This is a genomic window from Qipengyuania marisflavi, from assembly GCF_005884405.1.
GTDB classification, from domain to species: domain Bacteria; phylum Pseudomonadota; class Alphaproteobacteria; order Sphingomonadales; family Sphingomonadaceae; genus Qipengyuania; species Qipengyuania marisflavi.
This window is the reverse complement of record NZ_VCAO01000001.1, coordinates 170,566-397,394: the sequence shown is the minus strand read 5'-3', so window position 1 is coordinate 397,394 and position 226,829 is coordinate 170,566. Positions and strand designations below refer to the sequence as shown.

General features: G+C 61.1%; 224 protein-coding genes and 5 tRNA genes (2 of these 229 only partly in view). 123 read left to right on the top strand and 106 right to left on the bottom strand.

The window, feature by feature from the left end:
* The 12 genes in view from nuoG to FEV51_RS01925 are tightly spaced (at most 15 nt apart) and all read left to right on the top strand, a layout consistent with a single transcriptional unit that may run on beyond the window.
* Positions 1-1,227 carry the 3' portion of an NADH-quinone oxidoreductase subunit NuoG gene (nuoG, locus tag FEV51_RS01980; RefSeq protein ID WP_138615552.1) on the top strand. The gene continues 783 nt to the left of window position 1, outside the view, so 1,227 of the gene's 2,010 nt are visible here — the last part of the coding sequence; its start codon lies beyond the left edge, outside the window; its stop codon occupies positions 1,225-1,227.
* On the top strand, positions 1,224-2,285 hold the full coding sequence (nuoH, locus tag FEV51_RS01975; RefSeq protein ID WP_138615551.1) for an NADH-quinone oxidoreductase subunit NuoH: 1,062 nt from the start codon (positions 1,224-1,226) through the stop codon (positions 2,283-2,285). The genes nuoG and nuoH overlap by 4 nt, the downstream gene beginning before the upstream one ends.
* A complete protein-coding gene (nuoI, locus tag FEV51_RS01970) occupies positions 2,282-2,770 on the top strand; it encodes an NADH-quinone oxidoreductase subunit NuoI (RefSeq protein ID WP_138615550.1) in 489 nt (162 codons plus the stop codon). The genes nuoH and nuoI overlap by 4 nt, the downstream gene beginning before the upstream one ends.
* Positions 2,771-2,785: 15 nt before the next feature.
* On the top strand, positions 2,786-3,409 hold the full coding sequence (locus tag FEV51_RS01965) for an NADH-quinone oxidoreductase subunit J (RefSeq protein ID WP_138615549.1): 624 nt from the start codon (positions 2,786-2,788) through the stop codon (positions 3,407-3,409).
* Complete coding sequence (gene nuoK, locus FEV51_RS01960; RefSeq protein WP_138615548.1) at positions 3,406-3,711, top strand: NADH-quinone oxidoreductase subunit NuoK; 306 nt, start codon at positions 3,406-3,408, stop codon at positions 3,709-3,711. Before FEV51_RS01965 ends, nuoK begins: the two co-directional genes overlap by 4 nt.
* A gap of 6 nt (positions 3,712-3,717) precedes the next feature.
* The gene (gene nuoL / locus FEV51_RS01955; protein ID WP_138615547.1) at positions 3,718-5,709 is read left to right on the top strand and encodes an NADH-quinone oxidoreductase subunit L; all 1,992 of its coding nucleotides are present in this window, start codon (positions 3,718-3,720) and stop codon (positions 5,707-5,709) included.
* The gene (locus tag FEV51_RS01950; protein ID WP_138615546.1) at positions 5,709-7,253 is read left to right on the top strand and encodes an NADH-quinone oxidoreductase subunit M; all 1,545 of its coding nucleotides are present in this window, start codon (positions 5,709-5,711) and stop codon (positions 7,251-7,253) included. The genes nuoL and FEV51_RS01950 overlap by 1 nt, the downstream gene beginning before the upstream one ends.
* Entirely contained in the window at positions 7,253-8,716 is a 1,464-nt protein-coding gene (gene nuoN, locus FEV51_RS01945) for an NADH-quinone oxidoreductase subunit NuoN (RefSeq protein WP_138615545.1), read from the top strand. Before FEV51_RS01950 ends, nuoN begins: the two co-directional genes overlap by 1 nt.
* Positions 8,713-9,435: a biotin--[acetyl-CoA-carboxylase] ligase gene (locus FEV51_RS01940; RefSeq protein ID WP_138615544.1), complete on the top strand. Its 723-nt coding sequence runs from the start codon at positions 8,713-8,715 to the stop codon at positions 9,433-9,435. The genes nuoN and FEV51_RS01940 overlap by 4 nt, the downstream gene beginning before the upstream one ends.
* 3 nt (positions 9,436-9,438) lie before the next feature.
* Entirely contained in the window at positions 9,439-10,215 is a 777-nt protein-coding gene (locus tag FEV51_RS01935) for a type III pantothenate kinase (protein ID WP_138615543.1), read from the top strand.
* Positions 10,212-11,861 carry a ribonuclease J gene (locus FEV51_RS01930; protein ID WP_138615542.1) on the top strand — a complete coding sequence of 550 codons (1,650 nt, stop codon included), beginning with the start codon at positions 10,212-10,214 and terminating at the stop codon, positions 11,859-11,861. The genes FEV51_RS01935 and FEV51_RS01930 overlap by 4 nt, the downstream gene beginning before the upstream one ends.
* A 7-nt stretch (positions 11,862-11,868) precedes the next feature.
* A complete protein-coding gene (locus FEV51_RS01925; protein ID WP_138615541.1) occupies positions 11,869-12,141 on the top strand; it encodes a DUF1467 family protein in 273 nt (90 codons plus the stop codon).
* A 1-nt stretch (position 12,142) separates the two neighbouring features.
* Here FEV51_RS01925 and FEV51_RS01920 read toward each other — a convergent pair whose 3' ends face one another.
* The gene (locus tag FEV51_RS01920; protein WP_138615540.1) at positions 12,143-14,761 is read right to left on the bottom strand and encodes a coiled-coil domain-containing protein; all 2,619 of its coding nucleotides are present in this window, start codon (positions 14,759-14,761) and stop codon (positions 12,143-12,145) included.
* Between the two features lie 72 nt (positions 14,762-14,833).
* On the opposite strand from FEV51_RS01920, the gene FEV51_RS01915 reads away from it, so the two are divergent.
* The 4 genes from FEV51_RS01915 to FEV51_RS01900 all read left to right on the top strand — a co-directional run bounded on the left by FEV51_RS01915 (position 14,834) and on the right by FEV51_RS01900 (position 18,798).
* Positions 14,834-15,145, top strand: a complete 312-nt coding sequence (locus FEV51_RS01915; RefSeq protein ID WP_138615539.1) for an Hpt domain-containing protein — start codon at positions 14,834-14,836, stop codon at positions 15,143-15,145.
* Between the two features lie 74 nt (positions 15,146-15,219).
* Entirely contained in the window at positions 15,220-16,398 is a 1,179-nt protein-coding gene (locus FEV51_RS01910; RefSeq protein WP_138615538.1) for a hypothetical protein, read from the top strand.
* A gap of 34 nt (positions 16,399-16,432) precedes the next feature.
* Positions 16,433-17,395, top strand: coding sequence for a hypothetical protein (locus FEV51_RS01905; protein ID WP_171033006.1), 963 nt, complete (start codon positions 16,433-16,435; stop codon positions 17,393-17,395).
* On the top strand, positions 17,392-18,798 hold the full coding sequence (locus FEV51_RS01900) for a sensor histidine kinase (RefSeq protein ID WP_342773717.1): 1,407 nt from the start codon (positions 17,392-17,394) through the stop codon (positions 18,796-18,798). Before FEV51_RS01905 ends, FEV51_RS01900 begins: the two co-directional genes overlap by 4 nt.
* Positions 18,799-18,805: 7 nt before the next feature.
* Here the strand turns inward: FEV51_RS01900 and FEV51_RS01895 are convergent, their stop codons facing one another.
* From FEV51_RS01895 to gltX, 3 genes are read right to left on the bottom strand one after another with little or no spacing between them, the layout of a single operon-like run.
* Positions 18,806-19,000 (bottom strand): hypothetical protein, encoded by a 195-nt coding sequence (locus FEV51_RS01895; RefSeq protein WP_138615536.1) that lies wholly within the window; start codon positions 18,998-19,000, stop codon positions 18,806-18,808.
* Between the two features lies 1 nt (position 19,001).
* On the bottom strand, positions 19,002-20,288 hold the full coding sequence (locus FEV51_RS01890; protein WP_138615535.1) for a citrate synthase: 1,287 nt from the start codon (positions 20,286-20,288) through the stop codon (positions 19,002-19,004).
* An 11-nt stretch (positions 20,289-20,299) separates the two neighbouring features.
* Positions 20,300-21,748 (bottom strand): glutamate--tRNA ligase, encoded by a 1,449-nt coding sequence (gene gltX / locus FEV51_RS01885; RefSeq protein ID WP_138615534.1) that lies wholly within the window; start codon positions 21,746-21,748, stop codon positions 20,300-20,302.
* Positions 21,749-21,776: 28 nt separating this feature from the next.
* On the opposite strand from gltX, the gene FEV51_RS01880 reads away from it, so the two are divergent.
* A complete protein-coding gene (locus FEV51_RS01880) occupies positions 21,777-23,978 on the top strand; it encodes a ComEC/Rec2 family competence protein (protein WP_138615533.1) in 2,202 nt (733 codons plus the stop codon).
* A gap of 37 nt (positions 23,979-24,015) precedes the next feature.
* Here the strand turns inward: FEV51_RS01880 and lexA are convergent, their stop codons facing one another.
* From lexA to FEV51_RS01835, 9 genes are all read right to left on the bottom strand, one after another.
* A complete protein-coding gene (gene lexA / locus FEV51_RS01875) occupies positions 24,016-24,717 on the bottom strand; it encodes a transcriptional repressor LexA (protein ID WP_138615532.1) in 702 nt (233 codons plus the stop codon).
* A 184-nt stretch (positions 24,718-24,901) separates the two neighbouring features.
* The gene (gene moaC / locus FEV51_RS01870; RefSeq protein WP_138615531.1) at positions 24,902-25,372 is read right to left on the bottom strand and encodes a cyclic pyranopterin monophosphate synthase MoaC; all 471 of its coding nucleotides are present in this window, start codon (positions 25,370-25,372) and stop codon (positions 24,902-24,904) included.
* Positions 25,365-26,150, bottom strand: coding sequence for an indole-3-glycerol phosphate synthase TrpC (trpC, locus tag FEV51_RS01865; RefSeq protein ID WP_138615530.1), 786 nt, complete (start codon positions 26,148-26,150; stop codon positions 25,365-25,367). Before trpC ends, moaC begins: the two co-directional genes overlap by 8 nt.
* The gene (gene trpD, locus FEV51_RS01860) at positions 26,147-27,139 is read right to left on the bottom strand and encodes an anthranilate phosphoribosyltransferase (RefSeq protein WP_138615529.1); all 993 of its coding nucleotides are present in this window, start codon (positions 27,137-27,139) and stop codon (positions 26,147-26,149) included. The genes trpC and trpD overlap by 4 nt, the downstream gene beginning before the upstream one ends.
* On the bottom strand, positions 27,136-27,750 hold the full coding sequence (locus FEV51_RS01855) for an anthranilate synthase component II (protein ID WP_138615528.1): 615 nt from the start codon (positions 27,748-27,750) through the stop codon (positions 27,136-27,138). The genes trpD and FEV51_RS01855 overlap by 4 nt, the downstream gene beginning before the upstream one ends.
* A gap of 58 nt (positions 27,751-27,808) precedes the next feature.
* On the bottom strand, positions 27,809-28,768 hold the full coding sequence (gene pip, locus FEV51_RS01850; protein ID WP_138615527.1) for a prolyl aminopeptidase: 960 nt from the start codon (positions 28,766-28,768) through the stop codon (positions 27,809-27,811).
* Positions 28,765-29,610 carry a phosphodiester glycosidase family protein gene (locus tag FEV51_RS01845; RefSeq protein ID WP_138615526.1) on the bottom strand — a complete coding sequence of 282 codons (846 nt, stop codon included), beginning with the start codon at positions 29,608-29,610 and terminating at the stop codon, positions 28,765-28,767. Before FEV51_RS01845 ends, pip begins: the two co-directional genes overlap by 4 nt.
* On the bottom strand, positions 29,607-31,124 hold the full coding sequence (trpE, locus tag FEV51_RS01840; protein ID WP_138615525.1) for an anthranilate synthase component I: 1,518 nt from the start codon (positions 31,122-31,124) through the stop codon (positions 29,607-29,609). Before trpE ends, FEV51_RS01845 begins: the two co-directional genes overlap by 4 nt.
* A gap of 8 nt (positions 31,125-31,132) precedes the next feature.
* Positions 31,133-33,070 carry a peptidylprolyl isomerase gene (locus FEV51_RS01835; RefSeq protein ID WP_138615524.1) on the bottom strand — a complete coding sequence of 646 codons (1,938 nt, stop codon included), beginning with the start codon at positions 33,068-33,070 and terminating at the stop codon, positions 31,133-31,135.
* Between the two features lie 212 nt (positions 33,071-33,282).
* On the opposite strand from FEV51_RS01835, the gene tpiA reads away from it, so the two are divergent.
* The 3 genes from tpiA to FEV51_RS01820 all read left to right on the top strand — a co-directional run bounded on the left by tpiA (position 33,283) and on the right by FEV51_RS01820 (position 36,226).
* Positions 33,283-34,044: a triose-phosphate isomerase gene (gene tpiA, locus FEV51_RS01830; RefSeq protein ID WP_138615523.1), complete on the top strand. Its 762-nt coding sequence runs from the start codon at positions 33,283-33,285 to the stop codon at positions 34,042-34,044.
* A gap of 82 nt (positions 34,045-34,126) precedes the next feature.
* Positions 34,127-34,486 (top strand): preprotein translocase subunit SecG, encoded by a 360-nt coding sequence (gene secG, locus FEV51_RS01825; RefSeq protein ID WP_138615522.1) that lies wholly within the window; start codon positions 34,127-34,129, stop codon positions 34,484-34,486.
* Positions 34,487-34,591: 105 nt separating this feature from the next.
* Complete coding sequence (locus FEV51_RS01820) at positions 34,592-36,226, top strand: CTP synthase (RefSeq protein ID WP_138615521.1); 1,635 nt, start codon at positions 34,592-34,594, stop codon at positions 36,224-36,226.
* A 335-nt stretch (positions 36,227-36,561) separates the two neighbouring features.
* Here the strand turns inward: FEV51_RS01820 and FEV51_RS01815 are convergent, their stop codons facing one another.
* Positions 36,562-37,032, bottom strand: a complete 471-nt coding sequence (locus FEV51_RS01815) for an Hsp20 family protein (protein WP_138615520.1) — start codon at positions 37,030-37,032, stop codon at positions 36,562-36,564.
* A 155-nt stretch (positions 37,033-37,187) separates the two neighbouring features.
* Between FEV51_RS01815 and grxC the strand changes: the two genes are divergently transcribed.
* The 3 genes from grxC to FEV51_RS01800 are packed head-to-tail and all read left to right on the top strand — an operon-like array spanning position 37,188 to position 38,739.
* Complete coding sequence (gene grxC, locus FEV51_RS01810) at positions 37,188-37,451, top strand: glutaredoxin 3 (RefSeq protein ID WP_138615519.1); 264 nt, start codon at positions 37,188-37,190, stop codon at positions 37,449-37,451.
* The gene (locus FEV51_RS01805; protein ID WP_138615518.1) at positions 37,452-38,267 is read left to right on the top strand and encodes a carbon-nitrogen hydrolase family protein; all 816 of its coding nucleotides are present in this window, start codon (positions 37,452-37,454) and stop codon (positions 38,265-38,267) included. It begins immediately after the preceding gene.
* A 7-nt stretch (positions 38,268-38,274) separates the two neighbouring features.
* Positions 38,275-38,739 (top strand): DUF1178 family protein, encoded by a 465-nt coding sequence (locus FEV51_RS01800; RefSeq protein ID WP_138615517.1) that lies wholly within the window; start codon positions 38,275-38,277, stop codon positions 38,737-38,739.
* 130 nt (positions 38,740-38,869) lie between these two features.
* Here the strand turns inward: FEV51_RS01800 and FEV51_RS01795 are convergent.
* The 4 genes from FEV51_RS01795 to hppD form a co-directional block, all read right to left on the bottom strand.
* Positions 38,870-38,946, bottom strand: a tRNA-Arg gene (locus FEV51_RS01795).
* A 57-nt stretch (positions 38,947-39,003) separates the two neighbouring features.
* The gene (locus FEV51_RS01790) at positions 39,004-39,888 is read right to left on the bottom strand and encodes a mechanosensitive ion channel family protein (RefSeq protein WP_138615516.1); all 885 of its coding nucleotides are present in this window, start codon (positions 39,886-39,888) and stop codon (positions 39,004-39,006) included.
* 78 nt (positions 39,889-39,966) lie between these two features.
* Positions 39,967-40,530, bottom strand: a complete 564-nt coding sequence (locus tag FEV51_RS01785) for a VOC family protein (protein ID WP_138615515.1) — start codon at positions 40,528-40,530, stop codon at positions 39,967-39,969.
* Positions 40,527-41,633 carry a 4-hydroxyphenylpyruvate dioxygenase gene (gene hppD, locus FEV51_RS01780; RefSeq protein ID WP_138615514.1) on the bottom strand — a complete coding sequence of 369 codons (1,107 nt, stop codon included), beginning with the start codon at positions 41,631-41,633 and terminating at the stop codon, positions 40,527-40,529. The genes FEV51_RS01785 and hppD overlap by 4 nt, the downstream gene beginning before the upstream one ends.
* Positions 41,634-41,774: 141 nt before the next feature.
* On the opposite strand from hppD, the gene FEV51_RS01775 reads away from it, so the two are divergent.
* The 4 genes from FEV51_RS01775 to FEV51_RS01760 all read left to right on the top strand — a co-directional run bounded on the left by FEV51_RS01775 (position 41,775) and on the right by FEV51_RS01760 (position 45,903).
* Complete coding sequence (locus tag FEV51_RS01775; protein ID WP_138615513.1) at positions 41,775-42,935, top strand: acyl-CoA dehydrogenase family protein; 1,161 nt, start codon at positions 41,775-41,777, stop codon at positions 42,933-42,935.
* Positions 42,936-43,005: 70 nt separating this feature from the next.
* Positions 43,006-43,302, top strand: a complete 297-nt coding sequence (locus tag FEV51_RS01770; protein WP_342773716.1) for an FtsB family cell division protein — start codon at positions 43,006-43,008, stop codon at positions 43,300-43,302.
* 150 nt (positions 43,303-43,452) lie between these two features.
* A complete protein-coding gene (gene pdhA, locus FEV51_RS01765; protein WP_246034390.1) occupies positions 43,453-44,526 on the top strand; it encodes a pyruvate dehydrogenase (acetyl-transferring) E1 component subunit alpha in 1,074 nt (357 codons plus the stop codon).
* Positions 44,527-44,529: 3 nt separating this feature from the next.
* Entirely contained in the window at positions 44,530-45,903 is a 1,374-nt protein-coding gene (locus tag FEV51_RS01760) for a pyruvate dehydrogenase complex E1 component subunit beta (RefSeq protein WP_138615511.1), read from the top strand.
* A 16-nt stretch (positions 45,904-45,919) separates the two neighbouring features.
* Here FEV51_RS01760 and FEV51_RS01755 read toward each other — a convergent pair whose 3' ends face one another.
* Genes FEV51_RS01755 through FEV51_RS01745 form a run of 3 tightly spaced genes read right to left on the bottom strand, consistent with a single transcriptional unit; the run spans position 45,920 to position 48,401 of the window.
* Positions 45,920-46,351 carry a TadE/TadG family type IV pilus assembly protein gene (locus FEV51_RS01755; RefSeq protein ID WP_138615510.1) on the bottom strand — a complete coding sequence of 144 codons (432 nt, stop codon included), beginning with the start codon at positions 46,349-46,351 and terminating at the stop codon, positions 45,920-45,922.
* Complete coding sequence (locus FEV51_RS01750; RefSeq protein ID WP_171033005.1) at positions 46,351-46,812, bottom strand: TadE/TadG family type IV pilus assembly protein; 462 nt, start codon at positions 46,810-46,812, stop codon at positions 46,351-46,353. The genes FEV51_RS01755 and FEV51_RS01750 overlap by 1 nt, the downstream gene beginning before the upstream one ends.
* Complete coding sequence (locus FEV51_RS01745) at positions 46,809-48,401, bottom strand: pilus assembly protein TadG-related protein (RefSeq protein WP_138615508.1); 1,593 nt, start codon at positions 48,399-48,401, stop codon at positions 46,809-46,811. Before FEV51_RS01745 ends, FEV51_RS01750 begins: the two co-directional genes overlap by 4 nt.
* 59 nt (positions 48,402-48,460) lie before the next feature.
* On the opposite strand from FEV51_RS01745, the gene FEV51_RS01740 reads away from it, so the two are divergent.
* Positions 48,461-49,222, top strand: a complete 762-nt coding sequence (locus FEV51_RS01740; protein WP_138615507.1) for a hypothetical protein — start codon at positions 48,461-48,463, stop codon at positions 49,220-49,222.
* A 34-nt stretch (positions 49,223-49,256) separates the two neighbouring features.
* Positions 49,257-49,721: an EF-hand domain-containing protein gene (locus FEV51_RS01735; protein WP_138615506.1), complete on the top strand. Its 465-nt coding sequence runs from the start codon at positions 49,257-49,259 to the stop codon at positions 49,719-49,721.
* Here FEV51_RS01735 and trmFO read toward each other — a convergent pair.
* Positions 49,718-51,085 carry a methylenetetrahydrofolate--tRNA-(uracil(54)-C(5))-methyltransferase (FADH(2)-oxidizing) TrmFO gene (trmFO, locus tag FEV51_RS01730; RefSeq protein ID WP_138615505.1) on the bottom strand — a complete coding sequence of 456 codons (1,368 nt, stop codon included), beginning with the start codon at positions 51,083-51,085 and terminating at the stop codon, positions 49,718-49,720. The two genes, FEV51_RS01735 and trmFO, sit on opposite strands and share 4 nt — an antisense overlap.
* A gap of 77 nt (positions 51,086-51,162) precedes the next feature.
* On the opposite strand from trmFO, the gene FEV51_RS01725 reads away from it, so the two are divergent.
* Complete coding sequence (locus tag FEV51_RS01725) at positions 51,163-51,819, top strand: lysoplasmalogenase family protein (protein WP_138615504.1); 657 nt, start codon at positions 51,163-51,165, stop codon at positions 51,817-51,819.
* Between the two features lie 6 nt (positions 51,820-51,825).
* On the opposite strand, the gene FEV51_RS01720 is transcribed toward FEV51_RS01725, so the two are convergent.
* Together FEV51_RS01720 and gyrA are read right to left on the bottom strand one after the other, a co-directional pair.
* Positions 51,826-52,671, bottom strand: a complete 846-nt coding sequence (locus FEV51_RS01720; protein WP_138615503.1) for a TauD/TfdA dioxygenase family protein — start codon at positions 52,669-52,671, stop codon at positions 51,826-51,828.
* Positions 52,668-55,457: a DNA gyrase subunit A gene (gyrA, locus tag FEV51_RS01715; RefSeq protein WP_138615502.1), complete on the bottom strand. Its 2,790-nt coding sequence runs from the start codon at positions 55,455-55,457 to the stop codon at positions 52,668-52,670. Before gyrA ends, FEV51_RS01720 begins: the two co-directional genes overlap by 4 nt.
* 232 nt (positions 55,458-55,689) lie before the next feature.
* On the opposite strand from gyrA, the gene FEV51_RS01710 reads away from it, so the two are divergent.
* Positions 55,690-57,090 (top strand): tetratricopeptide repeat protein, encoded by a 1,401-nt coding sequence (locus FEV51_RS01710; RefSeq protein WP_138615501.1) that lies wholly within the window; start codon positions 55,690-55,692, stop codon positions 57,088-57,090.
* 60 nt (positions 57,091-57,150) lie between these two features.
* Here FEV51_RS01710 and FEV51_RS01705 read toward each other — a convergent pair whose 3' ends face one another.
* Together FEV51_RS01705 and FEV51_RS01700 are read right to left on the bottom strand one after the other, a co-directional pair.
* Positions 57,151-57,864 carry an NYN domain-containing protein gene (locus tag FEV51_RS01705; protein ID WP_138615500.1) on the bottom strand — a complete coding sequence of 238 codons (714 nt, stop codon included), beginning with the start codon at positions 57,862-57,864 and terminating at the stop codon, positions 57,151-57,153.
* Between the two features lie 36 nt (positions 57,865-57,900).
* Positions 57,901-58,539, bottom strand: coding sequence for a carbonic anhydrase (locus FEV51_RS01700; protein WP_138615499.1), 639 nt, complete (start codon positions 58,537-58,539; stop codon positions 57,901-57,903).
* Positions 58,540-58,634: 95 nt separating this feature from the next.
* Between FEV51_RS01700 and lipA the strand changes: the two genes are divergently transcribed.
* Positions 58,635-59,576, top strand: a complete 942-nt coding sequence (gene lipA, locus FEV51_RS01695) for a lipoyl synthase (RefSeq protein ID WP_138615498.1) — start codon at positions 58,635-58,637, stop codon at positions 59,574-59,576.
* Positions 59,576-60,037, top strand: coding sequence for a type II toxin-antitoxin system RatA family toxin (locus tag FEV51_RS01690; RefSeq protein WP_138615497.1), 462 nt, complete (start codon positions 59,576-59,578; stop codon positions 60,035-60,037). The genes lipA and FEV51_RS01690 overlap by 1 nt, the downstream gene beginning before the upstream one ends.
* On the opposite strand, the gene FEV51_RS01685 is transcribed toward FEV51_RS01690, so the two are convergent.
* From FEV51_RS01685 to FEV51_RS01675, 3 genes are read right to left on the bottom strand one after another with little or no spacing between them, the layout of a single operon-like run.
* Entirely contained in the window at positions 59,998-60,498 is a 501-nt protein-coding gene (locus tag FEV51_RS01685) for a CinA family protein (RefSeq protein ID WP_138615496.1), read from the bottom strand. The genes FEV51_RS01690 and FEV51_RS01685 overlap by 40 nt on opposite strands.
* Positions 60,491-61,039 carry a hypothetical protein gene (locus tag FEV51_RS01680; RefSeq protein WP_138615495.1) on the bottom strand — a complete coding sequence of 183 codons (549 nt, stop codon included), beginning with the start codon at positions 61,037-61,039 and terminating at the stop codon, positions 60,491-60,493. Before FEV51_RS01680 ends, FEV51_RS01685 begins: the two co-directional genes overlap by 8 nt.
* Positions 61,040-61,050: 11 nt before the next feature.
* Positions 61,051-62,196, bottom strand: a complete 1,146-nt coding sequence (locus FEV51_RS01675) for a bifunctional 2-C-methyl-D-erythritol 4-phosphate cytidylyltransferase/2-C-methyl-D-erythritol 2,4-cyclodiphosphate synthase (RefSeq protein ID WP_138615494.1) — start codon at positions 62,194-62,196, stop codon at positions 61,051-61,053.
* 79 nt (positions 62,197-62,275) lie between these two features.
* Between FEV51_RS01675 and dusB the strand changes: the two genes are divergently transcribed.
* The 7 genes from dusB to hflX all read left to right on the top strand — a co-directional run bounded on the left by dusB (position 62,276) and on the right by hflX (position 71,491).
* Entirely contained in the window at positions 62,276-63,295 is a 1,020-nt protein-coding gene (gene dusB / locus FEV51_RS01670; RefSeq protein WP_138615493.1) for a tRNA dihydrouridine synthase DusB, read from the top strand.
* Positions 63,292-64,356, top strand: coding sequence for a two-component system sensor histidine kinase NtrB (locus FEV51_RS01665; protein ID WP_138615492.1), 1,065 nt, complete (start codon positions 63,292-63,294; stop codon positions 64,354-64,356). The genes dusB and FEV51_RS01665 overlap by 4 nt, the downstream gene beginning before the upstream one ends.
* 7 nt (positions 64,357-64,363) lie before the next feature.
* Complete coding sequence (locus FEV51_RS01660; RefSeq protein ID WP_138615491.1) at positions 64,364-65,776, top strand: sigma-54-dependent transcriptional regulator; 1,413 nt, start codon at positions 64,364-64,366, stop codon at positions 65,774-65,776.
* A gap of 61 nt (positions 65,777-65,837) precedes the next feature.
* Positions 65,838-68,054 carry a sensor histidine kinase gene (locus FEV51_RS01655; RefSeq protein ID WP_138615490.1) on the top strand — a complete coding sequence of 739 codons (2,217 nt, stop codon included), beginning with the start codon at positions 65,838-65,840 and terminating at the stop codon, positions 68,052-68,054.
* A 25-nt stretch (positions 68,055-68,079) separates the two neighbouring features.
* Positions 68,080-69,465, top strand: a complete 1,386-nt coding sequence (gene ntrX / locus FEV51_RS01650) for a nitrogen assimilation response regulator NtrX (RefSeq protein ID WP_138615489.1) — start codon at positions 68,080-68,082, stop codon at positions 69,463-69,465.
* A gap of 170 nt (positions 69,466-69,635) precedes the next feature.
* Complete coding sequence (gene hfq / locus FEV51_RS01645; RefSeq protein ID WP_138615488.1) at positions 69,636-70,178, top strand: RNA chaperone Hfq; 543 nt, start codon at positions 69,636-69,638, stop codon at positions 70,176-70,178.
* A 17-nt stretch (positions 70,179-70,195) separates the two neighbouring features.
* Positions 70,196-71,491: a GTPase HflX gene (gene hflX, locus FEV51_RS01640; RefSeq protein ID WP_138615487.1), complete on the top strand. Its 1,296-nt coding sequence runs from the start codon at positions 70,196-70,198 to the stop codon at positions 71,489-71,491.
* Here the strand turns inward: hflX and mazG are convergent.
* The 10 genes from mazG to FEV51_RS01595 all read right to left on the bottom strand — a co-directional run bounded on the left by mazG (position 71,488) and on the right by FEV51_RS01595 (position 80,419).
* Positions 71,488-72,252 carry a nucleoside triphosphate pyrophosphohydrolase gene (gene mazG, locus FEV51_RS01635; protein ID WP_138615486.1) on the bottom strand — a complete coding sequence of 255 codons (765 nt, stop codon included), beginning with the start codon at positions 72,250-72,252 and terminating at the stop codon, positions 71,488-71,490. The two genes, hflX and mazG, sit on opposite strands and share 4 nt — an antisense overlap.
* A 130-nt stretch (positions 72,253-72,382) precedes the next feature.
* Positions 72,383-72,550 carry a hypothetical protein gene (locus tag FEV51_RS13090; protein ID WP_171033004.1) on the bottom strand — a complete coding sequence of 56 codons (168 nt, stop codon included), beginning with the start codon at positions 72,548-72,550 and terminating at the stop codon, positions 72,383-72,385.
* Entirely contained in the window at positions 72,547-73,314 is a 768-nt protein-coding gene (locus FEV51_RS01630) for an MBL fold metallo-hydrolase (protein ID WP_138615485.1), read from the bottom strand. Before FEV51_RS01630 ends, FEV51_RS13090 begins: the two co-directional genes overlap by 4 nt.
* The gene (locus FEV51_RS01625; RefSeq protein WP_138616311.1) at positions 73,311-74,090 is read right to left on the bottom strand and encodes a TatD family hydrolase; all 780 of its coding nucleotides are present in this window, start codon (positions 74,088-74,090) and stop codon (positions 73,311-73,313) included. The genes FEV51_RS01630 and FEV51_RS01625 overlap by 4 nt, the downstream gene beginning before the upstream one ends.
* The gene (gene metG / locus FEV51_RS01620; protein ID WP_138615484.1) at positions 74,090-75,649 is read right to left on the bottom strand and encodes a methionine--tRNA ligase; all 1,560 of its coding nucleotides are present in this window, start codon (positions 75,647-75,649) and stop codon (positions 74,090-74,092) included. The genes FEV51_RS01625 and metG overlap by 1 nt, the downstream gene beginning before the upstream one ends.
* Positions 75,642-76,595 carry an AAA family ATPase gene (locus FEV51_RS01615; RefSeq protein WP_138615483.1) on the bottom strand — a complete coding sequence of 318 codons (954 nt, stop codon included), beginning with the start codon at positions 76,593-76,595 and terminating at the stop codon, positions 75,642-75,644. The genes metG and FEV51_RS01615 overlap by 8 nt, the downstream gene beginning before the upstream one ends.
* Positions 76,592-77,230 carry a dTMP kinase gene (gene tmk, locus FEV51_RS01610; RefSeq protein WP_138615482.1) on the bottom strand — a complete coding sequence of 213 codons (639 nt, stop codon included), beginning with the start codon at positions 77,228-77,230 and terminating at the stop codon, positions 76,592-76,594. The genes FEV51_RS01615 and tmk overlap by 4 nt, the downstream gene beginning before the upstream one ends.
* Positions 77,227-78,390 (bottom strand): D-alanyl-D-alanine carboxypeptidase family protein, encoded by a 1,164-nt coding sequence (locus tag FEV51_RS01605; RefSeq protein WP_246034389.1) that lies wholly within the window; start codon positions 78,388-78,390, stop codon positions 77,227-77,229. Before FEV51_RS01605 ends, tmk begins: the two co-directional genes overlap by 4 nt.
* A gap of 33 nt (positions 78,391-78,423) precedes the next feature.
* Positions 78,424-79,329 (bottom strand): SPOR domain-containing protein, encoded by a 906-nt coding sequence (locus FEV51_RS01600; protein WP_138615481.1) that lies wholly within the window; start codon positions 79,327-79,329, stop codon positions 78,424-78,426.
* 67 nt (positions 79,330-79,396) lie between these two features.
* A complete protein-coding gene (locus FEV51_RS01595) occupies positions 79,397-80,419 on the bottom strand; it encodes a lytic murein transglycosylase (RefSeq protein ID WP_138615480.1) in 1,023 nt (340 codons plus the stop codon).
* A 128-nt stretch (positions 80,420-80,547) separates the two neighbouring features.
* Between FEV51_RS01595 and FEV51_RS01590 the strand changes: the two genes are divergently transcribed.
* A tRNA-Ser gene (locus FEV51_RS01590) sits at positions 80,548-80,637 on the top strand.
* 12 nt (positions 80,638-80,649) lie between these two features.
* Here the strand turns inward: FEV51_RS01590 and FEV51_RS01585 are convergent.
* The 8 genes from FEV51_RS01585 to FEV51_RS01550 form a co-directional block, all read right to left on the bottom strand.
* Entirely contained in the window at positions 80,650-80,829 is a 180-nt protein-coding gene (locus FEV51_RS01585) for a hypothetical protein (protein ID WP_138615479.1), read from the bottom strand.
* An 87-nt stretch (positions 80,830-80,916) separates the two neighbouring features.
* Entirely contained in the window at positions 80,917-81,645 is a 729-nt protein-coding gene (locus FEV51_RS01580) for a sulfotransferase-like domain-containing protein (RefSeq protein WP_138615478.1), read from the bottom strand.
* Positions 81,642-82,568, bottom strand: coding sequence for an aminotransferase class IV (locus FEV51_RS01575; protein WP_138615477.1), 927 nt, complete (start codon positions 82,566-82,568; stop codon positions 81,642-81,644). Before FEV51_RS01575 ends, FEV51_RS01580 begins: the two co-directional genes overlap by 4 nt.
* Positions 82,569-82,571: 3 nt before the next feature.
* Positions 82,572-84,437: a cation:proton antiporter domain-containing protein gene (locus FEV51_RS01570; protein WP_138615476.1), complete on the bottom strand. Its 1,866-nt coding sequence runs from the start codon at positions 84,435-84,437 to the stop codon at positions 82,572-82,574.
* 54 nt (positions 84,438-84,491) lie between these two features.
* Entirely contained in the window at positions 84,492-85,904 is a 1,413-nt protein-coding gene (lpdA, locus tag FEV51_RS01565) for a dihydrolipoyl dehydrogenase (protein ID WP_138615475.1), read from the bottom strand.
* Positions 85,905-85,912: 8 nt separating this feature from the next.
* A complete protein-coding gene (locus FEV51_RS01560) occupies positions 85,913-86,302 on the bottom strand; it encodes an acyl-CoA thioesterase (protein WP_138615474.1) in 390 nt (129 codons plus the stop codon).
* Positions 86,295-86,669, bottom strand: a complete 375-nt coding sequence (locus FEV51_RS01555; protein ID WP_138615473.1) for a hypothetical protein — start codon at positions 86,667-86,669, stop codon at positions 86,295-86,297. Before FEV51_RS01555 ends, FEV51_RS01560 begins: the two co-directional genes overlap by 8 nt.
* Before the next feature lie 50 nt (positions 86,670-86,719).
* Entirely contained in the window at positions 86,720-88,018 is a 1,299-nt protein-coding gene (locus FEV51_RS01550; RefSeq protein ID WP_138615472.1) for a pyruvate dehydrogenase complex dihydrolipoamide acetyltransferase, read from the bottom strand.
* A 128-nt stretch (positions 88,019-88,146) separates the two neighbouring features.
* Here FEV51_RS01550 and FEV51_RS01545 point away from each other — a divergent pair, with 128 nt between their 5' ends.
* A complete protein-coding gene (locus FEV51_RS01545) occupies positions 88,147-88,599 on the top strand; it encodes a universal stress protein (protein ID WP_138615471.1) in 453 nt (150 codons plus the stop codon).
* Here the strand turns inward: FEV51_RS01545 and rnr are convergent.
* The 9 genes from rnr to radA all read right to left on the bottom strand — a co-directional run bounded on the left by rnr (position 88,596) and on the right by radA (position 99,655).
* Complete coding sequence (gene rnr / locus FEV51_RS01540; protein ID WP_171033003.1) at positions 88,596-90,896, bottom strand: ribonuclease R; 2,301 nt, start codon at positions 90,894-90,896, stop codon at positions 88,596-88,598. The genes FEV51_RS01545 and rnr overlap by 4 nt on opposite strands.
* A 21-nt stretch (positions 90,897-90,917) precedes the next feature.
* Positions 90,918-92,303 (bottom strand): M28 family peptidase, encoded by a 1,386-nt coding sequence (locus FEV51_RS01535; protein WP_138615469.1) that lies wholly within the window; start codon positions 92,301-92,303, stop codon positions 90,918-90,920.
* Positions 92,304-92,340: 37 nt separating this feature from the next.
* A complete protein-coding gene (gene proS, locus FEV51_RS01530; RefSeq protein ID WP_138615468.1) occupies positions 92,341-93,882 on the bottom strand; it encodes a proline--tRNA ligase in 1,542 nt (513 codons plus the stop codon).
* A 48-nt stretch (positions 93,883-93,930) separates the two neighbouring features.
* The gene (gene phaR, locus FEV51_RS01525) at positions 93,931-94,473 is read right to left on the bottom strand and encodes a polyhydroxyalkanoate synthesis repressor PhaR (protein WP_138615467.1); all 543 of its coding nucleotides are present in this window, start codon (positions 94,471-94,473) and stop codon (positions 93,931-93,933) included.
* Between the two features lie 73 nt (positions 94,474-94,546).
* On the bottom strand, positions 94,547-95,584 hold the full coding sequence (locus FEV51_RS01520; protein ID WP_138615466.1) for an alanine racemase: 1,038 nt from the start codon (positions 95,582-95,584) through the stop codon (positions 94,547-94,549).
* 7 nt (positions 95,585-95,591) lie between these two features.
* Positions 95,592-97,259, bottom strand: coding sequence for an MFS transporter (locus tag FEV51_RS01515; RefSeq protein ID WP_138615465.1), 1,668 nt, complete (start codon positions 97,257-97,259; stop codon positions 95,592-95,594).
* 40 nt (positions 97,260-97,299) lie between these two features.
* On the bottom strand, positions 97,300-97,740 hold the full coding sequence (locus FEV51_RS01510) for an iron-sulfur cluster assembly scaffold protein (protein ID WP_138615464.1): 441 nt from the start codon (positions 97,738-97,740) through the stop codon (positions 97,300-97,302).
* Positions 97,737-98,273: a CvpA family protein gene (locus tag FEV51_RS01505; protein WP_138615463.1), complete on the bottom strand. Its 537-nt coding sequence runs from the start codon at positions 98,271-98,273 to the stop codon at positions 97,737-97,739. The genes FEV51_RS01510 and FEV51_RS01505 overlap by 4 nt, the downstream gene beginning before the upstream one ends.
* 14 nt (positions 98,274-98,287) lie before the next feature.
* Positions 98,288-99,655 (bottom strand): DNA repair protein RadA, encoded by a 1,368-nt coding sequence (gene radA / locus FEV51_RS01500; protein WP_138615462.1) that lies wholly within the window; start codon positions 99,653-99,655, stop codon positions 98,288-98,290.
* A 72-nt stretch (positions 99,656-99,727) separates the two neighbouring features.
* Here radA and FEV51_RS01495 point away from each other — a divergent pair, with 72 nt between their 5' ends.
* Positions 99,728-102,043, top strand: a complete 2,316-nt coding sequence (locus FEV51_RS01495) for a patatin-like protein (protein ID WP_138616307.1) — start codon at positions 99,728-99,730, stop codon at positions 102,041-102,043.
* Here the strand turns inward: FEV51_RS01495 and dnaJ are convergent.
* The gene (gene dnaJ, locus FEV51_RS01490) at positions 102,035-103,168 is read right to left on the bottom strand and encodes a molecular chaperone DnaJ (RefSeq protein WP_138615461.1); all 1,134 of its coding nucleotides are present in this window, start codon (positions 103,166-103,168) and stop codon (positions 102,035-102,037) included. The genes FEV51_RS01495 and dnaJ overlap by 9 nt on opposite strands.
* A 67-nt stretch (positions 103,169-103,235) precedes the next feature.
* A complete protein-coding gene (gene dnaK / locus FEV51_RS01485) occupies positions 103,236-105,179 on the bottom strand; it encodes a molecular chaperone DnaK (RefSeq protein ID WP_138615460.1) in 1,944 nt (647 codons plus the stop codon).
* 192 nt (positions 105,180-105,371) lie between these two features.
* Here dnaK and FEV51_RS01480 point away from each other — a divergent pair, with 192 nt between their 5' ends.
* The gene (locus FEV51_RS01480) at positions 105,372-105,857 is read left to right on the top strand and encodes a copper chaperone PCu(A)C (RefSeq protein ID WP_138615459.1); all 486 of its coding nucleotides are present in this window, start codon (positions 105,372-105,374) and stop codon (positions 105,855-105,857) included.
* Positions 105,858-105,931: 74 nt separating this feature from the next.
* Complete coding sequence (locus tag FEV51_RS01475; RefSeq protein ID WP_246034388.1) at positions 105,932-106,390, top strand: vgr related protein; 459 nt, start codon at positions 105,932-105,934, stop codon at positions 106,388-106,390.
* 91 nt (positions 106,391-106,481) lie between these two features.
* Here FEV51_RS01475 and FEV51_RS01470 read toward each other — a convergent pair whose 3' ends face one another.
* Genes FEV51_RS01470 through hrcA form a run of 3 tightly spaced genes read right to left on the bottom strand, consistent with a single transcriptional unit; the run spans position 106,482 to position 109,918 of the window.
* Positions 106,482-108,230, bottom strand: a complete 1,749-nt coding sequence (locus FEV51_RS01470; RefSeq protein WP_138615457.1) for a DUF885 domain-containing protein — start codon at positions 108,228-108,230, stop codon at positions 106,482-106,484.
* Positions 108,231-108,250: 20 nt separating this feature from the next.
* On the bottom strand, positions 108,251-108,850 hold the full coding sequence (gene grpE, locus FEV51_RS01465) for a nucleotide exchange factor GrpE (protein ID WP_171033036.1): 600 nt from the start codon (positions 108,848-108,850) through the stop codon (positions 108,251-108,253).
* A gap of 24 nt (positions 108,851-108,874) precedes the next feature.
* Positions 108,875-109,918, bottom strand: a complete 1,044-nt coding sequence (gene hrcA / locus FEV51_RS01460) for a heat-inducible transcriptional repressor HrcA (RefSeq protein ID WP_138615456.1) — start codon at positions 109,916-109,918, stop codon at positions 108,875-108,877.
* Positions 109,919-110,002: 84 nt separating this feature from the next.
* Between hrcA and rph the strand changes: the two genes are divergently transcribed.
* On the top strand, positions 110,003-110,719 hold the full coding sequence (rph, locus tag FEV51_RS01455; RefSeq protein ID WP_138615455.1) for a ribonuclease PH: 717 nt from the start codon (positions 110,003-110,005) through the stop codon (positions 110,717-110,719).
* The gene (rdgB, locus tag FEV51_RS01450) at positions 110,716-111,342 is read left to right on the top strand and encodes an RdgB/HAM1 family non-canonical purine NTP pyrophosphatase (RefSeq protein ID WP_138615454.1); all 627 of its coding nucleotides are present in this window, start codon (positions 110,716-110,718) and stop codon (positions 111,340-111,342) included. The genes rph and rdgB overlap by 4 nt, the downstream gene beginning before the upstream one ends.
* Before the next feature lie 7 nt (positions 111,343-111,349).
* Here the strand turns inward: rdgB and FEV51_RS01445 are convergent, their stop codons facing one another.
* The gene (locus FEV51_RS01445; protein WP_138615453.1) at positions 111,350-111,886 is read right to left on the bottom strand and encodes a CAP domain-containing protein; all 537 of its coding nucleotides are present in this window, start codon (positions 111,884-111,886) and stop codon (positions 111,350-111,352) included.
* A 46-nt stretch (positions 111,887-111,932) separates the two neighbouring features.
* Between FEV51_RS01445 and hemW the strand changes: the two genes are divergently transcribed.
* Together hemW and FEV51_RS01435 are read left to right on the top strand one after the other, a co-directional pair.
* Positions 111,933-113,084 (top strand): radical SAM family heme chaperone HemW, encoded by a 1,152-nt coding sequence (gene hemW, locus FEV51_RS01440; protein WP_138615452.1) that lies wholly within the window; start codon positions 111,933-111,935, stop codon positions 113,082-113,084.
* Complete coding sequence (locus FEV51_RS01435) at positions 113,081-113,977, top strand: tyrosine recombinase XerC (RefSeq protein WP_246034387.1); 897 nt, start codon at positions 113,081-113,083, stop codon at positions 113,975-113,977. The genes hemW and FEV51_RS01435 overlap by 4 nt, the downstream gene beginning before the upstream one ends.
* Here the strand turns inward: FEV51_RS01435 and FEV51_RS01430 are convergent.
* From FEV51_RS01430 to rsmI, 4 genes are read right to left on the bottom strand one after another with little or no spacing between them, the layout of a single operon-like run.
* Positions 113,974-114,579, bottom strand: coding sequence for a DedA family protein (locus tag FEV51_RS01430; RefSeq protein ID WP_138615450.1), 606 nt, complete (start codon positions 114,577-114,579; stop codon positions 113,974-113,976). The two genes, FEV51_RS01435 and FEV51_RS01430, sit on opposite strands and share 4 nt — an antisense overlap.
* 23 nt (positions 114,580-114,602) lie before the next feature.
* Positions 114,603-115,571 carry a glutathione synthase gene (gene gshB / locus FEV51_RS01425; RefSeq protein ID WP_138615449.1) on the bottom strand — a complete coding sequence of 323 codons (969 nt, stop codon included), beginning with the start codon at positions 115,569-115,571 and terminating at the stop codon, positions 114,603-114,605.
* Between the two features lie 10 nt (positions 115,572-115,581).
* Positions 115,582-115,932: a YraN family protein gene (locus tag FEV51_RS01420; RefSeq protein WP_138615448.1), complete on the bottom strand. Its 351-nt coding sequence runs from the start codon at positions 115,930-115,932 to the stop codon at positions 115,582-115,584.
* Positions 115,929-116,780: a 16S rRNA (cytidine(1402)-2'-O)-methyltransferase gene (gene rsmI, locus FEV51_RS01415; protein WP_246034386.1), complete on the bottom strand. Its 852-nt coding sequence runs from the start codon at positions 116,778-116,780 to the stop codon at positions 115,929-115,931. Before rsmI ends, FEV51_RS01420 begins: the two co-directional genes overlap by 4 nt.
* Before the next feature lie 38 nt (positions 116,781-116,818).
* Between rsmI and FEV51_RS01410 the strand changes: the two genes are divergently transcribed.
* Together FEV51_RS01410 and parE are read left to right on the top strand one after the other, a co-directional pair.
* Positions 116,819-117,985, top strand: a complete 1,167-nt coding sequence (locus tag FEV51_RS01410; protein WP_138615446.1) for a penicillin-binding protein activator — start codon at positions 116,819-116,821, stop codon at positions 117,983-117,985.
* A 69-nt stretch (positions 117,986-118,054) separates the two neighbouring features.
* Positions 118,055-120,046, top strand: coding sequence for a DNA topoisomerase IV subunit B (gene parE, locus FEV51_RS01405; RefSeq protein WP_138615445.1), 1,992 nt, complete (start codon positions 118,055-118,057; stop codon positions 120,044-120,046).
* A 12-nt stretch (positions 120,047-120,058) separates the two neighbouring features.
* Here the strand turns inward: parE and FEV51_RS01400 are convergent, their stop codons facing one another.
* Complete coding sequence (locus tag FEV51_RS01400; protein WP_138615444.1) at positions 120,059-121,282, bottom strand: bifunctional alpha/beta hydrolase/OsmC family protein; 1,224 nt, start codon at positions 121,280-121,282, stop codon at positions 120,059-120,061.
* Between the two features lie 105 nt (positions 121,283-121,387).
* On the opposite strand from FEV51_RS01400, the gene FEV51_RS01395 reads away from it, so the two are divergent.
* The 4 genes from FEV51_RS01395 (at position 121,388) to FEV51_RS01380 (ending at position 124,729) form a co-directional block, all read left to right on the top strand.
* Positions 121,388-121,912, top strand: a complete 525-nt coding sequence (locus FEV51_RS01395) for an RNA polymerase sigma factor (protein WP_138615443.1) — start codon at positions 121,388-121,390, stop codon at positions 121,910-121,912.
* A complete protein-coding gene (locus FEV51_RS01390; RefSeq protein WP_138615442.1) occupies positions 121,909-122,484 on the top strand; it encodes a hypothetical protein in 576 nt (191 codons plus the stop codon). Before FEV51_RS01395 ends, FEV51_RS01390 begins: the two co-directional genes overlap by 4 nt.
* Before the next feature lie 30 nt (positions 122,485-122,514).
* Entirely contained in the window at positions 122,515-123,813 is a 1,299-nt protein-coding gene (locus tag FEV51_RS01385) for a serine hydrolase (RefSeq protein ID WP_138615441.1), read from the top strand.
* A 67-nt stretch (positions 123,814-123,880) separates the two neighbouring features.
* Positions 123,881-124,729: an AAA family ATPase gene (locus FEV51_RS01380; protein WP_138615440.1), complete on the top strand. Its 849-nt coding sequence runs from the start codon at positions 123,881-123,883 to the stop codon at positions 124,727-124,729.
* 71 nt (positions 124,730-124,800) lie between these two features.
* On the opposite strand, the gene FEV51_RS01375 is transcribed toward FEV51_RS01380, so the two are convergent.
* Complete coding sequence (locus tag FEV51_RS01375; RefSeq protein ID WP_138615439.1) at positions 124,801-126,201, bottom strand: methyl-accepting chemotaxis protein; 1,401 nt, start codon at positions 126,199-126,201, stop codon at positions 124,801-124,803.
* 130 nt (positions 126,202-126,331) lie between these two features.
* On the opposite strand from FEV51_RS01375, the gene FEV51_RS01370 reads away from it, so the two are divergent.
* From FEV51_RS01370 to FEV51_RS01360, 3 genes are read left to right on the top strand one after another with little or no spacing between them, the layout of a single operon-like run.
* Positions 126,332-127,513, top strand: coding sequence for a vWA domain-containing protein (locus tag FEV51_RS01370; RefSeq protein WP_138615438.1), 1,182 nt, complete (start codon positions 126,332-126,334; stop codon positions 127,511-127,513).
* A 4-nt stretch (positions 127,514-127,517) separates the two neighbouring features.
* A complete protein-coding gene (locus FEV51_RS01365; protein ID WP_138615437.1) occupies positions 127,518-128,384 on the top strand; it encodes a DUF817 domain-containing protein in 867 nt (288 codons plus the stop codon).
* A gap of 38 nt (positions 128,385-128,422) precedes the next feature.
* The gene (locus FEV51_RS01360; protein ID WP_138615436.1) at positions 128,423-128,758 is read left to right on the top strand and encodes a hypothetical protein; all 336 of its coding nucleotides are present in this window, start codon (positions 128,423-128,425) and stop codon (positions 128,756-128,758) included.
* A 7-nt stretch (positions 128,759-128,765) separates the two neighbouring features.
* Here the strand turns inward: FEV51_RS01360 and FEV51_RS01355 are convergent, their stop codons facing one another.
* From FEV51_RS01355 to FEV51_RS01345, 3 genes are read right to left on the bottom strand one after another with little or no spacing between them, the layout of a single operon-like run.
* On the bottom strand, positions 128,766-130,217 hold the full coding sequence (locus FEV51_RS01355; protein WP_138615435.1) for a tetratricopeptide repeat-containing sulfotransferase family protein: 1,452 nt from the start codon (positions 130,215-130,217) through the stop codon (positions 128,766-128,768).
* Between the two features lie 12 nt (positions 130,218-130,229).
* On the bottom strand, positions 130,230-131,429 hold the full coding sequence (locus FEV51_RS01350; RefSeq protein WP_138615434.1) for an exo-beta-N-acetylmuramidase NamZ family protein: 1,200 nt from the start codon (positions 131,427-131,429) through the stop codon (positions 130,230-130,232).
* 13 nt (positions 131,430-131,442) lie between these two features.
* Positions 131,443-131,985, bottom strand: a complete 543-nt coding sequence (locus FEV51_RS01345; protein WP_138615433.1) for a DOMON-like domain-containing protein — start codon at positions 131,983-131,985, stop codon at positions 131,443-131,445.
* Between the two features lie 31 nt (positions 131,986-132,016).
* Between FEV51_RS01345 and tyrS the strand changes: the two genes are divergently transcribed.
* From tyrS to FEV51_RS01310, 7 genes are all read left to right on the top strand, one after another.
* Positions 132,017-133,246 (top strand): tyrosine--tRNA ligase, encoded by a 1,230-nt coding sequence (gene tyrS / locus FEV51_RS01340; RefSeq protein WP_138615432.1) that lies wholly within the window; start codon positions 132,017-132,019, stop codon positions 133,244-133,246.
* Between the two features lie 110 nt (positions 133,247-133,356).
* Positions 133,357-133,695, top strand: a complete 339-nt coding sequence (locus tag FEV51_RS01335; protein ID WP_138615431.1) for a PilZ domain-containing protein — start codon at positions 133,357-133,359, stop codon at positions 133,693-133,695.
* 63 nt (positions 133,696-133,758) lie between these two features.
* A complete protein-coding gene (locus tag FEV51_RS01330; RefSeq protein WP_138615430.1) occupies positions 133,759-135,078 on the top strand; it encodes an MFS transporter in 1,320 nt (439 codons plus the stop codon).
* On the top strand, positions 135,075-135,995 hold the full coding sequence (gene cysK / locus FEV51_RS01325) for a cysteine synthase A (RefSeq protein WP_138615429.1): 921 nt from the start codon (positions 135,075-135,077) through the stop codon (positions 135,993-135,995). The genes FEV51_RS01330 and cysK overlap by 4 nt, the downstream gene beginning before the upstream one ends.
* A gap of 36 nt (positions 135,996-136,031) precedes the next feature.
* The gene (gene gntA, locus FEV51_RS01320; RefSeq protein ID WP_138615428.1) at positions 136,032-136,712 is read left to right on the top strand and encodes a guanitoxin biosynthesis heme-dependent pre-guanitoxin N-hydroxylase GntA; all 681 of its coding nucleotides are present in this window, start codon (positions 136,032-136,034) and stop codon (positions 136,710-136,712) included.
* Positions 136,685-137,296, top strand: a complete 612-nt coding sequence (locus tag FEV51_RS01315; protein WP_138615427.1) for a DUF1989 domain-containing protein — start codon at positions 136,685-136,687, stop codon at positions 137,294-137,296. Before gntA ends, FEV51_RS01315 begins: the two co-directional genes overlap by 28 nt.
* Entirely contained in the window at positions 137,297-138,151 is an 855-nt protein-coding gene (locus FEV51_RS01310; protein WP_246034385.1) for an ATP-grasp fold amidoligase family protein, read from the top strand.
* A 78-nt stretch (positions 138,152-138,229) separates the two neighbouring features.
* Here the strand turns inward: FEV51_RS01310 and FEV51_RS01305 are convergent, their stop codons facing one another.
* The 4 genes from FEV51_RS01305 to FEV51_RS01290 form a co-directional block, all read right to left on the bottom strand.
* Positions 138,230-140,035, bottom strand: a complete 1,806-nt coding sequence (locus FEV51_RS01305) for an acyl-CoA dehydrogenase C-terminal domain-containing protein (protein ID WP_138615426.1) — start codon at positions 140,033-140,035, stop codon at positions 138,230-138,232.
* Positions 140,036-140,089: 54 nt separating this feature from the next.
* The gene (locus FEV51_RS01300; protein ID WP_138615425.1) at positions 140,090-140,548 is read right to left on the bottom strand and encodes a MerR family transcriptional regulator; all 459 of its coding nucleotides are present in this window, start codon (positions 140,546-140,548) and stop codon (positions 140,090-140,092) included.
* A gap of 32 nt (positions 140,549-140,580) precedes the next feature.
* On the bottom strand, positions 140,581-140,913 hold the full coding sequence (gene hisI, locus FEV51_RS01295) for a phosphoribosyl-AMP cyclohydrolase (RefSeq protein ID WP_425466590.1): 333 nt from the start codon (positions 140,911-140,913) through the stop codon (positions 140,581-140,583).
* A gap of 386 nt (positions 140,914-141,299) precedes the next feature.
* Positions 141,300-142,055 (bottom strand): ComF family protein, encoded by a 756-nt coding sequence (locus FEV51_RS01290; protein ID WP_246034384.1) that lies wholly within the window; start codon positions 142,053-142,055, stop codon positions 141,300-141,302.
* Positions 142,056-142,108: 53 nt separating this feature from the next.
* Here FEV51_RS01290 and FEV51_RS01285 point away from each other — a divergent pair, with 53 nt between their 5' ends.
* The gene (locus FEV51_RS01285; protein WP_138615422.1) at positions 142,109-142,867 is read left to right on the top strand and encodes a methyltransferase domain-containing protein; all 759 of its coding nucleotides are present in this window, start codon (positions 142,109-142,111) and stop codon (positions 142,865-142,867) included.
* On the opposite strand, the gene ppdK is transcribed toward FEV51_RS01285, so the two are convergent.
* From ppdK to FEV51_RS01270, 3 genes are all read right to left on the bottom strand, one after another.
* Positions 142,864-145,527 (bottom strand): pyruvate, phosphate dikinase, encoded by a 2,664-nt coding sequence (ppdK, locus tag FEV51_RS01280; RefSeq protein ID WP_138615421.1) that lies wholly within the window; start codon positions 145,525-145,527, stop codon positions 142,864-142,866. The two genes, FEV51_RS01285 and ppdK, sit on opposite strands and share 4 nt — an antisense overlap.
* A 119-nt stretch (positions 145,528-145,646) precedes the next feature.
* On the bottom strand, positions 145,647-147,785 hold the full coding sequence (gene glyS / locus FEV51_RS01275; RefSeq protein WP_138615420.1) for a glycine--tRNA ligase subunit beta: 2,139 nt from the start codon (positions 147,783-147,785) through the stop codon (positions 145,647-145,649).
* Positions 147,782-148,681 (bottom strand): glycine--tRNA ligase subunit alpha, encoded by a 900-nt coding sequence (locus FEV51_RS01270; protein ID WP_138615419.1) that lies wholly within the window; start codon positions 148,679-148,681, stop codon positions 147,782-147,784. The genes glyS and FEV51_RS01270 overlap by 4 nt, the downstream gene beginning before the upstream one ends.
* Before the next feature lie 93 nt (positions 148,682-148,774).
* On the opposite strand from FEV51_RS01270, the gene FEV51_RS01265 reads away from it, so the two are divergent.
* The 7 genes from FEV51_RS01265 to FEV51_RS01235 all read left to right on the top strand — a co-directional run bounded on the left by FEV51_RS01265 (position 148,775) and on the right by FEV51_RS01235 (position 155,521).
* Complete coding sequence (locus tag FEV51_RS01265) at positions 148,775-149,695, top strand: TraB/GumN family protein (RefSeq protein WP_171033002.1); 921 nt, start codon at positions 148,775-148,777, stop codon at positions 149,693-149,695.
* Between the two features lie 76 nt (positions 149,696-149,771).
* Positions 149,772-150,656, top strand: a complete 885-nt coding sequence (locus tag FEV51_RS01260; RefSeq protein WP_171033001.1) for a TraB/GumN family protein — start codon at positions 149,772-149,774, stop codon at positions 150,654-150,656.
* A 136-nt stretch (positions 150,657-150,792) separates the two neighbouring features.
* Entirely contained in the window at positions 150,793-151,494 is a 702-nt protein-coding gene (locus FEV51_RS01255) for a 50S ribosomal protein L25/general stress protein Ctc (RefSeq protein ID WP_138615416.1), read from the top strand.
* A gap of 92 nt (positions 151,495-151,586) precedes the next feature.
* Complete coding sequence (gene pth, locus FEV51_RS01250; protein ID WP_138615415.1) at positions 151,587-152,168, top strand: aminoacyl-tRNA hydrolase; 582 nt, start codon at positions 151,587-151,589, stop codon at positions 152,166-152,168.
* Between the two features lie 92 nt (positions 152,169-152,260).
* Positions 152,261-153,361 (top strand): redox-regulated ATPase YchF, encoded by a 1,101-nt coding sequence (ychF, locus tag FEV51_RS01245; RefSeq protein WP_138616301.1) that lies wholly within the window; start codon positions 152,261-152,263, stop codon positions 153,359-153,361.
* Between the two features lie 13 nt (positions 153,362-153,374).
* Positions 153,375-154,652: an alkaline phosphatase family protein gene (locus tag FEV51_RS01240; protein ID WP_138615414.1), complete on the top strand. Its 1,278-nt coding sequence runs from the start codon at positions 153,375-153,377 to the stop codon at positions 154,650-154,652.
* A 62-nt stretch (positions 154,653-154,714) separates the two neighbouring features.
* On the top strand, positions 154,715-155,521 hold the full coding sequence (locus FEV51_RS01235; RefSeq protein WP_138615413.1) for a DUF1206 domain-containing protein: 807 nt from the start codon (positions 154,715-154,717) through the stop codon (positions 155,519-155,521).
* On the opposite strand, the gene FEV51_RS01230 is transcribed toward FEV51_RS01235, so the two are convergent.
* The gene (locus FEV51_RS01230) at positions 155,522-155,908 is read right to left on the bottom strand and encodes a MerR family transcriptional regulator (RefSeq protein WP_138615412.1); all 387 of its coding nucleotides are present in this window, start codon (positions 155,906-155,908) and stop codon (positions 155,522-155,524) included. It lies immediately after the preceding gene.
* Positions 155,909-155,963: 55 nt separating this feature from the next.
* Between FEV51_RS01230 and FEV51_RS01225 the strand changes: the two genes are divergently transcribed.
* Genes FEV51_RS01225 through FEV51_RS01215 form a run of 3 tightly spaced genes read left to right on the top strand, consistent with a single transcriptional unit; the run spans position 155,964 to position 158,587 of the window.
* Complete coding sequence (locus tag FEV51_RS01225) at positions 155,964-156,704, top strand: MauE/DoxX family redox-associated membrane protein (protein WP_138615411.1); 741 nt, start codon at positions 155,964-155,966, stop codon at positions 156,702-156,704.
* Between the two features lie 21 nt (positions 156,705-156,725).
* Positions 156,726-158,120, top strand: a complete 1,395-nt coding sequence (locus tag FEV51_RS01220; protein ID WP_246034443.1) for a hypothetical protein — start codon at positions 156,726-156,728, stop codon at positions 158,118-158,120.
* A gap of 2 nt (positions 158,121-158,122) precedes the next feature.
* On the top strand, positions 158,123-158,587 hold the full coding sequence (locus tag FEV51_RS01215) for a MaoC family dehydratase (RefSeq protein WP_138615410.1): 465 nt from the start codon (positions 158,123-158,125) through the stop codon (positions 158,585-158,587).
* On the opposite strand, the gene FEV51_RS01210 is transcribed toward FEV51_RS01215, so the two are convergent.
* Positions 158,588-159,085, bottom strand: coding sequence for a hypothetical protein (locus FEV51_RS01210; RefSeq protein ID WP_138615409.1), 498 nt, complete (start codon positions 159,083-159,085; stop codon positions 158,588-158,590).
* Between the two features lie 235 nt (positions 159,086-159,320).
* Here FEV51_RS01210 and FEV51_RS01205 point away from each other — a divergent pair, with 235 nt between their 5' ends.
* A complete protein-coding gene (locus FEV51_RS01205; protein WP_138615408.1) occupies positions 159,321-159,848 on the top strand; it encodes a hypothetical protein in 528 nt (175 codons plus the stop codon).
* 90 nt (positions 159,849-159,938) lie between these two features.
* On the opposite strand, the gene mutL is transcribed toward FEV51_RS01205, so the two are convergent.
* Positions 159,939-161,726, bottom strand: coding sequence for a DNA mismatch repair endonuclease MutL (gene mutL, locus FEV51_RS01200; protein ID WP_138615407.1), 1,788 nt, complete (start codon positions 161,724-161,726; stop codon positions 159,939-159,941).
* A 195-nt stretch (positions 161,727-161,921) separates the two neighbouring features.
* Here mutL and FEV51_RS01195 point away from each other — a divergent pair, with 195 nt between their 5' ends.
* From FEV51_RS01195 to ribH, 9 genes are all read left to right on the top strand, one after another.
* Positions 161,922-162,965, top strand: coding sequence for a rod shape-determining protein (locus tag FEV51_RS01195; RefSeq protein WP_138615406.1), 1,044 nt, complete (start codon positions 161,922-161,924; stop codon positions 162,963-162,965).
* A gap of 13 nt (positions 162,966-162,978) precedes the next feature.
* On the top strand, positions 162,979-163,869 hold the full coding sequence (gene mreC / locus FEV51_RS01190; protein WP_138615405.1) for a rod shape-determining protein MreC: 891 nt from the start codon (positions 162,979-162,981) through the stop codon (positions 163,867-163,869).
* Positions 163,869-164,423: a rod shape-determining protein MreD gene (gene mreD / locus FEV51_RS01185; protein ID WP_138615404.1), complete on the top strand. Its 555-nt coding sequence runs from the start codon at positions 163,869-163,871 to the stop codon at positions 164,421-164,423. The genes mreC and mreD overlap by 1 nt, the downstream gene beginning before the upstream one ends.
* Positions 164,420-166,534 carry a penicillin-binding protein 2 gene (mrdA, locus tag FEV51_RS01180; RefSeq protein ID WP_138615403.1) on the top strand — a complete coding sequence of 705 codons (2,115 nt, stop codon included), beginning with the start codon at positions 164,420-164,422 and terminating at the stop codon, positions 166,532-166,534. The genes mreD and mrdA overlap by 4 nt, the downstream gene beginning before the upstream one ends.
* Positions 166,531-167,649 carry a rod shape-determining protein RodA gene (rodA, locus tag FEV51_RS01175; RefSeq protein WP_138615402.1) on the top strand — a complete coding sequence of 373 codons (1,119 nt, stop codon included), beginning with the start codon at positions 166,531-166,533 and terminating at the stop codon, positions 167,647-167,649. The genes mrdA and rodA overlap by 4 nt, the downstream gene beginning before the upstream one ends.
* Before the next feature lie 271 nt (positions 167,650-167,920).
* Positions 167,921-168,235, top strand: coding sequence for a hypothetical protein (locus tag FEV51_RS01170; protein WP_138615401.1), 315 nt, complete (start codon positions 167,921-167,923; stop codon positions 168,233-168,235).
* Positions 168,236-168,342: 107 nt separating this feature from the next.
* Positions 168,343-168,418, top strand: a tRNA-Lys gene (locus tag FEV51_RS01165).
* A gap of 63 nt (positions 168,419-168,481) precedes the next feature.
* Positions 168,482-169,759 carry a 3,4-dihydroxy-2-butanone-4-phosphate synthase gene (gene ribB / locus FEV51_RS01160; protein ID WP_138615400.1) on the top strand — a complete coding sequence of 426 codons (1,278 nt, stop codon included), beginning with the start codon at positions 168,482-168,484 and terminating at the stop codon, positions 169,757-169,759.
* Positions 169,760-169,764: 5 nt separating this feature from the next.
* Entirely contained in the window at positions 169,765-170,187 is a 423-nt protein-coding gene (ribH, locus tag FEV51_RS01155; RefSeq protein WP_138615399.1) for a 6,7-dimethyl-8-ribityllumazine synthase, read from the top strand.
* A 67-nt stretch (positions 170,188-170,254) separates the two neighbouring features.
* Here ribH and eno read toward each other — a convergent pair whose 3' ends face one another.
* Positions 170,255-171,541, bottom strand: coding sequence for a phosphopyruvate hydratase (gene eno, locus FEV51_RS01150; RefSeq protein WP_138615398.1), 1,287 nt, complete (start codon positions 171,539-171,541; stop codon positions 170,255-170,257).
* Between the two features lie 298 nt (positions 171,542-171,839).
* Between eno and FEV51_RS01145 the strand changes: the two genes are divergently transcribed.
* From FEV51_RS01145 to FEV51_RS01125, 5 genes are all read left to right on the top strand, one after another.
* Positions 171,840-172,364, top strand: coding sequence for a hypothetical protein (locus FEV51_RS01145; RefSeq protein ID WP_246034383.1), 525 nt, complete (start codon positions 171,840-171,842; stop codon positions 172,362-172,364).
* Positions 172,365-172,390: 26 nt separating this feature from the next.
* Positions 172,391-172,822, top strand: a complete 432-nt coding sequence (locus tag FEV51_RS01140) for a phage holin family protein (RefSeq protein WP_138615397.1) — start codon at positions 172,391-172,393, stop codon at positions 172,820-172,822.
* The gene (locus tag FEV51_RS01135) at positions 172,819-173,121 is read left to right on the top strand and encodes a hypothetical protein (RefSeq protein WP_138615396.1); all 303 of its coding nucleotides are present in this window, start codon (positions 172,819-172,821) and stop codon (positions 173,119-173,121) included. Before FEV51_RS01140 ends, FEV51_RS01135 begins: the two co-directional genes overlap by 4 nt.
* Positions 173,122-173,190: 69 nt before the next feature.
* Positions 173,191-173,700, top strand: coding sequence for a hypothetical protein (locus tag FEV51_RS01130; RefSeq protein WP_138615395.1), 510 nt, complete (start codon positions 173,191-173,193; stop codon positions 173,698-173,700).
* A gap of 106 nt (positions 173,701-173,806) precedes the next feature.
* The gene (locus FEV51_RS01125) at positions 173,807-174,037 is read left to right on the top strand and encodes a DUF4170 domain-containing protein (RefSeq protein ID WP_138615394.1); all 231 of its coding nucleotides are present in this window, start codon (positions 173,807-173,809) and stop codon (positions 174,035-174,037) included.
* A gap of 45 nt (positions 174,038-174,082) precedes the next feature.
* On the opposite strand, the gene greA is transcribed toward FEV51_RS01125, so the two are convergent.
* The 4 genes from greA to carA form a co-directional block, all read right to left on the bottom strand.
* Positions 174,083-174,550 (bottom strand): transcription elongation factor GreA, encoded by a 468-nt coding sequence (gene greA / locus FEV51_RS01120; protein ID WP_138615393.1) that lies wholly within the window; start codon positions 174,548-174,550, stop codon positions 174,083-174,085.
* Between the two features lie 112 nt (positions 174,551-174,662).
* Positions 174,663-177,986, bottom strand: a complete 3,324-nt coding sequence (gene carB / locus FEV51_RS01115) for a carbamoyl-phosphate synthase large subunit (RefSeq protein ID WP_138615392.1) — start codon at positions 177,984-177,986, stop codon at positions 174,663-174,665.
* Entirely contained in the window at positions 177,986-178,519 is a 534-nt protein-coding gene (locus FEV51_RS01110) for a hypothetical protein (RefSeq protein ID WP_138615391.1), read from the bottom strand. Before FEV51_RS01110 ends, carB begins: the two co-directional genes overlap by 1 nt.
* Positions 178,516-179,694, bottom strand: a complete 1,179-nt coding sequence (gene carA, locus FEV51_RS01105; protein WP_138615390.1) for a glutamine-hydrolyzing carbamoyl-phosphate synthase small subunit — start codon at positions 179,692-179,694, stop codon at positions 178,516-178,518. Before carA ends, FEV51_RS01110 begins: the two co-directional genes overlap by 4 nt.
* Positions 179,695-179,849: 155 nt before the next feature.
* On the opposite strand from carA, the gene FEV51_RS01100 reads away from it, so the two are divergent.
* Genes FEV51_RS01100 through rpoD form a run of 5 tightly spaced genes read left to right on the top strand, consistent with a single transcriptional unit; the run spans position 179,850 to position 185,731 of the window.
* A complete protein-coding gene (locus FEV51_RS01100; RefSeq protein ID WP_138615389.1) occupies positions 179,850-180,302 on the top strand; it encodes a GatB/YqeY domain-containing protein in 453 nt (150 codons plus the stop codon).
* Positions 180,299-181,030 carry a hypothetical protein gene (locus FEV51_RS01095; protein WP_138615388.1) on the top strand — a complete coding sequence of 244 codons (732 nt, stop codon included), beginning with the start codon at positions 180,299-180,301 and terminating at the stop codon, positions 181,028-181,030. Before FEV51_RS01100 ends, FEV51_RS01095 begins: the two co-directional genes overlap by 4 nt.
* A gap of 13 nt (positions 181,031-181,043) precedes the next feature.
* On the top strand, positions 181,044-181,745 hold the full coding sequence (locus FEV51_RS01090) for a hypothetical protein (RefSeq protein ID WP_138615387.1): 702 nt from the start codon (positions 181,044-181,046) through the stop codon (positions 181,743-181,745).
* A 46-nt stretch (positions 181,746-181,791) separates the two neighbouring features.
* Positions 181,792-183,642, top strand: a complete 1,851-nt coding sequence (gene dnaG, locus FEV51_RS01085; protein WP_138615386.1) for a DNA primase — start codon at positions 181,792-181,794, stop codon at positions 183,640-183,642.
* Positions 183,643-183,694: 52 nt separating this feature from the next.
* Complete coding sequence (gene rpoD, locus FEV51_RS01080) at positions 183,695-185,731, top strand: RNA polymerase sigma factor RpoD (protein WP_138615385.1); 2,037 nt, start codon at positions 183,695-183,697, stop codon at positions 185,729-185,731.
* A 70-nt stretch (positions 185,732-185,801) separates the two neighbouring features.
* Here the strand turns inward: rpoD and FEV51_RS01075 are convergent, their stop codons facing one another.
* Positions 185,802-187,049 (bottom strand): sensor domain-containing phosphodiesterase, encoded by a 1,248-nt coding sequence (locus FEV51_RS01075; RefSeq protein ID WP_171032999.1) that lies wholly within the window; start codon positions 187,047-187,049, stop codon positions 185,802-185,804.
* Between the two features lie 174 nt (positions 187,050-187,223).
* Between FEV51_RS01075 and FEV51_RS01070 the strand changes: the two genes are divergently transcribed.
* From FEV51_RS01070 to FEV51_RS01040, 7 genes are all read left to right on the top strand, one after another.
* A complete protein-coding gene (locus FEV51_RS01070; RefSeq protein WP_138615383.1) occupies positions 187,224-187,679 on the top strand; it encodes an RpiB/LacA/LacB family sugar-phosphate isomerase in 456 nt (151 codons plus the stop codon).
* 7 nt (positions 187,680-187,686) lie between these two features.
* Positions 187,687-188,970, top strand: coding sequence for a serine hydroxymethyltransferase (gene glyA / locus FEV51_RS01065; protein ID WP_138615382.1), 1,284 nt, complete (start codon positions 187,687-187,689; stop codon positions 188,968-188,970).
* 11 nt (positions 188,971-188,981) lie between these two features.
* Positions 188,982-189,206 (top strand): hypothetical protein, encoded by a 225-nt coding sequence (locus FEV51_RS01060; RefSeq protein WP_138615381.1) that lies wholly within the window; start codon positions 188,982-188,984, stop codon positions 189,204-189,206.
* A 9-nt stretch (positions 189,207-189,215) separates the two neighbouring features.
* Positions 189,216-189,680 carry a transcriptional regulator NrdR gene (gene nrdR / locus FEV51_RS01055; RefSeq protein WP_138615380.1) on the top strand — a complete coding sequence of 155 codons (465 nt, stop codon included), beginning with the start codon at positions 189,216-189,218 and terminating at the stop codon, positions 189,678-189,680.
* A complete protein-coding gene (locus tag FEV51_RS01050; protein WP_246034382.1) occupies positions 189,673-190,419 on the top strand; it encodes an RNA methyltransferase in 747 nt (248 codons plus the stop codon). Before nrdR ends, FEV51_RS01050 begins: the two co-directional genes overlap by 8 nt.
* A 71-nt stretch (positions 190,420-190,490) precedes the next feature.
* Positions 190,491-190,790 (top strand): hypothetical protein, encoded by a 300-nt coding sequence (locus tag FEV51_RS01045; protein WP_138615378.1) that lies wholly within the window; start codon positions 190,491-190,493, stop codon positions 190,788-190,790.
* Between the two features lie 107 nt (positions 190,791-190,897).
* Complete coding sequence (locus tag FEV51_RS01040) at positions 190,898-191,173, top strand: hypothetical protein (RefSeq protein WP_138615377.1); 276 nt, start codon at positions 190,898-190,900, stop codon at positions 191,171-191,173.
* Between the two features lie 87 nt (positions 191,174-191,260).
* Here the strand turns inward: FEV51_RS01040 and FEV51_RS01035 are convergent, their stop codons facing one another.
* Positions 191,261-192,694 (bottom strand): serine hydrolase domain-containing protein, encoded by a 1,434-nt coding sequence (locus tag FEV51_RS01035; protein WP_138615376.1) that lies wholly within the window; start codon positions 192,692-192,694, stop codon positions 191,261-191,263.
* A 23-nt stretch (positions 192,695-192,717) separates the two neighbouring features.
* On the bottom strand, positions 192,718-193,032 hold the full coding sequence (locus tag FEV51_RS01030; protein ID WP_138615375.1) for a chorismate mutase: 315 nt from the start codon (positions 193,030-193,032) through the stop codon (positions 192,718-192,720).
* Positions 193,033-193,240: 208 nt separating this feature from the next.
* Here FEV51_RS01030 and rpsD point away from each other — a divergent pair, with 208 nt between their 5' ends.
* On the top strand, positions 193,241-193,855 hold the full coding sequence (gene rpsD / locus FEV51_RS01025) for a 30S ribosomal protein S4 (protein WP_138615374.1): 615 nt from the start codon (positions 193,241-193,243) through the stop codon (positions 193,853-193,855).
* 54 nt (positions 193,856-193,909) lie between these two features.
* On the opposite strand, the gene FEV51_RS01020 is transcribed toward rpsD, so the two are convergent.
* The 11 genes from FEV51_RS01020 to FEV51_RS00970 all read right to left on the bottom strand — a co-directional run bounded on the left by FEV51_RS01020 (position 193,910) and on the right by FEV51_RS00970 (position 203,836).
* Positions 193,910-194,605 (bottom strand): SDR family NAD(P)-dependent oxidoreductase, encoded by a 696-nt coding sequence (locus tag FEV51_RS01020; protein WP_138615373.1) that lies wholly within the window; start codon positions 194,603-194,605, stop codon positions 193,910-193,912.
* Between the two features lie 27 nt (positions 194,606-194,632).
* The gene (locus FEV51_RS01015; protein WP_246034381.1) at positions 194,633-196,639 is read right to left on the bottom strand and encodes an alpha/beta hydrolase family protein; all 2,007 of its coding nucleotides are present in this window, start codon (positions 196,637-196,639) and stop codon (positions 194,633-194,635) included.
* A gap of 74 nt (positions 196,640-196,713) precedes the next feature.
* Positions 196,714-197,841 carry a tRNA guanosine(34) transglycosylase Tgt gene (gene tgt, locus FEV51_RS01010; protein WP_138615372.1) on the bottom strand — a complete coding sequence of 376 codons (1,128 nt, stop codon included), beginning with the start codon at positions 197,839-197,841 and terminating at the stop codon, positions 196,714-196,716.
* A gap of 97 nt (positions 197,842-197,938) precedes the next feature.
* A complete protein-coding gene (locus FEV51_RS01005; protein ID WP_171032998.1) occupies positions 197,939-198,502 on the bottom strand; it encodes an outer membrane protein in 564 nt (187 codons plus the stop codon).
* 100 nt (positions 198,503-198,602) lie between these two features.
* A complete protein-coding gene (locus FEV51_RS01000) occupies positions 198,603-199,367 on the bottom strand; it encodes an ABC transporter permease (protein WP_138615370.1) in 765 nt (254 codons plus the stop codon).
* Complete coding sequence (locus FEV51_RS00995) at positions 199,364-200,308, bottom strand: ABC transporter ATP-binding protein (RefSeq protein WP_138615369.1); 945 nt, start codon at positions 200,306-200,308, stop codon at positions 199,364-199,366. Before FEV51_RS00995 ends, FEV51_RS01000 begins: the two co-directional genes overlap by 4 nt.
* A 9-nt stretch (positions 200,309-200,317) precedes the next feature.
* Positions 200,318-201,349, bottom strand: a complete 1,032-nt coding sequence (gene queA, locus FEV51_RS00990; protein WP_138615368.1) for a tRNA preQ1(34) S-adenosylmethionine ribosyltransferase-isomerase QueA — start codon at positions 201,347-201,349, stop codon at positions 200,318-200,320.
* Positions 201,350-201,398: 49 nt separating this feature from the next.
* On the bottom strand, positions 201,399-202,067 hold the full coding sequence (locus FEV51_RS00985) for a peptidylprolyl isomerase (protein ID WP_138615367.1): 669 nt from the start codon (positions 202,065-202,067) through the stop codon (positions 201,399-201,401).
* Positions 202,068-202,160: 93 nt separating this feature from the next.
* Complete coding sequence (coaD, locus tag FEV51_RS00980; protein WP_138615366.1) at positions 202,161-202,673, bottom strand: pantetheine-phosphate adenylyltransferase; 513 nt, start codon at positions 202,671-202,673, stop codon at positions 202,161-202,163.
* Positions 202,673-203,581, bottom strand: coding sequence for a polyprenyl synthetase family protein (locus FEV51_RS00975; RefSeq protein WP_138615365.1), 909 nt, complete (start codon positions 203,579-203,581; stop codon positions 202,673-202,675). The genes coaD and FEV51_RS00975 overlap by 1 nt, the downstream gene beginning before the upstream one ends.
* A 3-nt stretch (positions 203,582-203,584) precedes the next feature.
* The gene (locus tag FEV51_RS00970; protein ID WP_138615364.1) at positions 203,585-203,836 is read right to left on the bottom strand and encodes an exodeoxyribonuclease VII small subunit; all 252 of its coding nucleotides are present in this window, start codon (positions 203,834-203,836) and stop codon (positions 203,585-203,587) included.
* Positions 203,837-203,900: 64 nt separating this feature from the next.
* On the opposite strand from FEV51_RS00970, the gene FEV51_RS00965 reads away from it, so the two are divergent.
* The 6 genes from FEV51_RS00965 to FEV51_RS00940 all read left to right on the top strand — a co-directional run bounded on the left by FEV51_RS00965 (position 203,901) and on the right by FEV51_RS00940 (position 208,930).
* Complete coding sequence (locus tag FEV51_RS00965) at positions 203,901-204,296, top strand: DUF2177 family protein (RefSeq protein ID WP_138615363.1); 396 nt, start codon at positions 203,901-203,903, stop codon at positions 204,294-204,296.
* Positions 204,297-204,305: 9 nt separating this feature from the next.
* Positions 204,306-204,986, top strand: a complete 681-nt coding sequence (locus FEV51_RS00960) for a hypothetical protein (RefSeq protein WP_138615362.1) — start codon at positions 204,306-204,308, stop codon at positions 204,984-204,986.
* 10 nt (positions 204,987-204,996) lie between these two features.
* Positions 204,997-207,240 (top strand): phosphoribosylformylglycinamidine synthase subunit PurL, encoded by a 2,244-nt coding sequence (gene purL, locus FEV51_RS00955; RefSeq protein WP_138615361.1) that lies wholly within the window; start codon positions 204,997-204,999, stop codon positions 207,238-207,240.
* Between the two features lie 103 nt (positions 207,241-207,343).
* A complete protein-coding gene (locus tag FEV51_RS00950) occupies positions 207,344-207,751 on the top strand; it encodes a DUF3052 family protein (RefSeq protein WP_138615360.1) in 408 nt (135 codons plus the stop codon).
* A 97-nt stretch (positions 207,752-207,848) separates the two neighbouring features.
* The gene (locus tag FEV51_RS00945; RefSeq protein ID WP_138615359.1) at positions 207,849-208,217 is read left to right on the top strand and encodes a hypothetical protein; all 369 of its coding nucleotides are present in this window, start codon (positions 207,849-207,851) and stop codon (positions 208,215-208,217) included.
* Between the two features lie 41 nt (positions 208,218-208,258).
* Entirely contained in the window at positions 208,259-208,930 is a 672-nt protein-coding gene (locus tag FEV51_RS00940; RefSeq protein ID WP_138615358.1) for a nitroreductase family protein, read from the top strand.
* A gap of 1 nt (position 208,931) precedes the next feature.
* Here the strand turns inward: FEV51_RS00940 and serB are convergent, their stop codons facing one another.
* The gene (serB, locus tag FEV51_RS00935) at positions 208,932-209,828 is read right to left on the bottom strand and encodes a phosphoserine phosphatase SerB (RefSeq protein WP_138615357.1); all 897 of its coding nucleotides are present in this window, start codon (positions 209,826-209,828) and stop codon (positions 208,932-208,934) included.
* On the opposite strand from serB, the gene miaA reads away from it, so the two are divergent.
* The 5 genes from miaA (at position 209,821) to leuA (ending at position 216,106) form a co-directional block, all read left to right on the top strand.
* Entirely contained in the window at positions 209,821-210,774 is a 954-nt protein-coding gene (miaA, locus tag FEV51_RS00930) for a tRNA (adenosine(37)-N6)-dimethylallyltransferase MiaA (protein ID WP_138615356.1), read from the top strand. The two genes, serB and miaA, sit on opposite strands and share 8 nt — an antisense overlap.
* A gap of 95 nt (positions 210,775-210,869) precedes the next feature.
* Positions 210,870-212,618 (top strand): biosynthetic-type acetolactate synthase large subunit, encoded by a 1,749-nt coding sequence (ilvB, locus tag FEV51_RS00925; protein ID WP_138615355.1) that lies wholly within the window; start codon positions 210,870-210,872, stop codon positions 212,616-212,618.
* Positions 212,619-212,620: 2 nt separating this feature from the next.
* The gene (gene ilvN / locus FEV51_RS00920; protein WP_138616293.1) at positions 212,621-213,136 is read left to right on the top strand and encodes an acetolactate synthase small subunit; all 516 of its coding nucleotides are present in this window, start codon (positions 212,621-212,623) and stop codon (positions 213,134-213,136) included.
* Between the two features lie 12 nt (positions 213,137-213,148).
* A complete protein-coding gene (ilvC, locus tag FEV51_RS00915; protein WP_138615354.1) occupies positions 213,149-214,183 on the top strand; it encodes a ketol-acid reductoisomerase in 1,035 nt (344 codons plus the stop codon).
* A 246-nt stretch (positions 214,184-214,429) separates the two neighbouring features.
* A complete protein-coding gene (gene leuA / locus FEV51_RS00910) occupies positions 214,430-216,106 on the top strand; it encodes a 2-isopropylmalate synthase (RefSeq protein ID WP_138615353.1) in 1,677 nt (558 codons plus the stop codon).
* A 38-nt stretch (positions 216,107-216,144) separates the two neighbouring features.
* Here the strand turns inward: leuA and FEV51_RS00905 are convergent, their stop codons facing one another.
* Together FEV51_RS00905 and FEV51_RS00900 are read right to left on the bottom strand one after the other, a co-directional pair.
* Positions 216,145-216,366, bottom strand: coding sequence for a hypothetical protein (locus FEV51_RS00905; protein ID WP_138615352.1), 222 nt, complete (start codon positions 216,364-216,366; stop codon positions 216,145-216,147).
* A 389-nt stretch (positions 216,367-216,755) separates the two neighbouring features.
* A complete protein-coding gene (locus tag FEV51_RS00900) occupies positions 216,756-217,169 on the bottom strand; it encodes a hypothetical protein (protein ID WP_138615351.1) in 414 nt (137 codons plus the stop codon).
* Positions 217,170-217,380: 211 nt separating this feature from the next.
* Between FEV51_RS00900 and FEV51_RS00895 the strand changes: the two genes are divergently transcribed.
* Entirely contained in the window at positions 217,381-218,448 is a 1,068-nt protein-coding gene (locus tag FEV51_RS00895; RefSeq protein ID WP_138615350.1) for an amidohydrolase family protein, read from the top strand.
* 81 nt (positions 218,449-218,529) lie between these two features.
* A complete protein-coding gene (locus tag FEV51_RS00890) occupies positions 218,530-219,498 on the top strand; it encodes an NAD(P)H-dependent flavin oxidoreductase (protein ID WP_138615349.1) in 969 nt (322 codons plus the stop codon).
* On the opposite strand, the gene FEV51_RS00885 is transcribed toward FEV51_RS00890, so the two are convergent.
* The 3 genes from FEV51_RS00885 to FEV51_RS00875 form a co-directional block, all read right to left on the bottom strand.
* Positions 219,495-219,983 carry an AHH domain-containing protein gene (locus FEV51_RS00885; protein ID WP_138615348.1) on the bottom strand — a complete coding sequence of 163 codons (489 nt, stop codon included), beginning with the start codon at positions 219,981-219,983 and terminating at the stop codon, positions 219,495-219,497. The genes FEV51_RS00890 and FEV51_RS00885 overlap by 4 nt on opposite strands.
* 50 nt (positions 219,984-220,033) lie before the next feature.
* Positions 220,034-220,810: a hypothetical protein gene (locus FEV51_RS00880; protein WP_138615347.1), complete on the bottom strand. Its 777-nt coding sequence runs from the start codon at positions 220,808-220,810 to the stop codon at positions 220,034-220,036.
* Positions 220,811-221,016: 206 nt separating this feature from the next.
* Complete coding sequence (locus tag FEV51_RS00875) at positions 221,017-221,499, bottom strand: flavodoxin family protein (RefSeq protein ID WP_138615346.1); 483 nt, start codon at positions 221,497-221,499, stop codon at positions 221,017-221,019.
* 83 nt (positions 221,500-221,582) lie between these two features.
* Between FEV51_RS00875 and recJ the strand changes: the two genes are divergently transcribed.
* The 6 genes from recJ to FEV51_RS00845 all read left to right on the top strand — a co-directional run.
* The gene (gene recJ / locus FEV51_RS00870) at positions 221,583-223,370 is read left to right on the top strand and encodes a single-stranded-DNA-specific exonuclease RecJ (protein ID WP_138615345.1); all 1,788 of its coding nucleotides are present in this window, start codon (positions 221,583-221,585) and stop codon (positions 223,368-223,370) included.
* Positions 223,371-223,453: 83 nt separating this feature from the next.
* A tRNA-Glu gene (locus FEV51_RS00865) sits at positions 223,454-223,528 on the top strand.
* Between the two features lie 35 nt (positions 223,529-223,563).
* Positions 223,564-223,638: transfer RNA gene (locus FEV51_RS00860), tRNA-Glu, on the top strand.
* Between the two features lie 77 nt (positions 223,639-223,715).
* Positions 223,716-224,912 carry a sensor histidine kinase gene (locus FEV51_RS00855; protein WP_138615344.1) on the top strand — a complete coding sequence of 399 codons (1,197 nt, stop codon included), beginning with the start codon at positions 223,716-223,718 and terminating at the stop codon, positions 224,910-224,912.
* Between the two features lie 100 nt (positions 224,913-225,012).
* Positions 225,013-226,353 carry a porin gene (locus FEV51_RS00850; protein ID WP_138615343.1) on the top strand — a complete coding sequence of 447 codons (1,341 nt, stop codon included), beginning with the start codon at positions 225,013-225,015 and terminating at the stop codon, positions 226,351-226,353.
* Between the two features lie 121 nt (positions 226,354-226,474).
* Positions 226,475-226,829, top strand: partial view of a substrate-binding domain-containing protein gene (locus FEV51_RS00845; RefSeq protein WP_138615342.1) — the beginning only. The gene runs 695 nt beyond the window's last position; only the first 355 of its 1,050 coding nucleotides appear in the window; its start codon is at positions 226,475-226,477; its stop codon lies beyond the right edge, outside the window.

The following is a 226,829-nucleotide window of genomic DNA, read 5'->3' as shown; positions in this document are numbered from 1 at the left end:
CGCTATATGGTCGATGGTCTGGGCAAGCGCCGCCTCGACCGCGTGTTCATCCGCAAGGGCGGCAAATTGCAGCCCGCCGATTGGGACAGCGCATTCAAGGCGATTGCCAAGTCCAGGCCGCAAGGCTCCATCGCGGCGATTGCCGGCGATCTGGTCGATTGCGAAACCATGTTTGCGGCCAGCACGCTGGTGAAGGCGCTGGGGTCCGACCTGCTCGAAGGCCGCCAGACCGGCATGGATTATGCGGCGGACAATCTGGCGGCGGTGGCGTTCAATTCCACCTTTGCCGGGATCGAAACCGCTGACGCCATTCTGATTGTGGGCAGCCATGTCCGCTGGGAAGCTCCGCTGGTCAATGTGCGCCTGCGCAAGGCGGCCAAACGGGGTGCCAAGATTTTCGTGGTCGGCCCTTTCTGGGATACGACTTATCCCGCGCATTTCATCGGCGATGATGTGTCGGTGCTCGACAATTTGCCCGATGAGGTGGCCGACGTGTTTGAGGGTGCAGAGCGCCCGGCGATCATCATGGGCGGTGCGGCACTGGCGCAAGGCGCGCTGGGTGCGGGCCTTGCCTTTGCCGCGCAATTCAAGCTGACGCGCGATGGCTGGAACGGCTTTAACGTGCTGCATTTCTCCGCTGCACGCATGGGCGGGCTGATGCTTGGCTATGCGCAAAAGGGCGGTATTGCCGACATCGCCGCCGCCGCACCGAAGGTGGTGCTGGCATTGGGCGCGGACGAGGTTGACTGGTCGCAATTTGGCGGCAGCCTGAAGGTCTATATCGGCCATCACGGCGACAAGGGTGCCCATGCGGCCGATATCATTTTGCCCGCCGCATCCTTCGCCGAGAAAGACGGCACCTACGTCAATACCGAGGGCCGGGTGCAGTTCGCCGAGAAAGCGGTCTTCGCCCCGGGTGATGCGCGTGAGGACTGGACGATCCTGCGGGCATTGGCGGACGCGCTTAAGGTATCGGTTGGCTTCGACAGTTTTGCAGAATTGCAGAGCGCCATGATCGCCGCCGTTCCTGCCTTGGGTGAAGAGGGTCTGGCGGATTATGGCACGCTGCCCAAAGCCGATGGCAATGCCACGGTTGACGGCGCAATTTCCGCTTATCCGATCAAGGATTTCTACCTCACCAACGCCATCGCCCGCGCGAGCGAAGTGATGCAGCGCTGCTCGGCAGAATTGCTGCACGGCGGCGAATTCGCGGAGGCCGCGGAATGACCGAGACGTTTCAATCCTGGGGCATGTCCTATGAATGGGCGTGGGGTCTGGCCACCATCAGCGGCATTCTGCTGATTGCGCTGCCGCTGATGCTGGCGGTGGCGATGATCATTTATGTCGACCGCAAGGTGTGGGCGGCGATCAATCTGCGGCGCGGTCCCAATGTGGTCGGCCCGTTTGGCCTGCTGCAAAGCTTTGCTGACGGGCTCAAGGTGTTCCTTCAGGAAACCATCATCCCCAGCGCGGCGAACAAGGGCATCTTCATCCTGGCGCCGATTGTCACCTTTACCGTGGCATTGGCAGCGTGGGCGGTGGTGCCGTTCAGCTCGACCGCCGTGCTGGCCGATATCAATGTCGGCCTGCTCTACATCCTCGCGATCAGCAGCCTGTCGGTTTACGGCATCGTGATGGCGGGCTGGGCTTCGAATTCGAAATACCCGTTCTTTTCCGCCATGCGCGCCGCCGCGCAGATGATCAGTTACGAGGTTGCGATCGGCTTCATCCTGATCTGCGTCGTGCTGTTTGCCGGGACGTATAACCTCAACGATATCGTCCGCGCTCAGGAAGGCTTCGGCTTTGGCCTGATCAACGCCTATGTGATCCACCCGCTGCTGTTCCCGATGTGGGTGATGTTCTTCATTTCCAGCCTGGCCGAAACGCAGCGCGTGCCCTTCGATCTGACTGAGGCCGAGAGCGAACTGGTCGCGGGTTATCAGACCGAATACAGCTCGATGAGCTTCGCGCTGTTCTGGCTGGGTGAATACGCCAATATCCTTCTGATGTGCGTGCTCAATGCCATCCTGTTCTTCGGTGGATGGTTGCCGCCGCTGAACATCGATCTGATCCCGTGGTTCGACATTCCCGGCATCGTCTGGCTGTTGCTCAAGACGTTCTTCTTCTTCTTCATGTTCAGCTGGGTGATGGCGACCGTACCGCGCTATCGCTATGACCAGCTGATGCGCCTTGGCTGGAAGGTGTTCCTGCCGATTAGTCTGGGATTTGTAGTTGTGATCAGCGGGTATCTGATGGCGACCGGCCACTATGGAGCTGCCGCATGACTTCGGTCGCACACCTCATAAAATCGTTCACCCTGTGGGAGTTCGTGAAGGCGCACGCGCTGACGCTGAAGTATTTCTTCAAGCCCAAGGTGACGCTCAACTATCCGTTTGAGAAAAACCCGCTGTCCCCGCGCTTTCGCGGCGAGCATGCGCTGCGCCGTTATCCCAATGGCGAGGAACGCTGCATCGCGTGCAAGCTGTGCGAGGCGGTGTGTCCCGCGCAGGCGATCACGATCGAGAGCGAGCCGCGTGACGACGGCAGCCGCCGCACCACGCGCTATGACATTGACATGACCAAGTGCATCTATTGCGGGTTCTGTCAGGAAGCCTGTCCGGTGGATGCCGTGGTCGAAGGGCCGAACTTTGAATACGCGACCGAAACGCGCGAAGAACTGCTGTATGACAAGGCGAAACTGCTGGCCAACGGGGACAAGTGGGAGCGGGCAATCGCCGCGAACCTTGAAGCCGATGCGCCGTATCGCTAGGGGCCGCGCCAACCAATGATCCAGGTCTTCGCCTTCTATCTGTTCGCCGCCCTGACGGTGCTGTCCGCGGTGCTGGTGATCACGGCGCGCAATCCGGTGCATTCGGTGCTGTGGCTGATCCTTGCTTTTTTTAATGCGGCGGGGCTGATGGTGCTGGTGGGGGCAGAGTTTATCGCTGCGCTGCTGGTGATCGTTTACGTCGGCGCGGTCGCGGTGCTGTTCCTGTTCGTGGTGATGATGCTCAACATCGATTTTGCCGAATTGCGCACCGGCTTTGTAAAGAACTTCCCGCTCGGGATCGCGATTGCGCTGGTGCTGCTGGCCGAGCTGGTGCTGGGCATTGGTGCATATCAGGTCGGGGTGATGGAGCTTGGCTCGGCATCGGGCACAGCGGCGCCGATCATGGGCCGCAGCAATGTCGAGAATATCGGTGCGGTGCTGTACCGTGATTATCTGTTCCTGTTCGAAGCGGCCGGCCTGATTCTGCTGGTGGCGATGGTGGGGGCGATTGTCCTGACCCATCGCCAGCGCCCCGATGGCGCGCGCGGACATCAGGATATCGGCAAGCAGGTGCGCCGCCGTCCCGAAGATGCGACTGTGATGACACAGCCCGCTGTTGGCGAGGGGATCGAGCTATGATCGGGATCGAACACTATCTCGTCGTCAGCGCGATCCTGTTCGTGCTGGGTGTGCTGGGCATTTTCCTCAACCGCAAGAACGTGATTGTCACGCTGATGGCGATCGAGTTGATCCTGCTCGGCGTGAATATCAATCTGGTCGCGTTCAGCGCCTTTCTGGGCGATCTGACGGGTCAGGTGTTCGCGATGTTCGTATTGACCGTGGCCGCTGGTGAAGCCGCCGTCGGTCTGGCGATCCTCGTAATCTATTTCCGTGGTCGCGGGACCATCGCGGTCGACGATGTCGACCGGCTGAAGGGATAAGCACCGGTGAACTCGATCCTCATCATCGTCTTTTTCCCGCTGCTGGCCGCGCTCATTGCCGGGCTGACCAACAAGGCCGCGCCCAGCGTGTTTGCCAAGGCGGTGACCACGGCGGCGCTGTTTATCAGTTGCGCGCTGAGCTGGCCGATCTTCCTCGGCTTCGTCGCGGGCGATTTGACTGCGACGGTGGTGCCGGTGCTGCAATGGGTCCGTTCGGGCGATCTGGCGTTCGATTGGGCGCTACGGGTCGATACTCTGACAGCGGTGATGCTGGTGGTGATCACCACAGTTTCCGCGCTCGTCCACCTCTATAGCTGGGGCTATATGGACGAAGACCCGGACCAACCGCGGTTCTTCGCCTACCTTTCGCTATTTACCTTCGCCATGCTGATGCTGGTGACCGCCGATAACCTTGTCCAGATGTTCTTTGGCTGGGAAGGGGTCGGGCTGGCGTCCTATCTGCTGATCGGTTTCTGGTTCCGCAAACCCAGCGCCAATGCGGCAGCGATCAAGGCGTTTGTCGTCAACCGCGTGGGCGATCTGGGCTTTATGCTGGGTATCTTCGGCACTTTTCTGGTGTTCGGAACGGTATCGATCCCCGAAATCCTGGCCGCTGCACCTGCCATGAGCGGAGCGACCATCGGCTTCCTCGGCTTGCGGATGCACACGATGGATGTGCTGTGCATCCTGCTGTTTATCGGCGCGATGGGTAAGTCGGCGCAGCTGGGCCTGCACACCTGGCTGCCTGACGCGATGGAGGGGCCGACGCCGGTCTCTGCCCTGATCCACGCCGCCACGATGGTGACCGCGGGCGTGTTCATGGTGTGCCGCCTGTCGCCCATGTTCGAAACCGCTCCGATTGCACTGGGCGTGGTGACCTTCATCGGCGCGGCGACCTGTATTTTCGCCGCTACTGTCGGAACCACGCAGTGGGATATCAAGCGCGTCATCGCCTATTCGACCTGTTCGCAGCTGGGCTATATGTTCTTTGCCGCTGGCGTGGGCGCTTATGGCGCGGCGATGTTCCACCTGTTCACCCACGCTTTCTTCAAGGCGCTGCTGTTCCTTGGTGCAGGCTCGGTCATCCATGCCATGCATCACGAGCAGGACATGCGGTATTACGGCGGCCTGCGTAAGCAGATCCCGTTCACCTTCTGGGCGATGATGGCCGGCACGCTGGCGATCACCGGTGTCGGTATTTACTGGCTCCATGCTGGCTTTGCCGGGTTCCATTCCAAGGACGCCATTCTTGAGGCGGCCTTCGGTCGTGGGACCGAGATGGGCAATTTCGCCTTCTGGATGGGCGCTTTCGCCGCACTGCTGACCAGCTTCTACAGCTGGCGCCTGATGTTCCTGACCTTCTGGGGCAAACCGCGCTGGATTGAGAGCGAGCATATCCAGCACAGCGTTCACAAAACGCCTGAAGAGGCTGGGGCGGATACCACCGGCGGCTATCACCCGCATGAAAGCCCACTGACAATGCTTGTCCCGCTGGGTGTGCTGAGCCTTGGCGCGATCTTCGCTGGCTGGTTTTTCAGCCACGCATTTCTGGACGATGCTGGTTTCTGGCAGGGTTCGATTTTCTACAACGAAGCGCTGATGCATCAGATTCATGCTGTGCCGCTGTGGGTGAAGCTGACCGCGACTGTGGTGATGTTGCTTGGCCTGATCACCGCATGGTGGGCATACATCAAGGACACTTCCATCCCGGCCAAGGCTGCCGAACAGCTCGGCCCGGTGTACCGCCTGTTTTACAACAAGTGGTATTTTGACGAGCTCTACAATGTCATTTTCGTCAAGCCGGCGTTCTGGCTGGGTCGCCAGTTCTGGAAGCTGGGCGATGTCGGCATTATCGACCGCTTCGGGCCAAACGGTGTCGCGTGGGTCGTTGAAAAAGGCTCTGTCGGCGCGCGCCGGTTCCAGTCCGGTTATCTTAATAGCTATGCGCTGGTGATGCTCCTCGGACTTGTCGCGGCGATCACCTGGGTATTGTTCTGATGGAGTTTCCCATCCTCTCGCTCATGCTCGCGGTGCCGCTGGTCGGTGCGATTGCCTGCCTGTTCCTGAATGCGGGCAGTGCCCGGATGGTCGCGCTGTTTGCAACGCTGTTCAATCTGGCGCTCGGCGTGATGCTGTGGGTCAATTACGATGTCGGCGGCACGCAGTGGCAGTTTGTGGAACGGGCCGAGGTTTTCGCTGGCTTCAGCTATGCGCTGGGCATCGACGGGATCGCGTTGATGCTGATAATGCTGTCGGTATTCCTGATGCCGATCTGCATTCTGGCCAGCTGGGATTCCATCACCAAGCGCGTCGGCGAATATATGAGCGCATTCCTGCTGATGGAAGTGCTGATGCTGGGCGTGTTCGCCGCGCAGGATATGTTCCTGTTCTACATCTTCTTCGAAGCCGGACTGATCCCGATGTATCTGATCATCGGCGTGTGGGGCGGCGATAAACGGATTTACGCCAGCTACAAATTTTTCCTCTACACGCTGCTCGGCTCGGTGCTGATGCTGATCGCGATGCTGTGGATGGTGAACGAAGCGGGCACCACCGATATTCCCACGCTGATGCAATATGACTTCGCACCGGGGGCGCAGACATGGCTATGGCTGGCTTTCTTCGCCAGTTTCGCTGTGAAGATGCCGATGTGGCCGGTGCACACCTGGCTGCCCGACGCGCACGTTCAGGCACCAACCGCAGGCTCGGTCATCCTTGCGGGCGTGTTGCTGAAGCTGGGTGGTTATGGCTTCATCCGGTTCAGCCTGCCGATGTTCCCAGAAGCGTCCGCGCAATTCGCCTGGCTGGTGTTCGGCCTGTCGATGGTGGCGGTGATCTACACCAGTCTGGTCGCGCTGGTGCAGGAAGATATGAAGAAACTGATCGCCTATTCATCGGTCGCGCATATGGCGATTGTGACGGTGGGCCTGTTTGCCTTCAATGTGCAGGGGCTGGAAGGCGCAATGGTCGTCATGCTCAGCCACGGTCTGGTGTCCGCCGCGCTGTTCCTGTGTGTCGGCGTGATTTATGACCGTTTGCACACGCGTGAGATCCACCGTTACGGCGGGCTGGCGATCAATATGCCGAAATATGCGCTGTTCTTCCTGCTGTTCACGATGGCCAGTATCGGTCTGCCCGGCACCAGCGGGTTTGTCGGCGAGTTCCTGTCGCTGGCAGGCATTTACGAGGTTTCTACCACTGTCACGCTGGTGTGCACCACCGGCATCATTCTGGGCGCTGCCTATATGCTTTATCTCTATCGCCGCGTGGTTTTCGGCACGCAGGTCAATGACGATGCTGCGCGGATGACGGACCTTAACGCGCGCGAATGGTTCATGCTCGCCCCGATCGCTGCGGCGGTGCTGTGGATGGGTGTTTATCCTGAAAGCTTTCTGGCACCGATGCGCGCGGACATTGCCGCGCTGGACGCCAGGCTTGCCCGCGCCGCGTCTGCTGGTGATGCGCACCTCAAGCTGGGTGAGCCCAAGGCGCAAGAGGCGAATTACATCGCACCCGAACACAGTGAAGAGGGGGCGCACTGATGTCCTACGCCACCTCGCTATATCTTACCGGCGCTGAAATCGGCCTGTCGTTGACCGGACTGGTGCTGCTCCTCGCTGCGGCATGGGGCGGCCAGCGGTCAGCGCGGCTGATCACCATTCTGACCGTAGCGGCCCTGTTCGGTGCGGTTGCCTTCAGCGTGAACTTGCTCGGTATGGCTGGTAACGAGGCCGCCGGAGACGCGTTCGGCGGGCTTTACCGTGCCGATGCCTTTGGCAGTTACGCCAAGATCCTGATCTATCTCGCCAGCATCGCCTGCCTGATCGTGACCCCGCGCTATTTCGCGCAGCAGGCCGCCTATCGTCCCGAATATCCCGTGCTGATGCTGTTCAATGCGGTGGGCATGGGGATGATGGTTTCGGCCACGGATTTGATGACGCTGTATATCGGCCTCGAGATGTCGAGCCTGTCATCCTATGTCCTGGCCAGTTTCCTGAAGCAGGACATCCGCTCGTCAGAGGCTGGCCTGAAATACTTCGTGCTTGGCGCCCTTGCCAGTGGGATCCTGCTTTACGGTATGAGCCTGGTTTACGGCTTTGCCGGCACTACCAGTTACGAAGGCATTCGCGCAGCCTTTGCGGGCCAATTCCCGATGGGCGCGCTGTTTGGCGTGGTCTTCATGCTGGCCGGACTGGCCTTCAAGGTGTCCGCAGTGCCGTTCCACATGTGGACGCCCGACGTCTATGAAGGCGCGCCGACCCCGGCAACCGCCTTCTTTGCCAGCGCACCCAAGGTTGCGGCGATGAGCATGTTGGTGCGGGTGGCGATGGATCCCTTCGCTGGTCAGTCCGCCAGTTGGCAACAGATCGTGATCTTTGCCGCGCTGGCTTCGATTGTGGTCGGTGCGCTGGGCGCAATCGGACAGCAGAACCTGAAGCGGTTGCTCGCCTACTCGTCCATCAACAACGTGGGTTTCATCCTGATCGGCCTTGCCGCGGCAACGCCCGAAGGCGTGGCCGGATTGATGATCTATCTGACCATCTATGTGGCGATGACACTGGGCAGTTTTGTCGGCCTGCTCATGCTGCGTGACCCGATGGGCCGCCCGCTTGAAACCTTTGCCGACATTTCCGGCCTGTCGACCACGCGCCCGGTGCTGGCATGGTGCCTGTTGGCGCTGATGTTCAGCCTTGCCGGTATCCCGCCGCTGTTCGGCTTCTGGGGCAAGTTCGTGGTATTTCAGGCGGCGGTTCAGGCGGATATGATCGCACTCGCCGCAATCGGTATCGCTGCCAGTGTGATCGGCGCGTTCTACTACCTCAAATTCATCAAAGTAATGTTCTTCGATGAAGCCACGCGTGAGGTTGAGAAGGAAAGCCCGGTCGGTCATTGGGCGGTGCTGGGCATCTGTACGCTAATCATCTCGCCGCTTGGCTTCCTGCTGACGAAGCCTCTGGGCGAGATTGCTGAGCGTGCGGCGGCGTCCTTCGCCTTCGCAATGTGATCCGCAGGCTCGCCGAAACCGGCTCCACCAATGCCGATCTGGCTGCCGCACTGCGCGGCGGTGAGGCTTTGCCAGAATGCGACTGGCTGATCGCCGATCGTCAAACGGCGGGGAAGGGCAGGCAGGGCCGCGCATGGTTCGATGGCGCTGGCAATTTCATGGGCTCGACAATCGTCCATGTCACTCCGCGCGATCCGGCACCCGCCACGCTGGCACTGGTGGCCGGTGTGGCACTGTATGAGGCCGTTGTCCCGCTGCTCGCCGATCCATCCGCCTTGCGACTGAAATGGCCCAACGATCTGCTGCTGTCAGGCGCAAAGCTGGCCGGAATCCTGCTGGAGCGAGCGGGCAATGCTATCATAGTCGGCATCGGCGTGAACCTTGCCGCTGCACCGCAGCTTCCCGACCGGGCGACCACTGCGCTGGCGAATCACGGACCCGCGCCCGATCGCGACCTGTTCGCACAGACGCTGGCCGCATCGTTCGGCCGCGAGGTTGAGCGGTGGCGTGCATACGGCCTCGACCCGCTGCTGCGCCGCTGGGAAAGCGTGGCGCACGCGCGCGGCACCCCGCTGACGGTCCAGCCTCCGGGTGAATCTGTATTGACCGGCGCCTTTGCCGGTCTCGCCGCTGATGGTGCCCTTTCGCTAAGCTTGGCGGATGGCACCACCCGTGCCATTCACGCGGGCGATGTAATGCTCGCAAAGCAGGAGAGCTGAGCCATGTTGCTCGCCGCTGATGTCGGAAATACCAATGTGGTTTTCGCGCTGTTCGAAGGCCGCGAAATCAAGGCGCGCTGGCGCATCGCCACCGATCCGCGCCGCACCGGCGATGAATATGCCGTGTGGCTGCTCCAGTTGTTAAAGCTGGAAGGGTTCGCGCGCGAAGACATCACCCAGATCATTGTCGGCGCAGTGGTGCCAAGGGCGATCCACAATCTGACTGTGCTGGCACAAAAGTATTTCGGGGTGGAGCCGCTGATTGCGGGACAGGCCGGGGCCGAATGGGGCATCGTGCTCGATGTTGACCAGCCCAGCTCGCTGGGTGCAGACCGCGTGCTCAACACCATCGCCGCGCACGAAAAATACGATGGCGACCTGATTGTGGTCGATTTCGGCACCGCGACCACTTTCGATGCGGTGGATTTCACCGGAGCCTATAAGGGCGGTATCATCGCACCCGGCATCAATCTGTCGCTTGACGCGCTGGTCGGTAAAACCGCCATGCTGCCGCGGATCGCGATTGAAAAGCCGAGCTCGGACAGCGTGATCGGCCGTAACACTGAAGACCAGATGCTTATCGGAGTGTTCTGGGGCTACGTCTCGCTGATCGAAGGATTGGTCGGGCGTATGCGCAAAGAAATCGGCCGTCCTGCGCGGGTCGTCTCAACTGGAGGACTCGCAATCTTGTTCGATGAATATACCGATCTGTTTGACGCCGTGGACAGCGATCTAACGCTCGACGGCCTGGCCATCCTTGCCCAGCGTGCCGCGCGATGAAAAAGAACTTCACCCCTGAAGACGAGCTGCTGTTTCTGGCATTGGGCGGGTCAGGCGAAATCGGCATGAACGTCAATCTGTACGGCTGTCAGGGCCGCTGGTTGATGGTCGATCTGGGCATGACATTTTCCGGCAATGAATATCCCGGCGTCGATCTAGTCTTTGCCGATCTGGAATTCATCGAAGAACGCGCCGACCAGCTTGAAGGCATCGTGCTGACCCATGGCCATGAAGACCACATCGGCGCCGTACCCTATTTCGCTGCCGAGCTGGGTGTGCCGCTGTATGCCACCCCGTTCACCGCCGAACTGGTACGGCGCAAGCTGGAAGAGGCGGGCCTTGCCGGCAAGGTCGAACTCAACATCATTGAGGAAGATCACGGCAATCTGGTGCTCGGTCCCTTCGACATCACTTACATCCCGCTGGCCCACTCGATTGCCGAGGGCAACGCGCTGCTGATCGACACACCGCACGGGCGAATTTTCCACACTGGCGACTGGAAGCTGGACGAAGATCCAATCATCGGCACGCCCGCTACTGAAGAGGAACTGAGCGAGATCGGCGATGAGGGCGTGCTGGCGCTGGTGTGCGACAGCACCAATGTCTTCAATCCCTCTGCCAGTGGTTCGGAAGGTGCGGTCCACAAGGGCCTGCTGGAGGAAGTGCAGCGACACCGCGGCAAGCGCGTGCTGGTCACCACTTTCGCCAGCAACGTCGCGCGGCTGCAAACGCTGGGGGATGTGGCACGTGAAACCGGGCGGACTGTATGCGTCGCCGGGCGCTCGCTTGACCGGATTATCGAAGTTGCGCAGCAGAGCGGCTATCTTCAGGACTTCCCCGCCACGGTCGATTTCGACACCGCGATGGGCCTGCCGCGCGGCGAATTGCTTATCCTGGCAACCGGCGGGCAGGGCGAACCACGCGCCGCACTGGCGCGGGTTGCCGATGAAAATCACCGGCTGTCGCTGGTGCGCGGAGACGTGGTGCTGTTCTCCAGCCGCCAGATCCCCGGCAATGAACTGGCCATCGGCCTTATCCAGAACAAGCTGGCGACGCGGGGGATCGAAATGGTCACCGATCGTCAGAGCATGATCCATGTGTCGGGCCATCCGGGACGGCCAGAGCTTGAAGCGCTCTATGACTGGCTGCGCCCGGAAATCCTCGTGCCGGTGCATGGGGAGATGCGCCATATGCAGGAACAGGGGCGGCTTGGCCTGGCCAATGGGATTCCCGATGCGGTGGTGCAGAGCAATGGCGACATCGTTCGGCTTGCTCCCGGTGCCCCGGGCAAGATCGCCGAGGTCCGCTCCGGTCGTCTTGTGCTCGATGGCGACATCATCGTCCCCGCAGATGGTGAGGCGATTGCGATGCGACGCCGGATCATGCGCGAAGGCGTGGTGATCGTGGCGCTGGATGGCGAGATGAACCCGCGTATCGACACGCTCGGCCTTCCGCTCGACGAAGATCTGGCCGATTTCACTGCCGAGGCGGAGTCCGACATTCGCACCGCCATCGCCAAGCTGAAAGGCCCCGCGCGGCAGAGTGCAAAAGACATTCACGAAGCGGCCCGCCTCGCCGCCCGCCGTGCAGCCCAGCGCTGGTGTGGCAAGCGCCCGCAAGTGCGCGTGATCATGCCGAATATGTGATCCGCTGATGCAATGGACCTCCATCGTTGCGATTTATGCGCTGGTCTGGGTGGTGTGCGCCTTTGTGCTGCTGCCGTTTGGAGTGAGGACGCATGACGAAATGGGCATCGAAAAGGTGCCGGGGCAGGCCGACAGTGCGCCTGCCAATTTCCGTCCCGGACTGATCGCGATCCGCGCCGCCGGGCTCGCAGCGATTTTTACGGCACTGTTCGTGCTCAATTACATCAACGGATGGATTGTGCCGGAGGATCTGATTTTCTTCGGTCCCGGCGCCGACTGATTTATTGGCGCAGCCGCTCAAGAGCCTGCGCGAGCAGGACGTAGAGCTTACCCATATCGCTGCTCAGCAAGGTGACGCTCACTGCATGGCCGTCACGGGTGGACAGCATCGTGCGCAGCATGGCCTCGAAATCATGAATGTACCGACTTACATGGCTGCGGAAATCCGCATCGGCATCGTAAAGCTCGGCAATCTCGCGCGCTTGCGTATTGTCGACCAGATCGACGGCGCGGCGGGTAAATATACCCCGATCGCCGCGCAGATAACCTGCCCAGGCGGTGTCAGTCACTTCGGTTGAAAGCGCCTTGGCAATATCGATGGCGTTGGAATTCAGGCTCTCGGTGATCAGCGCAACGCGTCGCGAGAAGTCATTATCAACCTGCTCCTCGGCGCGTTCGCGCGTTTGCGAAACCCGTGCTTCCAGATTGCCTGCCAGTTCATTCACCTTGGCAAGCTGGTCGCGCAGCTGGATTGCAGTGTCGCGGGCTGCCTGCGTTGACCGCTCGGTGGCTTCGTCGAGTTTGGCCAGCGTTTCTTCTGTGCGTTCACCCAGTGCCCGGTCGATGGCGTCGGCGCTTTGCTGCCCGACCTTTTCGGCAATCCCGGCGATGCGCTGTGCCTGATCGTCCTCGATAGCGGCCAGCGCGCTGCGGGCGCTTGTTTCCAGTGCCGTGATGGCATCGCGCAGTTCGCCTTGCGTGCGTTCCGAAACGCTGGCGCTTTCATCGGCGAGCGCGGCGACACCTGTGCGCAAGGCTGCAATCGCCTCCTGCTGCTCGGCTGCGGTCTGGCCGAAGCGGGCCTGGAATGCTTCGATCCCATCGTTCGCTTGCGTGCGGCTGAGATCGACAGCGTGTAGTTCAGCGGTGAGAGCTTCGCCCGAGGCATGAGCCTGATCGACCAATTGTTTGATATCACGCGCCCTGTCCTCGATCGCAGCAAGGCGGGTCTCGGACTCATCCAGTGCTTTGGGCAAATCTTCGCGGGTTTGCTTCGCACTTGCCTGGATCAGTTCGAGCAGGCGCACGCTGGCGTCGGTCAGCGCTGCTACTGCCATGTCGGTCCCGTCAAGCGCTTCGCGGCTGTCGGTCAGCCTGGCACTCAAGGCGTCGATCCCGCCGGACAGGACATCGCGTGCTTCGCGTCCTTGCTCCGCCACGGTCGCGAATTGCTGGCCCAGCGACGCGATCCGGTTACCGACTGCTTCGCCCTCCTCGGCCAGCGCCGTCATCTGGGCCAGCTGATCCTCACGGCGGTCTGCAATCGTGGCGTCGAGGTCTGCCAGTCGCGCAGCGAGGCGCTGTGCAGCATCCTGTTCTGCGGCGTCAAAGGCGGTGCGACGCTCTGCCATATCGACGTCAAAACTTGCCTGGCGTTCGGCAATACTGGCTTCGGCACGTTCGGCCTCGGCAAACAAGGTGCGCAATTTCTCATTAGACGAATCGAGCGCCTGAGCGTCAATCTGCATTAACTCGCTCACCACTTCGCGCAGCCGCTGCTGCAAGGCGTCGATCTGCTGGCTGTAGGCGGCCAGACCGACCTCCTGACCTTTGCGGATGCTGCCGGCGACTTCGGTCGATTCCTCGTCAAGCGCGGTAATTCGCGCTTGCAGCGCGGCCAGCGCGGCTTCCTGCTGCTCCGCTTCGGCGGCATGGGTTTCCGCAAGCTCAGCGCGCAGCGTTTCGGCGCGGCCACGAATTGCGGCGAGAGCCTCTACCTCGCGGCTATCCAGTTCGCCGCGGAATTCGTCGCTGTCTTCGCGCAGGGTTGCAAACCGCTGGTCAGCTATCAGTGCAAGCTGGTCGGCCTGCGCCTCAAAGGCGTTGAGTGCTTCTTCGACCCGCTTACGCAGCGACGCCACCTGCCGCTCGCTGGCGGCACCGAATTCGTTGAGCCGTTCAAACCCCGATATCAGCTGGCCCAGTTGATCCTGCGAAGTGCGTCCGGCACTGCCGATCTGGTTGGAAACATCACGCGCCGAATTGGCGATAACGGGGAGATTATCCCGCAATCTATCCATGTTTTCCAGTGCAGTAACACTCACACCTGCGATGGCTTCGACCTGTTCGCCATTGCCAATGACAAGCGATTGCAGGCGGTCAGCGTGTTCCGAAAGTCGTTCGCCAGCGCTGCGCCCCAGAAATTCCAGTTCGCGCGATTGGGTGGCGAGGAACTCGCGGGCGAGGCTCAGCTCGCGGTTGACTGTAACCAGCCGGTCTTCAAGCAGCGCCGATTCTGCGGAAAGGCTTTGCGCAACCGCACCAAACCGTGCGGCCTCGCGCGCGGAATTGCGCATCGCTAGCATCCACAAGGACACCGCCAGCAGTACCGGGATCGCCCATGATGTAATCCAACCGCCCCACACTTCTGCACTCGCTCCGGCGAGCATCTGAGCGTGGTGGACCCAAGCGAAAAATCCTGTCCAACCGGCGATTGCGGCCACCGAAAGGGCTGGGACAAGCCAGCTGATCGAACGGCGTGGCTCAGGTTCTTCGAACCATTCTGTGTGCTCGAACTCTTCGGTTCGCTCGACCTCCACCGTGGCTTCGGCGGGTGTCAGCAGCGCGCTGCGCTCGGTCTCTTCGCCTTCAACGGCGCGGATATGCTTTCGCTCGGTCATAATACCGATGGTATCACTTTCGGCGTATGCTTAAAGCCTAATTAACTCCATTCGCCCTAGGCAAGGGGCGCGATGGAGTATGAATTCACCCATTTTGACGCTTCTCTGGCTGCCGCTGCAGGCGAGGATGCTGACCTGCGCCGCGAGCTGAAAGGCGCTTTTCTGGACAGTGCGACGCAGCTTATCGATCTGCTTGGCCGCGCGCGATGCGATGGCAATTGGCACGCCGCGGCCACCAGATTGCGCGATCTGGCCGCCAGTTTTCATGCCAGCGAACTGCTTGATCTGGCCCGCACCGCCGAAAAATCCGCTCCGGGTGAGCCGACAATTGTCACCAAACTGCGAAATTTTCTTGCTGAATTCGAGGCGAACCCGGCCATCTGACACGATGGGGCTTTGCACCCTGGCGTTCCTCTCCCTAGAAGCAGCCGAACCCTGAAGGCCATTCGGATAGCTGCTTGCGCATTGCCCTGATCTCTACCCATGACACTGGTGAAAATGCGGGTGCTCTGCGACCGGCATACATGCGTTTCGGCGGTGCGCGCATTGTCGAACGCCAGCTTGATCTGGCGCTGGCAACTGGATGCAAGACCATTGCCTGTCTGGCGAGCACGGTGGGACGCGAAGTGATCGAACTTCAGCACCGGTCCGAAAATGCGGGCGCGAAATTCGTGGCGCTGCGTGATCCGCTGGCACTGGCCGGGCTGGTGACCGCTGCAGATGATCTGATGGTTATCGCGCCGGGACTTTTGCCGGATGAAGCAGTGGTGCTGCGCCATGCCGGAAAGCCCGCAGTTCTGGCCTTTCACGCAGATGCAGCTGTGCCGCTGGGCTATGAGCGGATCGACGCTGATCTGGCGTGGGCAGGAGTGCTGTTTGTTCGCGGCGCTGCGGTGGAGCGGCTCGCCGAATTGCCGCCGGATAGCGATATTCCCTCCGCACTGCTGCGGATTGCGCTGCAATCTGGCGTGCGTCCTGTGGTTCTGGACCACAGTCTGCTCGACGAGGGTGCCTGGCACCTTAACGCGACGCAGGCGCAGTTGGAGGAACGTGAGGCGCGCTGGATCCGTAGCCATTCCGAACTGGCACCCTTTACCGCTCCGGGCCTCGCCGTGTCTGAACGGATGGGAGCACGCATCGCACATGATGTTCTGGGCAAGCCGTCTGCGCGCGTGCCGTGGATCGGGGCGGCTGTGGCGGGGATTGTGGCGCTCGGCCTGGCGATACTTGAAATGCCGGCCATCGGGCTGGGCTTTGCCGCGCTTGGGACGATCTTCGCAAGTATGGGCGAGGTTATCGAGAGGATCGGGCAAGGCGGCAAGGCCGATGGTCAGCGCACGATGCTGGCACGAGTGGTCGATGGCCTTCTTGACCCCATTCTGGTGATCCTGATCGCGCTGGCCTCGCCAGAGGCGGAAGGATGGCTGCGTTTGTTTGTGCCTGCGGTGCTGTTCGGCTTGCTACATCTGGGCAGGCGCTGGGCGCGTGCACGGTGGCGGCGGACCTATGCCGACCGGGTGACGCTGGCGATCATGCTTGCGCCAGCGGCCTTTTTCGGACTGGTACAGCCCGTTGCGGCAGTGCTGGCGCTGGCCGTCCTGATCTCGCTTTTCTTCGCTCCTCCGGCCTCAGAATAACGGCGAATTAACCACGTGATGCTACGCGCAACGCATGACTATGCCGCACCCTATGCCGCACGCTGATCAATCAGCGGAAGCGTCCCTGCGCGATGCATTGTCGCGCGGCGATCTGGTGCTGGGCAAGATAGGGCCGATTCTAGGCCATTTGCTATCCACCCCCGATCACTCGCTGTTTAGCGACGAAATCGTCGCGCGGGTGCGCGGGATGCTGCACGATCTGGCGTGGCAGGTTCTGCGCGCTCAGGCGCAGGCGGCGGGGCAGTCCGGCCGCGAAGCCTTTGCTGAACGGCATGGGGAGGCATTGGCAGAGCATTTACAGGCCAGCCCGGCGCTGTTGGCGCATTGCCATGCGCTGGCGCTGGAATGGCAATTCGCCAGCCGGATGGAGGCGCAATACGGGCTTGATCCTGTGCTGTCGCCGCTCATTCAGCAATTGATTGCAGCGGAAGACAGCGCAATTTCCAGCGCAGCGATGGCGGCGCTGGCCGCACAGGCTCGGTTTGCCCAGACACAGCAGCGCATGGAGCTGCCGCTGGCAGAATTGCCGGGCGATTTATTCCACCAGACCCTGCTAGGCTGGCGTAATTACAACGGGCCGAACCAGTCGGATGCGATGATCCGCGCCGAGGCCAAATTGCGCGATGGTTTTGATGAAAGCGGCGGGCGCATTGCCCTGTTCGCCCGGCTTGTTGCTGGGCTTGGCGACGACGCGACTGAAGCGCTTGTCTTGGACAAGGCCGGCGCCGCGATTTTCTTTACATCGTTGGCGGCGCGTTCGGGCCAATCGCGGGAAATGGCAATACTTTCGAGCAACAAGCGACAGCTGGTCAGGCTCGCGCTGGGGCTGCGCGCAGCAGGTCTGGACGGAGTGGAACTCGAAGACGTGATCATGCGCATCCACCCTGATGCCGCGCCACCTCAGTCGGTGCTGGCGGTCACCCCGTCAGAGGCGCAGCAATTGCTCACCGAGGGCGGAATGCTGGGGATCGGATGACGATGACGAGCGTGGATACAGAATATCTCGGTTACGGTGCAGTCGATGCGGGCGACCGCCTGATCGCAGCGGACGAGCCGCTGGCATCGCTCCAGCAGGCTTGCGGCGGCACATTGGGCGAAACTGTCGCAATTCCCGAACTGCTGGCACTGGTCGAAAAGGCGCGGCGCTACGGCCTGCGTCTGGCGCGGCAATTTGTCGCAACCGATGGCGACAATCGCATCACCGCATGGGTGGAAATTACCCCCACTCGAGGTGAGGACGGAGAAACAAACGGTTGCGAGCTGGCGATTGTCAGCTGGCAGACCGAAGAACTTCCGCCCGAAAACGAAATCGAGGCCGCGCGCCGCCGGGTCGAAATCAACCGCCATCTGGCGGACGCCAGTGCGCGGCTTGATCCCAAGCAGAACATTTTGTCGCTGGAAACCCAGGCTCCCGATCTTGCGGAACTGCGGGAGCAGGCGCTGGGTGCGATTGGCAAACCCTGGACCGATCTGGTTGAATTGGCGGGCAATCTGCATCATCAGCCGATGCACTGGCGGCTGCTTGATGGCAGCACGCTGACCGTGCCGGGATCAGCGCGCAGCTGGACTGCACATCTGGAGCCGCTCGGCCAGCCGCAGCCGGGCAGTGCCGGTTTCGTACTGTATCTGACGGCTGAGACGCCGCTGGGCTTCGATCCGGCGCAGAACAGCGCACAGGAACCCGAAGCACCCAGTTTCGGGCGTGATTTGACGCCCGTGCTTCGCCAGCCAATCAATCGCATCATCGCCAATGCCGAGACAATCCGCACCAAGCTGGCAGGCCCCTTGGCCGAAGAATACAGCAATTACGCTGCCGATATCGCAACCGCGGGTCAGCATTTGCTGGCGTTGATCGATGATCTCTCAGACCTTGAAGTGGTAGAATCCGAAGAATTCGCGACGGCTCCTGACCGGATCGAGCTGGCCGATGTTGCCCGCCGCGCCTGCGGAATTCTGGGCGTGCGGGCGCGTGAAAAAGGGATCGTTCTGGTTCCGCCTCCCGAGGGGGAGAGCCAGCTGGCCATCGCGGAGTTTCGCCGGGTCTTGCAGATCCTGCTCAATCTGGTCGGCAATGCAATCCGCTATTCGCCAGAAGAAAGCCAGGTCTGGATTCGGCTCGACCGGATAGGCACGCGCGCTTTGATTACCGTCGCCGATCAGGGCCACGGCTTGGACGAGGCCCAGCAGGGCCGCATCTTCGAGAAATTTGAGCGGCTTGGTCGGAGCGGCGATGGCGGCTCGGGACTGGGATTGTATATTTCGCGGCGGATTGCCCGCGCGATGGATGGCGAATTGACCGTGGAAAGCGCGCTGGGGCAGGGCGCTCGTTTCACTCTGTCAGTGCCGGCGGCGGAGGACCTGCGCGACACGCCGCGCTAGGCCCCCGTTACCGTTTGCGGCGGCTGCCAAACCAGAACAGCGCCGCGCCGATCAGGAATGTGATCGTGCCATAGAGCGCCCATGACCGTTCAGCGAGCATGAAGCTCTCTGCCGGCCACATCACGATACCCAGACCTTGCAAGGCCCATAGTCCACCCGACAGCATGAGCATGACGCCGAAGATCTGGAACAGCAGCTTCATATCAGCGCTTGTCCATCGACAGGTAATCACGCTCGGTCGGGCCAGTGTAAAGCTGGCGCGGGCGGCCGATGACCTGGCCTGGATCGGAAATCATTTCGTTCCACTGCGCGACCCAGCCCACGGTGCGGGCCAGCGCGAACAGGGCAGTGAACATCGTGGTCGGGAAGCCAATTGCCGAAAGGATGATGCCCGAGTAGAAATCGACATTCGGGAACAGCTTCTTCTCGCGGAAATAATCGTCGTTGAGGGCGATTTCCTCAAGCGCCAGCGCGGTTTCAAACACCGGATCCTTGACGTTCAGCGCATCGAACACTTCACGCACAGTCTTCTGCATCACGGCAGCGCGCGGGTCGTAATTCTTATAGACACGGTGGCCGAAGCCCATCAGGCGGAACGGGTCGTTCTTGTCCTTCGCACGCTCGATATAATGCGGAATGCGGTCGGGCGTGCCGATTTCCTTCAGCATATTGAGCGCCGCTTCATTGGCGCCGCCATGCGCCGGGCCCCACAGGCAGGCGATGCCCGCTGCGACACAAGCGAACGGGTTGGCACCCGACGAACCGGCCAGCCGGACGGTCGAAGTCGAAGCGTTCTGTTCATGATCGGCGTGGAGGATGAAAATCCGGTCCATCGCCTGCTCAACAGCCGGGTGCAACTCATATTCCTCGGCGGGCACGCCAAAGGTCATGCGCAGGAAATTGCCAGTGTAGCTGAGGTCATTCTGCGGTTGCAGGAAGGGCTGGCCCACGGAATATTTGTAAGCCCACGCCGCAATCGTCGGCATCTTAGCAATCAGGCGGTGGCTGCTGATCTTGCGATGCTCAGGATCGGAAATATCGGTGCTGTCGTGATAGAATGCCGACAGCGCGCCGACCACGCCGCACATGATAGCCATTGGATGCGCATCACGGCGGAAGCCCTGGTAGAACTGGCGTAGCTGATCGTGCAGCATCGTGTGGCGCGTGATGGTATAGGAGAAGTCATCAAGCTCTTGCTGTTGGGGAAGCTCCCCATTGAGCAACAGATAGCTGACTTCCATGAAGCTGGAATTTTCAGCCAGCTGACCGATGGGATAGCCACGGTGCAAAAGAACGCCTTCTTCGCCATCGATATAGGTTAGGCCGCTTTCGCAGCTGGCGGTCGATTTGTAGCCCGGATCGAAGGTAAACGCGCCGGTCTGGCCGTAAAGCTTGCGAATATCGACGACATCGGGGCCAACGCTGCCCTTGAGCACCGGGTAATCGTGCACAGTGCCGTTGATGTCGAGTTTTGCCTTGTTGTCGGACACGGGTGTCTCCCTCAGTTGGTTCCAGCGGTGCCTTCCGGGGAGGCCTGCGCGTCGATACGCGCGAGCGACTCATCCTTCCCCAGCAGGACCAGCACGTCGAAAATTCCGGGCGAAGTCGTCGTACCCGTCAAGGCTGCACGCATTGGCTGCGCAAGCTTGCCGAGGCCCAGTTCGAGCTCTTCGGCGAGTGACTTCGTAGTGGCTTCGAGCGCGTCGATTGTCCAGTCATTTTGCGCATGCAAAGCCTTGGAAACACGGGTTAGCCGCTCGCGTCCCTCGTCATCGAGCAGGGCTACGGCCTTTTCGGTCAATTCCAGCGGACGTTTCGCGAACAGAAACCGTGATCCATCAACAAGTTCATGCGTGGTCTTCGCACGGGTTTTAAGGACCGGCATAGCCTTCGCCAAAAGCGCCAGATCCACATCGCCGCCAAGCGTCTGTCCGACCAGTTCCGCCAGCCGCGCGTCATCGGCTTCGCGAATGTAATGGCCATTGAGATTCTGAAGCTTCTTGATGTCGAAGCGCGAGGGGCTTTTGCCGACCCCGTCCAGATCGAACAGCGCGATGGCTTCGTGACGCGAGATCTCTTCGCGGTCGCCATGGCCCCAGCCAAGACGCAACAGATAATTGAACAGTGCTTCGGGCAGCACACCCTCTTCGTCGCGATAGCCTTCGACACCCACGGCACCGTGGCGCTTCGACATTTTCGCGCCGTCATTGCCGTGGATCAGCGGGACGTGGGCATAGACCGGGTCGGGCCAGCCGCCTTCGATCGTCTCCATCGCGCGGATGATGGGTAGCTGGCGGAAGGCGTTGTTGAGATGATCGTCGCCGCGGATAATATGCGTGACGCCCATATCGTGATCATCGACCACAACTGCCAGCATATAGGTCGGCGTGCCATCGGCGCGCAGCAGGACGTAATCGTCAATCTCGGCATTGCGCACGGTAACGCGGCCCTGAACCGCATCGTCGATCGCGGTTTCGCCGTCATTGGGCGTCTTGAGCCGTACCACAAACGGCGCGCCTTCGGGCGCGTCGGCGGCGTCGCGGTCACGCCAGCGCCCATCATAGCGCATCGGTTGCTTGTTCGCGCGCTGCTCGGCCCGCATGGCTTCCAGTTCTTCGGTGGTTGCGAAGCATTTGTAGGCGTGGCCAGCCTCGAGCAGTTTCATCGCGACTTCGGCATGGCGCGAAGCATGGTCGGACTGGAACAACGGCGGATCGTCGAAATCGAGACCGAGCCAGTCAAGCCCTTCGATGATTTTGTCGATCGCGTCCTGGGTGCTGCGCTTCGCGTCAGTGTCTTCGATCCGCAGCAAAACCCGGCCGCCATGATGGCGGGCATAGAGCCAGTTGAACAGCGCCGTGCGGGCGCCGCCAATGTGCAGATAGCCGGTGGGCGAGGGGGCGAAGCGGGTGACGACCTCACGCGTGGCCGTGCCGGTATCGCTTGCCATTGTCTCTCGCTTCCTTTCAAACACTTGCATGGCGACGCAGGGGACGCCCGAAATTCCGATGGGGGAGGCGGTTTTAACCGCCCATGGTGCAGTGCAGCGCCCTTGGCCCATGCACGCCCGCTTGTCCAGTTTCGGCGATTTGGCAGAGCGGTTTCTGGGCCGGGCGGGGTTCGACCGTGCGCCGTGGCTTGCTGTGGCTTTCGCTGGCGGGATTGGCTTATGGTTCGCTCTCGCCAGTCCGTGGCAGTGGGCGGCGGCGATTGGGCTGGCGTTGCTGGCCGCATTGGCAGCGGCGGCACTGTGGCGCGGGCGGGAGGATCGCGCCAATCTGTTGCTCGCGGTGGTATCTATCGGGCTGGCTGTCGCTGCGGGAAGCATTCTGGTCTGGGCGCGTTCGGCGATGGTGGGGGCGGAAGCTGTTCCGGCTCCGCGTTTCGGCCAGTTTGAAGCGCGCATTCTGGAGCGGATCGAACAACCGGCGGAACAGCGCGTTCGCCTTGTGATCGCAGCGCGCGATGCGGACAATGGGCGAGCCATAAAGCTGCGCGTCAATGTACCCGAGGCTCAGGATCAGCCTGACCTGATCGAAGGCACGTTAGTCCGCATGCGCGCGCGGCTGATGCCGCCAGCGCCGCCGCTGGTTCCGGGCGCCTATGATTTTGCGCGCAGGGCATGGTTCGAAGGGCTGGCCGCAACCGGCTCCACTGTCGGAGCCATTGAGGTGATCGAACCGCAAGAAGGCGATGGCGGGGTAATCGCCTCTCTGCAACGCAGCCTGTCCACACATGTGCGCGGGCAATTGGGCGGCGCGTCAGGCAGTATCGCAGCAGCTTTTGCCAGCGGCGATCGCGGGGCGATTGGTGAAGCGGACGAGACAGCGATGCGCGATGCGGGGCTGACGCATTTGCTGTCGATCAGCGGATTGCATGTCAGCGCAGTTATAGCAGCGGTGTATTTCCTATCGCTCAAATTGCTTGCCCTGTGGCCATGGATTGCGCTGCGGGTGCGAGTGCCCTTGGTGGCGGCTGCATTCGGTGCTGTGGCGGGCATCGGCTATACCTTGCTGACCGGGGCGGAAGTTCCGACTGTTCGCAGCTGTATCGGAGCGGTGCTGGTGCTGGCGGCGCTGGCGCTTGGGCGTGAGCCGTTATCGCTGCGAATGGTGGCTGTGGCGGCGATAGTCGTGCTGGCGCTGTGGCCCGAATCGCTGGTTGGCCCCAGTTTCCAGATGAGCTTTTCGGCGGTCATCGCGATTGTGGCATTACACAATGCGCGGCCGATCCGGGACTTTCTGGCACCGCGCGAGGAGAATTGGTGGCGGCTTGCATCACGGCGTGTCGCGATGCTGTTCCTGACCGGACTTGTGATCGAGATCGCGCTGACTCCTGTCGTGCTGTTCCATTTCCACCGATCTGGCCTTTACGGTGCGTTTGCCAATGTCCTGGCGATCCCGCTGGTTACTTTTGTGTCGATGCCGCTGATCGCTCTGGCGCTGGCGCTGGACGTGATCGGTTTGGGAGCACCCGTCTGGTGGCTGGCGGGGCAGTCGCTAGATGCGCTGCTGGCGCTGGCGCGGTTTACTTCTGCACAGCCGGGAGCAGTCAAGCTGGTGCCGCAAATGGGTCTTGTGACGATCCTGCTGTTTGTTGCGGGCAGCCTGTGGCTGGCCTTGTGGCGTGGTCGGGCGCGGCTGTGGGGTTTCGCCGCAGTTGCTGTCGGGATTGCTCTGCTGGCCACCACGCCGACCCCGGATGTGCTGATCTCACGCGATGGCCGCGATGTCGGGATTGCGGGAGAGGGGGAGCGATTGCTGGTGCTGCGCGATACCGAAAGCAGTTATGCGCGCGACAATTTGCTGGAGGTGTCAGCTATGGCGGGGGAGCCAATCCCGCTAGCGCGCACACCCGGCGCGCGTTGCAGCCCGGATTTCTGCACCGTGGTGCTGAGGCGCGGCGGGCGTAACTGGAACCTGCTGATCGCACGGAGCCGTACAATGATCGAAGAACGCGCGCTGGCCGCAGCTTGCGATCAGGCGGATATTGTTATTGCGGACCGCTTCCTGCCGCGCAGCTGCCAGCCGCGTTGGCTCAAGGCGGACCGGACCTACCTCGGTAGGGAAGGGGGCTTGGCGCTTTATCTGGCAGACCAGCGGATTGCGTCAGTTGGTCAGTCGCAGGGCGAGCACGGATGGTGGCGGCCGCTCCAGCCTAGGACTTTCACGCGGCGCTAAGGCGCAGTGGGCCTATCTCTGGAGCAGACCGCCAGGCTTAGTGGTAGCGGCGGAGCAGACCTGCCAGCTTGCCCTGAACCTGAACGCGCCGGGATTCGTAAACCTGCGGCTCATAAGCGCCATTGGCTGGATCAAGTCGGATATAACCGTCTTCGCGCCGCAGATATTTCAACGTCGCTTCCTCGTTGTCCACCAATGCCACCACTATCTCGCCATCACGGGCGGTGTCGGTGCGGCGGACCAAGGCAAAGTCGCCATCAAAGATACCGGCTTCGACCATCGAATCACCGGAAACTTCCAAAGCATAATGGTCGCCGGGGCCCAGCAGGGCGGCAGGAACGGGCATGCTGGTCTGACCCTCAATCGCTTCGATGGGCGCGCCAGCCGCGATGCGGCCATGCAGCGGCACATCAATCACGTCGTTCGCCGGATCGGGTGCCACAGCTTTTGCAGCCCGCGCCGCAATGACCGCGTCATTGGCCGCTGGCATCTTGGGAGCGGAACTGCTCGCGCCGGTAACCGCATCCTCGGGCAGCTTTACCACTTCAAGAGCGCGCGCACGATTTGGCAGGCGGCGGATGAAGCCGCGTTCCTCAAGCGCCGAGATCAGCCGGTGCACGCCCGACTTGCTCTTCAAATCGAGCGCTTCCTTCATTTCCTCGAACGAGGGCGAGATGCCCGTGTCCTCAAGCCGCTGCTGGATAAACCGGATCAATTCGTGCTGCTTGGCAGTCAGCATGGCGGGTCACTCCTATCTCGCATTTTCTACGTCATCATTTCGCAGGGCCTTGCAGATATGTCTGCGGACAAAGCGGTGAACGAATGCGGAACAAGTAGGCAACTTGCGCGGTGGCGTCAAGCATTTGCGCCATTTTGGGTGCATCTGCCGGAGAACAGCTGTTCCCGCTTTGCCCCGTACCGGGTCAGTCGGCGTGCCATTCGCCCGACTTGCCGCCCGACTTTGCCAGCAAGCGCACGCCGCCGATCACCATGGCCCGGTCCACAGCCTTGCCCATGTCGTAAACGGTGAGCAGCGCTATCGAGGCGGCGGTCATGGCCTCCATATCGACCCCGGTGCGCCCGGTTAGCGAGGCCGTTGCAGTGACGCGCAGGCCATCCTGCTCTGGCGTGAAGTCAACCGACACTGCATCGAGGGACAGCGGATGGCACAGCGGGATCAACTCGCTGGTCCGTTTGGCGGCCATGATCCCGGCGATGCGCGCTGCGGCGAGGACATCACCCTTGGGATTGTCACCCTCCAATATCGCAGCGAGCGCCTCGCTCGACATCCGGATGCGACCCTCGGCGACTGCGCTGCGCGATGTTTCGGGTTTCTGCCCGACATCAACCATGCGGGCCGCGCCATGTTCGTCGAGATGTGTCAGTTCAGCCATTCAGCAATGTCCGAGTTGCAGTTTCGACGTCCCTTTGCCGCATCAGGCTCTCGCCCACCAGAAAGCTCCGCACGCCCGCGCGGGCGAGCCGCTGGCAGTCTTCGTACGAGGATATTCCGCTCTCGCCCACCAGGAGTGCACCCGCAGGTGCAAGCGCCACAAGCTGCTCGGTGGTTGCGAGGTCGGTCTCGAAGGTCTTGAGGTTGCGATTGTTGACCCCGATCAGCCGCGATTTCATTAGCGCGGTGCGGGCCATCTCACGCGCGTCATGAACCTCCACAAGCACGTCCATACCACTGGCGATCGCGGCGGCTTCGAGTTCCAGCATCGCGCCATCGCCCAGAGCGGCGACGATGATCAGAATGGCGTCCGCGCCAATTGCGCGCGCCTCGGCAACCTGCCAGGGGTCGACCATAAAATCCTTGCGCAAGACGGGCAGATTGCACGCGGCGCGGGCGGCGATGAAATCATCTTCGTGGCCCTGGAAATACGGTGCATCGGTGAGCACTGAAAGGCAGGCGGCACCGCCAGCAGCATAATCGCGGGCATGATCGGCAGGGTGAAAATCTTTACGGATCAATCCTTTGGAGGGCGAAGCTTTCTTGATTTCGGCGATCAGAGCGAAGCCGCTTGCCTGCGCGGTCTCCAACGCGGCCCGAAAACCGCGCGGTGCGGTTTGGGCGCGCGCCAGAGCCTCCAATTCGGTGAGGCTGATTTCGGCCTTACGCGCAGCCACCTCCTCGCGCTTGGTTGCGCAGATTTCGGCAAGCCGGTTCATTTGGCTATCGCAATCCATTTGGCGAGCAGATCGCGCGCCGCGCCCGAATCGAGCGCTTCGGCAGCCTTCGCTGCACCGTCTTCCCATTCCTGCGTGTGGCCCGCCACGATCAGAGTGGCGGCTGCGTTGAACAACACGGCATCGCGGTAAGGGCCGGGTGCACCCATCAGCAGCGCCTCCAGAGCGCGGGCGTTGTGGACCGCATCGCCGCCGCGAATTGCCTCAACCGGGGCGTGCGGGAGGTTGACCTGCACAGCATGAACCCGCCGCATCTCGAAATCATTTCCGGTCACATCAGCCAGTTCATTGCCACCGGCCAGGCTCAATTCGTCGAGCCCTTCATCGCCTGAGACAATAAATGTACGCTTGGTGCCCAGCTTGGCCTTCGCGGCTGCATAGATCGGAACATAGGCAGGCCTGGCAATCCCGATCAGCTGGCTCTGCACGCCCGCCGGATTAGACAGCGGGCCCATCAGATTGAAAATCGTGCGCACGCCCAGCCGCTGGCGAATGGGCTGAATGCGGCCCATCGCGGGATGGTGGTTTTTGGCGAAGAGAAAGCAAATTCCGATTTCTGTCAGAGACTTCTCAGCGGTTCTCCCCGCCGCTTCCATATCCAGACCCAGCGCCTCCAAAGTATCGGCGGCACCCGATTTGCTGCTGGCAGCGCGGTTGCCATGTTTGGCCACCGGCACACCGCAGGCGGCGACCACAAGGCTGACGGCTGTCGAAACATTGAGCGTATGGTGACCATCGCCGCCGGTGCCGCAGCAATCCACGGCATCATCCGGTGCAGCAACAGGAACCAGCCTTGCGCGCAGGGCACGCGCAGCGCCCGCGATCTCCTCAGCGGTTTCGCTGCGGGAGGACATCTCTGTCAGGAAGCGGGCTATTTCTTCTTCGCTTGTCTGGCCATCAAGAATCCAGCCAAAGACTTCCTCAGCCTCGCTTTCAGTGAGATGGGGTTCGGCCTGGGGAAGCTGTTTCATGACAAGACCTTGGCGGTGATACCGCATAGCTGGAGGAAATTGGCAAGCAGCGCATGACCATGCTCGGTCGCGATGCTTTCGGGATGGAATTGCACGCCGTGGATCGGCAGGCTTTTGTGGCGAAAGCCCATCGTGCTGGCAGTACCGTGACCGGGCGTTTCGCTGGTGGCATTGACCGTCAGACAATTGGGTACATCTTCGACCACCAGAGAGTGATAGCGCGTGGCGGTGAAGGGTGAGGGCAGGCCAGCAAAAACCCCGCTGCCATCATGCGTTACCGGCGATGTCTTACCGTGCATCAACCCGCCGCGCACCACGCGCCCACCGAAGTGTTGGCCGATTGACTGGTGGCCCAGACACACGCCCAGCAATGGCAGTTCGGCGGCGGCACAGGCAGCGACGAGGTCGAGACTGATCCCGGCCTCGCTTGGCGTGCAGGGGCCGGGCGAGATGAGATAGCCGACAAAGCCGCCCGACAGCGCCTCTGCGGCGGTCGTGGCGTCATTGCGTACCACCTCCACGCCAGCACCCAGCTCCATCAAATAATGGACCAGATTGAAGGTGAAGCTGTCGTAATTGTCGACAACAAGGATGGTTTGGCGGTCTGGCATCGCTGGCGTCATTGCCTCTCGGCGCTGCGCAATCAAGCAAGGAAAGTCAGCAGCGACGTCAATCCTGCTTCCCGGCAAAGCGATTCGATGCGCGCACCAATCCGTCAGTAATGCCGGGTTCGGTGAACAGATGGCCGCCATCGGGGACAATCTGCAAATCGACTTCGGGCCAGGCTTGCTTCAATGCCCAGGCAGCCGAGGGCGGGGTGCAGCAATCGTGACGCCCCTGCACAATCACACCGGGAATTCCCGCCAGTCGGTGCGCATTGTCGAGCAATTGCCCCTCTTCCAGCCAGCATTGGTGGCGGAAATAATGGTTTTCTATCCGCGCGACGGCGATGGCGTGCTTGTCCTCGGTAAAAGCGGCCAGCATCTCAGGGTCGGGCAGGAGGGTGACGGTCTGACCCTCCCATTCGCTCCACGCCTTGGCGGCGGCCAGTTGCACGGCGTGGTCATCTGAGGTCAGCCGCTTATGATAGGCTTCGAGCAGATCGTCCTGCTCATCATCGGGAATATGACCTGAAAATGCGTCCCAAGCCTCGGGGTACAATTCGCTCGCGCCATAAGCGCACAGCCAGTCGAGCTCGATCTGGCGGCACAGGAAAATACCGCGCAGGATCAATTCGGAAACGTGATCAGGGTGGGTTTGTGCATAGGATAGCGCCAGTGTGGAACCCCAGCTGCCGCCGAAGACCTGCCATTTATCGTGCCCGCACATGATGCGCAGCTTTTCGATATCGGCGACGATGTCCCATGTTGTGTTGTTCTCCAGGCTGGCGAAGGGCAGCGAGCGGCCGCAGCCGCGCTGGTCGAATAGCAGAACATCGTACAGTTCAGGGTCGAATTGCCGCCGCTGGTCGGCGCTGCAGCCTGCACCGGGGCCGCCGTGCAAGAATACCGCAGGTTTGCCGCCCTTGGTGCCGCAACGCTCCCAATAAAGTTGGTGCCCGTCACCGACATCCAGAACGCCCGTTTCAAAGGGCTCGATTGCGGGATAAAGCGTGCGGCGCTGGGTCATTGGGACTGGCTCCTGCGTTCAACTACGATGATTGGGCCAATCGGCGCTCCGGTATCGAGCCGGTCGGTCGAAGGGTTCCACAGTGACGACACCGAACCGTCAAGAAACAGCGCGTTTTTGACGTTCAGCTCGTCGCGATAAAACCGCGCCAGCCTGCCAAACGACAGCGGCGCGTTCGTGATGACGAAATGCGCGCGCCCCTTGTCGTCTACACCCACAGCATTGCGGATCAGGCGCGATGGGCCGTTTTGTGTGATCTCGGGATGGATCTTGCCGTCGATCACCAGCATCGGGCCGGATTGCGTCCCGAATTCAGGTCGTTCGGTGACGTTCTTGAGGAAATCCTCGGTGGCGCGAACTTCCCATTTGTCACCACTGCCAAAGAACACGCCGTTGGGCTTGAGGTGGAAATTGCCCGCGCCATCTGCGGTGTTGAGCGCTTTGCGGCGTTGTGAATTCTCGACATAGTAGCCGATCGGCTTGCCCTCATCGTCGAACATCCCGCCGTTCATGGCAAAGGCAATAGTGCGCGCATTACGCCGCTTCGCCAGCGCGCCAAGACTGCGATAGGGTGCTTCGCCATCCGGGCCGAGCTCCATCGCGATCCTGTGCCGGGACGGGATCGCCAGACAATGCGTCAGCGGGGTGTCTTCGAAGATGATCGAACGGCATGCGCTTTCGACCTGAGAGGCGATGGTTGGTGTTTCGGTTGGGGTGGGCGAAGGCGACGGCGCTGGCTGCGTTTTCCCGTCAATGCGGGCACGCGCGACCGGTTCTCCTGCGGGCTGTTGTTCGCAGGCGGTCAGGGTGAGCAGGGCAATAGAGGCGGCGAGATATTTCATTGTCCGAAACTGGGCTCCTGCGCGAAGCGGACGGCTTCTTTGGCTGCGGCGAGCAGCGCTCCGGCCTTGGCTTCGCATTCACGCTGTTCATATGCCGGATCGCTGTCCGCGACTATCCCTGCACCGGCCTGTACGTGCAAAATTCCATCTTTTAGCAATCCGGTACGCAGCACAATGCAGCTGTCCACCGATCCATCGGGGGCGAAATAGCCGACTCCGCCCGCATATGGCCCGCGTGTATCGCTCTCCAGCTCGGCAATGATCTGGCAGGCGCGGATCTTTGGTGCGCCGCTGACGGTGCCAGCGGGGAAGCCAGCGAACAGCGCGTCGATAGCGTCATGTTCGGGGCTGAGCTGGCCCGTCACATTGCTGACCATATGCATGACATGGCTATAGCGTTCGACCGTAAAGCTATCGGTGACAGTGACGCTGCCGCCCTGCGCGACGCGGCCCACGTCATTGCGTCCCAGATCGAGCAGCATGAGGTGTTCGGCGCATTCCTTGGGATCGGCGCGCAATGATGCCTCTGCGGCGCGGTCAGCCTCTGGCGTGGCACCGCGCGGGCGGGTGCCGGCAATGGGCCGGACGGTGACTTCACCGCCGCGCACGCGAACAAGAATTTCTGGACTGGAACCGACTAGCGCAAAGCCAGGCAGGTCGAGGAAGAACAGGAAGGGGGAGGGGTTTACTCGGCGCAGAGCGCGATAGAGGTCGAGTGCGGGGAGGGTGAAGGGGCAGGTAAAGCGCTGCGACAGCACCACCTGAAAGATGTCGCCAGCTGCGATGTAGTCCTTCGCCTTCAGCGCCATCGCTTCATAGGTCGAGGCATCAAGCTGCGGCGTCAGTGCGGGTTCGGGGTGATTGGTGCCGCCTGCTGAAAGTGGCAGCGCGGTCCCGGCGAGCTGGCGCAGAGTTTCGTCAATCCGATCACCCGCGTGCTCGATTGCCTGTCCGGTAGCGCTTGCCACACCGGGCCACACCGGGGCAACACAGATCATCTCATCGGTCAGGCGGTCGAAGACCAGAATGACGGTGGGCCGCACGAACAGCATATCGGGCACGCCCAGCGGATCATGCGCCGCGCGGGGCAGCTTTTCGACCAGTCCGATTGTCTCATATCCGAAATAGCCGACCAGACAGGCCAGCACCGGGGGCAAATCGTCCGGAACATCGCAGCGGCATTGCTCGACCAGCGCCCGCAAGGCCGCAAGCGCGCCGTTTTCGCTAGGTTTGAAACCCTCCCGGTCGGTCTGCCAGCTTGGGTTTGTCTCGGCAGTTTCCCCACTGGCACGGAACACCAGATCGGGGTCGAGGCCGAGCAGGCTATAGCGTCCGCGGACTTCGCCGCCCTCAACTGATTCGAGCAGGAAATCACCGCGTCCGTCGACCATCAGCGCCGCCGCCGCGCCCACCGGCGTCAGACAGTCGGCAACCACCTTGCGCCAGACCAGCGCGGGCCGCCCGGCGGCAAGTTCCTTGACCGCCGGTGCTGCGCCTTGAAGCCCGTCAGCCAAGAGCTGCCTCAGTTCGCGCCGGTAAGCTGTTTGCTGACCGCTTCGATGGCTGCCGGATTGCGCTCGACACCCATCGCCTGACGCATCGCGGTGCGCAGCTGAGCGCTGTATTCATCACCGATCACCGGGCCGAGCTGCTGCTTGGCCTGCGCCACCAATGGATCGTCCTTGTCCAGCGTGTCCATCGCCACATCGTCGAGGTCGATAACCAGCCAGCCAAGACGGCCAGACGCCTCCAGCTTCTTGGTCGTGCCGTCGGCCATGCTGAACAGCAAAGCAATTGCCGGAGGAATCCGCTGCGCTGCCTGCCGGGCCAGATCTTCGCGGGTCAGGCTGACCGGCTCGACCTTCAGAGCTCCAACTTTCTCGGCGGAAACAGCGGCAGCAAGTGTCTGCCCCTTGGCAACGCGTGCCAGAATGCGGTCGGCAGCGGCTTTGGCTCCCTTGGCACCATGGTCCAGCCGCCATGCGCCCTCGACCTCTTTGGCAATCTGGGCGAGCGGTGCGGTTGCGGCAGGGACGATGTCAGTCACATCATAGACCAGATAGGCCGCGCCGCCCGACACCGGAGCAACCTCAGCCTCTTCCTCTTCCATCTGGAAAGCGGTTGCGAGCGCGGGGGCGAGCACAGCCGGAGCGGTTTCACCCGCTGTGCCATAGATCTGGCCAGTGGCGATGACCGGCTTGGTTGCAATGACTTTGAGCTTAAACTCGTCAGCCACCTCGGACAGCGTTGCGCCATCGGCGAACTGCTCTTCGATCTGGATCGCGCGATCCGCCAGCACACTCACGCGTTTTTCAGCACGGATTGCGTCGGTAATCTCACCGCGCGCCTGCGCAAGTGTGCGTGCCGTAACTTTTTCGATCTTGTCGATCCGTGCAAGATGCCAGCCCAATGCACTGCGTGCTGGCTGGCTGATCGCACCCTCGGACGCCGAAAAATAGGCCTGGGCAACAGCTGCCGAAGCTTGCGATGTAATCGTCTCACGCTCGGCATCTGTGACGGGGGCAGCGCGCAAACCGGCTTCGCGTGCAGCTGTTTCCAGCGATCCGCCACCAGCGATCCTGTCACGGATTGTCTTGGCCGCAGCTTCGGTCGGTACGATCAGCTGCGTAAAGCTGCGCGTCTCACCGCCCGCATAGAGTTTGGCATCGCGTTTATAACGTGCGGCAATCTCGGCAGCGGTGGGTTCAATGCGGTCGCCCAGCGAATCGGCATCGAAGATGGCGTAACGGATTACGCGGCGCTCGGGGCGGACGAACATCGCGCGGTTGCTATCGTAATAGGCCTTCAACTGCGCCTGCGACGGCTTGCCCTTTGGCGCGAATGCAGCAGATGGCAGCGTGGCAATGCTGCCCTTGCGGCGTTCCTTGAACAATTGCGCATAGCGGTAGGCCACGCTGTCCGGCATGGTCGCGCTGCTGGTGGTCGGGATAAACAATTGCTGGGCGATCAGACCCGTGGATAAATCGGCACGCGCCTCGGCATCGCTGATACGCTGCTGCGCCAGCACCTGACGATAGGTGTCCTCGCTGAAATTGCCATCGGCACCGCGGAAAGCCGGGATGGAGCGGATTTCGCTGTTCACCAGATTATCGCCCGCCCGCAGGCCATGCTCGCGGGCGTAACCGCGAATGGCATAGCGATCGATCAGCGCATTCATCGTCTCGCTCATTCCGCCTTCGGCAAGGAACGACTGCATCGAGATCGTCGGATCCTCGCGCCGCGCCCGGTCCAGTGCGTTGCTGGCAGCCTTGGAGAGATCGGCAGTGCCAATCTTCTCGTCACCCACCACCGCGACGCGGTCGCCGCCTGCGATGCCGCCAAACGAACCGCTGCTCGACACATCGGCGCTGGCAAAGGCGACCGCGATCAGGCCCAGAAACGCCAGCGCGATGACCATGCCGACCTTGGTTTTGAAGAAATTGCGAAAAAACTGGAACATAACTTCGGGCGATCCCGTGCTGAATCGGTGGTGCGCGCCGCGGTAATGCGGTCTGCAAGGAGTGAGCGACGCGCTTTATCCGCCCTGCGACCTCCCCGCAACAGGTCGCAAAGGGTTTTGACGGATGAGCAATCCTTCTCTAGCGGAGCACAGCCCACCGACCTAATAGCGTGCGGCTTCCCCATATCGACAAATACGACAGGACGTATCTAATGGCCGAACGGCCCTATATCGTTGGCAACTGGAAAATGAACGGCTCGCGCACGACGCTTTCCGAAGCGCGGGCGATTGATCGCGGGGCGCAGCGGACCATGAAGGTCGAAGTTGCGCTGGCGCCCCCATACACGTTGATTCACGCGGTCAGCCGTGAAGCGGGGCAGATCGGCGTTGGTGCGCAGGATTGTCATCCGGGTGAAGAAGGCGCGCACACGGGCGATATCGCTGCGTCAATGATTGCCGATTCGGGTGCGAAATTCGTGATTCTTGGCCACAGCGAACGTCGGCAGGACCATGCCGAACAGGCCGAATTGATCAACGCCAAGATCGCCAGTGCCTTGGAAGCGGGCCTGCGGATCATCCTGTGCTGCGGCGAAACGCTGGAAACCCGCGATGCCGGTCAGGCTGAGCAATTCGTTCTGGACCAGTTGCGCGCCAGCCTGCCCAAGATCGACGATGCTGGGGAGCGGCTTTCGGTTGCTTACGAGCCAATCTGGGCCATCGGCACCGGCCGCACCGCGACCACCAAGGACATCGCAGCAATGCACAAAGCCATTCGCGGCCTGATCGATGAAACCTATGGCCCCGATCAGTCACCCGATGTGCGTATCCTTTACGGCGGTTCGGTAAAGCCTGAAAACGCTGGCGAAATTCTGGCCACTGAGGAAGTTGGCGGCGCACTAGTTGGCGGCGCCAGCCTGACTGCCGAGAGCTTTCTGGGCATCGTAGTCGCTGCTGCCGAGGTAGCCGAAGGCTGATTCGGTTCGGCGAAACCTTGCCGTTCACACACTAGACGCTTAAATGCGCTGTATCCGCACTTCCCGAAAGTAGATTACGCCCATGTTCCTTTTCCTGACCGTCCTCCAGGCCGTTGTCGCCGCCGTACTTGTCGGCGTGATCCTGATGCAGCGCTCGGAAGGCGGGGGCCTTGGCATTGGCGGCAGTCCTTCGGGAATGCTCAGCGCGCGCGGTGCGGCGGATTTTCTGACGCGTTCGACCCGCTGGCTGGCGGTGGCTTTCGTGGTGCTGTCGATTGCATTGGCGGCTGTGGCTGTCGATTCGAGCAGCACCGATGCCATCGAATCGACGCTTGACCGCTCGGTTGCTCCGGCTGCTCCTGCCGATCCGCTGGCGGCTCCCGGACAGGCTCCGGCTGAACCGGTACCCAGCGATGATCCGCTGGCCGAAGTCGCCGGTTAAACCAAACTTCGCATAGCAGCGCTGTGGATTGTGCAGGCTTACCTGCGCGATCCGGTGCGTTTGCCCTTGCGCCATCCCCCCATGCAAGCTTAAGGCTCGGCCCCCATGACGCGGTATATTTTCATCACCGGCGGCGTGGTCTCCTCGCTCGGCAAAGGTCTCATGGCAGCATCGCTTGCAGCCTTGCTGCAGGCGCGCGGCTACAAGGTCCGGATTCGCAAGTTCGATCCGTATCTTAACGTCGATCCGGGCACGATGAGCCCGTACCAGCATGGCGAAGTTTACGTCACTGACGATGGCGCAGAGACCGATCTGGATCTCGGCCATTATGAACGCTTCACCGGCGTATCGGCGCGGCAGGCGGACAATGTCACCTCGGGCCGGATTTACCAGCAGATCATCGCCAAGGAACGCCGCGGCGATTATCTGGGGGCGACCGTGCAGGTGGTCCCGCATGTGACCGACGCGATCAAGGAATTCGCGTTGGCCGATCAGGCCGACCATGATTTCATTCTGTGCGAAATTGGCGGCACTGTCGGCGATATCGAGAGCCTGCCGTTTATGGAGGCGATCCGCCAGCTGCGTAACGAGCTTGAGCCGATGCAATCGGTCAGCGTCCACGTGACGCTGGTCCCCTACATCGCGGCGGCCGGAGAGTTGAAAACCAAGCCGACGCAGCATTCGGTGCGTGAACTGGCCAGCCTGGGTATCAAGCCTGACGTGTTGTTGTGCCGCGCGGAACATCCAATCCCCGAAAGCGATCGCCGCAAGATTGCTCAGTTCTGCAATGTGCGCGCCGAAGCGGTGATCCCCGCGCTTGATGCAACATCCATTTACTCGGTCCCGCTGCAATATCACGGTGAGGGGCTGGATAGCGAAGTGCTGCGCAGCTTCGGGATCACTGATGCGCCCGAACCTGATTTGACGCGCTGGTATGATGTGGTGGATCGCCATTCGAACCCAGAGGGTGAAGTAACGATTGGCGTTGTCGGCAAATACGTCGGTCTGCAGGACGCCTACAAATCACTCAACGAAGCGCTGGCGCATGGCGGGATGGCTAACCGTGTCCGCGTTAAAATCCGCTGGATCGATGCGGAGGTCTTTGCGCAGGGTGATAGCGATATCGCCGCCCAGCTTGAGCCGCTGCACGGTATTCTGGTGCCGGGCGGCTTTGGCGAACGCGGTTCGGAAGGCAAAATTGCCGCAGTCCGCTTTGCACGTGAACGCAAGGTGCCCTTCTTCGGGATATGTCTGGGAATGCAGATGGCCTGTATTGAGGGCGCCCGCGCTGCCGGCATTGAAAACGCCTCATCAAGCGAATTTGGCGACACCAGTGAACCGGTCGTCGGGATCATTACTGAATGGATGAGCGAAGAGGGTCTGCAAGAACGCGAAGCGGGCGGTGATCTGGGCGGGACCATGCGTTTGGGCGCTTACGACGCGAAACTGTCGGGCAACAGCCAGGTTTCGGCGATCTATGGCGGCGCTGTGATGATCTCCGAGCGTCACCGGCATCGTTACGAGGTCAATGGCGCTTATGTCGCACCGCTGGAGCAGAATGGCCTGATATTCTCAGGGATGTCGCCCGATGGTCTCCTTCCGGAAATCGTAGAGCGGCCGGACCATCCGTGGTTCGTGGGCGTCCAGTTCCATCCAGAGCTGAAATCGCGGCCCTTCGAACCGCATCCGCTGTTTGCGGGCTTCGTGCGTGCTGCTCTGGAGCAAGCACGCCTCGTCTGAATTTATTTTCAACACGGCTTAGATGGTAAGCCTGTTGTAAATACATGGTTATTTCCAGAAATTTTGTAACGGCGCGACAGCTAGCTGCCCACCGCCGAAATAGGCGGGTTTATCTTTTGATATATTTGCTGCATTATCCTTTTGTTGTCGCAAAAGCCCAGGCGACATCAGGGTTTTTGCCGCATCGGCAAGTTGTGGGGCTTGCCTCGAAGCCGGCTGTCTTCTGCGACCCGGACGGCCGAGTTTGAGGCTAGGCGGCGTTAAGCGTCGCGGGGGCGAAGCCGCAAGGTTTCGCCCCCTATTCATTTTCAACGCATTTTTCGTAAGCGGTGGGTTCAGGCCGCCGCGCTGTCGTCGCTATTGTCCTTGACGACTTCGAGCGGTTTCTGGCCGCCAATCGCCACCTTCTTCGGCTTCATCGCGTCGGGCACTTCGCGCAGCAGATCAATCACCAGCAGGCCATCGGCCAGATCGGCTTTCTCGACGCGCACGAAATCAGCCAGTTCAAACCGGCGCTCAAACCCGCGATTGGCGATGCCGATGTGCAGCATTTCGCCATCACACAATTCATCGCGCTTCCGGCCTTGCACTGTCAGCAGGTTCTGCTGCGCCACAATGTCGAGGTCTTCCTCGCGAAAACCGGCAACCGCCAGAGTGATGCGATAATCGTCATCGCCGCGGCGTTCGATGTTAAAGGGCGGATAATTGTCGCCGCCAGCACTGCGCGCCTGGCGTTCCATAAGGTCGAACAGACGGTCGAAACCGACAGTGGAACGGCGATAGGGTGTAAAATCAAGACGGTTCATCGAAACAAATCCTCTTCTGAGCAATTTGACTTAGCAAGGCCCGAACAGGCACCTTGCGTCGCCGCTACCGAGCAGCGACACGTTCAAGATAGGTGTGAGACAGCATCGTTCAAGACGGTAATTATCGCCCCGTCACCACCAAATAGGAAGCATATATGAGCCAACCTCAAATCGACATCTACACCAAGTTCGGCTGCGGTTATTGCTTCCGCGCAAAACGGCTGCTGGACGAGAAGGGGGCCGAATATACCGAGCACGACATCACGATGGGTGGCCCCAAGCGCGATGAGATGGTTCAGCGTGCGCCAAATGCCCGGACAGTCCCGCAGATTTTCATCGGTGATAACCACATCGGCGGATCCGACCAGCTCGCTTCACTGGAGAGAGATGGCAAGCTTGATGCGCTGCTTGGTGGCTGAATGACCCGCATTGCCGTCCTGCAAATGACCTCCGGGATTGATCCCGAGGCAAATGCCAATTGCCTGACTGACGCGTGTGAGCGCGCAGCGGGCGAGGGGGCAGAGGTACTGTTCACTCCCGAAATGTCCGGGCTGCTCGACCGTGATCGCAAACGTGCTGCGGCCAATATCGCCAAAGAGGCAGAAGACATTGTACTGTCCCAGGTACGCGAGGCCGCTGCCAAGCATAGCCTGTGGGTCGCGCTTGGCTCGCTAGCGATCGGCCACGGGCAGGGGGGCTGGGCAAACCGCAGTTTTGTTATCGATGATATGGGCGAAGTGGCTGCCCGATATGACAAGATGCACATGTTCGATGTCGATCTGGAAAGCGGCGAGAGCTGGCGAGAGTCCAATTCCTATCGTGCTGGGGACCGCATAGTGACCGCGCAGACCCCAGCAGGCAGGCTGGGTCTGACCGTATGCTACGATTTGCGCTTTCCTGCGTTGTTTGAGGCGCTTGGAAGGGAAGCCTGCGATGTGATCGCGATACCCGCCGCCTTCACCGTCCCCACTGGCGAAGCACACTGGCACGTCCTCCAGCGCGCGCGTGCCATCGAAGCCAGCGCTTATGTCGTGGCGGCGGCTCAGGTGGGCGAGCATGCCGATGGCCGCTGTACCTACGGGCACAGTCTGGTGGTTGATCCGTGGGGCGAAGTGCTGCTCGATATGAGCGGGGACGAGCCGGGCCTTGGCTTTGCCGAGATCGATGCGGCACGGATTGCGGAGGTTCGCCGTCAGGTGCCCAGCCTTGCCAACCGCCGTCCAATCAGCACATAGGCTTGCCATGATCGTTTTCGACCTTTCCTGTGATGAAGGCCACCGCTTCGAAGGCTGGTTCGGCTCGTCAGAAGACTATGCGGCGCAGCAGCAGCGCGGTCTGGTAAGCTGCCCGCATTGCGGCAGCGAACGCATTGGCAAGGCGCCCATGGCGCCCTCTGTCCCGGCGAAGGCCAACACTGCTCCGGCAGAGAAGCCACAGCAAGAACACCAGTTGGCTAACCAACCCATGCCGCCTGCGGTGCAGAAGGCCTTTAAGGCGCTTGCCGAGGCGCAGGCCAAGGCATTGGAAAAGAGCACTTGGGTCGGCAGCAGCTTCGCTGAAAAAGCGCGGTCGATGCATTATGGCGAGGAAACGGAAGCTCCGATCCACGGACAGGCCACCCGAGCCGAAGCCGAGGAAATGGCGGGCGAGGGCATCGGAGTTGCGCCGATCCTGTTCCCGGTTTCGCCACCGGACAAGCTTAACTGAGCTAGAGAATAGTGGTACGCCCGACAGGATTGCCGCCTCCGGCGGCGCCTATGCTTCGCTCCGGCTCCGAACCAAGAACGTATCCATCATGACAAACCATTCGGCCTAGCCCCTACGGGGCCGGTTCGAATGGTGCGCCCGACAGGATTCGAACCTGTGGCCCCCAGATTAGGAATCTGGTGCTCTATCCGACTGAGCTACGGGCGCCCGCGGTCCATTTAGCAGCAAGCCGTCCGCTGGCAATCCCGCGTCGACAGGGCTGAATTACCGCTCCGCAAAACCGCGGCGGTTGCCGTCGAGCTGGGTGACCGGGACGGTTTCCTTGAAGGTATGCGTGACATAGGGGAACGGGATTTCGATCCCTGCATCGTCCAATGCGGCCTTGATCGCGCGTATGACCTTATCTTTGGTCTCCCAAGCGTCACGCGGGCTTGATCCGGCCCACCAGCGGACCAGGAAATCGACCGAGCTGGAGTTGAACTCCTGCGCAAAGATATCGACGCCCTTGCTGGCCAGCACCACGTCCAGCCCTTCGACTGCGCGGCGGATGACATCGGCGGCATGATCGAGGTTGGTATCGTAGGAAACGCCCACCACCACCTCGTGGCGGCGCTCGCTTTCATCGGTCAGGATCTCTACCGGATTCTTGAACAGCATTGAATTGGGCACCAGCGTCAGTTCGCCCGACAGCTTGCGCACATGCGTTTCGCGCAGCGAGATATGTTCGACCTTGCCGCTGATCCCTTCGCATACAATGACATCACCAATGCGCATCTTGGTTCGCACCATGATCAGAACACCGGCAAAGAAGTTCTCGAAGATGTCCTGAAACGCGAACCCGATCGCAACTGCGCCCAGGCCCAGCCCGGCCAGCAGGCTTGCAGCGGTGAGATCGGGAAACACCACGATGGCCGCGATCATCAGGCCCATGACCCAGATCGCCAGATTGACCAAGGTGTCCATCAGGTTGCGCAGGCTGGCGCGTACTTCGGTCCGGCCGACCAGAGCATCGGCAATGCGCGTGGCAAACCGCGCAAGGATCCACGTCACGAACAGGATAAGCAAGGCAATGGCGAAGCTGGGTAACGAGGCCACAAAGCCTTCTGCCATGGCTTGCAACTGCTTGCGCAGCGTCTCGATATAATCCAATTCAGACCTCCCTTTGCGGGGCAACGACTTTGCCCACAAAGGCGTTCCGATACTCCTGCACTATAAGATTACCCGGCGTTAGCCAAGATTGTGCTCTTTGCGCGCAACTTCATGCAGCCAATCGGCATGACGCGGGGCCTTTTTGGTCTGGCTCCATTCGTCGAGCATTAGCGGCGCAACGCGTTTGAGTTCGGCATATTGCTCGTCGGTTCCGATATCCGTCGCCAGTTCGACGCGGTGACCATTCGGGTCGAAGAAATAGATCGATTTGAAAATGCCGTGATGCGTGGGGCCGAGCACGTCGATATCGAGGCCCTCGATATGCTGCTTGGCGGCCAGCAATTCGTCTTCGCTGGCGACCTTGAACGCAAGATGCTGGACCCAGGCGGGCGTGTTCTCGTCACGGCCCATATCCTTTTGGTTGGGCAATTCGAAGAAGGCTAGCACATTGCCGTTCCCGGCATCGAGGAAGACGTGCATGTACGGATCGTAATCGCCGGTCGAAGGCACGTGGTCTTCGGAAAAGGCGCTGACATATTCCATGCCCAGCACCCTTCCATACCATTCGACTGTCTCCTTGGCGTCCTTGCAGCGGTAGGCTGCATGATGGACGCCGCCCAGCTTGACCGGATGCGCGCTCATTCCGCTGGTTCCACTTCCTCGACCTGCAACACTCCGCGGTTGATCTGGTCGCGCTCCATGCTTTCGAACAGGGCCTTGAAATTGCCTTCGCCGAAGCCGTCGTCACCCTTGCGCTGAATAAATTCGAAAAACACCGGGCCGACCTGCGCCTGAGCGAAAATCTGCAGTAGCAGGCGGGGCTGGCCGCCCTCGATGGTGCCGTCCAGCAGGATACCGCGCGCTTGCAGCTGCTGCGCATCTTCGCCGTGACCCGGAAGACGTTCGGGCAGCATTTGGTAATAGGTTTCTGGCGGAGCATCCATGAATGGCACGCCCAGCTCTTTCAGATTGTCCCAGCATTGCAGCAAATCGTCACAGATCAGCGCGATATGCTGGATACCCTCGCCATTGAATTCGCGCAGGAATTCTTCGATCTGACCCTTGCCGCCGTCACCCTCTTCATTGAGCGGGATGCGAATCTTGCCATCGGGCGCGGTCAGCGCCTTGGAGGTCAGGCCGGTATATTCGCCCTTAATGTCGAAAAAGCGGATTTCGCGGAAGTTGAACAGCGTTTCGTAATAGTCCGCCCAATAGGCCATCCGGCCATTGTAGACATTGTGGGTAAGGTGATCGATCAGCTTGAAACCGGCGCCCACCGGATGCTTGTCGACACCTGGCAGATATTCGAAATCAATGTCGTAGATCGACAGGTTCTCGCCGCTGTCACCGTCATACCGGTCAACCAGATAGAGGATTGCGCCGCCAATGCCGCGGATTGCCGGGATGTGCAGTTCCATCGGGCCGGTTTCAACCGCGACAGGCTCTGCCCCGCGTTCCAGAAGTTCGGTATAGGCCTTGCGCGCATCCTTGACGCGGAACGCCATTCCGCAAGCGGCAGGGCCATGCTCGCGGGCGAAATACCATGCGGCGCTTTTGGGTTCATAATTGGTGACCAGATTGATGCCGCCCTGGCGCCACAGGTGCGCATCCTTGGAGCGATGCGAGGCAACATGGGTGAAGCCCATCGCTTGGAAGACCGGTTCGAGCACGCCCTTATCAGGAGCAGAAAATTCGACGAATTCAAAGCCGTCGAGGCCGATTGGGTTTTCAAAGAGATCGGGCATATCGGTCCTCACCAAGGTATGGTTACATTGGAAACTAAATATCCTTTGCCGCAGCAAATGTCAAGAAATCAACCACGGAAAGGCAGTGTCCGTTCCACTCGCGATTGCCAGCGCTTGCACCGCACGCCATGAAGCTCGCCTATGGCTCAGACTAGTGAAGACCTTGATGAAATCCGCCGCGCGGTACGTGCTTTGTGTGAAGCCTTCCCCGGCGAGTATTGGCGCGCGAAGGATCGCGACCGCGAATATCCGGACGAATTTGTCGATGCGCTGACGCAGGCAGGGTTTTTGGCAGCATTGATCCCAGAGGAATATGGCGGCAGCGGGCTGAAACTGGATTCCGCAGCAATCATCATGGAGGAAATCCAGGCATCGGGCTGCAATGGCGCGGCTGCCCATGCGCAGATGTATGTCATGAACACGCTGCTGCGTTATGGCTCTGAGGAGCAGAAACGCGCTTATCTTCCAGCGGTTGCGAAGGGTGAGTTGAGGCTTCAAGCATTCGGTGTGTCAGAACCAGCCAGCGGGACCGACACCCTATCGCTGCGGACCTTCGCAGCGCGTGACGGTGACGAATACGTCATCAACGGCCAGAAAATCTGGACCAGCCGGGCCGAGCATTCCGACCTGATGGCGCTGCTCGCCCGCACGACCCCGCGGGAACAAGTGGAGAAGAAGACCGACGGCCTCTCCCTGTTCCTGATCGATATGCGCGAAGTTGTGGGCAAGGGCATGACCATCCGCCCCATTCGCACGATGATGAATCATTCAACCACTGAAATTTTCTTCGACGACATGCGTATCCCGGCAAGCGCGCTCATCGGTGAGGAAGGGAAGGGCTTTCGCTACATCCTGTCGGGCATGAACGCCGAACGTATCCTGATCGGCGCGGAATGTATCGGGGATGCCAAGTGGTTTATTGAAAAGGCCACCGGCTATGCCAAGGAGCGCGAAGTGTTTGGCCGATCGATTGGCCAGAACCAAGGCGTCCAATTCCCGATCGCCCGCTGCTATGCGCAAATGCGCGCCGCCGAACTGATGGTTCATCATGCCGCAGCGGTTTACGACGAAGGGGGTAACGCTGGCGAACAGGCCAATATGGCCAAGATGCTGGCGTCGGAGGCCAGTTGGGCGGCAGCGGATATGTGTGTGCAGACATTCGGCGGTTTCGGATTTGCCGAGGAATACGATGTCGAACGCAAATTTCGCGAGGCGCGCCTGTATACGGTGGCACCGATTTCGACGAATCTGATTCTCAGCTATCTGGCCGAACACGTCCTCGGCCTGCCGCGTTCTTATTAGCCAAAGACGAAATCCGCTTGCACGCAGTCGTTAACTGTGATTCTGTGGGCAAATGCAGCGCAAACGCTTCTTGGACGGCATCAAAAAGCAGAAGGCCACACAGGGCGGGGCGCTTGCGTGCCTGCTGCTGATGGGCGGCCTGGCGATTGCTGGCCCATCCGGGCTGCTGTCCTGGAGCGAGAATTTGCGCCTTCTCGATCAGCGCAAGGCGCAGCTTTCTGCGCTGGAGAAAGAACGCACTGCGCTGGCGAACAAGGTCGGCCTGCTCGATCCTAAACATGCTGATCCTGACATGGTGGGCGAATTGCTGCGCAGCCAGCTCAATGTTGTTCACCCCAACGAAGTTGTGATCCAGCTGGACGACTAAGCGCTCTGCAAAGAGCCAGTCCGCGCTTTTGCGCTCCCGCATTTCCGTAAGGTTTTCGTATGCAAAGCGCGTGCGCCGTTGCGCGGCTGCGCGCGCTGTGGCTATAGGCAAGCGCACTATCCTCCCCGGAAGAACAAGGGACCCAAAATCTTGGCCAAAACCCCCCGGAGCAAGCAAGTAAAGAAAACCGCGCAGGACGCTGCGGATTTCGCTCTTCATTCGTTGCAGGACGCCCATGAGGCAAAGCCGCGTTATGATGCGAGCGCGGAGGAGATGCTTGGTTTCTACAAGCAGATGCTCCTGATCCGCCGTTTCGAAGAACGCGCCGGGCAATTGTACGGCCTCGGCCTGATCGGCGGGTTTTGCCATCTCTACATCGGGCAGGAAGCGGTCGCGGTTGGCCTGCAATCCGCGCTGACCGGCGGGCTGGACAGTGTGATCACCGGCTACCGCGATCATGGTCATATGCTGGCCTATGGCATCGATCCCAACGTCATCATGGCCGAACTGACCGGGCGCGAGGCCGGCATCTCCAAGGGCAAGGGCGGATCGATGCATATGTTCTCGACCGAGCATAAGTTTTATGGCGGCCACGGCATCGTCGGCGCACAGGTTGCGCTAGGCGGCGGGCTGGCGCTGGCACACCAGTACAATGAAGATGGCGGGCTCTGCCTGGCCTATTTCGGTGACGGCGCCGCCAATCAGGGCCAGGTCTATGAAACGATGAACATGGCCAGCCTGTGGAAGCTGCCAATCGTCTTTCTGGTAGAGAACAACCAATATGCGATGGGCACAGCGGTTGGCCGCTCCAGTGCCGAAACAGAATTTTATCGCCGCGGCACCGCCTTCCGCATTCCGGGAATGAAGGTCAACGGTATGGACGTGCTCGAAGTTCGCCAGGCGGCCGAGATTGCCTTTGCTCATGTGCGGGCGGGCAAGGGACCGGTGCTGATGGAATGCAACACCTATCGCTATCGCGGGCATTCGATGTCTGACCCGGCAAAGTACCGCTCACGCGAGGAAGTGCAGGACCAGAAGGATCATCACGATCCTATTGAGGGCCTTAAGAAAGCCCTGATCGAGCAAGGCAGCAAAGAGGACGCGTTGAAAGCCATCGACAAGGAAATCCGCAAGGTCGTCAGCGCCGCCGCCGATTTTGCCGAAAGCTCTCCTGAACCAGCACCTAGCGAACTCTACACCGATGTTCTGGTGGAGGAGTATTGAGCCATGGCGATTGAACTGAAAATGCCCGCCCTGTCCCCCACCATGGAGGAAGGCACGCTCGCCAAATGGCTGAAGTCCGAAGGCGACGAGATCGTTGCGGGCGACATTATTGCCGAGATCGAAACCGACAAGGCCACGATGGAATTCGAGGCGGTCGACGAAGGGACGCTCGGTAAGATCCTGATCGCCGAGGGGACCGAGAATGTGAAAGTCGGAACCGTCATCGCGACCATCGCAGGCGAGGGTGAGGAGGCCGATGAACCCGCTGCCGCACTTGTCGAAGACGTCGCAGGCGAGGGCAAGGATGTCGGGCGCGAGCCGTCGGAAGCCCAAATCACCAAACCTGCGAAGAAAACCGGCGTGACCGATCCCGCCATTCCGCATGGCACAAATATGGCGACCGTTACGCTCCGCGAGGCTTTGCGCGATGCCATGGCCGAGGAAATGCGCAAGGACGAGCGGGTCTTTGTGATGGGCGAAGAGGTTGCGCAGTATCAGGGCGCGTACAAGGTTACGCAGGGCCTGCTGGACGAGTTCGGCCCCAAGCGGGTGATCGACACGCCGATTACCGAATATGGTTTTGCCGGTATCGGTTCAGGTGCCGCAATGGGCGGACTACGCCCGATTGTGGAGTTCATGACCTTCAACTTCGCGATGCAGGCGATCGACCACATCATCAATTCGGCTGCGAAGACGAATTATATGTCAGGCGGTCAGATGCGCTGCCCCATCGTGTTCCGCGGCCCCAATGGTGCCGCCAGCCGGGTGGGCGCGCAGCACAGCCAGAATTATGGCCCGTGGTACGCCAGCGTACCCGGCCTGATCGTGATTGCGCCCTATGACGCGGCCGACGCAAAGGGATTGCTCAAGGCGGCGATTCGCTGCGAGGATCCGGTTGTCTTCCTGGAGAATGAACTGCTGTATGGTCGCAGCTTCGAATTGCCCGAACTGGATGACCATGTCTTGCCAATCGGCAAGGCGCGGATCATGCGCGAGGGTTCGGACGTCACCATCGTCAGTTATTCGATCGGCGTCGGGCTGTCGCTTGATGCGGCTGAGGAATTGGCGGGTGAGGGTATCGATGCCGAAGTTATCGACCTGCGCACACTGAGGCCGCTCGACAAGGAGGCAATTCTGGAAAGCCTCGCCAAGACCAACCGTCTGGTAATCGCGGAGGAAGGCTGGCCAACTTGCTCGATCGCATCGGAAGTGATCGCGACCTGCATGGAGGATGGCTTCGATCATCTCGATGCGCCAGTCCTGCGGGTCTGTGACGAGGATGTGCCGCTGCCTTATGCGGCAAATCTGGAAAAGCTGGCGCTGATCGACGTTCCGCGTATCGTGAAGGCGGTGAAGCAGGTTTGCTACCGCGATTGAGCGGCAGCAACTTTGTCTATTCGTCGATCAGGAAGATCGGGCGCGAAAATGTAAGCTCCGAACTGGTGTAATCGAACAGCGGCAGCACGCTGGGCGGCGTATAAGTGATCGTCAGCGTCTTCTCGAAGGTGCCGCTTACGCGCGGGCTTGCCACGGGCGTTACGGTTGCGATCACATTTGATCCGAGCATGTATGGCGCCGCCTTGGCGATGGTCTCGGCCTGCGTCTTCAGCGCCGCATCCGTGACCTCGTTTTCCTTCATATACTCGATCACTGCATAGCGTGCTGTATCGGACGCCGCACCGCGCATGGCGTTGTAAGACTGCATGCTCATACCAACCTGAACGACGCCAAAGAACATCCCAATGATGACTGGGGCAAGGATGGCGAATTCGATCAGTGTCGAACCACGCTCATCGCGTTTGATGCGTGAGATAAGCGTTTTCATCACGAAATCTGAACCCTTCTCTGGACCCGGTAATTGATCGCTGAGCCGATGCCGAATTCGGTCCAAAGCGGCGTGTAAGTGTCTCGCATCACAATGATAATAAATTCCGAAACCACGGCACCCGAACCGCAGCTGTCCAGATCCTCAGTCAGCAAGCCAGTGGTGTCACAGCGGTATTTGAAATTGAGGCTAACTTTGCTGTCAATAAGACCCGTCGACGCTTCAACAACGTCTTCAATCGTGTCGCGCTCGCTCTCCTCGTCTGGCGTGCTGGCCAGCACGATGGCGGCTGCTTCAGCGGCGGCTGCCTGAAGTTCGCTGTGCCGCGATACAATTCGGCTCGTCTCAAAACCGCCAAGAGCAAGCAAGGCAAGAATCGGCACCACAAAGGCGGTTTCGATAACCACCGTCCCATGGGCATCATCCCGCAATCGGGCGATAAAAGTGCGCAGAGCAATCATGCTACCAACCTCACTTTGGTGCCGCCGGCACCGACCACGATATCCTGGAATTCTCCAGCAGGGCAAAGAGTGGTGACCGAAGCGCCTCCACTCAATGTCAGCGTGCGCGATGCGATCATCAGGCATTCGCTGGTCGCGGTCATGCTGCCACTTATGTCCAGCCCGCTATTCGGAAGATAGACAACGCCGTTGAGATGCGTGTTGGCATCGCCGTTGATCCGGTTTCCGGTTGTTCCCGCCGAATTGGGATCTTCAAAAATCAGCATTCCTTCCAATTCCTGCGCATCATCAGATGACACGCCAGCGGCGATTAGCTGGTTCGCTGTCATTGGCGACAAATCGATATAAGCGCCGCCATTGATTTTCAGCCCGGCACCATTCTTGAGAACGAACATAACGCCGCTGCCAGTCAGGCTGTAATTCGCGTTTACATTCAGTTCGCCGCCATCGATCACGTAAACTCCGCCAGCAAGAACGGTGTCGCAACTGATGTTGAAGCTCGTGTAGGTCCCTGGTGGCAGTGCTCCAGCAGACGATCCCGATGATGTCTTGTTGGCGAAGGTATAGTTGGTGACAGTGGTGGGTTCTTCCCAGATGGAATCGGGTCCGCTTCCGGCGATTTTGTACAACGCGGTGACGACTGTTTCAGTACGATCGACCGGCTCGGTCGCGTAACCTTCGCCAGGATAGTTTGTAACGGCGGTACCGGGTGTGCTGCGGTTGGCGCCAGTATAAGCGATCTCGCCAGCAGCAGTTGCCTTCGCGGTGTTTTGGCCACGGTAGTACTTGTAGCTGAGCGTAGCCTGGCGAGACTCATCTGCAGTCCAAGCGGTTGCATTGACTGAGCCACAATTAAGGCTCTGCGGAGTAGGGTTGTCAGGCGGGGTAAGGTGGTCAAATGGGTCGTACAGATCGTCCATATTTTCCACCACAGGCGCCGTACCAAAGCCATCATGCTGATCGGATACGCCGCCGCCGCTGATCACCCAACCCACGTCATAAGTGCCGCTATTGCCGTTGATGTGGACCGCATCAGACGCGTCGGAAATCGCGCCGACACCGCAACCTGCATTGACGTCAGGGCCACCACTAAACAGCAAAGACTGTGAGGCATGCGGGTCAAGAGCGAACAGGCACGCAGTATATTCGTCCGTTGTTTCCCAAGTCGCCGTCGCGCTCACTGCGATTGTGGTCGAAGTCTTCAGGATAAAGCTGGCGAACGGCATATTGACCGTTGCACTTGCCGCGACCACAACGCTGTTATCGGCAATCGAATTATAGGGAGCCAGGCTCGGCGTGGCGGTTGGGGAATATTGGTCTGTGGTATCGGTGTTGGCGTTGAATTCCTGGTTTGCCCGGGTCTTATAAGTCGTCCCGGTATCACCATTGCCGCGTGCCCAAGCACCGGCCAGCGCTGCCTGATCGGCCGCATATTGCAGCTCGCGCTTGATCAGATAATACTGCGCCATATCCACGCCCATCCCGGTCGTGCCGATCAGTATCGGCGCTCCCATAGCGACCAGCATCATCGCGTTACCGCTGGCGTCTATCCTCAGTTTTCTCAGAAAGCGCGTGATACGATTGGACATGGTTGCTTACCTTATGAGTATTCGGTTCAGACTCGCATTACCCGAACAGCCTTTCGCGAATGGCAAATGTCATGGTTAATGCGGGGTTGATTTTTTGGAGCGATATTGCGCCCGGCGGCGCGCTTGACAGCGGCGGGGTGAAACGGTCTGGCGCGCCGATGGATAATCCGCTGCTTGCCGAACTTTCCGAAGCTGGCCGTGTCGCATTGGCGAGTGCCAAGGCCCGCGATGCATTGGTGCTTGCGCCGCTGCTTGCGATGGATGCCCGTCTCTCTCGGATTGTCGCGCAGGTGAGGGAGCCATTGCTGGCGCAAATGCGGTTGGCGTGGTGGCGTGATGAGCTGGGAAAACCTGCTGCTGACAGACCGAAGGGTGATGCGGTTCTGGGGGCTTTTGGTATACATTGCACCGGGCTGGAGCCGGCAGCGATTGCACTGGTAAACGGGTGGGAGGCGCTGCTGGATGATCCGCCGCTCTCCGCCGCTGCTGCCACCAGTTTTGCCGATGGACGCGGTGCTTTACTAGTAGGGTTTTCAAATATTTCGGGTTTGTCGGCAGACGCCGATGAAGCGGCACGGGCAGGGCGGCTGTGGGCAATGGGTGAACTGGCGTCGCTGTCGAGTGAGCCTGATGAGCGGGCACAGGCTCTCGCTCTGGCAGATACGGATGCCCATCCAGCGCTGCATTTGCCAAGCAGATTGCGCCCCGTCGCGGTGCTGGGTGGGCTGTCACGGCGCGCAATCCTGCGTGGAGGTGCGCCGCTGCTGGGTGACCGGATGAGCCCGCTGGCAGCTTTGCGGCTTGGCTTATTGGGTCGCTAGTCTAGGATTACCGAGCATTAGGAAGGGGTTACTGATGAACCGCATCGTACTGGGAGCTGTCTGCGCTTTGCTGCTCGTGGGTATCGGCCTGTTCTGGTGGCAGGGCAGAGCGCAGGTCGAGCAGGGCGCACCGCCGCCTGAGGCCGCCTCGCTCGATACTCCGCAAGCCGAAAACGAAGTCCCGCTGTCCGACCCCGGCGACCAACGCGGCCCAGCGCCGCCAGAGGCCAGCGAGCTGACCAAAGAGCAGCAGCGCTTCTTCCGTTACGACCGCGACCGCGACTGGCGCATTACCCGCGCTGAAATGCTGTCCACCCGCACCGCCGCCTTTCGCAAGCTGGACAAGGATGGCAACAATCTGCTCGATTTCGAGGAATGGGCAGTATCAACGGTCAAGAAGTTCGAAGGCGCCGATGCCAATGGCGACCGCGAACTCAGCCCCGGTGAATTTGTGACGACCAAGCCCAAGCCTGCCAAAAAGCCAAGCTGCCGCTGTTAAGCAGGGACGAGCGCACCCTGCGCCAGCCACTCGCCAAAATCTGCCTTGCCGCGTGAGGTATAGGCTTCCTTGCGCTGCTTCTTTTTCACGTCATGAAGCGGCGGGAACAGCCCGAAATTGACATTCATGGGCTGATAGGTTTCCGCTTCGGCATCGCCTGTGATGTGCGACAACAGCGCCCCCATCGCCGAAGTACGCGGCGGTGACAGCCACTCGCGACCAGCCATCTCGGCCGCCGCCATCATCCCAGCCATGATACCGACAGCGCTGCTTTCGACATAGCCTTCGCAGCCCGTCACCTGACCGGCGAAGCGGATATGCTCCGCCCCTTTCAACCGCAGCTGGCGATCGAGCACCATTGGTGAATTAAGGAAGGTGTTGCGGTGCAGGCCGCCCAGTCGTGCGAATTCTGCATTCTCCAAACCCGGAATGGTCTTGAACAATTCGACCTGCGCGCCGTGTTTCAGCTTGGTCTGGAAGCCCACCATGTTCCACAAGGTGCCAAGCTTGTTGTCCTGACGCAGCTGGACAACCGCATGCGGCCAGCGTCCCTGCGGAAACTCAGGACATGCGGTGCGCGGATCGTCGAGTCCGACCGGCTTCATCGGCCCGAAGCGCAGAGTATCAAGACCGCGGCTCGCCATTACTTCGATAGGCATGCAGCCTTCGAAATAGGGGGTGTTCTCCTCCCATTCGCGGAATTCGGTCTTCTCGCCATCAAGCAGACCCTGGTGGAAGGCGCGGTACTGATCCTGCGTCATCGGGCAATTGATGTAATCGCCTTCCTCATTGGAGGCGGCGGTTTTCTTGTCCCAGCGCGACTGGATCCAGCAGATATCCATATTTATGCTGTCCCGGTGGACGATGGGGGCGATGGCATCGAAAAATGCCAGCCGGTCCTGTCCGGTCGCTGCAACAATGCTTTCGGCCAGCGACTGCGCGGTCAGGGGCCCGGTGGCCACAATGGTTTGCCCCGATGCGGGCAGGGCGTCGATCCGCTCGCGCACCACAGTCACATTCGGGTGATCATGCAGCGCGCGTTCGACTTCGGCTGAAAACACATCGCGGTCGACCGCCATCGCGGACCCGGCAGGAACCCGCGCCACTTCGCCAGCGCGCATCACCAGACTGTCAAGACGCCGCATTTCGTGATGCAGCAAGCCAACAGCGTTCTTTTCGTCATCGTCGGACCGGAAGCTGTTCGAGCAAACCAGCTCCGCAAGCGCATCGGTGTTGTGCGCGGGCGTGGTTTCCCCGCCGCCGCGCATTTCTGAGAGCCGCACGGCAAAACCGCGCTGGGCCAACTGCCAGGCAGCTTCGCTTCCTGCGAGGCCGCCACCGATGATGTGGATGTCGTGGGTCATATCTGCGGCGGCACCTAGACCTTGCCAGCCCCTTGCAGCAAGGCTTAGCGAGACCTGCCAGAGAGGAATTTTCCGCAATGCCCCGTCGCGCTCTACTCGATTACCGGCCCTGGCTGCTCGCCAGCCTGCTGGCAGGAGTGACATATTTCTTTGTCATGGACGATCAGATCGGCGGGCTGTGGCTGATGCTGTGGAAAGGTGCGGGGGTGGCGTTTCTGGCAATGTACGCCGCTTTGCGTGGGCGCGGTACCGATGGTGTGCTGATTGCTATGGTCATGGCGCTGGGCGCGGCGGGCGATATGGGGATAGAACTGGACCTGCGATTGGGCGGCGCACTATTTGCCGCTGGCCATTTACTCGCCATCGCCCTGTATCTGCGCAACCGGCGCGAGAAGACGACTGGCAGCCAGAAGCTGGCGGCGGTGGCACTGGCGGTGTTCACTCCGCTCCTGGGTGCGCTGATGACCTATCCGCAACCCAATTGGCAGATCGCCGCGGGCTATTCGCTGGTGGTCGGCGTGATGGCCGCGTTCGCCTGGACGAGCCGCTTTCCGCGTTACCGCGTCGGCATGGGAGCAGTGTTGTTTGTCGTCAGCGACTTGCTGATTTTCGCGCGTGAAGGCGGGGCGATGTCAGAGGATGCGACTCAGTGGCTGATCTGGCCGCTTTATTACGCAGCACAATTTCTGATCGCGACCGGAGTGGTTCAAACCTTGCGGCGCGACCCGGTCTGAATTTGCCTATGCCGTAGTTGCGGCGGCAATCGTCGTGCGATGCAATTCGCGCCGGTGGCCTTCATAGCCGCCAGTCGCCTTGTGCAGGACCGCGCGGTTGTCCCAAATTACCAGCATATCCGGCTCCCAGCGGTGACGGTAGATGAAGTCATCCCGCACTTGCCACTGGGCAATTTCGGATAACAGGGCGATGGCCTTTGGCTGCGGCATACCTTCGATCCCGATAATGTAGCCCAGCGTAGAATAGAGGCATTCTTCGCCAGTTTCGGGATGCCGCTGGACCACCGGATGGCGGCGCGTTTCACGAGCGGTTTCGCTGGGCAGGATTGCCATAGAACGGCCCTTGTCATTCGTGCCGTAAGTGCCGTCGGGCGCATAGGCCAATTGGGCACTGTGAACCGCCGTCAGGCCGCGCAATTGCTGGCGGCGCGGTTCGGGCAGGGCGGCGAAAGCTGCCGCCTGATCAGCAAACAAGGTGTCACCGCCGCTTGGAGGTATATCGATGGAGAGCAGGCATGTGCCCGCAGGCGGGTGTTCGAGGAAGCTCCAGTCGCTGTGCCAGTTTTCAGCAAATAGCGGCGTTTTCTCATCCGCTTCGCGCAGGATTGCCGCGACATGTTCACGTCCGGCAATCGGCGCGAAAAACGGGTCGTCGCCAAAGCCGCCCATCGCCAGCGTAAATGCTTCAAGCGCATCGTCGCTAAGTCGCTGATCAGGAAATGCGAGCACCCTGTGGGTGAGCCAGATCGAACGGATTTCAGCCGCCATCTCAGGCGAAATCGGCTGCGACAGGTCGAGTCCGGTAACTCGTGCACCGCACGCCTGTCCGCTGGGCTCGACCCTCAGGCTCATCCGCCCGGTTCACCTTCGATATTCTTGTCAGAATGCGCGGTGGTGTGCGGCTCGGTTTCTTCCGTCCCGCGACCCGCCATTTCCTCGGCGATGGCTTCCTCGGCCTCGTTCTCGGGCGCTTCTTCTTCGTCAAGGCGCGCTACGCTGACCACGGTTTCGCCCTCGGCAACCTTGAACAGTCTGACACCCGCTGAACCACGCCCGATCACGCGCAAAGACGTCAGCGGAATGCGGATCAGCTTGGCCTGATCGGTCACCAGCATCAGCTGATCGCCGGTGGTTGCCGTGAAGCTGGCGACGACCGGGCCGTTGCGGGCGATGTTGTCGATGTTGGTCACACCCTGTCCGCCGCGACCGCTCTGGCGGTATTCATAGGCGGAGCTGATCTTGCCGTAACCATTGGCGCAGACGGTGAGGATAAATTGTTCCTCAGCAGCCATGGTCTGGTGCTCATCCGAAAGCTCTGGCGCGTCCTCGTCGGACTTCCACGGTGCAACCTTGAGATAGGCGTCGCGCTCATCCGGATTGGCGCTGCCGCCGTGGAGGATCGCCAGCGAGATGACCTCATCGCCTTTTTCCTTGAATTTCATACCGCGAACGCCGGTCGATGTGCGCGACACGAATTCGCGAATGTCTTCGCCGGAGAAGCGGATTGCCTTGCCCATGCGGCTGGCGAGCAGCACATCGTCACCCGGTTCGAGAAGGGCGACGCCGATCAGGCGGTCCTCGCTCTCCTCGTCAAACTTCATGGCGAATTTGCCGTTGCTGGGGATGTTGGCAAAACTGTCCATGCTGTTGCGTCGCACGCTGCCCTTGGCCGTTGCGAACACGACATTGAGCGCGCCCCATGTCGCTTCGTCCTCTGGCAGCGGGAGCACGGTGCGAATAGTCTCGCCCGGTTCCAGCGCAGGGAGCAGATTGACGATCGGACGCCCGCGTGTGGTCGGGCCGCCTTCGGGCAGCTTCCAAACCTTGAGCCGGTAAACCTTGCCCGCAGTTGAGAAGAACAGCACCGGATTGTGGGTGCTGGTGACGAACAATTCGCTGACTGCATCCTCTTCCTTGGTCGCCATACCGGCGCGGCCCTTGCCGCCGCGATGCTGCGCGCGGAATGTCGAAAGCGGGGTGCGCTTGATATAGCCGTCAACGGTGACGGTCACGACCATCTCATCACGCTCGATCAGATCCTCATCCTCGATCCCGTCCCAGGCGGGCGCAATTTCGGACAGGCGCGGGGTGGCGTAATTGGCGCGGATTTCTTCCAGCTCTTCGCGCATGACGCCGTAGAGTTTGACCCGGTCTGCCAGGATGGAGAGATATTCCTCGATCGAGAGCGCGAGGCCCTTGAGCTCCTCGCCGATCTCGTCACGGCCCAGCGCGGTGAGGCGGTGCAGGCGCAATTCCAGAATCGCCTTAACCTGACGTTCCGACAAGCGGTAAGTGCCGCCATCCTGCTCGTCGCTCGGCTCGATAGCTTCGACCAGCGCGATATATTGCGCGATATCGCCAATGGGCCACTGCTTGGTCAGCAGGCGGTTGCGTGCCTCGGCAGGGTTGGGGGCGCTGCGGATCATCGCCACGACTTCGTCAAGGTTCGACACCGCAACCACAAGGCCCAGCAAGATGTGGGCCCGCTCGCGCGCCTTGTTCAGCTCGAACTTGGTGCGCCGGGTGATCACTTCCTCGCGGAAGGTGATAAACGCCTGGATGAAATCGCGCAGCGTCAGTACTTCGGGACGGCCGCCGCGGATCGCCAGCATATTGGCCGGAAAACTGGCCTGCGCCGGGGTGTAGCGCCAGATCTGGTTGAGCACGACCTCGGGCGAGGCATCGCGTTTCAGATCGACGACCACACGCATACCTTCGCGCGAGCTTTCGTCGCGAATGTCGGAAACCCCCTCGATCCGCTTTTCCTTGGCGGCATCGGCGATTTTCTCGACCATGCCGGATTTTCCGACCTGATAGGGGATGCTGGTCAAAACTATCGACTGACGATCGCCGCGTGTGGTCTCGATTTCGTGCCGGCACCGCATCAGCACCGACCCACGGCCCGTGGTATATGCGGCGCGAGCGCCCGATTTGCCGAGGATCAGCGGAGCGGTCGGGAAATCCGGGCCGGGAATGATTTCGAACAGTTCTTCCGACGTGATCGCCGGATCGTCCATATAGGCAAAACAGCCGTCGATCACTTCGCCCAGATTGTGCGGCGGAATATTGGTCGCCATGCCAACCGCAATACCGCCGGCCCCATTGACCAGCAGATTGGGATAGCGGGCCGGGAGCACCGTGGGTTCACGCCGGGAGCCGTCATAATTGTCGACGAAATCGACGGTATCCTTGTCCAGATCATCAAGCAGGCTGTTCGCCACGCGCGCCAGCCGCGCTTCGGTATAGCGCATCGAGGCTGGCGGATCGGGGTCCATCGAACCAAAGTTGCCCTGACCATCGATCAGCGGCACCCGCAGCGACCAGTCCTGCGTCATCCGGGCCAGCGCGTCATAAATCGCGCTGTCGCCGTGTGGGTGATAATTGCCCATCACGTCGCCGACGATCTTGGCGCTCTTGCGATAGGCGCGGCCGGCGACGAAGCCACCTTCCTGACTGGCGAACAGAATGCGGCGATGCACCGGCTTCAACCCGTCGCGCACGTCGGGCAGCGCACGCGCCACGATCACGCTCATCGCGTAATCGAGATAGCTGGTTTTCATCTCATCGACGATGTCGATGCGGGTATATTGGTCGCCGCCGAAAATAGGCGGGTCAAGAACGTCTGTATCGTCTGCCAAAGCTTGGGGCTTTCCGTTGCAATGCGAGGTATAATCTGTGGACAGCCAGCGTAGGCCATCGCGTCAGGAAGTGCCACCAAAGCTCGGGAACGAAGCCCGCCCTAGTGCGCTTTTTCCACATGTCCCTGTGACTTGCGGCGAAAGTAACCATGAACGCGCAAGCTGCGGGCCATTCAATGGGCATTCAGCCCGCTTTGCTTACAAGCAATTGCAATGAGATAACACACGCGGCATGGCCAAAAACATCAGGATTGAACTGCGTCAGCTGCGCTCATTCCCTTTTCCACTCTTGGGAGCTCAACACATGATCTTCACGAATATCGCCCGCAAAAAGGGCTCGCCTGTTTCCAAATTTGCTCTCGCCCTGGCGCTGGTCGCTGGCGGCGCGCTTGGCGTAACCGCGCTTGAAGCGCCTGCGATGGCCGCCAAGAAGAAGAAGGAAGAGAAGGCGCCCCAGCTGGCAATTTCCAAGGAATTCGTTGCGGCTTATCAGCCTGCGAAGGATGCACTTGATGCAGAGCCCGCCGACGTCGCCGCAATGAAGGCGCACATTCCTACGGTTCTTGCCGCAATTCAGAGCGAAGACGAGCGCAATGCCGCCGGTAGCCTTCTCCTGAACATCGGTGAAAAATCCAAAGACGCGGCCCTTCAGTTGCAAGGTCTGGAAATGATGATTGCCAGCGGCAAGGTGCCGGCAGACCGCATCGGTCTGTACCAGTTCAGCGCAGGGCAGTTGGCTTATCAGGCCGAAAATTATTCTCAGGCGCGCGAATCTTTCCAGCGCGCGATTGCCTCTGGTTACAGCGAAAACGATGTCGAAGTGTTCGTCGCTGAATCCTATTTCGCCGAAGATAAAATCGCAGAAGGTCTGGCGTCGCTGACGCAGACGATCGAGACGCGCAAGGCAGCCGGTCTGCCGATCAAAGAATCCTGGGTCCGCCGCGGTTTGGCGATGGCTTACAACAACAAGCTGATGAACGAGGCGAACAAGTACTCCCTGATGTTCGTGCGCGACTTCCCGAGCGACGACAGTTGGGGTGATTCAATTGCAATTATGCTCAACGGTGGCGGGTATCAGAACCCTGAAATCCTCGATTTGCTGCGTCTGGCTCGCCGTACGGGCAGCTTCCGTGACCAGCGGATGTACCTCGATTACATTGACGCAGCCGACTATCGCCGCTTGCCCGCAGAAGTTGTCTCCATCATCGACGAAGGCAAGGCCAAGGGCATGGTTGATATGAGCAACGCATTTGTTGCCGATACGCGTCAGCAGGCCAGTCAACGTGCCGCGCAAGATCAGAAAGATCTTCCGGGTCTGATGAAAGAGGGCCGGGCTCCAGGGGCTTCGCTCAACAGCGTGCTGGCCGCTGGCGATACGTTGCTGAGCCTTGGACGCGCTGCTGATGCGGAGGAATTCTACACCAAGGCACTTGGCGTCGCTGGGGTCAACACGCCGATGGTGCTGACACGTCTGGGTATCGCTCAGGTCGATCAGGGCAAATATACCGAGGCCGAGGCTAGCTTCAACAAGGTGGAAGGCGCACGTCAGGCCATTGCCAATCTGTGGTCCGCTTATGCGGCGCAGAAGATGGCACCAGCACCGGCTGCCCCGCAGTCTCCGATGACAGAATAAAATCTGAAATCTGCCTATCAAGCGGCGCGGGTCCTCACCGGATCCGCGCCGTTTTGCTATTTAGCGTAGGCGTTTGACCATCACCTGACCGTCACCGCGCCGCTCAATGGAAAAGTTGGGGACGGCTTCGATCAGGTCGATCAGGCGGGCATAGCCGTAATTGCGGGTGTCGAAGCTGGACCGGTTGCCGGCGCGCTGACCAACCTCTGCAAGCTTGGCAAAGCCCTTTTCGTCACGCTTGCTGGCGTTGTAGGCATCGAGCAGCAGGGCGAGCAGTTCATCGTCCAGACCGTCTTCGGTGTGCGTGACGCCTTTGCTCTCTTTCTTGTCCGCCTTGATCAGCGCATTGACGTCGATGAAGCGGCTGCACGCCTGCCTAAATGCCTCGGGTGTCTTCGCACCGCCAAAGCCATAGACCGGGATACCGTCCTGCCTGATACGCATGGCGAGCGGCATGAAATCGCTATCCGACGACATAATGCCGAAGCCATGAATACGGCCACGATATAGCAGGTCGAGCGCGTCGATGGTCATCTTCATGTCGGTGGCGTTCTTGCCCTTGGTAAGGTCGAATTGCTGCTGCGGCTCGATCCCGTAGCGGTGCATTTTATCGACCCAACCCTTCAGGCTGGCCTTGCGCCAATTGCCATAGGCACGCCGGATGTTGACCTGGCCCAGTTCGGCCAGAACCGTCAGCACCGGATCGATCCCGGAGGGGCTGGCATTGTCGGCGTCAATCAGCAGGGCGATGTTGCGAGGGTCATGTTCAGCCATGCGGCTCTCTTGGCCGGGGCAGGGCCAGGGTGCAAGTCACGAAGCGGGCGAAAACTCTCCGCTCGCTTCATCGAGGAGGTGAAGAATCCCATCGGAAATGGCGAAATAGGCGCCGCGCAATGCCAGTGTGCCGCGCGCTTCCTTTTCCCGGACACACGGGAAGGTGCGCAGATTGGCCAGGCTGACCTTGACTGCGGCGAGCTCCATTGCGCGTTCTGCTGCGCGTCCCGTCGTCCCCAGATCGCGGGCAATGGGTTCACGCACTGGGTCGAGCATATCGATCCAGTTGGCAACAAAGCCGCCTTGGCCGGGATCGGTGCCATGCAGATCCTGCGTCAGTGCCGCCTGGCAGCCGCCGCACATCCCGTGACCCATCACCACCACTTCACGCACTTTGAGGAATTGAACGGCAAATTCGAGCGCTGCCGAGACTCCGTGCCGACCCGGAGTGGTTTCGAATGGCGGGACAAGCGCGGCCACATTGCGCACCACAAACATCTCACCGGGATCGACATCGAAGATCTGTGATGGATCGACGCGGCTGTCGGAACAGGCAATGATCATGACCTGAGGCGCCTGCCCGTCTTTCAACTGTTCCCAGCGATCATGCTGGCGGTGCCAGGCACCATCACGGAAACGACCATATCCGGTCAAGAGTTCGTCGAAGCTTTTCATGGTTCACCGCTGCAACGAAATGCTGCTTTCGGCAAGTGGCCTGTGAAAAACCATGCACCTTGCTCGCAGCGCAGCAGGGGATTAGATGGGCCGCGATGAACGACCTCTCAACCACTCCGAAGCCTGAAGGCGAACGCCCCCCGCGCCAGCGCAAGCCAGACTGGATCCGCGTCAAGGCGCCGGTCAGCAAGGGCTATCATGAAACGCGCAAGCTGATGCGCGATCTGGGGCTGAACACGGTGTGCGAAGAAGCCGCCTGCCCCAATATCGGGGAGTGCTGGACCAAGAAGCACGCCACGGTAATGATTCTGGGCGATGTCTGCACGCGTGCCTGTGCCTTTTGTAACGTCAAGACGGGCATGCCGCGCATCGTTGATCAGATGGAGCCAGAGAACGTCGCGATTGCGGCGGGTCAGATGGGGCTGCAGCATATTGTCATTACCAGCGTCGATCGCGACGATTTGCCCGATGGTGGGGCAAGTCAGTTCGTCAAAGTAATCAAGGCGCTGCGGCGTGAAACACCTAATACCACGATCGAGATCCTCACGCCTGACTTCCGCAACAAGATGCGACCGGCTGTTGAGGCAATTTGTGAAGCTGGACCAGATGTTTACAATCATAACCTCGAAACGGTACCACGTCTTTACCCGACCATCAGGCCGGGTGCGCGCTATTATGCTTCGCTGCGGCTGCTGGAAGAAGTGAAGGCACACGATCCGCTGATCTTCACCAAATCGGGCATCATGCTGGGGCTGGGCGAGCAGCGCCTTGAAGTGCATCAGGTCATGGATGACATGCGCAGCGCGGATGTCGATTTCATCACGATGGGCCAATATCTCCAACCGACGCCGAAGCACGCCACTGTCGAGGATTTCGTCACACCCAAGGCCTTTGCCGCCTATGGTTCGATTGCGCGCGCCAAGGGCTTCCTGCAAGTCGCCTCCAGCCCGCTGACACGGTCAAGCTACCATGCTGGCGATGACTTCGCTGAAATGAAGGCAGCGCGCGAGGCGAAACTGGCGAAGCAGCGCGCCTGATGCCGGGCATCCACGAGGTTCATGCGATGCCGTGGTCGGCAGAACAGATGTTCGATCTGGTCGCTGATGTGGCGCGCTATCCGGAGTTTCTGCCCTGGGTCGTTGCCACCCGTGTGCGCAGCGACAGCGATACCGAAATGACCGCCGACATGTTGGTGGGCTTCAAATCGATTCGCGAGAAATTCACCTCACATGTGACCAAGGATCGGCCGTGTCAGCTCACGGTTCATTATGTCGATGGTCCACTGCGCGATCTCGACAATCGCTGGCGATTTACCCCTCTGGGCGAGCATAGCTGCGAGGTCAATTTCTGTGTCGATTTCAGCTTCAAGAACCGCGTGTTTGAAGCATTGGCAGGGCAATATTTCGACCGCGCCTTTCGCCGGATGGTGTCTGCATTCGAAACGCGGGCGGGGGAGCTTTACGGCAGCAACAATTCCAGCGCACAAAGCGTCGCCTGACGGCGGATATCGCCGCGAGAGCCAGCTTCGAAGCGCTTCATCTCGCCATCGGGCGCCGTCGCATCATCGCGCAGCACCACGGCAAAGACTACAGTTCCCACGGGCTTTAACTCAGTCCCGCCGCCAGGTCCGGCCACACCGCTGATCGCCACTGCAATGTCGGCGCGGCTGTGTTCAATCGCACCCTTGGCCATGGCCCAGGCGCAGGCGATCGATACCGCCCCGAAAGTCTCGATGATATCGAGCGGAACGCCGAGGCTCTCCAGCTTAGCCTCGTTGGAATATGTCACGAACCCGCGGTCGAAAACTGCGGATGATCCGGCAATTTCGGTCAGCGCCGCTGAGACCAGCCCGCCGGTGCAACTTTCCGCCACAGCAACTTTGCGGCCTATGGCAGCATTGGCTTCGATCACCCGCCGGGCCAGATCCACCACGTCAGCGGGGAGGAGGGCTTCAGTCACCCGTTGCGGCTCGCGCGGCTTCCGGTGCGGCTTTCTGCTTTGTGTCCGAGCGTTTGCTCACCATTTCGAGTATAAAGCCTGTCAGCGCAGCTATGTTCTCTGGGGGGAGGGGGGCCATCAATTCCAGTCCACGCTCTATATCGCTGCACTGTGCTGGCTTGATCTCGCCAGCTACCTTCATAGTGATCATGCCATCGACAAATGGCTTGAGCGATTCGTCGGGCAGGCTCTGCATCATCTGCATCGCACCGCCATCTTCCTTTGCCCCGAACTGGGCGATTACCAATTTGGCTTGCGGCCATGCGGCATCGGCACCCTGCGTAAAACGTGCGTGCAGGGCGTCGCCATTGGTGGCCAGATAGCCATCCGGTGCCAATCGCGCCGCACAGGTGGACCGAACGGCGGTTAGCAAATGCGGCAGGGCATACCGTATCGCTGCGCTCATAGCTGCCGGATCGATCTGCTCACGGGCGTGTGCGGGTGCGGGCGCGCTGGCCAAGGCCAAAGCGGCAAGGGCGGCGGGGGCAAAACGTGCAATCATCGGATACCTCGTCAGTCGCGGATGACGGTGGCAATTGCCTGCGCAGCGATCCCTTCGCCGCGCCCGGTAAAGCCAAGCCGTTCGGTGGTAGTGGCCTTTATTGAAACCTGCCCGATGTCAACGCCGAGCAGTCCAGCGATGCGTTCGCGCATGGCTGGGCGGTAGGGACCGATCTTGGGGGCCTCGCAAATAATTGTGAGATCGATATTGCCGATACGATACCCGGATTGTTGCACAAGGTCAGCGGCATGAAGCACGAACTTATCGCTGCTTGCCCCCTTCCAAGTGGCATCGGAAGGCGGGAAATGCGTACCAATATCGCCCTCGCCAATCGCTCCAAGCAAGGCGTCGACAAGTGCGTGCAGTGCGACATCGGCATCGCTGTGACCGGCCAGACCCATGTCATGGTCGATCTGCAAGCCGCCGAGCCACAGCTCTTCACCGGCTACCAGACGGTGCACATCGTACCCCATCCCTGTCCGAACGGCGGGCAAGTCATTCATGAAATCCTCCCCAATGGTAAGCTTTTGCAGCGCCTCATCGCCACCAACAAGCGCCACGGTTTCTCCCGCAGCGCTCAGCACCTGCGCATCGTCACCGGCTTCTTGAGCACCAGTCCAAGCGGCGTGCGCAGCGGCGATGGCGGGATAGCGAAAGGCTTGCGGAGTCTGAACCCGGCGCAAGGCCTCACGCGGCGCGCTGCCAGTCATCAGATCGCCCTCCGCAACAGCAAGGCTGTCGACCACCGGTAGCACGGGAATTGCGCCCTCATGCGCGCCGAGTGCGCCAATTAAACGGGCGATGACGTCTTGCGACAGGTTTGGCCGCGCCGCGTCGTGGATCAATACACGCTCGCAATCGGCATCAAGCGCCTTGAGAGCAAGCGCAACAGATCCTTGGCGGGTTGCTCCACCTGCGACGAGCGCGATGCGCTCAAGTCCCTCCAGAGCCTCAGCCGCCATATCGCTCCCATTCTCGGGGATCGCCACAATCACTTTGGTAGCACCGGCGGTCAGCAAGGCTTCTACCGAGTGCCGCACCACCGGCTTCCCGCGCCAGCGTGCAAACTGCTTTGGCACTGGCCCGCCCGCGCGCAGACCCTTCCCAGCGGCGACCACGATTGCCGCGAATGGGGGGAGGGGCGGGGAGATGGTCATGCGTCATGCGCGCTACTCGCTTGCCGATTATGCTGCAATGCACTATGTGCCTGCCCAATTTTTAGGCACTATGGCAGATATGAGCAACCACCCCCGTCCTCCCGCCCCGCCAAAGCCGATTGCAATCGGCCCTGTCACCGTGGATACGCCGGTCGTGCTGGCGCCGATGACGGGCGTGACTGATATGCCCTTTCGCACGCTGGTGCGGCGCTATGGCTCGGGTCTCAATGTGACCGAGATGATCGCCAGTCCTGCCATGATCCGTGAAACCCGTCAGAGCCTGCAAAAGGCCGCTTGGGATCCCTGCGAGGAGCCGGTGTCGCTTCAGCTTGCCGGTTGTTCGCCTGCCGAAATGGCCGAGGCGGCCAAGCTGAACGCTGATCGCGGTGCGGCGATTATCGATATCAATATGGGCTGTCCGGTCAAAAAGGTGGTCAATGGCGATGCGGGCAGTGCGCTGATGCGCGATTTGCCTCTCGCAGCCAGCCTGATTGCGGCAACGGTGAAGGCCGTCGATGTGCCGGTGACGGTCAAGATGCGGATGGGCTGGGACCATCACTCGCTCAACGCACCGGAACTGGCGCATATTGCCGAAGATCTGGGCGCGCAGATGATCACGGTCCACGGACGGACCCGCTGCCAGATGTACAAGGGACAGGCCGACTGGTCCTTCATCCGTAGCGTGAAAGATGCTGTGTCAGTGCCGGTCGTCGCCAATGGCGATATCTGCGGGATCGAGCATGCGGCGCAGGCGCTGGAGCAATCGGGTGCCGACGGCATCATGATCGGGCGCGGCGCTTACGGCAAACCGTGGCTGCTGGGTCAGGTGATGCATTGGTGGCGTACCGGCGAGAGCCTGCCCGATCCCGATATTGCCGAGCAATATACCGTGCTGATCGAGCATTATCGCGCGATGATGGAGCATTATGGCACCGAGTGCGGGGTCAAGATCGCTCGCAAGCATTTGGGGTGGTACACCAAGGGTCTGAAGGGTTCAGCCGAGTTTCGCAATCATGTTAACTTCATCAATCAAGCCCATGAAGTGATTGGTGAACTTGAGCGGTTTTACGAACCATTCCTGCTGCAGCGTGCGGCATGATCCAGCACGCGGGCGCACCCGATGCGGCCGCCCAGATCGCGGGGCTGGTCTTCGCCGTGCTGCTGGTGGATGCCAAGGGCATTATCGTCGAAGCCAATCCCGCCGCCGAGGACTTGCTTGAACGCAGCGTGCATCGCTTGGTGGGTACCAATCTGCTCGAAGTATCGGGGATTTCCGATGAGCGCGTTCGCGATACGCTGGCAGACCCAGACTTGCCTCTGATTGCGCGCGGTGTGACGATTTCGACTTTGCACCGCGAACGCCGTTACAATTTGACCAGCTCACCCCTGCACGCCTCGCCGGGATGGCGTGTCATCACTCTTTCGGATGCCGGACAGGCGGATCATGAAGCCGATGACACCGACCGGGCCGAATTGCGCGCGCCCGCTGTGCTGGCGCACGAGATCAAAAATCCGCTGTCAGCCATTCGCGGGGCTAGCCAACTGCTGGCCCGCCGGGCCACCGCGCGCGATCTGCCGCTGGCGCAGATGATCGGGTCAGAAGTCGACCGGATCGCCGCGCTGATTGACCGGATGCAGCAATTGGGCAGCAGCGCCGATGTCGCCATATCGCCCTGCAATCCGCACGCCGCCATCCGCAATGCGGTGGCAACGATCCGCACCGCCCGCCCTGACAGCTGCGAGTTGCAAGAGGAGTTTGACCCCTCGCTGCCAATGGTTGCTGCGGATCAAGGTGCTCTGGAGCAGGTGCTGATCAATTTGATCGCCAACGCCTGTGACGCAGTTGCCGGAATGGGCGAACCGCGCGTTACTGTGCGAACACGCTTCGCCAGCGGGCTGATGTTCAGCGCCGCCCGACTTTCCAAGCCTATCAAACTGCCCATAGAAATCACGGTCAGCGACAGCGGGGAGGGCATAGACCCGGCCTTGCGCGACCACATTTTCGAACCGTTCGTATCCAGCAAGCCGCATGGTCAGGGACTGGGCCTGCCGCTAGTGCGCAAGCTGGTGCGTGATATGGGCGGGCGGATCGCCCACGAACGCGATAACCGCGCCGGTCTCACGCATTTTCGCATTAACTTGCCGGTCGCGGCGGAATAGGGCCCCGATGGCACATCACATCCTGCTGGTCGAAGATGATAAGGCGATTGCCACGGTAATCACCGAAGCATTGCGTGAAGAGGGCCACGACGTCACGGCGTGCGACAGCGTGTCCCGCCGTGACGCCTTGCTGCAGGAACGCAGCTTTGACGTCATGCTGACCGACATCATGCTGACCGATGGCGATGGCCTCGCGACCATTGGCAAAGTGCGCAATGTGGCCCCGAATATGCCCGTGATTGTGCTGTCGGCGCAAAACACGCTGGATACCGCAGTGCGGGCCAGTGACAGCGGCGTGTTCGAATATTTCCCCAAGCCATTCGATCTCGATGAACTGGCCCATGCGGTCAGGCAGGCAGTCGCCAACCGCCCCGCCGCTCCGCAGGCCGATCTGGACGAGGCCGAGGGTCTGCCCCTGATCGGACGCAGTGCCGCCATGCAGGGCGTCTATCGAATGATTACCCGCGTCCTGCGCAACGATCTGACAGTATTGGTCACAGGCGAATCGGGCACGGGCAAGGAATTGGTGGCCGAGGCTATTCACCAGCTTGGGTCGCGCAAAACTGGGCCGTTCATAGCGGTAAACACCGCGGCGATCCCGCATGAACTGCTGGAAAGCGAATTGTTCGGACACGAGCGCGGAGCCTTCACCGGGGCTGTAAAACAGGCGATCGGCAAATTCGAGCAGGCCAATGGGGGAACTCTGTTTCTCGACGAGATTGGCGACATGCCCGCATCGGCACAGACACGGCTGCTGCGCGCGTTGCAATCGGGACGCATCCGAAGAGTTGGTGGAAGGCAGGAAATTGGCGTGAATGTGCGGATCGTCGCCGCCACCAATCGTGACCTGACACCAATGATCGCCAACGGAAGTTTCCGCGAAGACCTCTATTACCGGCTCAATGTGGTGCCGATACACTTGCCGCCCCTGCGTGAACGGCGTGAAGATGTGGCGACGCTGGCACAGCATTTTCTTGGACAGGCCGAGGCAGAGGGCTTGCCGCGGCGGAGCATCGACGAGGCAGCTCTGGCCGCACTGACGCGCAATGACTGGCCGGGCAATGTCCGCGAACTGCGCAATATTGTCTTCAGACTGGCGCTGCTCGCCCGTGACGATGTGATCGACCAGGCAACCGTCGATGATTGCTTGCCCCAAGATTTCGGTGCCGACGATACCGCATCTGGGGGAGGTTTTAAGCTCGCATTGGGTGAGTGGCTGACAGCTGAAAAGCCCGCTGACGGGACTGTGTACCACGCAGCGCTGGCGGCATTTGAGCAGCCGCTGTTCGAGCATGCCTTGGCCGCCACAGGGGGCAATCAATTGCGCGCCGCTCAGCTGCTTGGCATCAATCGCAACACACTGCGAAAACGCATTACCGAGCTTGAAATCGAACCGGTGCGCTACGCCCGCCGGAACTGACAGGCGGTCTGTCGAAAATATGCTTGCTTAAATGCAACACTATCGTTGTAACGGGGCAACGATGGCGACACAGGCACCTCCTCAACCGCAAGTCCGGCGGACACCCCGCTGGCGGCGCCGGTTTGTAGTCGCCTCGCGCCGCGCCAATGTGTTCGCGCTGATCGAAATCATCGCAATTATCGCATTTTTGGTGATGGTCGGCAGCGGATACGCCGCTTTCAGTTCGGCACCAAGCAATGGTGATCTGTTGCCCTCGCGACAGGTCGCCGGACTGCTGATCGGCACGCTGGTTCCGGCGATGGCGCTGCTGGTTCTGGGCGGCAGGCGCGTTGCCATGCGCCGCGCGGCGGGCAGCACCGCACGATTGCATGTGCGTCTGGTGTTCCTGTTCTCACTGATTGCCGCTGTTCCGACTTTGCTGGTCGCTGGTTTTGCCGCCTTTCTGTTCCAGTCGAATGTCGATTTCTGGTTCTCCGACCAATCGCGCGGACTGATGCAGGACGCGAACGAACTGGCAGAAAGCTATTACGCGCAGAACCAGCTGAATCTGGCCAATGAGACTGTCTCGATGGCGAGTGACATGCGCTATATCTTGCAGCGCGTTTCTCCGACCGACAGCAATTTTGCACTGGTGTATGAATATCAGGCGCAGCCGCGCGATGTGAATGAGAGTGCCATCCTGCAAGCGCAAAGCGATGGCAGCATGCGCACAGCGGTCGCCTATCAGCTTGGCGAAAAAAGCGATCCGGTCGCCTTTGCCGAAAGCTCTCTGCGCAAGCTCAGGCTGGGCGAGCCGGTCATCGCCAGAGGCAGTCCCGCCCGAATCGAAGCAATTTCTGCCATCGACCGCGAGGCGGGAATTTACCTCTACAACGCCCGCAATGCCGAAGCTGAGAGCTTCCGCAGCTGGGAAGCCGCGCGCTCAATCTCGACCGCCTATGAGGAACTGACCGACCGCGCCCGGGCATTGCAATTGCGGCTCAACCTTGCACTGTTCTTCGTCAGTCTGGCGCTTGTCGGATTGGCCGTGTGGTTCGCGCTCAGATTTGCTGACCGGCAGGTGCAGCCGCTGACCGATCTTGTCGCCGCCGCGCGCAAGGTGGGGGCGGGCAATTTTGCCTTGCGGATCGACGGGCGCACAGGCGCTGATGAAATTGGCCTGCTCAACCGCGCGTTTAACCGCATGACGTCGCAGCTGGAAAAGCAGACCGACGCGCTGGTTTCCGCCAATGCAGAAGTTGAAGAACGGCGCGGGTTTATCGAGGCGGTGCTGGAATCGGTGAGCGCGGGGATCATCTCCATCGACCGAGACCGCCACGTTCTGCTGATGAATGCACCGGCGCAGGCGATCTTCCCGATTGCGCCCGATGCAGCCCCCGGTAAGGTCGACCTCGACATCTTGGCTCCGCAAATATCTGCGATGGTGGAGGCCGGTCTGGCGCAGGGCGTCATCAGTCATTCGCGCGACGGCGAATTGATGACGCTGGCGGTGAAGATCGGGGCCGAGAGTGAAGGACACGTTATCACGCTGGAGGACATCACCCGCCAGCTGCTCGATCAGCGTCAGGCCGCATGGTCCGACGTGGCGCGCCGGATTGCCCATGAAATCAAAAACCCGCTTACGCCGATCCAACTGGCGACCGAGCGGCTGAAGCGGCGGTATCGCAAGCAGATCGAGACTGACGGCGAATTGTTCGACGAATTGACCAATACGATTGTTCGCCAAGTGGGCGATCTGCGCAAGATGGTCGATGAATTCTCCAGCTTCGCGCGCATTCCCAAGCCGGTGTTCCGACCCGAGGATGCACTTGATCTGGTGCGCCAGTCACTGTTCCTCCAAGAGGTGGCGCATCCCCAGATCAATTACGTCTTCACGAGCGCTGCCGAAGGCCCGTTGACGATCGAATGCGACCGCCATCAGCTGGGGCAGGCGGTCACCAATATTCTCAAGAACGCCGCCGAGGCCATTGAGGCGCAAACCATCAAGGCTGAGCCCGATTATCGCGGCAAGATCGCAGTGTCGGTCGAAGAGGATGACGATGCCATTTGCGTCATGGTGACGGACAACGGGATCGGCCTGCCGCAGGACCGTGAACGGATCGTCGAACCCTATGTGACCACCCGCGAGAAGGGCACCGGACTCGGCCTCGCCATCGTCAACAAGATTGTCGAAGAACACGGCGGCGAAATGAACTTTGCCGCGATGAAGGGCGGGGGGACGCGCGTAAAACTGCGCTTTGCCCGCGATCCCAACAGGGGGGCCGCCGAAACCCTATGATTTCAGTATTTGAGGACCATTACCCATGGCGCTAGACATCCTGATCGTCGACGACGAACGCGATATTCGCGAACTGGTCGCCGGTGTTTTGAGCGACGAAGGGTACGATTGCCGCACCGCCGGTGACAGCGGCTCTGCGCTGGAAGCCATCGACGCCAAGCGGCCCAGCCTGGTCCTGCTCGACGTATGGCTACACGGCAGTCCGATGGACGGGCTTGAAGTGCTGGATGCCATCAAGCTGCGTGAGCCTGAGCTGCCGGTGATTATCTTTTCCGGCCACGGCAATATCGACACCGCGGTCAGCGCAGTCAGCCGCGGAGCGATGGACTTCATCGAAAAACCTTTCGAAGCCGAGCGGCTGCTGCATCTAGTGGCCCGCGCGACCGAGACAGAGCGGTTGCGCCGCGAAAACACCCGGCTGCGCGAAGGGATGATCCAGAGCGACGAATTTACCGGCAATTCCGCCGCAATCAACACAGTCCGCGCCACTCTGAAACGGGTTGCAGGCACGGGTAGCCGGGTCATGATTTCCGGGCCGGCGGGTGCGGGCAAGGAAGTTGCTGCGCGGCTGCTCCACAGCTGGAGCACACGCGCCGACAAAGCTTTCGTCACGGTCAATTCTGCCCGGATCACACCCGAACGGTTCGAAGAGGAATTGTTCGGCGAGGAAGCCGAAGGCAAACTGGTCAGGCCGGGCCTGCTCGAACTGGCCAATGGCGGGACGCTGTATCTGGACGAGGTGGCGGATATGCCGCTGTCGACACAGGCCCGTATCCTGCGCGTCCTGACCGAACAAAGCTTCGTCCGGGTTGGCGGCACGCGCCAGATTGGCGTCGATGTCCGGGTAGTTTCATCGACCGCCCGTGATTTGCAAAGCGAGATGGACGAGAAGCATTTCCGCGAGGATCTGTTCTACCGGCTTAATGTTGTCCCGGTGAGCGTGCCCTCACTGGCCGAGCGCCGCGACGATATCCCCGCTTTGGCTGAACACTTCTTCGCGCGTTACGCTGCAGAACAGGGCATTGCGCCGCCTGAAATCAGCGAAGAGGCGATGGCTTCACTGCAAGCCTATGACTGGCCCGGCAATGTCCGGCAGCTGCGCAATGTCGTGGAGCGCACGATCATCCTGACCCCGCGTGATCAGCTGGCCAGCGTCGAAGCAGCCATGCTGTCAGAGGAGGTCACTGGTGGCAAAATCGGCGGCAATGGCGGGATGACAGCACTGATGGGAGCGCCCTTGCGCGAAGCACGCGAGAACTTCGAACGCGAATATCTGGCGATCCAAATCCGGCGCTTTTCCGGCAATATCTCGAAAACTGCCAGCTTCATCGGGATGGAACGCTCTGCCCTGCACCGTAAGCTGAAGCTGCTCGGAATGGTCGAACGCAAGTCTGGCGATAAGCCCGATTAATCGCCCTTGATGTCGCTATCGTACGAGAAAGCGATAATTTATTGCGCTAATAGACAGTGGGGTCCTATTGTATAGCGCCTTGCGGACAACCAAATGTCCTGCATGATCGGACGCGAACGACGTCCAGATTGCGGCCTGCATAAGCGGGCCGTCAATAATAGGAGGCAGATATGTCCGGTGATGGAACTCTATCATCCCGTCCGGCGCCCGCCAAACCAGAACAGAGCGCTTCGCCCGGCAGAGCCGGCAACCTTCAGGACAGTTTTCTCAATCTTTTGCGTCGAAATAAATCGCCTGTGACCATGTTCCTGGTCAAGGGCGTCAAGCTGCAGGGGATTGTCACCTGGTTCGACAATTTTTCGATCCTGTTACGCCGCGATGGCCAGTCACAACTGGTTTACAAACACGCGATCAGCACGATTATGCCGGGCCAACCGATGGATGTTGAACAATTCAGCAGCCAGAATTCCGGTGCTAAGCAGCGCCTTTTGCAGGACGTTTTTCTCAGCCGCGTGCGCGAAGTTGAAGCGCCGGTGACGATGTTTCTCGTCAACGGCGTGATGCTGCAAGGCAAGATCGCATCCTATGATCTGTTCTGCATGTTGCTGGAACGCGATGGCTATGTGCAGCTTGCTTACAAGCACGCAATTTCGACTATTCAGCCCACCACTGCTGTCGATTTGACCGAAGACTGGGAAGGCGGCGACAGCTGAGCTTTGACGACGATCTGATGGGTGAAGTCAGCCGCGGAGCCCGCGCGCTGGTGGTATGCCCCGACATTCGCGGACAGTCCCACGATCTTGACCCGCAAGCACGGCTTGCGGAGGCGGAGGGGTTGGCGCTGGCTATCGGTATCGTGGTTGCCGACAGCTTCGTGCTGCCCGTTCGCCAGATCCGGCCGGGCACGCTGTTCGGGGCAGGGCAGGTCGACAACATTGCCATCGCATGCGAGCAGCATGAGTCCGAACTCATCGTCATCGACGGCGCGCTCAGCCCGATCCAGCAGCGCAATCTGGAAGAAAAGCTCGGCCGCAAGGTCATAGATCGGACCGGCCTGATCCTCGAGATTTTCGGCGAACGTGCGGCAACCGCAGAAGGTCGCTTGCAAGTCGAGCTGGCGCATCTCGATTATCAGCAAAGCCGCCTGGTCCGCAGCTGGACCCACCTTGAACGCCAGCGCGGCGGCTTCGGCTTTCTGGGCGGCCCCGGCGAAACCCAGATCGAAGCCGATCGGCGGATGATCCGGCAGCGTATGGGAAGGCTGCGGCGCGAGCTGGAGCAAGTGCGCAAGACTCGCGGCCTTCACCGTGACCGCCGTGAACGTGCGCCGTGGCCGGTGGTGGCGCTGGTCGGCTATACCAATGCGGGCAAATCGACGCTGTTCAACCGGCTGACTGGGGCTGAGGTGATGGCTGAAGATCTGCTTTTCGCCACGCTGGACCCCACCATGCGCGCGATTACCCTGCCGGGTATCGAAAAGGCGATATTGTCGGATACGGTTGGCTTTATCTCGGACCTGCCGACGCAATTGGTCGCAGCTTTTCGCGCCACGCTGGAAGAAGTCACGGCAGCGGATATCATCTGCCATGTCCGCGATATCTCCAATTCTTCAACGCAGGCGCAAAAAACGCAGGTGCTTCAGGTGCTGCGCGATCTTGGCGTTGTTGAGGGGGAAGAGGCGAGCATTCCCATCCTCGAGATTTGGAATAAATGGGACCAGTTGTCGCCTGATGATGCCGAAGAATTGGCGCAGCAGGCGGACGATGACGATATGGTCATGGCCGCCTCTGCCTTGACGGGGGAGGGGGTGCCGGCGCTGCTGGAACGCCTTGGTGAACTGCTCACCACCAGCGCGGTTTTGCGCGAATTTGAGCTGCCTGCGAGCGCCGGTCGCCAGATTGCATGGCTGCACGCGCATGGTGAGGTGATTACCAATGAAGATGCGGGCGAGGGTGACGATGGGCCAGTGCGGCGGATCAGCGTGCGGCTGAACCCCAAGGAATTGGGCCAGTTTGAGAACCTTTAAGTGGCTTGCGACTGCTCGCGCCGCTTGACCTCTTGCCACAGCTCCTCTTGCTCCGTGAGGTCACGGCTCGCAAAATCACCGCCCGCAATGTCCTCCATCATGCGGTAGCGACGTTCAAACTTGGCATTTGCCGCCCGCAGCGCGTTTTCAGCGTCTAGGCCGAATGCTCTGACGAGATTGACCGCAGCGAACAGGAAGTCACCCGCTTCTTCCTCGATTTTGGCTGAAGTCGCTTCTTCAAGCTCCTTGATTTCCTCAAGAACCTTCGCTTTAGGGCCTTCGGTATCAGGCCAGTCAAATCCTTGGCGCGCCGCGCGCTTTTGCAGTTTCTGCGCCCGCAACAAAGCTGGCAGCGCCTTTGCAACACCGTCCATTGCGCTGGTTGATCCGGCATGGTGACGCTCAGCCGCTTTGATATCCTCCCAGCGCTTGTCTTCCATCACCCCGCCTTCGTCGCTGAAGATATGCGGGTGACGGGCTTCCATCTTGTCGGAGATAGTTTGCGCGACGTCTTCAAAGCCGAAATAGCCAGCCTGCTGCGCCATGCGTGCGTGGAACACGACCTGAAACAGCAAGTCGCCTAGTTCGCCGCGGAGATCGTCCATATCGGCGCGCTCAATCGCGTCGGCGACCTCATAGGCTTCCTCGATGGTGTATGGTGCGATGCTGGCAAAATCCTGCGCGGTATCCCATTCGCAGCCATGCTCGGGATCGCGCAAGCGCTCCATGATTGCGAGAAGCCTGTTGATCTGTTGTGTCATGTTTGCCGCTTTAGCGATCAAGCCGTGGGGGAGGAAGTAAGTTGGACACGATAATAATGGCTACGCGAATGATAATATATATTATGTTAAATTAAATCACTTTTCATCACATACAGATTGGTGACGAATCTCAGTTTACAGCGTCGATGAACAGCATGACCACTGCGAAAATGCCGGCCCATAACCCGGCCATGTACAATCCCCGCTTCCACGACAAATTGTGCGAACGGAAACCGCTGGCAATCAGGATGAGAAACCCGACCAGCGAAATCAGTGAAACAATTTGATGTTCGCTCATGCAGGCAACTCCAGTCCGTCGTAACCAACAATCACACCCTTGGGCACCTCAGCGCACAGCGGCCGGTAATCCATGCTTTTGTCCAGATGCGTCAACACGATCTGCCTGGCGCGACATTTCTTGCCAAAATCGATCGCCATCTCAAGATGCGCGTGTGTGGGATGTGGTTTGCGGCGGAGGCAATCGACCACCAGCATATCTACAGAAGCAAAGCATTTGAGCATAGCGGGCGTAATCTCACTGAAATCAGTGGCATAAGCGATGGATTTACCATCCGCCTCGAGCCGGAAACCGGTACTGGTCACTGGCCCATGCGGCATCTCGACGGAGTTCACCGAAAAGCCTGCAAGCAACCGCAATTTCTCGACATTTCCCAATTCGATGATTGTCGGATAGCCAAACTGACCTTCGAATATATAATCAAACCGTCGGCGCAGACGTTGGCAGGTGAACTCGCTGGCATAGCCCGGCAGAGCGTTGCTGCGATCATACCGCATCACCCTAAGATCATCGATCCCGTGGCAGTGATCGGCGTGATCGTGGGTCCACAATACCGCGTCGACCTTGCCGATCTGGTTCGCGAGCAGCTGCGCCCGTAGATCGGTCGAGGTGTCGATCAGCACCCGGCCACCCGCGGAATTCTCAATAATTATCGACACGCGGGTTCGCCGGTTGCGCGGTTCGGAGGGATCGCATTCGCCCCAGTCATTCCCGATCCGCGGCACCCCGGTTGAAGTGCCAGAGCCCAGCATCAACATTTTCACGTGGGCGTAGCCTTGTTGAACAAAGCATAAAAATTGCGTGTCGTGTAGGCGGCCAATTCCTCCAGCTCCTCACCGCGCAAGTTGGCGAGGAATTGCGCAGTGTCGCAGACGAAACAGGGTTCGCATGGTCGCCCGCGATGCGGGACAGGTGCAAGGAACGGGCTGTCAGTTTCGACCAGCAGCCTATCTTGCGGGACAGTCGCAGCAAAGGCTTGCAAATCCTTGGCATTCTTGAAGGTAACGATTCCGGAAAGCGATATCGACAGCCCGAGTTTGAGCACCTTGCGACCGAAATCCTCCGATGCGGTAAAGCAATGGATCAACGCCGGGAACGCCCCCTTGCCGCGCTCATCCTCGAGAATGGCTAGCGTGTCCTCTTCGGCATCGCGGGTGTGAATGATTAGTGGCAGGCCGGTCTCCCGCGCCACGCCAATATGCATTCGGAACAGGCTTTGCTGTGCCGCCCGGTCGGAATGTTCGTAGAAATAATCCAGCCCGGTTTCGCCAATACCGATGACGCGCGGATTCTGCGTAGCGGTCAGCAGTTCCTCTGCGGTCAGATCGAGATGTTGGTCGGCGTGATGCGGATGGATGCCAACGCTCGCCCAAACATCGGGCTTGGCACTCGCAGTGCCCACCACCTGGTCCCATTCCGCCCGCTTGGTCGAGATATTGAGGAAGGCCCCCACCCCGGCCTCACGGGCGCGTTCGAGGACGCCGGCCTGATCGTCGACCAACCCCTCATACTCAAGGTGGCAATGGCTATCGACCAGCATCACGCGGCCTCGTCAGCTGGCAGGTCGAGCCTTGGAAAGACCGGCTTTGGTGCCGCTATGGTGTGACCAACGCCAGCCAGCCGCGCAAACCAATCATTGTCCGCCAGCGCCGCATAATCGCGTCCATCCGCCGGGATCCCGAGCTGATCGAGCACTGCGGCGGCCTTGTCAGGCACCACAGGCTGGATGGCAATCGCCAGATCGCGGATGGCCATGATCAGCGTTTGCAGGACCACTTTCATACGCTCGGGATCGGTCTTCTTCAGGCCCCAAGGTGCCTGCTCGTCGACATATTGATTGCATGCATACACGGCGCGCAGCCAGGCTTCGATCCCGACCGAGAAATTCAGCGCCTCAAATTCGCGCGGGAACGCCTCGCTGCATGCCTGTTTGACACGGGAGAGCAGCGCCGCGTCATCAGTAGCCGGAGCAAATTGCTCGAGCACGCCTTCCATGTTCTTGAAAACCATCGACAGTGTCCGCTGAGCAAGGTTTCCGAAACTGTTCGCTAGTTCAGCATTCACTTTGTTCACAAGAGCTTCTGCAGAGTAACTGCCATCCTTTCCGAACGGCACCTCAGCCATCAGGAAATAGCGCAGGGAATCGACGCCAAAGCGGTCCACCAATTCCATCGGATCGGTCACATTGCCGAGCGATTTTGACTCTTTCATCCCCCGGTTCAGCAAAAAGCCGTGGCCGAACACCTTCTGCGGCAGAGCGATGTCTGCGCTCATCAGGAATGCGGGCCAGTACACCGTGTGAAAGCGGACAATATCCTTGCCGATCAGATGCAGGCTGGCGGGCCAGAATTTGTCCCACATTTCGCCGCCATCAGGATAGCCCAGGCCGGTGATGTAATTGGTCAGCGCATCGACCCAGACATACATGACATGGCCATCAGGTCCGGGCACTTTGACGCCCCAGTCAAAACTGGTGCGGCTGACTGACAGATCGTTCAACCCGCAAGATACGAAGGCGAGCATTTCATTGCGGCGGCTTTCCGGCTCCAGAAATCCCGGTGTATTCAACAGTTCGAGCAACGGTTCCTGATATTTGGACAGGCGGAAAAACCATGTTTCCTCCTCGGTCCATTCTACCGGCGTGCCTTGCGGAGAGAGCTTTTCGCCCCCCTCCCCTGTGGTCAGCTCTTTCTCATCATAATATGCCTCGTCCCGGATCGAATACCAGCCTTCGTAACGGTCGAGATAAAGGTCACCCTTAGCCTCCATCGCTTGCCAGATTGCCTGGCTTGCGCGGTGATGGTCGGCGTCGGTGGTACGGATGAACCGGTCATAGGAAATGTTCAGAACATCAAACAAAGTACGAAAATGCCCCGACATTTCATTCGCCAGATCACGCGGTGTTTGGCCAAGATCGCGGGCCTTTTGCGCCATTTTCAGGCCGTGTTCGTCAGTCCCGGTCTGGAATCGCACTTCGCGTCCGCGCAGCCGCTGGAAGCGGGCGATGACATCGGCGGCAATTGTCTCATAGGCATGGCCGATATGCGGCTTGCCATTGGGATAATGGATCGCGGTGGTGATATAATAAGGATCAGGCATCGGCTCGCTCGCTAGCTGCCGCCACGCCTGCGAGCAAGGTGCCGATTTCCATCGCCAGCAGCCCTGCATCATAATTGAAGGTTGGCGCTTCGCGGGTCAGGCGCACCAATTCCTCATGCGCATGGATCAAGGCGCGCGGATCGCCTTGTATTGCATCAAGCCGAGCGGCCAGAACGCCGCGCGCCAGATCGAGCACGGCCTGCAGCCGGTTCCGGTCAGGCCGTGCGCCAATTGATGCAGCCAATGCGCCGCGCTTAGAAAAGTCGGCATCGCCGCTTTCGAGAATTTGCCGCATCACCTGTGCCACTTTGCCGAGGTCTAGCGCGACGAAAGATAGCGCCGCGCCGGGCGATCCACCAGCGGCAGCAATGGCCGCATCGCGAGTGCTTTGGTCCGCATCGGGTGTCAATTCGCCAAGCAGGAGAGCCATGTCGCTCTCACCAATCTCGGGAAAGCGTAGAGTTCGGCAGCGTGACCGGATCGTAGGCAGCAGCCGGGCCGGGCGATGCGTGACCAGTAGGAAAAACGTCCCCTGTGGCGGTTCCTCCAGGCTTTTCAGCAAGGCGTTCGCGGCATTGCGTTCCAGATCATCAGCCGGATCGATGATGATCGCCCGCTTATCGCCGAGTGTGGGGCGGGTGTTCAGACGCTGCTGCATCCCCCGCACCTGCGCAATGCGGATGCTGCGCGCGAGTTCGAACGGCTTTCCATCTGCGCGCTTCTTGTCTTCTTTGTCGTCCTTGGGACCGTGCGTCAGCGTCAGGATATCTGGGTGCGGGCGGTCGCCTGGCTCGGCGCCTACCAATTCGCGGGCGGCGGCCTGCGCAAAGCTGGCTTTGCCCAGTCCCTTGCGCCCGGCCAGCAGCCAGGCATGATGCATCCGCTCGCCCTGCATGGCATCGCGCCATTGCTCCCAGGCGTTGCCGTGTCCGAGCAGCGCGGTCATGGCGCAGCCTCGATCATGGGAGCCAGTGCGGCCATCACGCGGGCGTGGACTTGCTGCACGCTGCCCTCGCCATCGATCACGCGGAACCGCTCCGGCTCGGCGGAGGCAAAGGCGTGGAATGCCGCCCCTACCGCAGCGTGATATTCTGCTGCCCTGCCCCCGATGGCATCGCTCGCCCCGCCATCACGGGCTTTGAGCCGGGCAGCGGCGTGTTCATCGCTGACGGTAAAGACCAGCGTTATGTCGGGCAGCAGCCCGTCGCTGCCGATTGCGTGCAATTGCCGCACCCGGTCATCACCCAGCGCGCTGGCATCGCCCTGATAGGCGCGGCTTGAATCAACAAAGCGATCGCACACCACCCAGCGGCCCGCATCCAGCGCGGGGCGGATCAAGCGGGCGACGTGGTCGGCGCGTGCGGCAGCGAACAGCAAAGCTTCGGCTTCGGGTGTCCACCCCTCGCCCGGAGGTGCCAGCAACAGCTTACGAATAGCCTCGGCCCCCGGCGTGCCGCCCGGCTCACGAGTTAGCGCAACGGCAATCCCCCGCGATGTCAGGGCATCGGTCAGCAGACGGGACTGGGTGGACTTGCCCGTCCCCTCCCCGCCTTCAAATGCGATAAAGCGGCCTGCCGTCATCGCATCCATCCGGTGAGACCATTGAGCAGCCGCTGAAGCAGCGTGGCCTCTAGAACATCGGTTTCAGCTACCAATGGCACCCGGTGTTCGGGCATCCCGGCAATCGACACGACCAGCTGCGCCACTTCCTCACCCTTCGCGATGGGGGCCTGCAATGGCCCTTCATAACGCACTGCCATGGTGATCGCAGGATTGGTCCCGCGCGGCACGTCGATTTTGACCGGCCCGCGTGCGGACAAGTTTACGGCAGGCACGCCGGCACCCTGCACGCGCGCCTTGGCGATGACGGCATCGGCATGGAAGACGCGCTTGGTATCGAAAGCGGCGAAGCCCCATTCGATAAAGGCGCGCGCCGCATCGTTGCGCTGGCGCGCGCGCGGACTGGCGGCGACCACCATGACCAGCCGCCTCCCATTGCGCTGAGCAGAGCCGAGAAAACCAAAACCGGCCTGATTGGTGAACCCGGTTTTTATGCCGTCCGCGCCCGGAACCACGCCCGAAATCGGATCGTGATTGCGCTGCGTTATGCCGTTATATTCCAGACCTTCGACCCCTACGAAGTGTTTGTACTTGCTGGGATGACGGGTCAGCATCGCCTCGGCCAGAGTGCCCAGATCGCGAGCGGTGGTGAAGGTGCGGCCTTCATCCATCCAGCCATTGGGCGTGTAGAAATGGCTGTTGCGCATGCCGATCTGGGCAGCCTTGGCGTTCATCGCGGCGATCCAGTCTTCGACTGATCCCGCTGCGCCTTCGGCCAGCACAACCGCGCCATCATTGGCGGACACCGTGGTCACACCGTGCACCAGTTCGTCCACCGTCACGCGCGCATCGCGCGGCAGGAACATGGTGGAGCCGACGCGGTGCCATTTCTGAAATGTTTCAGGCCGGACGGTGAAGACCTGTTCGGGGAACAGCCGCCCCTCTTCCATCCATTCGAATGCGAGAAAGGTTGTCATCACCTTGGTAATCGATGCCGGCATGAACCGCCGGTCGGCCTCACGGGAGAACAGCACCTGTCCGCTGGTGACGTCCAGCATATAGGCGATCGGTGCGTCGTCGGCGCTTGGGATGGCAGGCTGGATCTTGGATTGCGTAGCACCTGTTGGTGCAGCAAGTGCGACCAGCGAGGTACCTAGCAGGACATTCAGCAAAATACGCAAGTTAGCTCCCGCGCCGGGCGCGGTGCCGACGGATCAACGAAGTGTGACTATTCGCGCATCGCTATAACCCTGGCTGCGCAGCTTGGCGAGCGCCTGGGTGGCCTGTCCACGGGTTGCGAAAGGGCCTGCACGAACCAGCGCGAGGCTGCCGCTGGTGGTAACAAAACCGCCGATCTTCTTGGCAAGCCGATCCGCATTGGATCTGACCGAGAACGCGCCGATCTGGATCGCGAAATCGCCGTCGGCATCGGAACTGGCCGCCACCGCCGGTTTAGCGGGCGTTTCAGTCAGTATGGGTTCGGCAGTGATCGCAGCGGTAGTAGCGGGTCCAGCAGCAGTCGCTGCTTCGTCATCCGGGTCCAGCGTCGCGATGGCAGCTGGCGTAGGCACCTTGCCGCTCACCAATGCCTGGCGCGGATCGGTAAGCGGGACCGACCCCTTCTCTGGCAATTTGCGTTTGAGAACTTCGATCAACCCGCGCGGCATATCCAGCCGCAGCGGTGCTTCGCGGTCTGACCGCAATTCGGCCCGGTCATCCTCGGGTGGATTGACCCGGCGGACGCGAACGGCAGTTCCGTCGGAAATGCCAAGCTGGGCCATTGCCGCGCCTGACAGCGCAATTAAACGCGTGCTGGCCATAGGACCGCGCCGTTCGACACGGACCAGCGCAGTGCGTCCGTTGTTGAGTTCGGTCACTTCGATATAGCTGGGCAGCGGCAGCGTGTGATGCGCCGCAGTGATGCCGCTTTCGCCTGTAACATCGGCGGCGGTATAGCCGACCTCGTCATAATTCATCGTGTCGACCGGCGTATAGGTCACGCCGTCTACCTCATATGGGTCCCCAACCACCACCGGATAATCGGCAGCCGGGCCGTTCTGGATAGTCCGCGCAGCAGCAACACTGTCGCCGCTGGTCGCAAAGCTCTCACCCCCGGACATACAAGCAGACAACGCCAGTCCCAGTGTGATGGTAACCGCAAGGCGCGTGTGACCGCGTAGTGAAGAGTTATCGGGCAATTTCATCCGCCAGTAGACCTACGCTCATGGCATAATAGTTCGAACAGTTATATTCGAGGATAACGCGATAATTTGAGGTTAAGAGCCATGCCGGCGTCCCGGGGCCGTCGGGCTGGAACACGGACGTGAGCACCTCATCACCTAGCGGACGCTGCGGCTGAACGCCCAATTGACGCCATTCGCGCACGGTCTTCCACTGGCTGTGGCGCTCGTGGACACGGGGGCAGATCGGCGCGACCAGTTTGGTTTTAACCGCGCCCCAGTTGAAGCCATTGGGGATGCTGGCGCGAACGCCCCAGGGCTGATCACTGCGCCAGCCGGCATCGCGGAAGTAATTGGCGATCGAGGCCAGCGTATCGGCGCGATTGCCGAAAATGTCGGCGCGGCCATCGCCATCGCCGTCGGTGGCGAGCCGCAGATAGACGCTTGGGAGGAATTGGGGATTGCCGAACGCACCGGCATAGCTGCCCTTCAACTGGCTGCGCGAATAGCCCTTGTCGGCAACCTTGAGCAGATCGACAAACTCTGACGAAAACAGCTCGCGGCGGCGCCCTTCCCATGCCAACGTGGCGAGAGCCTGCGACAAATCAAAGCCGCCGGTGACCTTGCCATAAGCAGTTTCATGGCCCCAGATCGCCATCAAGATTTCGGCCGGTACGCCATATTGCTGCGAGATCGTGCGATTGTATGAACGCGTCGCTGCCAGCATATCGCGCCCGCCATTGATCCGTGCGCTATCGACATGCGTGGCAATGTACGGGGCAAGAGCGGGATAGCCTCTGCTCGTCGGGGAACCGGGTTGTCCGCGGTCGAGTTCAATTGCCCTTGCGCTGGGGGTGAGCCCGTCAGTCATCCGCCGGATCGTGCTTTCGCTGACCCCCTCGGCTCTTGCTCGGGCAATCAGCAATTGCAGATAAGCGTCGAACGACAGACCCGATTGTGCAGCGGCAGGAGGGGCGCTGATAGCGATGGCAGCAGCGGAAAGGGCGGACAGGAAGCGACGAAATTTCATCGCGCAGCTGTCGCATAATAAATGTGAACGGCAAGTGTCATACTCAGCCTACGGACGATATCATGCAGGAGTTCCATCAAAAATCGGTGACAAATCGATTTGTGGACGCTAGCCGACATCGCTCAGGCGGACAGGTGGCAGAGTGGTCGAATGCAGCGGTCTTGAAAACCGCCGTGGGTTAACGCCCACCGTGGGTTCGAATCCCACCCTGTCCGCCAATCATCAAACGATCAATTGGCAGTTGTGAACCGGAACAGCGCGCCATCCTTGGGGTCCTGCGCAGGATAGTCGCCGGGCGCGATGCTGGACTGGTTTCGCAAGGCGATATGGTCTTCGGCAATTCCGCCGTCGCGCTTGGCACAGTCGCGGTAATCCAGGCCCTGTGGTTCATCGAGAATTTCATATTCCATGCGCTCTCTCCTTGGGAGAGTGAACGCCCAATATACGCCGCCAGTGCCTCGCCTTGCGACCAAGTGCGCGAATCTTGCGTCCGGATGTCAGACGGTTAGCGCATGCGCCTTCATGGTGAGATAATCCGCGCGGCAATCATCCGCGACGCGGGCATAGTCGCCATCAAGCTCTGGCAGTTCCCCAGGCGGTGCGCCGAACCCGGTTGAGGCATTGACCTTGTCGTACCAATGCGCGCCCCAGACGCCGTCTTCTGGATGAGGTCCCTTTTGCCATTCGAGCATTGCCGGGTCCCAAGGTATATCCAGTGCAGCGCACAATGCGGCGAGCGACTTGGCCGGGTCCGCCAGAATATCGTCAGAATCGATGACGGGCGGCACCGCGCCAGTCCGGTCCGCCACAGTCTCGAAATAGTTCCGCAATTGCGCAAAGCCCAGCATTTCGGGTCGGCGCAGCTCGTTCTTGGCGCGGTAGCTGGCCACGACGCGTGCGGGTGAGCGGATCAGGAAGGCATGCCGATGGTCCGGCATATCGGCGATCCCAACTGGCCCGACCATGTGATGCGGCATATGCTTCTGATACCAGAGCGGCTGCCCGTCCGGCGCCCCGCCAGATTGCGCTGCCAGCACCGATTGCCAATCGCAATCCATATTGGCGATAGTCTCGGCGGCGAGGGGATGCGGTTCACCCGTGGCCTTGAGGAAGGCGCCATAGAACGGCTCGTCCGAAACGGCGCAGTCTGCCCGCGCGCCAAAGCTGCGCATCATGGCGGTCGAGATATTGCGCGGTCCAGACCACATCGCGATGCGGATTGTCATGGCCGCGCCCTGCCCTGAACATCTTCGGCCAATCGGGCGAGATACAACTGTTGGAGGCGTTCAACCATCGCCCCGCGCTGAGAACCCAGAACCCGGCCATCTACCGATCCCACAGGCGCAACGCCGGCGAAGGTTCCGGTCGTGAAGGCTTCATCTGCGCCGTAAACATGGGTCAGCGAGAAATTACGCTCGCGAACTGTGATGCCCGCTGAACGCGCGATCTCAATAACCACGGCGCGAGTGATCCCGTCGAGGCAATAGTCGCCGCTGGAGGTCCATACCTCGCCATCGCGCACGATGAAGAAGTGCGTCGAATTGCACGTTGCTACAAACCCGTGCGGGTCCAGCATCAGCCCTTCATCCGCTCCGGCCTGTGCAGCCTGGATGCAGGCGGTGATGCAGTTGAGCTTGGAATGCGAATTCAGCATCGGGTCCTGCACATCGGGATAGCCCCGCCGCACATGGACCGTCGCCAGATCCAGCATTCGCGTAGCCGTTTCGGGTGCGGGTTCCTTCCATTCGGGAATGATCACAATGGTCGCGGGCGTCACCACCACGCGCGGGTCCTGATAGGGGGTGCAGCGAATGCCGCGTGTCACCATCAGCCGCAAATGCGCACCATCATCAGTCATGCCATTGGCATCGAGCACGGCATACAGCCGCCGTTCCAGTTCCGAGCGCGAGATGCCAATGTCCATCAGGATGGCTTTGGCGCCCCGCCACAGCCGGTCGAGATGGCGGTCCAGAAAGGCCAGCCGCCCGTGATGCAACCGGATGCCTTCCCACACCCCGTCACCCAGCATGAAGCCGCTGTCGAACACCGAAATCTTTGCATCCGCTCGCGCGAAATGCTCGCCATTGATGTCGATCAGGACCGACGCGTTGCGGTCATCCGCGACATACAGATGCGTGCCTTTCGTCATGTGTCAGCGCCCTCTCTTGATGATGCCATCCATCTGCTCACGCAGGACGGGATCCCATTTGGCCTGCAATTCCTTGACCTTGGCGACCAGCGGTTCGTTTTCGTAGGATGGGATTTTGCTGTCATACAGCGCTGCGACTTCGGCCATCGAACTGCGGTCCATCTCCTCGAAAGCGTCGGCCATTGCCTGCGCCTGCTGGCGGTCCATGCCCAGCGCCTCGAAGGAGGAACGGCCCATGCGCAGCGAACTGTCATAGGTCTCGCGGATGATGTCCCGGCATCCGTATGACCACAATTCGTACACATGGCCCCGGTCAATGGCACGGGCGACGACATGGAGCTTGGGGAAGTTGGCAACCGCGTATTTGACCAGCCTGTCGATCTGCTCGCGATCATCCAGCGCCACCACCAGTACGCGCGCCTTGTCGATGCCTGCCGAATGCAGAAGGTCCGGGCGTGTAGCATCGCCGAAATAGCTGCGGTAGCCAAATTTGCGCACTACCTCGAGATGACTCGAATCGTAGTCGATGACCGTGGTCGAGAAGCCCGCTGCCTGGATCATCCGGTCCACGATGCCGCCCACCCGGCCCCGCCCTGCGATGATCACCGGGTTCTCTTCTTCGATCGTGTCGGCCTGGCGCGTGTCCTTGCGATTGAAGCGGGGCGCGATCACCTTGTCATAGACGATGAACAGCAGCGGCGTGACGAGCATCGTCAGCGCCACGACCAGCAGCAACAGATCGGCAAGCGGCTCGTCGAACACGAAGTTGGCAAGCGCGAAGGCGATCAGGACGAAGCCGAACTCGCCCGCTTGTGCCAGACTTAGGGAGAACAGCCACTTGGCCTGGCGTTTGATCCCTGCAATCCGCGCGATGACCAGCAGCACGATGATCTTGGTGGCGATGACAACTGCCGACCAGAACAGCACGGTGCCGAACTGTTCGTACGCCAACGCGAAATCGATGCCTGCACCAACGGTGATGAAGAACAGGCCGAGCAGCAGCCCCTTGAACGGTGCGACGTCCGATTCCAGCTCGTGCCGGTATTCGCTATTGGCCAGCACCACACCGGCCAGAAACGTGCCCAGCGCGGGGGAGAGGCCGACAAAGGTCATCAGCAGCGCAATTCCGATCACAAAGGCCAGACCCACCGCTGTAAACAGTTCGCGCAATTGTGCCGCTGCGATGAAGCGGAAGATTGGCCGGGTCAGATAATTGCCGATGAAGGCCACTGCCGCCACCGCTGCGATGGTGACGATCGCAGCCAGCCATGCGGGCAGCCCCTCGGTGATCGTCCAGCCCGCCCCGTGCGCGCCCTCGGCATGGCCTGCCGCGCCGCCTGCTGCCCCGGCCAGCTCGGGGATGGCGAGCAGCGGGATGATCGCCAGCATCGGGATAACCGACACATCCTGAAACAGCAGGACCGAGAAGCTGGCCTCCCCGCCTTCGCTTTTCATCAGGCCCTTTTCATTGAGCGTCTGCACGATGATCGCGGTGGAGGAGAGCGCCAGCACCATCCCGATGCCCAGCGCGGTCTGCCATCGTTCGCCGCTCACCATGGCGATTGCGGCCAGCAGGATGGTGGTCGCCAGCACCTGACCCCCGCCAAGGCCCAGCAGCCGCTTGCGCATTTCCCACAGCTTCTTGGGCTCAAGCTCCAGCCCGACCAGGAACAGCATCATCACCACGCCAAATTCGGCGAAGACCTGCAATCCCTCGATATCGACCCGCAGCGCCAGCAGCAGCGGGCTGATCGCCATACCGGCCAGCAAATAGCCCAGCACCGACCCCAGCCCGAGGCGGGAGGCGATCGGCACCGCGACCACCCCGGCAACCAGTATGACGAAGGCTATGACGAGAAATCCGGTCATTCTGGCCCGTCTCCCCGGTTGGCCGCGTATTCGTGTGAGTTCGGCCGCTGTGCCCTAGATATGCAGCGCCCGTCCATAGGCGGCCAGCACGCTTTCGTGCATCATTTCGGACAGGGTCGGGTGCGGGAACACGGTTTGCATCAGCTCCGCCTCGGTCGTTTCCAGCTGCTTGCCCACGGTATATCCCTGGATCAGCTCGGTCACTTCCGCGCCGATCATGTGCGCGCCCAGCAATTCGCCGGTCTTGGCGTCGAACACCGTCTTGATGAAGCCCTCCGCCTCGCCCAGCGCGATGGCCTTGCCATTGCCGATGAAGGGGAAGGTGCCCGCCTTGACCTGATGCCCGGCCTCTTTGGCTGCGGCCTCGGTCACGCCGACGCTGGCGATTTGGGGGTGGCAATAGGTGCATCCGGGGATGTTGTTTCGGTCCAGCGCGTGTGGGTGGACTTCCTTGTTACCCAGCTCCTGCGCAATAGCCTCGGCAGCTGTGACGCCCTCGTGGCTGGCCTTATGCGCCAGCCAGGGGCCGGGGGTGCAGTCTCCGATGGCCCACAGTCCCTTGGACCGGGTGCGGCCATAGGGGTCGATCTGGATGAAGCCGCGGTCCATCTCGGCCAGCTTCTCCAGTCCGATACCCTCGGTATTGGCGACGATGCCAATGGCGACAATGACGTGGCTGAACTCGGCTTCGGTGACCTTGCCATCCTTGGCCTTGATCTTGGCCTTAACGCTCTTGGCGCCAACCTTCAGGTCTTCCACGCCCGCGCCGGTCATGATCGTCATGCCCTGCTTGGTCAGGCTCTTTTCGAGGAAGGCCGAGACATCCTTGTCCTCCACCGGAACCACGCGGTCGAGCATTTCGACCACAGTCACTTCGCAGCCCATGTCGTTGTAGAAGCTGGCGAACTCGATCCCGATGGCGCCGCTGCCGATGACCAGCAGCTTGCCGGGCATTTCGGGCGGCGTCATCGCATGGCGATAGGTCCACACGCGCTTGCCGTCCGCCGGGGCAAACGGCAAATCGCGGGCGCGCGCGCCGGTGGCGACAATCACGTGCTTGGCGGTGAGCTTTTCCTCGCCCTTGTCCGATTTCACCGTCAGCGAGGTGGGGCCGGTCAGCGTGCCGGTGCCCATGTGCACGGTGATCTTGTTCTTCTTCATCAGGTGCGTGACGCCCTGGTTCAATTGCTTGGCCACGCCGCGGCTGCGTTTCACAACCGCTTCCAGATCGGCCTCGATACCCTTGGCGACCAGACCATAATCCTTGGCGTTCTGCATGTAATGGAAGATTTCCGCCGACCGCAGCAGCGCCTTGGTGGGGATACAGCCCCAATTGAGGCAGATGCCGCCGAGCAGTTCGCGTTCGACGATGGCGGTCTTCAGGCCCAGCTGCGCGCAGCGGATCGCCGCGACATAGCCGCCGGGTCCAGAGCCGAGAACGATGACGTCGTAATTGGTGTCAGCCATAAGTCTCTCTAATCATTTGCCGAAAGCGCGGCAGCATCCACCGCACGCGGCCTGTTATCCTCGTCCAATAGGACGAATTTGAAGGTGCCTTGCGCGACCTTGGTCTCGGCCTCGCCATTGCGCGTGCGGGCGATGGCTTCGGCGGTGATGGTGAGCGAGGTGTTGCCGGTCGCCGCGATCTCGCAATAGACCGAGAGTTCGTCGCCTACCTGCATCGCACCGGGGAACGCGAAATCGGTTGCCGAGACGACTACCGCCTTGCCCTGCCCCTCGCGGCTGGCGAGCGAGCCTGCGCCGAGCGCCATCTGGCTCATCAGCCACCCCCCGAACACCCCGCCATAGGGGTTGGTGTCGGCAGGCATGGCCGTGACGCGGATGACGGGGGAGCGGTCAGTCATGTGAACTATGTTCAGTAAGTCGTTGCCGGTCACGATGCCAAAGAGACGTGAGTGTTGCTCCCGCTAAGAATGCTGCCGAAACAAAGATAATCCTCGTCACTGGCCACCAAATCACGTCAATTGCTGTGGAGTAAACCACTGCTTCCCAAATAAGAAACACCAACACGGAAGCCAAACCACCGATTAAGACCGCAAGCCAGAATCTGCTTCCAAAACCGTATTTTGTAAGCACCCAGCCTATCGGTATGGCTGCGCTAACTGCGGCTACTGTGCCGTAAGCTAGACCGCCAACGACAGCGATCATGACGATCCATGAGTCAATCCTTCCAAAGGAAATAAAATCAACCGCCAAGCTTGCAGATGCCATAAAAGTGCCAAGGACTGCGACGGAGAGACCTATCCACTTTAGCACGTAGATCAAACCACCAGCCCCATCGGGTTCTCCACCAGCTGCTGGAAGGCCTGCATGAACTGCGCGCCGTCCGCGCCGTCGATGGCGCGGTGGTCGAAGCTGCCGGTGGCGCTCATCACGGTGGCGACTCCCAGTGCGCCGTCGATCACCCATGGACGCTGCTCGCCCGCGCCGACCGCGAGGATCATCGCCTGCGGCGGGTTGATCACCGCGTCGAACTGCTTGGTGCCGAACATGCCGAGATTGGAGAGCGAGGCGGTGCCGCCCTGGAATTCATGCGGCTGCAGCTTGCCCTCCTTGGCCTTGCCCGCCAGCTCCTTCATCTCGGTGCTGATCTGCGCGAGGCCCTTGCGTCCCGCATCGCGGATGATCGGGGTGATCAGGCCAGACGGTGCGGCCACGGCGACGGAGATATCCTGGCGCGTATAGGCGTACAACTCGTCACCTTGGAAGCTGACGTTGCATTTGGGCACGCGCTGCAATGCGCGGGCCAGTGCCTTGATCAACAGATCGTTGACCGACAGCTTCACCCCGTCTGCCTCGAGGCTGGCGTTCAGTTCGCTGCGCAGCTTGAGCAGCGCATCGAGCCGGACATCCACGGTGAGGTAGATGTGCGGGATAGTCTGCTTCGCTTCGGTCAGCCGGCGCGCGATGACCTTGCGGACGTTGCCCAGCTTCTGCGCTTCGTAAGGCGCATCCAGATCGCCGCCCAGCGTGGTGGGTTTGGGCGCAGCGGCGGGTGCAGCAGCATCGGCTTTTGCCGGAGCGGTGCCGGGCTTGGCATCCTGCACATCGGCTTTCACAATCCGGCCATTGGGGCCGCTGCCGGTGATGACGGACAGGTCCACGCCGTTTTGCTGCGCAATCCGCTTGGCCAGCGGCGATGCTATAATCCGGTCGCCATCCTTTTTGCCAGATGGAGCGGGAGCGGGGGCCGGGGCGGATTTCGCATCGGGAGCCGCTTCGGGTTCGGCATTGGCCTGTGGTTCAGGCTCAGCTTTCGCCTCGGCCTTCGGGGCATCCGCCGCAGGAGCAGCCTTCGCAGCTTCCTCCAGATCCTCGCCCTCTTCGGCCAGCATGGCGATTACGGTGCCGACTTTCACGCCTTCGGCGCCTTCCTCCACTGCGATGGAGGCAATCGTGCCTTCGTCCACCGCTTCGAATTCCATCGTCGCCTTGTCGGTTTCAATCTCGGCCATGATGTCGCCCGCGCTGACCGTGTCACCGGGTTTCACCAGCCATTTGGCCAGCGTGCCCTCTTCCATTGTGGGTGACAGGGCGGGCATCTTGATCGGCGTGGGCATTGGTTAAATCATGTCCTCACTGGGGAGAGTGTTGCCGCTGTCTCTGACCAAAATGCGCGTCCGCCGCAAGGTTCTTGCGCAGAATACGAATTTCGTGGGATGACGCGCGGGTAATGGGGGAACACGCAATGCGCATCTATCTGGTGGTGATGGACGAGACCGAGGAAGCCAAGCAGGCGCTGCGATTTGCCTCGCAGCGGGCCGCAAAGACCGGCGGGTCGGTGCATATATTGGCGCTGGTGCCGACTCAGACCTTCAACGCCTTTGGCGGCGTTCAGGCAACGATTGAACAAGAGGCACGCGAGCGGGCCGAGGTGATGGCCAATGGTGCGGCGGGCAGCATCTTTGCCGAAAGCGGCAAGATGCCCACGATCGCCGTGCGGCCCGGCAATCCGCAGGATGTCATCAACAAATATCTCGACGAACATGGCGAGATCGCGGCGCTGGTGCTGGGCGCCAATGCCGAGGGCGGGCCGGGGCCGCTGGTCAACCATTTCGCCGCCCACGCGGGCACCCTGCCCTGCCCGTTGTATCTGATCCCCGGCGGGCTGGACCGCGATGCTATCGACAGGCTGGCTTAGCGCTTTTTCTTGCGCCCCTGATGCCGGACATTCGCGGGGCGGCCGCGTTGGCCTTGCGAGCGGGTCTGGCCGCCTGAAGCGTTGGGCTTGGGTTTTACCTTAACCTTGGGCGCGGGCCGGTTGCCGCGCTTTTCGATGGGGGCGCCGTCCGTGTCGGGCACTTCGAATTTCAGCGCGCCGGTCAGCGGATTGGCCTCTGCCAGCTTGAGCTTCAGCCTGTCGCCTGAGGCATAACGGGTGCCGGTATGCTCGCCGATCAGCGCGTGTGCCGCATCGTCATAACGGAAATATTCGCGGCCCAGCGTGGACACCGGCACCAACCCGTCACCGCCCAGGCCCAGGATCGTGGCGAAGAAGCCAAAGCCCTGCACCCCGGTGATGCGCGTTTCGAACGTCTCGCCGACGCGGTGCGAAAGCCATGCCGCAACATAGCGGTCGATGGTGTCACGCTCCGCCTCCATCGCGCGGCGTTCGGTCTGGCTGATCGCATCGGTGATCTGCTGCAGGCTCTGGCGGTCGCGGTCGGCCAGGCCGGTCGCCTCGGGCAGATCATCCGCAGGCTTGGGCTGTTCCAGCTTATACGCATCGACCAGCGCGCGGTGGACCAGCAAGTCGGCATAGCGGCGGATAGGCGAGGTGAAGTGAGCATAGCTGCCCAGCGACAGGCCGAAATGCCCGGCATTGGCGGGGCCGTAATAGGCCTGCATCTGGGTGCGCAGCACGGCCTCCATCACCAGCGCCTTCTCCGCCTCGTCTGAGATATCCTTGAGCAGGCGGTTGAACAGACCCGGTGTGACCACCTGACCCATCGCCAGCTTGCGGCCCTGCGTGGCCAGATATTCGCGCAGATTGATCAGCTTTTCGCGGCTCGGTGTCTCGTGGATACGATAGACGACGGGGGCAGTCTTGGCCTCCAGCGCCTTGGCCGCGGCGACATTGGCGGCGATCATGAAATCTTCGACCACGCGGTGCGCGTCCAGCCGCTCGCGGATAGCGATTTCCTCGATCTGGCCCGCATCGTTCAGCCGGACCTGCCGTTCGGGCAGCTCCAGTTCCAGCGGGTCACGATCATGGCGGGCCTTGGCCAGCAGCTTCCACGCGTCCCACAGATGGGTGAGATGATCGGGCGCATCGCTCGCATCAATCGCCTTTTGCGCGTCTTCATAGGCGATGTTCGATGCCAGCCGCACGGTGGCGCGGGTGAAGCGCCATTTGGTGATCTTGCCCTCCGGCGAGATATGCAGATGGCACGCCATCGCGGCGCGGTCGGCGCCCTCCACCAGCGAACAGACATCGGCGCTGAGCACTTCTGGCAGCATCGGCACGACGCGGTCGGGGAAATAGACCGAATTGCCGCGCTTGCGGGCTTCCTTGTCCAGCGCGCCGCCGGGGCGGACGTAGAAACTGACATCGGCAATCGCGACGATGGCATTGAAGCCGCCCTCGCCGTCAGGTTCAGCCCAGATCGCATCGTCATGGTCGCGCGCATCGGCGGGATCGATGGCGACGATGGGAACTTCGCGCAGATCCTCGCGGTGGTCGTCTGACAGGGGCAGCTTGGCGGCCAGCTTGGCCTCTGACACCGCCTCGTCGGGAAAGATGATCGGGATGCCGTGCTTGGCGATGGCGATCAAGCTGAAGCTCTTGGGAGCCAGCGGGTCGCCAATCACTTCGATAACTTTGACGCCGGAGCGTTCGCTCTTGCCGGTGCGTTCGGCCAGCACCAGCTCGCCCGCTTCCGCGCCGCCAAGGTCAGAGATCGGGGCGGAACTGCGCACGCGTTTGTCCACCGGAGCGAGCCAAGCCTTGCCCGCCTTGTCGATCTCCACCACGCCCATCAGCCCTTCAGTGCGGGCGGGCAGCTTCTTCATCGGATGCGCGGTCCAGCCGCGCGCGGTTTCTTCGGTGCGAGCCAGAATGCGGTCGCCGCGTTTGAGCGCCGGCAGCTTCTTCTTTTCGATGACGCGCAGGCGGGGCGGTTTGCTGCCGTCGTCCGGCTCCCAGTTTTCGGGTTCCGCGACGGGTTCGCCCTCGTCGATGTCGACGATCTTGAGCACGGTGACTTTCGGCACGCCGCCCATCTGGTGATAGGCCGTGCGTTTGCCGTCGATCAAGCCTTCCTCGGCCATATCCTTGAGGCGTTTCTTCAGCGCGATTTTCTCCTGCCCCTTCAGGCCGAAGGCCTTGGCAATCTCGCGCTTGCCCGCAGGCGTTGGCGAAGTCTGGAGAAATTCGAGAATGGCGGTTTGCGAGGGCAGACCCTGTGGCCGCCCGTGATATTTTTTCTTATCGTTCATCACCGCCATATGGTGGCGCGGTTACTGACTGTCACCCTCTTCCACCGGAATAGGTGCGAATTGCCCGGCGGGGACTGCGCTGGCGATCGGGCTGCTGGTGCCATCTGCACCCTTGGCGCTGACGCCGAAAATCCAGTCATCACCGCGCACCCCTTCCAGCCGCGCATTGCTGGCGACGATTTCTTCGATCACCGGCACTTCCGGCCAATAGGGCTGGTCAGTGCGCCGCTGCCAGATCGAATAACCCACCGCGCCGGGCACTTCTTCCCACATCAGATCGGTAAAGGTCTGCACGGCAGCCTTGGCCTTGGCAGTCGGCGGCATGGGTGATCTCGCCAGCGCATCCAGTGCGCGGACATTCAGCTGAGTCACCTTGGCCAGATAGGCAAAGTCCATCTTGTCAGCCGTGTCGCCGTATTCCACGCCGTCTTCGGTGCGCAGATCCTGATGTTGCCAGTGATAATTCTCCACCGCGACCGACAGGCGAACTGCGGGATACCCCTTCTCAAGGAACGGGATCTGGTCCCCGCCCCGGCCCATCCGGTCGGCGCGCCAGATCTGGCGGACGTCAAGATTGGCATGATCGGTTTCAGCCAGCCGGTCGATAAAGCGCGACAGATTGCGGCTTGGCGTATCGTTCTCGCCGCCCTCGCGCCGTTGCGCTGCACGCACGGCGTCGGTCAGATCGGCACGCGGGCCTTCGGAAAACACGCGGACATGGGCATCGTCGCAATATCCGTCGCTGCCGCAGCTGCCGCCCACAATGTCATTGTTCAGCACGGCCTTGACCTGCCAGCCCTGCTCCGCCGCATAATCGGCCATCAACTGACCGCCGAACAGACCCTGCTCTTCGCCTGATAACAGCGCATAAACGATCGTGACGGGATAGCGTCGCTTGGACAAATTGCGCGCCGCTTCCAGAACCAGCACGGTGCCAGAGCCATCATCGTTTGCGCCGGGGGCATCGCTTTGCCAATCCAGCGGATCGGTGACGCGGCTGTCGATATGACCCTGGACGATCACCACCTCATCGGGCCGCTCGGTCCCGCGCTGGATCGCAACGGCATTGCGCAGCCGTGTGGGGTTGGGAATGCGTCCACCCTCCACCATACGCTCTGGCGCGACCACGGTCAGGCATCCGCTGCAATCGCGGGAAATGCGTTCGAATTCCGCCAAGCCCCAATCGACAGCCGCACCAATCCCGCGCTTGGGATCGGTTTGCGACGACAGCGTGTGCCGCGTGCCGAATGCCACCAGCGTATCGATATCGGAACGCAGCCGGTCCTGCGACACAGCCGCCGCCGGATCGGGCGGAGGCGGGATATCCTGCGGGGCAAATTCCTGCGCGCTGACAGGAGCGGCAAGCGGGGCGGCGAGAAGGGCGGCGGTCAGAGCGAGTGTTTTCATACCCGCCTGTGTCGGCCAATCCTCCCGTCAGATCAAGCTAGTACGCCTTGGCGAGCAATACGCGTTCGCTTGCCGCTTCTCCGGTGAAGATGCACGGACCGTCAACCGGCGCTGCGCCGATGGGCACATTGCGCATGGTCAGCTTGTGCTTCTTGAGCTGCTCGACAATTGCTTCTAGCGCATCCCCGGTTGGCTTGGACCATTGAACTTCGACCCATCCGGGATAGCGTGACGCGGCAAAATGTGCCTCAACCGCAGCAAAATCGGAAACGCCGCGTGTGATGTTTGCCTCGCGCCGGTTATGCGCCTCGGTGAAGATGCCGGTCTGCATATCGGTCAGGATCGCTTGGATCGACTGCCCCGCCTCGTCGCGGGTTGGTGCAGCAAAGGCAGGCTTGCCATTGTCCGTGTTCCACAGCCGGTCACGGCGCAGCAGACTGACAACGCCGCCCTGCATATCGCGGCCGCCTACCTCGACAATGACCGGCGCACCCTTTCGCACCCAGTCCCAGCGTTTCTGCGCGGCCTTGCCCGGACGAGTGTCGAGCAGCACGCGGATGTTTTCGCCCAGCACCTGCTGGTCCGCCAGCGTTGCGCGCAGGATTTCGCAATAGTCGATCAGCGCGGCATCGCCGTCATCGTCGCGCAGCATCGGCAGGATTACGACCTGCTGCGGCGCGATTGCGGGCGGCAGCCGCAGTCCATCATCATCGCCGTGGGTCATGATAACGCCGCCAACCATGCGGGTGGACACGCCCCAGCTGGTGGTGTGGCAGAATGTCTGCGTGCCTTCGCGGTCCTGATATTGGATGCCGCTGGCGCGTGCGAAATTGGTGCCGAGATAATGGCTGGTGCCGGCCTGCAAAGCCTTGCCATCCTGCATCATCGCCTCGATCGACCATGTCTCCACCGCGCCGGGGAAACGTTCGTTCTCGGGCTTTTCACCCGCGATTACCGGCATCGCCAGATCTTCCTCGGCAAAGGCGCGGTACACTTCCAGCATCGTCAGCGTATGGTCGCGCGCTTCGACTTCGTCGGCATGGGCGGTGTGCCCTTCCTGCCAGAGGAATTCGCTGGTGCGCAGGAACATCCGTGTGCGCATTTCCCAGCGCACGACATTGGCCCACTGGTTCAGCTTCAACGGCAGATCGCGCCAGCTTTGCACCCAGCGTGCCATTGCATCGCCAAAGATGGTTTCCGACGTTGGCCGAACCACCAGCGGTTCTTCCAGCTTCGCCTCGGGATCGGGGATCAGCCCGCCCTTGCCATCCGCGATCAGGCGGTGGTGCGTGACAACGGCCATTTCCTTGGCGAAGCCTTCGACATGCGCGGCCTCACGTTCGAAATTGGAAAGCGGAATGAACAGGGGGAAGTAGCAGTTCTCGTGGCTCGTCGCCTTGATCCGGTCGTCCAGCAGGCGCTGCATCCGTTCCCAGATACCATAGCCCCACGGCTTGATGACCATGCAACCGCGCACGCCCGATTCTTCGGCCATACCGGCGGCGGAGATGACCTCCTGATACCAGGCGGCGAAATCATCGGCGCGTTTGGTGCTGAGCGCATGGCGTATCTGGGCCACGGGATTATCCTGTTATTGCTGGGGTAGAGTTCGGGCGCGCCGATGACGTTATTTGGAAAGCTCGTCCAGCTTCTTCTGCATGGCTGCCATCTGCTCGCGCATCTGGGCCAGTTCGCTGTTGGCGTCAGGCTTGGCAGACTTGCGCGCGCCGGGGATCAGGGCCTCGGTCGCGGCCTGCACCATGCGGATGTTGGTTTCCGCAATCTTGGCGATGGGATTGGCGCCCAGCCCGCTTTTGAATGCTTCGTGCAATTGTTCACGGTTCTTGCGGAAATTGGCCATGCTGGCTTCCAGATAGCTGGGCATCATCGCCTGCATCGAATTGCCATACATCGAAATCAGATCACGCAGGAAGCTGACCGGCAGCATCTGCCCGCCGTGGCTTTCTTCCTCGACAATGATCTGCGTCAGAATGGTGTGCGTGATGTCATCGCCGGTCTTGGCGTCCAGGACTTTGAAATCGACATTTTCGCGAACCATTCCGGCCAGATCGTCCAGCGTGATATAGCTGGAGGTGTCGGTGTTGTAGAGCCGCCGGTTGGCGTATTTCTTGATGGTGATCGGTTCGCCCTCGGGCGTGCGTTTGGCCATGTGGATGCGTTTCCCCTGATGCAGTTGCGAACGCCTTTAGCACTTGCACAATGTGCAGCGCAACATAAGCGCCTCAAAGACCGAAGCGGCGGCCCAGCAAAGTCAGCAATTCATATTGGGATACAGCAGTTTGCTGCGCCGCATCAGGCAGTGAATAAGGCAGTTCTGCCCAGTCACCCTCGGTCAGATTGGGCGCAGCTGACAGATCGATCACGATCATATCCATCGACACCTTGCCAAGGATCGGCAGGTGGCGGCCATCGTGCACAAATGTTGCGCCGCCCCAATTGCGCAATATCCCATCGGCATAGCCCAGCGACAGCACGCCCACCGGCATGGCGGCAGGAGCGGTGAAGCTGGCATTGTAGCCCACAGTATCGCCCGCGCTCAATTCACGGCGCTGGATGATGGCGGCTTGCGGAAAGGCCACCTGGCGAATCTTGCCCACAAATTCGCGGCGCGCGATACCGCCATACAGCGCGAGGCCGGGGCGGGTCAGGTCGAAGTGATAATCGCCGCCCAGTGCCGTCCCGGCGCTGTTGGTCAGGCTGGCTTCGCGGTGGGCAATCATGGGCATCACATCGCGAAACGCCGCCAGCTGGCGTGCGTTCATGGCGCTGTCTTCATCGGCACAGGCCAGATGCGACATCAGCGTCTGAACGTCCAAAGCCTGAACCACAGGATCGCTGATTTCACGGGGCGCAATGCCGAGGCGGTTGATCCCGGTGTCGACCATCAAATCACACGGCCCGCCGCCGCTCTCGACCCACAATTTTGTCTGATGCAGCGAGACGATAACGGGCCGCACGCCGGTGGCACGCGCGAATGCTGTTTCGTCGGTGTTGAGCGGTCCGTGCAGCACCGAAAGCTGGCTGGCGGGCACATGGTGCAGCGCGTCAGGAACCTCGCTCCAATGCGCGACGAAGAAATCGCGCGCGCCCGCATCGCGCAACACGGGCAGGCAATTGCCGGTGCCCAGCCCATAGCAATTGGCCTTCACCGCCGCGCCTGCCCGCGCAGTACCCGACATCCGGTCAAGCGTGCGCCAATTGTGCGCCAGCGCCGCGCTGTCGAGCTGCAGCCGCAAGGTGGGCGCAGGAAGGTCAGTCATGCGGTGATCATGGCAGCACGGGCGAAGCGGGCGGCGCGTCCCCGCTGGTCTCTTCAAAATCGCGCGGCGGTCCGTCGGGCAAGCCCCACCACGCCACGACCAGGCCAAACGCCACCACCGCCATAGTGTACCACAGCCCGGCATAAACATCGCCAGTGCGCGCCACGATGATGCCAGCGATCAGCGGCAGAAACCCGCCCAGATAGCCTGCGCCGATATGATAGGGGATCGACATCGAACTGTAGCGGATACGCGGCGGAAACATTTCGCTCAGCAGCGCGGCAACCGAACCATAAGTCAGCGCCGAAAGCATCCCGCACACCAGCAGCAGCGCGACGATACCCAGGATATTGCCAATCGGCGGTGCCTGCTTGCTGAAGTCGAACCCGCGTTCTGTCAGCGCAGACTGCACCCCGTCGCGAAGTGCCGCGCTGTCGGCCTGCCATGCGGGTGCGATCGCCACCGGCTCACCCCCCACGCTGAGCGCGAGCTTTGATGCGGGCTGGATGGTGTAGGCCACACCGCTGGCCGTCAGAGCCTCCAGCACGCGCCCGCATTCGGTCTGCTGACGGCTAAACAGATCGGCAAAGGGATCGGTGGTGCACCCCGTGCCCGCAACCACAACCGGATTATCCCGCGCAGCATTGGCCAGGCCGGGATTGGCCAGACTGCCCATCGCCCAGAAAATCGGGAACAGCAGCAACAGCGACAAAATCGCACCGATGATGATCGGCTTCTTGCGCCCCACCCGGTCTGACCATTTGCCGACAAACACGTAAAAGCTCATCGAGATCAGCCCAGCAAACAGCAGGATCAGCTCGACCGTCCCCTCCTCCACCCGCATATCGCGGCGCAGGAACGAGAGGCTGGAGAAAAACGCTGTGTACCAGATCGTGGTCAGCACGCCGGTAATCCCGAACAGCGCGACGAAGATGCGCTTGGGATTGCCGGGATAGGTCATGCTTTCCTTGAACGGATTGGCCGAGGTTTCACCCGCAGCCTTCATCGCTTCGAACACCGGGCTTTCCGACAGCTTGAGCCGCATCCACAGCGAAATCCCCAGCAGCACGATCGACAGCAGGAACGGTACGCGCCAGCCCCATGCGGCAAAGTCATCGGCAGGGATCAGCGCACGGCAGATGATCACGACCAGGATCGACAGGACGAACCCGCCGACCACGCTGGCCTGGATGAAACTGGTGTAGAACCCGCGCTTTTCGGGCGGGGCGTGTTCGGCAACATAGATTGCCGCGCCGCCATATTCGCCGCCCAGCGCCAGCCCTTGCAAGATGCGCAGGCCGATCACGATAATCGGCGCGGCAATGCCAATACTTGCCGCGCCGGGGATCAGGCCGACCCCGGCGGTCGCAACGCCCATCAGCGTGACGGTGACGAGGAAGGTGTATTTGCGCCCCAGCCGGTCACCAAGAAACCCGAACAGGATCGCGCCCAGCGGACGAAAGCCAAAGCCGACGGCAAATCCGGCCCAGACCAGCAGGATCTGCAATGTCTCGTTCCCGCTGGGGAAGAAGGCCGCGCCGATCAGACCGGCGAGCGTGCCGTAGATGAAGAAGTCATACCATTCGAAGACTGTTCCCGCCGAACTGGCGGCAATCACCAGGCGAATTTCCTTGTCGCTTGGTTGCCGCTGCACTGCGGCTGCGCTGTCTGCCATGGATGGCTCCCCTGCCCTTGTTACCGATTTGTCCGTGGCTTTACCGTCCACCGCCGGTGTTGGAAAGCGCATCAAGCGCGGCTCTCCACGGCAGCAGGATCGCGTCGTGGCGTCCCGGATATTCCCGCGCCGGGGCAAGCATTGCAATGCGCGGCCAGTGCGGAACCGGGCCATCGGCTTTCAGCCATGCGCTGATCTGGTCGAGATTTTCGGCAAGTGAGGACACGTTCGCTCCCTTAGCCGCAGCCGCAAAGATCGCCGCCGCGCCCTGGCCGACCGCGCAGGCAGTCACGCGCATTCCGACGTTTGCAAGCGCGCCATCTGGCCTAAGCGAGACCGAAAGCGCAATCTCGCTGCCGCAGCTTCTCGAGCGGGCTGCGCCTTGTAGCGCAGCGCTTTGATCAAGGGGGTAAGCCGCCAGCTCAACTGCCAGCTGCAACAGTTCGGGCGAATACAGCACCGCGCGGCGCGGCGGTGTCATGATCCGCCGTTGCTGCCCGGCAATCTGGTATTTTCCCGAAGCCGGGCGCGGCGTTCAGCGAGCACTTCGACCAGCGCGCGCGAGCTGGCATCAACCAGTTCATAACTGCGCGCCGTGGTCATCCATGCGGGCCGGCCTTTGTAGCTCCACACTGAATCGTAACCCAGCACCAGCAGCGAGAACGCGATGACCACAATCAACGCGCCCTTCAGCCCGCCGAATCCAAAACCCAGCACCCGGTCGATTGGCCCCATCACCGGGTCTTTCGATGCGGCGCTGACATTGTTGGCGATGACCTTCATCGCGGCATAGGGAATCAGCAGAAGTATTGCGAAGGCCAGCACGGTGGTGGACAAATTCTGTCCCAGAAATCCCTGCAATGCGATGGTTAGTGGCGTGTGCAGAAAGCGTATCGCCGCGGCCGCCAAAACCCATGCCGCAAGCGACAGGACTTCCTGCACAAAGCCGCGCATAAAACCACCAACGGCGGCAACGCCGACGATGAACAGAACAAGGAGATCAAAGCCCGTCATAACCCGGCGGTGATCTATTGCGTCCCGACCACCTGGTCAACGAGGTTCATCACCTGACGCAGCCCGGAATAGCGCAATTTCTGGGGAATACCCTTGGCATCTGCAGGCCCGAAACCGGCGCCAAACCCCAGCTTGGCCGCTTCGCGCAGGCGCAGTCCGGCGTGGGCGACGGGGCGAATCTCTCCGGCCAGCGAAACCTCGCCCAGCCAGACGCTGCGGTCTGGCAAAGGCTTGTCAGCCAGCGCGCTGACCAGTGCCGCAGCCACCGCAAGATCAGCGGCGGGATCGGACAAGCGGTAACCGCCCGCCACATTCAAATACACTTCCGCCGAGCTGAAGTTCAGACCGCAGCGCGATTCGAGCACCGCCAGAAGCATCGCGAGCCGCCCCGAATCCCACCCGACAACCGCGCGCCGCGGGGTCGCGCCCGATTGCAATCGCACGATCAGTGCCTGAATTTCGACCAGCACCGGGCGCGTGCCTTCCATTGCCGGGAACACTGCGCTGCCTGCCAGTGGCTCGTCACGCCCGGTCAGGAACAGCATGGACGGGTTGGCGACTTCCTCAAGCCCCTCCCCCGCCATGGCGAAAACGCCGATTTCATCGACCGCGCCAAACCGGTTTTTGAGCGCGCGCAGGATGCGGTATTGGTGGCTGCGCTCACCCTCAAAGCTCATCACCACGTCGACCATATGTTCCAGCACACGCGGCCCGGCGATTGTGCCATCCTTGGTAACATGACCGACCAGAACCATCGCGGTGCCGGTTTCCTTGGCATAGCGGATCAGCTCAAAGGCGCAGCCGCGCACCTGGCTGACCGTGCCCGGCGCTCCTTCTATGGTGTCGGAATGCATGGTCTGGATCGAATCAATCACCAGCAGCCGGGGCGGCGGCATGGTGCCCAGCGTTGTCAGGATGTCGCGAACCCCTGTCGCCGCAGCCAGCTTCACCGGCGCATCGGACAGGCCAAGCCGCTCGGCCCGCATCCGCACCTGCCCCGCAGCTTCCTCGCCGCTGACATAAACCACGCCGTGCCCCTCGCGCGCGATCTTGGCAGCGGCTTGCAGCAGCAGTGTCGATTTGCCGATGCCCGGATCGCCGCCCATCAGGATAGCGGAACCCGGCACAAGTCCCCCGCCCAATGCGCGGTCGAATTCCGCCAGTCCCGTCGCCTGGCGCACCGGCATCTTGCCCGGCTTGTCCAGATCTACGAATTCAACGGCCCTGCCGCCGCTGGAAAGGTCATGCTTCATGGAGAACACCGTGGCGGGGGCATCCTCCACCAGCGTGTTCCATTCTGCACAATCAGGACATTGCCCCTGCCAGCGGTGCGAAACACCGCCGCAGGCCTGACAGATATATCGGCGTTTCGGTTTGGCCATAGACGCATCGCTAGCGGGAACATTTCACGAACGCAATTGCCTTTGGCGTCCCATCCATGCACAAGGGTGTTGATGCGGCAAAAGGAATTGCGAATTGCGCTGATCTGCTACGGCGGGGTCAGTCTGGCGGTCTATATGCACGGCGTCACGCGTGAGCTGTGGCAGCTGGCGCGGGCGAGCCGCGATTTCCACGCGGGAGGCGCGGCCAGCAGTGATGTAACTGGCGTTTATCGCGATCTGCTGGAGCATATCGAACAGGAACACGGCCTGCGGCTGCGGGTATTGCCCGATATCATGAGCGGTGCGAGCGCGGGCGGGATCAACGCCGTCTTTCTGGCGCAGGCTATCCATTCGGGTCAGAGTCTGGAACCGCTGACCAATCTGTGGCTCGAAATGGCCGATGTCGACCGGCTCACCGATCCGCTGGCGCGGCTGTCATGGCGGTTCGACAAAATCTGGGCACAGCCCTTTGCCAATTGGCTGCTCAACCGGCCCGGTAACGAAATTGCCGATACTGTCGCCCCGGAAACCCGCGCCGAAGTGCGCCGCAAGGTTTCGCATCTGATCCGTGGCCGCTGGTTTGAACCGCCCTTCTCCGGCCTCGGCTTTTCGCAATTGCTGGAAGAGGCGTTCAGCGCGATGGCCGCTTCCGATATCGAGCAACCACTGCTGCCGCCCGGCCATCCACTCGATCTGTTTGTGACCGCTACGGATTTTCACGGTCATCTGGAATTGCTCCGGCTCAACAGCCCGCCGGTGGTTGAGGATAGCGAGCACCGGATGCCGATCGCATTCCGGCGAAAGTCTCCGGCGCAGGGCGGTGACGATCTGGCCGACCCGCTGGAACTGGTGTTTGCTGCGCGCGCGACAGCCAGCTTCCCCGGTGCGTTTCCGCCGCTCAAGATCGACGAGATCGAGCAGCTGGCCTTGGGATCAGGCCGCAAATGGTCAGGGCAGGAGGCATTTCTCGACCGGATCATGCCGGTTCACGCCAAGCGGGGCAGCACCAATACGGTGTCGCTGATCGATGGCTCGGTGCTGGTGAACAAACCGTTTGCGGGAGCGATGGCGGCGTTGCAGGGACGTCCGGCGCAGCGCGAAGTGGACCGGCGCTTTGTCTATGTCGATCCCCGGCCCGACCGCTTTGGCAGTTTTGCCGAGCGCAGCGGGCAGGAGGTGGGCTTTTTCTCCGCCATATTCGGATCGCTTTCCACCATTCCGCGCGAACAGCCGATCCGTGACAATCTTGAACAACTGGAACAGCAAAGCCGCGAGGCGGAGCGGCTGAGCCGGATCGTCGCGGCGCTGCGGCCCGAGGTTGAGCGCGAAGTCGATAAATTGTTCGGGCGGACGCTGTTTCTTGACCGCCCTACCCCCGCCCGGCTCAAGGCGTGGCGGCAAAAGGCGCAGCAACGCGCGTCTGAAAGCGCGGGATATGCCTTCCATTCCTATGCGCAGGCGAAGTTTGCCGCCATCGTCTCGCGGCTTGCGCGGCTCGCATTTGCGGCGGCTCCGGGATTGGGAATTGCCGATTGTGTGCCGATCGAGGCAATATTGCGCGAAGAGCTGGGCAATCGTGGGTTGGCGACGCTGGCGGCACCATCTGGCGGTGCATCAGCCGAAGCAATCGCCTTTTTCCGCGAGCATGACATTGGCTTCCGCATCCGCCGCCTGCGATTGCTGGCACGGCGGTTGGCGCGGGATTGGGAGGCTGATCCCGACATCCCCGATGATGCGCTCGAAATCGCGCGCGACCGGATTTATGCGATCCTGGCGCTATATTTCGAGAAAGAAGGGCTGGCTGCCCTCGGCCCTGCGTTCGAGCCGATTGCAGGGCAGGTGCTTAGCGATCCGGGTACCATGCTGGATATGCTGGAAGCAAAGCGGTTGCTGCCCGAAGTGGACGATCAGGCCGAAGCGATGCTGGCCGAGGCGCTGGAGGAAATGCCCAAGCCGCTGCGCCGCCGGATGCTGCTGACCTATCTGGGCTATCCCTTTTATGATGTGGCCACCCTACCCTTGCTGCGCAGCGAAGGGCTGACCGAATTTGACCCAGTAAAGGTCGACCGGATCAGTCCCGATGACGCGCGCAGTATCCGTGATGGCGGCACCCGCGCGACCTTGCGGGGCACTGAGTTTTACAATTTCGGCGCGTTCTTCAGCCGCGCCTATCGTGAGAACGATTATCTGTGGGGGCGGCTGCACGGGGCCGAGCGGATGATCGATCTAATCTGCTCAACCGTCGATGCGGCCATCGCGCGCGACACTATCCGCACCTTCAAGCGCCGGGCATTTCTGGCGATCCTGGATGCCGAGGCTGCGATGGATCGCTGCGATGCGGCGCTGATTGCGCAATTGCGTTCCGAAGTGGGCGAACGCCTAGGCTGAGGCGCTGAACGCACCCTTTAATTTGTCGAAGAAGCCGCGGCTTTCGGGACATTCGTCGCCAGTTTCGGTGTCGCGAAACTGTTCGAGAATGGCCCGCTGTTCCTTGCTCAGCTTGGTCGGCGTTTCCACGGCAATCTCGACAACCAGATCACCGCGCCCGCGCCCTTGCAGCACCGGCATACCCGCCCCGCGCTGGCGCAATTGCTTGCCCGACTGGATGCCGGCGGGAATCTCTATCGACACTTCATCACCGTCGAGGCCGGGAATCTCTATCGATCCGCCCAGCGCCGCCTTGGTAAAACTGATGGGCACGCGCGTCGCCAATGTAGTGCCTTCGCGCTGGAAAATCTGGTGCGGTTTGAGATGCACGAAAATGTACAAATCACCCGGAGGTGCGCCGCGCGGCCCGGCTTCGCCCCGGCCCGACAGACGGATGCGGGTGCCGGTATCGACGCCAGGCGGAATTTCCACTGCCAGTGTCTGCGGCTGATCAACGCGGCCTTCGCCGCCGCAATCGCGGCAGGGGCTGGAGATAACCTGGCCATTGCCGTGGCAATTGGGACAGGGCCGCTCGACCACGAAGAAGCCCTGCTTGGCGCGAACTTTACCCTGACCACCGCACAGATTGCAGGTGCGCGCGCGGGTGCCGGGGGTGGCGCCGCTGCCGTGACAGGTGTCGCAGCTTTGCGAGACTTCGATCTCGATCTCGGTCGATTTGCCGTGGAAGGCGTCTTCCAGATCGATCTGCATGTCATAGCGCAGATCGGCACCGCGCCGCTGTTGCTGGCGTCCGCCACCGCCGCCGCCAAAGGCGCTGCCGAAAATGGTTTCGAATATGTCCCCGATATCGCCGAAATCGGCACCGGGATGGCTGCCACCACCCGCGCCGCCATTGGCAAAGGCGGCATGGCCATAGCGATCATAGGCCGCGCGTTTCTGCGGGTCTTTCAGGCATTCATAGGCACCGCTGATGGCCTTGAACTTGCCCTCGCTCTCGGTGCAACCGGGGTTGCGGTCAGGGTGATGCTGCATGGCAAGCTTGCGATAGGCGGACTTGATCGTCGCCCCATCGGCACTGCGCTCGACACCGAGCAGCTCGTAAAAATCCATTTCGGTCGCGGGCATGGTCGTAGAATCCTAACCGCCACCGGAGCGCAAATGCACCGGTGGCGGTGAGTTTATCATCAGGCGATCAGGCCTTCGGCTCTTCGCCGGCGTCGTCGACTTCGGAAAATTCCGCATCGACCACTTCTTCGGCAGCATCACTGCCGCCTTCGCCCCCGGCACCGTCTGCCGGAGCTTCGGCAGCGGCATTGGCCTGTTCGGCTTCGTAGATGGTCTGACCCATCTTCATGGCCGATTCGGTCAGCGCCTGCGCTGCGCTGCTGATGGCGGCGGCATCGTCGCCTTCCAGCGCGGTCTTGGTCGCTGCGATCTTTTCCTCGATCTCTGACTTGAGCGAAGCGTCGATCTTCTCGCCATGTTCGGCCAGCTGCTTCTCGGTTGCGTGAACCAGGCTGTCGGCCTGATTGCGCGCTTCGGCGGTTTCGCGGCGGGCCTTGTCCTCTTCGGCAAACTTTTCGGCATCCTTGACCATCTGGTCGATATCCGAATCGTTCAGGCCGCCACTGGCCTGGATCTTGATCTGCTGTTCCTTGCCGGTGCCCTTGTCCTTGGCACTGACGTTCACGATGCCATTGGCGTCGATGTCGAACGTGACCTCGATCTGCGGGACACCCCGCGGCGCGGAGGGAATGCCAAGCAGGTCGAACTGTCCCAGCATCTTGTTATCGGCAGCCATCTCGCGCTCGCCCTGGAACACGCGGATCGTCACGGCCTCCTGATTGTCTTCGGCAGTCGAATAGGTCTGCGTCTTCTTGGTCGGGATCGTGGTGTTGCGGTCGATCATGCGGGTGAACACGCCGCCCAGCGTTTCGATACCCAGCGACAGCGGGGTTACGTCGAGCAGCAGCACGTCCTTGACGTCGCCCTGCAACACGCCGGCCTGAATGGCCGCGCCCATTGCCACGACTTCGTCGGGGTTCACGCCGGTGTGCGGCTTCTTGCCGAAGAATTCTTCGACCACTTCGCGCACCTTGGGCATGCGGGTCATACCGCCGACCAGCACGACTTCGTCGATGCCGCCCTTGTCCATACCGGCATCGGCCAGCGCCTTCTTGCACGGTTCAAGCGTGCGCTTGATCAGATCGCCGACCAGCTGTTCCAGCTTTGAACGCGTGAGCGTTTCGACCAGATGCAGCGGCGTGGTGGCGCCGCCTTCCATGCGTGCGGTGATAAAGGGCAGGTTGATTTCGGTCTGCGCGGAACTGGACAGCTCAATCTTCGCCTTCTCGGAGGCTTCCTTCAAGCGTTGCAGAGCAAGCTTGTCGGTCTTGAGGTCCATGTTTTCCTTCTTCTTGAACTCGGCTGCAAGGTATTCGACGATCACGCCGTCAAAATCTTCGCCGCCCAGGAAGGTGTCGCCATTGGTCGACTTCACTTCGAACACGCCGTCGCCGATTTCCAGAACCGAAACGTCGAACGTGCCGCCGCCCAGATCGTAAACCGCGATGGTCTTGCCGTCTTCCTTGTCCATGCCATAGGCCAGCGCCGCGGCAGTGGGTTCGTTGATGATGCGAAGCACCTCAAGTCCGGCGATCTGGCCGGCATCCTTGGTGGCCTGACGCTGGGCATCGTTGAAATATGCCGGGACGGTGATGACCGCCTGCGTAACAGTTTCGCCAAGATAGCTTTCGGCGGTTTCCTTCATTTTCTGAAGGATGAAAGCGGACACCTGGCTGGGCGAATATTCTTCGCCGCCGGCCTTGACCCATGCGTCACCATTCTTGCCCTTGACGATGTCATAGGGGACCAGCTCCATGTCCTTCTTGGTCATGGGGTCATCGAAACGGCGGCCGATCAAGCGCTTGATTGCGAACAGCGTGCTGTCGGGATTGGTCACTGCCTGGCGCTTGGCCGGCTGACCGATCAGACGCTCATTGTCCTTGGTGAAGGCAACGATCGAAGGCGTGGTACGTGCGCCCTCTGCATTTTCTACTACCTTGGGCTTGCCCCCATCCATCACCGCGACGCAGCTGTTGGTGGTGCCGAGGTCGATACCGATTACTTTAGCCATGGTTTCCCCATCTGTTACAAATCATTGGACGCCGCGCATTCGATTCCCCGTAGGTGGCGAAACCGGTCAGCGGCTCATTGAGTAAGGTGTGTTACCCGGGCGATATAGGTGCGGTTTCCCTTGGCACAAGAGAAACGCCCCGCTAGTTTTTCACGCATGAACGTCACACATGGACACCAGGGGAAATTACAAATGATCAAGCCAATTTACGCCGCCGCCCTGCTCACGGCCACCTCGTTGGGGCTGGCATCCTGCGGTGGAGAGGCCGAACAGCCTGCTGGGGCAGAGGCTCCTGAAGGGGTTCCCGGACTGGCGATAGAGAACGCCCGGCTGATCCTGCCTGCGGTGGAAGGCAATCCGGGCATCGTTTATTTCGACCTGGTCAATTCCGGCGAGAAAGCGCGCGCTGTGCGCCGGGCCGATGTAATGGGTGCCGAACGCACCGAAATGCACGCATCGATGGAAATGAGCGGCGAGATGACAATGGGCGAAACCGGCCCGCAGACGGTCCAGCCGGGTGACACGATGACATTCGAACCCGGCGGCCTGCATTTGATGGTGTTCGATATTTCACCTGAACTGACAGCGGGCAGCAAGGCCAGTGTGACACTGACCGTGGCAGGTGGTGACAAGACCAGCTTCGAGGCCGAAGTGCGCGCCGCCGGAGATGATCGCTGAGCCTTGGCACTGACAGTCTTGGAATAGAAAGCCACGACGAACCGCTGCCCGCCTGCCCGGCGGGCGGTGAGCGGTTGCTGACTGCTGGCGAAATTGCGCTGGCCCGCAGCGTGTTCGGCAATGCCATCGATTATGACCGGGTGACCTTGAAACGGCGCAAATGGTTTCCCCTTCAGCCCAAACGGGTCACGATGGCCCCGCGCGGCCATGTACATTTCCACCCGCAGGGCGATGCCTATTGCGAAGACTTTTCGCGCGAAAGCGTTCTGCGGCAGGGTCTGCTGATCCACGAACTGACACATGTCTGGCAAACCCAGACCAAGGGCGCATGGTATCTGGTCACGCACCGGATGCCGTGGTCCCGGTACGATTATGCCCTGCGCCCCGGCTGGAGCCTGGAGAAATACGGGATCGAGCAACAGGCGGAAATCGTGAAGCACGCCTTCTGGCTGCGCAACGGCGTGAAGATCGCGGGCGCGGCGGACAAAGCCGCTTATGACCTGCTGGTACGGTTTCCCGGTGCAAGTGCCTGACGTTTAAGCATAGGTTATTTATGCGGCTTGGTGTTTAAGCGTATCGTACGCGCCGGCAATGAACCGACATCAAGGCGCGGCTCTTTTCATTTCAGTCGTAATCGACGTTCGGCAGCCCCTGCCCGCCGTCAGCAATGAACGCGTCGATGCGCTGTTCCAGCACCGGCAATGGCACCGAGCCCAGCGACAGCACGACATCGTGAAATTTGCGAATGTCGAACTGCTCGCCCAGTGCCGCTTCGGCCTTGGCGCGGATGCGGCGGATCGTCATTTCGCCCAGCTTGTAGGCCAGCGCCTGTCCGGGCCAGCTGATATAGCGATCAACCTCGGTCCCCACTTCGTGATCGGACAGCGCGGTCCGGCTGGCGAGGTATTCGACGGCTTTCTCGCGGCTCCAGCCATAGTGGTGGATGCCGGTATCGATCACCAGCCGCACTGCGCGCCACATCTCGTAGGATAGCCGCCCGAACCGCTCATAGGGCGTGCGATAGATGCCCATCTCCTCGCCCAGATATTCGGAATACAGCCCCCACCCCTCGCCATAGCCGGAGAAATAGGTCTGGCGGCGGAAGCGCGGCGCTTCGTCCTGCTCCAGCGCGACACCGGCCTGAAAGCTGTGCCCCGGCACGCATTCATGCAGCGTCAGCGCGGGGATATTGTACAACGGGCGCGAGGGGAGATCGTGGGTATTCATGGAACACGCATCCAGCCCGCCGCGCCCGGCAGTGTAAAACGGCGCGATGGCATCTGGCACCGGGCGAATGGTGAAGCGGTGCTTGGGCAGGAAGCCGAAATAATCCGCCAACTCGCCATCAACGCGCTTGGCGGCATAGGCCGACACACCCATCAGCTCGTCAGGCGTGCGCGCGACAAACTGCGGGTCGGTGCGCAGGAAGCGGACAAATTCCTTCAACGATCCGGCAAAGGCAGCCTCGGCTCTCACCGTTTCCATTTCCGCTGTGATGCGCGCCACTTCGCCCAGCCCGATGCGGTGAATTTCCTCCGCCGTCAGGTCGAGCGTTGTGTATTGGCGGATCTGCTGGCGGTAATATTCCGCGCCATCAGGCATGGTCGAGGCAGCCAGAGTCTGCCGGGTCTGGGGAAGATACTCATCGCGGAAAAATGCGAGCCATTCGGCGTAGGCTGGCGTGACCGTCTGCGTGATCACTTGCCGCGCTTCGGCTTTCAGGCGCGCGGCATCCGCCTCGGATATCCGCTCAGGCATCTGCTCGAACGCGGTCCAGAACGGGCTAAGCTTGGCATCCTTGACGACATAGGCGGCTATCGAAGCATCGCGCCCCTCCAGCGTTACGCGCGGGACGCTGAAGCCGCGGGCCAGCCCGGCGCGGGCATTGGCGGTCTGCTCCGCGAAATAGCGCGGAATATCGCGCATCCGCCCGAGGTAATCCTCATATTCTTCCACCGTCGTCAAACCGCGCCGCGCCGCCAGATAGGTCCAGAAACTGCTGTCGCTGTCAAACGGCATTTCCCATTCGCGAAACCGCGCGTCACCGATCTCGTGTTCCAGCAGAGTGCGAAACACGGCGGCATCGGTGCGGGTTGCGGGCGAGAGCGCCTGCGGATCAAGCGCGGCCAATTGATCGAGATAGCTTTGCGCCTGCGCTGCCCGCGCCAGTTGCGCCTCTGGTGTCACCGACCACAGTGAAGCGCCGCTATCAGTGCTGCCATCCGCCTGTTCGACCTGACGGTATTCCGCCAGCTGGTAATCGTACCAGGCGTCAGTCAGCGCGGCGAGCTGGCTGTCGGCGCTCTCCTGAGCAACAAGCGGCGTCGCGCATGCGGCCATAAGGACCGCCGCTGTGATAAACGCGATCCTCATGGCCTCATCCTTCCGGTAAATTACTTGGCTACGGCGACCATTGCGGGGCGCAGCAGGCGATCCTTGATCATGTAACCGGCCTGCATTTCCTGCACGATCGTGCCCGGCTCGTGATCGGCGCTGGGCACTTCCATCATCGCCTGATGCTGGTTCGGGTCCAATGGCATTCCCATCGCCGCGATGCGGGTGATGCCGTTCTGGGTGAAGACTTTTTCCAGCTCGCGCTGGGTCGCTTCGATTCCGGCGACGAATCCTTTGACCTTTTCGTCTTCGCGCAGTTCAACCGGGAAGGTATCCAGCGCGCGCGCCAGATTGTCTGCCACGCTCAACACGTCGCGGGCAAAGCCGGTGGCGGCGTAATTGCGCGCGTCCTGCACCTCTTTTTCCATGCGGCGGCGCACGTTCTGAGTCTCGGCGCGGGCATAGAGGACTTCCTGCTTTGCCGTGTCGATATCGTCACGCATCCGGGCCAGCGCCTCGGTCATGTCGCCATCATCCTCGGCGTCATCATCGTTGGAGCCATCTTCGCGAAACTCTTCCGGAACGCCGTCCAGTTCCTTCGCCATTTCCTTGGCGAGTTCGTCTGCCGCAGCCTGGTCTTCGCCGGGCGCATCTTTCATATCGTCGATCACGGTAAAACCCTGTCAGCCTATTCTCTTGCCCAAGGATCGGGCGGTGAAATCCACCATGGGGACGACGCGGGCGTAATTCAACCGAGTTGGCCCGATCACCCCCAGCACGCCGACCACATTTCCTTCACGGTCGCGATAGGGGGAAGCGATGACAGAAGAACCCGAAAGCGCGAACAGGCGGTTCTCACTGCCAATGAAAATCCGCATTGCCTCGGCCTCGCGCGCATTATTCAGCAGCTCGGCGACGGATTGCTTGCTTTCCAGATCGTCGAGCAGCGACCGCACCCGGTCGATATCGGTCAACGCCGCATCGTCAAGCAGATTGGCCTGTCCGCGCACGATCAGCACCGGCCGCTGCGCCGCATCTTCGCTCCAGATCGCGAGGCCGCGCTCAACCAGATTGCGGCTCGCCGCATCCAGCGCGCTCTTGCCGCCAGAAATTTCGCTTTCGATCAGGCGTGACGCCTCGGCCAGTGTGCGCCCGGCCACACGTGCGGACAGATAATTGCACACCTGCTCAAGCGAGGCATCCAGCGCCGTTGACGCCAGTTCAATCACGCGGTTTTCGATCAGGCCGTCCTCGCCCACCAGTACCGCCAGCACGCGTCCCGGTGAAAGGCGGGTCAGCTGAACCTGGGCCAGACGGGGTTCACGGCTCGGCACCATCACCATGCCCGCCGCGCCCGAAAGATCGGACAGCAGCGCGCTGGTCTGTTCCAGCGCCCGCTCGATCGGACCGGGTTCGCCAATCCGCTGTTCAATCGCCTCACGTTCCTCCCGCGTCGGTTCGGCCACCTGCATCATGGCATCCACAAACAGGCGCAGCCCGCTTTCGGTTGGAATTCGCCCGGCACTGGTGTGCGGCGCGGCCAGCAGGCCCATCTGTTCCAGCTCCGCCAGCACCGACCGGATCGAGGCCGGTGACAAATTCACCCCGCCCTCGCCCGCCAGCGCCTTTGAGCCCATCGGCGTCCCGCTCGACAGATAACCTTCCACAACCAGGCGGAAAATATCACGCGCGCGGTCGGAAAGATCGGTGAGTGGAGGTGATGTCATCGCTGCTATCTACCCGATGCCCTTGCAGCCTCAAGCCCCATGCGCCAAACGCCGCCGCGAGATTCGACTGCATTGGAGATTATAATGCGACCTTCAGGACGTGCGCCCGACGAAATGCGCGCCATCACTATCGAAACCGGTTACACAAAACACGCAGAAGGCTCGTGCCTGATCAGCTTTGGCGAGACCAAGGTGCTGTGCACCGCCAGCGTTGAAGACCGCCTGCCACCGTGGATGCGCGGCAAGGGTGAAGGCTGGGTCACTGGCGAATATTCCATGCTCCCCCGCGCCACCCATACGCGCAGCCAGCGTGAAGCGGCCAAGGGCAAGCAGAGCGGGCGCACGCAGGAAATTCAGCGCCTTATTGGTCGTAGTTTGCGCGCCGTGGTAGATATGAAGAAGCTGGGCGAGCACCAGATCACGCTGGATTGCGATGTGTTGCAGGCCGATGGCGGCACTCGCACCGCGTCAATTTCTGGCGCATGGGTCGCAATGCGACTGGCGGTGGACGGATTGATGAAGTCCGGCGCGATTACGCAGGATCCGATCAAAGAGAAGATCGCAGCGATATCCTGCGGCATTTACAAGGGCACCCCGGTGCTCGACCTCGATTATCCCGAGGACAGCAATGCCGATGCCGACGCCAATTTCGTGCTGATCGAAGGCGGCACGATCGCCGAGGCACAAGCTACTGCCGAAGGCGCGCCCTATGACGAGGAAGGCTTCCTGCGCCTCCTTCGCCTCGCCCAGATCGGCTGCGCGCAGATATTCAAGGCTCAGGAGGAGGCCACCCGCAAATGACGCGCCGTCTCGGCTCCGGCTCCCTGGTGATTGCCACGCACAATGCGGGCAAGCTGAAAGAGATTTCGGCGCTGCTCGAACCTCATGGCCTCAAATGCCTGTCAGCCGGTTCGCTGGGGCTGCCGGAACCGGCCGAGACGGGCAGCACTTTCGTCCAGAATGCGCTGATCAAGGCGCGGGCTGCGGCGGAGGGGTCGGGTCTTGCCGCACTGGCCGATGACAGCGGGCTGTCAGTTGCCGCGCTGGACGGGCGGCCGGGCGTCTACACCGCCGATTGGGCCGAACGGCAGTGGTTCGAAGGCAATCCGGGGCGTGACTGGTACATGGCGATGGGCAAGGTCGAAGGGATGCTGCAACAGCGCGGCCCCGACACCGACCGGGCGTGCGCCTTCCATTGCGTGCTGGCGCTGGCGTGGCCAGACGGCGAATACGCGATCTATGAAGGCAGTGCGTCCGGCACCATAAGCTGGCCGCCGCGCGGGACGCTGGGATTTGGCTATGATCCGGTGTTTGTGCCGACGGGCCGCGATCAGACTTTTGCCGAACTCGACCCGGACGAAAAGCACCGCATCAGCCACCGCGCCGATGCCTTTGCCAAGCTGGTCGCAGAACAATTCGGCTGAACGTGTGTTAGTAGGCCCTCTGGCCCCAGACATTGCCAGCGGGCCAGTACCGGCACACCAGCACATCATTGCCACGCGCGCTGACCACGGCGCAGCCGACCTCTTGCGTATCGCGCCAGACGATCTGGGTATAATGGCCGACATCGGCCCAATTGCCCGTGCGCGAGATATTGGGGAAGCTCGCGTGGCGGTAATGCTTCTTCTCTTCGATGAACATCCCGACCATGTTTTCCACCGGCCAATGTCCGGCGGTGCCCATCCACAAATTCTCGCCCGTGCCATTGCGCGTGGCATTGTCCGCGTGCTGCAAAACGCCGCGGCGCGACAGATTGCGCGCCCAATTCGCCGCTTCCCGTTCAAGGTTGCGGTTCCATTTCAGGCGTGGGAGCCTTAGTTGGTCGCGTTCGGAATTGTGAACCGCCAAAACGCGCGACGCCACAGCGTGATTGTCATTTGACGACGAGCTTGCCGCAATGGCACCGCCCGTGGCAAATAGCATCGTTGTTGCGCCGCACAGCAGTGCGAATTTTCCCGACCCATCCATGCGCTCATAATTCCCCGCAATTGGTTAAGATTGGCTGAAGGCTCCGTTGTCAAAAGCACTCTACATTCACTGGCCATTCTGTTTGGCGAAGTGCCCCTACTGTGACTTCAACAGTCACGTCCGGGCCAATACGGATGCCGCCGCATGGCAGGCTGCACTGCTCGCCGATATGCGTCACGAAGCCAGCGTTGCAGGCGGCGAACCGCTGGACAGTGTGTTTTTTGGTGGGGGAACTCCGTCACTTATGCCGCCCGCGCTGGTTGCGGCGCTGCTGGATGAAGCGGAGCGGTTGTGGGGGTTTTCCGACGGAATCGAGATTACGCTGGAGGCCAATCCGTCTTCCGTTGAAGCCGCAAAATTTGCTGCCCTGGCCGATGCCGGGGTCAATCGCGTGTCACTGGGCGTGCAAAGCCTGCGCGATGAGGCGTTGCGTTTTCTGGGCAGACTGCACGGCGCTGACGAGGCGCGAATGGCGCTGGAGACTGCACAGGCGCATTTTTGCCGCGTTTCGGTAGACTTCATATACGCCCGGCCCGGCCAGACGCTGGAAACATGGCGCGAGGAACTGACCGAAGCGCTGGCGCTGGGCACCGGGCATATCTCGCTGTACCAGCTGACCATCGAACCCGGCACGCGCTTTGCCACAGATGTCCGCACGGGCGCGCTTGATCCGCTTGACGATGACAGCGCCGCCGATCTCTTTGCCCTCACCCGCGAAATGACCGAGGCGGCAGGACTGCCTGCTTACGAGATCAGCAATCATGCACGTCCGGGCGAGGAGAGCCGCCACAACCTCACCTATTGGCGTTATGCCGATTACGCCGGGATCGGTCCGGGCGCGCATGGGCGGCGGGGCGGAGCGGCGACAGTGCGTCACCGCAAGCCAGAGAATTATCTGAAGGCCGTGCATGAACGACGTCACGGTATCGCCGAAGAGCGGACGCTGGGCGTATCGGAGCAATTGTCCGAAGCGTTGCTGATGGGATTGCGGCTGGGTGAAGGGGTTGATCTGGCAGCATTGGCGTCACGGTTTGGCGTCACGGCAGAAAGCCTGATCGACGCGGATAAGCTGGCGCTTCACCAGCGGCTGGGCCTGGCATGGCGTCAAGGCCAGCGCGTTGGCGTCACGCCTGCGGGAATGCCCTTGCTGGACGCTTTGCTGGGCGATCTGGTGCCTGCCGATCTGGTCGCCGGGTGAGCGCCGCGCAGCTGCTTGCGGCGTGGCACGCTCATCTCGCGCAGGCGCGCCGCCGCTCCCCGCACACGGTACGCGCCTATACGCGCGCGGCGCAGCGCCTGCTGGTGCGATTGAATGCCGAGAATTGGGAGGCAATTGCCGCACTCGATAGCCCGGCCTTGCGCAGTCACATTGCGGCGCGGCGCGGTGATGGCTTGTCCAATGCCTCCACCGCGCGCGAGCTTTCGGCGCTGAAGGGCTTCATTGCCTTCGCCCGTGCACAAGTGGGTGACGACCGCACCGACCCGCCGCGCCTGCGCGGGCCGCGTCTGAAGAAAGGACTGCCCCGCCCCGTCACCCCAGATGATGCGCTGGGACTGGCTGACACTGTGGGCGAGCTGGCGGCTGACGACTGGATTGGCGCGCGCGACCGGGCGGTCTTATTGCTGCTCTATGGCGCCGGGCTGCGGATCGCCGAGGCGCTGTCGCTGGTCGGGAATGATCTGCCGCTGGGGGAACGGCTGACGGTGACGGGCAAAGGGGGCAAGCAACGCGTCGTGCCGGTATTGCCCATCGTGCAGGAAGCGGTGGCGGAATATGAGCGGCTGTGCCCCTGGCCAATCGAGCGCGACGAACCGATGTTTCGCGGCGCAAAAGGCGGGCCGCTGTCCCAAGGCATGGTCCAGAAAGCCACCGCTCGGGCACGCCGCGTCATGGGTCTGCCCGATACGGCCACGCCGCATGCGCTGCGCCATTCCTTCGCCACGCATTTGCTGGGAGCGGGGGCGGATTTGCGCAGCCTGCAGGAATTGCTGGGCCATGCCAGCCTTGGTTCGACGCAGATCTATACCAAGGTCGATGCAGCCAGTCTGCTCGACACCTATCGCAACGCCCATCCGCGAGAGCGGGATTAATGCAGCGCGCGCGGCTTCCACGTTACAACGCGCCACAGATAGCCAGCCAGACCCACCAGCAGCATTCCGATAATGATCCACCCCAGCACATCCTGCGAGGTGTCCAGCCATACCGCGAGCCGCCGACCGCCCTCGATCAGCAGGAAATTCCAGACGGTCACCCCCGCCGCTGTGAACAGCAGGAACCGCACCCTCCCCATATGCGCCAGTCCGGCGGGCAGCGAGATCATAGTGCGGAAGAACGGCAGGAAGCGGAACACCAGCACAACCCACGGGCCATGCCTGCGAAAGAACCGCTGCGCACGCTCGACATCCTGCCACTCCACCGTCAGCCAGAGTCCCCAGCGGTCGACAAAAGGCTCAAGCCGCCGCTTGCCCCAATGTTCGCCCAGCCAATACCATGCATAGTTTCCGGCAGTCGAACCCAGCGTGCCTGCGGCCATCAGCGGCCAAAACTCCATAGTTCCGCGCGCCACAGCCACCCCGCCCAGCCCCATGATGACTTCGGACGGGATCGGCGGGACGACATTTTCCAGCACCATCAGCAGGAATATGCCGGAATAGCCGCCCTGCTCGATCGCAGCGATGATGAAATCATGCATGGTCGGTGCAACGGGCGGCGCGGCTATTGGTTCGCGTGTCGCCGCTCCAGCGCATCCCAGATCAGCGCCGCCGTGTCCGTGCCGTTGAACTTATCGATGGCGACAATGCCGGTCGGACTGGTGACGTTGATTTCGGTCAGCCATTTGCCGCCGATCACGTCGATACCCACAAACACCAGCCCGCGCCGCGCCAGTTCCGGCCCCATCGCCGCGCAGATTTCCTCTTCGCGCGGGGTCAGCGTGGCAGCTTCCGCATGGCCGCCTTGCGCCAGGTTAGAACGAAACTCACCCTTGCCAGGGAAGCGATTGATTGCTCCAGCAAATTTGCCATCGATCAGCACGATGCGTTTGTCGCCTTCGGACACTTCGGGAAGGAATGGCTGGACCATATGCGGTTCGGGCCAGGTCTGGTCGAACACCTCGGACAGCGCCGAAAGATTGGTCCCATCGGCATCGATCTTGAAAATCGCCTTGCCGCCATTGCCATGCAGCGGCTTGACCACCACCGCGCCATGCTTGCCCTGAAACGCGCGTAAATCATCAAGACTTCGCGCAATCAGCGTGGGCGGCATGAACCGCGCGTAATCCAGCACGAACATCTTTTCGGGGGCATTGACGACTTCGCGCGGGTCATTGCTGACCAGCGTGGTGCCCTTCAGCCGGTCGAGCAGCAGCGCCGCGCTGATATAACCAAGGTCGAACGGCGGATCCTGACGCATCAGGATCACGTCGATGTCCGCCGCCAGATCGACCCTGCGCCGCTCTCCCGCTGTGAAATGGCCGCCCGCAACCCGCTGCACTGTAACCGGCGCAGCGTGCGCAGTGATTTTACCGGATGCCGAGCCATCACCCTCCCAAGCCAGCGTTTTGACATCGTAATGCCACACCGAATGCCCGCGAGCCTGCGCGGCCAGCATCAGCGCAAAGCTGCTGTCTCCGGCGATATTGATGCTTTCCAGCGGGTCCATCTGGACGGCGACACGCAAACTCATGACGGGCTCCTCAAGGTTGCCAGGCGTTGGCGATGTGGCGGGGGAAGCTGCCGGGTGCAAGCAGGATCACGTCGATCCTGATGTCTTCGCCATTTTCGGCATAGCGATGCGCCACCGCCTCCACCGCCGCCGCGACGCGCGACAGCCGGTATTCGTCAATGGCATGATCTAGGTCGGCCGCCTTGCGCCGCCATTTCACCTCGATAAAAGCGATCAACCCGCCGCGCTTTGCCACCAGATCGATCTCGCCTGCCGGGGTCTTCACACGCTTGTCGAGAATGGCCCAGCCCTTGGCTCTCAGCCAGAAAGCGGCGCGCGCTTCGCCATCGCGGCCACCTTGTTCGGCAAGTTGCCGCTTCATTCGCGTTTCAGCTCCAGCGCCCGGGCATAAAGCTTTTTGCGTTCCACCCCCGTGATCCGCGCCACTTCGGACGCGGCCTGCGATGTTTTCATGGTTGTCAGGGCGCGCACAAGCATGTCCTCGGCATCACCTTCGCGCGGCGCTTCTTCTGGCGGCGGGCCGACCAGCAGGACAATCTCGCCCTTGGGCGGGCGGCTCTCGTACCAGGCGATCAGGCCGGACGGCAGCGCGCGGCGGCATTCCTCATGCAATTTGGTCAGCTCGCGCGCGACGGCGACTTCGCGATTGGGCAGGACGTCATCGATAGCGATCAGCGATTTGACCAGTCGCGGGCCGGTTTCATAAAAAACCAGAGTCGCGTCGATCCCCGCCAGCTCCTCCAGCATATCGCGCCGCGCCTTGTCCTTTTGCGGCAGAAAACCGGCAAACATGAAACGGTCATTTGGCAGGCCGGACAGCGTCAGTCCGGTCACAAAGGCACAGGCCCCCGGCACCGATGTTATTGAAATCCCTTCACTGCGCGCGTCATTTACCAGGCGATAACCGGGATCGGAAACCAGCGGCGTGCCCGCATCGCTGACCAGCGCCACTGCGCGCGTCCGCATTGATTCGACCAGCCTTGCGCGGTCGCGTTCCTCGCTGTGATCATCATAGCGCCACATGGGCTTGGAGATGCCAAGATGTTTCAACAGCTTGCCGGTCACGCGCGTATCCTCGCAAGCGACCCCATCACAGCGTGACAATATGTCCACGGCCCGCAGCGTGATATCTCCAAGATTGCCGATTGGGGTGGCGACGATATAAAGCCCGGGTGTAAGGCCTTGGGAAAGAGCGGTGGTTTCGGTCACTGGGCACCCATGAACTATCAAAGAGGGACGCGGCAAGGATGAAGCGCTTGATGATCACCCGGCGGACAATGGCAACAGCAGCTTTGGCGGGTCTGCTCGCCGGCTGTTCGATAATCCCCAAGGGTCCGACCAGCACTCGGCCGGTTGATCCGGCACCTACCGTTGCCACGGAACCCTCCGCTACGGAGCTGCCCACGGATGAGACACGCCACCGGGTCGCGCTGCTGGTGCCGATGAGCGGCCAGAACGGGGCCGTGGGTCAGGCGATTGCCAATGCCACCACGATGGCTCTGATGGACACCAATGCCACCAATCTGCGCATCACCACTTATGATACCGCACGCGGACCGCAGGAAGCTGCGCGCAAGGCGCTGGCAGAAGGCAACAAGCTGATCCTTGGCCCGCTGCTGGGCAGCAATGTGGTTTCGGTGCAGGCCGAGGCTGGGCCCGCCAATGTGCCGATAATCTCGTTCTCGAATGACACCAGCATCGCCGGCCCCAATGTGTTCGTGATGGGACATATCCCCGAACAATCGATCATGCGCACTGTGCAATATGCCCGCGGACGCGGTGCCCGCGATTTTGCAATCCTGTCGCCCGATGGCGAGTATGGGCAGCGCGCCGAAGATGCGATGCGGGCCGCTGTGGCGGCCTATGGCGGCCGCGTGAGCTGGGTCGAACGCTATGACCGCGGCAACACCTCCATCGTCAGCGCCGCGCGGCGGCTGAAGTCGCAAGGCGGCTATGACAGCGTGCTGATCGCGGAAAACGCGCGGCTGGCGACAATGGCTGCCGGGCCGCTACGAGAAGGCTCCGGGTCGAGTACGCGCCTGATGGGCACCGAATTGTGGAGCGGCGAAAGCGCGATCACGCGGGCTCCGGCGCTGAACGGGGCGATGTTCAGTGCGGTGTCCGACGGCAGGTTCAAGCGCTTCATTGACAGCTACGAGGCAAGATTCGGCAGCCAGCCATACCGGATCGCCACGCTCGGCTATGACGCGGTGCTGCTATCATTGCGGATTGCCCGCGACTGGAAACCTGGGCGGACTTTCCCGATTGACGCATTGCGCAGCGATGACGGCTTCCTCGGCCTTGATGGCGCATTTCGCTTCCAGAACAATGGTGTGGTGCAGCGAGCTATGGAAGTGCGCGAAGTGCGCAGCGGAGAAGTGGTGGTGATCGACGGCGCCCCGACACGGTTCTGATAACGGACTTGGCGGATAAGCATGTCGGCCCGGTTGTAAGCCGCCCAAGCGCGCGCGATAAGCCGGGCCATGTCTGACGATCTGTTCGCAAATACTCCGGCCTCCAGCGGCGATTACGATGCCTCCTCGATCGAGGTTCTCGAAGGGCTTGAACCTGTCCGCCGCCGGCCCGGCATGTATATCGGCGGGACCGATGACCGCGCTTTGCATCATCTTGTGGCCGAGGTTCTGGACAACGCGATGGACGAAGCGGTGGCAGGCCATGCCACGCGCATCGAAATCCGCGTGGATGAGGGTAACCGCGTCACCATCGCTGACAACGGTCGCGGCATTCCGGTGGAAGAACACCCGAAATATCCGGGCAAATCCACGCTTGAGGTGATCCTGACCACGCTGCATTCGGGCGGCAAGTTTTCGGGCAAGGCCTATGCCACCAGCGGCGGCCTGCACGGGGTTGGCGTCAGTGTGGTCAATGCGCTGTCCGACGATACACGGGTCGAAGTCGCGCGCGACCGTCAGCTTTACGCGCAGGAGTTTTCCAAGGGTCTGCCTACCGGACCGCTCGAAAATCTGGGCCCGACGCCCAACCGGCGCGGCACGACTGTCAGTTTCCATCCCGACAAAGAGATTTTCGGCGACCGCGCGTTCAGCCCCAAGCGGCTGTTCAAACTAGCGCGTTCCAAAGCGTATCTGTTTGCCGGGGTCGAAATCCGCTGGAAATGTGCGGACAGTCTGGCTTCTGACGATGTCCCCGCAGAGGCGACTTTCAAATTTCCCGGCGGTCTGGCCGATCATCTCGCCGAACAGCTTGCGGGCCGCGAATGCGTCACAGCGCTGCCCTTTGCGGGTCAGCAGGATTTTCCGGGTAATGACAGCGGCGACCAGCAGGGCCGCGCCGAATGGGCCATCGCCTGGCCGCTCTATTCCGAAGGCTCGACCAGCTGGTATTGCAACACCGTGCCCACGCCAGATGGCGGCACGCACGAACAAGGCCTGCGCGCGGCGCTGACCAAGGGCCTGCGCGCCTTTGGCGAGCTGACCGGGGTCAAGAAATCCAAGGACATCTCAGCCGATGATGTGATGACCGGCGCGGAGGTCATGCTGAGCGTGTTCATCCGCGATCCGCAATTTCAGAGCCAGACCAAGGACCGCCTCACCAGCCCCGAAGCCGCCCGGCTGGTCGAGAACGCGGTCCGCGACCATTTCGATCATTTCCTGTCCGACAATATGGACCGCGGCAAGGCGCTGCTGGGCCAGATCATGGAGCGGATGGACGAGCGGCTGCGTCGCAAGCAGGAGCGCGAGATCAAGCGCAAGACTGCGACCAGCGCCAAGAAGCTGCGCCTTCCCGGCAAGCTGACCGACTGTTCTGGAGAGGGCAAGGGCGAGACCGAACTGTTTATCGTCGAAGGCGATTCGGCAGGCGGCAGTGCCAAGCAGGCGCGCAACCGCAAGACGCAGGCAATCCTGCCGATTCGTGGCAAGATCCTCAATGTAGCCAGCGCCACTGCCGACAAGATCCGCGCCAATTCGGAAATCGCCGATCTGACGCTGGCAATGGGCTGCGGCACCCGCAAGGACTGCGACCCGGAGAACCTGCGCTATGACCGCATCGTGATCATGACCGATGCCGATGTCGACGGCGCGCATATCGCGACGCTGCTGATGACATTCTTCTTTCAGGAAATGCCCGAGGTCGTCAGGCGCGGTCATCTGTTCCTGGCCCAGCCCCCGCTTTATCGCCTGACAGCCGGTAAAGAGAGCCGCTACGCCAAGGACGACGCGCATCGCGAGGAGCTGGAGGCGACAGTCTTCAAGGGCAAGAAAGTCGATGTCGGGCGGTTCAAGGGCTTGGGCGAGATGAACCCCGCGCAATTGCGCGAAACCACGATGAGCCCCGACAGCCGCAGCCTGATCCGCATCACCCTGCCGACAGAATTCGAAGACCGCGCGGTGGTGAAGGAACTGGTCGAGCAGCTGATGGGCCGCAATCCTGAACACCGTTTCAATTTCATCCAGAACCGCGCGGGCGAGCTGGACCGGGATATGATCGACGCCTGACGCGCCGCTGGATCAGCTGGCAGCCGCCTCAGTGTAAATGTGAAGATTACCCTCCAAGGTCTTGTGGACCGGGCATTTATTGGCAATTTCGATAATCTTGGCACGCTGCTCTTCGGTTAGCTCGCTGCCCTCGATTGCAATGCGCCGATTGAGTGCCTGCGATTTCATTCCCTGTTTTTCGGTCAGGCAGGTTTCGCAATCTTCCGCGTGATCGCGTTCATGCGTCAGGTGCACACTGGTCCCTTCCAAGGGCCAACCTTTGCGGTCAGCATACATCTTCATTGTCATTGCGGTGCAGGTGCCCAGCGCCGCCAGCAGCAGATCATAGGGCGTCGGCCCGCTGTTATCGCCGCCATAGCTGCGTGGTTCATCGGCGATGAAGCGGTGGCTGCTGGTGTGAACTTCGGTGCCGAACTTCCCGTGGCCGGTTTTCACGATCACCCCATCCTCGGGCATCGGCCAGTCATCGCGCAGCGGCAGATAGCGCCCTGCCCAACTGGCAATCATGTCCGCGGCAAATTGTGCATCGGCCTGATCCAGTAGCAAATGATCCGCACCGTCCATGCTGACAAAGCTCTTGGGATGCTTCGCCGCGCCAAACAGCGCGCTGGCATTGTCGACCCCGACGATATCGTCGGTTGGTGAATGCAGGATCAGCAGCGGTTTGCGCAGCCGCCCGATCTCTTCCAGCAAGTCGATATTCTCGACCCGCTCCAGAAATTCGCGGCCAAGGCAGAACTCGCGCCCACCAATCGACACGGTCCCCTCGCCATCCTTGCGCACGGCGTCCAGATTGCCTTCGATGCGTTCCAGCACATGGGGCACGTCCGAAGGTGCGCCGATAGTCGCGATGGCCGCAACCTTGTCCTCACCCAGATCGTCAGCCGCCGCCAGCACGGCTGCGCCGCCAAGGCTGTGCCCGACCAGCAATATGGGCTGCTGGAACCGCTCCAGTATCAGCTCCGCCGCTTCGACCAGATCCGACACATCGGTGGCAAACCCCGCACGCCCGAAATCTCCTTCGCTGCCGCCCAGCCCGGTGAAATCAAAGCGCAGGGTGGCAATCCCCTCCCGCGCCAGCGCCCGCGTAACCGCCACCGCCGCCTTGCTGTTGCGCGTGCAAGTAAAGCAATGCGCAAAAAGCGCCGCTCCGCGTACCAACCCGGTGGGCAATTCCAGCGAACCTTCGAGTGTGTGCCCCGCCTTGGTGTCGATCGTCAGCGTTTCTGTCGGCATGGAAAATCCTTTTATGGGGCGCAGATGACTCTAACACTATCGCGGGCTCGCATGAAAAGTTTCACGGTTCTGTAAGAAATCCCCAGCCCCACGGACTAAGGAACCATGACCACACAGCAGGATAGCCTTTACCAGCAGGCGGGCACGCAATTCGCGCCGACCATTGCCCGGCTTGCACGCGCGATGGAGCGGCATCCCGAACGCTCGCGCGATTTGGAGCAGGACATCCATTGTGAACTGTGGCGCAGTTTCGCCCGCTTTGATGGGCGGTGCAGCCTGAAGACATGGGTTTACCGCATCGCTCACAACGTCGCCGCCGACCATCGGATGCGCGCTGCGCGCCGACCAGCTCCGGTCCCACTGGACGAAATTGACGAGCTACCGTGCGCTGCCGATGTGGAGAATGCAGCGAGCGAGAACCATGCCCTTGCCCGGGCCTATGAGCTGATCAGGATGCTGCCAACACCCGATGCCCAGGTCATGATGCTGTGGCTGGAAGGCGAGAGCGGCAACGAAATCGCCGAGGTGACCGGCCTTTCCGCAAATCTGGTTTCGACCAGAATTCACCGGCTCAAGGCGATCATCTCCAAGAGCCTATCCGACCCTTCCAAAGAAGGAGCCCAGACATGAGCTATCATCCCCAGGATTTTTGGCTGTCTCAGGAAAACGACGCTGCTTTCTCAACGGCAGGTATATGCGAGAAACGCAATTCCCGATTTGAACGCACTGTCCGTCGCCGCAACCTGCTTGAATTTGCCGCGGGCCTGGTCGTTATTCTGACAATGGGTAGCGCGGCGATCGCTGCGATGATTGCAAGCGACTTCCTGATGGCAGGGGCGCAGGCCAGTCTCGTCTTTGGCGTGGTAGCGGTCTTGTGGAAACTTCGCTGTGACGGTTCAAATCTGGTTCGAACTCCAGAGATGCCATGCCGTGATTACTTTCGTCATCAGCTGGTTCGTCAACGTGATCTCCTTCGCACGGTACCCAAGTGGTATCTTGCGCCGATGATCCCCGGCGTGCTCGCGATTTACGGGCTGGTCACAGCGCAGGTAGCGTCGCGGCATGGCTGGGCCACCGCATTGGATGGGGTCTGGTTGCCATTGGGCGGCACAGCGCTGTTTTTCGGATTTGTCGCATGGCTGAACGCCAAAACTGCGCAGGGCCTCGATCAGCAAATCGCCGCCCTAGACGCCGCTGAATAACAATTTACCCGAATTTCAGAGGAGATTTCCATGCATCTACGTCTCGCCCTCGCCCTGACCGCGCTGCTTCCCGCTGCTGCGTTTGCGCAACCAGGCGCTTCTGACATCGAAGCGACGCAGCAGAATCCCAGACTGGCCGATCGTGGCACTGAAGTCGTCGCGATAATCAATGGCGACGGTGATGTTGAAGAGACTTTCGCTCCCACTTTTCTTGCTGCGATACCGTCTGCGCAAATTGCTGCACTCGGTCAGCAATTAACCAGCCAGTTCGGCCCTGCCTTAAGCGGGAAGATCGTCCAGTCCGCAGGCCAGTACCGCGGTGCGATCGAGGTCCGTTTTGAAAAGAATGTGGCTAAGGGTAGCATCGCGATATCGCCAGATGCGCCCCACCGGATCACCGAGTTGGGTTTTACTGCATACGAACCAATCAATGACAGTTCCGAGAAAATATCTGCCGAACTGTCCGCGCTGCCCGGCCGAACAAGCGCTTATTTCGGCCCCCTTGATGGCTCATCCGCACCCTTGTTCCAGCATGGCGATCAACAGGCGCAATTCGCCATCGGCTCGACCTTCAAGCTCTACGTCCTCGCCGCGCTCGCTCGCGGTGTCGATGAGGGGCGGCTGAGTTGGGATCAGACCATCGCGCTTGAAGCCAAGAGCCTGCCCGGCGGAATAATGCAGAACTGGCCCGATGGCGCGCCGGTAACTTTGCATACGGCAGCGACACTGATGATTTCGATCAGCGACAATACCGCAACCGATCTGCTGATCGATGCAATCGGCCGTGATGTCGTGGCGGCGGAATTGCAGGCCAGCGGCCACTCTGACCCGAACCTGGCTCTGCCCTTTCTCAAGACGCTGGAAATGTTCGCGCTCAAGACAATAGGGCCCGGCGCAGCCTATGCGAAAGCCAATGAAGCGCTTCAGGCTGCGATGCTGTCAGAGCTGGCAGCAAACACGCTCGACACACAGGCAATCCTCGAAAAGTTCAGCGCTGAAAAGCCTGTGCTGATCGACACCGTGGAATGGTTTGCCAGTATGGATGATCAGCGGGCACTGATGCTGGTGCTGGCGGCACAAGACGATGACACGGCGCGCGCGATCATGGCAGTAAACACCGCGCTGACCGAAGCCGAACTTGCGGGCTGGAAATATGCCGGGTTCAAGGGCGGGTCGGAACCCGGCGTCCTCAATCTGACATGGCTGCTTCAGGACGAGGCTGATGGCTGGCATATGCTGGCATTAAGCTGGAACAATAGCGCCGCGCCTGTCGACACCACCACTCTCAAGCTGCTCACCAGTCGCATCCTGGCATTGGCAGGCAAATAGCCCTCTTGCCCCGTGCGATGCGCGTCCCTAGTCAGGTTGCAAATCGCAATCGGACCAAGGACAATTCATGACGCAACGTTTCGAAGGCACCCAATCCTATATCGCCACCGAAGATCTGAAGGTCGCGGTGAATGCGGCGGTGACGCTGCGCCGCCCGCTGCTGGTCAAGGGCGAGCCGGGTACGGGCAAGACTGTGCTGGCGCATGAAATATCCAAGGCGCTGAATGCGCCGATGATTGAGTGGAACGTGAAATCGACCACCAAGGCGCAGCAGGGCCTGTACGAATATGACGCAGTCGCGCGTCTGCGCGATGGCCAGCTGGGTGATGAGCGGGTGCACGACATCTCGAACTACATTCGCAAGGGCAAGTTGTGGGAGGCCTTCACCAGCCACGAGTTGCCCGTGCTGCTGATCGACGAGATCGACAAGGCCGATATCGAGTTTCCCAACGATCTGTTGCAGGAACTCGACCGGATGAGCTTCGACGTTTACGAAACGCACGAGCGGATCGAAGCGAAGGAACGGCCCATCGTGGTCATTACTTCGAACAATGAAAAGGAACTGCCCGACGCTTTCCTGCGCCGCTGTTTCTTCCACTACATCAAATTCCCCGACCGCGAGACCATGCGGGAGATTATCGAGGTCCATTTTCCCGGTATCCAGAAAAACCTGGTCGGCAAGGCAATGGACATTTTCTACGAGCTGCGCGACGTGCCCGGCCTGAAGAAAAAGCCATCAACCAGCGAATTGCTCGACTGGCTTAAACTGCTGTTGAACGAGGATATGCCGCTTGAAGTGCTGCAGGACAGCAATCCCAACAGCGCCATCCCGCCGCTGCACGGCGCGTTGCTGAAAAACGAGCAGGACGTAATGATGTTCGAACGCCTGGCCTTTATGGCACGTCGTCAGACCTAGTCGGACTTGAATACGCCGGCCCGCGCTGGTTGCGCGAGCCGGCGTCTTGCCCCCCGGAAAACCGGTATGGTTCAGTCGAAGCTGTAAGCCAGTTCGAAATCGCCCCAGCGGCGGCCGTTGATGAAGATGGGCACATAGACGTTGCGGACGACGCGGTAGGATTTGCCGTCATTTTCCTGGCGATACACCGCCATCATATATTCCGCGCCGCTGTGCTTGGCCTTCTGGTCGATGGTGTCGAGGATAATCCGGCCATTGCGGCAGAAGCGCGTATCATGCATTACGTCGCCCGTCGGTGCTTGCGAACATTGCGACAGATGCGTCGGCAGATAACCGTTCATATCGGTACACGCCGCCGCCATCACGCGGTTATCGTCATGCGCCGCTGAATCCAGCACATGGCGCCAATGGTCATGTGCCCAGTCCATCAGGCCGGTACGGTAACGCTTGGGATTGCTGCCCGAAATCTCGCGGTAATTGCTGTCGAACAGCTGATCTGGGTTGAGCTTTCCTGCGGCGATGGCCTCATGCGCCAGACGCTCGACTTCGCGGGCCTTCGCCTTGGCGGCATCCACCATGACGCTGTCCTGCGGTGACAGGCCGGCGTGGACGATACGGTCGAACATTTCGCTCGCCGTCATTTCCAGGTCTTCGATCCGGCTGTGCGCGGCTTCAAGCCGCTGTTCGTTCTCGGTCGCGGCGTGGTCGAAGCTTTCGATCACGGCCTGCACCCGGTCGACGTGTCCGGTCATCATACCGGTGGCACGCGCGATCTGGTCGTTCTGCTGATCGACCTCTTCGACCAACTGGCTGACCCCGGCAATTGTGGCATCAATGCTGGCGACCGAGCTTTTGGCTTCATTAGAAGCCTTCGCACCGGCTTCGATCCGCTCGATCACGGTGGAGGCTTCCGCGCCCAGCGTTTCGATCACATCGGAGATTTCGTCAGTGGCCTTGCGGGTTTCGCCGGCCAGCGTCTTCACCTCATTGGCGACGACTGCAAAGGTGCGGCCTGCATCACCTGCGCGCATCGCCTCGATGGTGGCGTTCAGCGCAAGAATATTGGTGGTTTCGGCAATCTGTTCGATGTCCTTGGAACACCGCTTCACCTGATCCATCGCCGCGGCAAAGCCGGTCACATGGGTGGCCAGCGTTTCGACAAGGTCGAGCAGATTGGTGATTTGCAGCAGTGAGGACTGAATCTGGCTGGTGCCCTGCCCCAGACGCTCGATAGCGCGGGCCGACAGCAGACGCGCTTCGTCGCTGGCTTCGGCAACTTTGCGCTGATCTTTTTCAAGCTCGTGAACCGTGCCCTGCAGTTCGATATGTTCGGCCCGTAGAATGCCCGAACTGTCGATGACAGCTTGAACGATCCCGGCAACATCGGAACAGCCAACGGTAACCTTCCCGCAGCTTTCCGGAATTTGGTCGAGGGCCGATGCGCCCTGGGCATCGATTGCGCTCAATTCCATGTCAGTTAGACCCCTTGTGTCTTTTGGTGATCTGGCCACTAAACAGAAATGGTTATCGCCCGGTTAAATCGCACCGTTTGCATACTCATTGCTCTGGCGTGCCGCGCATCGTCGGATTAGGACACGAGCCATGTTTTTCGATTTTGTAGACGAGCTGCGCGCAGCAGGGATTTCGGCCAGCTTCAAGGAGCACCTCACCCTGCTCGAAGCGCTGGACAGAGACGTTATCGAGCAGACTCCCGAGGCGTTCTATTACCTTTCGCGCGCCACCTTTGTGAAGGATGAGGGGCTGATCGACCGTTTCGACCAGGTCTTTTCCAAGGTCTTCAAGGGCATCCTGTCCGACTACGGCCAGAACCCCGTCGATGTGCCCGAAGACTGGCTGAAAGCGGTCGCCGAAAAATTCCTCAGCCCCGAGGAGATGGAGAAGATCAAGTCGCTGGGTGACTGGGACGAGATCATGGAGACGCTGAAGAAGCGGCTTGAGGAGCAGGAAAAGCGCCATCAGGGCGGCAACAAATGGGTCGGCACCGGCGGCACCAGCCCGTTTGGCAATTCCGGCTACAACCCTGAAGGCGTGCGGATCGGCGGCGAAAGCAAGCACAAGCGTGCGATGAAGGTGTGGGACAAGCGCGAATTCAAGAACCTCGACAACACCCGCGAACTGGGAACGCGCAATATCAAGATGGCGCTGCGCCGCCTGCGCCGCTTTGCCCGAGAAGGTGCGGCGGACGAGCTGGATCTGGATGCTACGATCGACGGGACTGCCAAGCAGGGCTGGCTGGACATCCATATGCGGCCCGAACGGCACAATGCGGTCAAGCTGCTGCTGTTTCTGGATGTCGGCGGGTCGATGGACCCGTTTATCAAGCTGGTCGAAGAGCTGTTCAGCGCCGCGACCGCAGAGTTCAAGAACCTTGAATTCTTCTATTTCCACAACTGCCTTTATGAAGGCGTATGGAAGGACAACAGCCGTCGCTGGCAGGAACGTACCAAGACGTGGGATGTGCTCCACAAATTCGGCCATGACTACAAGATCATCTTCGTCGGTGATGCGGCGATGAGCCCGTATGAGATCACCCATCCCGGCGGCAGCGTCGAACATATGAACGAAGAGGCCGGCGCCACCTGGATGCACCGCGTCACCAACACCTATCCCGCCACCGTCTGGATGAACCCGGTGCCGGAAAAGCAGTGGTCCTATTCACAATCGACCAAAGTGATGAAGCATCTGGTCAATGACCGGATGTATCCGCTGACGCTGGACGGCCTCGATGATGCGATGCGCGAATTGAGCCGCAAGCAGGGCTGAGCGTTTGCGGCACACCCGTTTTGCAGCGATCCGCCAGGGGCTGGAGGCCTTCGATCCCGGCACCGGCTGGCGGCTGTGGCTTTACGAGTTTCTGTTGTTCGGTTTCAAGCAGGCATGGGCGTGTCTGTTTGGCGCGTTGCTGCTGGGCCTGCTGCTGACGACGCATCTGTTCTACCCTCAGGACGCACTGCTGCATCGCTATGATTTCCTGACGCTGGCGGCGATTGCCATTCAGGCGGCGATGCTGGTGTTCAAGCTGGAAACCTGGGCCGAGGCAAAGGTGATCCTGATCTTTCACATCGTTGGCACAGTGATGGAACTGTTCAAGACTGCCGCCGGATCGTGGGTCTATCCAGAGGCCAGCGTGCTGCACATCGGCGCGGTGCCGCTGTTCTCCGGCTTTATGTACGCCAGCGTCGGCAGCTATATCGCGCGGGTCTGGCGGATCTTCGATTTTCGGTTCAGCCGTTATCCCGCGCCGTGGGCAACCTATGTCCTGGCCGCTGCGATCTATGTGAACTTCTTCGCGCATCACTGGCTTCCCGATATCCGGATTGCGCTGTTCGCGGCGGCAGCGCTGCTGTTCTGGCGCACGCGTATCCACTTCCGCAATTGGCGAGAGCATCGCTGGATGCCGCTGATGGTGGGGCAATTGCTGGTCGCCATATTCATCTGGTTTGCCGAGAACATTGCCACTTTTGCCAACGCCTGGAACTATCCCGGACAGGAGGATGCGTGGCAAATGGTGTCGATCACCAAGCTGGGCGCATGGTTCCTGCTGATGATGATCAGCTTTGTATTGGTGGCGGTGGTCCACGGCGTGCGTTCGCCGGAGCGAGACTCGTGTCGGCAGGATGCAAAGGCAGCGTAACCGTGCTAAAGCCGGGCAGGAACTCTGGGAGAGAGTTGATGAAACTACTGACAATTCTGGCCCGCTGTGCACCCCTGCTGCTGTCCGGGACTATGAGTAGCGCGCAGGTTTCAGACGCGCCCACCACGACTATGCGCGAACTGGGCACACCTGATCCCGCAATATGTGCTGACCGGATATATCAGGCACGGCAGGCGAGCGGGCAGCCATCGCTGTTGCAGCGTGAAACCGCCGATCCTGATAATCCGATACTGATCTGGGCTGTCGACCGGCGGCAGGACGGCTGTTCGGTGCTGGTCACAATGGGTGATCCTGATGATTTCCGCCCAATCCCAGTACCGGGCAACGAAACCGAACTTATTCCCGCGCAATAATGGCGGGTTACGCGGTGTCTGGTCTGCCAAAAACCTTGAACAGCGGTGCAAGATGCGCCGCGTAATTGCGCCACCGGCCTGACGAGCGGGCATAGAGCGGCTCGCGCACTTGCCAAGCGCTGGCGGTGCGAACTGTGCCCTCGCCCACATGTGGCTCAAGACACGCGTCTTCGAATGGTAGGCCGAGAAATTCGAGCAATGCGGCAATCTGCGTCTGTGGATCGCTCACCAGTGCATCATAATCCACGGTGTGGACATCGCCGGGATGCAGCGCGCGCCAATGATCAAATAGCCGCTCCTGCTGCGCGTACCAATGCGCTGCACTGTCCAGCGACTGCGCATAATTCATCCGCGGGTCGAGATGCGCGAACAGCACAGACAGGCAATTGTCGAGCGGATTGCGCCGCGTGTGAATGATCTTCGCGGCGGGAAACATCCGTTTGATCAGACCAACATGAAGGAAATTGTCGGGCCGTTTGTCGGTTAGCCCACCCGCAGAGAGGCTTAGCTCAGCAAGCCCCGCCAGATAGCGGTCGCGCAGCGCTGTGCAATCGTCTACCGAAAGCGCCGCAGCACGATCAGGATATGGGGCAAAATCTGCGGCCAGCATCGGGACCAGTTCCAGCTCCCCGCCAGCGGACACCGCACTGTGCGCTGCCAGCACCCGTTCTGCCAGCGTGGAGCCGGAGCGGAACATCCCGCAAATGAAGATCGGCGCTGCAGTGTCATCGGGAGCAGCGGGGTGCGCCGTGCCAAACACCGCTATCACCCGGTCCACAAACCGCTCTTGCGCCGCAGGATCATACGCACTGCCCGCTAGACCCGCACTCGCTGTATTGGCGGCGAGATAGGCGGAAAAAGCATCATCATAGCTCCCCGCCTGATCCAGCGCCCGGCCAAGCGCAAAGCCGATATCGGCCCGCTCCAGCGGCGGTAAATCGCTGCGCAGCAGCATGGCTTGCAGTTGCCGGATGATAACGTGATCATCGCTGTCAAATTGCGTCACTTCGGCAAGCCGCATCAGCGCCACCGGATTGCCCGGCTCAATCGCATGAGCGCGCGCGTACGCAGCCTCCGCCTCGGCCCGTGCGCCGTGATCCTCGTGCAGATTGCCCAGATTGATTAGTGCAGGCACAAAATTTGGCGCAAGCGAAAGCGCGCGTTCCAAGTCTGCCCGTGCCGCCTCGGGATCGAGCAAATCATCCGCATGGATTACCGCACGATTGAGATGAACCTCTTCCGGCCCGGCAATCCCGCGCTGTAAAGCTTCGTCATAACTCGCCAATGCGTCAGTGAACTGCCGTGCCCGCCGCTGCACCAGCGCCAGATTGAACCAGTCGTCAGGCCGGTTCGGATCGGCCGACAACAGTGAGCGGAACGCGGAAATTGCAGCTGCGGGATCAGGCGATCCAAATGCCCCACGCGCCCGTGCTGCCAAATCGGCAATCGTATCGCTCACCGCGCCACCGCCTTAATAGCGCAGGTGGTCAGCCACCGTCTCGCGCCAGGCGGCTTCGTCTGCATCAGCTATCATGTCGAGATCGCCTACCACTGCCTCGGCATCATCGACCCATTCCCGCAAGGATGGGCCGCCGTTAATCACATCGATGGCCAGCCTGTCGAACTCATACTCATAGGGAAAATCGCGCCACAGCGGATAGTCGGGATACAACGCTCTGATCGCTTTGAACGCCAGCGCCTGTACCCGCCAGGGACGGAATTCATGGTGATCGTAGAACTCACCTTCTGCGTGGATCATCAAGCCATTACACAGAGTTCCTGCGTGCTTGTGGAAAGTCGGCTCGAACCAGGTTTCACGCAAAGCGCAGCCGCGCAGCCATGACGGGGCGAGGCGCTGCATCTCGGCATGGACCGCCTTGGCATCGACATCAGGCGCGCCGAACAGCACCTCCAAGGGACGCGTTGTGCCGCGCGCTTCGGACAGCGTGGTGCCTTCCAGCATTACCGTACCGGCATAGGCGCGCGCCATGTTGATGCTGGCCGCGTTGGGGCTGGGGTTAATCCACACCCGGCTTTCCGGCCAACCATATCCGGGCGGATGTCCCGGCCGCCAATCGACCATTTCGATGACCTTATAGGCTACATCCAGCTTGAAATGTTCGATAAACCACGTGCCCATTTCGCCCATAGTAAGGCCGTGCCGCATGGGCATGGGCGCGGCGCCGACGAAGCTTTCCTGTCCTGGCACCAGCAGCGTACCCTCAACCGGGCCGCCAGCAGGATTGGGCCGGTCGAGCACCCACACTTCCTTACCCGCCTTCGCCGCTTCCTCCAGCAAATACAGCAAAGTTGTTACGAAGGTGTAGATGCGGCAGCCAAGGTCTTGTAAATCAAACAGGAACACGTCGGCTGTGGACATCATCTGACCGCTCGGGCGGCGCACTTCGCCATAGAGGCTAAAGATCGGAATGCCGTAATGTGGATCGGTTTCGTCCGCAGTTTCGACCATATTGTCCTGCTTGTCGCCTTTCAGCCCGTGCTGCGGGCCAAACGCGGCGGTGACATTCACGCCGCGTTCGATCAGCGCGTCGAGAGAATGGGTCAGCCGGGCAGTAACGGATGCCGGATGCGCCACCAGACCCACGCGCTTGCCTTCCAGCGGCTTGCGTAGTTTCTCCTCGGTGAGGAGACGATCTATCCCGAATTTCATGTCGGCCCCAGTGTCATGCCGGGATGGGTGCCGCAAGCTGCGCGGTGAAGCAAGCGGGATCGTGGAAGTCGGGTGCACGGTCTGGCTGGCACAGTGCCCAGTAACTGGTTGCGCCGCCGGTTTCCTCCAGTACGCAGCTGAGCCCCATGGCGCAATCTGCATCGGGCAGGCCTGCAGCCGGGATCGCGGCATCAAAGATTGCGAAACTGCTGCCCTGACGCATGGTACAGGATGGTTCGGGCGGAAACGGGCGTTCACGCATCCCCTCACGGTAGCTGTCGAAATCATAGGCGGCCCAGCGTTCCGAAGGGCTGAGATTCAGCTCGCAATAACCCTCGCCGCCCTGAGGTTTGAGGAACAGTTCAAAGCAGGTGCTGCGCCACAGCTCGTCCGCCCTGCCCCGCCCGGCAAATGGCGGCACCACCAGCGCGCCGCCACCAGCAATGCGCCAACGCAGCCGCAGCCATTTGGCATCGCGCCCGATGATGCGCGCCTCCACCCCGGTAACCCGCGACGCGGGATGCGCCGGATGCGCGATCAGTTCATGCGTTTGCATCCGTTCATCCTCATGCTAGCGGGCGCTTATCATGAGCACCTACCAGTCCAATCTCCTGCGCCTACTCGACGAGCGTGGCTATCTTCATCAGCTTACCGATGCCGAAGGTCTCGACACGCTTGCCAGCAAGCAGGTTGTGCCGGGCTATATCGGGTTCGATGCCACTGCGCCAAGCCTGCATATCGGCAGTCTGGTACAAATCATGATGCTGCGCCGTCTGCAACAGACCGGGCACAAGCCGATTGTGGTGATGGGCGGCGGGACGACCAAGGTGGGCGACCCCAGCGGCAAGGACAAATCGCGGCAAATGCTGACCAGCGAGGCAATCCAGCAAAACATTGCATCGATCCGTACTGTGTTCGAACGGCTGCTGACCTTTGGCGATGGCCCCACCGATGCCGTGCTTGTCGATAATGACGAATGGCTCAGCCAGCTTGGCTATATCGAATTGCTGCGCACGGTCGGACCGCATTTCACGGTCAACCGGATGCTGACCTTCGATTCGGTGAAGCTGCGGCTCGACCGCGAACAACCGCTGACCTTTCTCGAATTCAACTACATGATCCTGCAGGCTTATGATTTCCGCGAGCTCGCGCAGCGTTATGCGTGCCGTCTCCAAATGGGCGGCAGTGACCAGTGGGGTAATATCGTTAACGGGATGGAGCTTGGCCGCCGTATGGACGGGTATGAACTGTTCGGCCTGACCACCGCACTGCTGACCACAGCGGACGGAGCCAAGATGGGCAAGACCGCTGCGGGCGCGGTCTGGCTGAACGAGGCGCAGCTGCCCAATTACGATTTCTGGCAATATTGGCGCAACACTGATGACCGTGATGTGGGCCGTTTCCTGCGGCTGTTCACCGACTTGCCGCTGGACGAGATCGCGCGGCTGGAGGCGCTGGAAGGCTCTGCCATCAATGATGCCAAAGCCGTCCTTGCCAATGAAGTGACGAAACTGGTGCGCGGGGAAGATGCGGCGAAGCTTGCTGAACAGACTGCGCAAGCGACCTTTGCCGGCGGCGGATTGGGCGAGGATTTGCCCACGCTGTCACTGGGGGCCGAAGGCATGCGGATTGGCGCAGTGCTAACCGCGCTAGGCTTCACCGCATCGAACGGCGAGGCCAAGCGCAAGCTGGCCGAAGGTGCGGTCAAGCTGGATGGCCAGCCGGTCAGCGACCCGGGCCAGCTCATCACTTTGGCCGTCGGGGACGAAGCGAAATTGAGCCTGGGCAAAAAGAAGCATGCGATATTGCGCCCCTGAAACGCGACAGTTCGCAACAATTCTTATAATTCCTGACCTTCGGGTTTACTAAATTTCAGCCTTTATTGTGCATCACTGTGTTCACCAGACATTATCAGGGATCGTTCTGCATGAGCGCCGGAGCACAACTCAGCGTAACCGACCAGCGGCGCATGGCGCGCCACCCTGTCGATCACCCCGTGATCGCAGAACATTTTGGTCGCGGCGATTTGCGGATGCATATCGCCAATATCTCGGCCAATGGCTTTATGATCGACGACGCGCACGAACTGTCGCGCGGCGAGCGGGTGATTATTCGCCTGCCCGTTGTGGGACGGATTGAAGCCTATTGCATCTGGACCCGCGACAACCGCGCCGGTTTCCAGTTTGAACGGATTGTCCGTGTCGACGACTTCCTGTCGCTGATCGACACGCTGCAACCCAACCCACGGCTGCGCAAACTGCGCTGATCCGCAACAACAGCTTTTAAATCGCAAAGCAGGCGCGTCTTCACAACCGAAGGCGCGCCTGTCATGCGTCGGCGCGTGACGATTCCCGCTGCGCCCTCCCCTGCCGGGACCGAACCCACCAGCCCGCTGGTCATTCCCGACTTCCGCCGATTCTGGACTGCACGCTTCATTGCCGTTGCTGCCACGCTGTCGATGGTGGTGCTGATCGGCTATCAGGCATACGATCTGGCGCGCAGCGATTATGGTTACAGCCGGTCGGAAGGTGCGTTTCTGCTGGGCCTGCTGGGGCTGGCGCAATTTATCCCGCTGTTCGTGCTGACCCCGGTGGCCGGATGGGCCGCGGATCGCTTTGACCGGCGCCATGTCGCCGCAATGGGCAATCTGACCGACTGCACAATCACTATTGCCCTGACCGTGATGACGTATCTGGGTGCACTGACATTGCCGATATTGTTCGCACTGGCGGCTTTGCATGGCGGGGCACGGGTGTTCCTTGGCCCGGCGATGAGTTCCATTGCACCCAACATCGTGCCTTTGCGCCTGCTCCCGCGCGCCATCGCTCTGTCGAGCATTGCCTGGCAGGGCGCGACCGTGATGGGCCCGGCAGTGGGCGGGTTCCTGTTTGCCGAGGCGCAATGGCTGCCGCACGCGCTCTCAGCCGCGCTTCTGATCGGGTCAGCAGCGCTGATCCTGTCGATCCGCCCAATCCGTGCCGAGCAGGATGCTGAACCCAAGCACCCGGTCCGCCAAATGGTGGAAGGCGCGCAATATACCTGGCGTCAGCGCTTCCTGCTGGGCTGCGTCACACTGGATCTGTTAGCCGTGCTGCTGGGCGGCGCGACGGCCATGCTGCCGGTGTTCGCGCGTGACATATTGATGGTCGGGCCGGAAGGGCTTGGCATCATGCGCGGCGCGCCTGCTCTGGGGGCGTCAGTGGTTGCGGCATGGATGGCGTGGCGTCCGCTGGAACGCAAAGTCGGCTCCAAAATGCTGTGGTCCGTGGTGGGCTTTGGCGCGGCGACGATCGGCTTCGGGCTCAGCCGCGATTACACAGTGTCGATCATCATGCTGGTGCTGCTGGGCGCTTTCGACATGATCTCGGTCTTTATCCGGTCCAGCCTTGTCCAGCTCAACACGCCGGACCGGATGCGCGGGAGGGTTTCGTCGATTTCCGGCCTCGCAATCTCGGCCTCAAACGAGCTGGGCGAGATGCAATCGGGGCTGGCGGCTGCCTTCCTTGGTGCAGCCGGGGCGGTTGTGTTCGGCGGCGCGGGGGCCATATTAGTGACCGCGATCTGGGCCGTGCTCTTCCCGCAATTGCGCCAAGCCGATACCTTCGCACCCGAATTCCTCGACGAATCCCCCAAGGAGGCCAGTCCATGAAAGCCGAATCCGTCCTCGCCACTATCGGCGGCACCCCGCATATCCGCCTCGCCCGCATGTTCCCCGACCATGAGGTCTGGGTGAAGAGCGAGCGCAGCAATCCCGGTGGTTCGATCAAGGACCGCATCGGCCTTGCCATGGTCGAGGATGCCGAACGCTCCGGCGCGCTGAAGCCCGGCGGTACGATTATTGAACCGACCAGCGGCAATACCGGCATCGGTCTGGCTATGGTGGCCGCGGTGAAGGGCTATGATCTGGTTCTGGTGATGCCGGAAAGCATGAGCATCGAGCGCCGCCGCCTGATGCTGGCCTATGGCGCGCGCTTCGACCTGACGCCCAAGGAAAAGGGCATGAAGGGCGCAATCGAGCGCGCGCAGGAACTGGTCGGCAAGACCGATGGCGCGTGGATGCCCAGCCAGTTTGATAACGAGGCCAACTTCAAGATTCACATGCGCACCACCGCGCAGGAAATTTTGAGCGATTTCGCAGACACCCCCATCGATGTGATGATAACCGGCGTGGGCACCGGCGGCCATCTGACCGGCTGTGCCGAAGAATTGAAGAAGACCTGGACTGGCATGAAAGCCTTTGCGGTTGAGCCGGAATTGTCGCCGGTGATTTCCGGCGGACAGCCCGGCCCGCATCCGATTCAGGGCATTGGCGCGGGCTTCCTGCCCGGTAATCTGCACACGCAGGCGATTGATGGCGCGATCCAGGTCGATGCGGCGGACGCCAAGGACATGGCGCGCCGATGCGCCACCGAGGAAGGGCTGCTGGTCGGCATTTCCAGCGGGGCGACACTTGCGGCCATTGCCAAGAAACTGCCCGAACTGGCACCCGACGCCCGCATTCTGGGCTTCAATTACGATACGGGTGAGCGGTATCTGTCAGTGCCCGATTTCCTGCCAGAGAGCTGAAGCGGAACCTATTGAGGTTCTGTCACTTTCCTAAGCATGGTATTCGATACGTTGCATGGAGAGACCGTTTCTCCCGATGAGTTCATAGCGCAGATCAAAGCGCCCGAATTTCCGTGCGTCGGCGCGAAGTCTGCGGCTGCGCGCGGCAATCTCAAGATTGTCCGTGCCCGAGACATCACCAGCGGGTGGAATGATCTCGATATCCACCGCGAACTTTTAAACTGGGCCGATGAGTATGACGGCAAGGACAGCAATCTGCGCAGCCTTGTAGTGCTGTTCGATGGCCCCACCACGCTGAGTGAGACGGCGTTCGAAAAGGCTATGTGGGAGCGGCTGCAATCTTTCGCCGCCAAGGACGCATGGCTGGGCGAGGATTTCGCGTCATCGGTCAGCGCTGATCCCGACGATCCGCACTTCTCTGTCAGCTTTGGCGGCGAGGCATATTTCGTGGTCGGCCTGCACCCGCGCGCATCACGGCCCGCAAGGCGCTTTGCCGCGCCGGCAATGGTGTTCAATCTGCATGACCAGTTTGAAAAGCTGCGCGCGCAGGGCCGCTATGACCGGATGCGCGAAACGATCATCGAACGCGATATCGCCATTGCTGGTACTATCAATCCAATGTTGGCCCAGCACGGCGAAGTCAGCGCCGCACGCCAGTTCAGCGGCCGTGCGGTTGGTGATGACTGGAAATGCCCGTTTCAGGATCCCCGCGCGTGAGCGATTTCACCGTTATCCCACCGCGTAGTGGGGCAGCCTTCCGACTTCCCGCAGGAAAGACGCTGACTGTCGTCGATCCCGAAGGTCATCAAGTCGCCGATTTGCTGGCTTATTCCGCTGACGATGTGCGCGAAGTCATCTCTAATGGCCGGACATTCGATTACGAGGAAACCATTGCGCTGACGGCGGGTCACCGGCTGTGGTCGAACCGGTCGCGCGCCATGCTCTCGATCACCGAGGATACGGTAGGCCGGCACGATTTTCTGCTGACCCCCTGCAGCGAAGCAACTTTCCGCCATTTCTATGCCGACAAGCCAGTCCATCGCGGCTGCTTTGGCAATCTGGCCGAAGCACTTGAGCCTTTTGGCATCGGGCCGGACGATATTCCGACCGCATTCAATCTGTTCATGAACGTTCCGGTCGATGGCTCCAGCGGCAAACTGCGTGTGCTCCCACCAACCAGCAAACCGGGCGACCGTATCGAACTGCGCGCCGAGATTGATTGCATCATCGGACTAACGGCTTGTTCCGCCTACGATTCCAACGGCGGCAGCTTCAAACCCATCCATTACGCGATCACATAGTTGGACACGTTCGCTGCCCGGGCACGGATCGGGCTTACCTATTTGTGGGGACACCGCCGCCTCCCCGCTTTGGAAAACCCGCGCCGCTTCACCGAACTCGTCCAGTGGCGCAAGCTGCATGAGGGCGGGCAGGAGCAAGCTGTCTTGATGGACAAGGTAACTTCAAAGGCTCTGGTGCAGGGACGTCTGGGCCGCGACTGGGTAATCCCGACAGCATGGCACGGGGATAGACTGCCGGAGCAGCAGCCATTCGCCTGTCCTGCGATCATGAAGGCGCGGCATGGTTGCAACCAGAACGTTGTTTTGCGGCATCAGCCCGACAGTCGCGAGTGGCAGGCCTTGCGGGCATTGGGCGAAAAATGGACGGCCAAACCCTACGGCACATGGCTGGATGAAAGTGCGTATCGCGACACCACACGCGGTCTGATCGCAGAGCCTTTGCTTGGCGATAGCATCACCTTGCCGCTTGATTACAAGATCTATGTTTTCGGCGGGCGCGCCACTCATGTGCAAGTGCATCTGGGCCGCGCTGGCAGGCACCGCTGGATCCTGCATGACCGCGATTGGCGCCAATTGGTGCCCGGCAATGATCGGCCCACAGCGCCAGAAAGCCTGTCCGCAATGCTTGATGCTGCAGAACAACTCGCTGCCGGACACAGTTTCCTGCGAGTGGATTTCTATGAGATCGACAGACAGCCGCTATTCGGCGAGTTTTGCCTGTATCCCGGATCGGGTCTCGATCCGTTTGCTGCGGACTGGATTGACTTTGAATTGGGCGATCTGTGGCGAGCGGCGCTGGGTGGGCGCCCAGTGGAAGTGGCTGGCGCTATACCGCCGCAAATCGCCGCCGCCTGACAGCTCTTATCCGCAAATGAAACGGGGCGTTTTCCGTAGGAAGACGCCCCGCACCAGTGTCACCTTAATCCACTAAGATCAGGCGGCGGTTGCGAAGGCCTCTTCGCCCAGCGCCATCATATTGTCGCTGCCTGCTTCCAGCTTGCGGCGCAGCGCGCCTGCGTCGGGCAGGAAGCGTTCGGCGTAGTACCGCGCCGTGGCGATCTTCGCCTCGTAAAACGCCTTGTCATCAGGCAAACCGGCCAGATTTTCCTGGGCGATTTTCGCCATACGCAGCCACATCAGGCCCAGCGTGGTAATGCCCATGATGTGCATATAGTGATGCGCGCCGGCCCCCAGATGGTTGGGGTTGGCCATCGCGTTCTGCATAAACCACATGGTGGCAGCCTGCTGTTCGCCCAACGCCTTTTCCAGCTTCTCGGCAATCGGGCCGAGCGTTTCGTCGCCCTTGGCCGCTGCGCATTCCTCGCCAACCATCTTGAAGAAGGCCTGGATTGCCGCGCCGCCCTTGCTGCCCAGTTTGCGGCCGCACAGATCCATCGCCTGCACACCATTGGTGCCTTCGTAGATCTGGGCGATGCGGGCGTCACGAACGAACTGGTCCATGCCCCATTCCCGGATGTAGCCGTGACCGCCAAAGACCTGCTGCATATTTACGGCAACATCGAAGCCCTTGTCAGTGCCATACCCCTTGATGACCGGGGTCAGCAGTCCAATCATCTGATCGGCCTCAGCGCGGGCTTCTTCGGTCGCGGCCTTGTGCGTCAGATCGACCAGTAGCGCGCCCCACAGCGCCAGTGCGCGCATGCCTTCGTTGAAAGCCTTACCGTCCATCAGCATCCGGCGAACATCGGGGTGCACGAAGATTGGATCGGCCTGAGCCTCAGGCTCCGCCGGGCCGGTCAAAGCCCTGCCCTGACGGCGATCCAGCGCGTAAGCCACGGCGTTCTGGTAAGCGACTTCGGACTGTGAATAGCCCTGAATGCCAACGCCAAGCCTCGCGGCATTCATCATGATGAACATCGCGGCGAGGCCCTTGTTCTCCTCGCCAACCATCCAGCCTGTTGCGCCGTCATAGTTGAGCACGCAGGTCGAATTGCCGTGAATGCCCATCTTATGTTCGATCGAGCCGCAGGACACGCCATTGCGATCGCCCAGCGAGCCATCGTCATTGACCAGCACCTTGGGCACCACGAACAGCGAAATGCCCTTCGTACTGTCAGGCGCGCCGGGGGTCTTGGCCAGCACCAGATGGATTATGTTGTCGGTCAGATCATGCTCGCCTGCCGAGATGAAAATCTTGGTCCCGGTGATCGCATAGCTGCCATCGCCATTGGGCTGCGCCTTGGTGCGGATCATGCCCAGATCGGTGCCGCAATGCGGCTCGGTCAAATTCATCGTGCCGAGCCATTCATTGGCGATCATCTTGGGCAGATAGAGCGCCTTCTGCTCGTCCGAACCCTTGGCGATCAAAGCCGAAACCGCGCCATTGGTCAGGCCCGGATACATACCGAACGCCTGATTGGCTGATGAGATGAACTCCTCAACCGCAAAGCCCAACACATGAGGCATACCCTGCCCGCCAAATTCTTCCGGAGCCGAGATTGTGCCCCAACCCGATTCTACGAACTGGTCGAACGCCGCCTTGAAACCCGGAGGGGTGGTTACCGAACCATCTTCATTGCGCGTGCAGCCATGCTCGTCACCAGCTTGGTTGATCGCCGCCAGAACCTCGGAGCAGAACTTGCCTGCCTCGTTAATGACTGTGTCGATCATGTCGGGCGTGGCGCTTTGAAAGCCGGGCAGATCGCCATAGCTCGCAAGGTCGAGCAGCTCGTTGACGATGAAACGGGTGTCACGTGTGGGTGCGGTGTAGCTGGGCATCTGCGTGTCCTTGGTATGATTGTGGGAGGTTGAAACGGGTGCGGCGGGTGGCCGTCAATCCAGATCGAGAGTTTCGATATGCTCGATAAATTCGCTCAGCTCGTTAATCGAACTGTCGATATCGTCACGCTGGCTTTTCAGTTTGGCAACGTGAGCGCGGCATTTTTCGATCGTGACGCGGCGCTGTTCGACCCGGCCATCGCCAAGATCGTACAGATCGATCATCTCGCGAATTTCGGTAAGCGAGAAGCCGACATTCTTGGCGCGCATAATCCAGGCAAGCCGCGCCCGATCACGCTGCGAATAAATGCGGGTCAGTCCGACACGGGACGGAGCAATCAGCCCTTCGTCCTCGTAAAACCGCAAGGCGCGTGCCGTGCAATCAAACTCGCTGGTCAGGTCGGAGATCGAAAACTGCTCCCGCGCAAAAGCGTCGGGACGGTCAAGATGCGCGCCAGCATGGCGGCGCTCTGTACGGTCAGCGGAAATGGCGTTGGGAAGCGGGTGTGTCATGCCGCCTTCCTAACAGGCAGTTTACGTAAGCGTCAAGACTTGACGGAGTGGAGAAGGCCGCCTTCCAGCTTGCGATAGAAACAACTCGTCGCGCCGGTGTGACAGGTCGGGCCTTCCGGGCGGGCCATCAACACCAGCGCATCCTGATCGCAATCGACCAATATCTTCTCCACGCGCAGCACATGGCCCGAACTCTCGCCCTTCTTCCACAGCCGGCCGCGCGACCGCGAATGGAAGTGCGCAAGTCCGGTTTCACGTGTCGCGGCAACCGCTTTGTCATCCATGAAAGCCACCATCAAAGGCACACGTGTATCGGCATGGAGCACGACAGCGCTCAGCAATCCTTGAGCGTCAAATTTGGGCATAAACGCGCTGCCTGTCTCCCGCTCGTCACTATCGTTCGTCACGCAAATCTCCTTGCAGGCCGCTTTCCCATGTTGCACGATAACCACAAGCACGTCCCAAAATCGAGCGCATTGCGACAAGCTTGTTTGTGGATTGCCCGATTAGCGTAATTATCCGGTTCGCAGGTCGTGAGGCCTGCCCACCAGAGCGTGGGTGCCGCAGAGTGCCAGGTTCAGGGGATCCGGTTTCGCTGCCAGCGCGTGAAAATGCGCGGCGCAGCCGGTAACGATGAGGGATGGGATCTGGTGCGCACTGGGGGGTCGCACCTTAGCCGAAAGGTGGATCCGGTTATTTTCGTCACGTGGCGCCCGGGTCCGGAAGGATCCGGGCGTTTCGTTTTGGCCATTTACCGGTGCGCATTCGCAACTGCTTCATTCAGTACACGGGCAAAGCAGGCGATCGTCACGCTTTTCGCGCCCGCAAATTTCAGCGCTTTGATGCAGGCGGTGCTGGTCGCTCCGCTGGTCAGCACGTCATCCACCAGTATAACATCTCGGCCTGTGAACTTTGCATTCGGCGCTACAACAATTGCACCCGCGAGCGCTTTCGCACGTGCCTTTGAGCTCATGCCGCCAAGTGACGGCGTGGCCTTCGTGCGGACCAATCCGCTCACGAGCAGACGGCCATGCCCCGCGCGCTCCAATTCGCGGCCCAGCAGCGCCGCCTGATTGTAGCCGCGCTTCCACAGCCGCCAGCGGTGCAGCGGGACGGGAACTATGAGTCGCTCGGGATCGGCCTGTGGCAAACGCGCTGCAATCAGCCGCGCCAGCATCGGCGCCAGCGCGATCCGGCGGCCATGTTTGAAAGCGAGCACCAGCTTGCGCGATGTATCAGTGTACAGCGTCCCGGCGGCAATCCCGTCATGCACAGGCGGCGCTGCAAGGCAGGGCGCGCACATTGCACCTTGCTCGGGGCCGCTGTCGCCAAACGGGCGCTGGCAGGTGGTGCAGCTGGGATCTCCGGGAATCGCCAGATCCTCCCAGCATTCCGAACACAGACCGCCCTGCTCACCCAAACCCTCACCGCACGCCGGGCAGCGCGGCGGGAACACAAGATCGATCAGCGGAGCGAGACTTTGCGCAAGGATGTGGGAAGCTGGCACATTGCCATGCTGCAACGCTTGCGCATCGCTGGCAAGCGTTGCAGTTGCGCGGCATGGAGCATCGTTCGCCGCCGCAGATCTTCGCCCGCCCCCGCCGACAGGCCGCATTGCGTCGTGCGCTGGTCCGGCAAGCGGCGCGGGATACGGCGCGGTATGTGCTTGATGAGATGGTCGAGGATGTTCTCGAACGACTTGAATTCATGCGGCTCTCCCCTGCCCGCGCGCTGGTGATTGGCGACTGGACAGGGACGCTGGCGCTGTCACTGGGCGGCGGGAAGGCGCAGGTTCTGGAGGAGGATGTCCGTTCGCTCGACGAGGAGCAGCCGCTGGCGGAGGGCGGCTTTGATCTGATCGTCAGTCTTGCCTCGCTCGACCGGGTGAACGATCTGCCGGCCGCCTTGCTCCATTTGCGTCATGCGCTGGCCGATGACGGCATTCTGATTGCCAGCATCACCGGGGCGGGCAGCCTGCCCCAATTGCGGCGTGCGATGCTGGCGGCTGAGCCTGACCGGCCCGCGGCGCGGATGCATCCGCTGATTGACAACCGCTCCGCATCGGCGCTGCTTGAGCGTGCCGGTTTCCGGCGGCAGGTGGTCGACAGCCGGAGCATGACGGTGGCCTACCGATCGCTCGACCGGCTGGTGTCCGATCTGCGCGATCAGGGCTTGGGCGGCGTGCTGGCCAAGCCCGCCGGACCGCTTGGCAAGGCAGCGCTGGACAGGGCGCGCACCGCGTTTCTGGCCACTGCGGAAGACCGCAAACGTACTCTCGAAAGCTTCGAGATACTGACCCTAACTGGCTGGAAGTCCTAACGAAGGCTTGCCTGCGCGGCAGCCAATCTGGCAATCGGCACACGGTATGGTGAGGCGCTGACATAGTCCAGCCCGACCTTTTCGCAAAAGTCGATGCTGGCCGGATCGCCGCCATGTTCACCGCAGATGCCCAACTTGATATCTGACCGAGTGGCTCGCCCGCGCTGCACTGCCAGCTCGACCAATTGCCCGACGCCGTCGATGTCGAGACTGACAAAGGGATCGCGCGGGAAGATGCCCTTGTCGACATAGACCGACAGGAACCGCGCGGCATCATCACGACTGACGCCCAGAGTGGTCTGGGTGAGGTCATTGGTGCCGAAGCTCAAGAACTCCGCATCATGCGCGATTTCGCCCGCCATCAGCGCGGCGCGCGGCAATTCGATCATGGTGCCGACCAGATAGATGATGCGCCGCTCTTTCTCAGCGAACACTTCGTCAGCGACGCGGTCGATGGCGTGTTTGAGCAAAGTCAGCTCGCGGCGGGTCGCCACCAGCGGGATCATGATCTCCGGCACCGGCGCTTCGCCGCTCACGGCTGCAACATCACAGGCCGCCTCGAAGATGGCGCGCGCCTGCATTTCGTAGATTTCAGGATAGGTGATCCCAAGCCGGCACCCGCGATGGCCCAGCATCGGGTTGAACTCGTGCAACTCCCCGGCCCGGCGGCGCAGATGGTCCACGCCCAGCCCGGTCGCCTCGGCCAGATCGGCAAAGTCCGCTTCATTATGCGGCAGGAACTCGTGCAGCGGAGGATCGAGCAAGCGGATGGTGCATGGCAGCCCCACCATCACCTCGAAGATAGCGTGAAAATCGGCGCGCTGTTCGGGCAGCAACTGGGCCAGCGCAGCGCGGCGGCCTTTCTCGTCACTGGCCAGGATCATCTGGCGCACCAGGCTGATGCGGCTCGCATCGAAGAACATGTGTTCGGTCCGGCACAGGCCGATCCCCTCGGCCCCGAATTGCCGTGCCATCCGGCAATCCTGCTCGGTTTCGGCATTGGTGCGGATGCGCATCCGGCGGTGCCGGTCGGCCCATTCCATCAACACTCCGAAATCGCCCGCCAGCTCCGGCTCGATCGTCGCGACTTCGCCGGCCATCACCTGGCCATTGGCGCCGTCGATGGTGATCGTGTCACCCTCTTTCAGCTCGCGATTTCCGATCCTTAGCGTGCGCGCTTCACGCACAATCGAGACCTGCGATGCGCCCGAGACACAGGGCCGCCCCATCCCGCGCGCCACCACGGCCGCGTGGCTGGTCATGCCGCCGCGTGCAGTCAATATGCCCTGTGCGGCGTGCATACCGTGGATGTCCTCGGGGCTGGTTTCCACCCGCACCAGGATCACCTTGTCACCGCGTCCGGCCCACTGCTCTGCGGTGTCGGCGTCGAGCACGATCTTGCCCGATGCTGCGCCCGGCGAGGCGGGGAGGCCCGTGGCCAGCACATCGCGCGGCGCATCGGGATCAAGCGTCGGGTGCAGCAATTGGTCCAGCGCCATCGGATCGACGCGCAGAATCGCGGTTTTCTCGTCGATCAGCCCTTCTTCCACCATATCGACCGCCATCTTCAGCGCCGCCTTGGCAGTCCGCTTGCCGCTGCGGGTCTGGAGCATCCACAGCTTGCCTTCCTCCACTGTGAACTCGATGTCCTGCATATCGCGGTAATGCCGTTCCAGCAGGTCGAATACGCGCGCCAGCTCGCCGTAAGCTTCGGGCATTGCCTCTTCCATGCTGAGCGGCTTGGCCCCTGCGGTTTCGCGGGCCGCACGGGTCAGGTATTGCGGGGTGCGGATGCCGGCGACCACATCCTCGCCCTGCGCATTGACCAGCCATTCGCCGTAATAAGCCCGCTCTCCGGTAGAGGGGTCGCGGGTGAAGGCGACGCCGGTGGCGCTGGTTTCGCCCATATTGCCGAACACCATCGCCTGTACATTGACGGCGGTGCCCCATTCGGGCGGGATGTCGTTGAGGCGGCGATAGACCTTGGCACGGTCGCTGTCCCAGCTGTCGAACACGGCGCGGATGGCGCCCCACAGCTGTTCATTGACGTCCTGCGGGAAGTCGCGGCCCAGCTCGTCGGTCACGATCTGCTTGTACTGCGCCACCAGCGTCTGCCAGTCTTCGCATTTCATCTCGGTATCGGCGTAGAGGCCCTTGTCTTCCTTGGCAATTTCGAGTGCTTCTTCAAACAAGCCGTGATCCACGCCCAGCACCACGTCTGAGTACATCTGGATGAACCGGCGATAGCTGTCCCAGGCGAAACGCGGCTGCCCCGATTTGGCGGCCAGCCCTGCAACGGTCTGATCATTCAGGCCCAGGTTGAGAACGGTGTCCATCATGCCGGGCATCGACACCCGCGCGCCTGAACGGACCGAGACCAGCAGCGGATCGGCGGGATCGCCGAAGCGCTTGCCAACTGTCCGCTCGATATGCGTCAGCGCCTGCGCCACGTGATCTTGCAGCCCGTCAGAGAAGCCTGCGCCATCGTTCAGATAACGCACGCTTTCTTCAGTAGAGATCGTAAAACCCGGCGGGACCGGCAGGCCGATGCTGGCCATTTCGGCCAGATTTGCGCCCTTGCCGCCGGTGACGGTCTTGTCCTTCTGGCGCGGATCGTCATGGTCCGCGGCGCCGCCGAAGTGGAAGACTGTGCTGGTCAAATTCTATTCCTTACGTGGACCATTTACCGGCCCCTTTTGAAAAATATCCGGCCGCGCTTAAATACCGAAAACAATTGGCTTAATTGGCAAATTGGGAATGGCGAACTGTCACCTTCCATTTACCCTTCGATACGGGAGAAATCCGCGACCCGGTGGACCGCATCGCGGAACCGCGCGAGCAAATCCAGACGGGCGCTGCGTTTAGCCGGATCATCGTCATTCACTGTCACATCCTCGAAGAAACTGTCGATCGGCGCGCGCAGGGATGCGAGCGCAGACATCGCCGCGGAGAAATCCTCCGCTTCGATGGCCGCTGCGGCTTTCGGTCCGGCCGCGTCCAGCGCATCGATCAGCGCCTTTTCCGCAGGTTCGGGCGTGTAGGAAAGGGTTTTTGCGCGCGCGGCATAGATCGCGCGCATCTGCGGATCGTCGACATTCTCCATCGGGTCTTCATCGCCGGTACGGGCAATGCGGCTGCCACTGCCCTGCCAGTCCTCCTTCTTGAGGATATTGGCTGCGCGTTTGTAGCCCGCGAGGAGGTTGGTGCCGTCTTCGCTGTCCATGAAGGATTGGAGCGCCTTCACGCGGGCCAGCAGGCGAACCAGATCGTCCTCGCCGCCGAGCGCGAACACTGCGTCGATCAGGTCGTGGCGGACACCCGCCTCGCGCTGCTGGACCTTGAGGCGGTCGGCGAGGAAGTCAGTCAGCTTTGAGACTAGCGCCTTGTTGGGTCTGCCATCCCATGCGTGGACAACCTGGTCGAGCGAGAGGTTCAAATCGTTAGCCTGAACCAAGCGCAGGTAACCCAACGCTGCTCGGCGCAAGGCAAAAGGGTCTTTGGACCCGGTGGGAAAGATACCGATTTTGAAGAAGCTGAGCAGCGTATCCAGTTTATCGGCAAGGCCCACCGCAACCGTTAGCGGGGCAGTGGGAACCTCGTCTTCCTGTCCGACAGGCTTGTAATGATCGCGAATTGCGTCAGCCACATCGCTTTGCAGACCCTCGGCACGGGCGTAATAGCCGCCCATAAGTCCTTGTAGTTCGGGGAATTCACCAACCATTTCGGTGACGAGGTCCGCCTTGCACAGTTCTGCAGCGCGCCGGGCCGCCTTGTGATCGCCGTTTGGCGCAGCGGCATCGGACGTCAGCCATTCGGCCAATTTTGCAACGCGCTTTACCTTATCGGCAACCGTGCCCAGCTTCTCATGGAAGGTAATCCGCGCCAGACCCTCAGCGTGCTGCTCAAGCGTCTTCTTGCGGTCGACGTCCCAGAAGAACCGCGCGTCGGACAGGCGGGCGGCGAGGACTTTGCGGTTGCCGTCGACAATCGCCGCGCCGCCGTCTTCCGCCGCGATATTGGCGGTGCAGATGAAGGCGTTGGCGAGTTTGCCTTCCGCATCCTCGCACACGAAATACTTCTGGTTCACGCGTGCGGTCAGCTGGATCGTCTCGGGCGGGACTTCGAGGAAATCATCCTCGAACCGGCCCAGCAGCGGGATCGGCCATTCGGTCAGGCCCGCGTTCTCGATCACCAGGTCCTCATCCTCGACCAGAGACAGCCCGGCTTCCGATGCCACTGCAGCGGCGCCGGTGCGGATCATGTCCTGACGCTCGGCGTGATCGACAATCACGTGTCCTGCGCGCAGTTTCATCGCGTAATCAGCGGCATTGCCAATGGTAATCTCGCCCGAGTGGTGGAAGCGGTGGCCTTTCGTCGCGGCTCCGCTGGTCACGCCATGCACGCCGCACTCCACGATGTCATCGCCCAGCAGCGCCACGATGCCGCTCAGCGGGCGCACCCAGCGCAGGCTATCGGTGCCGATCGACGCATCGCCCCAGCGCATCGACTTGGGCCAGCTGAACTCGCGGATGATCGCGGGGATCGCTTTGGCCAGCAAATCGCGCACCGATTGGCCGGGTTTTTCGATCACAGCGAAATAGATCTGGCGGCCCTTGACGTCGCGCAGTTCCAGCTGGTCCTTCGTGACGCCATTTTTGCGGCAGAACCCGTCGATCGCCGCATCGGGAGCGCCCTGCGGCGGGCCTTTGGCTTCCTCGCTCACCGCCTGCGTGGCGTCAGGCAGTCCGCGCGCGATCAGGGCAAGGCGGCGCGGTGTCGACCACACCGTGACGCCAGCGACGTCAACACCCGCCGACGTCATTTCGCGGCGGAACAGCTTCTCCAGCTCGGCGCGGGCACCGGCCTGCATCCGCGCGGGAATCTCTTCGCTGCGCAGTTCGAGGAGGAAATCGCTCATGCGCTCCACTCCGGATATTTCTCGGCCCAGACAGGCGCTTCCTTGGCCATGTGCGCTTCACACGATCCGCGCGCGAGGTCGCGGACGCGTGCCATGTAGCTGGCGCGTTCCTGCACGCTGATCACGCCGCGCGCCTGCAACAGGTTGAAGATGTGGCTGGCTTCGACCGCTTGTTCATAGGCGGCGATGGGCACTTCATTGGCGAGCGCATTGCGGCACTCGGCCTCGGCCTTGGCAAACAGGTCGAACAGCGCGTCAGTGTCGGCGACTTCAAAGTTCCATTTCGACATCTGCTTCTCGTTTTCGAGAAACACGTCACCATAGCTTACGCCGGCGGAATTGAACGCCAGGTCGTACACATTGTCGACGCTCTGGATATACATCGCGAGCCGTTCCAGCCCGTAGGTAAGTTCGCCAGCCACCGGCTTGCAATCGAAGCCGCCCATCTGCTGGAAATAGGTGAACTGCGTCACCTCCATACCGTCACACCAGACCTCCCAGCCCAGCCCCCAGGCGCCCAGCGTTGGGCTTTCCCAATCGTCTTCGACAAAGCGGATGTCATGCTTCAGCGGGTCGATGCCGATGACCCGCAGGCTTTCAAGATAAAGGTCCTGAATGTCCGATGGGCTGGGCTTCAGGATCACCTGATATTGGTAGTAATGCTGCAGCCTATTCGGGTTTTCGCCATAGCGCCCGTCGGTTGGGCGGCGGCAGGGCTGGACAAAGGCGGCATTCCACGGCTCCGGCCCCAGCGCGCGCAGCGTGGTGGCGGTGTGAAAAGTGCCCGCCCCCATGCGCATGTCATAGGGTTGGAGGATCAGACATCCGTGCGCGCTCCAGAAATCATGGAGGGCAAGGATCATGTCCTGAAAGCTGTTGGCAGGATCGCGGTTCATGACGCGCGGCAATGGCGGATGGGTTTGGGAGCGTCAATGCCGCGTTGCAACATGGCCCCGTGTCGCTTAGCGATAGCGCAAAGGAAACCTTCTATGCCCCGCTTCCCCATCCTGCGCGCCGCCGTGCTGGCGCTTTGCCTGCAAGGCTGTGCCACTGCCGCGCCCGTAGCCGCTCCGGTCATGCCGCCTGAGCCCGTCGCGGCGGAGGCGGCGCAGGGCCCGGCGCTGTGGAAGGTGGCGGACGCGGACACCACGATTTACCTGTTCGGGACAATCCATGCACTGCCCAAGGATGTGCAGTGGTTTGAAGGTCCGCTGGCCGCCGCCCTGGACAGTGCGGGGGAACTGGTGACTGAAATCCCGCCCGGTGCCGCCGCCGATCCCGCATCACAGCAGATGATCGCGATGCGTGCGGTGATGCCCAGGGACCAGTCGCTGCGCGCGATACTGAGCGATGAGCAGCGTATCAGTTACGAAGCGGCGATGACCCGCGTTGGCCTGCCAGTCGCCGCGTTTGACCGGTTTGAACCGTGGTTCGCGGGAATGACGCTGGGCCTGCTGCCGCTGATCAAGCAGGGCTATGCCGCCGACAGCGGGGTCGAGAAGATTGTCGAGACCAATGCCGGACCCGCTGTAACCCGCGGCGCGCTGGAAACACTGGACGACCAGATCAGCATTTTCGACAATCTGCCGATGGATGCGCAGATTGCCTTCCTGATGAGCACTGCCGACAATATCGATCAGATAGTGCCCAGCATGGATGCGATGCTGGGCGCATGGCTGGCGGGCGATGCCGATGCACTGGCGCAGATGATGAATGACGGGCTGAACGATCCGGTGCTGGCCAAGGCCATTCTGCATGACCGTAACGCCAAATGGGCCGGATGGGTCGACGACCGGCTCGACCAGCCCGGCGTGGTGTTTGTGGCGGTGGGCGCAGGGCATCTGGCGGGCAGCAAAAGCGTGCAGGATTACCTGGCGCAGCGCGGCATCACAGTGGCGCGCGTGCAATAGGCGCAGCTGTCCCGCTTAAGGCCACGCCGCAATCCGCGCTTGCCTTGCCGCCAGCACGCGGCGCATGACGGGTGCGATGAAACGCCTGCTCCTGCCCCTGTTCGCCGCGTTTGCCCTGACCGCTTGCGGGACGCAGCAGGACACCGCCCTGCCCGCCGACACCGAGCAGGCCCCGGCATTGTGGGCCATCAACGGTCCTGACGGTGCGGTGGAGGGCTGGCTGTTCGGAACCATCCATGCGCTGCCAGATGATTTTGCCTGGCGCACGCCCATGCTCGACAGCACACTGAAATCGGCTGATATGCTGGTGGTCGAAGTGGCCGCTCTGGACGATGGCGCGGCGCTGTCGCAATTGTTCGAGGATATGGCGTTCGACCGCCCCGCCGGCCCGATCATCGACCGCATCGACCCGCAATATCGCGACGAATTCGACGCGCTGCTGGTCAAGGCAAAAGTCCGCCGCAGCTATTTCGACCCAATGGAAAGCTGGGCTGCAGCGCTGGCGCTGGCGCAGGTTGCGCAATCGGCCAAATCGGCGAACGGTGTGGACCGGGCCCTGCTCACATCCTTCAAGGGCCGCGAAGTGGTGGAGCTGGAGGGTGCCAAGGCTCAGCTGGCGATATTCGACAGCCTGCCAGAGAAGGAACAGCGCGACCTGCTCAACGCCGTGCTGGACGAGACAGCATCTTACGAGGACGAGATCGGCGAGTTGGCGCGCACCTGGCAGACGGGCGATACCGCGAAACTGGGCGAACTGACCAAGCGCGGCATTCTGGCGGATAAAGAGCTGAAACAGGTGCTGCTGGTCCAGCGCAATCAGGCGTGGGCCGCACAGATCGAAAACCTGCTGTCCGCCTCGCAGCGCCCCTTTGTGGCGGTGGGGGCCGGACATCTGCTGGGGCCTGAAGGCCTGCCCAAACTGCTCGAACAGCGCGGCTATACCGTCGAACGCGTCGAATAGGCTGGCAACAGCCCCGCCATTCCCGCTTGCTTTTGGGCCCCTTGCCCGCTAACTGCGCGCGCTTCGGCGTCATGGTCATCCCTGGAGGCGTGGCGGACCGAAGGTTTTAAGCAAATGTATTCGAAAGGTAAGCGACATGAGCGATGCTCTGACTCTTCCGGCCGAGACGCGCGAACGGGCAGGCAAGGGAGCCTCCCGTGCACTGCGTCGTGAAGGCCGCGTCCCCGCCGTGATCTATGGCGGCAAGGAAGAACCCACGATGATCCACGTCGAGGCCAAGGAACTGGTTCGCCAGCTTGGCACCGGCCACTTCATGAACTCGATCGTGACGATCAGCCTGGGCGGCAAGAAACTCCGCACCATTCCCAAGGATGTGTCCCTGCACCCGGTCAAGGACCGTCCCGTGCATGTCGATTTCTTCCGGCTGTCGAAAGATTCGAAGATCGAAGTTCAGATCCCTGTGGTCTTCATCAACGAAGAAGCATCGCCCGGCCTCAAGAAGGGCGGCGTTCTCAACGTGGTTCGTCACGAGCTCGAACTGGTTTGCGAATCGGACAAGATCCCCAGCGAGATCGAGATCGATGTCACCGGCAAGGAAGTCGGCGATTCGATCCACATTTCCGAAATCAATCTTCCCGAAGGTTCGTTGAGCGCAATCACCGATCGCGATTACACCATCGCGACGCTGGTCGCTCCATCCGCTATGAAGAGCCAGGATGAAGACGAAGCCGAAGGCGACGAACAGACTGGCGAAGGCATGGAAGCTGGCGATACCGCCGCTACCGAGCAAGGCCCCGACGCCGATGCCGCACAGGAACAGGCAGACAAGAGCGAATAATCGCCAAGTCTCCCACCCCGCAAACAAGGCGCCGGGCTTCTTCGCGAAGTCCGGCGTTTTGCTTTTGCGGAACAGATGGCTAGAGCGCAGCGATGCAGATCTGGACCGGCCTGGGCAATCCCGGCGCACAATATGCAATGCACCGTCACAATGTGGGCTTCATGGCCTGCGATGTGATCGCGCATATGCACAGCTTCGGCCCGGTGCAGCGCAAATTCAGTGGCTGGGTACAGGAAGGCCGGATCGGCACGGCCAAGGTGCTGCTGCTGAAACCCGCCACCTTCATGAACGAAAGCGGGCGCGCGGTTGGCGAGGCGCTGCGGTTCTACAAGCTGGAGGCCGATGCGCTGACCGTATTCCATGACGAGCTGGACCTCGCCCCGTTAAAGGTGAAGGTGCGAGTGGGCGGCGGGCTGGCCGGACACAATGGCCTGCGCTCAATCAACCAGCATCTTGCCGGTCTTGGGGGCCCGGATTTCCGCCGCGTCCGCATCGGCATCGGCCACCCCGGCCACAAGGACCGCGTCACCGGCCACGTACTCGGCAATTACGCCAAGTCGGAACAGGACGATCTGGTGGCCATGCTCGGCGCAATGGGGGCGGAGGCGGAATGGCTGGCCAAAGGCGACGACGCGCGATTTATGAGCGAGCTGGCGCTGCGTACGCAGGAATAGCGCAAAGTTCCCATCCGTACTTGTCGGCGCTCTAGCTTTTCCTCCGCGCGGCGCCTATCGCGCGCGGCATATCCTTTCTACCGGAGTACATGATGGGTTTCCGTTGCGGAATTGTCGGGCTGCCCAATGTTGGCAAGTCCACGCTGTTCAATGCTTTGACCGAGACGCAGGCCGCGCAGGCTGCGAATTATCCCTTTTGCACGATCGAACCCAATGTCGGCCAGGTCGCTGTCCCGGACGAGCGGCTGGAGACTATCGCCAAGATCGGCGGATCGGCCAAGGTCATCCCCACCCAGCTCGCCTTTGTCGATATTGCGGGGCTGGTGAAAGGCGCGAGCCAGGGCGAGGGATTGGGCAACCAGTTCCTTGGCAACATCCGCGAAGTGGACGCGGTGGTCCATGTCCTGCGCTGTTTCGAGGATGACGATATCCAGCACGTTGCCAACAAGGTCGATCCGATTGCGGATGCCGAAGTGGTAGAGACCGAGCTGATGCTGTCCGATCTGGAAAGCCTTGAAAAGCGTGTCCCCGCAGCGGCCAAGAAGGGGATTGCCGGCGACAAGGAGGGCAAGATCATGGCCTCGGTGCTGGGTCAGGCGCTGGAATTGCTGCGCGATGGCAAGCCCGCCCGGCTGACCGAGCCCAAGGACGAGGAAGAAGCCCGTGTGTTCGCCCAGGCGCAGCTGCTGACCGCCAAGCCGGTGCTGTATGTCTGCAATGTTGCCGAGGAAGACGCCGCCAATGGCAATGCGATGACCGAACTGGTGTTCGCCAAGGCCGCATCCGAAGGCGCGCAGGCAGTGGTGGTGTCCGCCGCCATCGAAAGCGAGCTGGTCGCGATGGACCCGGCTGAACGCGGGGAATATCTCGCGGATCTGGGACTTGCGGAAAGCGGGCTGAGCCGCGTGATCCGCGCTGGCTATACACTGCTGGGGCTCAAGACCTTCTTCACCTGCGGCCCCAAGGAGGCACGCGCCTGGACTTTCCACGATGGCGCGCGCGCACCGCAGGCGGCGGGTGAAATCCACACCGATTTCGAACGCGGTTTCATCCGCGCCGAAACCATTGCCTATGACGATTACGTCACGCTGGGCGGCGAAAGCGGCGCCAAAGATGCCGGCAAGCTGCGTCAGGAAGGCAAGGAGTATGTCGTGCAGGACGGCGACATCATGATGTTCAAATTCAACGTCTGACAAGGTGATTGCGATGCGCGGTATGGTGAAATTGCTGGCTCCGGTCGCGCTGGCCCTGCTGTCCGCCTGCGCACCGCAAGTCGTCAGCACCCCGACAACGCCCGTGGCGGTGCAGGAGCAGCGCGCGCCGGTCACCATATTGGTTTCGATTGACGGATTTCGCCCGGATTATCTGGCGCGCGGGATTACTCCGGCGCTGTCGGGGCTGGCGGCAGACGGGGTAAGCGCGCGGCTGATCCCGTCTTTTCCAACCAAGACCTTCCCCAATCACTGGACAATAGTGACGGGCCAATACCCTGACCATCACGGCATCGTCGCCAACAGCTTTGTCGATCCCGCGCGGACCGATGAAAAGTTCACTATGGCCAACACCGATCCGTTTTACTGGAACGCCGCCGAACCGATCTGGGTGACTGCCGAGAAGGCAGGCATCCGCAGCGCGGCGATGTTCTGGCCCGGATCTGCGGTTGGCTGGGGCGGGACGCTGGTCCCCTATGGCTATGGCGCGGTGGATGGCGGGACCTATCCGCAGGATTGGCAGGCGTTCAGCCAGCAGGTCACCAATACCCAGCGGGTCAACAGCGTCATCGACTGGCTGCGCCGCCCGGCGGATATCCGCCCGCAATTTGTCACGCTGTATTTCGACACAGTCGACAGCGCCGGGCACGCGTCAGCGCAGGATAGCAGCGAGTTGAACACCGTTATCGCATCCATCGACCGTGATATTGCCACTCTGCGCGATGGGCTGGCGGCGCTGGGACAGCCTGCCAATTTGATCATCCTATCCGATCACGGAATGGCGGAAACCAGCAGCGAACGGACCGTCCAGCTAGGCGATATTGTCGATCCCGATGACTATGTGCTGGTCGAAGCCGGGCCCTATGCCAGTTTCAACCCAGTGCCGGGACGAGAACAGGCTCTCGAAGCCGGTTTGCTTCGCCCGCACGACCATATGCAATGCTGGCGCAAGCAGGATATCCCTGCCCGCCTGCACTATGGCAGCAATCCGCGCATCCCCGCCTATCTTTGCGTGGCGGAAACCGGCTGGCAGATCAGCGACCGACCGTCATCGCGCGAATTTGTTGGCGGCAATCACGGCTATGACAATCTGGCGCCAGAGATGGCGGCGTTGTTCATTGCCAATGGCCCGGCCTTCAAAAGCGGAGCCCAGATCGCGCCGTTTGAAAATATCGCGGTAAACCCGCTGCTGCGCCAGATTATGGGCCTGCCTCAGGACAGCCGGATCGACGGCAAGCTCGCCCCTGTCACAGGTGCACTTGTCCAGCCATAAGTCGGGCACAGATCGGCCCACCATTCGTTAGGCTGACAACTATCCAACGGGGAGAATTGCGCGTGGTCGACAAATCCGAAAAGTTCAATTGGCTGGTGCGGATGGGTTTTGCCGCCCGCGGATTTGTCTACGTTCTGCTTGGCTACATTGCGTTGAGCACTGCCCACAAGGCAAAGGAAGGCGCGTCTTCCTCATTCGACTTTATTCAGGATGTGCCATTCGGCACGCCATTGCTGTGGGTCATGGCACTGGGCCTGCTCGCTTATGCGGGCTTCCGGTTCATGTCAGCCATCAGCGACATCCAGCATCACGGCAGCGACACCAAGGGTATCCTCAAGCGCATCGGCGATGCGGCCAGCGGATTTGCCCATCTGTTCCTGGCCTATGCCTGTTACCAATTCGCCAGCGGCGGCAAGCAAAGCGCCAGCGAAGGCGGCGGCGGCAGTCAGGAAATGGCCGGATCGGTACTGTCCATGGATCTGGGCAGTGTGCTGATCGGCATTCTGGGCATCGGCTTTCTGGTCGGTGCGGTCATGCAGGCCAAGAAGGCCATCACCGCCAGTTTCATGAACCGCATAAGCGGCAATGCCCCCAAGGCGACCGAAATGCTGGGCCGCGTCGGCAGTGCCGCACGCGCGGTGGTGTTCGGCATTATCGGCTGGTCAATGATTTCCGGCGCATGGTTCTCCGATGACGATCAGATCAAGGGTTTGGGCGAGGCGATCGTGTCGCTGCGCGGTTCAGGCCTGATGTACACGCTGGTGGCAGTCGGCCTGCTGATCTTCGGTCTCTTCACCATGCTGACCGCGCGGTATCGGATCATCCCCGATTTCGACAAGCACGGACTGAAGCCGAAATTCCGCTCCTGATCAGTCGAACGCCGCCAGGATCGGGCACGGTCCGTCACAGCCCGAGGCGCAGTCCTCTGCCAGTTTGGACAATGATGCCCGCGCCGATGACAGGCGCGCGATATCGGCATCAAGCTGCCCAATCCGTTCGCGGGCCATTTCGCGGGCGCGGGGCCGGTCATCGGTGCGGTTAAGATCGAGCAGTTCGGCGATTTCGGACAGCTTGAAACCCGCCGCCTGGGCCTGTTTGACAAAGCGAAGCCGTCTGACATCCTCCGACCCGTAATGGCGTGTGCCGCTGACCGCACTGCCGGGATGACCGAGCAGCCCCTTGCGCTGGTAGAAGCGAACCGTTTCGACCCCCACTCCGCCCTTTTGCGCCAGCTCGGATATCCGCAGCGCTTTCATTGTGTGGCTTTCATGCTTGACTCCGTACCGTGGTACGCAGGGTATAGGCTGCGGGATGGCCAGCAACAAGACCGCCCAGCTCTATCGTATGGCGATGGAAAAGCACGTTTGCCCCTATGGCGTGAAGTCGAAATGGCTGCTGGAGCGGCGCGGCTATACGGTTGAGGACAACCTCCTGACCACCCGCGAAGCCACCGATACCTTCAAGGCCGAGCACGACGTCCAGACCACCCCGCAGACCTTTATCGATGGCCGCCGGATCGGCGGTTACACCGACCTGCGCGCACACTTCGGAAACCCGCTGCCCGCAGATGGCGCGACCAGTTACACGCCCGTCATCGCTGTGTTTGCCGTGGCTGCGGGACTGGCGATGGCGGTTAGCTATTTTCAGTTTGCCAACCCCTTCACCATCCGCGCCGCCGAATGGTTTGTCAGTTTCAGCATGGTCATTCTGGCGATGCTGAAATTGCAGGATATCGAGAAGTTTTCCAGCATGTTTGTCGGCTATGACCTGCTCGCGCGCCGGTTTGTGCCCTATTCCTACGCCTATCCGTTTCTGGAGGCTGGCGCGGGCATATTGATGGCCGCCCACGCGCTGAAATGGCTGGCGATCCCGGTGGCTCTGACAATCGGGACGATCGGCGCGGCCAGCGTGTTTTACGCTGTGTACGTACAAAAGCGCGAGATCAAATGCGCCTGCGTCGGCGGGACCAGCAGCGTGCCGCTGGGCTTTGTTTCACTAACTGAAAACCTGTTCATGATCGGCATGGCAATCTGGATGCTGGTCCGCCTCTGATTTTTTGAGAGAGAATTTGTGATGAATATGCGTTTCCTTATCGGCACGGCGGCCTTCGCCCTGCTCGCCCCCATCCCCGCCTTCGCGCAGGATCATCAGCATCATGCGGCTCCGCAACCAGAACCGGAGGAGGCTGAGGCTGAGGCCGAGCCTGCTCCCGAAATGGACCACAGCAAGATGGATCACGCCGCGATGGGTCATGGCGACATGATACAGGGCGAGATGGATCACAGCGCGATGGCCGATATGGGCGGCGAAGGCTCCGGCACCTCGCGCCTGCCAGCGAACGAGGCGATGAACCACGGCGCGATGCTGGGTCTGGGCGGCGATGCCAACCTGATGCTGCACGGCTTCGTCTGGCCTGTTTACACCGACCAGACCGGGCCGCGCGGCGATGACAAATTGTATGTCCAGTCGATGGGCATGGCGACAATGACCGTCCCGTTTGAAGGCGGCCGGTTCATGGCGCGCACCATGATGAGCCTTGAGCCGCTGATGCGCCACGATGGCTATCCCAACCTCTTCGCGACGGGCGAAATTGCCTATGGCGAACCCATCGTCGACCGCCAGCACCCGCACGATCTGTTTATGGAACTGGCCGCGCGGGTCGATATCGACATCGCCGAAGAAACCACCGTGTTCCTATATGGCGGCCCCGTTGGCGAGCCGGCACTTGGCCCCAGCGCGTTCATGCACCGCTCCAGCGCGCGCTATAATCCCGAAGCGCCGATCACCCACCACTGGTTCGATTCCACGCACATCACTTACGGCGTTGCCACTGCGGGCATCGCGGCCAAACGGTTCCAGTTGGAAGCCAGCACATTTCGCGGGCGCGAGCCAGATGAATTCCGCTGGAACATCGAGGCGCCGAAGTTCGATTCCTGGTCGGTCCGCGGCAGCTTTGCGCCAGCCCCGGCGTGGCTGGTGCAGGCCAGCTATAGCGAGATGAAGGAGCCCGAGGCCCAGCATCCCGGCGAGAACGAGCACCGCACCACCGCTTCCATCCATTACAATTCCGGCAACGGCCTGTCCGCTATGGGGGCCTTCAGCGCCAAGAAGGCGGTTGAGGATCACGACGATCACGACCTCGTCGATGCAGACGCGCATGATGGCACGTTGACCGCATGGCTGGGCGAGGTCAGCTGGGATATAGACACCCGGCACACCGTCTTCGGCCGCGTCGAAAATGTCGCCAATGGCGAGCTGTTTCCCGACGAGTTCAGCCCGCTGCACGAAGAAGTGTTCCGCGTGACCAAGTTTCAGGCAGGCTATGCCTATCGACTGCCGCTTGGTCCGGTGACGCTGGCGCTGGGCGGCACGGCCGCCGCCTTTGCCAAGCCCAATGCGCTGGATGCGGTCTATGGTGATAATCCGGTGGGCTACACCGTCTTTGCCCGTTTCAGCCTGGGCGATTGAGCGTGATTTATTTCGAAGACCTCGAAGTCGGCACGCGGCACGCTTTCGGCAATTATGCCGTGACGCGCGAGGAGGTGATGGAGTTTGCGGGCAAATATGATCCGCAGCCTTTCCACCTTGACGATGATGCGGCGGCGGCGACCCATTTCGGGCGGCTGTCCGCCAGCGGCTGGCACAGCTGCGCGATGACGATGGCGATGCTGGTCGAGAATATGCAGACCAACCGTCAGGCCGGGCTCGGCTCGCCCGGTGTGGACCAATTGCGCTGGGTGAAGCCGGTCTATCCCGGCGATACACTGCGCTGCGAGACGGAGATTATTGAAGCCCGCCGCAGCCGGTCGCGGCCCGACATGGGTCTCTACAAAACGCGCATCTGCACCTTCAACCAGCATGACGAACTGGTGCTCGACATGATCAGCAATGCGATGATCGCAGTGCGTGATCCTGCGGTGCCTGTCGAAGACTGATCAGGCGCCGCACTGCGCGGTGCCATCGGCGTGATAAACCACTCGGTCCTTGCCATCGCGCACGGTCAACTCGGCGGCGAAATCGACCGTTTCCATGCCCGACTGGCGGCCATTTTGCTGGTTGATTTCCAGTACGAGCGAATTGTCCTTGCCGTCATATTTGCGCCAGCTGCCCACCGGGTTGTTCGCGCTGCCCTTGTCAGGCGCAAAGGCCACGATCTCGTCACTGCGCTTCATGTACCCCATATCCGCCTGCGCCAGCACGATCGCATCCGTGCCCGCGCCCGCCGCCACAAAATTGCATCCCGCCCCGAACAGGCCGGCCTTCTCAATATCGGCATAGACAATCGCTTCGGGCACAAGGTTCTCCGGCGGAGCCTCCTGGTTGGCCTTCACCTCGGCCACCGCCGCAGCATCGGCAGCGGCCTTCTCACGCGGATCAGGCTCGTCCGCGCAAGCGGCCAGCGACAGGGTCAAAACGGCAAAGGCAAGGCGCATCAATGTCTCCCGGGAAGATCCTCGACGTGTTCCGCACACAGTCTAACCCATGTCGAGCCAAAAGCGCACTGGACATTTGCGCTGCCGTTGCAGAATTTTGCAGGGCAAGACAATGAGGATCACCAAGATTTCGCGGTGTAATTCCCGGCGACAGCTTCGGAAGGGATTATCTCGCTTGTCTGACGCCCGCGATTGGGGTGGTTAGCGGACATTCGACAACAAGGACTCTCGTGATATGTCGTGGGACATGAGTCCTTGGATAACTGGCCTAATCGGTGGCGCTATTGCTGCGGCCCTTTGCTTCTTAGCACTTCGCAACCAGCGAAACACAGAGACCCGCAGCGACGGCTGGAAGACGCTTCGTCCTAGCTTCCTAATTCATGGCCTTTTCATCTTCGGCTTCGCACTCACTTCTCTGTTCGCTTACATCGCTTTCAGGGAAGGGTCATCGTTGCCAGACGCCGACACCCAAAACTTTTATCTTGTCGGCCTACTGACCTCATTCGGAGTCATGACGCTCTATCTGTGGTGGACGACTTACGCGCAAACCATTGCTTGGAAGGGGCGAAAGCTGCGAGTTCGAAACGCATTCGGCAAAGAGCGGCATTGGGATTTCACGGAAATTCGGTCCATCAAAGAAAGTGAATTTCGCGGCGATTGCTGTATCCGTTTCAGCGACGGCTCCGGCGTAATTTTCTCGGCTTATCTTCACGGCTCGAAACAGCTTCTTGCGCGATTGCCTACGTCCAAGCGCTCAAGCTGAATGTCCGCAATGGGGTCGTTTGCGGAACGTTAGCTTCTACACGTCGATAATGAAAAACCGGACCTTTTCATGTCATTCCATACCGCGCGGCTAATGTCGTCCAAACAGCTTCTCGACATCCTCCATCGACAGTTTCACCCAGGTGGGCCGCCCATGATTGCACTGGCCTGAGCGCGGGGTGCGTTCCATTTCGCGGAGCAAGGCGTTCATTTCGTCGACACGCAAGGTGCGGCCGGCGCGGACCGAGCCGTGGCAGGCCATTGTCGCCAGCACCAGATCGAGTTTTTCGCCGAGCAGCAAAGCCTCGCCATTGAGCGCCAGATCATCGTCGATATCGCGCAGCAGCTTTTCCGGATCGGTGCGGCCCAGCGCGTGGGGCAGGCTGCGGACCAGCATGGCAGACGGTCCGAACCGCTCCATCGCCAGGCCCAGCAGCGCGAGCTTGTCAGCGGCTTCCTCAAGACGGTCGCACGCCGGTTCGTCCAGTTCGACCACTTCGGGGATCAGCAGAGCCTGTTCGCGGGCGGCGGCCTCGCCAGCGCCCGCCTCTCGCAAGCGTTCGAGCACGAGCCGTTCGTGCGCCGCGTGCTGATCGACCAGCACCAGCCCGTCCTGAGCCTCGGCCACGATATAGGTGGTGGCGATTTGCCCGCGCGCGATCCCCAGCGGGAAATCTCGGTCTTGCGCAGCCAATGGGGCGGCCTCCTCTGCGCGGCCGTGCGGGGCGGCGAGGACTTCGCCCTCTGCGCCGCGCCATGGGGCACCGGCTTCACCCACCCGCGCCTCCGGGGCCGACCAGTCACGCCCTTCGAAGATGGAGCGTAGCGCGGGGGCGGGCTCGGCCTGCCACTTGCCCATCGCCGCCGCATCAGGGGCCTGCGCGCTGCGCCGGTCGCCGGTGGCCAGCGCTTGCCTCAGGCCGGACACGATAAAACCGCGCACCCCCTGCGCATCGCGGAATCGCACCTCGGTCTTTGCCGGGTGGACATTCACATCGACATCTTCGGCGGGAATTTCGAGGAACAGCGCCAGCACCGCGTGGCGATCACGCGCCAGCATATCGGCATAGGCTCCGCGCACTGCGCCGGTCAGCAGGCGATCCTTTACCGGGCGGCCATTGACGAACAAATATTGGTGATCGGCCACCCCGCGATTGTAAGTCGGCAGGCCCGCCACCCCGGTCAGCCGCATTCCATGCCGCTCGATATCGATGAGGACGCCATTGTCCTTGAGCTCGCGCGCGATGATCTGCGCCACGCGGTTGGCGAGCCCTTCCCCGCCCTGCAACGCGAGAATTTTCCGCTCACCATGATCCAGCGCAATCGCGACATCGGGCCGCGCCATCGCCAGACGGCGCACCACGTCAAGGCAGGCGGCATATTCGCTGCGCGCGGTACGCAGGAATTTGCGGCGCGCGGGCACCTTGGCGAACAATTGTTCAACCCGCACCCGTGTGCCGGGCGGCAATGCGGCGGGGCCTTCTGCCACCAGATCACCGTGATCGACCACGCGGCGCCAGCCCTGCTCCGCCCCATGCGGGCGGCTTTCCAGCGTGAAGCGCGCCACGCTGGCTATCGAAGGCAATGCCTCCCCGCGAAAGCCCAAGGTTGCCACCTGTTCGATAGCCTCGTCGGGAAGTTTCGAGGTGGCGTGCCGTTCCAGCGCCAGCGCCATTTCATCCGGCGTCATGCCGCAGCCATCGTCGGTCACTTCGACCAGATCGAGCCCGCCTTCGACCAGACGCACCTCAATCCGAGTCGCGCCAGCATCGATGGCATTTTCGACCAATTCCTTGAGCGCAGAACTGGGCCGTTCAACCACTTCGCCAGCGGCAATGCGGTTGACCAGAGCTTCGGGAAGGCGGCGGATTTGCGGCATGGAATGACTGCCTAGCGGTGAAGCGCCATGAATTCGAGGCCGGGCGTGTTGCAATCCACTGACAGACACGCGGAAATTTTTGGCGTTTGGTCCGTTGTGTCGCTAAAGGGGCGCCACCTCACTTTCCTTGGGTGGCATGGCGTTCACACTTTCGTCCCGCTCCACCTTCTCGAACAAACGGATTTTCACGCGACCATGGGCTTCTGGAACAACCTCTTCAAATTCGGCACACAGAACATTGCTATCGATCTCGGGACGGCCAACACACTGGTCTATGTCCAGGATCAGGGCATCATTTTGAACGAGCCGAGCGTGGTCGCTATCGAGACGATCAACGGTATCAAACGCGTCAAGGCCGTGGGTGACGATGCGAAAATGATGATGGGCAAAACGCCCGACAGCATCGAAGCCATCCGCCCGCTGCGTGACGGCGTGATCGCGGACATCGAAATTGCCGAGGAAATGATCAAGCATTTCATCCGCAAGGTGCATGGCCGCAAAAGCCTGCTGCGCTATCCCGAGATTACGATCTGCGTCCCTTCGGGCTCAACCTCGGTTGAGCGCCGCGCGATCCGCGATGCGGCATCCAATGCAGGCGCCAGCGCAGTCTATCTGATCCTCGAGCCGATGGCCGCAGCGATTGGCGCGGATATGCCGGTGACAGAACCTGTCGGCAGCATGGTCGTCGATATCGGCGGCGGCACCACCGAAGTCGCCGTGCTCAGCCTGCGCGGTCTGGCTTACACCACTTCGGTCCGCACCGGCGGTGACAAGATGGACGAAGCCATCGTCAGCTATGTCCGCCGTCATCACAATCTGCTGATCGGTGAAGCCACGGCTGAACGGATCAAGAAGGATTATGGCATTGCGCGCACCCCCGAAGACGGCGTGGGCGAATCGATCACGCTGAAAGGCCGCGATCTGGTCAACGGCGTGCCCAAAGAAATCACTATCAACCAGGGCCACATCGCCGAGGCGCTGTCCGAACCCATCGGGGCGATCATCGAAGGCGTGCGGATCGCGCTGGAGAACACTGCACCCGAACTGGCCGCCGACATCGTCGATCAGGGCATCGTGCTCACCGGCGGCGGCGCGCTGATCAAGGGTCTGGACGAATATCTCCGCGATGAAACCGGCCTGCCGGTAACAATCGCTGAAGATCCGCTGTCCTGTGTTGCCATTGGTACGGGCCGCGCGATGGAGGATCCGATCTATCGCGGCGTCCTGATGACGGCGTAAGAGGGGAACTGGCATGGCGCCGACAGGCGGGCGGCGCTCGGGCTATTCGCGCAGGGCGCAATACAACATCTTCACCGGCTATATCGTCGCAGGCGTTGGCGCGCTTATCGGCGCGATATTGCTGGCCTTGTCGTTCTTTCAGCCGACCCTGTTTGGCGGATTGCGCGGCGCGGCGAATGATGGCGTCAGCCCGGCGACAGAAACCGCCGCGACGGTGCGGACCGGCAGCAAAAGCTTTTACGATGCGCTGAACGGGTATTACCGCGCCGGCTCGAAGAACGCCGCGCTGAAACGCGAAATGGAATTGGCCCGCATTAAATTGGCGGAAGCCGATGCGGTGCGTCAGGAAAACGCGAGGTTGAAGGGCCTGCTCGAACTGCAGGAAGACGAGGTTAAGCCCGTCGCCGTTGCGCGGCTGGTCGGGTCGTCTTCCGCCAGCACCCGCCGCTTTGCCTATGTGGGTGCCGGGTCCGATGACGGTGTCACAGTCGGGATGCCAGTCCGCTCCCCCCGCGGCGTGGTCGGGCGCATCCTCGAAACCGGCAGCGACAGCGCGCGCGTGCTGCTGTTGACCGATAGCGAAAGCATCCTGCCGGTTCGCCGCGCGAAGGATGAGGTTGTCGCCTTTGCCGAAGGCCGCGGTGACAGCATGCTGCGCATCAAGCTGATCAATCTTGGCATCAATCCGCTCAAGAAAGGCGATATGTTCGTCACCAGCGGCGCAGGCGGTTATTACCGCCCCGGCATTGCTGTCGCGATTGTTGCAGAGATCACCGATGACGGCGCGTTGGCCCGGATTGTCAGCGATCCCGCTGCCACTGATTACGTAACCGTTGAACCCATCTTCGAAGGCGAGGCTGTGGAGGCCCTGGCCACCCCGATCGAGCGCGAGCTAACCGACTGATGGAGCGGATGAACCCGCGTTCGCGCAGCGATGCTTACGGCAGCCGCATCAACCGCTCGCATTCCACGATCATCGCAACTTTCATTCCCTGGGCCTCGATCCTGATCGGCTCGTTTTTGCCGATCTTCGCGATTGCGACCGCGCTGCCGATGGTGCCGCCGCTGGGCTTTCTGATGTTGATCGGCTGGCGGCTGGTGCGCCCCGGAATGCTACCCGTCTGGGCCGGTCTGCCGCTGGGATTGTTCGACGATCTCTTTAACGGTCAGCCTTTCGGCTATTCGATGGCAACATGGTCACTCGCGATGATCGCGGTCGAAATGATAGAAACGCGATTTCCTTGGCGCAGCTTCTGGCAGGACTGGATGACAGCGGCTATGCTGCTGCTGGTCTATCTCATTGGCGGCTGGCTGCTGTCGGGCGCGCAGCCGACGATCCATTCGCTCATCGCCCTTGGTCCGCAACTGGTGCTTTCGATCCTGATCTTTCCCGTCCTTGCCCGGCTGATTTCCCGGCTCGACCAGCTGCGGCTGCGCCGCTGGAGGGTTGTAGGATGAGGCGGCTCGGCAAACGCAAAGGCGGCGCGGATCTGGTCAGCCAAACAACGCTGACCAATGCGTTTGACCGGCGCACCTTCTTTATCGGCAGCGTGATGGGCGGTCTGGGCACCTTGTTGGCGGTCCGCATGGGCTACATCGCGATTGCCGAGAACGAGAAGTACAAGCTGGAATCCGAAAGCAACCGGGTCAATCTGTCGCTGATCCCGCCGCGGCGCGGGTGGATCCTTGATCGCAACGGCGCCCCCCTCGCCTCCAACCGCGCCGATTTCCGCGTCGATATCATTCCCGACCGGACGCCCGATCCTGACCGCACGATGGCGGTGCTGAACGATATACTCAAGCTGGACGACAACACCGTCGCCGATGTGAAGAAGCGCATCAAGGAAGCAGCCGGTTTCCAGCCTGTCGAGATCAAGAGCGGCATCGATTACGAGCAATATGCTGCCATCAGCGTGCGTCTCCCCGACCTGCCCGGCGTGGTCCCGCAGCGCGGCTTCTCACGCTTCTATCCCACCGGCCCCAGCGTCGGCCATCTGATCGGTTATGTCGGCCCAGCCAATGCCGAGGAATATGAGGAAGAGCGCAACGCGCTGCTGATCACTCCGGGTTACAAAATCGGCAAGGACGGCCTCGAAAAAGTGTTCGAGCAGGAATTGCGCGGCGTTCCGGGTGCACGGCGGGTCGAAGTCACCGCATCGGGCCGCATCCTGCGCGATCTGGAAACGCGTGACGATACGCAGGGCGATCCGGTCCAGCTGACCATTGACGGCCCCTTGCAGGATTACGCCGCGCGCCGGATTGGACTGGAAAGCGGTTCGGTCGTCGTGATGGACTGCCTGACCGGCGATGTGATGTGCATGGCGTCGATGCCGTCTTTCGACCCCAACAGCTTTTCCGCCGGAATTGGCCGCGTCGAATACGGCATGCTCAGCCAGGATGACCGCGTCCCGCTGCGCAACAAGGTGCTTAAGGGGCTGTATCCCCCCGGCTCCACGGTAAAGCCGATGGTCTCGATGGCCTTCCTCAAGGCCGGGCTGGACCCGGACGAGAGCGTGTTCTGCGGCGGCGGCCTGCGGGTTGGCAACCGCGTGTTCCGCTGCTGGAAACGCGGCGGGCATGGCCGGGTCGATATGGCCAAGGGCATTTACCAGTCTTGCGACGTCTATTTCTATCACTTTGCCCAGCGGATTGGCATGGACCCCATCGCCGCGATGGCGCACCGCTGCGGGATGGGTGAGGAATTCGACATTCCCGTCACCAGCCAGTTTTACGGCACGGTGCCGGACCCGGCGTGGAAAATGAAGAAATACGGGCGCGAATGGCAGGCGTTCGACACTGTGAACGCGACGATCGGCCAAGGCTATATGCTCGCCAACCCGCTGCAATTGGCAGTGATGTCTGCCCGGATCGCGACCGGCTATCACATCGAACCCCGCATGGTGAAGAAGAAAGCGGTCGATTTCGGCACTGCCGATTTCTCGCAAGAACACGTCGAATATGTCCGCAAGGCGATGAGCGATGTGGTCAATGGCCCCGGCACCGCAGGCCGGGCGCGATTGCCGATCGACGACATCCTGATGGCGGGTAAGACCGGCACCGCGCAGGTGGTCGGCCTGAACCTGTCCAACGGCAAAACCGGACCGTGGAAATACCGTGACCACGGGCTGTTCATCTTCTTCGCCCCCTTCGACAAGCCGCGTTATGCCGGGGCGGTGGTGATCGAGCACGGCGGCGGTTCGGGTTCGGCCTATCCAATCGCGCGTGATGTGATGACGTTCCTGTTTGACCCGGCAAAGGGCATGGAAGCGCTCAACGCGCTGGAAACCCAGTGGGGCGGCACGGCGCAGCAGCGGCTTGACCGCAAATACCGCGCCTTTGCCGCCGCTGCCGGGGAGTCGGTCAAGGCCGTGCCCGCTCGTGACGAAGACATTTTCGATCAGGTCGAGGCCGAGGCTCGCGTTGCCGTCCGCCGTCAGGAAGCGATCGCCGACGAGGTGGTGACGCCGCGTACTGAGACGTCTGCATCGGGATCAACCCCGCCGCCGGGCGCGGCAGTTGCCCCAGCCCCTGCCCCGACGCCAACACCAACCGGCAGCACTGCAGAATGAGCGGGATCGTCCCCGCCCCGATTGCCCGCCAGCCCTGGCAGATGCTTGCGCCGCTGTGCCTGCTCGTCGGGTTCGGCGGTCTGGTGCTCTATTCAGCAGGCGGCGGCGGGTGGGAACCCTATGCCGGATCGCATTTGATCCGTTTCAGCGTGTTTCTGATCATGGCGTTCGTGATGACGCGCTTTGGCAAGCCGATGGTCAAGTTTCTAGCCTATCCGATCTATATCATCATCGTCCTGTTGCTGATCGCTGTTGAAACAATGGGAGCGATCAACGGTGGCAGCCAGCGCTGGATCAATCTGGGTCCGATTGTGCTGCAACCATCGGAGTTGATGAAGCCTGCCATCGTGCTGGTGCTGGCGCGGTTTTACGATGATCTGCCGGTGGGCATGATCCCCACTTGGCGCGCTTTGATCCCGGCCGGACTGATGATCGGCTTCCCCATGTCGCTGGTGCTGTTGCAGCCGGATCTAGGCACCTCGCTGGCGATTGCCTTTGGCGGCGCCGTGACCATGCTGCTGGCCGGATTGCCGCTGCGGTGGTTTATCGGCGCAGGTGTGGCGGCAATGGCAATAGCTCCACTGGCGTTTTTCTTCGGGCTGCAACCCTATCAGCAGCGGCGCGTGTTCACCTTCCTCGACCCGGAAAGCGATCCGCTTGGAGATGGCTATCACATCACCCAGTCCAAGATCGCGATTGGATCAGGCGGGCTGACTGGCAAGGGGTTTAACGAAGGGTCGCAGAGCCATCTGAACTATTTGCCTGAACCGCACACCGATTTCGTATTTGCGACAATGGCCGAGGAATGGGGCTTTTTCGGCGGCCTGCTGGTGCTGGGAATCTTCGCCATCATCCTGCGCTGGGGTCTGGCCGTGGCGCGGCACAGCAATGATCGCTTCGCCAAATTGCTGGCCGCCGGGATGACCGCGACAATATTCTTCTACGTCGCCATCAATCTTATGATGGTGATGGGCCTAGCGCCTGTCGTGGGCATCCCCCTGCCTTTCATGAGCCACGGCGGATCGTCGATGATGACCAATATGATCTGCATTGGCGCACTGATGATGGTTCACCGCTGGAATCGCAAAGCGCCGCGGTCGGGAATACATCGGTAACACGAATCGCTGCTGCTCCGGAGCGAGCGATTCGCAGCTGATATGAGCGTGGTAAAGCTCAACAATCACACAATTGACAAACTGATTTTAATTTCGTTATATTGTAAGAAAGTTGCGCATAAAAGTTCGTTGATTTCGTTTAGAAATCTCTATCTCTTATGGGTAAGCAATACCTATTCTGCTATTTACGTTCACGTGAACGTCAGTTTACCGACTGCATAAGCAAGACAGAAAGCGAGGAGAGGCGCTATGGAAATGAAGGAACGCAGTTTTGACCAATTCCATTCGCCCCGACAGGCGCGCGACTGATTCTGACGAAGCAAATACGCACGTCACGACTCAGCGCAATGCCAGCGATATCATTATAGAAGAACTGCACCGCGCGGCCTGCGAGGGGCGCACGCTAACCGTATGGGATCTCTCCCTCCCTACCGGTCTGACGATGCCCGAAGTGTTTGCTGCGGTGCGCTCGCTTGAGCTGGATAAGACGCTGAGCGTCGACGACGATCAGTCTGACCCGTTCGGCGCAACGGTGCGGCTCATGGCATCAAGCTCGGCCAGCGACACGGACATCCGCGCGGCTTAGTCATCTACTCCGAAAACTTTCACCTTTTCATCTCCGCCAGCCCCGTTATATGAGCGCCTCCCCCGATTCGAGGGACGCCTTCGGGCGATGCGGTCAAGGCTGCATGTGGACGCATAGCTCAGTTGGTAGAGCAGCTGACTCTTAATCAGCGGGTCCTAGGTTCGAGCCCTAGTGCGTCCACCACTATCCCACCATAATGTGTTGCTGCGGTTTGCAGATCACATTTTGATGTGATATCTCTCCGAAATGACCACAGACATTATCGAACGTGTTCGTTCGCTCGTTAAAGACGGCACCATGACGCGTGCCGGTCTTGCCCGCGCTGCCGGGCTTCATGCCAACACCTTGCGCGACAGCGGCGATGACGGCTGGAACCCCACCGCCGACACGCTGGGGAAACTGCAACGGTTTCTCGAAGCCAATGACGAACGCCCTGTACTGGTCCCTATCGAAGAGATCATCGAGGAAGCCCGCAATGGCCGGATGTTCGTGCTGGTCGATGACGAGGACCGCGAAAACGAAGGTGATCTGGTCATCCCCGCGCAGATGGCGACGCCCGATGCGGTGAACTTCATGGCCACGCATGGCCGCGGCCTGATCTGCCTCACCCTGACGCGCGAACGTACCGAGGCGCTGGGCCTTGAGCTGATGAGCCGCAGCAATGGTACGCGCCATGAAACGGCGTTTACCGTGTCCATCGAGGCCCGCGAGGGTGTCACCACCGGCATTTCTGCAGCGGATCGCGCACGCACTGTGTCGGTCGCAATCGACCCGTCCCGCCATGCGCAGGATATCGTTACCCCCGGCCATGTCTTCCCGCTGATCGCGCGTGATGGCGGGGTGCTGGTGCGTGCTGGCCATACCGAGGCTGCTGTCGATATCTCGCGCCTCGCCGGGCTCAATCCATCGGGCGTGATCTGCGAGATCATGAACGATGATGGCAGCATGGCGCGGCTCGACAATCTGGTCGATTTTGCGCGGCGTCATAAGCTGAAGATCGGCACGATCCGGGATTTGATCGAATACCGGATGCGCAATGATCATCTTGTGGAGCGCGCCAGCGAGAGCCGCTTCACCTCCGACTATGGCGGCGAATGGCACGCGATGACCTATCGCAATGCCGTTGACGGCAGCACCCACGTCGCCTTGCAGAAGGGGCACGTTGAACCCGGCAAACCAACGCTGGTGCGGATGCACCGTATCTCGATCTTCGACGATGTGCTGGGCCGCAGCGGCGAGCGCAAGCGCACACTCCAGCGTGCAATGAAGGTCATTGGCGATGAAGGCAGCGGCCTGATCGTCCTACTGATGCCGAACCGGCCTGAAAGCCTGCAACACGAGGTCGCTGGCACCCGCAGTGATCCCGGTGACGGCGGCGAATTGCGCGAATATGGCGTGGGCGCACAAATCCTTGCCGATCTGGGCGTTCACGAAATGGAATTGCTCACCAACTCACATCACAATGTCGTTGGCCTTGAAGGTTACGGCATCACTGTCACGGGCGAACGCCCCATTCCGGAGTAAGCTGTTTGGCCCATTTCCTTATCGTCGAAGCGCGCTTTTACGACCAGCTCAACGACATGCTAGTCTCCGGCGCGCGCGCTGCGCTGGAGGCTGCGGGACACACTGCCGAAGTGCTGACCGTGCCCGGCGCGCTGGAAGTGCCCGGCGCTATCTCTCTGGCAGTTGAAAGCGGCCGCTATGACGGCTTTGTCGCCATCGGCGTGGTGATTCGCGGCGAGACCTATCATTTTGAAATCGTCGCGGGCGAAAGCGCGCGCGGGATCATGGCGCTGACGATGGACGGCATCGCCATCGGCAACGGCATACTGACGGTCGAGAATGACGAACAGGCGCTGGTCCGTGCCGACCCTGCTCAGAAGAACAAGGGCGGCGAGGCAGCGCAGGCCGCCATCGCGCTGTTTGACCTGCGCGCCAAATTCGGCGGCTGATGCGGCTATGGACTGAGGGGGCGGAGGAGGGGCTCCCTCCCCCCCTCAGGCGTATCCGATTGCTGGATCAGCGGGCCAGACGCCCGAAACATGCCTTGCCGGCATAGAATGCACTATCACCCAGCTCTTCCTCGATGCGCATCAGCTGGTTGTATTTCGCAAGCCGGTCAGAACGCGCCAGGCTGCCGGTTTTGATCTGCCCGCAATTGGTCGCCACCGCGAGGTCTGCGATAGTTGCATCCTCGGTTTCGCCCGAACGATGGCTCATAACCGCAGTATAGCCCGCCCGCTGCGCAATGCTGACCGCATCCAATGTCTCTGACAATGTGCCGATCTGGTTGACTTTGACCAGCAGCGAATTTGCCAGCCCGTCAGCAATCCCGTCGCGCAGGCGCACCGGGTTGGTCACGAACAGATCATCGCCCACCAGCTGGATCGTGTCACCGATCCGCTCAGTCAGCGCCTTCCAGCCTGCAAAATCGTCTTCAGCCATTCCGTCTTCGATCGACTGGATGGGATAGTCGCGGCACAGCCGATCAAGATATTCGGCCATTTGTGGGCCGTCCAGCGAGAGCTTTTCGCCAGAAATCTCGTACTTGCCGTCTCTGAAGAACTCGGTCGAGGCGCAGTCGAGCGCCAGCACGATGTCCTCGCCTGGCTTGAAACCGGCCTGTTCGATCGAACCCATTATGAAATCGAGCGCCGCGCGGGTGCTGGCCAGATCCGGCGCAAACCCGCCTTCATCGCCCACCGAAGTCGACAGCCCTTTTTCGTGGAGCTTCTTTTTCAGCGTATGGAATACTTCGGCACCCCAGCGCACTGCCTCGGACAGACTGTCGGCCCCCACCGGCATGATCATGAATTCCTGGATGTCGATGGGGTTATCGGCATGCTCGCCGCCGTTGATGATGTTCATCATTGGCACCGGCAGGACGTGCGCAGAGACCCCGCCGATATAGCTGTAAAGCGGCAAACCGCGCGCCGCCGCTGCGGCCTTGGCCACTGCCATGCTGGTGCCCAGGATTGCATTGGCCCCGATGCGCGCCTTGTTCGGCGCGCCATCCAGATCGATCATCACCTGGTCGACATCGCGCTGATCCTCGGCATCGACGCCCAGTACCGCGTCGGCGATCTCGGTATTGACCGCATCGACTGCTTTCATGACCCCCTTGCCCATATAGCGGTCCATGTCGCCATCGCGCAGTTCAACCGCCTCATGCGCGCCGGTTGAGGCGCCCGAAGGCACCGCAGCGCGGCCAAAACTGCCATCTTCCAGCAGCACGTCGACTTCGACTGTCGGGTTGCCGCGGCTGTCAAGAATCTCGCGGGCGTGGATGTCGATTATTGCGGTCATGGTGGGGCAGACTCCGGACAAAGGTGTTGTAATATGGTAAGACACCCCCAATCTGGGAGTTTGCAGCGCTGTATTCGCCGGAACATTGCCGCGCAAGTTGCGTTGCAACATAGAACTCCCGGTTCATCGCGCAGCCGGATATGACCAGGATTTGATGGCAAGGATAGAACCGATGGCAGAAACCACCGCATCTGGCGCTCCGAAAAAGCGCAAACCGACCGCCCCGAAAAAATCAACAGGCGCCGCCAAGCCGCAGAAGACCGTGGCAAAAAAAGGCGCAGCGAAGGAAACCGTAGCAATGACAGACACACTGACCCCCGCAACGCCTGTGACCCCCACGACCCCGGCACCGGGCAGCGAAGCCAAATCGCGGTTCAATGCCGCGCTTGAAGAAGCCAAGGCAGGTGCTGCGGCTCTGAAAACCGAAGCAGGCCAGAAGGCCGGTGCCTATCGCGAACAGGCCAAGGGCAAGGGCGAAGACTGGATCGCCGAGGCGAAGTCCTATGGCGCAGATGCCAAGGTCAAGGGCAAGGAGCTTGCGGTAGAAGGCAAGGTCAAGGCCAGCGAAGGTATCCGCTCGCTGGGTCAGGTCGTTTCTGAAAACGCCCATGTCGTGGACGAGAAGCTGGGTGCAAAATATGGCGATTATGCCCGCACCGCCTCGCGCACGCTGAGCGAAACCGCCGACAAGCTCGATCAGAAGAGCGTTGACGAACTGGGCGAAGATGCTCGCGAGATGGTTCGCAAGAGCCCGGCTGCTGCCGTGGGTATCGCAGCCTTTGTCGGCTTCATGCTCTCGCGCCTGTTCCGCGGTTCGCGTTAAGGCGTGATGCACGGCGGGGGACCAGGATGACGGACGAAACTGAAGCGGCGGCCACAGCGCCGCCGCCTCCCATCGACCTACCCGACGATCACGAGCCGCCAGAACAGGGCGACGGAACCCAGTTCCGTCGCTCGCTGGTGGACGATCTGTTGGCTCTGTTCGATGACGGCAAGACCTATGCCGAGGCTGAGTTGCGCTATCAGCGCGGCCGGGCCGGTTTCGCTGCCAATCGGGTCAAATATGCGCTGGCGTATGGGCTTGCTGCTTTCGGTGTGTTGCACCTTGCGCTGATCGGCCTGACCGTCGGGCTGGTGATCGCCCTCGCTCCGCTTATCGGCGGGTGGGCAGCCACGGCGATTGTGGTCATCGGGCTGATCGCACTGGGCGTAATGCTGTTGCAGATGCTGAAATCGAAGATCGATGACATTCGCAATATCTATTCGGACAAAGCGCCATGAGTGACCCCCTGACCCGTATTCGCGACGACAAATATCTGCGCGATGCCGCGCGCACGCTGGTCGATGCGGATATTCAGCATCTGCGCTATGGATTGACACATCAGGGGTTGACCGGCCGCGTGATGGGCTGGCTCAAGGACGGCGCCAGCGAGGTCTATGAAGAGGCGCTGGATGTGGCGGCCGACAACAAGGGGGCGCTTGCCGCTTTGCTGGCCGCAGTTGCCCTGTGGTTTGCGCGCAATCCGCTGCTGTCATTGTTTGGTATTGAACATGACGAGAGCGATGAAGACGACGCTTAGACAGCCCCCCGGAACGCTAAGACCGTTTCGCGAGTAGATTATTTATACGAATTCGAATGGAGAATTGCCATGAACCAGGTCGCCAATGACACCGGGCCCGCTTCCGACGCTGACAAACGCGAACAGCTGCGCGCCAAAATCGAAACTGCCGAGCAGCGCAATGCTGAACGCACATTCGCAGATACCGCGCGCGAAGCGGCTGACACCGCCACCGATTTCGTCAAACGCCATCCTGTTGCGACCATCGCCGGTGCAGTCGTCGCTGGGCTTGCAATTGGCGCGATGACCAAGCCGGGCCGCCGCCTAACCAAGCGCGGCGGCGTGCTTGCTGCCATCGCTGCCGAGGCCGCAATGGCATACGGTATGAAAGCGCTCGACGGGGCTGGCGATCTGGCAAAGACTGCAGGCTCTACGCTGGGCGATTTGTCTGAGGATGTGGGTTCGCAGGCGCGTTCACTGGGCCGTGATGCCCTGTCGCGGGCCGATGGTGCCGGTGATATCCTGCGCGACTCGGCGCGCAAGCTTGCCAACACCTCGGCGCGCACCATTCAGGACGCGCGCAAACGCATTTCGCGCTAGGGCTTTCGCCAGTTTCGCAAATTTCAGCGGCGCGCCGGGCTTGCCTGTCGCGCCGCTTTCGTTATGGCGCGCCGCAATCCCTTCCCCAGCCAGGAAAGCAAACATCATGGAAAAGACCGAAACCCGGCAGAACCTCTATCTGGTCATGGGCGGCCGCGTGTCCGACCCGCGCAGCATCACCTTTCAGGACCCCGAGAGCATTCATGTTGCCGGTGTGTTCGACGATTACGACAATGCTGAAAACGCTTGGCGCGCCAATGCGCAGCGCACGGTTGACGATGCCGAAATGAAATATGTCATTGTCCACCTGCACAAGCTGCTCGATCCGGCAGCCTGAGCATGGCGGCAAGGGGGGCGCACCGGTTGCGCCCCCGCTTGCGGCTTAGATAAACTCGATTTTCTCGACGAGATACGACTTGTCACCCGAAGGCACGGTCACTTCGACCTCTTCGTCGATCTTCCGCCCGATCAGCGCCCGGCCAATGGGGGAATTGTACGAGATCCGCCCGACATTGGCATCCGCCTCAGTCTGACCGACAATCTGGTACTTCACCTGCTTGTCGCTCTCGTCCAGCAAGGTCACCGTTGCGCCGAACACGATCCGGTCGCCCGAAAGCGTCGTGGGATCAATGATCTGCGCGCGGCTGATCTTGTCTTCCAGATCGGCAATGGTCATTTCGACGTGACCCTGCCGCTCCTTCGCGGCGTGGTATTCGGCGTTCTCTGACAGATCGCCATGCGCGCGCGCTTCCTCGATCGCATCGACGATCGTCGGTCGCTCTGCACGCAGAACTTTCAGGTCTGCTGTCAGCCGTTCGTAGCCTTCAGCCAGCATCGGCACTTTATCCATGGCGCCCTAATTCCCTTGTTACGTACCCCTGCCCGGACAATTTCTCAGTGGCCGCTGCCTTGCGGTGCATACCGGCCTTGAATGTCAGGAGGGTAATCCGATTGAATTCTTGTCAGCTATAATAGTCTTGCAACGAGCGCACTTCAAGCTGGCTCGGTGAAACCTCTGCAATTGCCCGCGCTGTGGCCAGCGATGCGGCCGCGGTGGTGTAATAGGGTACCTTGCGATCCAGCGCGCTGGCGCGGATGGATTTGCTGTCCTGCAGCGATTGCCAGCCCTCGGTGGTGTTGAAGATCAGCGCCACTTCGCCATCGATAATGGCGTCGACAATATGCGGGCGACCCTCGGCCACCTTGTTGACCCGCTCGACCGCCAGACCCTGATCGGCAAGGAAGCTCTGCGTGCCGCCGGTGGCGATAACGCGAAAACCCTGGTTCAGCAGCGTCTTGATCGCGGGCAGAATCACCTGTTTGTCACTGTCTTTCACAGATACGAACAGCGTTCCTTCGCGCGGCGGGATCATCCCGGCACCAAGTTGGGCCTTGAGGAAGGCAGCGGGGAAATCTCTATCAATTCCCATGACTTCGCCGGTGGACTTCATTTCCGGTGACAGCACGGGGTCGGCACCGGGGAAGCGGTTGAAGGGGAACACCGCCTCTTTCACGGCCATATGGTCGGGATTGAGATTGAACGGTTCAAAAGATGACAACGGCTCGCCAGCCATCACCCGCGCCGCGATCTTGGCGATGGGGCGGCCGATGGCCTTGGCAACGAAGGGCACCGTGCGGCTGGCGCGCGGATTGACCTCAATCAGGAACACCTCGCCATTTTGCACGGCGAATTGCACATTCATCAACCCGCGCACTTCCAGCGCCACGGCCAGCGCCTCGGCCTGCCGCTCCATCTCGGCGATGATATCGGCGGGCAGGCTGTAGGGCGGCAGAGTGCACGCGCTGTCGCCCGAGTGCACCCCGGCCTCCTCGATATGCTGCATCACGCCAGCAATGCGGACTTCGCTGCCGTCGCTGATCACATCGACATCGCATTCCACCGCATCGCGCAGATATTGGTCGACCAGCACCGGACTGTCGCCTGATACATTCACCGCCGTGGCGATATAGTCATCCAGCTGCGCCTCGGAATCGACGATCTCCATCGCGCGCCCGCCCAGCACATAGCTGGGGCGCAGCAGTACCGGATAGCCAATCCGCGCCGCCACCGCAGCGGCCTCGTCCCGGCTCTTGGCAATGCCGTTTTCGGGCTGCTTCAGCTTCAATTTGTCGACCAGCTTGGCAAAGCGTTCGCGGTCTTCGGCCAGATCGATAGCATCGGGGCTGGTGCCCAGTATCGGGATACCCGCGTCCTCCAGCGCCTGCGCCAGCTTGAGCGGGGTTTGCCCGCCGAACTGCACGATCACGCCGACAACTTCTCCCCGGCTCATTTCGACGCGCAGGATTTCCAGCACGTCTTCCTCGGTCAGCGGCTCGAAATAGAGGCGGTCTGAGGTGTCGTAATCGGTGGATACGGTTTCCGGATTGCAATTGACCATGATCGTTTCAAACCCGGCTTCGGCCAAGGCGAAACAGGCGTGGACGCAGCAATAATCGAACTCGATGCCCTGTCCGATGCGGTTGGGTCCGCCGCCCAGAATCACGATCTTGCGGCGGTCGGATGGTTCGGCCTCGTCCTCCGGCTCACCAAAGCTGGGCGCTTCATAGGTCGAGTACATATAGGGCGTGACGGCTTCAAACTCGGCGGCGCAGCTGTCGATGCGTTTGTAAACCGGGTAAACGCCCAGCTTGCGGCGCAGCTTGCGCACCTCGTCCTCGCTGGTGGCGCCCGCCATCGCGCGCAATGCGTCGTGCAGCAGGCCCGAACGGCGCGCCTGCGTTTCGCCCATGCCGCCGGCAACACCCACTGAACGTACGGCCAGCGTCGCAAGGCGCTTGTCTGAGAAGCCCATCGCCTTGAGGCGGCGCATCTCGGCCGCATCGCGCGGCAGGCCGTTATGGCCGATCATCGATTCTTCATAGACGATGGCTTCGATCTGGCGAAGGAACCACGGGTCGAAGCCGGTGATCGGCTGGATATCCTCGACGCTCAGCCCTTCCCTGAAACCCTGCGCGATCTTGAGAATGCGGTCGGGGGTGCGTTGGCTGAGCGCCGCGAACAGCTGGTCGCGCGGTACGCCCTCCAGCTCCGGCACGCGGTTGAACCCGTCGAGCCCGGTTTCCAGCCCGCGCAGCGCCTTCTGCATCGATTCGGCGAAGCAGCGCCCGATGGCCATCACCTCGCCTACCGACTTCATCGCGGTCGATAGCTCGATCTTGGCGCCCTTGAACTTCTCGAAGGCGAAGCGGGGGATCTTGGTGACCACATAATCGATGGTGGGTTCGAAACTGGCGGGGGTGGCGCCGGTAATCTCGTTCTGAATCTCGTCGAGAGTGTATCCCACCGCCAGCTTGGCCGCGACGCGCGCGATGGGAAATCCGGTGGCCTTGGATGCCAGCGCCGATGAGCGCGAGACACGCGGGTTCATCTCGATCACGATCAGCCGTCCGTCAGTTGGATTGACTGCGAACTGTACGTTGGAACCACCTGTTTCCACGCCAATTTCACGCAGCACAGCAATGCTGGCACTGCGCATGATCTGGTATTCCTTGTCGGTCAGCGTCAACGCCGGGGCGACGGTGATCGAATCGCCGGTGTGAACGCCCATCGGATCGACATTCTCGATGGCGCAGATGATGATGCAATTGTCCTTGCGGTCGCGCACCACCTCCATCTCGAACTCTTTCCAGCCGAGCAGCGATTCCTCGATCAGCACCTCGTCAGTGGGCGAGGCATCCAGCCCCTCGCGCACGATCCGTTCAAATTCGGCCTTGTTATAGGCAATCCCGCCGCCCGTGCCGCCCAGTGTGAAGCTGGGCCGGATGATGGAGGGCAGTCCGGTGCGTTCGAGCACTTCGTAAGCCTGGTCGACCGAATGCGCGATGCCGCTGCGGGCGCTTTCCAGCCCGATCTTATCCATCGCATCGCGGAATTTCTGGCGGTCCTCGGCCTTGTCGATGGCCTCGGCATCGGCACCGATCATCTGCACGCCGAACTTCTCCAGCACCCCCATCTTGTCGAGCGACAACGCGCAGTTCAGCGCGGTCTGCCCGCCCATCGTCGGCAGCACCGCATCGGGCCGCTCTTTCTCGATGATCTTGGCGACGATCTCGGGCGTGATCGGCTCGATATAGGTGGCGTCGGCCATTTCGGGATCGGTCATGATCGTGGCTGGGTTGGAGTTGACCAGAATGACCCGGTATCCCTCCTCGCGCAGCGCCTTGATCGCCTGCGTGCCGGAATAGTCGAACTCGCAAGCCTGACCGATGATGATCGGACCAGCGCCAATGACGAGGATCGAGGAGATGTCAGTGCGTTTGGGCATTAAGCTATCAACTTTATGATCTCGAAGGCTAGAAAAAATGCTGCCGATATATTCCCAATATCAGTCAGCGTGCTTTTGATCGTATCCCAAGGGGGGCTAGGAGCTTCGGCCATCGCTAATGTCGCTGTCATCATCGCCTTTGCTTGGCTTTTTTCCTCGTTTGATAATTCGGCCAGATCAACAATTGCGGATAATTCGCGTAATTTTTTTACGATCTGCGCCTGCTTTTCTTCTCCGATCGCGAGCTTGTTTGTTGGCGGAACCAACTCTTCTGTTCGTCCTTCGAAATAATTTAATCCATCTACGGTTATCTCAAATCGATCCCGAACCCCACGCTTCGGAGAAATGACCAGACCTCTGTTAATCAATTCGTCAAGGATAATTCTCGCAACAGCTGGGGGCAGAGGCCGTTGAACTAATTCGTTTATTCGAGGAATTGTGAGACTGGCATCGGTGCTTTTTCTGTCATTTGCCCTTGACCATAGCACCGCCAATACATCTAATTCTTCAGAATTCGGCGGATCGATGCTCACCCCAACATCCCCACAAACTTCTCGAAGATGTAGAAACTATCCTGCGGCCCCGGACTTGCCTCCGGGTGATACTGCACCCCAAACGCCTTCTTGCCCTTGATCGCAATCCCGCAATTCGTCCCGTCGAACAGCGAAACGTGGGTCTGCTCCACCCCCTCGGGCAAGGTCTCGCCATCAATGGCGAAGCCGTGGTTCATGCTGGTGATCTCGACGAGGCCTTCGCTCTCGCCCCACCCTTCCCCGACACGCTGGACCGGGTGGTTGGCGCCGCGGTGGCCCTGGAACATCTTGGCGGTTTTCGCGCCTGCTGCGATGCCGAGCATCTGATGCCCCAGACAGATCCCGAACAGCGGTGTTCCGGCCTCGATCAAGCGCTTGATTGACGGCACGGCATACACGCCCGTCGCCGCCGGATCGCCCGGACCGTTGGACAGGAACACGCCGTCAGGCTTCAATGCCATGATTTCTTCAAAGCTGGTTCGCGCCGGAACCACGGTGACTTTCGCGCCTGCCTGCACCAGATTGCGAAATATGTTGTCCTTCGCGCCATAGTCGATGGCGACCACGTGGGGCTTGCTGTGCGCGCCCTCGCCATAGCCGAAGCCGAGCTGCCAATTGCTGCTGCGCCAGTCCTGATGCTCGGCGCGGGTCACGCCGGGGACCAGGTCCATCCCCTCCAGCCCTGCCCACTCGGCGGCCTGCCTTTTCAATGACTTGAGGTCGAACTTGCCGCTGGGCGAATGTGTGATCACGGCGTTCGGTGCGCCATTGGTGCGCACACGGCGGGTCAGCGCGCGGGTATCAACGCCCGAAATGCCGATCTTGCCGTGATCCCGCATCCAGTCCGCAAATTCGTTCATGGCGCGGAAATTGGAATGCCGTGTGACCTCCTGCCGAACAATGCATCCCACCGCGCCCAGCCCGCGGCTTTCCACGTCTTCATCATTCGCGCCAACGTTACCGATATGGGGAAAAGTGAAAGTAACCACCTGCGCGGCGTATGACGGGTCGGTCATCACTTCCTGATAGCCGGTCATCGCGGTGTTGAAGCAAACTTCGCCCACCGCGTTGCCACTGGCTCCGAAGCCTTTGCCCCAAACCACTGTTCCGTCTGCAAAAACTATGCAGCCGGTGGCTCCGGATGGTTGCGCGTGGGAATATGCGGACAGGGCCATTTGGCGCTCCGTTAAACAGGGGATTTCCAGCGATGTGTGCTAAGCCCTGTCGGCTAGAGACGGTTGGGCATCACGTCAAGCGGAACACTTGGCTTTGCGGTGCACTGGTCTATGAAACCGGCAAACCATCCACAGGTTAGAAAATTCGAGGGACCATGCTGCGCGAGAAGATCCAGAGTGAAACCGTCACCGCCATGAAGGCCAAGGACAAGGAGCGGCTGGCCGCACTGCGTCTGGTCGGCGCCAAGATCAAGGATCGCGATATCGAACTGCGCACGTCGGACAAGAAGCCCGATGATGAGGAGCTGGTCACCGACGTGCTGACCAAGATGGCCAAACAGCGGCGGGAATCGATCGAGATGTATGACGCTGGCGACCGCAAGGAACTGGCCGACAAGGAACGTGCCGAGTTGGCAGTGATCGAAGAATTCCTGCCCCAGCAGCTGAGCGAAACCGACACCAAGGCCGAGATTGCCGCCATCAAGGCGGAATTGAATGCCGCAGGAATGAAAGACATGGGCCGCGTTATGGCCGAACTGAAATCGCGCCACGGCGCCGCGCTCGACATGAGCCGGGCCAGCGCTCTGGTAAAGGAAGCCCTCGCGTGAAACAGATTCTCTTTGCAGCTCCCATCCTGATGCTGGCCGCTTGCGGCGAAACCACAAATACCGAAGTCACCGATGTCGAGGCACCCCTGGCCAGCAATGGCGAGCTGGCGGCGGCTGCCGCTGCCCTGCCCGCTGGCGACTTCCTCGATCTGGTGCTGGGCGCCAAGATCGTCGGCCCTCAAGGTGACGAGGTTGAAGGTGCGCTTTCGACCAATGAAGGCAATTTTGCCGACATCCGTTCCTTCGTGGCCTGTCCCGAGGGGATGACCAAATGCGACCCCAAGACCGCGCCCGCTGGCACGATCTACACCTATGTCCACGTGGTTTATCCGGGTGAAGACAATCAGAGCAGCACCGGTAGCGGCGAAGGCAATGACAGTTCGGACATCGAACGCGCCACCGCCTTTCGCATGATCCGCCCGGCGCATGGCTTCACCGGCACCGCAGGCTACAGCAAGGATGAAGTGCTGGGCGCGATTGGTCCCAAGGCCGATGTCGCGATCACCTGCGATGCGGGCGAGCTGGTCTGGACGGTCAGCGCCGGCGATGGCGGCAACCAGTGGGAACAGGCCGAGCCGGTGACGTTCTACTGGCAGTCCACCCTGCCCCCCGCCGGCCCGGCAGACGCCTATGCCATCGACGCCAATTACACGCAGGCGAAAGGCCCCGGCCCCTACCCCGCCGAAACCGCCGGTGCGACCAATGCTTGCCTGGACGAAAGCAACTGAGGATCAATGTAACGTGACGTACCGGACCGCCTGTTCAACCTTGCTGCTGATCGCGCTGGCCGGATGCGGCTCGCCCGAGCCTGAGCCCACGCCCACCCCAACTGCGACGGTCGCCGCGCCGCGCACTCTGGTGGGTGCGGAGCTGGATTTCTCCACGCTCGGCGCCAAGATCGAAGGCCCTCAGGGCACGGAGATCGAAACGGTACTGAGCGCGGGCAATCGGACTCTGGGCAAGATGACCAGCTATGTGGCGTGCCCCGGAGGGACCGACGTTTGCGAGCCGGGGACGATGCCTGAAAACACGGTCTACACCTATGTCCACAGCATCACTCTGGCTGAGCGCGACGATGATGCCGAGCCGCAACCGGCGGACGGTCCAGAAGCGGCGGAGGAAACCCCGCCCACGTTGTTCCGCACCACCGCCAAGGCGCGCGGGTTCAACGCGGCAATCGGCTATTCGCGCGATCAGGCGGAACAGGCGCTGGGCGATTCCGATGCTATCACTATCACCTTTGACGCGGAGCAGCTGATCTGGCGTGTCACCAAGGGTGAAGGCTGGAAACCGGGCACCACGATCACCTTCTGGTGGCAATCGACTATCGCTCCAAAAGGACCGGAAAGCGCTTATCTGCTCGAAGTCGATGGCAATCAGGCACGCGCCACAGGCCCCTTCCCGCCTGAGGACAAGCCTGTGGAGGGCAAGCCCCGCAAATAGTCCCCGCAACTAGCCGCGCCGCTGCGCGCGCTGTAAGGTTGGCAGCATGGCGCTCTCCCCCCAATGGCTGGACGAATTGCGGATGCGCGTATCGCTATCTGCGATAATCGGGCGGACGACGCGCCTGCAAAAGGCCGGGCGCGAATTCAAGGCGTGCTGTCCTTTTCACGAGGAAAAGACCCCCAGCTTCACAGTCAACGACGCCAAGGGGTTTTATCACTGCTTCGGCTGCGGCGCGCATGGCGATGCGATCCGCTGGATGACCGACCAGCGCGGGTTGGCTTTTATGGATGCGGTCAAGGAATTGGCGGCAGAGGCCGGGATGGAAGTGCCCGCCCCCGATCCCCGCGCGGCGCAGCAGGCGGAAAAGCGCGCCAGCCTGCATGACGTGACCGCGGCAGCGCAAAGCTGGTTCGCGGCCAATCTGGCCTCACCGGGCGGCGAGCAGGCACGCAGCTATTTGGAGCGGCGCGGCTTTTCCGATACCATCATGCGCGAATTCGGATTCGGTTTTGCGCCGGATGACCGGCAGGCGGTCGGGCGGGCGCTGACGCAATTTGAACAGCCCATGCTGATCGAGGCCGGTCTGCTGATCGCGGTTGAGGACAAGGATCCTTACGACCGCTTCCGTGCGCGGCTGATGCTCCCCATCGAAGATGCGCGCGGGCGGGTTATCGCGTTTGGCGGAAGGATCCTGGCGGCGGACAGCAAAGCGCCTAAGTATCTCAATTCTCCTGACACGCCGTTGTTCGACAAGGGGCGCACGCTTTATAATCTGCACCGCGCCGCGCCCGCTGCACGGCAGACCGGACGGATGATCGTGGTCGAAGGCTATATGGACGCCATCGCGCTGGCCAATGCGGGCATTCGCGAAGTTGTGGCACCGCTGGGCACTGCTTTGACCGAGAACCAGATCGAATTGCTGTGGCGGCAGGTCGAAAGGCCTGTCCTGTGTTTTGACGGAGATAGCGCGGGCCAGCGGGCCGCGATGCGGGCGATCGGCCGGGCGCTGCCCTTGCTGCGTCCCTCGCACTCGCTGGCGATTGTCCAACTGCCCACCGGTATGGATCCCGATGATGTGATCCGCGACAAGGGCACTGCCGCGATAGAGGCCCTGCTGGCCGAACCAGCCAGCCTGCTGGATACGCTGTGGAGCTTTGAACGCGATGCGGTCCCGCTGTCCTCGCCAGAGGACAAGGCCGGACTGAAACAGCGGCTGATCGATCATATCGACACCATCCAGCACCCCGATATTCGCGCGCTGTACAAACGCGAATTGCTTGAACGATTTTCCAGCTTCGCCTTTCCGCCGCGCCCGCCGCGTGAATTTCTCCCGCAGGGGCAATGGAAGAAAGGCAATTTCCCCGCCGCGATTCCTACTGTCACACCAGACGTTGTCGAGCGGCTGAAACGCGCGATGGCTGGCGGTTCGCGGGACCGCTTCGCTACGGCCGTGATCGCCGGACTGGCGCGCTTTCCCGACCAGATATTGCAGCACGAACAAGCGCTGACTGAATACGCCCGCCGTGACCGAAATAGCGGCCCCGCAATAGATTTGCTGCTTGAGAGTGCTGAAAAGCTTGATTTGCACGCGCAATCGACCATATCGCTTGCGCAAGGCCTTCCTGCCCCACCGGACACAACCCGTTACGCCTTCCTTGATGAAGGCACAGAGGCCGGTGAAGCGCGCAAGGATCTGGCCGAAGCCGTATCGCTGCTGGTTGAAAAACCCGCGCTGGAATCCGCTTTGGCGGAGGCGACTGCGCGTTTTGAAAGCGATCCAGAAGGCTCCATGGCAGAACAGTCCCGCCTGCGTGACAGGTTGTTGGCACTGAACGAGCGGTTGAAGCGTTTCGGTCGCAAGAAGGCGGCAACTGAAGGCGAACAAGATATCTAGGCTGGGCGAACGCACCTCTCGTACAGCGCAACAGAATGGACTGAAAAACCCCATGGTCACCAAGTCGAAAGCGAACGACAAGGACGATGCTCCGTTGATCGATCTCAACGAGGCTTCCATCAAGAAGCTGATTACGCAGGCGAAGAAGCGTGGCTACGTCACCTATGACGAGCTGAACGAGGCCCTGCCCTCGGACCAGATGAGCCCCGACCAGATCGAGGACATCCAGACCGCGCTGTCTGAAATGGGCGTCCAGATCGTCGAGAATGACGAAGAAGCGGAAGCCGAGGCCGAGCAGGCTGACGAGGTCGAGGAAATCGCTCCCGCGCCGACCGATACGACTGATGGCGACAAAGAACCTGCCAAAAAGACCATCAACGTCACCAAGAAACTCGCCGCGGGTGAGCGGACCGATGACCCGGTTCGCATGTATCTGCGCGAAATGGGCGCGGTCGAACTGCTCAGCCGCGAAGGCGAAATCGCTATCGCCAAGCGGATCGAAGCTGGCCGAGACATGATGATCATCGGCCTGTGCGAAAGCCCGATCACCTTCCACGCGATCATCCAGTGGTCCGAAGCGCTCAATGCCGAAGAAATGCAGCTGCGCGAGATCCTCGATCTCGACGCGATGCTTTCCAAGGAACCGCCCGCCGACAAGATGACCGACGACGCCGAAGAAGATGACGACGGCGAAATCTCCGAAGAAACCGCTGGCCCCTCGATCCGCGACGATGACGAGGATGAGGACGACGACGAATCCGAAGGCGGCGAAGAGGGCGAAGAAGGCTCCAAGAAGCGCGAGGAAGAGGAAGAAGAAGACAACACCATGTCGCTGGCGCAGATGGAAGCGGCTCTCAAGCCCGACGCCATCGAGCGCTTCGCACGCATCACCGACCTCTTCGAGAAGTTTGAAAAGCTGCAGACCGAGCGTGTCGATACGCTGGGACGCGGTGACGACTTCGCGCCGGCCAAGGAAAAGAAATACGAATCGCTTCGCGAACAGCTCACCGCAGAAGTCGAAAGCGTGCAATTCCACGCGACCAAGATCGAATTTCTGGTCGACAATCTATACGCCTTCAACCGCCGCCTGACCGCGCTGGGCGGCCAGATGCTGCGCCTTGCCGAACGCCACAAGGTCAAGCGGCTCGACTTCCTCGACGCCTATATCGGCAACGAGCTGGACGACGCATGGCTGAAAGCACGCGCCAAGAAAGACAAGAAATGGGCCGCTTTCGCCAAGAACGAAGGCGAGGCCGTTGAACGCATTCGCGCCGAGATTTCCGATATCGCCAGCCAGAGCGGCATGAGCCTGGTCGAATTCCGCCGCATCGTGAACATGGTGCAGAAGAGCGAACGCGAAGCGCGGATCGCCAAGAAGGAAATGGTCGAGGCTAACCTGCGCCTCGTGATTTCCATCGCCAAGAAATATACCAATCGCGGCCTGCAATTCCTCGACCTTATTCAGGAAGGCAATATCGGCCTGATGAAGGCGGTCGACAAATTCGAATACCGCCGTGGTTACAAGTTCAGCACCTATGCGACATGGTGGATTCGTCAGGCGATTACCCGCTCGATCGCCGATCAGGCACGCACGATCCGTATTCCGGTCCACATGATCGAAACGATCAACAAGCTGGTCCGCACCAGCCGCCAGTTCCTGCACGAGGAAGGCCGCGAGCCGACACCGGAGGAAATGGCCGCACGTCTTTCCATGCCGCTGGAAAAGGTCCGCAAGGTGATGAAAATCGCCAAGGAACCCATCAGCCTGGAAACGCCCATCGGTGACGAGGAAGATTCGCACCTTGGTGATTTCATCGAGGACAAGAACGCCATCATTCCGGTGGATGCGGCAATTCAGGCCAACCTCAAGGAAACGGTCACCCGTGTTCTGGCCAGCCTGACCCCCCGCGAAGAACGCGTGCTGCGCATGCGCTTCGGCATCGGCATGAACACCGATCATACGCTTGAGGAAGTGGGCCAGCAATTCAGCGTAACCCGCGAACGGATCCGTCAGATCGAAGCCAAGGCGCTGCGCAAGCTCAAACACCCCAGCCGCTCACGCAAGATGCGCTCGTTCCTGGACCAGTAAGCAGCTTGAATGTTGAACCGTCTCTCCTGGTGTGGGCGGTCTGATTTCAGTTCAGAATGTGTGGATGGCATCAGGCCTTGCAACGCACAGCTTTGGGCAGCGCTGGCAGCTCTTCCGCAATTTCATGTTTGGCCGCGCCCATCATGTGCTGTGCCGCTGCGACCACCGGCATGGGGGCAGCATAGAAATAGCCCTGACCGAAATCGACACCCAGCTCGGCCAGCACCTGTGCTTCCTCCGCAGATTCGACGCCTTCGGCCACCAGTTGCGAGCCAATCGTTCGTGCAAACCGAACCATTGCCGTGGTTAACGCACGCCTGGCAACATCGCGGTGGACGTCGCGTGTCAGGCTCATATCCAGTTTGAGAAGATCCGGTGCCAAATCCACAAGATGCCGCAAACCGGCATAGCCCGCACCCACATCATCGATGGCGATGCGCGCATAGGGTGTCAGGGCACCCAGCGCCCGCTTCAACGCGGCATAATCGCCAACCTGCTGGTGCTCGGTCAGTTCGACGACGAGCTTGCGCCCGCGAAACGGCTCCAACATTTCTACAAGCGCACCGGATAGGACTGTCGCAGGCGAGGCATTGATCGACATGTAACAGTGCGGAGGGAGGTGAGCGGCCGTTTCCAGCGCGTTGCGGATGGCCAGCAGTTCCAGTTCCAGACCAAGTCCGGTTTCGGCAGCTTCGTTAAACCAGCAGTCGGGCCCGCGCTGTCCCGCATCGGGGAAGCGCGCAAGGCATTCCGCTCCGACAGGCTTTCCTGTGGCAAGTGAATGGATCGGCTGATGGACGATATGAAGCGCCTGCCCATCAATGATTTTCCGGATGCGGCCGCGCAGCGAATTGTGACGTTCGTCATGTTCCAGTGTCTGTTCGATTTGCCCCACAGCCAAAGCAGCAAAAGCGCGCAGCACGCCCAGATCGCGGTCGGTCATGGTCCGGTCAGGGGTGCGGCTGAGACAGCAGAAACTGCCGTATATTGTCCCGTCCGCCAGTTTCAATGGCGTATTCAGGTGGCAACCTACGGGCAGAAATTCGGTTATTGCCAGTGTCTGTGCAAAGGGATGATCTGCCGCGTCCTGAATGAGTTCGGGCAAGCGACCTTCGGCAATGTGCCAACAATAGCTGTTCTCACGAGGATCGCGAAAGCCCGGCCCCATTGGCAGGTCCAGATCGGAGCTAACATGAGTCAGCTCCTTTTGCTCACCCTCAACATAGCGCGATACGAAGGCAATTTCAGCTCCCAGATGTTCGCGAACAGCGTCAAGGATACGGTCGATGGATGCATTCTGGAGCGGCGCCTCATCCATCTGAGCAGACGTCAAAAGCGGTGCGAAAGCAGCTGTGGCGTTACTATCCATGCCACCAGAAATAGCGCCGAACACTTAACAGGCAGCAAACCTGCCTCTGCGATCAATCCTATGTTGTGAACGAGTTTGTAAAGCAGGGTGGAGAGAATCGTTGCAACGCACTATGCCGCGCCCATGCGTATCGCCATTGCCTCTGACCACGCCGCGCTCGACCTCAAGGCCGAGCTGCGCGACTGGTTGATCGAACAGGGCCACGAGGTCGCCGACCTTGGCCCCGACACCTCTGACAGCGTCGATTATCCCGACTTCGGCTATAGTCTGGCTTCGGTCGTCGCTGATGGCTCTGCCGAGCGCGGGATTGCCTTGTGCGGATCGGGGATTGGCATTTCCATCTCGGTCAATCGCAATCCGGCTGTGCGCTGTGCGCTGGTGTCGGAGCCGTTGTCTGCCGCGCTTGCCCGCGAACACAATGATGCCAATTGCCTGGCGATGGGCGCGCGGCTGACGGGCGGCGACATGGCCAAGGCCTGTGTCACAGCCTTTCTCGCCACCGAATTCGCCGATGCCACGCCGCAAGGCACGGGGCGCCATCAACGCCGCGTCGACAAACTTTCGAACCCCAGCTGCTAGGACCCGCATGACCGACAACCGTTTCTGGACCGATACGCTCGAACAGGCCGACCCCGAGATCTATGGCGCCATCCGCAATGAATTGGCGCGCCAGCAGGACAAGATCGAACTGATCGCGTCGGAGAATATTGCCAGCACCGCAGTGCTGGAGGCGACCGGATCGGTCTTCACCAACAAATATGCCGAAGGTTATCCGGGAAAGCGCTATTATGGCGGCTGTGACTATGCCGACATCATCGAAACGCTGGCAATAGACCGCGCCAAGCAATTGTTTAGATGTGATTTTGCCAATGTCCAACCGAACAGCGGCAGCCAGATGAACCAGGCCGTGTTTCTGGCCCTGCTGCAGCCGGGCGACACCTTTATCGGGCTCGACCTCAACTCGGGCGGCCATCTGACGCATGGCTCGCCTGTCAATATGAGCGGCAAGTGGTTCAACCCGGTCAGCTATGGCGTGCGCAAGCATGACGAGCTGATCGACATGGACGAAGTCGCGGCGATTGCGCGCGAGCATCAGCCCAAGCTGATCATTTGCGGCGGCACCGCCTATTCGCGCACATGGGACTTCCCGCGCTTCCGCGAGATTGCTGACGAGATCGGCGCGACGTTGGTGTGCGACATGAGCCATATTTCGGGACTGGTTGCGGGCGGGGCGCACCCCAACCCCTTCCCCCACGCACATATTGTCACCACCACCACGCACAAATCCCTGCGCGGCCCGCGTTCCGGCGTGATCCTGTGGAACGATCCTGATCTGACCAAGCCGCTCAATATGGCGGTGTTTCCCGGCCTGCAGGGCGGCCCGCTAATGCACGTCATCGCCGCCAAGGCGGTGGCCTTTGCCGAGGCACTGCGGCCCGAATTCAAGACCTATGCGCAAAACGTGGTCGACAATGCTCGCGCTCTGGCAAAGGGGATCGAGGCGAATGGCCTGCGTGTGGTGTCTGGCGGGACTGACAATCATTCGATGCTGGTCGATCTTAGCGCCAAGGATGTCACCGGCAAATCGGCGGAGGCCGGCCTCGACCGCGCCTGGCTGACTTGCAACAAGAACGGTATCCCCTACGACACGCGCAGCCCGTTCGTCACCAGCGGTATTCGTCTGGGCACACCGGCGGGCACCACCCGCGGCTTTGGCACGGCCGAATTTGAAACCATCGGGGCGCTGATCGCCGAAGTCGTCGATGGCCTGTCCCGCAACGGCCCCGAAGGCGATGGCCAGGTTGAAGAACGCGTGCGCGGCAAGGTTGCCGAGCTTTGCGCCGCATTTCCCGTCTATCCCGGCCGTTAAGGAGACCAATCATGCAAGACCAAGACCGCGATCCCAAAAACAACGACTGGGTTGATGAAGCCAAGACCGAAATTTCCGGCATGGCCAAGGAAGGGATGGCGCATCCCTCCACCAAACCTGTGCTGACCGGTGCCGCCATTGGCGCATTGGCAGGCGCATTGCTGCCCGTGATAAGCCTGCCGATGGGCCTGATCGCAGGTGCCGGATTTGCCTTTTACAACAGGGTCAAGAAGTAAGCCTCCCAGATGCGCTGCCCGTTTTGTGCCCATGAAGACAGCCAGGTGAAGGACAGCCGTCCGACCGAGGATAACACGGCGATCCGGCGGCGCCGGCAATGCGCGCATTGCGGGGCGCGGTTCACGACCTTCGAGCGCGTCCAGCTGCGCGAAGTTACGGTGATGAAATCCGGTGACCGGCAGGAGCCTTTCGACCGGCGCAAGCTGGAGCAATCCATCGCGCTGGCCTGCCGCAAACGCGAAGTCGCACCCGAGCAGATCGACCGTCTGGTATCCGGTATCCAGCGTCAGGTGGAAACCGCTGGCGATGCCGAGGTGCCGTCCGAACGGATCGGAGAGCTGGTGATGGAAGGGCTGCGCCAATTGGACAGCGTGGCCTATATCCGCTTCGCCTCGGTCTATCGCGACTTCAGCGAGGCCCGCGATTTCGAGGAATTTGCCAGCACCGTTCAGGATGCGGCAAAGAGTGAATGACGCGCGCAAGCCTGTGATCGTGCTGGTCCGCCCGCAACTGGGCGAGAATATCGGCAAGGCGGCGCGCGCCATGCTCAATTTCGGGCTGGCGGAAATGCGGCTGGTTTCCCCGCGCGATGGCTGGCCCAACCCTGCGGCAGGTCCGGCCGCGGCGGGAGCGGATTCGGTTCTGCAAAATGCGCAGGTGTTCGACACCACTGCCGAAGCAGTCGCCGATTGTTCGAATGTTTATGCCACCACGGTACGCCGACGCGGTGTGAACAAGCCGGTTCTGACACCCGAGATTGCAGCACGCGAAATGGTGACTGCACCCGGACGCAGCGCCTTCCTGTTCGGCCCCGAACGCTCTGGCCTCGAAACCGAAGATGTATCGCTCGCCCGCGCCATAATTACCGTGCCGATCAATCCGGAGTTCGGCTCGCTCAATCTGGCGCAGGCTGTGATCCTGTGCGCCTATGAGTGGTCGAAGGCCTACCTTGCCACTGGCGAGGGGGCGGACGAACTGGTGCAGCCACCGGAGGAAAACAAGATGCCCCCGGCCCCGCAGGAGGAGCTGGAGGGGCTGGTCGCGCACCTTGAGAAAATGCTCGAGCCCAATGGATATTTCCTGCCCGAAGGCCGCGCCGAGGCAACCCACCGCACTCTGCGCGGGATACTGACCAAGCCCGGCTGGAACCACCTGGAAGTGCGCACCTTACGCGGTGTGCTGTCGGCTCTGGCAAGAGGGCCGCGCAAGTAGCTTTGCCCTAGATTGGGAATTTCGTTGAATTGTGGTATCTATCGAGTGACGCCAATCTGGAGGGTTTCGCGATGATCAAGCAATTTGCCACTGTTTTTGCCGGAGCATTATTGCTGGCTATAGCTGGTTCGTCCGCTTTTGCCCAAGAGGGCACTACGCCTGTTGCCGCGCCTGCGCCTGCGGAAGCGCCCGTAGAAACCGATCTCGGCGATGAGACGATCGAATGCCGCATATTGCCGCCCAAGGTAGGGACGCGAATTCCCGGCAAGCGTGCGTGCCTCACCCGCGCCCAATGGGCTCACAGTGCGGTGCTGACAAAGGAAACGGGTGAGGATATCAACGCCCGCGGACTGATCAAAAACGCGCAATAATCAGCTTGGTCAGCATCAATTCAGCTGGACTTGCTATATCCAATTTGTCCAAACCCGCCGTACTTGTTAGCGCAGCATGGCCTGACACGAACTTCAAGGACCAAAAAATGATTAAATCTTTTGCTTTGCTGGCTGCTGCCGGTTTGACGCTTGCCATGACCCAGCCCGCCGTGGCTCAGGATACGGCAACCTCGGCTGAACAGCCAGCCAAGGAAAAGAAAGTCTGCAAGACGCAGCCTCCTGCGGTTGGCTCGCGGCTTGGCGCGCGGCGCGTCTGCCGTACGCAGGCTGAATGGGATGAGCAGCAACAGAATGCTCGTGACACGGCCAATGATATGTCCCAGCGCGGCCAGTTGGAGGGAACTTCGGGTCCTAACGGCTAAGTTTTCATCCTCTAAGCTAAAATTTCGGGGCGCGTGTCATTGGCACGCGCCCTTCGCTTTTGGCTCTTGCGCTGCGCTCGAAACAAATCAGTCGGCGGGCATTTTGACAAGCACGATACGACCCGCAAAGACCGCTTGCGGCGCGCCATTCTGATCGCGGGAGAATGTGAGCGGTGAGGTTGTATCGAGATCGATGAATGACAGCGACCCGATTGCCAGGAACCGGCTGATTTCGCCGCCAGCAAGATCGGTCAGATGCAAATCGGTATCGCCAGATTTCATGAAGCTAAAACTGCGCCCCGCCAGCGGCCCCTCCGGCACCGTCCAGTCCCCTTCGATCAGCGCCCAGTCATCGGTGCCCTGCGCGACCGGGGTCAGGAGGCGGCGTTTCATGAAGGTGAGGCCCAACTCGCCCGCCATTCCGCGCGCCAGTCCGCTGATGATGGGATACCCCAACTCGGAATCGGAAAAGACCACTGCTCCGCTGCGGCTGAGGCGGTCGAAAAACATCGTCGTCCGATAGCCAAAATTCTCGCCGGTGTGTTGGATCACATCCCAGCCCTCACCTCGATCGATGCCAAAGCCCAGAGCATAGTTCTCGCCGCCATCAGGAACGGCCAGCAGCTGGGCGGCCATGTCAGGGGTCAGGTAATCGGGCCGCTCACCGGCGGCAATTCGGTCCACCGCAAGCAAGAAACGCGCGAAGTCGGAGGGTGTCGTCCAAAGTCCGGCAGCGGCTTTCTCAGGATGGAGGCGATAGCCGCCTTCCACCACATTGCCATCATTGCCGTGTGCCGAGGCGAATGGTGCGACCCCCGCATAACCAAAGTGACTCGCTTCCAGACCCAGCGGGCCGAGCACTTCTTGCTGCATATAATCGGCGAAGGTCAGCCCACTTTTTTCCTCCACCAGCAATTGCAGGACTGTGTAACCGCCGCCTGAATAAGCATATCCGCTGCCCGGCTCCTGCATCAGGACAATTGCATCGGTATTGCCTTCGCCGCGGAGAACGCCGGCAGTGGAGGGCAATTCGGACCCGCGAACATAACCCGGAAAGCCATGAGCGTTCAGGCCCGCGCGGTGCGACAGCAGGCGGCGGATAGTTACCTTCTCAGCCGCGCCGAATTGCGAGTAATCGACTTTCCATCCGCTGAGATAGCCATTGATGTCCGCATCCAGATCAAGCCCGTGCCGTGCCACAAGCCGCAGGACACCCAGCGCACTGACCGGCTTGGCGAGCGAGGCCGCCTGGAAGCGCAGATCGGAAGCGATCGACCTGCCGTCATTCCCAACAACAGCTTGCTGCACCACCGCGCCATCCCGAATGAGAGCGTAGGACACAGTCGCGGTGTTAACCTCCTGCATCCGGTCTGCCAGAGTTCGCACAGGGTCAGCCCGGCCCGCAATTTCGAGATGCGGTATGTAAGTTGGAATATATATCGGCGGCGCGTCGTCATGCGCCGTAGCGGACGTGCTTATTGCAACTGCGGCCAGCACCGCCAGCCAATGTTTCACAACCATTATTCACCCCTCCCCGGGTGCAATCAGCCAGCTCTCAGCCGGTCCCATTCAATCATTTCGTAAGCGATCGATGTCTCCACCAGATCATTCCAGATTCCTTCCAGCCTGTCAGCAGGCAGGCCGCGTTTCTCCGCATCGGCGCGGGCGTTGGTGATCACGGCGTCCTTGCGCGCTTCATCGCGCACGGCGCCGCGTTCCTGCTTGATCCGCGCGGCGGCGCGCATATAGCCGAAGCGCCGGTCGAGCAGCTCCATCAATTCGCGGTCGGTGGCATCCACCCCGGCACGAACGTCGCGCATATCGGTGCAGGCATCGGGCAATTTTGTCTCGCTATTCATGGCGCGCGCACTGCCGTGAACCGCGCTGCTTGTCGAGCGCCTATCGCAGGCCCTTGACCCTATGCCCAAATCTGCTAGGCGCGCGCCTTCGCGAATTGGCTCCGTATCCCGGTGAAGCGGATGCCGCGCATGGCACACAGGTCATGCGGTGCGATGCCGGGTTAAACGACTGTCTGAAGGACAGTCCTGCAAATTGAAGGAAAGACTTATGTCGAAGCGCAAAAGCGCCAAGTACAAACTCGATCGCCGGATGGGTGAAAACATCTGGGGTCGTCCCAACAGCCCGGTTAACAAGCGCGCCTATGGCCCCGGCCAGCATGGTCAGCGCCGCAAGAGCAAGGTCAGCGACTTTGGTCTGCAGCTGCGCGCCAAGCAGAAGCTCAAGGGCTATTACGGCGACGTGACCGAGAAGCAGTTCCGCAAGACCTACACCGAAGCGTCCAAAATGAAGGGCGATACGAGCCAGAACCTGATCGGCCTGCTCGAACGCCGCCTCGACATGATCGTGTATCGCGCCAAGTTCGCACCGACGATCTTTGCAGCGCGCCAGATCGTTTCGCACGGCCACATTCGCGTCAACGGCGTGAAGTGCAACATTGCGAGCCGCCGCGTCGATGTTGGGGATGTCATCAGCCTGGGCGACAAGGCCAAGGAAATGGCACTGGTCATCGAAGCGCAGAGCCTGCCCGAGCGTGACGTGCCCGACTATGTCGCGCAGGACGGCAATGACAAGATTACCTTCGCCCGCGTTCCGACGCTGGACGAAGTGCCGTATCCGGTGACGATGGAACCGAATCTGGTCGTCGAGTTCTACTCGCGCTGATCGGATTCACACACGCAACAGGAAGGGCGGTCCTGCGGGGCCGCCCTTTTTGTATCAGGACGCTATCCGCGTACCATCCCAGGCGAAGCAGCCGCCGCTGTCTTTGCTTTGCAGTCCGCCGAGTACGGATAGTAAATGACGCGCCGCGGTGTCTGGTGTGAACAGCTTGTGTTCGGGGATAGTGCCTACAAATGGCTGACTGAGCGGCGTAGCGACGGTGCCCGGATGCAGGGCCACGCACAGCGCTTCGGGCCGGCTGCGAGCCAACTCGATCGCCAATGATTTCACCAGCATGTTCAGAGCCGCTTTCGACGCGCGATAGCCATACCACCCGCCCAATCTGTTATCCGAAATACTGCCAACTCTTGCAGAGATCGCCGCAAGGGCAGCGCTGCCCTCTCGCGGGAGCAGCGGCAGGAAATGCTTTGCCACCAGTGCCGGGCCAATAGCGTTGATCGCATAGGCACGCGCCAGTCCATCGGCAGTCAGTTCGCGCCAGCTCCTCTCTGGTCCAAAGCCCTCCCCGTGCAAGGCGCCACTAGCCACGATGACCAGATCTAGCGCCCCCCGCTCGGCGCACTGCTGTGCAGCCTGCGCGATGCTGGCTTCGTCCTCGATATCCATGAAGTGGCTTGCGGGGCCGCTGCGTGAGAACGGGAGCACGTCACACCCCGTCTCACGCAGCGCTGCCACCAGCGCCTGGCCGATGCCGCCGGACGCGCCGACAATTGCCGCCCGCGTCCAGCTCATCGGATCAGTCGCCCGGTGCTATCGCAATCAGTTGCCAAGTTCGGCGCGCAGGAAGGCGTCGATCTTGCCGAGCATGTTGGCACGCACCGATTTGCTGTCGAGGTCGTGTTCGAAATCGTCATATTCGACCAGTTCGACCTTCTTCCCGGCTTTCTCAAGCGCTTTGGCCATGATCCGCGACTGTTCAATATCTACATTCTGGTCGGCGGTACCGTGGAATAGCAGGACGGGGGCGGAGAAACTCGCGGCGTTTTGAGCAGGGCTACCAGCGGTGACATGATCACCTTTGCCAACAAAGTTTTCGACAAGACGGTAATTGCTGAATTTGCGGCTGTCTTCGACCAGCTTGGCAAGATCTGTCACCGGCGCGATAGCGACAATAGCACCAAACAATCCCGGGTCGAGTGCTTGCGACTGCAAAGCTGCATAGCCGCCATAGGACCAGCCTACCGCTGCCAGACCGTTTGGCTTTGCAAGGCCTTGTGAAACCAGCCACCGCGCGCCGTCGTTCACATCGCCAATTGCGGTGCGCCACGCCTGAAAACCGTTGCGACCAAACCATTTGGCGCCGTAGCCGCTGGAGCCTCTGAAATTGGGCTGTAGCACCGCGAAACCACGCGCCGCGAAATATTGCACCAACCAGTCAAAGCCCCACTCGTCACGCGACGATGGGCCGCCATGCGGCATAACGATGGCTCGCAGGTTTTTGCCATCCGAGCCCGGCGGCAAGGTCAGATATCCCGGGATCATCGTGCCATCGGCGGCAGGATAAGAAATCGGCTGCATCGCGCCCATTGCCTTGCCATCAGCGGCTTCACGAAGGGGCAACAGCGGATTAAGCGCCCGCGCAGCACGATCGAACAGATAGAGCATCCCTGGATCCACATCGCTAGACGCAGCAATCAGCAATTTGCTTTCGTCAGAACTGGCGCCGATAATGTTGATCAACGGATGATTGGGTAATGCTTCCGACAATGAAGCCGCCAGGGCTTTGAGATCGGGATCAAAATATTCGATTTGACGTTTTTCTGTAGCAAAGCTGGCGCCCACGGCACGGCGCTGGCGTCCAATAAGCAACATCTGATCCACGTCGGCATCGCTGCGGACAACAATCGGCGTTCTCGTCATCGCGCCATCGAGGCTGACCGAATACAGCTTTGTAAAGCCGTCAGTGCCATCCTCAAATCCATAGGCGACATTGGTCTTGGCATCCACGGCTACCGGCTGGAAACCGAGATTGGATCCTGCATTTAATTCCAGACGTGACAACTGCTCCCACTTTTTCGAATTCGGGGTGCGGTAGAAATAACCGATCTCATCCTCGGAATAGCCTGACGCGCCGCGCATTTGCGTGGCCTTGAGACGAACTTGGCCAGTGTCATCGGCAACATACCGGATCGCGTTCTTGTCCGGCGTTTCAACAGCCGTTTCGCTGCCATCTTTCAGATCGATAGCCACGACGCCCAGACCTTCTTTGTCATTGGCAAGCCGTGTGTTGTTCGATGCTTCCTTGACGTAAGTCCGTGTCATCAGAACCTTGCCGTCTTCGCCCGGCATATCCAGAGCGATGACAGAACCGCCATTGAATACGTCATCCAGCGCGCGCATCGACCGGCGGCCTTCCAGTACCTTTAGGTCGCTGCCGTCTGAATTGACCGAAAACATTCGGGTCACGCCAAGATATTCACCAATACTGGCATCGCGCACGCTGATGTAAGCTCGGCACACCAGCTGCGTTTCAGTGGCCCAGCTACATCCTGTCAGGTCGGCCATCGGTTCAGTGAACAGCATAATCCGCTTAGGCTTGGCGCCTGCGGTGGCCAGATCGACAACATATACCGCCTCACCCTGATCATCGGCAGAGGCGATATAGACGAGCTGGTTGCCAGATGGTGACAAGCTGGCCGCGCGAACAGATTCGCGCGCGCCAAACACCGATGCATCGTCGCTAACGCTCTGCGCTGACAATGGTGACGCCATCGGCAAGGATAGCAATGCGGCACCGGCAACACCGGTCAAAAACTTATTCATCATACGACCCCCAAAAAATGCAGACTTTGGGGTAGGTCCATAAACACTTCGTGTGCAAGTGTTCCGCGAAAGAATTTTTACTGCCGCAGGTAATCTTGGCGGAAATATTGTGCGAATTGGGCGAATTGTCCCGCCGCAATCGCATCGCGCATCGCCTGCATCAGCTGCTGGTAAAAGGCGATGTTGTGTTCCGTCATCAGTATTGCGCCCAAAATCTCGCTCGATTTGACGAGGTGGTGAATATAGGCGCGGCTGTAAGTGGCGCAGGTGTCGCAGGCGCAGCGGTTGTCGAGCGGTTCCTGATCCTCGGCAAAGCGGGCATTGCGCAGATTGATCGGGCCGTTCCAGGTAAACGCCTGTCCATTGCGGCCTGATCGGCTGGGCAGCACGCAATCGAACATGTCGACCCCGCGCTCCACCGCGCCGACAAGGTCATCGGGCTTGCCCACTCCCATAAGATAGCGCGGGCGGTCAGCTGGCAATTGGCCGGGCGCGAAGTCGAGCGTGGCGAACATCGCCTCTTGCCCTTCCCCCACGGCCAGCCCGCCAATCGCATAGCCGTCAAAGCCGATGTCGGTCAGCGCATCGGCAGAGCGTTTGCGCAATTCTTCGTCCAGGGCGCCCTGCTGGATGCCGAACAGCGCCGACCGTTCAGCGTGTTCGCCCCCTGTATCGAACCCGTCGCGGCTACGCCTGGCCCAGCGCATCGACATTTCCATGCTCGCAGCGATGACTTCACGCGATTGGTCGGCGCGCGGGCATTCGTCAAACGCCATCACGATATCGCTACCAAGCAGACGCTGGATTTCCATCGACCGTTCGGGCGTCAACATATGCTTTGCGCCGTCGATATGGCTGCGAAACTCCACGCCCTGTTCGGTCAACTTGCGCAGATCCGAAAGGCTCATCACCTGATAGCCGCCGCTATCGGTCAGGATTGGGCGGTCCCAGTTCATGAATTTGTGCAGGCCACCAAGCCGCGCAACCCGTTCCGCACCGGGTCTCAGCATCAGGTGATAGGTGTTGCCGAGGATGATATCGGCACCGGTCTTGCGCACCGTTTCCGGCTTCATTGCCTTGACCGTGGCGGCTGTGCCGACGGGCATGAAAGCAGGTGTGCGGGTCGCGCCGCGCAGCATCTGGATTTGCCCGGTGCGGGCATTGCCGTCGGTCGCGTGAATCATGAAATCGAAACGGTTGGACATCGCCACCGCGCTAGCCATCGCGCGCCGCAATGTCATCCCGAAACACGAACGGGGCCGGTGTCCCGAAGGATACCGGCCCCGCGCGGTGTCCTATCGTTTAGAAACGAAGGCCGACGCCTGCGGTTGCGCGCAAAGTGTCAAACGCGATCGTGTCCAGATTGACACGGATCATCGACTTGCTGCCAATCGGGAAATCAACACCAGCGCCGACGAGGTAATCGCCGTCGCTATCGTCGATGCCGGTCAGCGCGCCGCCTAGATCAATATTCACGATTTCCTCGGGGTCGAGGTCGAGATGCTGGTAGCCACCGCGAACGTAGAATTTCGCGCCGCCGGGGGCACGGACGCCCAGACGGACCGATACGCCGACTTCACTGTCGATGGCATCGGTGCCGAACTGGTAATTGCCTTCAAGGCCAGCAAACATGCTGGTGCCAATCGGGACATCGTAACCGGCGAAAACGCCAAAGATCGGGCTGGCATCGTCGATGTCGAGCGGGGCAAACGTGGTCTGGAGGTCGCTGTCGACGCCAAGATCGTGGTAACCGGCCGAAACGCCGACAAAGCCTTCACCCGGAACGCTCTGTGCCTGGGCGGCGGCGGGAAGGGCCAGGGCTGCACCGGCAACGAGCGTCGCCAGCAGCTGATTCTTAAAACGCATTACAAAAAACTCTTTCTGATTCGACCGCAGATTGGCGGACCGCGGCGCAATGGTTGCACAACGCTTTCCCGGCAATGAATGATCTGAAATGAAAGGCGGCTCAGGCGCGCAGGCGCCAGCCGGTCTTGAAAATGTACGCGATGATAACGGTGCAGACCGCCAGGAATCCCAGCGTAATCCCCAGCGACAGGCCGAAATCGACATCGGCAGTGCCATAGAATGTCCAGCGCAGCCCGCTGACCAGATAGACAATCGGATTGGCCAGCGCGATCGTGTCCCACGGCTTGGGCAACATATCGATCGAATAGAATGTTCCGCCCAGAAAGGTCAGCGGGGTGAGGAACAGCATGGGAATGATCCCCAGCTTTTCAAAATTGTCCGCCCAGATGCCCAGGATAAAGCCGAACAGCGCAAAGCTGGCCGCGACCAGCATGATGTAAATCACGGCGAGAAAAGGATGCGCGATCTGGTATTCGACAAACAGCCGCGCGGTGAGAAGGATGATGGCCGCCAGGATCAGGCTCTTGGTGGCCGCCGCGCCGACAAAGCCCACCAGCGTCTCCGCCACGCCCACAGGCGCAGACAGCAGCTCGTATATCGTGCCGGTAAAGCGCGGCATATAAATCCCGAAACTGGCGTTGCTGGTGGTTTCGCCCAGCAGGGTCAGCATCAACAGACCGGGAATGATGAAGGCGGCATAATCGACGCCCGCAATATCCGGCATCCGCGCGCCGATGGCTGCGCCGAAGACGATGAAATACAGCGATGTGGTCAGCACCGGAGCAATGATCGACTGAAACGCCGTGCGCATCGCCCGCATCAATTCGCGGGTGTAGATCGACCATGTGGACCGCCAGTTGATCATGCCGCGCCCTCCCCTTCGCCCAGCAGTGATACAAAGATGTCCTCAAGCGTGCTCTCACGCACTTCAATGCCGGTGTAATCAACCTCGGCAGCGATCAGCGCCTTGGTCAGATCGGCCACTTCGCCCTTGCCCTTCCCCGTCCCGTCACCGCCGCGGTAGCACAGCGACGTACCGGCTTCTTCCAGCTCTACCGGGAAATGCGCGATGGAGGCTGGCAGTTCGGTCAGCGGCTGTGCCAGCGAGATATGCGCCTCGGTCCGGCCAAGCCGTTTCATCATCGCCGCCTTGTCATCGACCATCAGCAGCTTGCCGCCATTGATGATCCCGACGCGATCGGCCATTTCCTCGGCTTCCTCGATATAATGCGTGGTCAGGATCACGGTGACACCGCGTTCGCGCATTGCGCCGATCTGGCGCCACATATCCTTGCGCAATTCCACATCGACCCCGGCGGTGGGCTCGTCGAGGAACAGCAGGTCCGGCTCGTGTGCCAGCGCCTTGGCAATCAGCACCCGGCGCTTCATCCCGCCCGACAGCGCCATGATCCGCGTATCGCGCTTGTCCCACAGGCTGAGCGAGCGCAGGATTTCCTCGATCCGCGCCGGGTCGGGTGCCAGCCCGAACAGCCCGCGTGAATAGGCCACCGCGCGGCTCACCGGCTCGAACATATCGGTGCTGAGTTCCTGCGGCACCAGCCCGATCCGCGCCCGCGCCGCGCGCCAGTCGGTCGCCATGTCGTGGCCGAATGCGCGCATCGTGCCGTCGCTGGGCCGCACGATCCCGCACACCGCACCGATCAGCGTGGTCTTGCCCGCGCCATTGGGGCCAAGCAGCGCGAAAATCTCGCCCTTGCGGATGGTCAGATCGACATTGTCGAGCGCCTTCAATCCGCCGGGATAGGTTTTGGACAGGCCGACGAGTTCGAGAATGGGTTCGCTCACGAAACCGATCTAGGGCAGCAGCAGCGAGGAGTCACCATAGGAATAGAAGCGATAATCATGCTCAATCGCATGGCCATACACGGCCTGCATACGCTCGCGCCCCATCAAGGCGCTGACCAGCATAAACAGCGTGGATTTGGGCAGATGGAAATTGGTCATCAACCCGTCGATGGCGCGGAAAGTATATCCTGGCGTGATGAAAATATCGGTGTCGCCTGAGAAGGGGCGGATGATCTTGTCTTTTCCCGCTGCGCTTTCCAGCAGGCGCAGGCTGGTAGTGCCGACGGCGATCACCCTTCCCCCTGCCTTGCGCACAGCGTTCAGGCGATCCGCCACTTCGGGTTCGATCCGACCCCATTCGGAGTGCATCTGGTGGTCGGCGGTGTCCTCGGCCTTGACCGGCAGGAAAGTCCCGGCCCCGACATGGAGCGTCAGCGTTTCGCGGCCAATACCCGCCGCATCGAGCGCGGCGATCAGTTCGGGCGTGAAATGCAGCGCAGCGGTGGGCGCCGCCACCGCGCCGTCGCGGGCCGCGAACATGGTCTGGTAGTCCTTGCGGTCCTGTTCGTCGGTCCCGCGCTTGCCTGCGATATAGGGCGGCAATGGCATGGTCCCCGCGCGTTCGAGCAGCACCTCGACCGGCTCGTCACCTGCAAATGCCAGTGTGAAACTGCCATCATCATGCCGCGCCTCGGCAAGCGCGCTCACGCCTTCGGGAAATTCGACAGTCTCGCCCACGCGCAGCCGTTTGGCGTTGCGAATGAACGCCTGCCAGCGGCGCAGGTCGATGCGTTTGTGCAGCGTGGCCCCGATCTTGGCCTCGCCGCGCCGCCCCTCCAACTGCGCGGGAATGACGCGCGTATCGTTGAACACCAGCACATCACCTTCGCGCAGCAGGCCGGGCAGATCGCGGACATGGTGATCGGCCAGCGGCGCAGTGCCGCCATCTGCCACCAGCATACGCGCGGCATCACGCGGGCGGGCCGGGCGCAGCGCTATCCGCTCTGGCGGCAGCTCGAAATCGAAGAGGTCAACGCGCATGGCGCGCGCCCTAGCCGCCAGCGCGCGCGCTGGAAAGCAGAGAGCGCAGTTACTGCGTCAGCGGGGAGTTGAGTTCATCGGCAGAGATGGTCTGCACCGGGACCACGGGCATTGCCGGGACCGGAGCATTTTCGCTGGCGAGCGAGGCCTGCAGGATCCGCGTCGGGTTCTGCGGCGGCTCCCCCCGATTGATCGCGTCCACTGCGTCCATCCCGGCGATCACCCGCCCGAAATTGGTGTATTTCCGGTCAAGGCTGAAACGCGGATAGAAGACGATGAAGAACTGGCTGTTCGCGCTGTCTTCCGACGAAGCGCGCGCCATCGACACAGTGCCGCGAATATGCGGCATCGGGTTGAATTCAGCGGCAAGATCTGGAAGCGGCGAACCGCCCTGCCCGGTCCCGGTCGGATCGCCGGTCTGCGCCATGAAGCCATCGATCACGCGGTGGAAGATGTGGCCGTTGTAAAAACCCTCGGCCGCCAGCTGCTTGATGCGTGCCACATGGCTGGGCGCCCAACTGGGCATCAGGCGGATCATGACCCGCTGGCCATTCGACAGATCGAGCACCAGGATGTTCTCGCGCTCGGCGGTAGCATCGTAATTGATGGCGTTGAATGTCTTGCGCGCGGGCGCAGGTTCAGCGTCCTGCGCGGAGGCGGCAATCGGAGAAAGCGCCAGCAGTGCGGTTGCAGCCAGGGCGATAGAAGTCTTGAGCATGGAGTTCCTGTCGGATGATGCCGGAATGCGCTGCGTCTAGCGTCAGCGGTCTGTCGGTTCAATGAATAGCTTGCAGCGCGCAAGCCTGCTGCGTCAATAATCCCCCAACCGGCCGTTTTTTTCAACGCGCGTCGTCACATCGCTGCGCACGGCATCGCTGACAAAGGGCGCAATATCGCCGCCGAACAGCGCGATTTCCTTGACCAGCTTGGAAGCGATCGGCTGCAGCGACACGTCCGCCATCAGGAACACGGTCTCGATCGCGTCATCGAGCTGCTGATTCATTCCCGCCATCTGATACTCATATTCGAAATCCGCCACTGCGCGCAGTCCGCGGATCAGCACATTCGCGCCTTCCTTCTGCGCAAATTTCACCAGCAGCGCGTTGAAGCCGACCACTTCGACATTGGCGATCCCCAGCGCCGCAACTTCGCGCTGCGTCATAGCGATGCGTTCCTCGGCAGAGAACATCGGGTTTTTTGATGGGTTGGTGGTGACGCCAATGATCAGCTTGTCCACCAACCGCGCACCGCGCCGGATGATATCCGCATGGCCCAGAGTGATGGGATCGAAAGTACCGGGGTAAATGCCGATGCGCTGCGCCATCAATGGTCCCTCTTCACAATAAACCGGGCTAGTTCGATCAGCAGCCGCGCGTCGTCGCCGTGGCTGGCGAGGTGGTCAGCGGCCTGTTCGACCAGCATCCCGGCCTGCCGCCGCGCGGCGTCCACGCCCATCAGCGTCACAAAGGTCGCCTTGCCCTGCGCCTCGTCCTTGCGCAGCGCCTTGCCGGCCTTGCCCTCGTCGCCTTCCACATCAAGCAGATCATCGGCGATCTGGAAGGACAGCCCGATATCGCGGGCATAGGCGCGCAATTGCGTGCGGCCTTCTGGCGGCACACGCCCCAGCACCGCGCCCATTTCGACGCTGGCGGCGAGCAGCGCGCCGGTCTTGAGCTGCTGGAGCCGGGTGACCTGCCGCAGATCGTAATCCTGTTCTCCGGCGACGATGTCCATCATCTGCCCGCCTGCCATCCCGTCATGCCCACTGGCCTTGGCAAGCGCCCCGACCAGTTCGGCGCGCACGAAGGGATCGGTACTGGTGTCGGGCTGCGTCAATATGTCGAAGGCCAGCGCGTGCAGGCAATCCCCTGCCAGCACTGCCGTCGCCTCGTCAAAGGCGCGGTGTACGGTGGGCTTGCCGTGGCGCAATTCGTCATCGTCCATGCACGGCAGATCATCGTGGATCAGCGAATAGGCATGGATCGCCTCCACCGCGCAGCCGGCATTCACCGCCGCGCTGCGGTTGACGCCAAACAGATCGGCAGTGGCAACCACCAGCAGCGGGCGAACCCGCTTGCCCGCACCAATCGCGGCATAGCGCATCGCTTCGACCAGCCTTGCACGGCTGTCCTGCGGTACAGGGAGGAATGCGTCGAACGCGCTATCGACATCGCTCTGGATGTTCTGAAATGCTTCGGTGAGCAATTCAGGCTTGTCCGCCACCACAGTCACGCCTCAGCTCTCGCCATCGAACGGCGCAGTGCCGGTGGGTTTGCCATCGGGGCCGGTCACAATCTTGTCGATCCGCGCCTGCGCCGCGTCGAGCCGGGCCTGACACGCTTTGCGCAGTTCCTCGCCCCGTGCGTAAAGGTCCACGCTTTCATCCAGCGGCACCTCGCCGCTTTCGAGTTTGCGGACGACGCCTTCGAGCGCGCTGAGCGCCTGTTCGAAAGTCATCTCGGCGATTTTTTCTGTACCCTCTGCCATAGCGGCGGAGCATTGACCGCACGGGCCAGCGCGGTCAAGTAAGGCCCAAACGGGGGAAGCAATAATGACGTGGATTGTGGCCTATGGCGCGGCGGCGCTGGTGTTTGGCGTGCTGGATGCCGTCTGGCTTGGCTGGGCGGGCAAGAATTTCTACCGGCCCAATCTGGGTGAGCTGATGGCGGACAGTTTCCGCATGGGTCCAGCTATCGCCTTCTACATCGCCTATATCGCCGCCATCGTGTGGTTTGCCGTGCGTCCTGGGATATCCGGCGGATTGGGCGCGGCGGCGCTGAATGGCGCGCTGCTGGGCGCGATATGCTATGCTACATATGATCTGACCAATCAGGCGACGATGAAGGTCTGGCCGGTGCAGGTGACGCTGGTCGACATCGCCTGGGGGGCCTTTGCCACCGCCGTGGCGGCCACGCTGGCCACCTATGCCGCAACCCGCTTCGCCTGAGGAAACCGCATGTTTATTGGCCATTTCGCCCCGGCATTCGCCGCGCGCGCCACCACAGACGAGGCGGCCGGACTGGGCAAATTGTTCGTGGCAGCGCAACTGGTCGATATCGCGTTCTTCACCTTCGCCATCTTGGGCGTCGAGAAAATGCGGATCGTGCCCGGCATCACTGCGATGAACCCATTTGACCTGTATCATATGCCGCTGACCCACAGCCTACTGGGCAGCGCGGTATTTGCGGCCGTTGCGGCGATATTGATGGGCGTGTTCACGCGCAGCGGCGTGGCGGCGGCATGGACCGGGATCGTCGTGCTCAGCCACTGGCTGCTCGACCTGCTGGTCCACCGGCCCGATCTGACGATGGCGGGCGGCGAGGAGAAATACGGGTTTGGCCTGTGGAATTCGCCGCTGGTGGCGATGCCGCTGGAGCTGGCGATCACCGGGCTGGCGTTCTGGTGGTATCTGCGCCGCACCAAGGGGCCGATTGTCCCGCCGATGGCGCTGATGGGCGTGATGCTGGTATTTCAGGCGTTCAACTGGTTCGGGCCGGAACCGCGCGAGGCGGGAATTGCGCTCTATCTGACCGCGCTGTTTGCCTATGCCATCATGGCCGCGCTGGCATTCTGGACCGGTTCAACCCGGTGGCACAGACAGCAAGTGGGGCTAGCGGTGGCGAGCGTGCGCCGCTAAGGGCGCGCGCATGGCTATTTCCGAGTCCGCGATCACCCCCGAAGTCGTCGAGCAGCACGGCCTCAACCCCGAAGAATACGAACGCGTGCTGAGCGCGCTTGGCCGCGAGCCGAACCTCGTCGAGCTGGGCATATTCTCGGTGATGTGGTCGGAACATTGCAGCTACAAGTCCAGTCGCTTGCATCTGAAGAAACTGCCGACCGAAGCACCGTGGGTAATCTGCGGCCCCGGCGAGAATGCTGGCGTGATCGACATTGGTGATGGTCAGGCGGCGATCTTCAAGATGGAGAGCCACAACCACCCCAGCTATATTGAACCCTATCAGGGTGCAGCGACTGGCGTTGGCGGCATCCTGCGCGATGTCTTCACTATGGGCGCGCGCCCGATTGCCAATGCCAATGCGCTGCGTTTCGGACGGCCCGATCATCCCAAGATGCAGCATCTGGTGAAAGGCGTGGTCGCGGGCATCGGCGGTTACGGCAATTGCGTGGGCGTGCCGACCGTGGCGGGCGAAACCAATTTTCACCCTGCCTATGACGGGAATATTCTGGTCAATGCGATGACCGTCGGCGTCGCGGATGCGGACAAGATTTTCTACAGCGCCGCGACCGGCGTGGGCAATCCGATCGTCTATGTCGGGTCGAAAACCGGCCGCGACGGCATTCACGGCGCGACGATGGCCAGCGCCGATTTCGGCGACGATGTGGAGGCCAAGCGCCCCACCGTGCAGGTCGGCGATCCGTTCGTTGAGAAGCTGCTGATCGAAGCCTGTCTGGAACTGATGGCCACCGATGCCATCGTCGCGATCCAGGATATGGGCGCGGCGGGGCTGACCTCCTCCAGCGTGGAAATGGCGACCAATGGCAAGGCGGGCATCCGGCTCGACATGGACAAGGTGCCTTGCCGCGAAGAGGGGATGACCCCTTACGAGATGATGCTGAGCGAGAGCCAGGAGCGGATGCTCATGGTCCTCAAGCCCGGCAAGGAGCCTATGGCCGAGGCGATTTTCAAGAAATGGGAGCTGGATTTCGCTGTCATCGGTGAGGTGACCGACACCCGGCACATGGTGCTGGAATTCGATGGCGAAGTGGTGTGCGACATTCCGCTCGGCCCGCTCGCCGCCGATGCGCCCGAATATGACCGGCCCTATCTCTCCAAAGAAGAATACAAGGCGTGGGCGCAGGTCAAACCGCTGGGCGAAGTGCCCGAATGCACCGACATCGGCGCGGATCTGCTCAAGCTGATGGCCAGCCCTGCACTCGCCTCCAAACGCTGGATTTACGAACAATACGACAGCCAGGTCGGCGCGGACACCTTGCAGACTGGCGGCGATGCCGGCGTCGTGCGGGTGCATGGCACGGACAAGGCGCTGGCGATCACAACCGATTGCACCCCGCGCTATGTCTATGCCGACCCTTATGAAGGCGGCAAGCAGGCCATTGCCGAGGCCTACCGCAACCTCTGCGCAGTAGGCGCGCGCCCGCTGGCCGTGACCAATTGTCTCAATTTCGCCAACCCGCAACGCCCCGAAATCATGGCGCAGCTGGTCCACGCACTGGAAGGCATGGGCGAAGCCTGCCGCGCACTCGATTTCCCGATCGTGAGCGGCAATGTCTCGCTGTACAACGAGAGCAAGGCGACTGGCGGTGGCAGCGCTATTCTCCCCACACCAGCAATTGGCGGGGTTGGCATCATCGAGGATTATTCCAAGATGGCGCGCATTGGTTTCACCGCGCCAGCAAAGCGTCTTTTTCTCATTGGTGGTGCAACCGCCTCGCTCGGCCAGTCGCAATGGTTGAGAGTGTTGCACGGCGCTGAAGCTGGCGCCCCGCCGACTGTCGATCTGGCACAAGAACGCACACATGGAGAATTCGTCCGCAACCTGATCGAGACTGGCCGTGTCGGGGCGGTTCATGACGTTTCCGATGGTGGATTGCTTGTTGCGCTGTCCGAGATGGCGCTAGCGTCGGGTATCGGGTGCGATACCCAATTTGCCGGGCTAAACGGCGGGCATCTGGCCGCGCTCTTCTTTGGAGAGGACCAGGGTCGGTATATCATCGAAGCGACTGACGCTTATGAGACACGAGATTTGCTCGATGCTTCGGGTCTGGACTGGCTCGACATCGGCAGCACTGGAAACCAACGAGGCGATTCCAAGCCGATGATCTGCATTTCTAACGGCTGGATGAACATCCCCCTCGCTGACCTCCGCGAGGCACACGAGAGCTTCTTCCGCGAGTGGATGGAGAGCTGATCTTCTCCCCTCCCCCTGGGGATGGGCCGAGGGTGGGGGGTCAGCACCCCCTCCCCGGACCACCATCACTTGAGCACGTAAGCTTTTGCGCTCAAAGCAAGCCATGATCACCGCCTATTCCAACACCCCGCTCGCCAAGAAGCTCTCGCTGCGTGACGGGCAGCGGGTGTGGTTCAGCGCCATGCCCGAACCCATCATCGACGAAATCGACGAATATGCGCTCGAACTCACTTTCGTCAAAGATCCCGCAGAGGGTATCGACGCCGCGCATATCTTCGTGACGCAACGCGCTGATCTGCAGGCCAAGCTGACCACGCTGCGCCAGCAGATCGCGCCCGACGGGCAGATCTGGGTCAGCTGGCCCAAGCAGGCCTCTGGCGTCCCCTCAGAAATCACCGAGGACACTATCCGCGAAATATCCCTGCCAATCGGGTTGGTGGACACCAAGGTGTGCGCAGTGGATGAAGTGTGGTCGGGCCTGAAACTGGTTATCCGCAAGGAATTGCGCTGAGTTCGAAGAGACCGCGCACCTGGCAAACCCCTTGCCCAAATGCGGTAAAGCGCGCACCACGCGATCAGGGACGCGTATCCGTCAAGGGACACGACCCATGCGAATGCCAATCGCCTCAGCCTTTATGCTTGCCGCCTTTACCGTGGTGTCAGCGCCCGCCGCCGCGAGTGACGAGGTTCTCACAGTCGTCAATCGCACCGGCTACACCATCGCCGAAATGTATATCTCGCCCAGCGCTGCCAATGATTGGGAAGAGGACGTATTGTACAGCGATGTGCTGGATGCGGGCGACGCATGGCGGATCGATTTCAGCAATTCTGCAGACACCTGCTGGTGGGATGTGAAGGTGGTTTACCAGCTGGACGGCGAGGAAGTGTTCTGGCGGAACTTCAATTTCTGCAAGATCTCACGGATCGAGCTCTATTATAACAACAACACGGGGGAGAGCACCGCGCGGTCCAATTGAAGCGGTCGCAATTTCGGTAAAGCCGCAATAGGGTGGGGGTTATGCGTGATCACGAAACCCTCCCCTATGCCCTGCCCGAAATCAGTGATGCCGACAGCATCGCCCGCGCCCGCGCGCTGAGCGAGCGGCTGAAAACACGGCGCACCTGCCGGTATTTCACCGATCAGCCGGTGCCGCGCGAAGTGATCGAGGCGGCGATAGAGGCGGCGGGCACTGCGCCTTCGGGTGCGAACCATCAGCCGTGGCATTTTGCAGTCATCACCAAACCTGAAACCAAACGCGCGATTCGCGAAGCCGCCGAGGCCGAGGAACACGCGTTCTATGCCGGCAAGGCAAGCGATGAATGGCTGGCGGCTTTGGGGCCGCTGGGCACCGATCCTGACAAGCCGTTTCTGGAAACCGCACCGTGGCTGATCGTGGTGTTCGCCCAGCGCAAGGGCGGGATCGATGAGGACGGGACGACGCAGAATTACTACGTCAATGAAAGCGTCGGGATCGCCTGCGGAATGCTGATCGCAACGCTGCATGAGGCGGGTCTGGCCACACTGACTCACACCCCCTCGCCCATGGGATTCCTGCGCGACATATGCCAGCGGCCCGAACAGGAAAAGCCGGTCATGGTGCTGGTGGTGGGCCACCCGGCGAAAGATGCCACCGTGCCGGCCCACGCGCTGAAGAAGAAACCGCTGACGCAGATCGCCAGCTGGCTGTAACTCAGGCTGCCACCCACTCGCTCTGCGGGATTGCCAGCAGTTTGAGAATTGCGGTCAGATCACCGTCGTCGATCCGTCCGTTTGCCGCATCGCGCGCCTTGGGCTTGGCGCGGTAGGCGAAGCCGTAATCCGCCGCCGCAATCATCGGGATATCATTCGCGCCGTCGCCCGTGGACAACACACGGGCACCCTCGCCCAGCAAGTCGCGCTCTTCCTCCAGCGTCGCCAGCTTGGTGCCGGCATCGCTGATCGGCCCGGCCAGCTCGCCGGTCAGCTTGCCGCCCGCAACACCCAGCCGGTTGCCGACTGTGCGTTCAAAACCCAGCATTTCGGCTACTGGATCGGCAAAGTGATGGAAGCCCCCGGTGACCAGCACACTGCGGCATCCCTTGGCCTTGAGCGTGGCGACCAGCGTGGCAGCGCCGGGAACCGGGCGAATACGCTCTGCCAGACAGCGGTCAATCGCCCCCTCATCCAGTCCCGCCAGCAAGCCAACCCGTTCGCGCAAGGCGCTGGCGAAATCGAGCTCGCCCTGCATCGCACGTTCAGTAATCGCGGCCACGCGGTCTTTCAGACCGGCGAAGTCGGCCAGTTCGTCAATGCATTCCTGCCCGATCATGGTCGAATCCATATCCGACACGAACAGCCGGGGCAGCTCGACCGTGTCCTCTGCCACCAGCATATCTCTGCCCGCAAAATGCTGGTCGAGCACTGTCATCACCGCACGCACATCGCCAACAGCGAAGGACAATTGCAGCACATCGCCCGCGAAATCGACCATGGCAGCCGACGACAGACGCATGCCCGCCGCATCGAACTGGGCACTGGCAGCATCAAGCCGTGTTTTCAGGTCGCTACCGATCTGGGCCTGATCTGCTATCAGCCGGGCAATGAGCACGCTTGCAACTCCTGTAAAACCGCCGGTCGCGCTCATCGCAGGGCCGACCGCCAGCGGCAAGAGCGATCTGGCCGTCCGGCTGGCGCAGACGCTGGCTGATGATGGACGGCGCGGCGTTGTGATCAATGCCGACAGTGCGCAGGTCTATGCCGATCTGCGGGTACTGTCGGCGCGCCCCTCGCCCGAAGAGATGGGCGGCATCGAACATCGCCTGTTCGGCGCATGGGACGGCGAGCAAGCCTGCTCGGCAGCGGATTGGGCGGCGGCGGCCAAGGCGGAGATTACAGCGCTGCATGATGAAGGTGCGGTGCCCATCCTGTGCGGCGGGACCGGCCTGTATATGCGCACCTTGCTGGACGGCATCGCGCCGGTCCCGGCGATAGACCCCGCCGTGCGCGACGCAGTGCGGGCGATGCCACAGGATGCCGCGCGCGCAGCTTTGGAAATCGATGACCCGCAGGCCGCAGCCCGCCTTGCGCCCGCCGACAGCGCCCGCACGACTCGCGCACTGGAAGTGATCCGCTCAACTGGAAGGCCTCTGACTGATTGGCAGGGCAAGAAAACTGGCGGGATCGCGAAGGAAGTTTCCCTGCATCCGGCAATACTGCTGCCCGACCGCGAATGGCTTTACGAACGCTGCGACAGGCGCTTCACTCTGATGCTGGAAGGCGGCGCTATCGCAGAGGTAACGGCGCTGCTGGCACGCCAGCTTGACCCTGCGCTGCCGGTGATGCGCGCCATCGGCGTGCCCGAGATTACAGCGCTGCTGCAAGGCGATCTATTGCGTGATCAAGCAATCACCGCTGGCCAGACCGCCACACGGCAATATGGCAAGCGTCAATACACGTGGTTCAGGCGGCAGATGCCTGCTGACTGGCCGCGTGTTGATAACAAAACAGCTGCAATTGCCGATATTTTTGTATCATTGTTTCAAAAAGCATCTTGACACTGAAATCAACTTAGCCATAGTGATCCTCATGTCGGCCCGGTGCTAAGACCCCAGCACCGGGCCGATTTGTATCTTTTGAATGGAGAATTCTCTTGAGTGCGGAGCGCAGCGGCGCGGCCATCCTGATCGACTGCCTGGTTCGCCAGGGCGTGGAATTCGTGTTCGGATATCCCGGCGGCGCGGTGCTGCCGATCTATGACGAATTGTTCGCCGACACTCGCCTGCGCCATATTCTGGTGCGGCACGAGGCAGGCGCGGCGCATGCGGCGGAAGGCTATGCCCGATCGACCGGCAAGCCCGGCGTGGTGCTGGTCACCAGTGGCCCCGGCGCGACCAATGCGGTGACCGGGATTGCCGATGCCTATATGGATTCGATCCCGCTGGTGGTGATCACCGGACAGGTGCCCACTGCCCTGATCGGCACCGACGCCTTTCAGGAAGCCGACACCATCGGCCTGACGCGGCATTGCACGAAACATAACTACCTCGTCAAAGACCCTGACAAACTGGCGGCGACCATTGATGAGGCGTTCCGCATCGCCACCACCGGGCGGCCCGGTCCGGTTCTGGTCGACATCCCCAAGGATGTGCAGATCGCACTGTCCGGTAATGAGGGGACCGAGCGCGTCCCCCTTGCCTCGCACCGCTATCAGCCGCGCGTTGCGGGCAGTGATGCCGAGATTTCCGAAGCCATCGCCATGATTGCGCAGGCTGAACGGCCGGTGTTTTATACCGGCGGCGGCGTGATCAATGGTGGCCCGCGTGCTGCGCAATTGCTGCGGCAATTGCAGCAGGGCACCGGCGCGCCGGTTACCAGCACGCTGATGGGCCTTGGTGCTTTCCCCGCTACCCATCCAGACTGGCTGGGGATGCTGGGGATGCACGGCACTTATGAAGCCAATATGGCCATGAACCGCGCCGATCTGATCATTGCAGTCGGCGCGCGCTTCGATGACCGCGTGACCGGACGGCTGGACGCTTTTGCGCCCGAGGCGAAGAAAATCCATATCGATATCGACCGGGCCAGCATCAACAAGATCGTTCCCGTCGACCTGGGCATTGTCGGCGATTGCGCACAGGTGCTGGGCCAATTATGCGACGCCTGGAGCGACCGCACGGCGGCTGATCTGGGCGAATGGAAAGCGCGCATCACCGGCTGGCGCGCCCGCGATTGCCTCGCCTATCCGCCGCGCACGGATTCCCTTATGCCGCAAAAGGCGGTCGAGCGGCTGTTTGCGCTGACCCGTGATCACGATCCGATCATCACCACCGAAGTTGGCCAGCACCAGATGTGGGCGGCGCAATATTTCGGCTTCGATGCGCCGAACAAATGGCTCACCTCGGGCGGGCTCGGCACTATGGGTTATGGCCTGCCCGCCGCCATCGGGGCGCAGCTGGGCAATCCCGATGCGCTGGTGATCGATATCGCGGGCGAGGCCTCGATCCAGATGAACATTCAGGAACTGGGCACCGCCAGCCAGTACCGCCTGCCGGTCAAGGTGTTCATCCTCAACAATGAATATATGGGCATGGTCCGCCAGTGGCAGGAACTGACCTATGAAAGCCGCTATTCCAACAGCTATTCCGACAGCCTGCCCGATTTCGTGGCACTGGCAGAGGCTTATGGCTGGAAGGGTATTCGCATCGAGGATGAAAGCCAGCTCGACGCCGGAATCGCCGCAATGCTGGCGCATGACGGGCCGGTGATGGTCGATTGCATGGTGTCAAAAGACGCCAATTGCTATCCCATGATCCCCAGCGGCGCGGCGCATACCGAAATGCTACTGTATGGCGATCAGGTCGCGGGAACGATGGACGACGAAGCAAAGGCGCTGGTGTGACCATGAAAATCCCCGAGGAAATCTCCGCACGCCACGTGCTGACCGTGACGGTCGACAATGAAGCGGGCATTCTGGCCAAGATCGCCGGGCTGTTCACCGCGCGCGGTTATAATATCGACAGCCTGACCGTAGCGGATATTTCCGAGAACCACGCGATCAGCCGGATCACCATCGTCACCAATGGCCCCGAGCCGGTGATCGACCAGATCCGCGCGCAGCTGGAGCGGCTGGTGCCGGTTCACAAGGTTACCGATCTGACCGAGGCCGGGCCGCATGTCGAACGCGAGCTGGCACTGGTCAAGGTGGCCGGCAAAGGCGATGCCCGCGTCGAGGCGCTGCGCATTGCCGAACTGTTCCGCGCCAATGTCGTCGATACCACCACCAGCAGTTTCGTGTTCGCGATCACCGGCGCGCCTGACAAGATCGACAGCTTCATTGCGCTGATGCGCGAGCTGGGGCTGGTCGAGGTCGGGCGGTCGGGAATTGTCGGAATGATCCGCGGCGCTGATACCATTTAACGAGGGAAAACAATGCAAGTCTATTACGATGCCGATTGCGACACAGGCCTGATCAAGGACAAGAAGGTCGCGATTGTCGGCTATGGCAGCCAGGGCCACGCCCATGCGCAGAACCTGCGCGACAGCGGTGTTGGCGAAGTGGTCGTGGCGCTGCGCGATGGCTCGGCCTCTGCCAAGAAGGCACAGGACGCGGGCTTCACCGTCAAATCGGTCGCCGATTCTGCGGAATGGGCCGATGTGCTGATGATCCTCGCCCCCGATGAACATCAGGCGTCGATCTATGCCGGTGAAGTCGCGGGCAAGCTGCGCCCCGGCTCCGCGCTGGCTTTCGCCCACGGGCTGAACATCCATTTCGGCCTGATCGACCCGCCCGGTGATGTCGATGTCATCATGATTGCGCCCAAGGGGCCGGGCCACACCGTGCGCGGGGAATATCTCAAGGGCGGCGGCGTGCCGTGCCTGATCGCAGTGCATCAGGAAAGCAGCCAGAGCGGCGGCAACGGTTTCGCCAAGCAGCTCGCCCTGTCCTATGCCAGCGCGGTTGGCGGCGGGCGTTCGGGCATCATCGAAACCGATTTCAAGGAAGAATGCGAAACCGATCTGTTCGGTGAGCAGGCGGTATTGTGCGGCGGGATCACCCATCTGATCCAGGCCGGGTTCGAAACGCTGGTGGAAGCCGGATATGCGCCCGAAATGGCCTATTTCGAATGCCTCCACGAAACCAAGCTGATCGTCGATCTGCTGTATGAAGGCGGCATCGCCAACATGCGCTATTCGATCAGCAACACTGCCGAATATGGCGACATCAAAACCGGCCCCCGCATTATCACCGATGAAACCAAGGCCGAGATGAAGCGCGTGCTGAAGGACATCCAGTCCGGTCGCTTCGTGAAGGACTTCGTGCTCGACAATCAGGCGGGCCAGCCCGAACTGAAAGCCAGTCGCAAGGCCGCCGCCGCGCATCCGATCGAGAAGACCGGCGCCCATCTGCGCGCCATGATGCCGTGGATCGGTGCCAACAAACTGGTGGACAAGGATCGCAACTGAGGCCGCTGACGGCGCGACAGGTTTGCAACAATTGACCCTGCTAATGCTGGGTCGGCGACAGAAAAGCCAAGCAAGCCTTGCGCCCTGCGACATTTTACGCAATGCCCGAGCCTATGATCCGCAACGGACACATTCTGCGACTAATCCGCCCTTGGGCGTGAGATTGCGTGCCTGAACGGTGCGCGATCCGCACCCAAGGGCCGCAGTCATCCTCCCCCCGCAGACCGACCGTTTCGAGACATCTTCATGACCATGCTCCGCGATCCCGGCGTCAAATATGCGCCGTTTCCCCAAGTCCCGCTGACCGACCGCCAGTGGCCGACCCGCACGATTATCGCGCCGCCGCGCTGGCTATCCACCGATCTGCGCGACGGCAATCAGGCGATTGTCGATCCGATGGACGCGCATAAGAAGAACCGGTTCTTTGATATGCTGGTGGAAATTGGCGTGAAGGAGATCGAAGTCGGTTTCCCCAGCGCGGGCGCGACCGAGTTCGATTTCATCTCCGGCCTGATCCATTCCGGCCGCGTGCCAGACGATGTGGTGGTGCAGGTGCTAACACAAAGCCGCGAGGATCTGATCCGCACTAGCTTTGCCAGCCTGTCCGGGGCGCGCTCTGCTATCGTCCATCTCTACAACGCCGTCAGCCCCGCGTGGCGCGAGATCGTGTTCGCCATGAGCCGTGAACAGGTGAAGCAGATCGCGGTGGCAGGCGCCAAGGTGATGCGGGACGAAGCCGCCAAGCGCCCGGACACAGACTGGCATTTCCAATACAGCCCCGAAACCTTCTCAACCGCCGAGCTGGATTTCAGCCTTGAGGTTTGCGAAGCGGTGATGACCACGCTCGCCCCCACGCCCGACCGTCCGGTAATTCTCAACCTGCCCGCCACGGTGGAGGCGGCGACGCCCAATATCTATGCCGATCAGGTCGAATATTTCATCCGCAATCTGCCCAACCGGCAAAGCGCGGTGATCAGCCTGCACACGCACAATGATCGCGGCACCGGCGTGGCTGCGGCTGAACTGGGGCTGATGGCCGGGGCCGACCGTGTGGAGGGTTGTTTGTTCGGCAATGGCGAGCGTACGGGCAATTGCTGTCTGGTTACAATGGCTCTCAATATGTACACCCAAGGTATTGATCCCAAGATCGATTTCTCCAATATCGACCGCGTGATCGAGACCGTCGAATATTGCAACCAGATCCCCGTCCACCAACGCCATCCCTATGGCGGCGAGCTGGTTTACACCGCCTTTTCGGGCAGCCATCAAGACGCGATCAAAAAGGGCTTTGCCGCGCATGGCCGGCAGAATGAAGAGCATTGGCGCGTGCCATATCTCCCCATTGATCCCGCCGATCTGGGCCGCAGCTATGAAGCGGTGATCCGCGTCAATTCGCAAAGCGGCAAGGGCGGGTTTGCCTGGGTGCTGGAACAGGATCAGGGCCTCAAACTGCCCAAGAAAATGCAGGCCGATTTCAGCCCGCATGTCCAGCGCATGGCCGACCGCCTGGGCCGCGAACTGACCGCGCCCGACATCTGGGAAGCGTTCCGCACCGCCTATCATATCCAGACCCAGCCCCGGCATTTCCAGCTGGTGGCCTATGAAGAACGCCGCGCCGCCGATGGCACGCGCCTGTTCCTCGGCACCATCGCCGTGGACGGCACGCAGCAGACCGTCAGCGGGCGCGGCAACGGCCTGATCTCGTCAGTCGTGACCACTATCGAGGAAAGCTTCGGCCTGAAGATCGAAATCGCCGATTACACCGAGCACGCCCTTGGCACCGGCCGTGATGCCCGCGCTGCAGCCTATCTGGAATGCCGCACCCCCGACGGCCGTACCATCTGGGGCGTCGGCATCGACGAGGATGTCGCGACGGCAAGCGTCCGGGCGGTGCTCAGCGCGGCAAATTCGGCGGTAGTGTAGCAAGAGCGTGCGACGGGTTTGGGGTGGGAAGCGGACATTCAGCCGTTGATTGCGGCGTATCCGGTCAGCGCCAGCTTCGGGACTGTCACCAGCGATGCCACGACTACCGCCACGCGGATAGCGCGTTTGCTGAGTGGGTGGCCCTCCACTGCCGCTGTGCGACCAATTTCTACTATCAGCAGCCAGATCAGCGAACTGACAATGATCGGCGCGGTAACGCCGATCGGCAAACCTATGAGGTAGGAGAGTTGGGAATGCATCGGCGCGCCTATCGCCAGTGCAATGAGGATACATACTACCGTGGACTTCGCATTTGGCCCGCGACCAAAAATGCGCAAGGTGGCCGCTCGATCTAGAAACACCTTCCGCGCGAGCCATAGTATTGGAGCGGCGAAGATCAGTGCGGCTAACCACGCTAAGATCGCGCCGACGCCGTGGTAGTCGAATTGCGCATACGGAACAGCGTCTTCTGGGGCGAACTGGGACAGGGCCGAGGTGCAAGACCAAGGCCGTGAGAGATAGGCCAGCACTGTTGCGCCCATAAGCGCATAACCAGTCCCTCGCGGAGCCACTTCCTTGTTGATGGATGCGGATAGTGTCACCTCAGCGGAATGTCTGCAACTGGGTCGTTTGCCGTCGGACAGCTTTCTCACGGAGCGGGCCTGTAGCAGACTGCCTGCCAATACGCCGTGTAACTCGGGTGCTCTTTGAAAAGCTCATCAAAGCTCGGCTCAAATATCCCAATCAAATCAACCTGGCGCTCATCCAACGTAGGATAGTCTTGGATTGAGATTGCCTCACTCTTCATCGTTGACCCATCAGCCATTTCTAGACGCAAGATGTCAGTGCGGTCGCCAACGTAATCTCCGTCGATCACATTGGCGTGTCGGTTCGCATCATAGTCTCTCGCCGGAGAAAATTTTGCCATTGCCACGCACATGGGTGGGTCGAGCGCAAACACATCAGCGTCGCCAATGAGTGTGTTKGCTTCAAAAATCTTGAGCGTCATTCCGTGAACATGCACCAATTCGTCAACGTCTGCTATTGGGTCGCTTACAGCCATATGATTTTCCTACACGCTCGAGACTTGCTAATCGCCGCCAGATGACCCTCCGCAATTTCGACTGCTTGCACAGATGCCCTGCCCCCCGGGGCTTCGCAGATTACAACTTTTCTCTTTCAGGACCGTGTTCCATGTGTTCCATCCAGTAGGGCTTGCGCACGAACCTCCAACATTGGTCCTACATTCGGACCCAACCCATTGAGAACCGTTCTTGTCCCAAGCACCCGCCGCATCCGAAGCGATCCTTGAACCCGATTTGCCGATCATCGATCCGCATCATCACCTGTGGGATCTGCGCGCGGTGGTTCCGGCCTTTCCCGAGCCGCACCATCCCTTTGTCGCAGCGCTTGCCGGGGCGGCGCATTACACCTTCGATGCGCTGCATGCCGATACCCACAGTGGGCACAATGTGATCGGCACTGTCTTCATGGAATGCGGCGCGTTCTACAATGCGAGCCGGGGCGAGGCGCTCAAATCGGTTGGTGAGGTCGAGTTTGTGAACGGCGTTGCGGCGCAGGGGGCGAGCGGGCTGTATGGCAAATACCGCCCCTGCGCGGGCATTGTCGGTCATGCCGATCTGACATTGGGCGATGCGGTGAAGCCCGTGGTCGAGGCGCTGCTTGCGGCGGGCGGCGGACGGTTTCGCGGCATCCGGCACTCCGCCGCATGGGATGCCGACCGTGAGGTGCTTGGCCCGCCGTTCCACGCGCCGCAGGGGCTGCTGGGCAGCGCCGCGTTCCGTGAAGGGTTTGCGGCCTATGGCGAGCATGGCCTGACCTTCGATGCGTGGGTGCTGGAGCCGCAATTGGGCGATGTGCTCGACCTGGCGCGCGCCTTTCCCGATCAGTCCATCGTGCTGGACCATTGCGGCACACCGCTTGGCATCGCCAGCTATCACGGCAAACTGCATGACAACTTCGACCGGTGGCGGCGGGCGATCCACGACTTGGCCGAATGCCCCAATGTCTGCGTAAAGCTGGGCGGACTGGCGATGCCATTCTGCGGTATGCCCGATGACGGTCCGGCCAAGGGTCAGTCGTCCGAGCATCTGGCGGGCCTGTGGCGGCCCTATATCGAAACCTGCATCGAGGCGTTCGGGCCAGACCGTGCGATGTTCGAAAGCAACTATCCGGTTGACCGCTGGGGCGCCAGCTATCCGGTGTTGTGGAACACGTTCAAGCGGCTGACCAGCGGGGCGTCGGCGGGTGACAAGCATGCGCTGTTCGCGGGTACGGCGGCGCGGATCTATGGAATTGGGGATCTGCTGAAAGGCGGCTGACCTTCCGTAGCGGCAGTCTCGACAAGCCTGCCGGCAGTCCATAAGCCGCAATCAGTTTCACCCCGCAACGAAAGCAGCTGCATGACCCTGCCCGCCCCCTTCGACAAACTCCGCATACCGGTAATCGGATCGCCGCTGTTCATCGTGTCCGGTCCCGAACTGGTGATCGCGCAGTGCAAGGCGGGGATTGTCGGCAGCTTCCCGGCGCTGAACGCGCGCCCGCAAAGCGAGCTGGACGAGTGGCTGCACCGCATTACCGAGGAACTGGCGGAGCATAACCGCGCGCATCCTGAACGGCCCGCTGCGCCCTATGCGGTCAACCAGATCGTCCACCGTTCGAACGACCGGCTGGAAGCCGATATGCAGACCTGCGCCAAATGGCAGGTGCCGCTGGTCATCACCTCGCTGGGCGCGCGCGAGGAGATATTCCAGGCTGTGCGCAGCTGGGGCGGGATCACCATGCACGACGTGATCAACAACCGCTTCGCCCACAAAGCCATCGAGAAAGGTGCCGACGGCCTGATCCCGGTCGCCGCCGGTGCTGGCGGCCATGCGGGCACGCTCAGCCCCTTCGCGCTGATGCAGGAAATCCGCGAGTGGTTCAATGGGCTGGTGGCGTTGTCGGGCTCGATTGCTCATGGCCGCTCGATACTGGCGGCGCAGGCGCTGGGGGCGGACTTTGGCTATATCGGATCGCCCTGGATCGCCACCGAAGAAGCCAATGCAGACGACAGTTACAAGGACGGCATCGTCGAGGGGAATGCGGACGGGATCGTCTACACCAACCTCTTCACCGGCGTGCATGGCAATTACCTTCGCTCCAGCATCGAGGCGGCGGGTCTGGACCCTGACGCGCTGCCGACCAGCGATCCCAGCAAGATGAACTTCGGCAGCGGCGGCAACACCAAGGTCAAGGCGTGGAAGGACATCTGGGGTTCGGGACAGGGCATCGGAACAGTCAAATCGGTCGGATCAGTCGAGGACATGGTCGCGCGGCTTGAGAGCGAGTATGTCGCCGCCAAGGCAGCGCTGACGAAGGCGACCGCTTAAGCTCCGGTAGCGCACCACAGGCTTTCCGCCATCGCGTCCAATTCGGCGAAATCGAGGCCGGCGCCCAGCGGGTCCTTGCGGTTGAGGCGATAGGGTTCACGTTCGTCCAGCAGGCGGCGGCGCAGCGCAGTTTGCAGCAGGCCCAGCCGCATCAGCGCGGTTTCGCCCGCCTGATCAGGATCGGCCAGACGATGGCGCGACCAGCGGCTTTCGATCTGCCCGGCGCGGTCGATCACCATTGTGTTGTAATCGCGATGCTGCCCCCGGTGCAGCGGCAGCGCCAGCCGGAACGCGGCCTCTTCGCGCGCTGGCAGCAGCATCCCGTTGCGGCGGAAATCGTCAAAGCCGATGCGGACCAGCCCAAGTGCGGCGAACAGCTTGGCGAAGCAGTTCTGCGACAGCAATTGGCGCGCCAGCAGGTGATGACGCTGAAGCCCCGGGTCGTGCTGCGGCGTGCCGCGGCGATTGACCGCGCGGAACGGCAGGCGGGTCCGCTGGCGACCCGCTTCGTGGCGACCGGGTCCGACCAGCCGCGCTACATCCCGGTGACCCGGATGGTGCGACCGGCGGTGTCGGGGGACAGCATGATCTGGCCGCCGTCCTCGGTGGCGAAGACGGTATCCTCGGTGATTGCGCCGCTCGCCACCAGTTCGTGAACCAGCCGTGCAGCAAGCCGGGTGGCAGCAATGCGGTCATCGGAGAGCGCCGGGGACAAGGCCAGCTCCTGCCCGTTGAAGAAGGCCAGCCCCTCCGATTGCAGGCCGCCCTCGCCATCTACGGCGTAAGACACCACCCCCATCGCCGGAAACGGTCCCCCGCGCAGCCAGCTGGCAACAATCTTACGGAAGAACGCAGGCGCGATGGCTGAACTGGCGGGCGACCATACCACCGCCCGCACCGCGCCCAGCGCCTCGGCCATATCGGATGCCAGCGCCAACATGGTGCGCACCACCGGCAGTGAATTCGCGCCGCCACAGAGATGCGGGCCGGGGAACAGACCAATCGCATCCATCGCGCCAAGATCGAGATCGGTCGGCACGCTGAAAAGATGGGAGATGGCGGGAGTATCCAGCGCCGGTCCCGGCGCGAGGCCCAACAGGTCGAAGGTCAGGCCGTCAACCAACAGCTCAAGCCAGGCGTCCCGCCTGGCATCATAGCGCTCGGCATTACCCCGACTGGGCCTCCTTCCATCAGCCGTCACCGAAATGCGCGCCCGGTTGCCGCCGTGCAGCTGTGACGAAGCGCCGCCAGCGCGCTGCGCCGGATCATGGCTGATCGCCGCGCGGGAGAGCGACGGGAGCAATCCGCTCACCTCACTGCGCGTGGGCCGCCCACCCCTGTCGAAAAGGAGATAGAGACCCGGCAAGATTATGTTCGTCGGGCCAGCGCCCGATCCGATTTGCGCCCCTTGGCCGATCAAACTTGTTCCTATGCTCCGAAGTCATCAGGTTTTGACGCGAATTTCGCCTCTCGTCGAGTCTCCACAGGGCAGATACATCCGATACCGCCCCAATTGCCTTAGAAAATGCCCAGAGCCAGCCCCTCACCCATCGCTGCGCCCAGATCCCGCGCCTGCTCCAGAGTGGCGTCTGACAGATGCTTGGCGGCAAGGATCGCCTCGGGTGTCTGCGCAGCAGTGTTGACGATCATCGGTTCGGCAACGCGGCGCAGTCGCCACCCGGTCGCGATCCGGTCAATCTGCCGCTGCGCGCCCTCACCATCCGACCCCGCAGCAATCATGGTCGCATAGCCCCGCCCCTCTATCCGACCCAGCACGGGGTAATAGCAGCGGTCGAACATCTCTTTCATCAACCCGCTCATGCTCGCCAGATTTTCGGGAGAGACGAACAGATAAGCACGCGCCTTGAGTAAATCCTCTGGCATCACATCTGCCGCGCGCCGCAATACCGCCGCCGCGCCAGCACCATCGGCAGCCGCACGCGCCAGCGCCTCACTCGCGCCGGTCCGGCTGTGCCAGGCAATAAGCAATGTCGGTTCCATCGCGGCGCAGCACAGCGCGGTCAGCTGTCGATTGTCAACCGCCGCGCGCTTTCTCGCTCCGCCGGGCTGCGCTACTGTGCCGCATGGCCACGCAAACCACCGCCCCCGTCTATGGTGTCACCAACTCGCTAACCGGCCGCGCATGGCACTGGCGTGGCGGGAATATGGAGCTGGGCGATGGCGGCCCCGGCAGCGGGGGCGATATTGTCGAACAGATCTTGCTGTCACGTGGTGTGGCGCATGATGATCTGGCCCGGCATCGCGCGCCAACATTGCGCGGGTTTCTCCCCGATCCGTCCGAATTCAGCGATATGGATACCGCCGCCGAGCGGATTGTTCAGGCTGTTCTCACGAACGAGCGGATCACGATTTACGGCGATTATGATGTTGATGGCGCAACCAGTTCGGCGCTGCTGATCCTGTTGCTGCGTGATCTGGGCGTCGAAGCGGGCTATTACATCCCTGACCGGCTGCTGGAGGGGTATGGCCCGTCGGGAGAGGCGCTGGTGCGGCTGGGCGAGGCTGGCAGCAGCCTGATCGTTACTGTCGATTGCGGGGCAATGGCGCATGAGGCGCTGGGGCAGGCGCATGATGCAGGTATCGACGTGATTGTTGTCGATCATCACAAATGCTCGCCAGAGCTCCCCCGCACCACTGCGCTGGTCAATCCTAACCGGCTGGACGAACGCGATCTTGCCGCATCCCACGGCCATCTGGCCGCAGTTGGCGTGGCATTCCTATTGGCGGTCGCAATCGTGCGCACCTTGCGCGCTCGCGGGTTTTTCACCGACCGGAAAGAGCCAGACCTGTTTGCGCTGCTCGATCTGGTCGCGCTGGGGACTGTGGCCGATGTTGCTGCGCTGCACGGCCTGAACCGTGCCTTTGTGGCGCAGGGGCTGAAGGTCATGGCGCGTCGTGACAATATCGGCATGGCCGCGCTGATCGACGCCAGCCGGCTCAAGCGTGCGCCGGCCTGCTCGGATCTGGGCTTCGCACTGGGGCCGCGCATTAATGCGGGCGGTCGTGTGGGCGAATCGACATTGGGCGTGCGGTTGCTGACCACACAGGATGCCGAAGAGGCGCGCGAGATCGCGGCGCAGCTCAGCGCGCTGAACGACGAACGCCGTATCATCGAAGGCGAGGTACAGGAGGCGGCGGAGGCGCAGCTGGCGGGCCAGCACAACCGTGCCGTGCAAGTCGTTTCGGGCATGGGCTGGCACCCCGGCGTCATCGGCATCGTGGCCGGACGCATCAAGGAGAAGACCGGCAAACCGGCAGTGGTCATCGCGCTTGATGAGGGAACCGGACAGGGCAAGGGGTCAGGTCGCTCGATCTCCGGCGTTGACCTTGGCGCGGCAATCATCCGTGCGCGTGAAGAAGGTCTGCTGGTGGCGGGCGGCGGACATGCCATGGCGGCTGGGCTGACAGTCGATGCGGCGCAGCTGGATGCCTTTTCCGAATGGCTTGATGAACATCTCTCCACCGCTGTATCCCGCGCGTCTGCCGAGCGGCGCATGCTGCTCGATCTGGCAGTATCACCCGGCGGTTTGACGCCCGAGCTTGTCAATTCGCTGGAGGAAGGTGGACCTTACGGGATGGGCTGGCCCGGTCCGCGTATCGCAGTGGGGCCGGTCCGGCTTATCAAATGCGATATCGTCGGCAACGGGCATGTCCGCATGATCGCGGGCGGCGATGATGGCCGCAGCTTCAAGGGAATCGCCTTTCGTGCAGCTGACAGCGACATGGGTCAGGCTCTGCTGCATGGCGCACGTGGCCGGCGGCTGTGGCTGGCCGGGCGCGCCAAGATCGACGATTGGGGCAGCCGTCCGCAGGCGGAATTGCAGGTCGACGACGCTGCCTGGGCCGATTGATTCATTGCCACGGGAAACGAGGGTTGACGCCCTGCCCCGCCACGCCTAGATGGCCCGCCACGCACCGGCCCGGAAACGGGTATGGCCCCTTCGTCTAGCGGTTAGGACGCGGCCCTTTCACGGCTGAAACACGGGTTCGATTCCCGTAGGGGTCACCACGGCGGTGCAGCGGCATCCCGGCGGTGACCGGCGCGGCCCCTTCGTCTAGCGGTTAGGACGCGGCCCTCTCACGGCTGAAACACGAGTTCGATTCTCGTAGGGGTCACCATTTTTACAGATATTGTGTTTCCGTTCGCGGTTTTGCGACTGGCATAGGCCCTGCTTGGCGGCTAAGCCCGGCGCGTCATGGCATCTCGCCCCATCCCCGTTCCTGCCATCGCTATTGCGCTGACAACCTGTGTCATTCTGTTGCTGCTTGGCTTCGACTGGGTGGCAGTGGTGGCGGTTCTGCTGGTCTGGCTGGGCTCGCTGTGGCTGGTCGGCGATGCCCCGCCCCCGATTGAAACCGAACGCAACGGCTCACCATTCCTGCGCGATACTATGGACGATCTGGTCGAGCATTCCGAAACGCCGGTGCTGGTGACCGAGGGTGACCGCGTGACAATTGCCAACCTTGCCGCACGCAAGCTGCTGGGCGCGCATGTGCTGGGGCAGGATGTGCGGATGGCATTGCGCCAGCCCGAGGCGGTTCGGCTGATCGACCGGGATGGCGATGGCGTGGCGGTGGTGCGAGGGCTGGCACGGCGGCGCGATATCTGGCGGATCAATCGCAAGAAGCTGGATTACGGGCTGGCGGTGATCGAATTCGTCAACAAGACCGCCGAAGCTGACATTAGCCGCGCGCACACCGATTTTGTCGCTAATGCCAGCCATGAATTGCGCACGCCGCTGTCCTCCATCATCGGCTATGTCGAAACGCTGCGTGAAGGCGGTGACGAGCTTGATAGCGCCACAGCCAACCGCTTCCAGAAGACGATCCTACGCGAGGCGCGGCGGCTGCAGGCGCTGGTCAGCGATCTGATGTCGCTGTCACGGATCGAAGCCGAAAAGCACGAGCTTCCCGAGGATCACGTTGAACTGGCAGCACTGGCCGAGCGCGCTGCGCAGGACGGCGCAGGGGCCGATGACGCTGACCGGATCGCGTTTTCCACGCCGCATGGCTTCACCGTGCGCGGCGATACTCAGCAGCTTGAGCAATTGGTGCGCAATCTGGTCGAGAACGCGTGCAAATATGGAACTCCCGAGACGCCAGTTGCCGTAACGCTGGAGCCGGTTGGCGACAACCGGGTGTCACTGAGCGTGGCTGATCAGGGGGAAGGCATCGCGTCTGAGCATCTTCCCCACCTCACCCGGCGGTTTTACCGCACCGATCCGGGCCGCAGCCGAGCGTCGGGCGGCACCGGCCTTGGACTTGCCATCGTCAAACACATTGTCGAGCGTCACCGCGGGCGAATGGATATCACCAGCGCGCCGGGACAGGGCACCAAAGTGACAGTCGAGCTGCCGTTGGCGCCCGAAGAACCGGGTGAAGGCACGGATTAATCCACACAGTTTCCATTGCGCAAACCCACGTGTCACATGGCTGTAATATCGCCGTCATAGAGGCCGATCCGGATCGAAACCGTCTAGGAATTTTCCGGGTATGTCTCTTCTTCGTCTTTCCGTCATGGCTGCCGCGCTCAGCTGCACCGTCGCCACCCCGCTCTATGCACAGGACACCGCCAGCGAATTGGCCGCCATGCGCGCTCAGCTGGATGCCATGAACACGCGGATCAATCAGCTCGAGGGCGAGCTGCAGCAAGCCAATCAGCAAATCGAATCGCAGGCCACCATCGTCGCGGCACTGCCTGCTGCCGCAGAGCCTGACACCAAAATCAGCTGGAAAGGCGCACCAGTCATCGAAGGCAAAGGCGGGTGGAGCTTCAAGCCGCGTGGCCGCCTGCAATTCGACGCGGGCATCACCAATGCGCCCGATTCGACCGGTCGCGAAGACGGTTTTGGCAATGAAGTACGCCGCGCCCGACTGGGCGTTCAGGGCGACATACCCGGTGGTTTCGGCTACAAATTCGAAGTCGATATCGCCGGTAACGATGTCGAAGTCGCCGATGGCTTCCTGTCCTATGAGGATGGCGGGCTGACCGCGACCGTTGGTCACCACAACAATTTCCAGGGCCTGGAAGAACTGACCAGCAGCCTCAACACCTCGATGATCGAACGTGCCGCCTTCACCGATGCGTTTGGCTTTGAACGCCGCGTCGGTGCCTCGCTGCAATATGGCACAGGCGATGTGCTGGTTCAGGGCGGCGTGTTCACCGACAATATCGGTGATCTGTCGAACAAAAACTGGAGCGCGGATGGCCGTGTGGTGGCCATGCCCAAGATGGGCGGCACCCAGCTCCACCTTGGCGGATCCATCCACTACACCGACCTCGAAGATGGCAGCACCGTGCGTTACCGCCAGCGCCCGCTGGTCCACTTCACCAGCAATCGGTTCATCGACACCGCCAGCCTTGGCGCGTCGAGCGAGTTCGGGCTGGGCCTCGAAGCCGCTGCGATCTCCGGCCCGTTCCATGTAACGGGCGAGGCGTTTTGGCAGCAGCTCAATCGCCCCGGCGCCTTGAGCGATCCCACCTTCTTCGGCGGCTATGCCGAAGTGGGATACTTCCTGACCAGCGGTGACAAGCGCGGGTACAAGAAGGGGACTTTCGACCGCATCAAACCCAAAAACGCTGTTGGCGAAGGCGGCATCGGCGCCATTCAGGTCAATTTGCGCTACGACTATCTCGATCTCAACGATAGCGGGATCGTGGGCGGAATACAGAACGGGTTTGGCGCATCGCTGGTGTGGACCCCGACCGACTACACCCGCTTCCTGCTGAATTACGGCAAGATGGTTTATGACGATGCGGTCTATCCCACGGCCAACGGTGACCGGTCTTATTCGGTCGATGCCTTCGCCGTACGCGCGCAGGTCGATTTCTGATCCGAGGACCGCTAAAGGGACGGTCGAATCGTCCCTTTCAGCGGAAGTCGGAGGCGTGTCGCGACGCTGTAACAATTCTGCGCTCTGGCGCTGTCAGTCTTCCAACCCAAGGGGTTTTATCATGTTCAAGACCAAGCATATCGTATTCGCCGCAGTATCTGCCCTCGCCCTTGCGGCTTGCGGCGGCAATGGCGGTGACGGCGGCGGTTCGCGCGATTCTATCCGTGCAGTCGGATCGTCCACCGTGTTCCCGTTCGCCAAGGCGGTTTCGGAAAGCTTTGTGCGTTCCAACCCGGATTTCAAATCGCCCATCATCGAATCCATCGGCTCGGGTGCCGGCATCTCTGAATTCTGCAAGGGACTTGGCCCGAACACGCCGGACATCGCCAACGCCTCGCGCCGCATGAAGGCCAGCGAATTCGCGACCTGCGGCAGCAATGGCGTGACCGACATCATCGAAATTCAGGTTGGCCTCG

Excerpts from the sequence above, each read along its gene's own strand:
- pip (WP_138615527.1), bottom strand. The coding sequence starts at position 28,768 with ATGACCCAGCGCCGCACGCTTTATCCCGCAATCGAGCCCTTTGAAACG.
- moaC (WP_138615531.1), bottom strand. The coding sequence starts at position 25,372 with ATGGCTGAACTGACACATCTCGACGAACATGGCGCGGCCCGCATGGTT.
- FEV51_RS01035 (WP_138615376.1), bottom strand. The coding sequence starts at position 192,694 with ATGGTTGTGAAACATTGGCTGGCGGTGCTGGCCGCAGTTGCAATAAGC.
- FEV51_RS01020 (WP_138615373.1), bottom strand. The coding sequence starts at position 194,605 with ATGAGCTGGACGCGGGCGGCAATTGTCGGCGCGTCCGGCGGCATCGGC.
- FEV51_RS01575 (WP_138615477.1), bottom strand. The coding sequence starts at position 82,568 with ATGACGAAAGGCACGCATCTGTATGTCGCGGATGACCGCAACGCGTCG.
- rodA (WP_138615402.1), top strand. The coding sequence starts at position 166,531 with ATGAGCGGGATCGTCCCCGCCCCGATTGCCCGCCAGCCCTGGCAGATG.
- FEV51_RS01345 (WP_138615433.1), bottom strand. The coding sequence starts at position 131,985 with ATGCAAACGCATGAACTGATCGCGCATCCGGCGCATCCCGCGTCGCGG.
- FEV51_RS01805 (WP_138615518.1), top strand. The coding sequence starts at position 37,452 with ATGACCCGCATTGCCGTCCTGCAAATGACCTCCGGGATTGATCCCGAG.
- FEV51_RS01745 (WP_138615508.1), bottom strand. The coding sequence starts at position 48,401 with ATGTCCAATCGTATCACGCGCTTTCTGAGAAAACTGAGGATAGACGCC.
- FEV51_RS01950 (WP_138615546.1), top strand. The coding sequence starts at position 5,709 with ATGGAGTTTCCCATCCTCTCGCTCATGCTCGCGGTGCCGCTGGTCGGT.
- FEV51_RS01705 (WP_138615500.1), bottom strand. The coding sequence starts at position 57,864 with ATGGCTGAACATGACCCTCGCAACATCGCCCTGCTGATTGACGCCGAC.
- FEV51_RS00905 (WP_138615352.1), bottom strand. The coding sequence starts at position 216,366 with ATGCATTCCCAACTCTCCTACCTCATAGGTTTGCCGATCGGCGTTACC.
- leuA (WP_138615353.1), top strand. The coding sequence starts at position 214,430 with ATGACCATGCTCCGCGATCCCGGCGTCAAATATGCGCCGTTTCCCCAA.
- FEV51_RS01800 (WP_138615517.1), top strand. The coding sequence starts at position 38,275 with ATGATCGTTTTCGACCTTTCCTGTGATGAAGGCCACCGCTTCGAAGGC.
- FEV51_RS01965 (WP_138615549.1), top strand. The coding sequence starts at position 2,786 with ATGATCCAGGTCTTCGCCTTCTATCTGTTCGCCGCCCTGACGGTGCTG.
- tpiA (WP_138615523.1), top strand. The coding sequence starts at position 33,283 with ATGGCCGAACGGCCCTATATCGTTGGCAACTGGAAAATGAACGGCTCG.
- FEV51_RS01510 (WP_138615464.1), bottom strand. The coding sequence starts at position 97,740 with ATGACACCGCCGCGCCGCGCGGTGCTGTATTCGCCCGAACTGTTGCAG.
- rph (WP_138615455.1), top strand. The coding sequence starts at position 110,003 with ATGCGACCTTCAGGACGTGCGCCCGACGAAATGCGCGCCATCACTATC.
- ychF (WP_138616301.1), top strand. The coding sequence starts at position 152,261 with ATGGGTTTCCGTTGCGGAATTGTCGGGCTGCCCAATGTTGGCAAGTCC.
- lexA (WP_138615532.1), bottom strand. The coding sequence starts at position 24,717 with ATGCTGACTGCCAAGCAGCACGAATTGATCCGGTTTATCCAGCAGCGG.
- FEV51_RS01895 (WP_138615536.1), bottom strand. The coding sequence starts at position 19,000 with ATGAAGCTGCTGTTCCAGATCTTCGGCGTCATGCTCATGCTGTCGGGT.
- nuoN (WP_138615545.1), top strand. The coding sequence starts at position 7,253 with ATGTCCTACGCCACCTCGCTATATCTTACCGGCGCTGAAATCGGCCTG.
- FEV51_RS01030 (WP_138615375.1), bottom strand. The coding sequence starts at position 193,032 with ATGAATAGCGAGACAAAATTGCCCGATGCCTGCACCGATATGCGCGAC.
- FEV51_RS01195 (WP_138615406.1), top strand. The coding sequence starts at position 161,922 with ATGGGCTTCTGGAACAACCTCTTCAAATTCGGCACACAGAACATTGCT.
- FEV51_RS01560 (WP_138615474.1), bottom strand. The coding sequence starts at position 86,302 with ATGACTGACCGCTCCCCCGTCATCCGCGTCACGGCCATGCCTGCCGAC.
- lpdA (WP_138615475.1), bottom strand. The coding sequence starts at position 85,904 with ATGGCTGACACCAATTACGACGTCATCGTTCTCGGCTCTGGACCCGGC.
- rpoD (WP_138615385.1), top strand. The coding sequence starts at position 183,695 with ATGGTCACCAAGTCGAAAGCGAACGACAAGGACGATGCTCCGTTGATC.
- FEV51_RS01390 (WP_138615442.1), top strand. The coding sequence starts at position 121,909 with ATGAGCTATCATCCCCAGGATTTTTGGCTGTCTCAGGAAAACGACGCT.
- FEV51_RS01915 (WP_138615539.1), top strand. The coding sequence starts at position 14,834 with ATGGAGTATGAATTCACCCATTTTGACGCTTCTCTGGCTGCCGCTGCA.
- trpC (WP_138615530.1), bottom strand. The coding sequence starts at position 26,150 with ATGAACCGGCTTGCCGAAATCTGCGCAACCAAGCGCGAGGAGGTGGCT.
- FEV51_RS00940 (WP_138615358.1), top strand. The coding sequence starts at position 208,259 with ATGCGTGATCACGAAACCCTCCCCTATGCCCTGCCCGAAATCAGTGAT.
- FEV51_RS01905 (WP_171033006.1), top strand. The coding sequence starts at position 16,433 with ATGACTATGCCGCACCCTATGCCGCACGCTGATCAATCAGCGGAAGCG.
- nuoK (WP_138615548.1), top strand. The coding sequence starts at position 3,406 with ATGATCGGGATCGAACACTATCTCGTCGTCAGCGCGATCCTGTTCGTG.
- FEV51_RS01700 (WP_138615499.1), bottom strand. The coding sequence starts at position 58,539 with ATGAAAAGCTTCGACGAACTCTTGACCGGATATGGTCGTTTCCGTGAT.
- FEV51_RS01520 (WP_138615466.1), bottom strand. The coding sequence starts at position 95,584 with ATGACTGACCTTCCTGCGCCCACCTTGCGGCTGCAGCTCGACAGCGCG.
- hisI (WP_425466590.1), bottom strand. The coding sequence starts at position 140,913 with ATGCCCAAATTTGACGCTCAAGGATTGCTGAGCGCTGTCGTGCTCCAT.
- FEV51_RS01535 (WP_138615469.1), bottom strand. The coding sequence starts at position 92,303 with ATGAAAACACTCGCTCTGACCGCCGCCCTTCTCGCCGCCCCGCTTGCC.
- FEV51_RS01495 (WP_138616307.1), top strand. The coding sequence starts at position 99,728 with ATGCGGCAAAAGGAATTGCGAATTGCGCTGATCTGCTACGGCGGGGTC.
- gltX (WP_138615534.1), bottom strand. The coding sequence starts at position 21,748 with ATGGCAAGCGATACCGGCACGGCCACGCGTGAGGTCGTCACCCGCTTC.
- dusB (WP_138615493.1), top strand. The coding sequence starts at position 62,276 with ATGAGCAACCACCCCCGTCCTCCCGCCCCGCCAAAGCCGATTGCAATC.
- FEV51_RS01395 (WP_138615443.1), top strand. The coding sequence starts at position 121,388 with ATGACCACACAGCAGGATAGCCTTTACCAGCAGGCGGGCACGCAATTC.
- FEV51_RS01925 (WP_138615541.1), top strand. The coding sequence starts at position 11,869 with ATGCAATGGACCTCCATCGTTGCGATTTATGCGCTGGTCTGGGTGGTG.
- cysK (WP_138615429.1), top strand. The coding sequence starts at position 135,075 with ATGAAAGCCGAATCCGTCCTCGCCACTATCGGCGGCACCCCGCATATC.
- FEV51_RS01710 (WP_138615501.1), top strand. The coding sequence starts at position 55,690 with ATGGCCAAAAACATCAGGATTGAACTGCGTCAGCTGCGCTCATTCCCT.
- FEV51_RS01660 (WP_138615491.1), top strand. The coding sequence starts at position 64,364 with ATGGCACATCACATCCTGCTGGTCGAAGATGATAAGGCGATTGCCACG.
- tyrS (WP_138615432.1), top strand. The coding sequence starts at position 132,017 with ATGAGCACCTACCAGTCCAATCTCCTGCGCCTACTCGACGAGCGTGGC.
- trpD (WP_138615529.1), bottom strand. The coding sequence starts at position 27,139 with ATGAAACAGCTTCCCCAGGCCGAACCCCATCTCACTGAAAGCGAGGCT.
- FEV51_RS00945 (WP_138615359.1), top strand. The coding sequence starts at position 207,849 with ATGCGAATGCCAATCGCCTCAGCCTTTATGCTTGCCGCCTTTACCGTG.
- FEV51_RS01740 (WP_138615507.1), top strand. The coding sequence starts at position 48,461 with ATGGCAAATGTCATGGTTAATGCGGGGTTGATTTTTTGGAGCGATATT.
- FEV51_RS01690 (WP_138615497.1), top strand. The coding sequence starts at position 59,576 with ATGCCGGGCATCCACGAGGTTCATGCGATGCCGTGGTCGGCAGAACAG.
- hfq (WP_138615488.1), top strand. The coding sequence starts at position 69,636 with ATGTCCGGTGATGGAACTCTATCATCCCGTCCGGCGCCCGCCAAACCA.
- FEV51_RS01360 (WP_138615436.1), top strand. The coding sequence starts at position 128,423 with ATGAAACTACTGACAATTCTGGCCCGCTGTGCACCCCTGCTGCTGTCC.
- FEV51_RS01330 (WP_138615430.1), top strand. The coding sequence starts at position 133,759 with ATGCGTCGGCGCGTGACGATTCCCGCTGCGCCCTCCCCTGCCGGGACC.
- FEV51_RS01140 (WP_138615397.1), top strand. The coding sequence starts at position 172,391 with ATGACGGACGAAACTGAAGCGGCGGCCACAGCGCCGCCGCCTCCCATC.
- FEV51_RS01880 (WP_138615533.1), top strand. The coding sequence starts at position 21,777 with ATGGCGACGCAGGGGACGCCCGAAATTCCGATGGGGGAGGCGGTTTTA.
- FEV51_RS01100 (WP_138615389.1), top strand. The coding sequence starts at position 179,850 with ATGCTGCGCGAGAAGATCCAGAGTGAAACCGTCACCGCCATGAAGGCC.
- FEV51_RS01625 (WP_138616311.1), bottom strand. The coding sequence starts at position 74,090 with ATGCTGGTCGATAGCCATTGCCACCTTGAGTATGAGGGGTTGGTCGAC.
- glyS (WP_138615420.1), bottom strand. The coding sequence starts at position 147,785 with ATGAGCGATTTCCTCCTCGAACTGCGCAGCGAAGAGATTCCCGCGCGG.
- FEV51_RS01145 (WP_246034383.1), top strand. The coding sequence starts at position 171,840 with ATGACAGACACACTGACCCCCGCAACGCCTGTGACCCCCACGACCCCG.
- FEV51_RS01220 (WP_246034443.1), top strand. The coding sequence starts at position 156,726 with ATGAATATGCGTTTCCTTATCGGCACGGCGGCCTTCGCCCTGCTCGCC.
- FEV51_RS01725 (WP_138615504.1), top strand. The coding sequence starts at position 51,163 with ATGCCCCGTCGCGCTCTACTCGATTACCGGCCCTGGCTGCTCGCCAGC.
- rdgB (WP_138615454.1), top strand. The coding sequence starts at position 110,716 with ATGACGCGCCGTCTCGGCTCCGGCTCCCTGGTGATTGCCACGCACAAT.
- tgt (WP_138615372.1), bottom strand. The coding sequence starts at position 197,841 with ATGTCCAACCGTTTCGATTTCATGATTCACGCGACCGACGGCAATGCC.
- greA (WP_138615393.1), bottom strand. The coding sequence starts at position 174,550 with ATGGATAAAGTGCCGATGCTGGCTGAAGGCTACGAACGGCTGACAGCA.
- FEV51_RS01135 (WP_138615396.1), top strand. The coding sequence starts at position 172,819 with ATGAGTGACCCCCTGACCCGTATTCGCGACGACAAATATCTGCGCGAT.
- FEV51_RS00985 (WP_138615367.1), bottom strand. The coding sequence starts at position 202,067 with ATGCTCAAGACTTCTATCGCCCTGGCTGCAACCGCACTGCTGGCGCTT.
- FEV51_RS01815 (WP_138615520.1), bottom strand. The coding sequence starts at position 37,032 with ATGAACCGTCTTGATTTTACACCCTATCGCCGTTCCACTGTCGGTTTC.
- FEV51_RS01580 (WP_138615478.1), bottom strand. The coding sequence starts at position 81,645 with ATGACAATCCGCATCGCGATGTGGTCTGGACCGCGCAATATCTCGACC.
- FEV51_RS01595 (WP_138615480.1), bottom strand. The coding sequence starts at position 80,419 with ATGAAATTTCGTCGCTTCCTGTCCGCCCTTTCCGCTGCTGCCATCGCT.
- mazG (WP_138615486.1), bottom strand. The coding sequence starts at position 72,252 with ATGACACAACAGATCAACAGGCTTCTCGCAATCATGGAGCGCTTGCGC.
- FEV51_RS01060 (WP_138615381.1), top strand. The coding sequence starts at position 188,982 with ATGCAAGACCAAGACCGCGATCCCAAAAACAACGACTGGGTTGATGAA.
- FEV51_RS01075 (WP_171032999.1), bottom strand. The coding sequence starts at position 187,049 with ATGGATGAGGCGCCGCTCCAGAATGCATCCATCGACCGTATCCTTGAC.
- FEV51_RS01900 (WP_342773717.1), top strand. The coding sequence starts at position 17,392 with ATGACGATGACGAGCGTGGATACAGAATATCTCGGTTACGGTGCAGTC.
- FEV51_RS00875 (WP_138615346.1), bottom strand. The coding sequence starts at position 221,499 with ATGGAACCGACATTGCTTATTGCCTGGCACAGCCGGACCGGCGCGAGT.
- FEV51_RS01315 (WP_138615427.1), top strand. The coding sequence starts at position 136,685 with ATGCCCGTTTCAGGATCCCCGCGCGTGAGCGATTTCACCGTTATCCCA.
- ilvC (WP_138615354.1), top strand. The coding sequence starts at position 213,149 with ATGCAAGTCTATTACGATGCCGATTGCGACACAGGCCTGATCAAGGAC.
- FEV51_RS01005 (WP_171032998.1), bottom strand. The coding sequence starts at position 198,502 with ATGCGTTTTAAGAATCAGCTGCTGGCGACGCTCGTTGCCGGTGCAGCC.
- mutL (WP_138615407.1), bottom strand. The coding sequence starts at position 161,726 with ATGCCGCAAATCCGCCGCCTTCCCGAAGCTCTGGTCAACCGCATTGCC.
- dnaK (WP_138615460.1), bottom strand. The coding sequence starts at position 105,179 with ATGGCTAAAGTAATCGGTATCGACCTCGGCACCACCAACAGCTGCGTC.
- FEV51_RS01285 (WP_138615422.1), top strand. The coding sequence starts at position 142,109 with ATGGAGCATCGTTCGCCGCCGCAGATCTTCGCCCGCCCCCGCCGACAG.
- hppD (WP_138615514.1), bottom strand. The coding sequence starts at position 41,633 with ATGCCCGATCTCTTTGAAAACCCAATCGGCCTCGACGGCTTTGAATTC.
- FEV51_RS01655 (WP_138615490.1), top strand. The coding sequence starts at position 65,838 with ATGGCGACACAGGCACCTCCTCAACCGCAAGTCCGGCGGACACCCCGC.
- glyA (WP_138615382.1), top strand. The coding sequence starts at position 187,687 with ATGACCGACAACCGTTTCTGGACCGATACGCTCGAACAGGCCGACCCC.
- recJ (WP_138615345.1), top strand. The coding sequence starts at position 221,583 with ATGGCCACGCAAACCACCGCCCCCGTCTATGGTGTCACCAACTCGCTA.
- queA (WP_138615368.1), bottom strand. The coding sequence starts at position 201,349 with ATGCGCGTTGACCTCTTCGATTTCGAGCTGCCGCCAGAGCGGATAGCG.
- mreD (WP_138615404.1), top strand. The coding sequence starts at position 163,869 with ATGGAGCGGATGAACCCGCGTTCGCGCAGCGATGCTTACGGCAGCCGC.
- FEV51_RS01760 (WP_138615511.1), top strand. The coding sequence starts at position 44,530 with ATGGCGATTGAACTGAAAATGCCCGCCCTGTCCCCCACCATGGAGGAA.
- FEV51_RS01600 (WP_138615481.1), bottom strand. The coding sequence starts at position 79,329 with ATGTCCGGGGGTGAGAGCTTTGCGACCAGCGGCGACAGTGTTGCTGCT.
- dnaJ (WP_138615461.1), bottom strand. The coding sequence starts at position 103,168 with ATGCCCGCGACCGAAATGGATTTTTACGAGCTGCTCGGTGTCGAGCGC.
- purL (WP_138615361.1), top strand. The coding sequence starts at position 204,997 with ATGGCTATTTCCGAGTCCGCGATCACCCCCGAAGTCGTCGAGCAGCAC.
- FEV51_RS01420 (WP_138615448.1), bottom strand. The coding sequence starts at position 115,932 with ATGAAGCGGCAACTTGCCGAACAAGGTGGCCGCGATGGCGAAGCGCGC.
- FEV51_RS01505 (WP_138615463.1), bottom strand. The coding sequence starts at position 98,273 with ATGACGGGCTTTGATCTCCTTGTTCTGTTCATCGTCGGCGTTGCCGCC.
- FEV51_RS00970 (WP_138615364.1), bottom strand. The coding sequence starts at position 203,836 with ATGGCAGAGGGTACAGAAAAAATCGCCGAGATGACTTTCGAACAGGCG.
- radA (WP_138615462.1), bottom strand. The coding sequence starts at position 99,655 with ATGGCCAAACCGAAACGCCGATATATCTGTCAGGCCTGCGGCGGTGTT.
- FEV51_RS01555 (WP_138615473.1), bottom strand. The coding sequence starts at position 86,669 with ATGGCATCTGCAAGCTTGGCGGTTGATTTTATTTCCTTTGGAAGGATT.
- FEV51_RS01935 (WP_138615543.1), top strand. The coding sequence starts at position 9,439 with ATGTTGCTCGCCGCTGATGTCGGAAATACCAATGTGGTTTTCGCGCTG.
- FEV51_RS01545 (WP_138615471.1), top strand. The coding sequence starts at position 88,147 with ATGCGCATCTATCTGGTGGTGATGGACGAGACCGAGGAAGCCAAGCAG.
- grpE (WP_171033036.1), bottom strand. The coding sequence starts at position 108,850 with ATGAAAGATGCGCCCGGCGAAGACCAGGCTGCGGCAGACGAACTCGCC.
- FEV51_RS01015 (WP_246034381.1), bottom strand. The coding sequence starts at position 196,639 with ATGATGAATAAGTTTTTGACCGGTGTTGCCGGTGCCGCATTGCTATCC.
- rnr (WP_171033003.1), bottom strand. The coding sequence starts at position 90,896 with ATGAACGATAAGAAAAAATATCACGGGCGGCCACAGGGTCTGCCCTCG.
- FEV51_RS01205 (WP_138615408.1), top strand. The coding sequence starts at position 159,321 with ATGTCGTGGGACATGAGTCCTTGGATAACTGGCCTAATCGGTGGCGCT.
- FEV51_RS01040 (WP_138615377.1), top strand. The coding sequence starts at position 190,898 with ATGATTAAATCTTTTGCTTTGCTGGCTGCTGCCGGTTTGACGCTTGCC.
- FEV51_RS01675 (WP_138615494.1), bottom strand. The coding sequence starts at position 62,196 with ATGACCATCTCCCCGCCCCTCCCCCCATTCGCGGCAATCGTGGTCGCC.
- mrdA (WP_138615403.1), top strand. The coding sequence starts at position 164,420 with ATGAGGCGGCTCGGCAAACGCAAAGGCGGCGCGGATCTGGTCAGCCAA.
- FEV51_RS01430 (WP_138615450.1), bottom strand. The coding sequence starts at position 114,579 with ATGCATGATTTCATCATCGCTGCGATCGAGCAGGGCGGCTATTCCGGC.
- miaA (WP_138615356.1), top strand. The coding sequence starts at position 209,821 with ATGAGCACGCTTGCAACTCCTGTAAAACCGCCGGTCGCGCTCATCGCA.
- hflX (WP_138615487.1), top strand. The coding sequence starts at position 70,196 with ATGGGTGAAGTCAGCCGCGGAGCCCGCGCGCTGGTGGTATGCCCCGAC.
- FEV51_RS01835 (WP_138615524.1), bottom strand. The coding sequence starts at position 33,070 with ATGTTCCAGTTTTTTCGCAATTTCTTCAAAACCAAGGTCGGCATGGTC.
- FEV51_RS01225 (WP_138615411.1), top strand. The coding sequence starts at position 155,964 with ATGGCCAGCAACAAGACCGCCCAGCTCTATCGTATGGCGATGGAAAAG.
- rpsD (WP_138615374.1), top strand. The coding sequence starts at position 193,241 with ATGTCGAAGCGCAAAAGCGCCAAGTACAAACTCGATCGCCGGATGGGT.
- parE (WP_138615445.1), top strand. The coding sequence starts at position 118,055 with ATGTCTGACGATCTGTTCGCAAATACTCCGGCCTCCAGCGGCGATTAC.
- ribB (WP_138615400.1), top strand. The coding sequence starts at position 168,482 with ATGACCACAGACATTATCGAACGTGTTCGTTCGCTCGTTAAAGACGGC.
- pth (WP_138615415.1), top strand. The coding sequence starts at position 151,587 with ATGCAGATCTGGACCGGCCTGGGCAATCCCGGCGCACAATATGCAATG.
- FEV51_RS01400 (WP_138615444.1), bottom strand. The coding sequence starts at position 121,282 with ATGCCGACAGAAACGCTGACGATCGACACCAAGGCGGGGCACACACTC.
- FEV51_RS01255 (WP_138615416.1), top strand. The coding sequence starts at position 150,793 with ATGAGCGATGCTCTGACTCTTCCGGCCGAGACGCGCGAACGGGCAGGC.
- FEV51_RS01385 (WP_138615441.1), top strand. The coding sequence starts at position 122,515 with ATGCATCTACGTCTCGCCCTCGCCCTGACCGCGCTGCTTCCCGCTGCT.
- FEV51_RS01480 (WP_138615459.1), top strand. The coding sequence starts at position 105,372 with ATGATCAAGCCAATTTACGCCGCCGCCCTGCTCACGGCCACCTCGTTG.
- FEV51_RS01410 (WP_138615446.1), top strand. The coding sequence starts at position 116,819 with ATGAAGCGCTTGATGATCACCCGGCGGACAATGGCAACAGCAGCTTTG.
- FEV51_RS01735 (WP_138615506.1), top strand. The coding sequence starts at position 49,257 with ATGAACCGCATCGTACTGGGAGCTGTCTGCGCTTTGCTGCTCGTGGGT.
- FEV51_RS00960 (WP_138615362.1), top strand. The coding sequence starts at position 204,306 with ATGTTTATTGGCCATTTCGCCCCGGCATTCGCCGCGCGCGCCACCACA.
- FEV51_RS01930 (WP_138615542.1), top strand. The coding sequence starts at position 10,212 with ATGAAAAAGAACTTCACCCCTGAAGACGAGCTGCTGTTTCTGGCATTG.
- FEV51_RS00850 (WP_138615343.1), top strand. The coding sequence starts at position 225,013 with ATGTCTCTTCTTCGTCTTTCCGTCATGGCTGCCGCGCTCAGCTGCACC.
- FEV51_RS01380 (WP_138615440.1), top strand. The coding sequence starts at position 123,881 with ATGACGCAACGTTTCGAAGGCACCCAATCCTATATCGCCACCGAAGAT.
- FEV51_RS00855 (WP_138615344.1), top strand. The coding sequence starts at position 223,716 with ATGGCATCTCGCCCCATCCCCGTTCCTGCCATCGCTATTGCGCTGACA.
- FEV51_RS01370 (WP_138615438.1), top strand. The coding sequence starts at position 126,332 with ATGTTTTTCGATTTTGTAGACGAGCTGCGCGCAGCAGGGATTTCGGCC.
- FEV51_RS01335 (WP_138615431.1), top strand. The coding sequence starts at position 133,357 with ATGAGCGCCGGAGCACAACTCAGCGTAACCGACCAGCGGCGCATGGCG.
- trmFO (WP_138615505.1), bottom strand. The coding sequence starts at position 51,085 with ATGACCCACGACATCCACATCATCGGTGGCGGCCTCGCAGGAAGCGAA.
- ilvN (WP_138616293.1), top strand. The coding sequence starts at position 212,621 with ATGAAAATCCCCGAGGAAATCTCCGCACGCCACGTGCTGACCGTGACG.
- FEV51_RS01130 (WP_138615395.1), top strand. The coding sequence starts at position 173,191 with ATGAACCAGGTCGCCAATGACACCGGGCCCGCTTCCGACGCTGACAAA.
- FEV51_RS01585 (WP_138615479.1), bottom strand. The coding sequence starts at position 80,829 with ATGGAATATGAAATTCTCGATGAACCACAGGGCCTGGATTACCGCGAC.
- FEV51_RS01785 (WP_138615515.1), bottom strand. The coding sequence starts at position 40,530 with ATGAGCGCGCATCCGGTCAAGCTGGGCGGCGTCCATCATGCAGCCTAC.
- grxC (WP_138615519.1), top strand. The coding sequence starts at position 37,188 with ATGAGCCAACCTCAAATCGACATCTACACCAAGTTCGGCTGCGGTTAT.
- FEV51_RS01920 (WP_138615540.1), bottom strand. The coding sequence starts at position 14,761 with ATGACCGAGCGAAAGCATATCCGCGCCGTTGAAGGCGAAGAGACCGAG.
- FEV51_RS01270 (WP_138615419.1), bottom strand. The coding sequence starts at position 148,681 with ATGAACCGCGATCCTGCCAACAGCTTTCAGGACATGATCCTTGCCCTC.
- FEV51_RS01125 (WP_138615394.1), top strand. The coding sequence starts at position 173,807 with ATGGAAAAGACCGAAACCCGGCAGAACCTCTATCTGGTCATGGGCGGC.
- FEV51_RS01820 (WP_138615521.1), top strand. The coding sequence starts at position 34,592 with ATGACGCGGTATATTTTCATCACCGGCGGCGTGGTCTCCTCGCTCGGC.
- FEV51_RS01680 (WP_138615495.1), bottom strand. The coding sequence starts at position 61,039 with ATGATTGCACGTTTTGCCCCCGCCGCCCTTGCCGCTTTGGCCTTGGCC.
- metG (WP_138615484.1), bottom strand. The coding sequence starts at position 75,649 with ATGCCTGATCCTTATTATATCACCACCGCGATCCATTATCCCAATGGC.
- carB (WP_138615392.1), bottom strand. The coding sequence starts at position 177,986 with ATGCCCAAACGCACTGACATCTCCTCGATCCTCGTCATTGGCGCTGGT.
- FEV51_RS01665 (WP_138615492.1), top strand. The coding sequence starts at position 63,292 with ATGATCCAGCACGCGGGCGCACCCGATGCGGCCGCCCAGATCGCGGGG.
- hrcA (WP_138615456.1), bottom strand. The coding sequence starts at position 109,918 with ATGACATCACCTCCACTCACCGATCTTTCCGACCGCGCGCGTGATATT.
- lipA (WP_138615498.1), top strand. The coding sequence starts at position 58,635 with ATGAACGACCTCTCAACCACTCCGAAGCCTGAAGGCGAACGCCCCCCG.
- FEV51_RS01000 (WP_138615370.1), bottom strand. The coding sequence starts at position 199,367 with ATGATCAACTGGCGGTCCACATGGTCGATCTACACCCGCGAATTGATG.
- FEV51_RS01755 (WP_138615510.1), bottom strand. The coding sequence starts at position 46,351 with ATGAAAACGCTTATCTCACGCATCAAACGCGATGAGCGTGGTTCGACA.
- FEV51_RS01260 (WP_171033001.1), top strand. The coding sequence starts at position 149,772 with ATGAAACGCCTGCTCCTGCCCCTGTTCGCCGCGTTTGCCCTGACCGCT.
- phaR (WP_138615467.1), bottom strand. The coding sequence starts at position 94,473 with ATGGCCAAACGCACGCCCGAGGGCGAACCGATCACCATCAAGAAATAC.
- FEV51_RS01445 (WP_138615453.1), bottom strand. The coding sequence starts at position 111,886 with ATGGATGGGTCGGGAAAATTCGCACTGCTGTGCGGCGCAACAACGATG.
- FEV51_RS01775 (WP_138615513.1), top strand. The coding sequence starts at position 41,775 with ATGGCTCAGACTAGTGAAGACCTTGATGAAATCCGCCGCGCGGTACGT.
- nuoI (WP_138615550.1), top strand. The coding sequence starts at position 2,282 with ATGACTTCGGTCGCACACCTCATAAAATCGTTCACCCTGTGGGAGTTC.
- FEV51_RS13090 (WP_171033004.1), bottom strand. The coding sequence starts at position 72,550 with ATGAGCGAACATCAAATTGTTTCACTGATTTCGCTGGTCGGGTTTCTC.
- FEV51_RS01300 (WP_138615425.1), bottom strand. The coding sequence starts at position 140,548 with ATGACACACCCGCTTCCCAACGCCATTTCCGCTGACCGTACAGAGCGC.
- FEV51_RS01350 (WP_138615434.1), bottom strand. The coding sequence starts at position 131,429 with ATGAAATTCGGGATAGATCGTCTCCTCACCGAGGAGAAACTACGCAAG.
- secG (WP_138615522.1), top strand. The coding sequence starts at position 34,127 with ATGTTCCTTTTCCTGACCGTCCTCCAGGCCGTTGTCGCCGCCGTACTT.
- eno (WP_138615398.1), bottom strand. The coding sequence starts at position 171,541 with ATGACCGCAATAATCGACATCCACGCCCGCGAGATTCTTGACAGCCGC.
- nuoH (WP_138615551.1), top strand. The coding sequence starts at position 1,224 with ATGACCGAGACGTTTCAATCCTGGGGCATGTCCTATGAATGGGCGTGG.
- FEV51_RS01230 (WP_138615412.1), bottom strand. The coding sequence starts at position 155,908 with ATGAAAGCGCTGCGGATATCCGAGCTGGCGCAAAAGGGCGGAGTGGGG.
- FEV51_RS01855 (WP_138615528.1), bottom strand. The coding sequence starts at position 27,750 with ATGCCAGACCGCCAAACCATCCTTGTTGTCGACAATTACGACAGCTTC.
- FEV51_RS01470 (WP_138615457.1), bottom strand. The coding sequence starts at position 108,230 with ATGAGGATCGCGTTTATCACAGCGGCGGTCCTTATGGCCGCATGCGCG.
- FEV51_RS01240 (WP_138615414.1), top strand. The coding sequence starts at position 153,375 with ATGCGCGGTATGGTGAAATTGCTGGCTCCGGTCGCGCTGGCCCTGCTG.
- FEV51_RS01845 (WP_138615526.1), bottom strand. The coding sequence starts at position 29,610 with ATGAAATATCTCGCCGCCTCTATTGCCCTGCTCACCCTGACCGCCTGC.
- ntrX (WP_138615489.1), top strand. The coding sequence starts at position 68,080 with ATGGCGCTAGACATCCTGATCGTCGACGACGAACGCGATATTCGCGAA.
- FEV51_RS01515 (WP_138615465.1), bottom strand. The coding sequence starts at position 97,259 with ATGGCAGACAGCGCAGCCGCAGTGCAGCGGCAACCAAGCGACAAGGAA.
- dnaG (WP_138615386.1), top strand. The coding sequence starts at position 181,792 with ATGGCGCTCTCCCCCCAATGGCTGGACGAATTGCGGATGCGCGTATCG.
- FEV51_RS01045 (WP_138615378.1), top strand. The coding sequence starts at position 190,491 with ATGATCAAGCAATTTGCCACTGTTTTTGCCGGAGCATTATTGCTGGCT.
- FEV51_RS01070 (WP_138615383.1), top strand. The coding sequence starts at position 187,224 with ATGCGTATCGCCATTGCCTCTGACCACGCCGCGCTCGACCTCAAGGCC.
- FEV51_RS01570 (WP_138615476.1), bottom strand. The coding sequence starts at position 84,437 with ATGACCGGATTTCTCGTCATAGCCTTCGTCATACTGGTTGCCGGGGTG.
- tmk (WP_138615482.1), bottom strand. The coding sequence starts at position 77,230 with ATGACGGCAGGCCGCTTTATCGCATTTGAAGGCGGGGAGGGGACGGGC.
- FEV51_RS01265 (WP_171033002.1), top strand. The coding sequence starts at position 148,775 with ATGCCCCGCTTCCCCATCCTGCGCGCCGCCGTGCTGGCGCTTTGCCTG.
- gntA (WP_138615428.1), top strand. The coding sequence starts at position 136,032 with ATGGTATTCGATACGTTGCATGGAGAGACCGTTTCTCCCGATGAGTTC.
- coaD (WP_138615366.1), bottom strand. The coding sequence starts at position 202,673 with ATGGCGCAGCGCATCGGCATTTACCCCGGTACTTTCGATCCCATCACT.
- FEV51_RS01305 (WP_138615426.1), bottom strand. The coding sequence starts at position 140,035 with ATGCCCAGCTACACCGCACCCACACGTGACACCCGTTTCATCGTCAAC.
- FEV51_RS01550 (WP_138615472.1), bottom strand. The coding sequence starts at position 88,018 with ATGCCCACGCCGATCAAGATGCCCGCCCTGTCACCCACAATGGAAGAG.
- FEV51_RS00965 (WP_138615363.1), top strand. The coding sequence starts at position 203,901 with ATGACGTGGATTGTGGCCTATGGCGCGGCGGCGCTGGTGTTTGGCGTG.
- FEV51_RS00950 (WP_138615360.1), top strand. The coding sequence starts at position 207,344 with ATGATCACCGCCTATTCCAACACCCCGCTCGCCAAGAAGCTCTCGCTG.
- FEV51_RS01720 (WP_138615503.1), bottom strand. The coding sequence starts at position 52,671 with ATGAGCCTGAGGGTCGAGCCCAGCGGACAGGCGTGCGGTGCACGAGTT.
- FEV51_RS01750 (WP_171033005.1), bottom strand. The coding sequence starts at position 46,812 with ATGATTGCTCTGCGCACTTTTATCGCCCGATTGCGGGATGATGCCCAT.
- mreC (WP_138615405.1), top strand. The coding sequence starts at position 162,979 with ATGGCGCCGACAGGCGGGCGGCGCTCGGGCTATTCGCGCAGGGCGCAA.
- carA (WP_138615390.1), bottom strand. The coding sequence starts at position 179,694 with ATGGCCCTGTCCGCATATTCCCACGCGCAACCATCCGGAGCCACCGGC.
- FEV51_RS01210 (WP_138615409.1), bottom strand. The coding sequence starts at position 159,085 with ATGCGCCTTGCCTTTGCCGTTTTGACCCTGTCGCTGGCCGCTTGCGCG.
- FEV51_RS01615 (WP_138615483.1), bottom strand. The coding sequence starts at position 76,595 with ATGACCGCGCTGCTCGGACACGGCAACGCCTGGGAGCAATGGCGCGAT.
- FEV51_RS00890 (WP_138615349.1), top strand. The coding sequence starts at position 218,530 with ATGACCCTGCCCGCCCCCTTCGACAAACTCCGCATACCGGTAATCGGA.
- gshB (WP_138615449.1), bottom strand. The coding sequence starts at position 115,571 with ATGAGTTTGCGTGTCGCCGTCCAGATGGACCCGCTGGAAAGCATCAAT.
- nrdR (WP_138615380.1), top strand. The coding sequence starts at position 189,216 with ATGCGCTGCCCGTTTTGTGCCCATGAAGACAGCCAGGTGAAGGACAGC.
- FEV51_RS01375 (WP_138615439.1), bottom strand. The coding sequence starts at position 126,201 with ATGGAATTGAGCGCAATCGATGCCCAGGGCGCATCGGCCCTCGACCAA.